The 222,683-nt window shown below is 71.9% G+C and carries 227 protein-coding genes, 4 tRNA genes and 2 pseudogenes (1 of these 233 running past the window's edge); 89 read left to right on the plus strand and 144 right to left on the minus strand.

Annotated features, from left to right (window positions below; all coding sequences use genetic code 11):
* Positions 1 to 560: 560 nt before the first annotated feature.
* The 4 genes from CFP66_RS22510 to CFP66_RS22525 are packed head-to-tail and all read left to right on the plus strand — an operon-like array spanning position 561 to position 3,741.
* A complete protein-coding gene (locus CFP66_RS22510) occupies positions 561 to 845 on the plus strand; it encodes a hypothetical protein (protein ID WP_094927140.1) in 285 nt (94 codons plus the stop codon).
* Positions 842 to 2,275 carry a hypothetical protein gene (locus CFP66_RS22515; protein ID WP_094927141.1) on the plus strand — a complete coding sequence of 478 codons (1,434 nt, stop codon included), beginning with the start codon at positions 842 to 844 and terminating at the stop codon, positions 2,273 to 2,275. The genes CFP66_RS22510 and CFP66_RS22515 overlap by 4 nt, the downstream gene beginning before the upstream one ends.
* Before the next feature lie 60 nt (positions 2,276 to 2,335).
* Complete coding sequence (locus CFP66_RS22520; RefSeq protein ID WP_143517337.1) at positions 2,336 to 2,959, plus strand: hypothetical protein; 624 nt, start codon at positions 2,336 to 2,338, stop codon at positions 2,957 to 2,959.
* Positions 2,956 to 3,741: a hypothetical protein gene (locus tag CFP66_RS22525; RefSeq protein ID WP_094927143.1), complete on the plus strand. Its 786-nt coding sequence runs from the start codon at positions 2,956 to 2,958 to the stop codon at positions 3,739 to 3,741. The genes CFP66_RS22520 and CFP66_RS22525 overlap by 4 nt, the downstream gene beginning before the upstream one ends.
* Here the strand turns inward: CFP66_RS22525 and CFP66_RS22530 are convergent.
* The 14 genes from CFP66_RS22530 to CFP66_RS22595 all read right to left on the minus strand — a co-directional run bounded on the left by CFP66_RS22530 (position 3,693) and on the right by CFP66_RS22595 (position 16,233).
* Positions 3,693 to 4,304: a prepilin peptidase gene (locus CFP66_RS22530; protein WP_094927144.1), complete on the minus strand. Its 612-nt coding sequence runs from the start codon at positions 4,302 to 4,304 to the stop codon at positions 3,693 to 3,695. The genes CFP66_RS22525 and CFP66_RS22530 overlap by 49 nt on opposite strands.
* Positions 4,305 to 4,311: 7 nt before the next feature.
* Positions 4,312 to 7,467 (minus strand): LysM peptidoglycan-binding domain-containing protein, encoded by a 3,156-nt coding sequence (locus CFP66_RS22535; RefSeq protein ID WP_094927145.1) that lies wholly within the window; start codon positions 7,465 to 7,467, stop codon positions 4,312 to 4,314.
* Positions 7,464 to 7,895 carry a hypothetical protein gene (locus tag CFP66_RS22540; RefSeq protein WP_143517338.1) on the minus strand — a complete coding sequence of 144 codons (432 nt, stop codon included), beginning with the start codon at positions 7,893 to 7,895 and terminating at the stop codon, positions 7,464 to 7,466. The genes CFP66_RS22535 and CFP66_RS22540 overlap by 4 nt, the downstream gene beginning before the upstream one ends.
* Positions 7,892 to 8,335, minus strand: coding sequence for a TadE/TadG family type IV pilus assembly protein (locus CFP66_RS22545; protein ID WP_198961609.1), 444 nt, complete (start codon positions 8,333 to 8,335; stop codon positions 7,892 to 7,894). Before CFP66_RS22545 ends, CFP66_RS22540 begins: the two co-directional genes overlap by 4 nt.
* The gene (locus CFP66_RS22550; protein ID WP_094927148.1) at positions 8,332 to 8,742 is read right to left on the minus strand and encodes a TadE/TadG family type IV pilus assembly protein; all 411 of its coding nucleotides are present in this window, start codon (positions 8,740 to 8,742) and stop codon (positions 8,332 to 8,334) included. The genes CFP66_RS22545 and CFP66_RS22550 overlap by 4 nt, the downstream gene beginning before the upstream one ends.
* A 10-nt stretch (positions 8,743 to 8,752) precedes the next feature.
* A complete protein-coding gene (locus CFP66_RS22555; protein WP_094927149.1) occupies positions 8,753 to 8,959 on the minus strand; it encodes a hypothetical protein in 207 nt (68 codons plus the stop codon).
* 32 nt (positions 8,960 to 8,991) lie between these two features.
* Entirely contained in the window at positions 8,992 to 9,882 is an 891-nt protein-coding gene (locus tag CFP66_RS22560) for a hypothetical protein (RefSeq protein ID WP_094927150.1), read from the minus strand.
* Positions 9,879 to 10,760: a type II secretion system F family protein gene (locus tag CFP66_RS22565; protein ID WP_143517339.1), complete on the minus strand. Its 882-nt coding sequence runs from the start codon at positions 10,758 to 10,760 to the stop codon at positions 9,879 to 9,881. The genes CFP66_RS22560 and CFP66_RS22565 overlap by 4 nt, the downstream gene beginning before the upstream one ends.
* Positions 10,761 to 10,804: 44 nt before the next feature.
* Positions 10,805 to 12,199, minus strand: a complete 1,395-nt coding sequence (locus CFP66_RS22570) for a CpaF family protein (RefSeq protein WP_094927152.1) — start codon at positions 12,197 to 12,199, stop codon at positions 10,805 to 10,807.
* Positions 12,196 to 12,951, minus strand: coding sequence for a hypothetical protein (locus CFP66_RS22575; protein ID WP_094927153.1), 756 nt, complete (start codon positions 12,949 to 12,951; stop codon positions 12,196 to 12,198). Before CFP66_RS22575 ends, CFP66_RS22570 begins: the two co-directional genes overlap by 4 nt.
* Positions 12,948 to 13,571, minus strand: a complete 624-nt coding sequence (locus CFP66_RS22580) for an SAF domain-containing protein (RefSeq protein WP_094927154.1) — start codon at positions 13,569 to 13,571, stop codon at positions 12,948 to 12,950. The genes CFP66_RS22575 and CFP66_RS22580 overlap by 4 nt, the downstream gene beginning before the upstream one ends.
* Positions 13,568 to 14,425 (minus strand): hypothetical protein, encoded by an 858-nt coding sequence (locus CFP66_RS22585; RefSeq protein WP_094927155.1) that lies wholly within the window; start codon positions 14,423 to 14,425, stop codon positions 13,568 to 13,570. Before CFP66_RS22585 ends, CFP66_RS22580 begins: the two co-directional genes overlap by 4 nt.
* Entirely contained in the window at positions 14,419 to 14,928 is a 510-nt protein-coding gene (locus CFP66_RS22590) for a hypothetical protein (protein ID WP_143517340.1), read from the minus strand. Before CFP66_RS22590 ends, CFP66_RS22585 begins: the two co-directional genes overlap by 7 nt.
* A 291-nt stretch (positions 14,929 to 15,219) precedes the next feature.
* Positions 15,220 to 16,233 carry a helix-turn-helix transcriptional regulator gene (locus CFP66_RS22595; protein ID WP_094927157.1) on the minus strand — a complete coding sequence of 338 codons (1,014 nt, stop codon included), beginning with the start codon at positions 16,231 to 16,233 and terminating at the stop codon, positions 15,220 to 15,222.
* Between the two features lie 153 nt (positions 16,234 to 16,386).
* Here CFP66_RS22595 and CFP66_RS22600 point away from each other — a divergent pair, with 153 nt between their 5' ends.
* The gene (locus CFP66_RS22600; RefSeq protein WP_094927345.1) at positions 16,387 to 17,709 is read left to right on the plus strand and encodes an MFS transporter; all 1,323 of its coding nucleotides are present in this window, start codon (positions 16,387 to 16,389) and stop codon (positions 17,707 to 17,709) included.
* Positions 17,710 to 17,783: 74 nt separating this feature from the next.
* Here CFP66_RS22600 and CFP66_RS22605 read toward each other — a convergent pair whose 3' ends face one another.
* From CFP66_RS22605 to CFP66_RS22615, 3 genes are all read right to left on the minus strand, one after another.
* On the minus strand, positions 17,784 to 18,335 hold the full coding sequence (locus tag CFP66_RS22605) for a CorA family divalent cation transporter (RefSeq protein WP_094927158.1): 552 nt from the start codon (positions 18,333 to 18,335) through the stop codon (positions 17,784 to 17,786).
* Positions 18,336 to 18,344: 9 nt separating this feature from the next.
* A protein-coding gene (locus CFP66_RS22610; protein WP_369805143.1) for an IS5 family transposase occupies positions 18,345 to 19,234 on the minus strand; the annotation gives its coding sequence in 2 pieces (ribosomal slippage) (positions 18,345 to 18,862 and positions 18,862 to 19,234; 891 coding nt in all).
* Positions 19,235 to 19,284: 50 nt separating this feature from the next.
* Positions 19,285 to 19,755 carry a CorA family divalent cation transporter gene (locus CFP66_RS22615; RefSeq protein WP_094927159.1) on the minus strand — a complete coding sequence of 157 codons (471 nt, stop codon included), beginning with the start codon at positions 19,753 to 19,755 and terminating at the stop codon, positions 19,285 to 19,287.
* Between the two features lie 217 nt (positions 19,756 to 19,972).
* On the opposite strand from CFP66_RS22615, the gene CFP66_RS22620 reads away from it, so the two are divergent.
* Together CFP66_RS22620 and CFP66_RS22625 are read left to right on the plus strand one after the other, a co-directional pair.
* Positions 19,973 to 20,335 carry a hypothetical protein gene (locus tag CFP66_RS22620; RefSeq protein WP_143517341.1) on the plus strand — a complete coding sequence of 121 codons (363 nt, stop codon included), beginning with the start codon at positions 19,973 to 19,975 and terminating at the stop codon, positions 20,333 to 20,335.
* A 149-nt stretch (positions 20,336 to 20,484) separates the two neighbouring features.
* Positions 20,485 to 21,468, plus strand: coding sequence for a VWA domain-containing protein (locus CFP66_RS22625; protein WP_094927346.1), 984 nt, complete (start codon positions 20,485 to 20,487; stop codon positions 21,466 to 21,468).
* A 73-nt stretch (positions 21,469 to 21,541) separates the two neighbouring features.
* Here the strand turns inward: CFP66_RS22625 and CFP66_RS22630 are convergent, their stop codons facing one another.
* Positions 21,542 to 22,603: a magnesium and cobalt transport protein CorA gene (locus CFP66_RS22630; RefSeq protein WP_198961610.1), complete on the minus strand. Its 1,062-nt coding sequence runs from the start codon at positions 22,601 to 22,603 to the stop codon at positions 21,542 to 21,544.
* 1,032 nt (positions 22,604 to 23,635) lie between these two features.
* Between CFP66_RS22630 and CFP66_RS22640 the strand changes: the two genes are divergently transcribed.
* Positions 23,636 to 24,532: a hypothetical protein gene (locus CFP66_RS22640; protein ID WP_198961611.1), complete on the plus strand. Its 897-nt coding sequence runs from the start codon at positions 23,636 to 23,638 to the stop codon at positions 24,530 to 24,532.
* Here CFP66_RS22640 and CFP66_RS22645 read toward each other — a convergent pair.
* The 11 genes from CFP66_RS22645 to CFP66_RS22700 form a co-directional block, all read right to left on the minus strand.
* Complete coding sequence (locus tag CFP66_RS22645; RefSeq protein ID WP_085914928.1) at positions 24,510 to 25,430, minus strand: HAD family hydrolase; 921 nt, start codon at positions 25,428 to 25,430, stop codon at positions 24,510 to 24,512. The genes CFP66_RS22640 and CFP66_RS22645 overlap by 23 nt on opposite strands.
* Before the next feature lie 552 nt (positions 25,431 to 25,982).
* Positions 25,983 to 26,504 (minus strand): hypothetical protein, encoded by a 522-nt coding sequence (locus tag CFP66_RS22655; RefSeq protein WP_094927162.1) that lies wholly within the window; start codon positions 26,502 to 26,504, stop codon positions 25,983 to 25,985.
* Between the two features lie 103 nt (positions 26,505 to 26,607).
* Positions 26,608 to 27,744, minus strand: a complete 1,137-nt coding sequence (locus CFP66_RS22660; protein ID WP_085914924.1) for a hypothetical protein — start codon at positions 27,742 to 27,744, stop codon at positions 26,608 to 26,610.
* A 4-nt stretch (positions 27,745 to 27,748) separates the two neighbouring features.
* Positions 27,749 to 28,282, minus strand: a complete 534-nt coding sequence (locus CFP66_RS22665) for a DUF4913 domain-containing protein (RefSeq protein ID WP_197719975.1) — start codon at positions 28,280 to 28,282, stop codon at positions 27,749 to 27,751.
* Positions 28,279 to 30,102 (minus strand): type IV secretory system conjugative DNA transfer family protein, encoded by a 1,824-nt coding sequence (locus tag CFP66_RS22670; protein ID WP_085914923.1) that lies wholly within the window; start codon positions 30,100 to 30,102, stop codon positions 28,279 to 28,281. Before CFP66_RS22670 ends, CFP66_RS22665 begins: the two co-directional genes overlap by 4 nt.
* The gene (locus CFP66_RS22675) at positions 30,099 to 31,523 is read right to left on the minus strand and encodes an ATP-binding protein (RefSeq protein WP_094927163.1); all 1,425 of its coding nucleotides are present in this window, start codon (positions 31,521 to 31,523) and stop codon (positions 30,099 to 30,101) included. Before CFP66_RS22675 ends, CFP66_RS22670 begins: the two co-directional genes overlap by 4 nt.
* 12 nt (positions 31,524 to 31,535) lie before the next feature.
* A complete protein-coding gene (locus tag CFP66_RS22680) occupies positions 31,536 to 33,023 on the minus strand; it encodes an SCO6880 family protein (RefSeq protein ID WP_085914921.1) in 1,488 nt (495 codons plus the stop codon).
* Positions 33,020 to 34,195 carry a conjugal transfer protein TrbL family protein gene (locus tag CFP66_RS22685; protein WP_085914920.1) on the minus strand — a complete coding sequence of 392 codons (1,176 nt, stop codon included), beginning with the start codon at positions 34,193 to 34,195 and terminating at the stop codon, positions 33,020 to 33,022. The genes CFP66_RS22680 and CFP66_RS22685 overlap by 4 nt, the downstream gene beginning before the upstream one ends.
* Complete coding sequence (locus CFP66_RS22690; protein ID WP_085914919.1) at positions 34,192 to 34,788, minus strand: hypothetical protein; 597 nt, start codon at positions 34,786 to 34,788, stop codon at positions 34,192 to 34,194. Before CFP66_RS22690 ends, CFP66_RS22685 begins: the two co-directional genes overlap by 4 nt.
* On the minus strand, positions 34,785 to 35,054 hold the full coding sequence (locus CFP66_RS22695; protein ID WP_085914918.1) for a hypothetical protein: 270 nt from the start codon (positions 35,052 to 35,054) through the stop codon (positions 34,785 to 34,787). Before CFP66_RS22695 ends, CFP66_RS22690 begins: the two co-directional genes overlap by 4 nt.
* A complete protein-coding gene (locus CFP66_RS22700) occupies positions 35,051 to 35,548 on the minus strand; it encodes a hypothetical protein (RefSeq protein WP_085914917.1) in 498 nt (165 codons plus the stop codon). The genes CFP66_RS22695 and CFP66_RS22700 overlap by 4 nt, the downstream gene beginning before the upstream one ends.
* Positions 35,549 to 36,140: 592 nt before the next feature.
* On the opposite strand from CFP66_RS22700, the gene CFP66_RS22705 reads away from it, so the two are divergent.
* The 3 genes from CFP66_RS22705 (at position 36,141) to CFP66_RS22715 (ending at position 37,756) form a co-directional block, all read left to right on the plus strand.
* Complete coding sequence (locus tag CFP66_RS22705; RefSeq protein WP_085914916.1) at positions 36,141 to 36,956, plus strand: hypothetical protein; 816 nt, start codon at positions 36,141 to 36,143, stop codon at positions 36,954 to 36,956.
* Between the two features lie 271 nt (positions 36,957 to 37,227).
* Entirely contained in the window at positions 37,228 to 37,446 is a 219-nt protein-coding gene (locus tag CFP66_RS22710) for a hypothetical protein (RefSeq protein WP_085914915.1), read from the plus strand.
* A 79-nt stretch (positions 37,447 to 37,525) separates the two neighbouring features.
* Positions 37,526 to 37,756 carry a DUF2188 domain-containing protein gene (locus CFP66_RS22715; RefSeq protein WP_085914914.1) on the plus strand — a complete coding sequence of 77 codons (231 nt, stop codon included), beginning with the start codon at positions 37,526 to 37,528 and terminating at the stop codon, positions 37,754 to 37,756.
* Between the two features lie 545 nt (positions 37,757 to 38,301).
* Here CFP66_RS22715 and glnA read toward each other — a convergent pair.
* Positions 38,302 to 39,723, minus strand: coding sequence for a type I glutamate--ammonia ligase (gene glnA / locus CFP66_RS22720; protein WP_094927164.1), 1,422 nt, complete (start codon positions 39,721 to 39,723; stop codon positions 38,302 to 38,304).
* 160 nt (positions 39,724 to 39,883) lie between these two features.
* Here glnA and CFP66_RS22725 point away from each other — a divergent pair, with 160 nt between their 5' ends.
* The 3 genes from CFP66_RS22725 to CFP66_RS22735 are packed head-to-tail and all read left to right on the plus strand — an operon-like array spanning position 39,884 to position 41,665.
* Complete coding sequence (locus tag CFP66_RS22725; RefSeq protein ID WP_094927165.1) at positions 39,884 to 40,345, plus strand: RDD family protein; 462 nt, start codon at positions 39,884 to 39,886, stop codon at positions 40,343 to 40,345.
* 34 nt (positions 40,346 to 40,379) lie between these two features.
* The gene (locus CFP66_RS22730; protein WP_094927166.1) at positions 40,380 to 40,907 is read left to right on the plus strand and encodes a GyrI-like domain-containing protein; all 528 of its coding nucleotides are present in this window, start codon (positions 40,380 to 40,382) and stop codon (positions 40,905 to 40,907) included.
* A complete protein-coding gene (locus tag CFP66_RS22735; RefSeq protein WP_094927167.1) occupies positions 40,898 to 41,665 on the plus strand; it encodes a MerR family transcriptional regulator in 768 nt (255 codons plus the stop codon). The genes CFP66_RS22730 and CFP66_RS22735 overlap by 10 nt, the downstream gene beginning before the upstream one ends.
* Before the next feature lie 16 nt (positions 41,666 to 41,681).
* Here the strand turns inward: CFP66_RS22735 and CFP66_RS22740 are convergent, their stop codons facing one another.
* The gene (locus CFP66_RS22740; RefSeq protein WP_094927168.1) at positions 41,682 to 42,377 is read right to left on the minus strand and encodes a FadR/GntR family transcriptional regulator; all 696 of its coding nucleotides are present in this window, start codon (positions 42,375 to 42,377) and stop codon (positions 41,682 to 41,684) included.
* A gap of 104 nt (positions 42,378 to 42,481) precedes the next feature.
* Between CFP66_RS22740 and CFP66_RS22745 the strand changes: the two genes are divergently transcribed.
* From CFP66_RS22745 to CFP66_RS22755, 3 genes are read left to right on the plus strand one after another with little or no spacing between them, the layout of a single operon-like run.
* Positions 42,482 to 43,816: an SLC13 family permease gene (locus CFP66_RS22745; RefSeq protein ID WP_094927169.1), complete on the plus strand. Its 1,335-nt coding sequence runs from the start codon at positions 42,482 to 42,484 to the stop codon at positions 43,814 to 43,816.
* The gene (locus CFP66_RS22750) at positions 43,816 to 45,003 is read left to right on the plus strand and encodes a CaiB/BaiF CoA-transferase family protein (protein ID WP_094927170.1); all 1,188 of its coding nucleotides are present in this window, start codon (positions 43,816 to 43,818) and stop codon (positions 45,001 to 45,003) included. Before CFP66_RS22745 ends, CFP66_RS22750 begins: the two co-directional genes overlap by 1 nt.
* Positions 45,000 to 46,454 carry a carboxyl transferase domain-containing protein gene (locus tag CFP66_RS22755; protein ID WP_094927171.1) on the plus strand — a complete coding sequence of 485 codons (1,455 nt, stop codon included), beginning with the start codon at positions 45,000 to 45,002 and terminating at the stop codon, positions 46,452 to 46,454. The genes CFP66_RS22750 and CFP66_RS22755 overlap by 4 nt, the downstream gene beginning before the upstream one ends.
* Before the next feature lie 8 nt (positions 46,455 to 46,462).
* Here CFP66_RS22755 and CFP66_RS22760 read toward each other — a convergent pair whose 3' ends face one another.
* On the minus strand, positions 46,463 to 47,194 hold the full coding sequence (locus CFP66_RS22760) for a DUF4191 domain-containing protein (RefSeq protein ID WP_094927172.1): 732 nt from the start codon (positions 47,192 to 47,194) through the stop codon (positions 46,463 to 46,465).
* A gap of 76 nt (positions 47,195 to 47,270) precedes the next feature.
* On the minus strand, positions 47,271 to 48,275 hold the full coding sequence (gene lipA, locus CFP66_RS22765; protein ID WP_094927348.1) for a lipoyl synthase: 1,005 nt from the start codon (positions 48,273 to 48,275) through the stop codon (positions 47,271 to 47,273).
* Positions 48,276 to 48,482: 207 nt separating this feature from the next.
* Here lipA and CFP66_RS22770 point away from each other — a divergent pair, with 207 nt between their 5' ends.
* Positions 48,483 to 49,421: an LLM class F420-dependent oxidoreductase gene (locus tag CFP66_RS22770; RefSeq protein WP_094927349.1), complete on the plus strand. Its 939-nt coding sequence runs from the start codon at positions 48,483 to 48,485 to the stop codon at positions 49,419 to 49,421.
* Positions 49,422 to 49,430: 9 nt separating this feature from the next.
* Here CFP66_RS22770 and lipB read toward each other — a convergent pair whose 3' ends face one another.
* The 4 genes from lipB to lpdA form a co-directional block, all read right to left on the minus strand.
* The gene (lipB, locus tag CFP66_RS22775) at positions 49,431 to 50,183 is read right to left on the minus strand and encodes a lipoyl(octanoyl) transferase LipB (protein WP_094927173.1); all 753 of its coding nucleotides are present in this window, start codon (positions 50,181 to 50,183) and stop codon (positions 49,431 to 49,433) included.
* Between the two features lie 210 nt (positions 50,184 to 50,393).
* Entirely contained in the window at positions 50,394 to 51,284 is an 891-nt protein-coding gene (locus CFP66_RS22780; protein WP_094927350.1) for a TIGR01777 family oxidoreductase, read from the minus strand.
* Between the two features lie 109 nt (positions 51,285 to 51,393).
* The gene (sucB, locus tag CFP66_RS22785; RefSeq protein ID WP_094927174.1) at positions 51,394 to 53,235 is read right to left on the minus strand and encodes a 2-oxoglutarate dehydrogenase, E2 component, dihydrolipoamide succinyltransferase; all 1,842 of its coding nucleotides are present in this window, start codon (positions 53,233 to 53,235) and stop codon (positions 51,394 to 51,396) included.
* Positions 53,236 to 53,280: 45 nt separating this feature from the next.
* Entirely contained in the window at positions 53,281 to 54,663 is a 1,383-nt protein-coding gene (lpdA, locus tag CFP66_RS22790) for a dihydrolipoyl dehydrogenase (protein WP_094927175.1), read from the minus strand.
* Between the two features lie 159 nt (positions 54,664 to 54,822).
* On the opposite strand from lpdA, the gene CFP66_RS22795 reads away from it, so the two are divergent.
* The 3 genes from CFP66_RS22795 to CFP66_RS22805 all read left to right on the plus strand — a co-directional run bounded on the left by CFP66_RS22795 (position 54,823) and on the right by CFP66_RS22805 (position 57,960).
* Positions 54,823 to 55,167 (plus strand): oxidoreductase, encoded by a 345-nt coding sequence (locus CFP66_RS22795; protein ID WP_094927176.1) that lies wholly within the window; start codon positions 54,823 to 54,825, stop codon positions 55,165 to 55,167.
* A 197-nt stretch (positions 55,168 to 55,364) separates the two neighbouring features.
* A complete protein-coding gene (locus tag CFP66_RS22800; RefSeq protein ID WP_233159627.1) occupies positions 55,365 to 57,107 on the plus strand; it encodes a CocE/NonD family hydrolase in 1,743 nt (580 codons plus the stop codon).
* Between the two features lie 136 nt (positions 57,108 to 57,243).
* Complete coding sequence (locus tag CFP66_RS22805; RefSeq protein WP_094927177.1) at positions 57,244 to 57,960, plus strand: alpha/beta hydrolase; 717 nt, start codon at positions 57,244 to 57,246, stop codon at positions 57,958 to 57,960.
* 20 nt (positions 57,961 to 57,980) lie between these two features.
* Here the strand turns inward: CFP66_RS22805 and CFP66_RS22810 are convergent, their stop codons facing one another.
* Positions 57,981 to 59,480: a leucyl aminopeptidase gene (locus tag CFP66_RS22810; protein WP_094927178.1), complete on the minus strand. Its 1,500-nt coding sequence runs from the start codon at positions 59,478 to 59,480 to the stop codon at positions 57,981 to 57,983.
* A 123-nt stretch (positions 59,481 to 59,603) separates the two neighbouring features.
* Between CFP66_RS22810 and CFP66_RS22815 the strand changes: the two genes are divergently transcribed.
* From CFP66_RS22815 to CFP66_RS22825, 3 genes are all read left to right on the plus strand, one after another.
* The gene (locus CFP66_RS22815) at positions 59,604 to 60,866 is read left to right on the plus strand and encodes an APC family permease (protein ID WP_233159628.1); all 1,263 of its coding nucleotides are present in this window, start codon (positions 59,604 to 59,606) and stop codon (positions 60,864 to 60,866) included.
* A gap of 10 nt (positions 60,867 to 60,876) precedes the next feature.
* Positions 60,877 to 61,974 carry a glycine cleavage system aminomethyltransferase GcvT gene (gene gcvT, locus CFP66_RS22820; protein ID WP_094927179.1) on the plus strand — a complete coding sequence of 366 codons (1,098 nt, stop codon included), beginning with the start codon at positions 60,877 to 60,879 and terminating at the stop codon, positions 61,972 to 61,974.
* Between the two features lie 168 nt (positions 61,975 to 62,142).
* Entirely contained in the window at positions 62,143 to 63,249 is a 1,107-nt protein-coding gene (locus CFP66_RS22825) for a branched-chain amino acid aminotransferase (protein WP_094927180.1), read from the plus strand.
* A gap of 75 nt (positions 63,250 to 63,324) precedes the next feature.
* Here CFP66_RS22825 and CFP66_RS22830 read toward each other — a convergent pair whose 3' ends face one another.
* The 4 genes from CFP66_RS22830 to CFP66_RS22845 are packed head-to-tail and all read right to left on the minus strand — an operon-like array spanning position 63,325 to position 66,329.
* Entirely contained in the window at positions 63,325 to 64,059 is a 735-nt protein-coding gene (locus CFP66_RS22830) for an adenosylcobinamide-GDP ribazoletransferase (protein WP_094927181.1), read from the minus strand.
* Entirely contained in the window at positions 64,056 to 65,138 is a 1,083-nt protein-coding gene (locus CFP66_RS22835) for a nicotinate-nucleotide--dimethylbenzimidazole phosphoribosyltransferase (RefSeq protein WP_094927182.1), read from the minus strand. Before CFP66_RS22835 ends, CFP66_RS22830 begins: the two co-directional genes overlap by 4 nt.
* A 23-nt stretch (positions 65,139 to 65,161) precedes the next feature.
* A complete protein-coding gene (locus CFP66_RS22840) occupies positions 65,162 to 65,686 on the minus strand; it encodes a bifunctional adenosylcobinamide kinase/adenosylcobinamide-phosphate guanylyltransferase (RefSeq protein ID WP_094927183.1) in 525 nt (174 codons plus the stop codon).
* A gap of 7 nt (positions 65,687 to 65,693) precedes the next feature.
* Positions 65,694 to 66,329 carry a DUF3043 domain-containing protein gene (locus CFP66_RS22845; protein ID WP_094927184.1) on the minus strand — a complete coding sequence of 212 codons (636 nt, stop codon included), beginning with the start codon at positions 66,327 to 66,329 and terminating at the stop codon, positions 65,694 to 65,696.
* A gap of 33 nt (positions 66,330 to 66,362) precedes the next feature.
* Between CFP66_RS22845 and CFP66_RS22850 the strand changes: the two genes are divergently transcribed.
* The 3 genes from CFP66_RS22850 to CFP66_RS22860 all read left to right on the plus strand — a co-directional run bounded on the left by CFP66_RS22850 (position 66,363) and on the right by CFP66_RS22860 (position 68,949).
* The gene (locus CFP66_RS22850; protein ID WP_094927185.1) at positions 66,363 to 67,484 is read left to right on the plus strand and encodes a glycerate kinase; all 1,122 of its coding nucleotides are present in this window, start codon (positions 66,363 to 66,365) and stop codon (positions 67,482 to 67,484) included.
* Between the two features lie 59 nt (positions 67,485 to 67,543).
* Positions 67,544 to 67,906, plus strand: a complete 363-nt coding sequence (locus CFP66_RS22855) for an iron-sulfur cluster assembly accessory protein (protein WP_094927186.1) — start codon at positions 67,544 to 67,546, stop codon at positions 67,904 to 67,906.
* A 119-nt stretch (positions 67,907 to 68,025) separates the two neighbouring features.
* Positions 68,026 to 68,949 (plus strand): carbohydrate kinase family protein, encoded by a 924-nt coding sequence (locus tag CFP66_RS22860; RefSeq protein ID WP_198961625.1) that lies wholly within the window; start codon positions 68,026 to 68,028, stop codon positions 68,947 to 68,949.
* A gap of 217 nt (positions 68,950 to 69,166) precedes the next feature.
* On the opposite strand, the gene CFP66_RS22865 is transcribed toward CFP66_RS22860, so the two are convergent.
* Positions 69,167 to 70,183, minus strand: a complete 1,017-nt coding sequence (locus CFP66_RS22865; RefSeq protein WP_094927188.1) for a GNAT family N-acetyltransferase — start codon at positions 70,181 to 70,183, stop codon at positions 69,167 to 69,169.
* 161 nt (positions 70,184 to 70,344) lie between these two features.
* On the opposite strand from CFP66_RS22865, the gene coxB reads away from it, so the two are divergent.
* The 3 genes from coxB (at position 70,345) to CFP66_RS22880 (ending at position 73,377) form a co-directional block, all read left to right on the plus strand.
* A complete protein-coding gene (gene coxB / locus CFP66_RS22870; protein ID WP_369805134.1) occupies positions 70,345 to 71,334 on the plus strand; it encodes a cytochrome c oxidase subunit II in 990 nt (329 codons plus the stop codon).
* An 8-nt stretch (positions 71,335 to 71,342) separates the two neighbouring features.
* Positions 71,343 to 71,741, plus strand: coding sequence for a cytochrome c oxidase subunit 4 (locus tag CFP66_RS22875; RefSeq protein WP_094927190.1), 399 nt, complete (start codon positions 71,343 to 71,345; stop codon positions 71,739 to 71,741).
* 166 nt (positions 71,742 to 71,907) lie between these two features.
* Positions 71,908 to 73,377: a cytosine permease gene (locus tag CFP66_RS22880; protein ID WP_233159629.1), complete on the plus strand. Its 1,470-nt coding sequence runs from the start codon at positions 71,908 to 71,910 to the stop codon at positions 73,375 to 73,377.
* Between the two features lie 10 nt (positions 73,378 to 73,387).
* Here the strand turns inward: CFP66_RS22880 and CFP66_RS22885 are convergent, their stop codons facing one another.
* Both CFP66_RS22885 and CFP66_RS22890 read right to left on the minus strand, forming a co-directional pair.
* Positions 73,388 to 74,545, minus strand: coding sequence for an acyl-CoA dehydrogenase family protein (locus CFP66_RS22885; RefSeq protein WP_094927192.1), 1,158 nt, complete (start codon positions 74,543 to 74,545; stop codon positions 73,388 to 73,390).
* A 20-nt stretch (positions 74,546 to 74,565) separates the two neighbouring features.
* On the minus strand, positions 74,566 to 75,216 hold the full coding sequence (locus CFP66_RS22890; protein WP_094927353.1) for an O-methyltransferase: 651 nt from the start codon (positions 75,214 to 75,216) through the stop codon (positions 74,566 to 74,568).
* A gap of 93 nt (positions 75,217 to 75,309) precedes the next feature.
* On the opposite strand from CFP66_RS22890, the gene CFP66_RS22895 reads away from it, so the two are divergent.
* Positions 75,310 to 76,611, plus strand: coding sequence for a sensor domain-containing protein (locus CFP66_RS22895; protein ID WP_233159630.1), 1,302 nt, complete (start codon positions 75,310 to 75,312; stop codon positions 76,609 to 76,611).
* On the plus strand, positions 76,612 to 77,253 hold the full coding sequence (locus CFP66_RS22900; protein ID WP_094927194.1) for a response regulator transcription factor: 642 nt from the start codon (positions 76,612 to 76,614) through the stop codon (positions 77,251 to 77,253).
* 7 nt (positions 77,254 to 77,260) lie between these two features.
* Here the strand turns inward: CFP66_RS22900 and CFP66_RS22905 are convergent, their stop codons facing one another.
* Positions 77,261 to 77,857 (minus strand): TetR/AcrR family transcriptional regulator, encoded by a 597-nt coding sequence (locus CFP66_RS22905; protein WP_094927195.1) that lies wholly within the window; start codon positions 77,855 to 77,857, stop codon positions 77,261 to 77,263.
* 112 nt (positions 77,858 to 77,969) lie between these two features.
* Here CFP66_RS22905 and CFP66_RS22910 point away from each other — a divergent pair, with 112 nt between their 5' ends.
* Genes CFP66_RS22910 through CFP66_RS22920 form a run of 3 tightly spaced genes read left to right on the plus strand, consistent with a single transcriptional unit; the run spans position 77,970 to position 81,780 of the window.
* A complete protein-coding gene (locus CFP66_RS22910) occupies positions 77,970 to 79,607 on the plus strand; it encodes an ABC-F family ATP-binding cassette domain-containing protein (protein ID WP_094927196.1) in 1,638 nt (545 codons plus the stop codon).
* The gene (locus CFP66_RS22915; protein ID WP_094927197.1) at positions 79,600 to 80,487 is read left to right on the plus strand and encodes a hypothetical protein; all 888 of its coding nucleotides are present in this window, start codon (positions 79,600 to 79,602) and stop codon (positions 80,485 to 80,487) included. Before CFP66_RS22910 ends, CFP66_RS22915 begins: the two co-directional genes overlap by 8 nt.
* 45 nt (positions 80,488 to 80,532) lie before the next feature.
* Positions 80,533 to 81,780 (plus strand): glycosyltransferase, encoded by a 1,248-nt coding sequence (locus tag CFP66_RS22920; protein ID WP_094927198.1) that lies wholly within the window; start codon positions 80,533 to 80,535, stop codon positions 81,778 to 81,780.
* Between the two features lie 6 nt (positions 81,781 to 81,786).
* Here the strand turns inward: CFP66_RS22920 and CFP66_RS22925 are convergent, their stop codons facing one another.
* Both CFP66_RS22925 and CFP66_RS22930 read right to left on the minus strand, forming a co-directional pair.
* Complete coding sequence (locus CFP66_RS22925; RefSeq protein ID WP_094927199.1) at positions 81,787 to 82,704, minus strand: serine hydrolase; 918 nt, start codon at positions 82,702 to 82,704, stop codon at positions 81,787 to 81,789.
* Complete coding sequence (locus CFP66_RS22930) at positions 82,701 to 83,573, minus strand: LysR family transcriptional regulator (RefSeq protein ID WP_158228175.1); 873 nt, start codon at positions 83,571 to 83,573, stop codon at positions 82,701 to 82,703. The genes CFP66_RS22925 and CFP66_RS22930 overlap by 4 nt, the downstream gene beginning before the upstream one ends.
* A 128-nt stretch (positions 83,574 to 83,701) precedes the next feature.
* Here CFP66_RS22930 and bla point away from each other — a divergent pair, with 128 nt between their 5' ends.
* A complete protein-coding gene (bla, locus tag CFP66_RS22935) occupies positions 83,702 to 84,583 on the plus strand; it encodes a class A beta-lactamase (RefSeq protein ID WP_094927201.1) in 882 nt (293 codons plus the stop codon).
* 279 nt (positions 84,584 to 84,862) lie between these two features.
* Here the strand turns inward: bla and CFP66_RS22940 are convergent, their stop codons facing one another.
* Positions 84,863 to 86,677: an NHL domain-containing thioredoxin family protein gene (locus CFP66_RS22940; RefSeq protein WP_233159631.1), complete on the minus strand. Its 1,815-nt coding sequence runs from the start codon at positions 86,675 to 86,677 to the stop codon at positions 84,863 to 84,865.
* An 89-nt stretch (positions 86,678 to 86,766) separates the two neighbouring features.
* Between CFP66_RS22940 and CFP66_RS22945 the strand changes: the two genes are divergently transcribed.
* Positions 86,767 to 87,573, plus strand: coding sequence for a DNA-formamidopyrimidine glycosylase family protein (locus CFP66_RS22945; RefSeq protein ID WP_094927355.1), 807 nt, complete (start codon positions 86,767 to 86,769; stop codon positions 87,571 to 87,573).
* 66 nt (positions 87,574 to 87,639) lie between these two features.
* Here the strand turns inward: CFP66_RS22945 and CFP66_RS22950 are convergent, their stop codons facing one another.
* Genes CFP66_RS22950 through CFP66_RS22960 form a run of 3 tightly spaced genes read right to left on the minus strand, consistent with a single transcriptional unit; the run spans position 87,640 to position 90,867 of the window.
* Positions 87,640 to 88,356: a phosphatase PAP2 family protein gene (locus CFP66_RS22950; protein ID WP_158228176.1), complete on the minus strand. Its 717-nt coding sequence runs from the start codon at positions 88,354 to 88,356 to the stop codon at positions 87,640 to 87,642.
* A 23-nt stretch (positions 88,357 to 88,379) separates the two neighbouring features.
* The gene (gene pgi / locus CFP66_RS22955; RefSeq protein WP_233159633.1) at positions 88,380 to 90,053 is read right to left on the minus strand and encodes a glucose-6-phosphate isomerase; all 1,674 of its coding nucleotides are present in this window, start codon (positions 90,051 to 90,053) and stop codon (positions 88,380 to 88,382) included.
* 16 nt (positions 90,054 to 90,069) lie between these two features.
* Positions 90,070 to 90,867, minus strand: coding sequence for an ROK family protein (locus CFP66_RS22960; protein ID WP_094927203.1), 798 nt, complete (start codon positions 90,865 to 90,867; stop codon positions 90,070 to 90,072).
* Positions 90,868 to 90,987: 120 nt separating this feature from the next.
* On the opposite strand from CFP66_RS22960, the gene CFP66_RS22965 reads away from it, so the two are divergent.
* Genes CFP66_RS22965 through CFP66_RS22985 form a run of 5 tightly spaced genes read left to right on the plus strand, consistent with a single transcriptional unit; the run spans position 90,988 to position 98,134 of the window.
* Entirely contained in the window at positions 90,988 to 92,268 is a 1,281-nt protein-coding gene (locus CFP66_RS22965; RefSeq protein WP_233159634.1) for an SWIM zinc finger family protein, read from the plus strand.
* A complete protein-coding gene (locus tag CFP66_RS22970; protein WP_094927204.1) occupies positions 92,265 to 93,653 on the plus strand; it encodes a DUF5691 domain-containing protein in 1,389 nt (462 codons plus the stop codon). Before CFP66_RS22965 ends, CFP66_RS22970 begins: the two co-directional genes overlap by 4 nt.
* 5 nt (positions 93,654 to 93,658) lie before the next feature.
* Entirely contained in the window at positions 93,659 to 94,741 is a 1,083-nt protein-coding gene (locus CFP66_RS22975) for an AAA family ATPase (protein WP_198961627.1), read from the plus strand.
* Between the two features lie 19 nt (positions 94,742 to 94,760).
* Positions 94,761 to 96,983, plus strand: a complete 2,223-nt coding sequence (locus CFP66_RS22980; protein WP_233159635.1) for a DUF5682 family protein — start codon at positions 94,761 to 94,763, stop codon at positions 96,981 to 96,983.
* On the plus strand, positions 96,980 to 98,134 hold the full coding sequence (locus tag CFP66_RS22985; RefSeq protein ID WP_094927206.1) for a VWA domain-containing protein: 1,155 nt from the start codon (positions 96,980 to 96,982) through the stop codon (positions 98,132 to 98,134). The genes CFP66_RS22980 and CFP66_RS22985 overlap by 4 nt, the downstream gene beginning before the upstream one ends.
* On the opposite strand, the gene CFP66_RS22990 is transcribed toward CFP66_RS22985, so the two are convergent.
* From CFP66_RS22990 to CFP66_RS23005, 4 genes are all read right to left on the minus strand, one after another.
* Positions 98,121 to 99,770, minus strand: coding sequence for an ABC transporter ATP-binding protein (locus tag CFP66_RS22990; RefSeq protein WP_233159636.1), 1,650 nt, complete (start codon positions 99,768 to 99,770; stop codon positions 98,121 to 98,123). The two genes, CFP66_RS22985 and CFP66_RS22990, sit on opposite strands and share 14 nt — an antisense overlap.
* Before the next feature lie 68 nt (positions 99,771 to 99,838).
* Positions 99,839 to 101,587, minus strand: a complete 1,749-nt coding sequence (locus tag CFP66_RS22995; RefSeq protein ID WP_094927208.1) for an ABC transporter ATP-binding protein — start codon at positions 101,585 to 101,587, stop codon at positions 99,839 to 99,841.
* Positions 101,584 to 102,831 carry an MFS transporter gene (locus CFP66_RS23000; RefSeq protein WP_094927209.1) on the minus strand — a complete coding sequence of 416 codons (1,248 nt, stop codon included), beginning with the start codon at positions 102,829 to 102,831 and terminating at the stop codon, positions 101,584 to 101,586. The genes CFP66_RS22995 and CFP66_RS23000 overlap by 4 nt, the downstream gene beginning before the upstream one ends.
* A gap of 160 nt (positions 102,832 to 102,991) precedes the next feature.
* Entirely contained in the window at positions 102,992 to 103,606 is a 615-nt protein-coding gene (locus tag CFP66_RS23005; RefSeq protein ID WP_158228177.1) for an AraC family transcriptional regulator, read from the minus strand.
* Between the two features lie 221 nt (positions 103,607 to 103,827).
* Here CFP66_RS23005 and CFP66_RS23010 point away from each other — a divergent pair, with 221 nt between their 5' ends.
* From CFP66_RS23010 to CFP66_RS23020, 3 genes are all read left to right on the plus strand, one after another.
* A complete protein-coding gene (locus CFP66_RS23010; protein ID WP_094927211.1) occupies positions 103,828 to 104,868 on the plus strand; it encodes a zinc-binding dehydrogenase in 1,041 nt (346 codons plus the stop codon).
* Entirely contained in the window at positions 104,865 to 106,010 is a 1,146-nt protein-coding gene (gene dgoD, locus CFP66_RS23015; protein ID WP_094927212.1) for a galactonate dehydratase, read from the plus strand. The genes CFP66_RS23010 and dgoD overlap by 4 nt, the downstream gene beginning before the upstream one ends.
* Positions 106,011 to 106,250: 240 nt before the next feature.
* On the plus strand, positions 106,251 to 106,766 hold the full coding sequence (locus CFP66_RS23020; protein WP_198961614.1) for a DoxX family protein: 516 nt from the start codon (positions 106,251 to 106,253) through the stop codon (positions 106,764 to 106,766).
* On the opposite strand, the gene CFP66_RS23025 is transcribed toward CFP66_RS23020, so the two are convergent.
* Positions 106,737 to 108,119, minus strand: a complete 1,383-nt coding sequence (locus tag CFP66_RS23025) for a nucleobase:cation symporter-2 family protein (protein ID WP_094927213.1) — start codon at positions 108,117 to 108,119, stop codon at positions 106,737 to 106,739. The two genes, CFP66_RS23020 and CFP66_RS23025, sit on opposite strands and share 30 nt — an antisense overlap.
* A gap of 188 nt (positions 108,120 to 108,307) precedes the next feature.
* On the opposite strand from CFP66_RS23025, the gene CFP66_RS23030 reads away from it, so the two are divergent.
* The 3 genes from CFP66_RS23030 to CFP66_RS23040 are packed head-to-tail and all read left to right on the plus strand — an operon-like array spanning position 108,308 to position 110,614.
* Positions 108,308 to 109,141 (plus strand): HipA family kinase, encoded by an 834-nt coding sequence (locus tag CFP66_RS23030; protein WP_233159637.1) that lies wholly within the window; start codon positions 108,308 to 108,310, stop codon positions 109,139 to 109,141.
* Positions 109,138 to 109,557, plus strand: coding sequence for a DUF3037 domain-containing protein (locus CFP66_RS23035; protein ID WP_094927214.1), 420 nt, complete (start codon positions 109,138 to 109,140; stop codon positions 109,555 to 109,557). Before CFP66_RS23030 ends, CFP66_RS23035 begins: the two co-directional genes overlap by 4 nt.
* Positions 109,558 to 109,564: 7 nt before the next feature.
* Positions 109,565 to 110,614, plus strand: a complete 1,050-nt coding sequence (locus CFP66_RS23040) for a phosphotransferase family protein (protein WP_094927215.1) — start codon at positions 109,565 to 109,567, stop codon at positions 110,612 to 110,614.
* A 360-nt stretch (positions 110,615 to 110,974) separates the two neighbouring features.
* On the opposite strand, the gene CFP66_RS23045 is transcribed toward CFP66_RS23040, so the two are convergent.
* Positions 110,975 to 112,303: a cytochrome P450 gene (locus CFP66_RS23045; RefSeq protein ID WP_094927216.1), complete on the minus strand. Its 1,329-nt coding sequence runs from the start codon at positions 112,301 to 112,303 to the stop codon at positions 110,975 to 110,977.
* Between the two features lie 88 nt (positions 112,304 to 112,391).
* Between CFP66_RS23045 and CFP66_RS23050 the strand changes: the two genes are divergently transcribed.
* Positions 112,392 to 113,240, plus strand: coding sequence for a metallophosphoesterase (locus tag CFP66_RS23050; RefSeq protein ID WP_094927217.1), 849 nt, complete (start codon positions 112,392 to 112,394; stop codon positions 113,238 to 113,240).
* Positions 113,241 to 113,243: 3 nt separating this feature from the next.
* On the opposite strand, the gene CFP66_RS23055 is transcribed toward CFP66_RS23050, so the two are convergent.
* Positions 113,244 to 113,498, minus strand: a complete 255-nt coding sequence (locus CFP66_RS23055) for a type B 50S ribosomal protein L31 (protein ID WP_094927218.1) — start codon at positions 113,496 to 113,498, stop codon at positions 113,244 to 113,246.
* Between the two features lie 111 nt (positions 113,499 to 113,609).
* Here CFP66_RS23055 and CFP66_RS23060 point away from each other — a divergent pair, with 111 nt between their 5' ends.
* Positions 113,610 to 114,380, plus strand: coding sequence for an NAD(P)H-dependent oxidoreductase (locus tag CFP66_RS23060; protein WP_094927219.1), 771 nt, complete (start codon positions 113,610 to 113,612; stop codon positions 114,378 to 114,380).
* A gap of 47 nt (positions 114,381 to 114,427) precedes the next feature.
* A complete protein-coding gene (locus CFP66_RS23065; protein ID WP_094927220.1) occupies positions 114,428 to 114,988 on the plus strand; it encodes a hypothetical protein in 561 nt (186 codons plus the stop codon).
* 18 nt (positions 114,989 to 115,006) lie between these two features.
* On the opposite strand, the gene CFP66_RS23070 is transcribed toward CFP66_RS23065, so the two are convergent.
* Positions 115,007 to 115,849, minus strand: a complete 843-nt coding sequence (locus tag CFP66_RS23070) for an alpha/beta fold hydrolase (protein ID WP_094927360.1) — start codon at positions 115,847 to 115,849, stop codon at positions 115,007 to 115,009.
* A 26-nt stretch (positions 115,850 to 115,875) separates the two neighbouring features.
* The gene (locus CFP66_RS23075; RefSeq protein ID WP_094927221.1) at positions 115,876 to 116,757 is read right to left on the minus strand and encodes an AraC family transcriptional regulator; all 882 of its coding nucleotides are present in this window, start codon (positions 116,755 to 116,757) and stop codon (positions 115,876 to 115,878) included.
* 96 nt (positions 116,758 to 116,853) lie between these two features.
* Here CFP66_RS23075 and CFP66_RS23080 point away from each other — a divergent pair, with 96 nt between their 5' ends.
* The 5 genes and pseudogenes from CFP66_RS23080 (at position 116,854) to CFP66_RS23100 (ending at position 121,167) form a co-directional block, all read left to right on the plus strand.
* Entirely contained in the window at positions 116,854 to 117,633 is a 780-nt protein-coding gene (locus CFP66_RS23080; RefSeq protein ID WP_094927361.1) for a phytanoyl-CoA dioxygenase family protein, read from the plus strand.
* The gene (locus CFP66_RS23085) at positions 117,630 to 118,907 is read left to right on the plus strand and encodes an MFS transporter (RefSeq protein ID WP_369805138.1); all 1,278 of its coding nucleotides are present in this window, start codon (positions 117,630 to 117,632) and stop codon (positions 118,905 to 118,907) included. The genes CFP66_RS23080 and CFP66_RS23085 overlap by 4 nt, the downstream gene beginning before the upstream one ends.
* Before the next feature lie 71 nt (positions 118,908 to 118,978).
* Positions 118,979 to 119,596 carry an MSMEG_1061 family FMN-dependent PPOX-type flavoprotein gene (locus CFP66_RS23090; protein WP_094927222.1) on the plus strand — a complete coding sequence of 206 codons (618 nt, stop codon included), beginning with the start codon at positions 118,979 to 118,981 and terminating at the stop codon, positions 119,594 to 119,596.
* Between the two features lie 110 nt (positions 119,597 to 119,706).
* Entirely contained in the window at positions 119,707 to 120,303 is a 597-nt protein-coding gene (locus tag CFP66_RS23095) for a VanZ family protein (RefSeq protein ID WP_233159638.1), read from the plus strand.
* A 56-nt stretch (positions 120,304 to 120,359) separates the two neighbouring features.
* Positions 120,360 to 121,167, plus strand: a pseudogene (locus CFP66_RS23100) (MarR family transcriptional regulator).
* A 42-nt stretch (positions 121,168 to 121,209) separates the two neighbouring features.
* Here CFP66_RS23100 and CFP66_RS23105 read toward each other — a convergent pair.
* Positions 121,210 to 122,148: a LysR family transcriptional regulator gene (locus CFP66_RS23105; RefSeq protein WP_233159639.1), complete on the minus strand. Its 939-nt coding sequence runs from the start codon at positions 122,146 to 122,148 to the stop codon at positions 121,210 to 121,212.
* A gap of 115 nt (positions 122,149 to 122,263) precedes the next feature.
* On the opposite strand from CFP66_RS23105, the gene CFP66_RS23110 reads away from it, so the two are divergent.
* Positions 122,264 to 123,181, plus strand: a complete 918-nt coding sequence (locus tag CFP66_RS23110) for an NAD(P)H-binding protein (RefSeq protein WP_094927224.1) — start codon at positions 122,264 to 122,266, stop codon at positions 123,179 to 123,181.
* Positions 123,182 to 123,209: 28 nt separating this feature from the next.
* Complete coding sequence (locus CFP66_RS50365) at positions 123,210 to 123,254, plus strand: hypothetical protein (RefSeq protein WP_369805144.1); 45 nt, start codon at positions 123,210 to 123,212, stop codon at positions 123,252 to 123,254.
* 147 nt (positions 123,255 to 123,401) lie between these two features.
* Here the strand turns inward: CFP66_RS50365 and CFP66_RS23115 are convergent, their stop codons facing one another.
* Positions 123,402 to 123,692: a VOC family protein gene (locus CFP66_RS23115; protein ID WP_094927225.1), complete on the minus strand. Its 291-nt coding sequence runs from the start codon at positions 123,690 to 123,692 to the stop codon at positions 123,402 to 123,404.
* A 9-nt stretch (positions 123,693 to 123,701) separates the two neighbouring features.
* Between CFP66_RS23115 and CFP66_RS47985 the strand changes: the two genes are divergently transcribed.
* Entirely contained in the window at positions 123,702 to 123,842 is a 141-nt protein-coding gene (locus tag CFP66_RS47985; RefSeq protein ID WP_158228178.1) for a hypothetical protein, read from the plus strand.
* 365 nt (positions 123,843 to 124,207) lie between these two features.
* Here CFP66_RS47985 and CFP66_RS23120 read toward each other — a convergent pair.
* From CFP66_RS23120 to CFP66_RS23135, 4 genes are all read right to left on the minus strand, one after another.
* Positions 124,208 to 124,282: transfer RNA gene (locus CFP66_RS23120), tRNA-Val, on the minus strand.
* Position 124,283: 1 nt separating this feature from the next.
* Positions 124,284 to 124,355 (minus strand) — tRNA-Cys (locus CFP66_RS23125).
* Positions 124,356 to 124,420: 65 nt separating this feature from the next.
* A tRNA-Gly gene (locus tag CFP66_RS23130) sits at positions 124,421 to 124,493 on the minus strand.
* Positions 124,494 to 124,599: 106 nt separating this feature from the next.
* Positions 124,600 to 125,028: an SsgA family sporulation/cell division regulator gene (locus CFP66_RS23135; RefSeq protein ID WP_094927226.1), complete on the minus strand. Its 429-nt coding sequence runs from the start codon at positions 125,026 to 125,028 to the stop codon at positions 124,600 to 124,602.
* Positions 125,029 to 125,243: 215 nt separating this feature from the next.
* Between CFP66_RS23135 and CFP66_RS23140 the strand changes: the two genes are divergently transcribed.
* The 4 genes from CFP66_RS23140 (at position 125,244) to CFP66_RS23155 (ending at position 127,619) form a co-directional block, all read left to right on the plus strand.
* Positions 125,244 to 125,915: an RNA polymerase sigma factor gene (locus CFP66_RS23140; protein WP_233159640.1), complete on the plus strand. Its 672-nt coding sequence runs from the start codon at positions 125,244 to 125,246 to the stop codon at positions 125,913 to 125,915.
* Positions 125,912 to 126,742 carry an anti-sigma factor gene (locus CFP66_RS23145; protein WP_094927228.1) on the plus strand — a complete coding sequence of 277 codons (831 nt, stop codon included), beginning with the start codon at positions 125,912 to 125,914 and terminating at the stop codon, positions 126,740 to 126,742. The genes CFP66_RS23140 and CFP66_RS23145 overlap by 4 nt, the downstream gene beginning before the upstream one ends.
* Positions 126,743 to 126,872: 130 nt before the next feature.
* Positions 126,873 to 127,343, plus strand: coding sequence for a TIGR02611 family protein (locus tag CFP66_RS23150; protein WP_094927229.1), 471 nt, complete (start codon positions 126,873 to 126,875; stop codon positions 127,341 to 127,343).
* A gap of 204 nt (positions 127,344 to 127,547) precedes the next feature.
* Positions 127,548 to 127,619 (plus strand) — tRNA-Val (locus CFP66_RS23155).
* Positions 127,620 to 127,740: 121 nt separating this feature from the next.
* Here CFP66_RS23155 and CFP66_RS23160 read toward each other — a convergent pair.
* The 24 genes from CFP66_RS23160 to CFP66_RS23270 all read right to left on the minus strand — a co-directional run bounded on the left by CFP66_RS23160 (position 127,741) and on the right by CFP66_RS23270 (position 143,989).
* Complete coding sequence (locus CFP66_RS23160) at positions 127,741 to 129,084, minus strand: tyrosine-type recombinase/integrase (RefSeq protein WP_094927230.1); 1,344 nt, start codon at positions 129,082 to 129,084, stop codon at positions 127,741 to 127,743.
* Positions 129,081 to 129,350: a helix-turn-helix domain-containing protein gene (locus tag CFP66_RS50370; RefSeq protein WP_094927231.1), complete on the minus strand. Its 270-nt coding sequence runs from the start codon at positions 129,348 to 129,350 to the stop codon at positions 129,081 to 129,083. Before CFP66_RS50370 ends, CFP66_RS23160 begins: the two co-directional genes overlap by 4 nt.
* A 292-nt stretch (positions 129,351 to 129,642) precedes the next feature.
* Positions 129,643 to 131,340, minus strand: a complete 1,698-nt coding sequence (locus tag CFP66_RS23170; RefSeq protein WP_198961615.1) for a hypothetical protein — start codon at positions 131,338 to 131,340, stop codon at positions 129,643 to 129,645.
* Positions 131,341 to 131,378: 38 nt separating this feature from the next.
* Positions 131,379 to 132,389 carry a bifunctional DNA primase/polymerase gene (locus CFP66_RS23175; RefSeq protein WP_094927232.1) on the minus strand — a complete coding sequence of 337 codons (1,011 nt, stop codon included), beginning with the start codon at positions 132,387 to 132,389 and terminating at the stop codon, positions 131,379 to 131,381.
* A complete protein-coding gene (locus CFP66_RS23180; protein WP_094927233.1) occupies positions 132,386 to 133,147 on the minus strand; it encodes an HNH endonuclease family protein in 762 nt (253 codons plus the stop codon). The genes CFP66_RS23175 and CFP66_RS23180 overlap by 4 nt, the downstream gene beginning before the upstream one ends.
* Entirely contained in the window at positions 133,147 to 133,428 is a 282-nt protein-coding gene (locus tag CFP66_RS23185) for a ParB/RepB/Spo0J family partition protein (protein WP_143517344.1), read from the minus strand. The genes CFP66_RS23180 and CFP66_RS23185 overlap by 1 nt, the downstream gene beginning before the upstream one ends.
* A 26-nt stretch (positions 133,429 to 133,454) precedes the next feature.
* Positions 133,455 to 133,940 (minus strand): hypothetical protein, encoded by a 486-nt coding sequence (locus tag CFP66_RS23190; protein WP_094927235.1) that lies wholly within the window; start codon positions 133,938 to 133,940, stop codon positions 133,455 to 133,457.
* Complete coding sequence (locus tag CFP66_RS23195) at positions 133,940 to 134,161, minus strand: hypothetical protein (RefSeq protein ID WP_143517345.1); 222 nt, start codon at positions 134,159 to 134,161, stop codon at positions 133,940 to 133,942. The genes CFP66_RS23190 and CFP66_RS23195 overlap by 1 nt, the downstream gene beginning before the upstream one ends.
* Before the next feature lie 55 nt (positions 134,162 to 134,216).
* Positions 134,217 to 134,489: a hypothetical protein gene (locus CFP66_RS47315; protein ID WP_143517346.1), complete on the minus strand. Its 273-nt coding sequence runs from the start codon at positions 134,487 to 134,489 to the stop codon at positions 134,217 to 134,219.
* A complete protein-coding gene (locus tag CFP66_RS48605) occupies positions 134,486 to 134,800 on the minus strand; it encodes a hypothetical protein (RefSeq protein WP_198961616.1) in 315 nt (104 codons plus the stop codon). Before CFP66_RS48605 ends, CFP66_RS47315 begins: the two co-directional genes overlap by 4 nt.
* Positions 134,797 to 135,759: a DNA cytosine methyltransferase gene (locus CFP66_RS23205; protein WP_198961617.1), complete on the minus strand. Its 963-nt coding sequence runs from the start codon at positions 135,757 to 135,759 to the stop codon at positions 134,797 to 134,799. Before CFP66_RS23205 ends, CFP66_RS48605 begins: the two co-directional genes overlap by 4 nt.
* Positions 135,756 to 136,148: an RRQRL motif-containing zinc-binding protein gene (locus tag CFP66_RS23210; protein ID WP_094927364.1), complete on the minus strand. Its 393-nt coding sequence runs from the start codon at positions 136,146 to 136,148 to the stop codon at positions 135,756 to 135,758. Before CFP66_RS23210 ends, CFP66_RS23205 begins: the two co-directional genes overlap by 4 nt.
* A 238-nt stretch (positions 136,149 to 136,386) precedes the next feature.
* The gene (locus CFP66_RS23215; RefSeq protein ID WP_094927239.1) at positions 136,387 to 136,809 is read right to left on the minus strand and encodes a hypothetical protein; all 423 of its coding nucleotides are present in this window, start codon (positions 136,807 to 136,809) and stop codon (positions 136,387 to 136,389) included.
* Entirely contained in the window at positions 136,806 to 137,102 is a 297-nt protein-coding gene (locus CFP66_RS23220; protein ID WP_094927365.1) for a WhiB family transcriptional regulator, read from the minus strand. The genes CFP66_RS23215 and CFP66_RS23220 overlap by 4 nt, the downstream gene beginning before the upstream one ends.
* 283 nt (positions 137,103 to 137,385) lie before the next feature.
* Positions 137,386 to 139,689 (minus strand): FtsK/SpoIIIE domain-containing protein, encoded by a 2,304-nt coding sequence (locus CFP66_RS49980; RefSeq protein WP_094927240.1) that lies wholly within the window; start codon positions 139,687 to 139,689, stop codon positions 137,386 to 137,388.
* Positions 139,686 to 139,958 carry a hypothetical protein gene (locus CFP66_RS23230; protein ID WP_094927241.1) on the minus strand — a complete coding sequence of 91 codons (273 nt, stop codon included), beginning with the start codon at positions 139,956 to 139,958 and terminating at the stop codon, positions 139,686 to 139,688. Before CFP66_RS23230 ends, CFP66_RS49980 begins: the two co-directional genes overlap by 4 nt.
* Complete coding sequence (locus tag CFP66_RS23235) at positions 139,955 to 141,274, minus strand: DUF2637 domain-containing protein (RefSeq protein ID WP_094927242.1); 1,320 nt, start codon at positions 141,272 to 141,274, stop codon at positions 139,955 to 139,957. Before CFP66_RS23235 ends, CFP66_RS23230 begins: the two co-directional genes overlap by 4 nt.
* Positions 141,271 to 141,453, minus strand: a complete 183-nt coding sequence (locus tag CFP66_RS23240) for a hypothetical protein (protein WP_094927243.1) — start codon at positions 141,451 to 141,453, stop codon at positions 141,271 to 141,273. The genes CFP66_RS23235 and CFP66_RS23240 overlap by 4 nt, the downstream gene beginning before the upstream one ends.
* Entirely contained in the window at positions 141,450 to 141,725 is a 276-nt protein-coding gene (locus tag CFP66_RS23245; RefSeq protein ID WP_094927244.1) for a hypothetical protein, read from the minus strand. The genes CFP66_RS23240 and CFP66_RS23245 overlap by 4 nt, the downstream gene beginning before the upstream one ends.
* A 126-nt stretch (positions 141,726 to 141,851) precedes the next feature.
* The gene (locus tag CFP66_RS23250; protein WP_094927245.1) at positions 141,852 to 142,058 is read right to left on the minus strand and encodes a hypothetical protein; all 207 of its coding nucleotides are present in this window, start codon (positions 142,056 to 142,058) and stop codon (positions 141,852 to 141,854) included.
* Between the two features lie 304 nt (positions 142,059 to 142,362).
* Positions 142,363 to 142,551 carry a hypothetical protein gene (locus CFP66_RS23255; RefSeq protein ID WP_143517347.1) on the minus strand — a complete coding sequence of 63 codons (189 nt, stop codon included), beginning with the start codon at positions 142,549 to 142,551 and terminating at the stop codon, positions 142,363 to 142,365.
* 263 nt (positions 142,552 to 142,814) lie between these two features.
* Positions 142,815 to 143,009, minus strand: coding sequence for a hypothetical protein (locus CFP66_RS23260; protein ID WP_143517348.1), 195 nt, complete (start codon positions 143,007 to 143,009; stop codon positions 142,815 to 142,817).
* A gap of 88 nt (positions 143,010 to 143,097) precedes the next feature.
* Entirely contained in the window at positions 143,098 to 143,568 is a 471-nt protein-coding gene (locus tag CFP66_RS23265; RefSeq protein WP_233159641.1) for a hypothetical protein, read from the minus strand.
* Positions 143,569 to 143,686: 118 nt separating this feature from the next.
* Positions 143,687 to 143,989, minus strand: coding sequence for a hypothetical protein (locus tag CFP66_RS23270; RefSeq protein ID WP_094927249.1), 303 nt, complete (start codon positions 143,987 to 143,989; stop codon positions 143,687 to 143,689).
* Between the two features lie 299 nt (positions 143,990 to 144,288).
* On the opposite strand from CFP66_RS23270, the gene CFP66_RS23275 reads away from it, so the two are divergent.
* Both CFP66_RS23275 and CFP66_RS47990 read left to right on the plus strand, forming a co-directional pair.
* Positions 144,289 to 144,702: a GntR family transcriptional regulator gene (locus tag CFP66_RS23275; protein ID WP_094927250.1), complete on the plus strand. Its 414-nt coding sequence runs from the start codon at positions 144,289 to 144,291 to the stop codon at positions 144,700 to 144,702.
* A 299-nt stretch (positions 144,703 to 145,001) separates the two neighbouring features.
* Entirely contained in the window at positions 145,002 to 146,438 is a 1,437-nt protein-coding gene (locus CFP66_RS47990) for an XRE family transcriptional regulator (RefSeq protein ID WP_158228179.1), read from the plus strand.
* Here the strand turns inward: CFP66_RS47990 and cutA are convergent.
* From cutA to CFP66_RS23335, 10 genes are all read right to left on the minus strand, one after another.
* On the minus strand, positions 146,376 to 146,714 hold the full coding sequence (gene cutA, locus CFP66_RS23290; protein WP_094927252.1) for a divalent-cation tolerance protein CutA: 339 nt from the start codon (positions 146,712 to 146,714) through the stop codon (positions 146,376 to 146,378). The two genes, CFP66_RS47990 and cutA, sit on opposite strands and share 63 nt — an antisense overlap.
* A gap of 108 nt (positions 146,715 to 146,822) precedes the next feature.
* Positions 146,823 to 147,092 (minus strand): hypothetical protein, encoded by a 270-nt coding sequence (locus CFP66_RS23295; protein WP_094927253.1) that lies wholly within the window; start codon positions 147,090 to 147,092, stop codon positions 146,823 to 146,825.
* Positions 147,093 to 147,712: 620 nt separating this feature from the next.
* The gene (locus CFP66_RS23300) at positions 147,713 to 149,353 is read right to left on the minus strand and encodes a DUF6119 family protein (protein WP_094927254.1); all 1,641 of its coding nucleotides are present in this window, start codon (positions 149,351 to 149,353) and stop codon (positions 147,713 to 147,715) included.
* Positions 149,354 to 149,570: 217 nt separating this feature from the next.
* Positions 149,571 to 150,065 (minus strand): nucleotidyltransferase domain-containing protein, encoded by a 495-nt coding sequence (locus tag CFP66_RS23305; RefSeq protein ID WP_094927255.1) that lies wholly within the window; start codon positions 150,063 to 150,065, stop codon positions 149,571 to 149,573.
* 786 nt (positions 150,066 to 150,851) lie between these two features.
* Positions 150,852 to 151,487, minus strand: coding sequence for a hypothetical protein (locus tag CFP66_RS47335; RefSeq protein ID WP_143517352.1), 636 nt, complete (start codon positions 151,485 to 151,487; stop codon positions 150,852 to 150,854).
* Between the two features lie 863 nt (positions 151,488 to 152,350).
* Entirely contained in the window at positions 152,351 to 153,514 is a 1,164-nt protein-coding gene (locus CFP66_RS23315; protein WP_233159643.1) for a tyrosine-type recombinase/integrase, read from the minus strand.
* A 46-nt stretch (positions 153,515 to 153,560) separates the two neighbouring features.
* Positions 153,561 to 153,788: a helix-turn-helix domain-containing protein gene (locus CFP66_RS23320; protein ID WP_094927258.1), complete on the minus strand. Its 228-nt coding sequence runs from the start codon at positions 153,786 to 153,788 to the stop codon at positions 153,561 to 153,563.
* A gap of 426 nt (positions 153,789 to 154,214) precedes the next feature.
* The gene (locus CFP66_RS23325; protein ID WP_198961618.1) at positions 154,215 to 155,030 is read right to left on the minus strand and encodes a DNA/RNA non-specific endonuclease; all 816 of its coding nucleotides are present in this window, start codon (positions 155,028 to 155,030) and stop codon (positions 154,215 to 154,217) included.
* Between the two features lie 669 nt (positions 155,031 to 155,699).
* Complete coding sequence (locus CFP66_RS23330) at positions 155,700 to 157,034, minus strand: sensor histidine kinase (RefSeq protein WP_094927259.1); 1,335 nt, start codon at positions 157,032 to 157,034, stop codon at positions 155,700 to 155,702.
* Positions 157,031 to 157,651, minus strand: a complete 621-nt coding sequence (locus CFP66_RS23335; RefSeq protein ID WP_094927260.1) for a response regulator transcription factor — start codon at positions 157,649 to 157,651, stop codon at positions 157,031 to 157,033. Before CFP66_RS23335 ends, CFP66_RS23330 begins: the two co-directional genes overlap by 4 nt.
* Before the next feature lie 380 nt (positions 157,652 to 158,031).
* Here CFP66_RS23335 and CFP66_RS23340 point away from each other — a divergent pair, with 380 nt between their 5' ends.
* The 3 genes from CFP66_RS23340 to CFP66_RS23350 are packed head-to-tail and all read left to right on the plus strand — an operon-like array spanning position 158,032 to position 161,172.
* Complete coding sequence (locus CFP66_RS23340; RefSeq protein WP_143517353.1) at positions 158,032 to 159,342, plus strand: lipopolysaccharide biosynthesis protein; 1,311 nt, start codon at positions 158,032 to 158,034, stop codon at positions 159,340 to 159,342.
* 38 nt (positions 159,343 to 159,380) lie between these two features.
* A complete protein-coding gene (locus CFP66_RS23345) occupies positions 159,381 to 159,572 on the plus strand; it encodes a hypothetical protein (RefSeq protein ID WP_094927262.1) in 192 nt (63 codons plus the stop codon).
* Positions 159,573 to 159,588: 16 nt separating this feature from the next.
* Positions 159,589 to 161,172: a hypothetical protein gene (locus CFP66_RS23350; protein ID WP_094927263.1), complete on the plus strand. Its 1,584-nt coding sequence runs from the start codon at positions 159,589 to 159,591 to the stop codon at positions 161,170 to 161,172.
* Between the two features lie 1,823 nt (positions 161,173 to 162,995).
* On the opposite strand, the gene CFP66_RS50375 is transcribed toward CFP66_RS23350, so the two are convergent.
* Entirely contained in the window at positions 162,996 to 163,331 is a 336-nt protein-coding gene (locus CFP66_RS50375; RefSeq protein ID WP_369805140.1) for a transposase, read from the minus strand.
* A gap of 250 nt (positions 163,332 to 163,581) precedes the next feature.
* Positions 163,582 to 163,992 (minus strand): annotated as a pseudogene (locus CFP66_RS50380) (transposase); the annotation flags it as partial.
* 228 nt (positions 163,993 to 164,220) lie between these two features.
* On the opposite strand from CFP66_RS50380, the gene CFP66_RS23360 reads away from it, so the two are divergent.
* The 8 genes from CFP66_RS23360 (at position 164,221) to CFP66_RS23395 (ending at position 169,412) form a co-directional block, all read left to right on the plus strand.
* Positions 164,221 to 164,898 (plus strand): helix-turn-helix domain-containing protein, encoded by a 678-nt coding sequence (locus CFP66_RS23360; protein ID WP_094927264.1) that lies wholly within the window; start codon positions 164,221 to 164,223, stop codon positions 164,896 to 164,898.
* 10 nt (positions 164,899 to 164,908) lie between these two features.
* The gene (locus CFP66_RS23365; RefSeq protein ID WP_233159644.1) at positions 164,909 to 165,562 is read left to right on the plus strand and encodes an arsenate reductase ArsC; all 654 of its coding nucleotides are present in this window, start codon (positions 164,909 to 164,911) and stop codon (positions 165,560 to 165,562) included.
* Positions 165,563 to 165,736: 174 nt separating this feature from the next.
* Positions 165,737 to 166,078, plus strand: coding sequence for an ArsR/SmtB family transcription factor (locus CFP66_RS23370; protein WP_369805145.1), 342 nt, complete (start codon positions 165,737 to 165,739; stop codon positions 166,076 to 166,078).
* Positions 166,075 to 167,175, plus strand: coding sequence for an ACR3 family arsenite efflux transporter (gene arsB / locus CFP66_RS23375; RefSeq protein ID WP_094927266.1), 1,101 nt, complete (start codon positions 166,075 to 166,077; stop codon positions 167,173 to 167,175). Before CFP66_RS23370 ends, arsB begins: the two co-directional genes overlap by 4 nt.
* Complete coding sequence (locus CFP66_RS23380; protein ID WP_094927267.1) at positions 167,175 to 167,615, plus strand: arsenate reductase ArsC; 441 nt, start codon at positions 167,175 to 167,177, stop codon at positions 167,613 to 167,615. Before arsB ends, CFP66_RS23380 begins: the two co-directional genes overlap by 1 nt.
* Positions 167,612 to 168,022 (plus strand): low molecular weight phosphatase family protein, encoded by a 411-nt coding sequence (locus CFP66_RS23385; RefSeq protein WP_198961620.1) that lies wholly within the window; start codon positions 167,612 to 167,614, stop codon positions 168,020 to 168,022. Before CFP66_RS23380 ends, CFP66_RS23385 begins: the two co-directional genes overlap by 4 nt.
* Positions 168,019 to 169,122, plus strand: coding sequence for an ArsO family NAD(P)H-dependent flavin-containing monooxygenase (locus CFP66_RS23390; protein WP_094927268.1), 1,104 nt, complete (start codon positions 168,019 to 168,021; stop codon positions 169,120 to 169,122). Before CFP66_RS23385 ends, CFP66_RS23390 begins: the two co-directional genes overlap by 4 nt.
* A 26-nt stretch (positions 169,123 to 169,148) precedes the next feature.
* A complete protein-coding gene (locus CFP66_RS23395) occupies positions 169,149 to 169,412 on the plus strand; it encodes a DUF3040 domain-containing protein (protein ID WP_094927269.1) in 264 nt (87 codons plus the stop codon).
* A 55-nt stretch (positions 169,413 to 169,467) separates the two neighbouring features.
* Here CFP66_RS23395 and CFP66_RS23400 read toward each other — a convergent pair whose 3' ends face one another.
* Positions 169,468 to 170,541, minus strand: a complete 1,074-nt coding sequence (locus CFP66_RS23400) for an NAD(P)/FAD-dependent oxidoreductase (RefSeq protein ID WP_094927270.1) — start codon at positions 170,539 to 170,541, stop codon at positions 169,468 to 169,470.
* A gap of 59 nt (positions 170,542 to 170,600) precedes the next feature.
* Between CFP66_RS23400 and CFP66_RS23405 the strand changes: the two genes are divergently transcribed.
* Positions 170,601 to 170,954, plus strand: a complete 354-nt coding sequence (locus tag CFP66_RS23405; protein ID WP_094927271.1) for a helix-turn-helix transcriptional regulator — start codon at positions 170,601 to 170,603, stop codon at positions 170,952 to 170,954.
* Between the two features lie 809 nt (positions 170,955 to 171,763).
* Here the strand turns inward: CFP66_RS23405 and CFP66_RS23415 are convergent.
* Entirely contained in the window at positions 171,764 to 173,164 is a 1,401-nt protein-coding gene (locus CFP66_RS23415; protein ID WP_233159645.1) for an MFS transporter, read from the minus strand.
* Positions 173,165 to 173,193: 29 nt separating this feature from the next.
* Between CFP66_RS23415 and CFP66_RS23420 the strand changes: the two genes are divergently transcribed.
* Positions 173,194 to 173,907: a TetR/AcrR family transcriptional regulator gene (locus CFP66_RS23420; protein ID WP_233159646.1), complete on the plus strand. Its 714-nt coding sequence runs from the start codon at positions 173,194 to 173,196 to the stop codon at positions 173,905 to 173,907.
* A 604-nt stretch (positions 173,908 to 174,511) separates the two neighbouring features.
* On the opposite strand, the gene CFP66_RS23425 is transcribed toward CFP66_RS23420, so the two are convergent.
* The 4 genes from CFP66_RS23425 to CFP66_RS23440 form a co-directional block, all read right to left on the minus strand.
* A complete protein-coding gene (locus tag CFP66_RS23425) occupies positions 174,512 to 175,501 on the minus strand; it encodes an NlpC/P60 family protein (RefSeq protein WP_094927273.1) in 990 nt (329 codons plus the stop codon).
* A 665-nt stretch (positions 175,502 to 176,166) separates the two neighbouring features.
* Positions 176,167 to 177,555 (minus strand): right-handed parallel beta-helix repeat-containing protein, encoded by a 1,389-nt coding sequence (locus tag CFP66_RS23430; RefSeq protein WP_094927274.1) that lies wholly within the window; start codon positions 177,553 to 177,555, stop codon positions 176,167 to 176,169.
* On the minus strand, positions 177,552 to 179,477 hold the full coding sequence (asnB, locus tag CFP66_RS23435) for an asparagine synthase (glutamine-hydrolyzing) (protein WP_094927275.1): 1,926 nt from the start codon (positions 179,475 to 179,477) through the stop codon (positions 177,552 to 177,554). The genes CFP66_RS23430 and asnB overlap by 4 nt, the downstream gene beginning before the upstream one ends.
* Before the next feature lie 330 nt (positions 179,478 to 179,807).
* Positions 179,808 to 180,368 carry a hypothetical protein gene (locus tag CFP66_RS23440; RefSeq protein WP_094927276.1) on the minus strand — a complete coding sequence of 187 codons (561 nt, stop codon included), beginning with the start codon at positions 180,366 to 180,368 and terminating at the stop codon, positions 179,808 to 179,810.
* Positions 180,369 to 180,767: 399 nt separating this feature from the next.
* On the opposite strand from CFP66_RS23440, the gene CFP66_RS23445 reads away from it, so the two are divergent.
* Complete coding sequence (locus CFP66_RS23445) at positions 180,768 to 182,078, plus strand: lipopolysaccharide biosynthesis protein (protein ID WP_094927277.1); 1,311 nt, start codon at positions 180,768 to 180,770, stop codon at positions 182,076 to 182,078.
* 277 nt (positions 182,079 to 182,355) lie between these two features.
* Here the strand turns inward: CFP66_RS23445 and CFP66_RS23450 are convergent, their stop codons facing one another.
* Positions 182,356 to 183,465 (minus strand): hypothetical protein, encoded by a 1,110-nt coding sequence (locus tag CFP66_RS23450; RefSeq protein ID WP_094927278.1) that lies wholly within the window; start codon positions 183,463 to 183,465, stop codon positions 182,356 to 182,358.
* Between the two features lie 363 nt (positions 183,466 to 183,828).
* Between CFP66_RS23450 and CFP66_RS23455 the strand changes: the two genes are divergently transcribed.
* The 4 genes from CFP66_RS23455 (at position 183,829) to CFP66_RS23470 (ending at position 187,193) form a co-directional block, all read left to right on the plus strand.
* Positions 183,829 to 184,461: a hypothetical protein gene (locus CFP66_RS23455; RefSeq protein ID WP_143517354.1), complete on the plus strand. Its 633-nt coding sequence runs from the start codon at positions 183,829 to 183,831 to the stop codon at positions 184,459 to 184,461.
* Positions 184,462 to 184,658: 197 nt separating this feature from the next.
* On the plus strand, positions 184,659 to 185,615 hold the full coding sequence (locus CFP66_RS23460; protein ID WP_233159663.1) for an NAD(P)-dependent oxidoreductase: 957 nt from the start codon (positions 184,659 to 184,661) through the stop codon (positions 185,613 to 185,615).
* A gap of 96 nt (positions 185,616 to 185,711) precedes the next feature.
* Positions 185,712 to 186,497 carry a bifunctional 2-polyprenyl-6-hydroxyphenol methylase/3-demethylubiquinol 3-O-methyltransferase UbiG gene (locus CFP66_RS23465; RefSeq protein WP_094927371.1) on the plus strand — a complete coding sequence of 262 codons (786 nt, stop codon included), beginning with the start codon at positions 185,712 to 185,714 and terminating at the stop codon, positions 186,495 to 186,497.
* Between the two features lie 174 nt (positions 186,498 to 186,671).
* Positions 186,672 to 187,193 carry a L,D-transpeptidase gene (locus tag CFP66_RS23470; RefSeq protein ID WP_094927281.1) on the plus strand — a complete coding sequence of 174 codons (522 nt, stop codon included), beginning with the start codon at positions 186,672 to 186,674 and terminating at the stop codon, positions 187,191 to 187,193.
* A 118-nt stretch (positions 187,194 to 187,311) separates the two neighbouring features.
* Here the strand turns inward: CFP66_RS23470 and lnt are convergent, their stop codons facing one another.
* From lnt to ccmA, 11 genes are all read right to left on the minus strand, one after another.
* Positions 187,312 to 188,859 carry an apolipoprotein N-acyltransferase gene (gene lnt, locus CFP66_RS23475; RefSeq protein WP_198961621.1) on the minus strand — a complete coding sequence of 516 codons (1,548 nt, stop codon included), beginning with the start codon at positions 188,857 to 188,859 and terminating at the stop codon, positions 187,312 to 187,314.
* 69 nt (positions 188,860 to 188,928) lie between these two features.
* Positions 188,929 to 189,603 carry a TlpA disulfide reductase family protein gene (locus CFP66_RS23480; RefSeq protein WP_233159648.1) on the minus strand — a complete coding sequence of 225 codons (675 nt, stop codon included), beginning with the start codon at positions 189,601 to 189,603 and terminating at the stop codon, positions 188,929 to 188,931.
* Complete coding sequence (locus CFP66_RS23485) at positions 189,603 to 190,247, minus strand: redoxin family protein (RefSeq protein WP_094927282.1); 645 nt, start codon at positions 190,245 to 190,247, stop codon at positions 189,603 to 189,605. The genes CFP66_RS23480 and CFP66_RS23485 overlap by 1 nt, the downstream gene beginning before the upstream one ends.
* Positions 190,244 to 191,038 carry a tetratricopeptide repeat protein gene (locus CFP66_RS23490; protein WP_094927283.1) on the minus strand — a complete coding sequence of 265 codons (795 nt, stop codon included), beginning with the start codon at positions 191,036 to 191,038 and terminating at the stop codon, positions 190,244 to 190,246. The genes CFP66_RS23485 and CFP66_RS23490 overlap by 4 nt, the downstream gene beginning before the upstream one ends.
* On the minus strand, positions 191,035 to 191,535 hold the full coding sequence (locus CFP66_RS23495) for a cytochrome c-type biogenesis protein (protein ID WP_094927284.1): 501 nt from the start codon (positions 191,533 to 191,535) through the stop codon (positions 191,035 to 191,037). Before CFP66_RS23495 ends, CFP66_RS23490 begins: the two co-directional genes overlap by 4 nt.
* A complete protein-coding gene (locus tag CFP66_RS23500) occupies positions 191,528 to 193,510 on the minus strand; it encodes a heme lyase CcmF/NrfE family subunit (protein WP_094927285.1) in 1,983 nt (660 codons plus the stop codon). Before CFP66_RS23500 ends, CFP66_RS23495 begins: the two co-directional genes overlap by 8 nt.
* Positions 193,507 to 193,941, minus strand: coding sequence for a cytochrome c maturation protein CcmE (locus CFP66_RS23505; protein ID WP_233159649.1), 435 nt, complete (start codon positions 193,939 to 193,941; stop codon positions 193,507 to 193,509). The genes CFP66_RS23500 and CFP66_RS23505 overlap by 4 nt, the downstream gene beginning before the upstream one ends.
* Complete coding sequence (locus tag CFP66_RS49985) at positions 193,938 to 194,060, minus strand: hypothetical protein (protein WP_255413886.1); 123 nt, start codon at positions 194,058 to 194,060, stop codon at positions 193,938 to 193,940. Before CFP66_RS49985 ends, CFP66_RS23505 begins: the two co-directional genes overlap by 4 nt.
* Complete coding sequence (gene ccsA, locus CFP66_RS23510) at positions 194,053 to 194,808, minus strand: cytochrome c biogenesis protein CcsA (protein WP_094927286.1); 756 nt, start codon at positions 194,806 to 194,808, stop codon at positions 194,053 to 194,055. Before ccsA ends, CFP66_RS49985 begins: the two co-directional genes overlap by 8 nt.
* Positions 194,805 to 195,485 (minus strand): heme exporter protein CcmB, encoded by a 681-nt coding sequence (locus tag CFP66_RS23515; RefSeq protein WP_094927287.1) that lies wholly within the window; start codon positions 195,483 to 195,485, stop codon positions 194,805 to 194,807. Before CFP66_RS23515 ends, ccsA begins: the two co-directional genes overlap by 4 nt.
* Positions 195,482 to 196,219, minus strand: a complete 738-nt coding sequence (gene ccmA, locus CFP66_RS23520) for a heme ABC exporter ATP-binding protein CcmA (protein WP_094927288.1) — start codon at positions 196,217 to 196,219, stop codon at positions 195,482 to 195,484. Before ccmA ends, CFP66_RS23515 begins: the two co-directional genes overlap by 4 nt.
* 134 nt (positions 196,220 to 196,353) lie before the next feature.
* Between ccmA and CFP66_RS23525 the strand changes: the two genes are divergently transcribed.
* Both CFP66_RS23525 and CFP66_RS23530 read left to right on the plus strand, forming a co-directional pair.
* The gene (locus CFP66_RS23525; RefSeq protein WP_094927289.1) at positions 196,354 to 197,088 is read left to right on the plus strand and encodes a cytochrome c biogenesis CcdA family protein; all 735 of its coding nucleotides are present in this window, start codon (positions 196,354 to 196,356) and stop codon (positions 197,086 to 197,088) included.
* An 88-nt stretch (positions 197,089 to 197,176) separates the two neighbouring features.
* Positions 197,177 to 197,686 carry a DUF2231 domain-containing protein gene (locus tag CFP66_RS23530; RefSeq protein ID WP_094927290.1) on the plus strand — a complete coding sequence of 170 codons (510 nt, stop codon included), beginning with the start codon at positions 197,177 to 197,179 and terminating at the stop codon, positions 197,684 to 197,686.
* 141 nt (positions 197,687 to 197,827) lie between these two features.
* On the opposite strand, the gene CFP66_RS23535 is transcribed toward CFP66_RS23530, so the two are convergent.
* The 19 genes from CFP66_RS23535 to CFP66_RS23625 form a co-directional block, all read right to left on the minus strand.
* A complete protein-coding gene (locus CFP66_RS23535; RefSeq protein WP_158228180.1) occupies positions 197,828 to 198,340 on the minus strand; it encodes an N-acetyltransferase in 513 nt (170 codons plus the stop codon).
* Positions 198,341 to 198,807: 467 nt separating this feature from the next.
* Positions 198,808 to 199,770 (minus strand): M56 family metallopeptidase, encoded by a 963-nt coding sequence (locus tag CFP66_RS23540; RefSeq protein WP_094927292.1) that lies wholly within the window; start codon positions 199,768 to 199,770, stop codon positions 198,808 to 198,810.
* The gene (locus CFP66_RS23545) at positions 199,767 to 200,138 is read right to left on the minus strand and encodes a BlaI/MecI/CopY family transcriptional regulator (protein WP_233159650.1); all 372 of its coding nucleotides are present in this window, start codon (positions 200,136 to 200,138) and stop codon (positions 199,767 to 199,769) included. Before CFP66_RS23545 ends, CFP66_RS23540 begins: the two co-directional genes overlap by 4 nt.
* Before the next feature lie 735 nt (positions 200,139 to 200,873).
* Entirely contained in the window at positions 200,874 to 201,101 is a 228-nt protein-coding gene (locus tag CFP66_RS47345; protein WP_143517357.1) for a hypothetical protein, read from the minus strand.
* 370 nt (positions 201,102 to 201,471) lie between these two features.
* Positions 201,472 to 202,104, minus strand: a complete 633-nt coding sequence (locus tag CFP66_RS48610) for a hypothetical protein (RefSeq protein ID WP_198961622.1) — start codon at positions 202,102 to 202,104, stop codon at positions 201,472 to 201,474.
* A 109-nt stretch (positions 202,105 to 202,213) separates the two neighbouring features.
* Positions 202,214 to 203,773 (minus strand): MFS transporter, encoded by a 1,560-nt coding sequence (locus CFP66_RS23560; RefSeq protein ID WP_094927295.1) that lies wholly within the window; start codon positions 203,771 to 203,773, stop codon positions 202,214 to 202,216.
* Positions 203,773 to 204,864, minus strand: a complete 1,092-nt coding sequence (locus tag CFP66_RS23565; protein WP_304528773.1) for a PLP-dependent cysteine synthase family protein — start codon at positions 204,862 to 204,864, stop codon at positions 203,773 to 203,775. The genes CFP66_RS23560 and CFP66_RS23565 overlap by 1 nt, the downstream gene beginning before the upstream one ends.
* 650 nt (positions 204,865 to 205,514) lie before the next feature.
* Positions 205,515 to 206,375, minus strand: a complete 861-nt coding sequence (locus CFP66_RS23570) for a F510_1955 family glycosylhydrolase (RefSeq protein ID WP_094927296.1) — start codon at positions 206,373 to 206,375, stop codon at positions 205,515 to 205,517.
* 95 nt (positions 206,376 to 206,470) lie between these two features.
* Entirely contained in the window at positions 206,471 to 207,136 is a 666-nt protein-coding gene (locus CFP66_RS23575; protein WP_094927297.1) for a DUF305 domain-containing protein, read from the minus strand.
* A gap of 67 nt (positions 207,137 to 207,203) precedes the next feature.
* Positions 207,204 to 207,641 (minus strand): DUF6153 family protein, encoded by a 438-nt coding sequence (locus tag CFP66_RS23580; RefSeq protein WP_143517358.1) that lies wholly within the window; start codon positions 207,639 to 207,641, stop codon positions 207,204 to 207,206.
* A gap of 121 nt (positions 207,642 to 207,762) precedes the next feature.
* Entirely contained in the window at positions 207,763 to 210,111 is a 2,349-nt protein-coding gene (locus CFP66_RS23585; RefSeq protein WP_094927299.1) for a cation-translocating P-type ATPase, read from the minus strand.
* A gap of 19 nt (positions 210,112 to 210,130) precedes the next feature.
* Complete coding sequence (locus CFP66_RS23590; RefSeq protein WP_094927300.1) at positions 210,131 to 211,102, minus strand: hypothetical protein; 972 nt, start codon at positions 211,100 to 211,102, stop codon at positions 210,131 to 210,133.
* Between the two features lie 57 nt (positions 211,103 to 211,159).
* Complete coding sequence (locus CFP66_RS23595; protein ID WP_094927301.1) at positions 211,160 to 211,366, minus strand: heavy-metal-associated domain-containing protein; 207 nt, start codon at positions 211,364 to 211,366, stop codon at positions 211,160 to 211,162.
* A gap of 26 nt (positions 211,367 to 211,392) precedes the next feature.
* Entirely contained in the window at positions 211,393 to 211,674 is a 282-nt protein-coding gene (locus CFP66_RS23600) for a metal-sensitive transcriptional regulator (RefSeq protein WP_094927302.1), read from the minus strand.
* 114 nt (positions 211,675 to 211,788) lie between these two features.
* Complete coding sequence (locus tag CFP66_RS23605) at positions 211,789 to 212,994, minus strand: aminotransferase class V-fold PLP-dependent enzyme (protein ID WP_094927303.1); 1,206 nt, start codon at positions 212,992 to 212,994, stop codon at positions 211,789 to 211,791.
* Positions 212,991 to 213,812: an amino acid ABC transporter ATP-binding protein gene (locus tag CFP66_RS23610; RefSeq protein ID WP_094927304.1), complete on the minus strand. Its 822-nt coding sequence runs from the start codon at positions 213,810 to 213,812 to the stop codon at positions 212,991 to 212,993. Before CFP66_RS23610 ends, CFP66_RS23605 begins: the two co-directional genes overlap by 4 nt.
* Positions 213,809 to 214,459, minus strand: coding sequence for an amino acid ABC transporter permease (locus CFP66_RS23615; protein WP_094927305.1), 651 nt, complete (start codon positions 214,457 to 214,459; stop codon positions 213,809 to 213,811). The genes CFP66_RS23610 and CFP66_RS23615 overlap by 4 nt, the downstream gene beginning before the upstream one ends.
* A gap of 24 nt (positions 214,460 to 214,483) precedes the next feature.
* On the minus strand, positions 214,484 to 215,341 hold the full coding sequence (locus CFP66_RS23620) for a transporter substrate-binding domain-containing protein (protein ID WP_094927306.1): 858 nt from the start codon (positions 215,339 to 215,341) through the stop codon (positions 214,484 to 214,486).
* 425 nt (positions 215,342 to 215,766) lie between these two features.
* A complete protein-coding gene (locus CFP66_RS23625) occupies positions 215,767 to 215,976 on the minus strand; it encodes a heavy-metal-associated domain-containing protein (protein WP_094927307.1) in 210 nt (69 codons plus the stop codon).
* A gap of 118 nt (positions 215,977 to 216,094) precedes the next feature.
* Between CFP66_RS23625 and CFP66_RS23630 the strand changes: the two genes are divergently transcribed.
* Positions 216,095 to 217,330, plus strand: a complete 1,236-nt coding sequence (locus CFP66_RS23630; RefSeq protein WP_094927308.1) for an NAD(P)/FAD-dependent oxidoreductase — start codon at positions 216,095 to 216,097, stop codon at positions 217,328 to 217,330.
* Between the two features lie 197 nt (positions 217,331 to 217,527).
* Here the strand turns inward: CFP66_RS23630 and CFP66_RS23635 are convergent, their stop codons facing one another.
* From CFP66_RS23635 to CFP66_RS23645, 3 genes are all read right to left on the minus strand, one after another.
* Entirely contained in the window at positions 217,528 to 217,809 is a 282-nt protein-coding gene (locus CFP66_RS23635; RefSeq protein ID WP_094927309.1) for a metal-sensitive transcriptional regulator, read from the minus strand.
* 256 nt (positions 217,810 to 218,065) lie between these two features.
* On the minus strand, positions 218,066 to 218,593 hold the full coding sequence (locus CFP66_RS23640) for a carboxymuconolactone decarboxylase family protein (protein WP_094927310.1): 528 nt from the start codon (positions 218,591 to 218,593) through the stop codon (positions 218,066 to 218,068).
* Between the two features lie 101 nt (positions 218,594 to 218,694).
* On the minus strand, positions 218,695 to 220,131 hold the full coding sequence (locus CFP66_RS23645; protein ID WP_094927311.1) for an MFS transporter: 1,437 nt from the start codon (positions 220,129 to 220,131) through the stop codon (positions 218,695 to 218,697).
* Positions 220,132 to 220,432: 301 nt separating this feature from the next.
* Between CFP66_RS23645 and CFP66_RS23650 the strand changes: the two genes are divergently transcribed.
* A complete protein-coding gene (locus CFP66_RS23650; RefSeq protein WP_233159651.1) occupies positions 220,433 to 220,783 on the plus strand; it encodes an NADH-quinone oxidoreductase subunit A in 351 nt (116 codons plus the stop codon).
* Here the strand turns inward: CFP66_RS23650 and CFP66_RS23655 are convergent.
* A complete protein-coding gene (locus CFP66_RS23655; protein ID WP_143517359.1) occupies positions 220,747 to 221,391 on the minus strand; it encodes a hypothetical protein in 645 nt (214 codons plus the stop codon). The genes CFP66_RS23650 and CFP66_RS23655 overlap by 37 nt on opposite strands.
* Positions 221,392 to 221,418: 27 nt before the next feature.
* Between CFP66_RS23655 and CFP66_RS23660 the strand changes: the two genes are divergently transcribed.
* Both CFP66_RS23660 and CFP66_RS23665 read left to right on the plus strand, forming a co-directional pair.
* A complete protein-coding gene (locus tag CFP66_RS23660) occupies positions 221,419 to 222,051 on the plus strand; it encodes a hypothetical protein (RefSeq protein ID WP_094927314.1) in 633 nt (210 codons plus the stop codon).
* Positions 222,044 to 222,683: the 5' portion of a complex I subunit 1 family protein gene (locus tag CFP66_RS23665; RefSeq protein WP_233159653.1), read on the plus strand. The gene runs 326 nt beyond the window's last position; the window shows 640 of its 966 coding nt (coding positions 1-640); its start codon is at positions 222,044 to 222,046; its stop codon lies beyond the right edge, outside the window. The genes CFP66_RS23660 and CFP66_RS23665 overlap by 8 nt, the downstream gene beginning before the upstream one ends.

A 222,683-nucleotide genomic window follows, 5' to 3' on the forward strand; every position in this document is an offset into this window, starting at 1 on the left:
ACGACCGGCCGCCAGCCGAGTTCGAGCAGGCGTTCGACGCTGCCCAACGGGACGACCACGAAACGGTCGAAATCCCATAGAACGGGCCTCCATCAGACCCAGGACGAGTCAATATGCTTGTGGATCAGCCCGGTCGCGCGCGCCAACCTGGCAAGGTGCGGCGCCTCGCCGACCAGCCCGGCGAACTTTGTTGCGCGCCGGTGGATCCGACCAGCCGCGGCTCCGGGCCGCTTGTGCCACAGTCCAATCAGGCTCAACCCGCGGCCAATGCAACAGGCCAGCAGCGAGATATTGCGGAAGCGATGCTTCCGCTGGGCGGTCGTGGCGTGGTCGGTGCGGAACGGGGGCGTTCCGAGCTGACGCGACAGCCTGTTGCGCGAGGCTGTGACCTGCTGATTCGGAGCAACCGTCCGCGGTTGTCGTCGGGACATCGTCGATGACCACGCTGTCGCAGCACCGAACTGTTGCCATCGGCAGCCGTGGAGCGCGTTGGAGAGGGGCCCGGATCGGCGCGTCGGCGTCGGCCGCGGGCCGACGTTCCCCGGCGTCGTCAGGTCGTCGTGCGGTTCTCCGATGCGGAGCTGGTCCTGGCACGCGAGCGCGCCGCGCTGGCGGGTCTGGCTTTGGGCGCCTGGATCGGCCAGACCGCGATCGGCGTGGCCACGCATGGAATGCAGACCGTGGTCGGCCTGCCGGACCTGTTGCGGTTGCACGCGGATGTGGTGGCGATCGAGCGCGCCGCGAGCATCGCCGGCGTGGGGCGCGATGAGGTCGTTGCCCTCCTCGTTCGGCTCGACGCGGCGGTCGACGCGGTCGTCGTCGAGCTCGACCGGGCGCGTCGATGATCACGAAGGTGGTGCACGGGTCGCGGGTCGGCGGTCTGGTCGCCTACCTGATGGGGCCGGGGCGCGCGCAGGAGCACGTGCGTCCGCGGGTCATCGCGAGCTGGGACGGGCGGGATGCCGGTTGGCAGCCACCGCGGGCCGACGAGGGTGGGTTCGGTCGGGATCTGGGGCCGCTGATCCGGGCGCTTCGTGCCCCGGCGGTGGCGGCCGGTCTGCCCGAGCGCGATGACGAGGGCAAGCGTGGGTACGTGTGGCACTGCTCGGCGCGGGTCGCGGCGGGGGACCGGGTGTTGTCGGACGGCGAGTGGGCGGAGGTCGCCCGGGAGCTGCTCGACGGCGCCGGAGTAGCGGCCCGGAACGATGCGGGCGGTCCTCGCTGGGTGGCGATCCGGCACGCCGACGACCACATCCACATCGCGGTCGTGCTCGTCCGGCAGGACACGGGACGTCGGTTCTGGCCGTCGCGCGACTATCCGCGGCTTCGGGAAGCGGCGCGCGGGATCGAACAGCGGCTCGGACTGACCGTGACGGCGCCCGCGGACGGGACCGCGGCGAGGGCCCCGGCGCGTGGGGAACTAGAGAAGGCCCGTCGGCAGGGGCGGTTGCCGGCTCGCGTCGAGCTCACCAGGGCCGTGCGTGCGGCGGCGGTGGGTGCGGACGGACTCGCCGAGTTCGTCACCGCCCTGCGGGCCGCCGGGTTGCTGGTCGAGGTGCGTCGGGCCCCCTCCGGGGACCCGTTGGGCTACAAGGTCGCGCGGCCCGGGGACCTCACCGCGTCGGGCGAGCCGGTGTACTACAGCGGCAGCAAGCTCGCGGCCGCCCTGTCGCTGCCTCGGCTGCTGCGTGGGTGGGAGTCCGCGGCGCGGGGTTCGGAGTCCGAGGCGCCGTTGCGCGTGGGGCGACGTCGCGTCGAGCGGGCTCGCGCGGTCGTCGGCGCGGCGCGCCGTGGCCAGGGTGGTGACGACGCGCAAGGGATCGCGCAGGCTGCGCTGCCGGTGCTGACGGCCATCGGGCTGTGGTCGGACGAGCTGCGGGGTGCGGCCGAGCGATTCGATCGCTCCGCGCGGCCACCGCGAGGCCTCCGCGGGCGCGAAAGTGGGAGCGCGGCAGGCCTGCGCCGGCTGGCGCGGCAACTCGTCCGGGAGCGCCGGATTCTCGGGCTGGATGACGAGCCAGGCGCGGCCGCGGTGGCCCTGGCCGTGGCGCTGTCGGTGCTCGTGCGTGAGATCGCGGGCTGGCAGCGGGACGCCGGCCGGCCGCACCAGGCGGTCGCCGCCGCTGAGGCTGCGGACGTGATCGACCGGTGGGCAGCAGAGCGGGGTGCAGGCGAAGGCGCACCGTCCGACCACGGACCCGCAGCTCGTCGACCACACGTCGAACCACGGTACGACCGTGCGGCATGGTCACGCTCAGGTGCGCCGCGCGGATGATCCGGGGCCGCCGGGCCCGGCTCCGACGAGCCGATGGTGAAACGGGTGGAGGAGTCGCGCATGTCACGCAACGGCGGCCAGGCGATCAAGGTCGTGGTCTCGCTGGTCGGTCCGCAGGAGACTTCCGTGCAGGCCCACCGACCCGGCACCGACGGAGCCGCCGTGAGTGTGCGCGTGGGTGGGTCGTTGATCTATATCCACGACGCGGAAACCGCCGCCACCTTCCGTCGTGCATGGGAATCCGGGGTGCGGCAGGCCAGGTCATTGCCGGTGCAGGGGGACCTGACGCGGGTGATGCCGGTGTCCGGCCTGGCGGAGCCCGCCGTGATGATGGAGGCGGCGGAGTCCCCGCCCGCCGGTGCGCGCATGGAGCGTAGGCCCGGACACCCGAGCCGGCTGTGGATGACGCTCGGTCGCATCGGGTTCGACGTGCACGACCACGCGGCGTTCCACTCGACGTTGGCGGCCTTCCGTCGTGCGGACAGGTTGGCCGCGAAGGTGTTCCCCCCGACCCCCGAGCAGCGGGCCTGCGAGCAGGCCGCACGCACGGCAGGCCGGCTCTTCGCGCCGCCCGGCGCCGCGGCAGACAGGCCCACCGCGGGCAGGCCCACGGCGGCGGTGGCGCGGCCCGCAGCGGCGCGCCCGCTTCCCAGGGCCCGGCCCGCCATCGGGAGGGCAGTGTGACCGCACCGGACTATCCGTTGATCGCGCTGGGAAGCTACGAGACCTACCAGCTCGCGCACATCGCCACCTACATCGCCGAGCGGCTCGCCCGGCACCACCGATCAGGTCGCGGTCGCGAGGGGCGCATGGCGCGCTCGGCCGCGGTGCGCGACATCGCCGGGGCGGCCACCGCGATGGGCAACGCCACCGGCACGTCGATCCCGGATGACGATCTGCCTCGCCCCCTGGACGCCGACACGTTCACGGCGGCGCGACAGCTGCTCGCCACCGGGCCGCGATCCGCGGATGTTGTCGCCCTGGCGGGCTTGGGTCGGACCGGGTTCGCGGTCGTCGGGCACGTCCCGGGTCTCGGCGAGGTCGGCGCCAGGGCCGCATCGAAGGACGTCGCCGACGCTCTGCGCGCCCACTTCCTCACCCAGCCTGCCGGCGAGCTCGCCGCATGGGCTGTGACCCGGGTCCCGCAGAAGATCCCAACCCTGCCCCGACAGGTCGACCTGGCCGTGTTCGTGGAACACCTCGACCCCGCTCGGACCGACGATCGCGCCGTGGCGCGCAACCTGCGCGGCCAGAACCGGCGCACGGACGCCGCGATCCGCGGCAGGTTCGCCGGCGTCGATCTCGACGCCCCCGCCGTCGTCACTCCGCCTGTGAGGGCCTCCGGCCCGAGGCCCCGTCGAGCGATTCGGCCTCGGCGGCCGGCCGCCCCCGGACCGGGACTGCGCCGCCCGTCTGGTCACAGGATCGCGGCACCCACCGTTCCGACAACCAGTGCGGGACCGTAGGGCACCAGGGTGGACCGGTCGGGCGCCCCGATGCCGACGACCACCGCGGTGACCGCCACGAGCATAGACACCGACACGATGCCGGTGACCACGGCGTCGTGACGTACGAGCACGACGGCGAGTGTCGGCACGAGCTTCGCATCGCCCCATCCGAAAGCCGCGCTGATCGTCGCCTTCATCATCAACGCGACGGCACCGCCAGCGGCCACGCTGATGACGGTCGTGAGGATGACAGCGTTGGCGTCCGCGGTGAGGAGCCCGGCAAGCAGCGTCAAGGCCAGCAGCGGCCCGGTCAACGCGTCGGGTAGCCGGCCTTCGTGGGCATCGACCACCGCCGCGGCGCAGCCCAGCACCGCCAGTGGCAGCAACACCGCCAGGCTCCCCGGCGGGCGGGCCAGGACCATCCCGATGAGCAGCCCGGCCGCAGCCGAGACCGCGCTGGCCTCGACCTGCCGGATACGGACGGGAGCGCGCATCGCGCGTCGGGCAATGATCAGCACCGCCGGTCCGATCATCGCCCCGGCCAACACGGCGAACGCCCCCACACTCGTGATGCCCTGCATGGCGACATCACGCCCGGGGACGGCGAGGTCCGGCCAGTAGCAGCTCGTTCAGGACGGCGAAGCTGTCCGGCGCAAGCTCCTCCGGGACGTCGAAGCCGCGCGCATCCAGCAGCACCGCCGCATAGAGCTCCAGCTCGGACCGGTTGTCCTCGGCGTGCGCGATGCGCATCAGGTCGGTCAACGGGCGGTCGAAGGCGACGTCGATATCGATCGTTCGGGCGCGCTCCGCCGCCCAGCGAGCCAGTCCGAGATCGCCCGCGCCGAGCGCGATGTCGACGAGCTCGTGCGCGGTGTCGACGATGAAGCCCGGTATCTGCAGGTCGTGGCGCTGGTCGTGGTTGTTGAGCCAGCCGTACCCACCGGGTCGCAGCGAGCTGAACACGGGCCCGCGCACGAGGTTCAGGGCCGCCTCGTAGTCGGTGGTCGCACCGGGATGGCCCGCCTCGTGGCGGGCCTGGCCGCGCTTGCGCAGCCGCCGGAACAGGTCCCAGTCCAGCAGGTGGCCGCGGAGTCGGTAGCTGCTGTCGTGCTGCATGTCGCTGACGAACGACGCGTCCGGGTCGCCGTTGAGGCCGTGGCCGGCCCACTTGCGGGCCCCGTAGAGCGCGTGCCGCAGGGTGGCCGGGCTAATCCGGCGCCCGTCGGGCCACAGGTCGGTGACGGCCTTCGTCGCGGTCACCCCGGCCGGGTGCAGGCTCAGATAGACGAGAACCTCGGCGAACCACGTCCTGCGCGTCGTGGGAGTCGGACCGGGCGCGGTGATGACGGGCTCACCGAGGAGCGCGATCATCGGCCTGGACGGCGGGCCGCTGTCGTGCCAGGAGGCGAGATCGTCGTCCAGGCCAGGGTCCTGATGGTCGACGATCGCGAGCCGCCGGACGGCCGCCGGATCCGCGACGGAGCAGGTCGACCGCTCCGAGTCCTCCGCGCCGCCCGGTTCGGGACCGTCCACTGCGGGTGGAGTTGGCGAGACCGGATCGCCGGTTCCGAGGGAGCCGTCCTCGTTCATGTCCGCTGCCCACGGTTCGGCGGACGCTGCCGGACCGACGGGGACCGCCGGTGCGCCGGTGGGCCCGAGGATGGCCGCGAGGTGGGTGCCTGCGTTTTCGGTGAGCCGCGCGACCTCCCACGGACCGTCGGTGACGTCCGGCAGGTCGAGCAGCCCGTCATCGCCGACTCGCAGGTCAGCTTGAACGGCGTCGATGACGACCACGGCGATCGCGCTGCGGTCAGGCTCGGCGGCCAGGGCCATCAGCCGGGTGCGGTGGCCGTCGTCGGGTTCCTCCGTGGCGAGCAACACCGTGGGCAGCCAGGAGTCGGAGGCGAGGTCGCGCAGTCGCCCTTCCACGACCGTCTCGATCTGCCACTGGTCCAGCGCGGCGCGAACCGTCGAGGCCCGGCGTTCTATCTCCGCCAGCGCTGTGTCGAGGTCGGGTGCGGTGGTCAGACGATCGGGGTTGAGGGTCACGACCTCTTCCTCGAGCCCGACGAGCAGGACCTCGACGTCCTCCGCCGTGCCGCTCGTGGCCAGCTCGGCGGCGAGATGGCGCAGCAGCGCGATGCACCGTGCCCAATCACCGCCGATGCGCAGGACCCCGCGCTGTTCGAGGTCGAGCATGAGGGTGCGGTCGTCGTCGGTGGCGATCGACACCAGCGTCGGGAACGGGGCGCAGCACCCAGCCGCCTCCGCAACGGACACCGGCAGCGGGTCGTCGGCATCGAGGCCCCACAAACCGCCGCCCGGCTCGACCGCCGTGAACGGTGGCGGCAGCCGGGTCTCGGTCGAGGTCGCGAGGACGGCGTCCGAGGAGGTCAACCGCGCCGAGATCAGCACCGGTGCGGGCGCGCCTTCGTCGATCTCCCGGTCGGGGTGTGCGAGCGAGCGCAGGGCCAGGTCCAGGTGGCGAGCTGCGGAGACCGCTCCCTCGTGGGCGTCAGGTGCGGTCAGCGACCATTCCACCCGTCCGTCATCGTCCGCGGGCACCGCGATGCGGTGTCGCTGCGGGCGGAGCCGCAGTTGCCGGCGGCGGCGCACGACGAGCGACGCCAGAACGCCGCTCGCGACGAGCGCGGACACGCCGAGCGCCGTGACCGTGAGAGCCGGGCCTGAGTCCTCGCCCCGATCGGCGGTGTCGTCTGCGGTGGCTGTCGATCCGGTTGGTGCCTCGACGGGCGTGGTTGACGGCCGCGCGGGGTCGGACGTCGGCACGTCGGTCGATGGAGGCACCGGAGGCCGCGACGTCTCGGGTATGGGGACCGCTGTCGTCGGGGATGCTCCCTCGGCCCCGTCGGTTTGCGCGCCTTCGTCACCGGGTCGGAGATCTGGCGACGGCGTGGGGTCGGGAAGGACGAGCGTCCATCCCGGTCGGATCAGGTCGGGGTCGGCGAGCGACTCGCCACCGGGTTGCGGTACGGAGAGGTTGGCCGCGAACACCTCGTCGGACCGGGCGGGGTCGCCGAGGTGTTCGCCGGCGATCCCGCTCAGGGTGTCGCCGGACTCCACTCGCACGGTTGCTCGGGCGTCGGGAGGCAGGACGAGACGCCAGCCCACGACGAGTTCCGAGGCCTCGGTCAGGCGTCCACCGTCGGCCTGGATCCGGCCGGCGTTGAGGTCGTAGATCTCGCGCCAGCGCAGGGGATCGCCGAGGCTCGTCTCCGCGATCCGCCACAGGGTGTCCCGGCGTTGCACGGAATGCACGGGTCCCGGTGGTGCAGGCTCGACGGCTCGGCCGGGAGCGGCGACGGCGGGTTCGGACACGGCGGCCGTCAGGACCGTCGCCGCGGCCGATGTCGAGGGTGTGGCCATCGCCGGGCCCGCGCCGAGCATCGCGGCGACCAGCGCGGCCGCGAGGGTGCGACCCAGCCGGAAGCCCGGCAGGTCGATCCGCGGCGAGGGCCGGTTGGTCACGGCGGCGGCCAACTCGAGCACGATCGAGGCGGCGAGCACCACCCACGTTCCGGCCGCGACAACGGTGAGGAACCCGATCAGCAATGTGCCGTCGTCGGGCGCCAGGAGCATGTCGACGACGGACGTTCCCGCCGGGAGGCCGCCGTCCAGCAACGAGCTACTCAGCAGCCAGAGAGCGATCGGGACGCCGAACAGGATGCCGATGGTGACTACCGCGGCGGCAACCGCGGCGGCGATCCGGGACGCGGCTCTCATGACGCGCTTCCTTCCGGAGGTACCGGGACCAATAATGCCTCCGCTGCTCCGGTGCTGGTGACCTCGTTGTGGCCGATCAAGCCCAGGATCACCGTGGGGTGGGTGACGCGGGCCTCGACCCGGATGCGCTGCGGACCGAGCACAGTGACGGCGCCGTCGACACCGGCTGCGGCCAGGTGCGCCTGAGCCGCGGCGACGGCGGCCGCGGGGTCGACGGCGGTCGTGCCCCGGCGCAGCTGGTCGATGTCGAGGGCCTGGCCAGCGGCGCGTGCGGCTTCCTCGGCGACCGAGTCGGCCGTCGCGAGCCCCTGGGCCGCCCGCACACCGTCGATGCCCAGCCCGATCGCGGCGAGCAGCGCGAGCGCGGCGATCGCCATCGGTGCGCTGACCGCGCCCCCGCCGCGTTCCCGGTCCTGGTGAGTTGTCATGCCCGCTCCCGCCAACGGTCGATCGGGCTGGCCGCGGTGGCCTCGATGGCCCGGGTGCCGGTCGCTCCGGGCAGGCCGAGGTCGGACGACTCGACGTCGCACCGCACCGTCGCGGTGACCGAGGCGGGCGTGCCCAGCGGCGCGGCGAAGCCCGCGGTGTCGAGCGTGATCCGCAGATCAGCGCAGTTCAAGCCCTGTTCGGCGAGGCTGGCTTCCGCCGCCTGTCGAGCTGCTGCGGCGGCGGTGCCCGGCTCCCGGTGCAGGGACGCCACCCGGGCGGCGGAGCGCGCCGCGTGATCGGCGGCCGCCTCCGCGGTAACCAGACGACCGCCCGCGATCGCGAACGCGATGAGCAGCCCGAGCACCACGGCGAGAACGGCCGCCTCGACGGACGGGCTCCCTCCCCGTTCGCCCGCGTGCTCCGGCATCGGCGCCCTCACGGGGCGACCCTCTCGACGCCACCGACGGCCTCTCGGCTGATCGCGAGCGGTACGCCCGGCACCAGGGACAAGGCCGACCCGGTGACCCGCACCCGGAGGATCCCGCCGTCGTCATCGAGCGATGCGGTGACGACGACGTCGCTGAGGACGGTGCCAGCGGCGCGGGCCAGGAAGGCCTCCGCGTCGCGCCGGGCGGCATCGGTGGTCGACTCCGCCAGGTAGGCGCGCCCGGACCGCAGCCCGTCCTGGGCGCCGGTCAGTGCCAGCTGGCCAGCGTAGAAGATCAGCGCGACCTGCACCACCGCGAGGATGAGTCCGATGAGGACGACCCAGAGCAGTGCCATCTCGACGCCGGTGGCGCCGCCACGCTCACCGTCGTCGACCGCGCCCGGGGGCAGACCGTCCACCGCGAGGCACCTACTTCAAGGCGCCGAGCTTGTTCGCGATGAACGCGCCGACCCCGGCGGCGATCGTGCCGGCGATCACCGCGCCGGCACCAATGTGCATGCCTTCGTCGGAGTTGCGGCCACCACCGCGCTCGTCGAGCGGTTCGAGCCGCAGCCGGACCGCCCAGACCATACGGTGAGCGAGGTCGCGGGTTCGGGTGCTGAGTTCCTGGATCATGTCGGGTTCCTTCCCGGTCGGATCGACTGTGGTCAGACGGTGGTGAGCAGTGCCGCTCCCGCTGGGAAGAGAACCCAGGCCGCGATGAGGAAGACCTGCAGCGCGCCCGGGGTGCTCATCTGCCCGCTCGCGCGGTTGGCCTCGGCGTGCTCGTCGGCGAGCAGCTCGTCGCGCAGGCTCTCCGCGCGGGCCAGGAGCGTCCCGACGACGGCCGCGCCGTCCTGTCCGGCGGTCGCGGCGATGGCCGACAGGTCGGTCAGCTCGTCGATGTCGATGCGCTCGCCGAACCTGCGCAGCCCATCCCACGGCATGTCCCCGGCGCGTTCGGCGAGTTCGAGCTCGTCACGCAGGCGCCGCATCGGCCAGCTGTCGGCCAGCAACTGTCCAGGCCCGGTCAGTGCGGTCGAGACTCCCGCCCCACCTCGTCGCAGGAGGCTGACCTGCTGCAGGTAGGCGACGAGTGCCGAGCGGAGCTGCTCGCGGGCATCGTCGGCACGGTCGCGGACGCGGCGGGCATGCCCGGTCCAGCCGACCAGCAGCCCCACGGCCGTGAGACCGGCCGGGACGACGAGAGGTAGGCCGGTGTCGAGGAGGGTCAGCACCGCGGCAAGCACCGGACCAGTCGCGGCGAGGCCGGCTGCCGATCCCGCGGCGGTGATGAGGAAGCGGTCCCGGCCCAGCCCGAGCAGCACCAGATCGGAGGTCGGCACGTCCACCGGCAGCCGGCGCAGCAGCGGCAACAGGATCCGCGACGGGTCCCGCGGCCCGCCGTCCGGGTCGTTCGGTCGGTGAGTGCGCTCGTCGAGCGCGGCGAGGGCGTCGACCAACACCGGATGCCGTCGGCTGCCCGCGACGAGCGCGAGCGCCACCGCGACGCCGATGAGGCCGCCGCTGACAAGCGCCAGCCCCGCCGCGCCGTTCACGGCGCACCCGTTTCGCCGGCCAACGCCCCGAAGAATCGTGCTGCGGGTCGGCCCAGAGCCAGCCGGCGCATCCAGACCAGAAGGAACGCCGACCCGGACAGCAGAACCGCCATCACCACCTGCCCGACCGGTGTGCCGTAGGGTGCGGCGAAGTTCGGGGTGAGGCCGATGAGAACGAGCAGAGCGGCCTGGATGATCAGCAGGATGCGGATCGACTGCCTCGACTCCGCGCGGGCGGCCTCGATGTCGCGCCGAGCTCGCACATCCCGCGCGACCCCGTCGGCGAGCTGACGCAGAACGCCGGCGATGCCGCCGCTCTGCTGGTGCAGAGCCAGCAGCAACGCGGCCGCGACGACGTCGCCGGTGCGGTCGTCGACATCGTCGGCGAACTCGCGCAGCGCGGCGGCATGGTCGTCGCCCCGGTCTCCCGCACCGTCGCGCAGCCGGAGGGCCAGCGCGCGCACTGCCGGGGCGATCGGTGCGTCGACCCGCGCTGCGGTCGTGACGATGGCCTGGGCCAGGCCGATCGCGCCGCCGCCGCTGAGGGTGTCGGCCATCCGGCGACACCAGCCCTCAAGCGCCTCGAGCTTCTCGATCCGCGCGCGCACGACCCGCGTCGAGCCCAGCAGCCATGGCATCCACAGCCCCGCGACGGTCGTCGCCAACCCCGCGACCGGCCAACCCGAGAGTGCCCACACGACGACACCCGCGACGGCCCACCCCAGCGCCCGGCGACGTCGGTCGGCGCGGGGCCGCGCGGGATCACCGGTGGCGGCCCAGGCGTGGCGGAGCTGCCGTGTCCACGGCGACGCGGGTGCGGCGACGGGCATGCCGTCGGTCGGGCCGCGTCTGCCCGTGATGAGGAGTGCGACGGCCACGGCGACACAGGCACCTGCCGCGCCAGCGGCCAGTTCCGCCGGCGTCACCGGGCCCACCCGCTCGGCTCGTGCAGGAATCCGAGGTCGAAGCCCGCCTCGTCGAAGGGGCGACGGTTCTGCGGGAGCAGCTGGAAGACCGCGCGTGGATCGCCGCCCGGCGCCGGTGCGAACACCCGGTTCATCGCTACCCCGCCGCCCTCCCCGACGGAGGTCACCTCCGCGACCTCGGCCACGAACCGTGCCCGCCTGCCCTCCGGGGTCCTGGTGTGGCGCAGGTGGACGACGTAGTCGATGCCCTGCGCGGCCAGCCTCGTCACGAACGTGTCGGACCACCCCGCCCCGGCGCCCTTCATCGTGGCCGTGACGAGCCGCTCAAACGCCTCGGCCGCCGATCCCGCGTGCAGCGTGCACATCGAGCCGGGCATCCCGGCGTTCATGGCCTCCAGCATGGGCAGCGCTTCGGCGCCCCGCACCTCGCCGACGATCACTCGGGTGACCGACATCCGCAGCGTCTGGTGCAGCAGGTCCGACAGCGTCATCTCGCCCGCCGGACGGCCGGTCGCCGGGTCGCGCTCGGTCGACCCCGAGCGGCACTCGGCGGCGTAGAGCAGCGGGTGCTTGTCCGGCAGGCGGTGCAGATTCAGCTCGAACTCGGTCTCCAACGTCGCGAACCGCTCGTCCGGACCGATCTCGCGCGCAAGCGCGCGGAGCAGGGTTGTCTTCCCACTCGACGGCATCCCGGTGACCAGGATGCTCTGGCGGGCGTTCACCAGCGTGGCGAGGAACCGCGCGAGCTGCAGCGACACGGTGTCCAGGCGGATCAGGTCCCGCAGCCGGACGTCGACGAGCTTGTGCTTGCGGATCGTCACGACCGGGCGGGGGACGACCTCGCGCATCGCGGCCAGCCGGGACCCGTCGGGCAGCTGCATGTTCAGGCACGGCTGGGCCGGCGAGAAGGCGCGCTCCGAGCTGCCGTGATGAGCGGCGATGTGCTGCAGTTGCTGCACCAGGTCGGCGTCCGTGTCCGCGACGGGTACCTCGGCGGTACGGACCGATCCGTCGGACATCCGCAGGACCGGCAGGTCGCATCCGGTGATGTGGATGTCCTCCACGCCCTGCACGTCGAGCAGCTCCTGTATCCGGCCGAGCCCCCACAGCGAGTTCTCCACCGCGCGGGCGACGGCGCGTTCGGTCGCCTGGTCGAGCTGTGGTTCGCCGTTCACCGCGCGTCGCCGAGCCTCGGCGTCGAGTTCGGCCTGGATCCAGGCCAGCACGAGCTGACGCTGATCGGTCGGGTCGAGCGCGCGGCCGTCGAGTTCCTCGGCGAGCCGCGCCAGGACGGCGGAATGGATCCGACGGGTCGACGCCTGGTCCACAGCGGGCCCGGCCGGCCTCCGGGACCCGGCACGCTGGGACACGCCGTTGAGCCCGCGCGTCATGCCGCACCTCGCCGGCCGTCACCGAATGCCGCGAGCGCTCCCGCGAGCCCCCGGGCCTCGCGTTGCAGGGGGCTGCGCCCGAAGCCGCGGTCCGGCCGATCCCCGTCGCTCCAGACCGCCGCGGCACGCGGGTCGTCGGGCAGCTCGCCCAGCAACGGCAGCCGGCACGCCCCGGCGATCTCCGCCGCCGGGTACGGGGCGCCCGCGTCCACGACGAGCACCGACACCCGCGGATCCCCCGGGCGTACCTCCAGTTCCTCCTGCAGCAGCGGCGCGATCCGCGACGCCGCGCGGACTGCCCGCAGCGAGGAGCCCGTCACCACGACGATCACGTCGCACGCCCGCAGCAGCGGTGTCACGCCGTCCGCGACGGCGAACCGCCCGCAGTCCGCGACGACGTCGACACCCGGCAGGCGTGCCAGCGCCGTCCCGATCCGGGACCACGGCAGCGTCGAGGCTTGCCCGACGCAGCCGATCCCGGCCAGCACCGGCGGCGAGTACTCGGTGGGCCGGTGCACCCGGCGACCCAACGCCGCGTCGAGGTTCGTCGAACGCAGATCGACGACCGCTTCCATGATCCCGGCGGCGGGCGGCCACTGGCCGTTTCCGAGCCCGGCCCGGAGGTCACCGCCGAACGGGTCTGCCTCCAACATCAGCGAGGCGCGCGGCCACCGCGACGCCAGCGCGAGCGCGGACGTCGTGACGCCCGGGCTGCCCTTCGCCGAGACCAGTCCGACCAGCACGTCGCTCACCCCCGCCCCAGCAGCACGATCGCCACGCGGTCGTCGACGGACGCCAGCGCCAGCTCCTCCGCGTCGGCCTGCGGTACGAGGACGTCGACGGTGCGGCGGCCCGACACGTCGACGTCGCCCGCCCGGACGACCGTGGCGCGTGTCGGTGGGCTCCCGGTTCCGGTGACGACCAGAACCTCGTCCCGTGGGGCCAGCGTCGCGGAGGGTGCCCGTCCCGCCTCCACCGACAACCCGACGACCGCCTCGCCGGGAGCGGGAACGCGGTTCGACATCACCGCGTCGGGCGTCACCGTCTGCCCCGCTCGCAGATCGGTGGCGGCGAGCTGCCCGACGACGGTGCCGACGTCGTTCCAGGCCACCGAGATCAGTCCCGAGTCGAGCGGCAGCTGGATCTCGCGCAGGTCGGAGAGCTGGACGACCGAGCCGAACGGCAGCGACCGCGCCATCACCACGACCCCCTCGCGCGCCACCGCGCCGCGGTAGGCGTAGGCGCCCAACAGGGCGCCGATCACGCCCAACGTCACGGCCAGCAGCAGGCGCCGCGACGAGCGGCGACGACGCAACGGACGAGGGGCCGCAGCGTCCACCCGTTCCGGGTTGCGGGTCGCTGTCGCGGTCATCGTGCGCCTCCGACGAGTACCTGGACCTCACCGACGCCCAGGGACGTCTCCGCCGACACGCGGACGGTCTGCTCTCCGGCGACCGGTACCCCGCCGCTCACCCCGGTCCACGTCACCGTCCACACGCTGGTGGCGGTCACCGTCCAGCGGCCCGCGCCACCGGTTCGCTCCGGCAGGGAGCGCAGTTCGTAGGTGTAGCCGCAGTCCGGCGACGAGCCGGCCTGCCCGGCCCAGGGTGTCCCCGGGCCCGCGCACCGGACGTCGGCACCGGGTGGCCCCATGGACCACTCGACCGCGGTCAGCCGCCCGGTCGCCGTCACCTGCGCCGCTCCCGCAGTCGCCGTGGCGGAGACCGGGCCGGTCGAGGCGACGCCGTCCTCGATCCACAGCCACACCGGCACCCCGACGTACCCGGAGCCGTCGACCGAGGTGCGTGGCTCGGGCGGGTCGAGAAGCAACTCTTCGATCGCCCGTTGCGACAGCGCCTGCGCGACGGTTCTCGGGTCGGCGGCCTGTCCGGCTTCGGCGGGCAGGGTGCCGACGAAGTCGGCGGGGTTGGGTGCCACTTGCTGGACCCAACCGCCGTCGCCGAACGGCACGGCCTGCAATTGAGGTCGTTCGGGCTCCGGTGGGGCGGCGGAGTCGCCGTCGGGAGCGTCATCGGCGGGATCGGAGCCCCCCGAGGGCTCGTCGCGGTCCGGGGTCGACGGCCGCCCCGGCCGACCCGGATCCACGGCGATGACCAGGCAGCGGCCGTGGCTGTCGGAGACGGCGCACCCGGGCGGTTCGGGATCACCAGCCGCAGCCACCATCACCATCGGCAGCACGACGCTCAGGCCCGCCGCGGTCAGCACGGCTCCTCCAACTTCGGTTCAGTGCGGCGCACGAGCCACCTGTCACCGCTCCGCACGACCTCGGCGCGGAAGCGGTAGCGAGGCGCACGGTTGGCCAGGTCGTCGAGTACCTCGCCGGTTGCGTCCGCGATGAGGCGCGAGTCGCCGAGCTGGACGCAGTCGAGGATCTCGACCCGGTCGTCCGTCGCGGTGCCGACAGCGGGGGAGCGGTTGACGGCCCCCTCGGTATGGGCTGGGAAGTCGGCGTAGTTCCGGACGTCCGCGATGAGGCTGTCCAGCGCCGAGCCCGATGCCACGCCTTGCAGATCCGCCGTCCAGTCCCGCGCGCGTGGTGCCGAGAACGCTTCCTGGGAGACGGTCCAGTAGCGCTCGTATGCCAGCAGCGCGTCCTGTGACGGCGTGGTCGGCCGTGTCCCGGCCTGCGGTGCGGTTGCGGAGCAGCCGGTCAGCAGCGCCGCCGTGAGCACGGAAGACAGCAGCGCGATCCGTGATGATGTGGTCACGCGACCCCCTCGATTCCTGTTCGAGACGATGCTGTGGTCGGGCCGTGGTCGTTGCGTTGCTTTTCCGTGGTTCCGCGTTGTCACTGCAGAGTCGTGACGCCGAGGCCAGGCCTACCAGTGCGCACTCGACTTCGTGGGCGAACGGAATCGAGTCCCTCGAACGGACCAACGCTGGGTGCGATCCGACGGTCGGGGCCGCGCGGTCCCATTCGGAACGAAAGGGCGTTCCGGTGGCGGTGGTGACCCTCGCCGCGGTGTTCACGAAAACTCCCGGCCGGCGCAGGGCTGCGATCAGCGTGCTGCGACTCCTGCTGCCGCCGCGCCGGCCGGTTGATCAGGGCGATCCGCCTGGTCCTGGCCCGTCGGCCGAATCGTAGGCCCGGGGCCTGCTGGGGTGAGGTCGGTGAGGGTGCCGGCGTCGGTGAGGTCGTAGCCGCCGAGGGCAGCGATCGCGGCGTGGACGTCGGGGTCGGTGACGGCGGTGATCAGCGGGCGGGCGGCGCCGAGCGCGGCGGCGGGGAGGGCGACGTCGTAGGACTCCCAGGCCAGCGGGATGAACTCGAGCCCGAGGTCGGCGACGCTGGCGCGTAGCCCGAGCGCGGCGTCGGCGATGCCGGAGGCGACGGCCAGGGCGATCTCCAGGTGCGAGGTCAGCTCCGGGCCGGCGAGGGTGTGCGGGGTGGTGTCGGCGGCGATGAGCAGCTGGTCGAGCAGGACCCGGGTTCCGGCGCCGGGTTCGCGGCGGGCAACCAGCCGCCCAGCCAGGTCGGCGGGCCCGGTGATCCGGTGCGGGTTCCCGGCCGGGACGATGAGGCCCTGTTCGCGGTGCCACAGGTGCAGTAGGTGCGGGTGCTGGCCGCGGAGCAGGGCGCGCGCGTAGGGGGCGTTGTAGACCCCGGTGTAGTGGCGCAGGTGGATCGCGGCGCCGTCGGCGGCGCCGCGGCTCAGGGTGCGCAAGCCGTGGAAGCTGCCGCGGGTCCCGACCGGCAGCACCGCCGGCCCGACATGGTCGAGGAGCAGTTGGAGGGCGGGGTCGTCGCTGCTGGCGAGGCGGAACACCCGGTCGGCTTCCAGCAGGCGGGCGGCCGCGATCGGGCCGTCGGTGGCGACCCGGGCGCGGCGCCGGTCGGCGAGGGTGATCACGCCGGCGTCGGCGAGGTGGCGGTAGGCGCGCACGATCGTCGAGGAAGTCGCGCCGAGTTCGCGGGCGTGGGTGCGGATCGAGGGGAGTTCGATCCCGGGCGGCAGGGTCCCGCGTCGGACCTGCTGGGCGAGGTCGGTCCCGATCTCCAGGTAGCGGGTCACGCCGGTGACCTTACGGTCGTTTCGCCCGCGTGCGGCTGTTGTCGTGGGAGTGCCGAACAGTAGGGGCACAGCCCGGTACGTAGATCATTCTACGGGTTCGGGAGCTGGCAAAACAGCCTGTCTTTGTCGGTGCGGGTGTTGTTCGGTGTGCGGATGAGTGAGCAGGGGGCGACGACGTCGTGGCCGTCGTCGGGAGATGCGCGCGAGCCGGTCACGCTCAGCGCCGGGGACGGCTCGGGGAACGGCGCTGCGGACGGCTCGGTGGACGATGGGCGGCGGCCGTGGTTGACCCCCGGGGTCGGGGGAATCGGGACGGCGAGCTTCCTGGCCGACGTCGGGCACGAGGTGCCGACGTCGCTGATGGCCAGCTTCGTGACCTCGACGCTGGGAGCGCCCGCGGCGGCGTTGGGGTTGATCGAGGGGATCTCCGAGGGGTTGGCCGGAGCGGGCCGATTCGTTGGGGGCGCGTTGGCCGATGACCCGGGGCGGCGGCGGACGGTCGCGGTCGGCGGGTACACCGCGACCGCGGTGCTGTCCGGGCTGATCGGCACGACCACCTCAGTGGTGGCGGCCGGGGTGCTGCGCGGTGCGGCGTGGGCCGCGCGCGGCCTGCGGGTCCCGGCGCGCAACGCGCTGCTCGCCGACGTGGTCCCGGCGCACGCCTACGGCCGGGCCTACGGGTTCGAACGCACCATGGACAACCTCGGGGCGATCGGTGGACCGCTGCTTGCGCTCGGTCTGGTGTCGCTGTTCAGCGTGCGGACCGCGATCCTGCTCTCGATCATCCCCGGGCTGCTCGCCGCGGTCGCGATCGTCTACGCGATCCGCCAGGCGAAGCTCCCGAAAATCACCGAACGCAAGAAGTTGCGGTTCCAGGTCCGGCCGGTGCTGCGCGGGCAGCTGGGGCGGGTGATGGCCGGGTTCACCGCGTTCGAGATCGGCAACGTCGCGGCCACCCTGCTGATCCTGCGGGCCACCGACCTGTTCGTCGCCGAGCGGGGGATCGAGGCCGCGACCCAGATCGGGATCGGGCTGTACGTGATCTACAACGTGGCCGCCACCGTCGCGTCGTTCCCCGCCGGAAGCCTGTCGGACCGCCTCGGACCCCAGGGGCCGCTGCTGGTCACCCTGGCCGGGGTCGCCGCGTTCGCCGTCGCGTACCTGATGTTCGCGGTGTCCGGGCCGGAGATCGTGCTGCTCGGAGTCGCGTTCGCGCTCGCCGGGGTCGGCATCGGGTGTGCGGAGACCGCCGAGCATGCCGCCGTGGCCGCCGCGGCCCCAGCCGAGATTCGCGGGTCGGCGTTCGGGCTGCTGGCCACGGTGCAGGCGGTCGGGAACGTCGCGGCCAGCGTCGTCGCCGGCCTGCTCTACACCTTCGCCTCCCCGACGGTGGCGTTCGGCTACCTCGCCGTGTGGATGCTGGCCGCGCTCGGTGTCCTCGGTTGGGCGCTGCTCCGGACCGGCTCGGCAGGGTAGGGAACAAGCTCGGTCTCCGGGTTGCGTGCCTCGAACGAGCTGCCCCGGAACCGACATCCCGGCGCGCTCGGTGGCTAGATCCAGCCGCGCCGTTTGAAGATCAGGTAGAGGGCGATTCCAACGAGGAGCATCAGGCCGAGGGCGAACGGGTAGCCCAGGAGCCAGCCGAGTTCGGGCATGTGGTTGAAGTTCATCCCGTACACCGAGGCGATCAGGGTGGGGGCGAACAGGATCGCCGCCCAGGACGAGATGCGTTTGACCTGGTCGTTCTGGTCGTAGCCAGCTTGGGTGAGCCGGGTGATCTCCTCGTTCTGTCGTTGGGCGACGAGTGCGGCGTTGACGGTGAGGATGTTGCCCAGCAGCTGGCGGAACCCGTCGGTGCGCTCGCGCACGCGGGTGGCGTGGTCGGCGACATCGCGCAGGGCCCGGCGGAGTTCCAGGTCCGGTTCGGTGGCGCGGTCCTTGAGCCGTTCGCGGAGCTCGATGAAGATCTCCTGGAGGGGTTCGATGGCGCGCTGGAACTCGATGACCTCTCGGGTGAGGGTGTAGATCCGTTTCGACACGGCGGGGTCGCCGTCGAAGACCTGGACCTCGATCTGGTCGATGTCGTCCTGCAGCCCGTCCAGGACCGGCTCCTAGGGCGTGTCCTGTAAGTCGGCACGCAGCCACAACACGATGGTCGCGATGATGATCTCGGATCGGTAGTAGGCCATCCGCTTCGCGTAACGGGTGGCCAGGGCGCGGAACTGTTTGAGCCGGTTGAAGCAGCGTTCGACGACGTTGCGGTCGGCGTAGCGATCGGGGTCGAAGGCTGGTGGGCGGCCGCCCCGGGAGCCCTTCGCTTGGCGGCGGGTGATCTGGTCGCTCTTCTCCGGGCTGGTGAACGCGATCCCGCGCGCTCGCATCGCCGCCCGGGTGGAGGGGTGGGAGTAGGCCTTGTCGGCCAGGACCCGGTCGGGGCGTTTGCCGGGCCGGCCGGGTCCGTCACGGCCGACCGCGATCTGGTCGAGCAGCGGGAGCAGTTGCGGGTTGTCCCCGGCCTGGCCGGGGGTCAGGATCACCGACATCGGCAGTCCGCGCCCGTCGACGGCGAGGTGGATTTTGCTGGTCAACCCTCCGCGGGACCGTCCGAGGGCTTCTCCGTCGACGGCGAGGTCTTCGATCCACCCGGTGGTGCAGCCCCCTTTTTCCGGGCCCCGGCGGAGTGCTGGTGGGCCCGGACGCTGCTCGAATCGATGCTGAAGGTCCACTCCACGTTTCCGACGGAGTCGTCCTTGACGATGACCTGGTCGAGGATGCGTTCCCAGGTGCCGTCGGCGGTCCAGATCCGCAGGCGTTCGTGCGCGGTCTTCCAGGGGCCGTAGCGCTCGGGCAGGTCGCGCCACGGGGCGCCGGTGCGCAGTTTCCACAGGATCGCGTTGATCACCTGGCGGTGATCACGCCACCGCCGACCCCCGCTCTCGACCGGCGGCAACAGTGGCTCGATCCGGGCCCACGCCTTCTCCGTCAGCTCACCACGTCCCACCACCAAGACATGATCACCGAGACCAGGTCAGAACCCTTACAGGACACGCCCTAGTCGTCGACGATCTTGTCCATGACGGCGTCGAGCACGGCGAACGGTCCGTGGCCGAGCAGGTCGGCGTCGTCCTCTAGCCGGTGGCGGACCGCGGCGAGGTCGGGTTCCTGGGCGTGGCGGACGGTGATGACGAAGTCGGGGCCCAGGAACAGATGGACCTCGCCGATTTCGACGACCTCGACCGGGTCGACGTAGCGGGCGGGGCGGAGCACGACGAACAGGACGTCGCCGTAGCGTTCCAGCTTCGGGCGCTGGTGTGCGGTGATGGTGTCCTCGACGGCGAGGCCGTGCAGGCTGAACTCGTCGGCGACCGCCTTGATCTCCTCGCGGCTGGGGCGCAGCAGGCCGATCCAGCAGAAGCTGCGGGTGCCGTCGCAGGCGCGGAGTTCCTCGAAGGTGCTGTTCAGCGAGCCCGGGGTGATCGATCGGCGTCCGTCGACGTAGATCGCGTTGTCGACGACCGACATGCCCAGACCTCCAGCTTTCCCCGGCGATGGCATCTTGCGGTGGCGGCCGTTCGGTCCGCCGGGCGGAGACTACCGCCGGAGCGCAGCAGGCTTCCCGCGACGGCAGGACCGCGACGACTTGTTCCGCGCAGTGCAGCGCGCGCGGGGACCGTGGCGTGGAAGAGTGCGCGAGGTGACATCCTCTTCGTCGTCGACCCGCAGGTGGCCCCGGTGGCCGGTGTTGGGGCTCGGGCTGGTTGTTGCCTGGATCGTCTGGTTGTCGATCGTGATTGTCTCGGAGCCGCCGGCGGGGGCGGCTTCGGCAGAGGACTTGCGGGAACGGGTGGCGGTCGCGTTCAACGCCGCCGATGCCGAGGCGTTGGCCGGGGTGCTGGCTGCGCCGTTGACCGGCGACGGCGAGTTCGCCACGGAGTACGTGACCCGGCTGCGCGAAGCCGGCGCCCAGCGGGTCTCGATCACCTCCGCTGGGCCGGACCGACTCGAGGTGCGTGGGGAGGCGACCGGCGGATCGTTCGGCTACTCGCTGGTGATCGTCGAGGTGGACGCGCGCTGGTTCGTGAGTTTCCTCCCTCCGGTCTGATCCCGGTCGGCGGTGTTGCTGCAGCTGATCATCTGTGGGCAGCTGGGTCAGCGAGCACCGAACCCGGGCGGGGGCGATGTCGCCGGCTTCACCGTGCCCGCACGGCGTCGGTTGACTCACCGCGCAGGTGGGAAGGGCGGGTGGTGGCGGTGAGGTTCAGTCAGCCGGTGTGGCTGTTGTTGTTGCTCGTGGTCGCCGGGTTGGGCGTCGGGTACCTGTTGGTGCTGGCACGCAGGCGCAGGGACACGGTCCGGTTCACCGCCCTGGAGTTGCTGGAGAAGGTGGTGCCGCGCACACCGGGCTGGCCCAAGCACGTGCCCACGGCGGGGATCCTGCTGGCGCTGGTGCTGCTGACGATCGGGCTGGCCGGGCCGACGGCGGAGGGTCGGGTCCCGCGCAACCGCGCGACCGTGGTGCTGGTGATCGACGTGTCGTTGTCGATGATGGCGAGCGATGTGGCGCCGAGCCGGTTGGCCGCCGCGCAGGCGGCCGCCAAGACCTTCGTCGACGACCTTCCGGAGACGATCAACCTCGGGTTGGTGGCGTTCGCCGGTACCGCCGCGGTGCTGGTCTCGCCGGGCACCGACCGGGTTCCGGTGCAGCACGCGATCGACACGTTGCGGCTGTCGGAGTCGACCCCGACCGGTGAGGCGATCTTCGCGGCCTTGCAGTCGGTGGAGACGTTCTCCGGTTCGCTGCCCGGCGACCGGGAGGGCCCGCCACCGGCGCATGTCGTCGTGATGAGCGACGGCAAGCAGACCGTGCCCGGCGGTGAGGACGCGGAGAACCAGCCGCGGGGGGCGTTCACTGCGGCGCGGGCTGCGGCGGACTCGCAGGTGCCGGTGTCCACGATCGCGTTCGGCACCGTGTACGGCTCGATCGACCTCGACGGAGAGCAGATCCCGGTTGCTGTGGATGAGCCCTCGATGCGCGAGGTGGCCCGGCTGGCCGGGGGTGAGTCGTTCAGCGCGACCAGCGAGGGCGAGCTGCGCAACGTCTACGCCGCGTTGGGCGAGGAGATCGGTTATGAGACCAAGCAGGTCGACGTGAGCAAGCCGTGGCTGGCCGGCGGCACGCTGGCCACGATGGCGGGGCTGGGCTCGGCGTTCGCGTTCGGCCGTCGCATCCCCTGACCTCCTGCCTGCTGCGACGGAAGCGGGCCGCCGGCCGGGGTAGATATGCCGGACCGGCCTGCCCCTCGGGTGGTCAGAGCCAGTCGCGGCGCCGGAAGCTCCAGAACAACCCGGCGCAGGTGAGCACCATCAGGGTGAGCGCGAACGGGTAGCCGACGGCCCAGCTCAGCTCGGGCATGTGGTCGAAGTTCATCCCGTAGATCGTGCCGATCAGGGTCGGGGCGAACAGGATCGCCGCCCACGCGGAGATCTTCTTGACCTCCAGGTTCTGGGCCAGCGCTGCTTCGGTGAGGACCTTCATCTCCGAGTTCTGGGCCAGCGCGGCCTCGGTGAGGTTCTTCATCTCCTCGTTCTGCTGCTGGGCGACCAGGGTGGCGTTGACGCTGAGCACCGCCTGCAGGAATTGCCGGAACCCGTCGAGCCGCTCGATCACCTGCACCAGGTGGTCCTGGACGTCGCGCAGGTTGCGTTGCAGCTCCTCGTTGGTGCCGTACTTGCCGAACCCGGCACTGAGCCCGTTGAGCACCGCGGCCAGCGGGCGCGCCGCCCGCTGGAACTCCACGACCTGACGGGAGAGCTCGTAGATCCGCTGCGACACCTCGGGAACCCGGGCGAAGACCTGGGTCTCGATCTCCTCGATGTCGGTCTCCAGGCCGTTGACCACCGGGGCGTAGTCGTCGACGACCCGGTCGAGGATGGCGTAGAGCACCGCCTCGGGGCCCTGGCGCAACAGCGCGGGGTCCTGCTCCATACGGGTACGGACGCCGTGCAGGTCCGGGGCCTCGCCGTGGCGGACGGTGAGCACGAAGTCCGGTCCGACGAACACGTGGACCTCGCCGAACTTGACCTCCTCCACCGCGTCGAGGTACCGCGCGGCGCGCAGCACCACGAACAGGGTGTCTCCGTAGCGTTCCAGCTTGGGCCGCTGATGGGCCTGCACGGCGTCCTCGACGGCCAGCGGGTGCAGGTCGAACTCCTTAGCCAACGATGTGAACTCGTCCTGCTCGGGTCGGTAGAGCCCGATCCAGGCCAGCCTGCCGTCGCAGTCGTTGAGCAGCCGGTAGGTATCCGCCAATGACTGCGGCTGGGTCAGCCGCTTCCCGGCGCCGTACACCGCGTTGTCGATGATTGCCACCACACGACCTCCTCGTCGGAGGGGTGCGCACACACAGGGCGGGTACCGCCGAGGGCGGCACCGTCACCAGCCCGGATTCAGCGGCCCACCGGGTGGCCCGCGCGCGGGGAAGGCGAGGTGAGGACCGCGAGGTGAGCCGGCTGAGCCGGGCTCGGACTGTCACCGGCCATGTGCCGCTCACCCACCTTCCCCGTCTCGTCCGGTCCGCCAGCTGCGAGCCGTCGGTGATCGTAGACCGGCACCGTGTCGGAACCGCGTCAAGGCCGCGGGCTGTGCGGCGCTCGACGGTTCGGATCTACGTGCTTGCCGCGCGGATACGCACGTCGCTGGTCAGGTTCCGGGCCTCCTCGGCGATCACCACGAGTACGCAGGGCCACCGCGACGGCGAACCCCCACACCCTGTGCAACGACCGTCCGGCGTTGGTCGGTGAGCGGTCAGCAGCCGTTCGGCGGCGCCGTCGTTGCGCGCGAGCAGCAAGGCGGCCTCGGTGATGCAGCCGTGCTCACGCGGTCCGAACGGTGGCGTGGTGGGAGTCATCGGTGGCCGATCTGTCGAGGTAGTCCCACTATCGACGCCGTCCACGGCCTTAAACAGGCCGTGCAAGGGACATCTAGCGGACTTTCTAACGTAGACTGGCGACCTCGATGCCGTAGCCGACGGAGGTGTCCGTGCCACGCCCGACGGGGAACCGGATGCTCAAGGCCGCGCGCCTGGCGAGCGGGTTCGGCTCGCAGGAAGGTCTTGCCGCCGCGCTCACCGCCGCAGCCGACGAGCTCGGGCTGCGTGGTGTCAGCATCGGGCCGCGGCAAGTGCGCCGGTGGGAGTCCGCTGATCCGCCGTGGCCGCAGCCACACCACCAGCAGATCCTCACGCACGTACTCGGTCTGCGGATGGATGAACTGGGCTTCGTCGCGCCATGGTCGGAGGGGGAACCGCCACCCGACAGGCGTCGACCGGCCCCACCACGACGTCCGACGGCTGCCGGGTCGCGGCAGCGGCCGACCCATCCATCGTCGGTTGCCTCGGATTACGTGGCCGTCACGGTGGCCCATCGCCGGCTGTACTGGTCGGTGGATCCGGCACATCTGCTCGCGTCGGTGCAGGAGCAGGTCGGGCTGGGGGCGCTGCTGCTGCGCGAGACCGACGGCACGGTGCGCGACAGGATCGCCGGCGCGCTCGCCGAGTCGGCGTTGCTCGCGGGCCGTATCGAGTTCTTCGACCTGCGCCGCCCTGACGCTGCGGCGGAGACGTTCACATGTGCACTCCAGTTCGCGGGCGAGGCCGACGACCAGCTGCTCGGCGCGGCGATCCTGGCCCACGCCGCCTTCGTGCCCGGCTGGGCGGGGGACCGCGAAGGGGCAACGGAACGCCTGGCGGCGGCCCGGGCATATGCGCGGCGAGGTTCCGCTCCCGCCTTCATGCGGGCCTGGATCGACGCCGTCGAAGCGGAGTGTGCGTGCCGGTGCGGCGACGCGAATGCGGCGCTCGGGCTCATCAGCCGGGCCGAAGCCGAGCTGGCTGCAGACGACGACCAGCAGCCGGTGCCGGACTGGATGAACTGGTTCACCCCAGTCCGGCTGGCGGCGTTCAAGGGCAACACCGAGCTGGCTGCTGGGCAGGTCAAGCGGGCGCGGGTGACTCTGAGCGCCGTACTCGACACGCTTCCCGCGACCGACGTGAAGCAGCGATCGGTCGTCCTCGGCGATCTGGCCGCCGTCGCCGTGGCTGCCGGCGATGTCGAGGAGGCCTGTCGCCTTGCGGAAGCGGCGTTGGGCGAACTGTCGCGCACCTGGTACGCGACCGGGATGGACCGCGTCCGGGACGTCCGGCGATCGTTGCGCCAGTGGCAGGACCAGGCGTGTGTGCGGTCGCTGGACGACCGGCTCTACGGCTGGGCCACGACGCTCAACGCGATCTCGCTCCGATGAGGACGGGCAGTTCGGCCAGGCTGCTTATGCGCAGGGTCGGTACGCGGTCGGCGTCCGGGTCCTGCTGCTGGATCACGCCCCACGGGCCGCGGCGGATCAGCGCGGTACGCAGGCCACGCCCGGCGGCCGGCCGGATGTCGTTGTCGAGCCGGTCACCGACGTAGAGGATCCGGTTGGCCCCACAGGGAGCGGCCGCGATCACCTGGTCGAAGAACGCCGGGTCCGGTTTCGACACGCCCCAGTCGTCAGAGGTGGCGATCATGTCGGTGGGGAGGTTCAGGGACCTGAGGATCCCGCCGGCACGCACGGTCTGGTTTCCGGCGATGCCCACCCAACAGCCGGCCGCGCGCAGCGCTGTCAAGGAGGGCCGCACGTCGGGATACAGGTCTTCCTCGCCGAACGACTCGGGCATGCCCGCCTCCGCGCGAGCCTGCCGCTGCTCAGCGAGGTCGAACCCCGGCGCGAAGACCTGGAAGGTCTCCCGGTAGTCCAGTCCCCGGGCGATCACCGAGCCGAACACCGCGGCGAACGTGTGTCGCGGGACGCCGAGCCAGTCGGCCCACGTCCCGTACTCGCGGCTCTCATCGACAAGGCACTCGCCGACGTCGAACACGACGGCCTCGATCGGGTCGATCACTGCGCGGTCCTGTCGAGGAAGACCGGCCTCACGAAGCCGACCCGTGCCGTCGATTCCCTGCGCTTGCGCCACGCGGATGTTCTCCTGCCCCTTGCAGTCGCCGGACGAGACGAACCTACATTCGAGGTGGCCACGGTGGGTGGGTGGACGTGATCGAGCAGGCTGGCTGCGCTCGGAACCGGCTCTCGCCGGTGGATAGGTTTGGCACTGTTCGGATGCAGGGAGGGGTACGGCATGGCTGTCGTCGGCGTGACCGGCCATTCGAATCTGACAGGCGGATCGATCGATCTCGTGCGGCGCGAGCTGATCGACCTGCTCCGGTCCCGCGTGAAGGACCTGGTCGGGTTGACCTGCCTCGCCGGGGCGCCGACCAGGCGTTCGCCGATGCGGTCCTGGAACTCGGCGGGCTCTCGAAGTCGTCATCCCGGCGAGCGACTACTTCACCGGGATCTCCGATCCGGCCAGCCGGGAGCGTTGCGAGGCGTACCTCGACGCGGCCGCGTCGACGGTGACGATGCCTCACGAAAGGTCCGGTCCGGCGGCCTACCTCGCCGCCAGCCAGCACCTCATCGACCGCTGCGACCTGCTCCTCGCCGTCTGGGATGGCTCGCCGGCAACCAGCAGCGGCGGCACGGCAGACGCCGTGGCCTATGCCCGTGACCGCGGACGCTCGATCGAAGTCGTGTGGCCGGAAGGCACACGACGTTCGTGAGCGAGTGGACGTTGTCCCGTCCGCTGCGCGCCACTTCCGGCCTGGCCCGGCCATCCAGGGGCACCGCGCCTGGCGCTGCGCACGGCCCCCCGCTGGTCGGGTCAGCGGCGCAGAAGCACGACCACCAGGCCCGCGCGTCGTAAGCGTCGTGCCAGGAGCAGCATCGCCACACCGGCGGCGAGGTACGCCAGAGGCAGAACGACCCAGATGCTCTCGTTCGACCTGTCGCGCGCCGGCCACACGACCCCGGACGGGCCCCGACCGAACCGCTCGGTGAGCTCGTCGCGGGTGAATGTCGTCGGCGTGTCCTCAGGTGGTCCCCCCGTTGCGACAACGCTCACGCGAACGGCGTCGACGGGGAGTTCGAGTGAGTGCCACACAGCGTGCGCGACCCGGTCGACTGCCAGTGCACCTTCCAGCAGCTGACCGTTCTGGCCGCGACAGTCGATTGCGCGCACGTCCATCACCACCTGCGCCCCGACCACGCTTCGTCCGGCCACCACCGACGAGCACCCGGTCCGCCGGTCGAGATTACCCGACGATGCCGGCTTGGTCGAGCATCCGGCCACGAACATGATGGCCATGACGAGCAGGGCGATGCCGCGGGCGGAAAGGATCGGCATCGGCCCAGGCTCGGCACGATGCGTCCGATCCGCAAGCGAGTCCTCCTCGTCCTGTGGAGAACTCCTTGGGAGGGGGCCGATCCTGCATCCAGGGCAACAATGATCACTCGCTCTCGATCGAAATGTGCACGTGGTCGAAGTGGCCGCCGGTCGCGTCGTCGGCGTCGTAGATGCCGCCGCCGGTGTAGGGGCGTCCCCAGCCGTCGTCGGTGTCGGAAGTGTCGGGCGACCAGATGCGGCCCTGCCAGATCACGTACTTGACCTTGAGAGCGGGGGCGTGGGTGCGGAGCCAGGTGGCGAGTCGCCATCCGTTCTGGAGTTCCTGGCCCTGCGGGAAGGTGCCGGCGTCGTCGAGGAAGTAGTCGCAGGCGCGGCCCTGGGGGTGGTCGCTGGTGGGGTTCCAGGCGTGTTCGTCCCAGCAGCCTGCGGAGCGGATCGGGGCTCCAGGGCCGGGTGGGCCGAAGGCGCGGGTGATCTCGTCGTGGGCGTGGCGGGTGGCGGGGGTGAGGCAGCGGCCGCCGGTGGGGTCGGTGCCGCTGCAGATGGCGCTCACGCCGGTGAACGGGGTCGGGGCGGGCAGGTCGTCCACGGCTATCGGCCCTGACGCGGCACCGTATTGCTGGACGAACCCGTGGACGCGGTCAATGTAGGTCGCGACGAGGTTGGCGCAGGATCGGTCGCAGCCGGCCTCGCCCGCGGCGGGGATGCCCGTGGTCGACCCGGTGAGGCGACCGCACCCCGCGATGTGGCACACGAGCATGCCGTCCAGGGCGCTGATCGGTTTGCCGCTCGCGTCGATGTGCGAGCTGGCGGCGCGCAGGTTGGCGCACACCCACGGGATCGCACGGCGCAGGTGCTCGTCAGGCTGGAGGACGTCGGCGTTATCGGGCGGCGGGGTTGCCGACCACGCCGCGCCTCCGGCGTTGGTCCAGTTGGCCTCGTTGAGTTGGTAGAGCCCGGCGGCGCCGCCGTTGCGGTCGGCGCTGAAGGCGGTCGGATCCCAGCTGGACTCGGCCTGGACGTGGGCGATGATCCAGAGCGCCGGGAGCTCCGGGCAGGTGGTCGTGGTGATCTCGGCGATGGTCTCGAAGTGCTGCGCGGCGAGCGGCGGGATGGCTGCGGTCTTCACCGCCTGGACCGGTGCGGCGCTGGCGAGCCCGCCGAGCAGTGCGGCGATCAGAAGCAGGGGGAGGAGCAGGCTGGCGACCAGGCCGCCGCCCGCGATGAGCGGACCCCGCATGCCGTCACGCCGGTGTCCGGGTCGGCAGCGTCGCGATCGGGGTGTGTCCGTTGAGGGCGCGGTAGCGCTCGTTGTGGGCGCAGTCGGCGAAGGGGCCGAGTGGGGTGAGCAGCTCACGCAGGCAGGGGTCGAGGTGGTCTCGGATCCAGATGGACATGGCGGCGCCGGGTTCGGGGGCGAGTTCGGTCCAGGCTCGGCGCAGCGCTTCGAGCCGGAAGACCGCTTCGGGGTGCTCCCACCACAGCGGACACCAGGTGAGCTCTCCGCGCAGCGGTCGGGCGATCATCGAGGTGATCGTGTCGTGCACCCAGACGATGAGAGCGTCGGCGTCGAGTCCGTCTCCGTCGAGGTCGTCGTCCTCACCGGCATCCGATGGGCTCTGCTCGGTGGCCGGCATGCCGTTGAGGAGTTCGTCGAGCAGGTCGGTCTGGTGGGTCCGCCAGGCCTCCAGGGCCTGGACGCGGGCGCACAGTTCCGCCACCAACCGCTCCGGCGGAGGGCTGATTGTCGACTCGATCGGCCGGTCGTCGGGTGTCATGGTCGGTCTCCTTCGGCCTGATTGACGGGGTTGTCGGGCCCGAGGGCCCGCGCGGCTGCGCGTCGCAGCTCGGCGAGGGCGGTGTCGGCGTAGGCGCCGATGTCGGCGTGGTCGTGCTCGCGGTACCAGGGGTGCAGCCGGCCGAGCCCGACCTGGCGTCCCGTCGAGAGCAGGACGGCGTGGTCGCGGGTGATCGCGCGCAGGGCGGAGGCGGGCATGACGGGTTCACGGGCCTGGGCGTACTGGCGTGAGGTGCGGCTGCGGTCGACGCTGGTGGAGATTCGTTCGACGTAGTGGTCGCCGATGAGTCCGGAGAGCTTCTGCAGGAAGGCGTGGTCGTCGACGCCGGCGCCGACGAGCTTGACGGTGGCGGCGGACCAGAGGGCCTGCATGCCCTGCTCGCCCCACACGCCGACGCCCTGCTGGTAGCTCTGCAGCATGGTGAGGACCTGGATGCCGCGGGACCCGTAGTGGCTGTAGAGCTGGGGCAGGGCGCGGATGGGGCAGATGTTCGCGGCCTCGTCGAGCACGGCCACGACTGGTGGTTCGAGCCGTCCCCCGGAGGCCTGGGCGAGGAGTTCGGCGATCTCCAGGATGCGGTCGACCAGCGCGGTGACGACGGGGGCGGCGGTGCCTGCGCCTTCCTTGGACAGCAGGTGGATGGTGGCGCGGCCGTGGCGGGCGGCGGCGTGGAGGTCCCAGAGGTCCAGCTCGACGGGCGCGGTGGTCGTGGGCGCGTCGCGCCAGGTGTCGGGTGGGCTGACCCAGCGCATGAGCCGCTCGGAGGTCAGCGCCTTGGTGGCGGTGCGCGCGGTCTGGTAGATGCCCTTGGTGGTGACGTCGGCGCCGGACAGGGTGGCTTCGAGGTCGGCGGCCTCGGTGCCGGCGCCGGCCTTGTCGAGGGCGGCGATCGCTCCGCGTTGGCCGGGTTGGAGCCAGGTGACGACGTCGCGCATGGTGCCGTCACTGAGCGCGGCGGCGAGCAGGGTGTTGGTGAGGACCTGTTCGCCGGCGGCGTGGAAGAACGGGTCGCGGCGTTCGCCGCCGATGGTGCCGACGAAGTGCCCGGCGAGGCGGGCGGCGGCCTCGACCCGCTCGGCGGGGTCGGCGTCGGCGATGGCGCGCAGCGGGTCCCACCACCAGGTCTGCTCGACGTGGGCGATGCGTTGGGGGTCGAAGGTCCACACCGGTCCGGCGTTGGCGCGCATGCCGGAGGTGAGCGCCCACAGGTCGGCCTTGTTCGAGGTGGCGACGACAAGCCCGGGCGCGGCGAGCACGGTCGGGACGGCGATGGCGCTGGTCTTGTTCGACCGCGGGCCCATGATGACCAGGGCGACGTCCTCCCAGGACATCCAGACTTCGCGCCGCTGGATGGACAGCAGGCGCAGGCCCTGATCCGACGGGCCGAGGTCGCCGGTGCCCGGCCGGAGTTTCCGAGCGCGGCTCATCGCGGCCTGTCCGGTCAGATCTCCCAGTTCACGGGCCTGCAGGAGAGACCGCTGTGGGTCGTGGGATCCGGTCTGGTTGCCGATCAGCACCGCCGCGACGATCCCGACGGCCACTTCCAGGGTCACGGTCGTGACCAGGACGGCGAAGAACACCGGTGTGCTGGCCCCGGCGGCGAGGACTCCGTCGGGCCCGTCGCGGAGCAGTCCGAACAGCAGCGCCGGGCCGGCCGGTGGCGGGGTCCAGTGGCCGGTACCGGTGAGTGCGGCGGCCCCGGCAGCGGCCCACACGTCGACGGCGAGCAGCGCCGTCGCGGCGATCGTGCCGAGCAGCAGCAGCGGCGCGGCTGCCTCGCGGAGCAGTCCGGGCGTCATCGGGCACCGGGCCGGAACGCGCGGTCCGTGTCGTGCAGCGCGATCTCGCTGGGGGTGAGCGTGAGTGCGACCGGGAGCCCGACGCGCTGGCCGGACTTGATCAGGTACTTGCCGCGGCCGGGATGGATCCGACCGGCGTGCCAGGTCGGCGGCGCGGCCCACGAGGTGATCAACGCGGCCTCGCCCTCGCTGAGTGAGGTGATACGGCGCAGCCCATCGAGTTCCTTCTCGGCCATGCCGCCGAGCAGCAGCACCCCGTTGCGGGACGCGAGCCCGCGAGCCTTGGCGCGGTCGGCCTCGGTGGGGAGGGCTTCGAGGTCGTCGAGGGAGTGGGTGACCTGGAAGGACGCGACGCCGCGGTGGCGGCCGAGACGGGTGATCCGGTCGGAGCGCTCCACGAGGCCGGGAGCCACACGCAGGGCGCGCCACAGTTCGTCCTGGACCTGGACGACGTTGCGGCGCCGCTCGCCGTAGGCGGCGGCATCGGCCAGGGCCGCCGACCACGCCCACGAGCACAGCATCGCGGCCGCGACGACGTCGTCGTCATCGTCGTCGAGCGCGCTGATGTCCAGCGAGAGGGCGGGGGTGTCGGGATCGAACCGGGCGCTGCTGGGGCGGTCGAAGATGCCGCGGATCGCGCCCTCGCACAGCAACCCGAGCGCGTTGACCAGCGTCCGCGACGTGCGACGGAACTCGAGATCGTCCTGCGTGGCGGCGATGGTCAGCAGCGGCGCGGCGCCGGAGAGCAGGACGGCGAGGACGTCGGGGATCAGCGGCTCGCGCGCGCCTGCGGTGTCGACGGCGAGGTCGAGCGCGGCCCCGAGCAGTCGCCGTTCGGTGACGTCGGGTTCGTCGCGCCGGACGATGGTGATCAACGCTTCGAGCAGGGTCAGCCGTCTGGCTCGCAGGGTCTCGCGCAGCCTGCTCCGGTCTGCCGCGGGCGCCGATGTCAGGGCGGCGCGGAGTGGGCCGGCGTCGAGTGGGTTGAGCGCCTGCAGTCCACGGCCGAGGTGCCAGACCGAGCCGCCCAGGGCGGTGACCAGCGGTGTGTACTCGCCCTTGACGTCTCCGGGTACGACGGCGCGCATCCCGAACGCGACCAGGCCGGCGAGCATGCGTTTGGTGATCGAGGACTTCCCGATCCCGGGTTGGCCCTGCACCCACACCCCGGTGTTGGACACCAGGCCGGTGCGTAGCCAGTGGGCGGGATCGAGGCCGATGGGTTCGGCGGTGTGCAAGTGACGGCCAATCGGGACCCCGCGGACGTCGGAGCCCGATGCGGTGGCGAAGGGGAACAGCCCGCACACCTGGCTGGTGGTGCCGGCAAACCGGTCCCCGGCCTCCACGTGCCCGGCCCGTCCTCCGCCGGGTACCGGCCAGCCCCAGGAACGGGGAACCTGGTCGGCGACGGCCGTGTCCATGGTGTGCTCCCGTCAGCGGTGGCGGCGATGGGTCAGCAGGTCGGCGGGGTCGATCCCGACGCCGAGGCCCGCGGCGAACCCGGCGGCTTGGGCGCCGCGCAGGCGGCGCAGCCGCAGCTTCGACTGGCCGGCGCGTTGTTCGATGTCGGCGACGGCGGCGGGGAGATCGTCGTCGTGCAGGACGGTGGTGGTGACGTAGAGGGTGAACCGGCCGACGCCGGCGCCCTGGGCTTCCTCGCGGGCGGACTGCATCGCTCGGTCGCGGTCGTCGCGTTCGCGTTGGGTCTCGTCGCGGCGGGTGCGCTCGGCCCACGCGCGGCGGACCTGGCCGGAGGTGACCTCGTTCTCGACCTTCGCCGCGGCCTGCTCGGCGGGGTAGGGCTGATAGAGCCAGGTCGTGCGGCGCGGGAACGGGCCGGGCGCGAGCAGCGGCACCAGCACCCCGGCGCCGACGGCCTGCCGCGGGGCCTCCCGCAGTGCCCAGGTCACCGAGAGCCCGCCCTCGTGGCGGTAGGTGTCCCAACGCTCGCGGGCGGCGATCGGGCCGGCGTCATGCCAATCAAGTACGGCATCGGCTTGGTCGGGGCGGTTGAGATCGGAGCGATGGTGGGGGTCGAACGCCCCGCGGATGCGGGTGGTGAGCCAGCCGGTGGTGGCGCGTCCGAGGACGGCGACGCCGCACGCGGCGAGTTGGTTCTCGATCGCGGACAGGCGCCGGCTGACCTCGACCGCGGCGGCGAGCAGGTCGGCCGGGCGTGGGGTGGCGCGCGCGGGGTCGAGGCAGATCGCGACCCGGGCGTCGGCTTCGGCCGCGGTGCCGGGGGTGAGGTCGGCCAGCTCGGCCATGATCTGTCGCGACAGGGCGGGCGCGGTCGGGTCGAGCGCCGAGGCGATGTGGTCACGGACCGTGGCACCTCCGGTGGGGGTGGTGTCGACGGTGACCGCGAGGTGCCGGATCAGCGGCAGGTAGCCGAGGTCGGCGAGCAGCGCGCCCCACGCTGCGACCCACGCGTCGGCGCGCTCGGGGTCGGCGAGGTCGAGCCCGATCGGAGAGCAGCGCAGGACCGCGGTCAGCATGCCGGTGCGGCGATGCCACAACAGCGCATGCCGCCCGCCGCGGCCGTCGTCGACGTCGAGCGGGCGCAACGGGGCGAGCACGCCGGGCAGGTCCGTCCCACGGGGGTGCTCGGTGAGGATCCCGCCCGACAGCTCGGTCCAGCCGGCCGCCTGGGCGCGGTGGAACCGGGCTCGGCGCACGACGACGTCAGTGAGGCTGACCCCGCCCACCCGGACCACGACCGCGCCGATCACCGCGGCCGACCCGCCCAGCAGCGGCAGTGTCGCGGACGGGAACGCCGACACCGCGAGCAGCGGCACGAGCACCGCGGCGAACAGCACGATGGTCGCGGTCGTCGACAGCGACCCGACACCCCAGCCCCGTTCGGCGCGCCAGTTGCCGTAGAGGCGGGGCCCGTCGTCTACACCGCGGCCCGCGCTCATTGTGGGTCACCGCCGCCGTCCTTGCCGCCGGTCATCCCTCCCGCGACTGCGCGGACCGCGGCCGCTCCGGCCGTGCCGGCTGCTGCTACGCCCGCCGCCGCAACACCGGCCGCGCCAGCGCCAGCGGCGCCGGCCCCGCCGGCCGTGGGGGCCGCGCCGGTCGGCGCTATAGCGCCGGCGAGCGGCGGGTGCTGGCCAACCGTGGCGTACGAGCCGGGGCCGTTCGCCTCCATCGCTGCGGCCCGGTCGACCGCGCCGCGCCCGTGGCCCTGCGTCATGGCCACGGCGCCGACGGCGCCGAGGAACCCGGACCCGCCGCCGCCCCCGCCGCCGATCTGGGTCCCGGACCAGGCGAAGAACTTCAGCAGCACCGGCATCGCGATCACCGCGAGCAGCAGCACCATGATCCCGGTGATCATCGTGGAGGTGCGGCCCGCGTCGGTGGCACTCGGCGAGGACAGGTAGGAGAAGCCGATGTAGTAGATGAACGCGGCCGCGGGCTTGTAGACGACCATCGCGATCAGCCACACCATCAGCTTGTCGAGCCAGCCCCGGGTCGAGCGGGTCAGCGACCCCGACGCGGCGAGGGGCAGCATCGCGGCCAGCACGAGCAGCCCGGCCTGGCGCATCGCCATGAGCACCCACTGCACCAGCGAGAGCACCGCCGCGATCAGCGACACCAGCAGGATCAGGAACACCGCGTCGCCCTCGCCGTTGACCAGGACGTCCTGCATCAGCAGGGCGAAGTTGCTCGCGGCGCCGTCGAGCAGTTCGGTGGCCAACGCATCACCGGCGCGCAGCGCGATCTGCAGCACGACCAGCCCGAGCGCGGACACCACCGCGTAGCGGATCAGCCCGGTAGCGACCATGATCAGTGGCTCGCCCTTGCGCGAGAGGATCAGCCGGATCGACTGCACGAGCACCGACCCGACCAGGATGACCAGGATCAGGTCACGGGCGGCGCCTTGGGCGGCGGCCACGGCCGGATTGAGCGGGTCGACGCTGTCGGTCTCCACCCACCACGCCGCCGACGACACCACCAGCTCGGCGGCGCCCTTGGCGACCTCGGCGACGATGCCCTGGAACGCCGACCCGACGGCCTGCCCGGCCTGGCACCCGAGATCGAACGCGCCGCATTCCTGGCCCGGCGCCGGCTGCGCCAGCGCGGTCACGGCGTCGGCCCCAGCAGGGCGTAGCCGGCAGTGTCGGGGTGCGGGCTCGGCCGGAGAACAGGCACCCGCCGCCGCCAGTCGCCGCCCTTCCAACGCAGCGTCGTGTCGACGCGCGCGTACCCGCCACTGACGCGGGCCTGGGGTGTGTCGGCCAGCAGGGACACGACGACGTGCTCACCGCGGGTGTCTCCGGCGATCACCCGGAAGTAGATCGCCGCGGGCGTCAGGTCCGCCCGCGCCGGCTGGTCCGGGACCGGCAGGGCGGCCGCGAGCCGCTCGCGGGCGGCGGCGACGTCACCCCAGCACTGGGTGTTGAGGGTCGCCTCGACGACGGCCGCTCCCGCGCCGGAGCTGGTTCGGGACCCGATGTGTGTCGCGGCGATCGCCGCGCCCACCTCGTCGTGGCTGAACCCGAATGCCAGGTCGACTTCGTGCCCGAACGGGCCGTGCCGCGGCGACATCGCCGCGGTACCGCCGGGCACGGCCACCAACGCCACCCGGTCCGTCGTCTCGGGGGCGGGTGGTGCCGTCGTGCAGCTGACCGCCGCGAGCACCGCGACCGCGCACACCGCAGGCCGCAGGAGGCGGTTCATATCTGGAACGCCCCGACCAGCAGCGCCGCGACCGAGGCGAGCGCGAGACCGCCGATCACCCACGCCGACCCGACCAGCCCCTCGTAGGCGGTGGCCGACCGGTTCCGCCGGCCGATGATCAACATCAGGGCGCAGATCAGGATGCCGAGCACTCCGGCGACGAGCACCCCCCATTTGAGCCAACCGAGTAGATCGCCGGCGAGGTCGGCGAACCCCGGCGGGGCCACCGGTCCGGGGTCGGGAACTGACGCTCTGATCGTGTTCATGGTGTCCTCCCAGGTGCTGTGGTTGGTGCGGCCCGCCCGGGGGCCGGGCGGGCTGCGGCGGGGGAGCGGCCGTCCACCGCGGCGCGCAGATCCCGCAGCGCGCCGGCGAAGCGGCGTAGATTTCGCGGGAGCTCGGTGCGGGGCGTCGCGAGCAGCCCTCGGACCTCGTCGAGCGGCGCGGCGAGCTCACGCCAGCGGCGGACGTACGGCAGCACGACGACCGCGGCGGCATGCGGCTCCAGCAACCGCAGCCGGGCGGTTACCGGCCTGCTCGGGCCGTGCGCGTCCGCCGCGGTCACCGCCAGCACCGGGCGGCGTCCGGTCACCTGAGCGACAAGTTGCGCGGCCCGGCCGGCCCGGATCAACGAGTCGCCGGTCGCCCGGCACACCAGGACGTCCACCGCTCGGCCGACGAACACCCCGCGGTCGGCCGCGCCGAGCGCTGTCGCGACCGTGGTCGCGCCGACGCCGCCCGCGACACCGGCAACGGTCAACCGTCGTCGGCGCGAATCCCGCGCACCGACTCGCCCGAATCCCGGGCAGCGATCATCTGTGGTCGTCACCGGTGTACCTCCTCTCGTTGGCGAGGAGGGTCCGGCTGGTTCGCTGCGACTGCGTTGCTCGGGCGTGGCCGGGTGCAATTCGGCTGCGACCACGACGGGCAAGGGAGCCGGCCGCGACCCGGCGGGCGCGCGGTCGCGGCGAAGCCGGCGCTGATTACAGCCCGACCACGGTTTGACCACGGTCTGACCACGCGTGTCGCCCACCCGGCGCACGACCCTGCGACCGCGCTGGCAACAGCTCGGGACGGACACGGGTGTACGCCCGCGGTCCGCGCCGCCCGCGGCCCGATCAGCCCTGCGGCCACCGCTGCCAGGTAGTGGTCCGGTGTGTGCTCGCGGCGGCGGGCCGATGACGCCTTCGCAGGTGGAAACCGGGATTGCTCGGTGTCCGAAAGGCCTCGGCGGCCTGCATGATGTAGGTCACTGAAAGTTGCTGGGGGGTGGTGGCCCCGCCAGCACTAGAAGGGAGCATCGACTGCCGTACGGAGGAGGCAGTCAATGCACCTGACCGGAGACAGCCGTTATGGATCGTGCACGGGCCGCCCGGCCCTGGCTGGGCGAACAGTCCCGCCGCGATCCGTGGCGCGCGGATGAGGCACTACAACCCGCCGAGGACGACGCCGACGACGGGCATGAGCAGCGCGAGGATGAGGCCACCCGCGCGCGGCGGGAGAAGATCGAGCGCCTGGCCGCCGACGTCGACCTGCACCTGCGCCTCGCGCTGATCGGGTTTACCGGGCCGGAGTATCGCGAGTTCCAGACCGAGCTGACCCGCTACGGCCTTGACGTGATGACCGGCTGGCTACGCACCGGGAAGATCTTCGCCAAGATGAACGAGGCCCGCCTCGGGATCGCCCACCCACCCGAGGGCGCTCTCGACCGGGACGCTCAGGACGAGCTCGCAGGGGAGACCGTCGCGATCGCGTTGTACCGGTTCCACCACGACGTCCTGCTGCGCGGCAAATGGGATCCGCGCAAGGGCGCCAGCCTGACTACGTACTTCATCGGCCAGTGCAAGATCCGTTTCGCCAACATCTACAGGGCCTGGCTGGACAAGGAGACCGGCGGCGCGCTGCTGGTCGACCCCACCGCCGCAGACCCGGGCATCGACGCACCGACCGCGGCGATCGACGGCCCCGAGTGGAAGGCGGTGGCACGCGGCTACATCCGGCGGGGTACCCGCGCCGTGCGCGACCCACGTGTCCACCGCGCGCTGGAGCTGATCGCCGCTGACCACACCCAGGCCGAGATCGCCGTCGACCTCGGCCTATCAGAGAAGACGATCGAGCGGATGCTCGCCAACAACCGCGACCGGATCAGGAAGCTGGGAATCGCATGACACCCCCATCACGATCGCCGAAGTCAGCGTCCTCGACGCCGTCCATGTCGGTGCTCATCGCCCGGTCCTCGCTCGGCGCCCGGGACGCCCGCCAGGCCCGCGCGCGCGTCGACGTCGACGTCGCCCACCGCATCGTCGACCGCGCCGCTCGGCGCCCCGCCGCCGTCCGGCCACAACATCTTGGGGGGTAAACCGAGAAATGGCACTACACCTTCGGTGTCGACGCAATCTCAACCCGGGACTGCGCGGCGTGAACAGGAAGGTTCAGGCCATGTCCCGCTCCCCCCGCTCCGGATCCGCGCGCAGCGCGATCACAGGCCGCTACGTCACCGCTACCGCTGCGGCCCGGCACCCGCGCACCACGGTCACCAACGCCGTGGGCGCCAGCCGGGCGACCGGCACCGCGCATCGCAGCGCGATCACAGGCCGCTACGTCGCCGAGGCGACCGCGACCCGGCACCCGCGCACCACGGTCACCGAGAACCGGTGACCCCCGGTCTGCACCTGGGGCTCCATCCGAGCGGTCGTCCCCCGGCGGCCGCCACTCGATCACGACGAAAGGCACCACCATGGCTGAGGGCGACATCCACACCAGCAAACAGGGCGACCGCTGGGTGAACAAGGCCGAGGGCAACCAGCGCGCCTCCAACAGCGCACCGACGAAGGCGGAGGCACAGGCCGCAGGCCGGGAGATGGCCATCGACCGTGGGGTCGAGCACGTCATTCACAACCAGGACGGCCGGATCGGCGAGCGCAACACCTACCCCCGCAGCCGCGACCCCAAGAACTCGAAGGGCTGACCGCTCCGACGTCGCGGACCGTCGAACAACCGCCGGGTGACAGAGAACCCCCTCCATCACCCGGCGGTTTCGTCTTGGTTCCGGCCCACCGCGCCGGAGGGTCAGATGCTGGCCACGTCGGTCGTGCACGATCCGCTGCAGGTGATCGTGCACTCGGACGGGTCGAGCCCCGGAGGTCGCCTGGCTACTCGTCCGGCTGGCTGCCGCCGTGATGCCGTGATGCCGTGATGCCGTGTCGCTGTGTCTGAGGGAGGCCTGGTGACCGCGTCCGCTGCGCGCCGCCGGCTACCGACCACGCGACGACCACCTGGCGAGCGCGCGACGGCCACGGTCGTCCGCGCCGCCAATCGACTCCGGTCCCGCCGCGCACCCAGCCTGGGATTGATCCGCACCGCACCCCGACCCGCCGTGTTGATCTCCGGTGTGGCACATCCGTGGCACACGAGCACGAAAAACGGTGGTTGACGCCGGCAGACGCCGGAAGGCATCTGCGCAGGTCAACCACCGTTTTGCGGACAGCTCAGCAGGTCAGAAACCTGCAGGAATCAGACGTCGTAGTACAGCGCGAACTCGTACGGGTGCGGGCGCAGCCGCAGCGGGTCGATCTCGTTCTCCCGCTTGTAGGCGATCCAGGTCTCGATCAGGTCGGGGGTGAAGACGCCACCCTCGAGCAGGTAGTCGTGGTCGGCCTCGAGCCGGTCGATGACGGCGCCGAGGCTGGCGGGCACCTGCGGGATGTCCCTGGCCTCCTCGGGCGGGAGCTCGTAGAGGTCCTTGTCGATCGGGGCGGGCGGCTCGATCTTGTTCTTGATGCCGTCGATTCCGGCCATCAGCATCGCCGAGAAGGCGAGGTACGGGTTGCCGGACGAGTCGGGGCAGCGGAACTCGATGCGCTTGGCCTTCGGGCTGTTGCCCGACAGCGGGATGCGGATGCAGGCCGAGCGGTTGCGGGCCGAGTAGACCAGGTTGACCGGGGCCTCGTAGCCCGGGACCAGGCGGTGGTAGGAGTTCACCGTCGGGTTGGTGAAGGCCAGCAGGCTCGGGGCGTGGTGCAGCAGGCCGCCGATGTAGTAGCGCGCCATGTCGGACAGGCCGCCGTAGCCGGTCTCGTCGTGGAAGAGCGGCTGGCCGTCCTTCCACAGCGACTGGTGGACGTGCATGCCCGAGCCGTTGTCGCCGAACAGCGGCTTCGGCATGAAGGTCGCGGTCTTGCCGGCCTGCCACGCCGTGTTCTTCACCAGGTACTTGAAGAGCATGACGTCGTCGGCCGCGTGGAGCAGGGTGTTGAACTTGTAGTTGATCTCCGCCTGCCCGGCGGTGCCGACCTCGTGGTGCTCGCGCTCGACCTCGAAGCCCGACGCGGTCATGTTGTGCACGATGTCGGCGCGCAGGTCGGCGTAGTGGTCCACCGGCGGCACGGGGAAGTAGCCGCCCTTGTAGTTGACCTTGTAGCCGAGGTTGCCGCCCGCTTCCTCGCGCCCGGTGTTCCACCAGCCCTCGGCGGAGTCGATGTGGTGGAAGGTCTCGTGCGGGTTGGAGCCGAAGCGGATCGAGTCGAAGAGGTAGAACTCGGCCTCGGGAGCCATGAACGCGGTGTCCGCGATGCCCGAGGCGGTGAGGTACTCCTCGGCCTTGCGGGCGATGTTGCGCGGGTCGCGGCTGTAGGGCTCGCCCGTGATCGGGTCGTGCACGAAGAAGTTGATGTTCAACGTCTTGTGCTTGCGGAACGGGTCGAGCCGGGCGGTGGCGGAGTCGGCGAACAGCGCCATGTCCGACTCGTTGATCGCCTGGAAGCCGCGCACCGACGAGCCGTCGAAGGCGGCGCCGTTCTCGAGCAGGTCAGCGGCCGTGGCGGAGGGGACGGTGAGGTGCTGCATCACTCCGGGGAGGTCGCAGAACCGGATGTCGACGTACTCCACCCCCTCGTCCGAGATGAACTTCAGGACCTCTTCGGAGTTGCTGAACACCCACTGGCTCCTTCGAACGACACGGTGGTCGGCTGGACTGCCTTCGTCGGCGGCGACGCTATGGCGGCCTTGTTGCCCGGTGGTCACCCGTTCGTTTCGCAGACGTTAACGGGCCCGACCGATCGGCAGGTCCTCGTCACACCCCCATACGCTAAGGCCCATGGCCCGCTGGATCGAGTCCTGGCTGCCCGGTGCCTCCGCCCAACCGGGCGGACCGCACCCGGGGGAGCGGCTGGGGCTGCCCGCCGCGGGCGTCGCCTCGGCGGCGGGGCTGGGGCGTCGCATCGCCGCCCTGGCGATCGACTGGCTGCTCGGCTACGGGATCGCGGCGCTGTTCACCGGCCCCGACGCCCTCGCAGACCCGAGCCTGGGCTGGTACGTGCTCGGCGTCTGGTACCTGCTCACGGCAGTGCCGGTGGCCGTGTTCGGCGCCACCGCCGGAATGGTCGCGCTGGGCATCCGGGTCGCGTCGGTCGACACGTCCGCCGTGATCGGCGTTCCCCGCGCGCTGCTGCGCACCGCCATGATCGCGCTGGTGCTCCCGCCGCTGGCCCGCGACGAGGACGGCCGCGGCTGGCACGACCGCGCCACGCGCACGGTCGTGGTCCGGAGCCGGGCTTGACCCTCCCCGTGGGGGAGACCGGACGGTCGGACCCATGCACACCGACACCACCGCCCCGGCCGTCATCGACCTGCCCGCCCGCGCCGTGCTGACCGTCGACGGCACCGGCGCCCCCGAGGCACCCGCGTTCGCCGCGGCCGTCCGCGCCCTGTTCGCCGTGCGGGCCGCCCTCGGAGCCCGCGAGGACGTTCCGCTGGAGGGCAGCTACAGCCAGGACGGCGACCCGTTGCGCTTCGACCTCGCCGCCCCCGACGGCTGGCACTGGCGGTTGCTCGTTCCCGCCCCGCCGCAGGCCACGCCCGAGGCCGTGGCGACCGCCGCCGCCCGCTTCGGCGCCCCTGTCCACCTGCGCATGCCACGGGCCCAGCGCGTGGCGCGGTTGTTGCACCACGGCCCGTACGCCGACGAGGGGCCCTCGCTCGCGGCGCTGTACGCGTTCGTCGAACGCGCGGGGCTCGTGCCGGCCGGTCCGCACACGGAGGTCTACCTGACCGACCCGTCCGCGACGCCGCCCGCGCAGTTGCGCACGCTCCTGCAGGTGCCGGTCAGCCGATGGGTCTGATGCCGATCGGCGAGTTCGCCCGGCTGGCGCGGCTCACGGTCAAGGCCGTGCGCCATTACGACGCCGAAGGGCTGCTCGTCCCGGCCTCGGTCGACCCGCACTCCGGCTACCGCTACTACCGGGCCGAGCAGGTGCGGACGGCCACGACGATCGCGCTGCTGCGCGGCCTCGACGTGCCGCTGCCGGTGGTGCGGGAGGTGCTCCGCGCCCCCGACGACGCCGCGGTGGCCGTCGTGCTCGCCGAGCAGCGGGAGCGCCTGGCCGCCGAGCTGGCGCACCGGGAGCAGGTGCTGCGCACGCTCGACGCGCTGCGCGAGGCGCCCGAGCGGGTGCCCTACGCCGTCGCGATCGCCGACCGCGCGCCGGTCCGGCTGGACGGGCTCACCGGGCGGGTCCGGGCCGCCGCGCTCGACGAGGACACCGGCGCCCTGTGCCGCGCCGTGCTGCGCAAGGGTCTCGGTGCGGGGCGCGCGCCGCTCGTCGCGGTGTTCCCGCTGGACCTGGTGGACGAGTTCGACGTGCTGGTGGGCGTGCCCGCGGCCGCCGGCAGCGACGGACTGCCCGGCGGTGCGTGGGCGAGCACCCTGCACGTCGGGCCGTACCCGCAGCTCCCACTGGCCTACACCGCGCTGCTGGAGCACGTGCGCGAGCACGGCCACCGCCCGGCCGGCCCGGTGGCCGAGACCTACCTGACGGATCCGAGCACAGCCGAGCCCCAGGAGCTGGTCACCCGCGTGGCGGTGGCCCTGGCGGACTGAGGGCCGCCGCCCGGCGTCAGCTCTTCAGCAGCGCGACGTCGCTGACCATGATGATGTGGTCGTGCATCGCCGTGGCGGCGGCCGTGCCGTCCCGGTCCCGGATCGCGTCGGCGATCCGCCGGTGCGCCCGCAGCGAGTTGGCGGGCCGCTCGGGCTGGGACAGCGACTCGATCCGGGTCTCCCTGACCAGGTCGCTGATCTCGCCCATGAGCGTGGCCAGCAGGTGTGAGTGACCGGCGGCGGTCACCGCCGCGTGGAAGAGCTCGTCCCCTTCGACGCCGCGGCCCCCGGCGGCGATGTCGCGCTCCATCACGTCGAGCGCCTCGTCGATGGCGGCGAGGTCGTCGTCGGTGCGCCGCTGCGCCGCGAGGGCGGCGAGCTTGGTCTCCAGCGCGTCCCGGGCCTCGATGATCTCCGGCAGCTGCTGCGCGTGCCGGCGCAGGGCGTTGACCACCTTGGCGGAGCCGGCCGGCTCCACGAGGACGACGCCGTCGCCGTGGCGCACGGAGACCACCCCGACGACCTCCATCGCCACGAGCGCCTGGCTGATGGTCGCCCGGCTCACGCCGAGCCGGGTGGCGAGCTCCCGCTCGGGCGGGAGGCGGTCTCCGACCTGGAGGCCGTTGTCGGCCATCCATTCCTGGATCTGGCTCACGACCTGCTCGTACAGGCGTGGTCGAGCCACCGGACGGAGCGCGTGCCCTGCAGACATGTCGCCAGTCTATTGACACGTGGCCCAGTTGCCTATTGGCTAGGCCACTGATCCTCCAGGCCAGGCTGGATCCCAGTCACCGTTGACTAACCCGAGGACCGCACATGACACCTGAGCTGGTCTCGATCGTCGCGCTCGTCGCGCTGTTCGTCGTCGGCAGCCTGTTGCCGATCAACATGGGGGTGCTGGGCTTCATCGCCGCCTGGCTCGTGGGGATGTACTCCCTCGACCTCACCGAGAAGGAGATCATCGGCGGTATCAGCGGTGACCTCGTCCTCACCCTCGTCGGGGTCACCTACCTGTTCGCCATCGCCCGCAACAACGGCACCGTGGACCTGATCGTGCGGGCCGCGGTGCGCGCGGTCGGCGGCCGGACGGCGCTCATCCCCTGGGTGATGTTCGCGCTGACCGCCGTGCTGACCTCCATCGGCGCCGCCAGCCCCGCGGCCTGCGCCATCGTCGGGCCCATCGCGCTCGGCTTCGCCGGTCGCTACCGCATCAGCCCGCTGATGATGGGCATGCTCGTGGTGCACGGCGCCCAGGCCGGCGGGTTCTCCCCGATCAGCATCTACGGCGTCATCACGAACTCGGTGATGGCCGAGAACAACCTGCCGGTCGGCGAGATGACCGTCTTCCTGACGAGCCTGCTGTTCAACACGGCCATCGCGATCGTGCTGTTCCTCGCGCTGGGCGGCCGCCGGCTGGTGTCGCAACGCATCATCGCCGACGAAGCGGACGACCCGGACCCGGCCGGCGGTGCACCCGGCTCGGGATCCACCGATCCGCGCGGCGGCGTCGCCACCCGCACCGACGGCGACACCGTCGTCACCCCCCAGCGCTTCGCGGACCAGGTGATCACGCTCGTCGCGTTCGGGCTCGTCGCGGTCGTCGCGCTGGCCTTCGAGCGCAACATCGGGTTCACCGCGATCACCGCGGCGGCCATCCTCACCGCCCTGTTCCCGAAGGAGCAGAAGGGCGCCATCAAGCAGATCGCCTGGCCGACGGTGCTGTTGGTCGCCGGCGTCAGCACGTATGCGGCGGTCCTGAGCGCGGCCGGTGCGCCCGAGGCGATCGGCACCTGGGCCGCAGGCCTGGGCACGATCCTGATCGGCGCGCTGGTGCTCTGCTACGTCGGCGGGGTGACCTCGGCATTCGCCTCCTCGACGGCCCTGCTGCCCATCATCGTCCCGATCGCGATCCCGCTGATCGCCGCCGGCGACGTCAGCGCCGTCGCCGTGGTCGCCGCGCTCGCGGTGTCCTCGACGATCGTGGACGTCAGCCCCTTCTCGACGAACGGAGCGATCATGGTCGCCAACCGCCCGGACACCATCGCGGAGGAGACCTACTACAAGCAGGTGCTGCGCTACAGCGTGGTCGTCGTCGTGCTCGGGCCCTTGCTCGTCTGGGCCGCGATCGTGGTGCCCGGCGGGATCTTCTGATGAGCGGCACGGACACCGCCGCGCCCGGCCCGCTCGCCGGCACGCTCGTGGTCGACCTGTCCCGCGCGCTGGCCGGGCCCCAGGCCACCATGATGTTCGGGGACCTCGGCGCCCGGGTGGTCAAGGTCGAGGCACCGGGCGCGGGCGACGACACCCGCGGGTGGGGCCCGCCGTTCGTGGGCGGGGAGTCCACGTACTTCCTCTCCGCCAACCGCAACAAGGAGTCGATCACCCTCGACCTGAAGGCCGACGCCGACCGGGACGTCCTGCTCGAGCTCGTCCGGCGCGCCGACGTGCTGGTCGAGAACTTCCGCACCGGCGTGCTCGAGCGCCTCGGGCTGGGCATCGACGTGCTCCACGAGCTGAACCCCGGCCTGGTGGTCCTCTCCATCACCGGCTTCGGGCACGACGGCCCGGAGGGCGGCCGCTCCGGGTACGACCAGATCGCGCAGGGCGAGGCGGGCCTGATGTCGCTGACCGGGTCCGCGCCGGACGACCCGCAGAAGGTCGGCACGCCGATCGCGGACCTGCTGGCCGGCATGTACGGCGCCTACGGCGTGCTCGCGGCGCTGCTGGAACGCGGTCGTACGGGAGCGGGCACGGTGGTGCGCACCTCCCTGCTGGCGGCCGTGGTCGGGGTGCACGGGTTCCAGTCGACCCGCTGGACGGTCGGTGGCGAGCTCGGCCGCGCCCAGGGCAACCACCACGCGGCCATCGCCCCGTACGGGCTGTTCCGCTGCGCCGAGGGCTCCGTCCAGATCGCGGTCGGCAGCGAGGCGCTGTGGCGCCGCTTCTGCGCGGGCTTCGGCCTCGACCCCGCCGCTCCCGGCCTGGAGACGAACGGGGAACGCGTCGCGAACCGCGACCGGCTCGTCGAGATCGTCGAGGAGGTCTTCGCCGGGTGGAAGGCGGCCGACCTGCTCGCCCGGCTCGACGAGGTCGGCGTTCCCGCGGGGAAGGTCCGCACCCTCGACGAGGTCTACGCCTGGGAACAGACCCGCAGCCAGGGGCTGCTCATCGACGTCGACCACGAGACGCTCGGCAGGCTCCAGCTGGCCGGCCCACCGCTGCGGTTCTTCGACACGCGGGGGACCGAGGTCACCCGACGGTCGCACAGGGCGCCGCCGCCGCTCGGCGGCGACGGCGCGGCGGTGCGGTCGTGGCTCGCCGAGGACGGCGCGGCGTGAGCGCCCGCGCGCTGATCGACCTCGTCCTCGACGACGGCACGTTCGTCGGCTGGGACGCGCCGATCGACCTGGGTGGACACGACGCCGGCTACCGCGCGCAGCTGGAGCGGGCGCGGGAGCGGTCCGGCGCGGACGAGGCGGTGCTCACCGGGGCCGGCTCGATACAGGGGCACGACGTCGCCGTCGTCGTCGGCGAGTTCGGGTTCCTCGGCGGCTCGATCGGGCGCGCCGCCGCACGGCGCATCGTCGCGGCGGTCACGCGCGCCACCCGTCAACGCCTTCCCCTGGTCGTGAGCACCGCCTCCAGCGGCACCCGGATGCAGGAGGGCACCCCCGCCTTCGTGGAGATGGTCGCGATCTCCAAGTCCGTGGTGGCGCACAAGGCCGCAGGCCTGCCCTATCTCGTGCACCTGCGGAACCCGACGTTCGGTGGTGTGCTCGCGTCGTGGGGGTCGCTCGGGCACGTCACGGTGGCGGAGCCGGGCGCCCGGATCGGGTTCCTCGGCCCCCGGGTGGCAGAGGCGCTCAACGGATCGCCCTTCCCACCGGAGGTCCAGGTGGCCGAGCACCTCGTCGGCAAGGGCGTGATCGACGGTGTCGTGCCGACGCAGGACCTGGCGGAGGTGGCCGCCCGGATGCTGCGGCTGCTGCGGCCACGGGTGTCCGCAGGCGTCCGCCGGCCGGTTCCGCCGCCGTCGAGCGGCGCCGTCTCGCCCGGGGTCTCGGCCTGGGACTCGGTGCTCCTGACCCGCAGGCCCGATCGGCCTGGCCTGCGCGAGCTCCTGGCCCACGGCGCCGACGAGGTCGTGCCGCTGAGCGGAACCGGCGAAGGCGAGCGTGACGCCGGGCTGCGGCTCGCCCTCACCTCGTTCGACGGGATCCCGTGCGTCCTGGTCGGGCAGGACCGCCACCACCAGGCTTCGCGCCGACCATTGGGCCCCGCGGGCCTGCGTGCGGCCCGTCGCGGGATGCGCCTCGCCGGTGAACTCGGCCTCCCGCTCGTCACGGTCGTCGACACCCCCGGCGCCGAGCTCTCCTCACGGGCCGAAGAGGGAGCCCTCGCCGGGGAGATCGCCCGCTGCGTGGCCGACATGTCGAGCCTGACGGTGCCCACCGTGGCGTTGCTGCTCGGCCAGGGCAGCGGTGGCGGAGCGCTCGCGCTCCTGCCGGCCGGCCGGATCGTCGCCGCGGAGCACGCCTGGCTCTCCCCGTTGCCGCTCGAAGGCGCCAGCGTGATCGTCCACCACGACACCGCGCACGCTGCGGAGCTCGCCGAACTCCAGCAGGTGAGCGCGCACGACCTGCACGCCGGCGGCTTCGTGCACGTCGTGGTGCCCGAACGGCCCGCGGCGCACGAGGACCCCCGCGGGTTCGTGCGCGCCATGGTGAGCGCGTGCGCGGCGGCCGTCCGCGAGCTCGCCGAGCCCGGGCCGGCCCGGCTGACCGGCTGAGCGTCGGGTCAGCGGCGCCGGACCGTGCGCTGCACGCTGCGCATCTTCGCGCCCGCGGGCATGGGGCCCTTGGGCATGGCGGCGGCGCGGGAGCCGAGGGCGGCCAGCCGCGCCTCCATGGACTCCATCTGCTGCTTGTCGATGTTGCGCGGCAGCTTCGTGAGGTGGCGCTGGAGCTTCGAGAGCGGCACCTGGCCCTCGTCGTTGCCCACGATGATGTCGTAGATCGGCATCGTGCCCGCGACCCGCGCCGTGCGCTTCTTCTCCTGCGCCAGCAGGCTCTTGACCCGGTGCGGCGCACCCTCGGCGACGAGGACGATGCCGGGGCGGCCGATCACCCGGTGCACCGCGTCGAGGTGGGTGGTGCCGGCGACGCCGGGGGTGACGCGCCACTGGCCGCGCAGGTTGTCCAGCGCCCAGCCCGCGGCGCCGGGCTGTCCCTCGGCCTTGCTGTAGACGTTGCGCTGCACGCGGCGGCCGAAGATGCTGACCGCGGCGAGCAGGCCCACCGCGATCCCGAGGGGCAGCAGGATCCACTGCAGGTCGAAGATCAGGCCGATCGCGAAGACCACCGCCACCGACACCACGAGCGCGCCGATCATCAGCGGTAGGAGCGCCTTGTCCTCCCGGCGCTGCATCTGGAACGCCTGCCAGATCTGCTTGTACCGCGCCCTGGACGCCGCGCGCCGCGCGCGCTTGGCTTCCTGCTTCGCTGCCTTGTCGGGCTTCCCACCGGCCATACGACGAGGATACGTGGTCACACCAGACGCACCTCGGAGCCGTACTGCTGTGGCTGGAGAGGTGCGTCCGGGAGCGTCAGCTCCGGGCGAGGAGGCTGCTGGCCTCCTGGGCCGCGGGGCCCTCGGCCGCGAGGTGGGCGAGGTCGGGGGAGAGCTCCTCGCCGCGGTGGGCGACGGTCTGGGCGTAGAGCCGTCCGGCCCGGTAGGACGAGCGGACCAGCGGTCCGGCCATGACGCCGGCGAAGCCGATCTCCTCGGCCGCGCGGGAGTGCTCCACGAACTCCTCCGGCTTCACCCAGCGCTCCACCGGGTGGTGGCGGGCGGACGGGCGCAGGTACTGCGTGATCGTGATGATCTCGCAACCCGCCTCGTGCAGGTCGCGCAGAGCGGCGGTGACCTCGTCGGGGGTCTCGCCCATGCCCAGGATCAGGTTCGACTTGGTGACCAGGCCGTCGGCGCGCGCCTTCGTGATGACGTCGAGCGAGCGGTCGTACCGGAACGCCGGGCGGATGCGCTTGAAGATCCGCGGCACGGTCTCCAGGTTGTGCGCCAGCACCTCCGGGCGGGAACCGAACACCTCGGCGAGCTGGTCGTCGCGGTTGTTGAAGTCGGGGATCAGCAGCTCGACGCCGGTGCCCTGGTTCAGCTCGTGGATCTGGCGGACGGTCTCGGCGTAGAGCCATGCGCCGCCGTCGGGCAGGTCGTCGCGGGCCACGCCGGTGACGGTGGAGTAGCGCAGGCCCATCGTGGCCACCGACTCGGCCACGCGCCGCGGCTCGTCACGGTCGAGGTCGGCCGGCTTGCCGGTGTCGATCTGGCAGAAGTCGCAGCGGCGGGTGCACTGCTCGCCACCGATGAGGAAGGTGGCCTCGCGGTCCTCCCAGCACTCGTAGATGTTGGGACAGCCGGCCTCCTCGCACACCGTGTGCAGACCGCCGGAACGCACGAGCGACTTCAGTTCGGTGTACTGCGGGCCGGTGCGCGCCTTCGTCCGGATCCACGACGGCTTGCGCTCGATGGGGGTCTCGCTGTTGCGGACCTCCAGGCGCAGGAGCTTGCGACCTTCGGGTGCGATCGTCACGGCCGCCAGGCTACGCCGCCGGAACGGGCCCGCCCGGGGCCGCACCGGGACGGCAGGCGTGACGCTCAGCATGATCGCCGGCAGGCCCGCCCCAAGGTTCAGGAAAGCCACTTTCATGAACGTGGGGGGCAGGAAAGTGGCTTTCCTGAACCCTCCTGGGCGCGGCCGGTGCTGCCCGCCGCCACCCGGGCGGCTAGTTTCGGACGGGTGGACTTGCGGATCTTCACCGAGCCCCAGCAGGGGGCCAGCTACGACGACCTGCTGCGCGTCGCCACCACGGCGGAAGCGGCGGGCTACGACGCCTTCTTCCGATCCGACCACTACCTCGCCATGGGAGGGGCCGCCGGGGAACCGGGCCCCACCGATGCCTGGCTGACGATCGCCGGCCTGGCCCGCGAGACCTCGCGGATCCGCCTCGGCACGCTCGTCAACTCCGCCACGTTCCGGCTGCCCGGCCCGCTCGCGGTGTCCGTGGCGCAGGCCGACCAGATGTCGGGCGGCCGCGTCGAGCTGGGGCTGGGTGCCGGCTGGTTCGAGCAGGAACACGCGGCCTACGGCATCCCCTTCCCGGGCCTGCGCGAGCGCTTCGACCGGCTCGCCGAGCAGCTCGAGGTGATCACCGGCCTGTGGAGCACCCTGCCCGGAGAGCGGTACTCCTTCGCCGGCGAGCACTACACCGTCACCGACTCGCCCGCGTTGCCGCAGCCGGTGCAGCAGCCGCACCCGCCGGTGATCGTCGGCGGTCACGGCAAGAAGCGCACGCCGGAGCTCGCCGCGCGGTTCGCCTCGGAGTTCAACGTCGGGTTCTCGACGTCCGACGTGGTCGCGGCGCAGTTCGAGCGCGTCGACGCCGCGTGCCGCGAGATCGGGCGCGACCCGGCGGACCTCGTGCGCTCGGTCGCGCTCGTGATCGCGGTCGGCCGCGACGACGAGGAGGTCGCCCGCCGCGCCCTGACACTGGGCCGCGAGCTGGACGAGCTGCGTGCCAACGGGCTCGCCGGCACCCCCGGCGAGGTCGTCGACCGGATCGGGGAGTGGCGCGAGAAGACCGGCGTCACCCGCATCTACCTGCAGCTGCTCGACCTGGCCGACCTCGACCAGGTCGAGCTCGTGGCGTCGCAGGTGGCCCCGCAGCTGGCGGGGTAGCCGCGGTTCCTAGCCCAGGGCGGGGTGCAGGCGCAGGTCGAGCCCTGCGGGCGCCGCCGCGCGGGGAACGACGTGCTCGGACACCGGCAGCGTGCCGTCGAGGGCGTCGGTGACGGCCGTGGCGGTGGCCTCCAGCACCTCGGCCACCGGAACCTGCCTGCCCAGCTCGACGGCGAGCGAGCTGACTCCGGCGTCGGCGATCCCGCACGCCACGATCCGGTCGTAGGCGGTGAGGTCCGGCTCGCAGTTGAGGGCGAAGCCGTGCAGCGTGACGCCGCCCTGCACGCGGACGCCGATGGCGGCGAGCTTGCGCTCGGGGCGCCGGTCGTCGGCGGGCAGCCAGACGCCGCTGCGCCCGTCGATGCGGCCCGCGGCCGGGAGCCCGGCGTCGTGGATGACGCGGATGAGCGCCTCCTCCAGCCGCCGCACGAAGTCGACGACGTCCAGCGGCTCGGCGAGCCCGACGATCGGGTAGCCGACGAGCTGGCCCGGGCCGTGCCAGGTGATGCGGCCGCCACGGTCGACGTCGACGACGGGGGAGCCGTCGGTGGGCCGGTCCTCGGGCTGGGTGCGCTTGCCGGCCGTGTAGACGAACGGGTGTTCCAGCAGCATCAGCACGTCGGGACCCGTCCCGGCACGGCGGGCGTCGGCAGTGGCGCGCTGCACGTCCCAGGCGGCGCGGTAGTCGACGGTGCCCGCGCGGTCGATCCGCAGCGGCTCGGTGCTCCGGCGGCAGGACCGGACGGCGTGACGGGTTCCCATGGCGCTCACGCTACGCCCACGGACACCGCGATCCCGGCCGTACTCGGGACCGCGACACCCGTACGCCCAGACCCCGATTCGCGGGTGTTCAGGCGCGACTCGCGGGTGCTGGGGCGCGACTCGCGGGTGCTGGGGCGCGACTCGCGGGGGTGGGCACCCACACACCCGCGAGTCGGGGTCTCGGTGCGTGCGTGTCGCGCCCTGGGGCGGTCAACGGTCCACAGCCGCGCTGAGGGCGTCGGTCACGGTCCGGTGCCGGAACTCGTAGCCGTGCTCCTGCAGCACCGCGGGAACGGCGAGCGGGCCCGTCAGGATCATCTCCTCGGCCGCCTGACCGAGGACGGCGCGCAGGGCGAGGGCCGGCACCGTCAGCAGGGCGGGCCGGTTCAGCACCGCCGCGAGCGCGGCGGTGAACTCGGCGTTGGTGACGGGCTCCGGCCCGGCCAGGTTCACCGGCCCCCGCACGTCGGGGTGCTCCACCAGGAACCGCATGGCGCCGACCTCGTCGTCGAGGGAGATCCACGGGAACGCCTGCCGGCCGCTGCCGAGGCGACCGCCGAGCATCAGCGAGAACAAGGGCCGCAGCCGGCCCAGCAGACCACCGGCCGGGGAGAGCACCACGCACGAGCGCATCAGCACGACCCGCGCGCCCGCAGCGGCCGCCGGGGCGGTGGCGACCTCCCAGTCCCGGCACAGCTCGGCGAGGAATCCCGCGCCGACCGGGGCCGACTCGTCGACCACGCGTGAGCCCGTGTCGCCGTAGAAGTTGATGCCCGACGCGTTGAGCAGAGACGCCACCCCGTGCTCCGCGACGGCGCCGGCCAGCACGTCGGTGGGCACGGTGCGGCTGTCGCGCAGCTGCTGCTTGCGCGCACCGCTCCACGGCCGATCGCCGATGCCGGCGCCGTTCAGGTTGATCACGGCGTCGACGCCGTCGAACGTCCCGTCGTCGATCCGGCCCGCCGGTGGGTCCCACCCGCGTTCGTCCGGCGCGGCCGGGGTCCGGCGGACGAGCCGCAAGACCTCGTGGCCCGCGTGCCGGAGGTCGGCGACGAGAGCAGTACCGATCAGGCCGGACGAACCGGCGACCACGACACGCACGCCGGAGATCATCGCCGAAGCCGGTGCGGCTCGCGACCCGGGAGCCCGTCACCATCCGGGCCGTGAGTGGATACGAGTGCTCGGGCACCCGTATCCACTCACGGTCGGTTCACAGGCCCAGGTCGGTCTCGAACGCGCCTTCCTCGAGCCGGGCCTTGATCGCGCTGACGAACCGGCCGGCGTCGGCGCCGTCGACGATCCGGTGGTCGTAGGTCAGCGGCAGGTAGCAGACCGAGCGGATGGCGATCGAGTCGTCGCCGTCCGGGCCGGTGACGACCATGGGCTGCTTGGTGATCTTGCCGGTGCCGAGGATGGCGACCTGCGGCTGGTTGATGATCGGGGTGTCGAAGAGGGCGCCCGCGCTGCCGATGTTGGTGATCGTGAAGGTGCCACCGGACAGCTCGTCGGGGCCGATCTTGTTGTCGCGCGTGCGCTGCGCGACGTCGGCGATCTTGCGCGCGATCCCCGCGATGTTGAGGTCCTCGGCGTTCTTGATCACCGGCACGAGGAGGCCGCGGGGGGTGTCCACCGCGATGGCCAGGTGCACGCCGCCGTGGTAGGTGACCTCCTTCGTCTCCTCGTTGATCGACGAGTTGACCTGCGGGAACGCCTTGAGCGCCTCCACGGTGGCCTTCGCGAAGAACGGCAGGAACGTCAGCTTGACGCCCTCGCGCCGCTCGAACTCGGCCTTCGCGCGGGCCCGCAACGCGGCGATCCGCGTGACGTCGACCTCCTGCACGGTGGTGAGCTGCGCGGAGGTGCGCAGCGACTCCGTCATCCGCTGCGCGATGAGCTGGCGCAGCCGCGGCATCTTCACCGTGGTGCCGGGCTCCGGCGCGTTCGCGGGCGGCCTGGGCACCTGGCGCGCCGGGGCGGCGGACGGGGCGCCGGACGGGGCCGCGGCGGCCTGCGGGGCCGGCGCGGCGGGCTCCGGCTCGGCAGCCGGCTTCTTGGCCTCGGCCGCGGCGAGCACGTCCTGCTTGCGGATGCGGCCACCGACGCCGGACCCCGTGATCGAGGTGAGGTCCACGTCCTGCTCCGCCGCGAGCTTGCGCACGAGCGGGGTGACGTACGGCGCGCCACCACGGTCGCCGTCCTGCGCGTCGTCCTCCTGCTCGGCGGCGGGTTCGGGCTGCGCCTCCGCGCGGGCTGCGCCGTCGCCGGAGGTCGGCTGCTCGGCCTGCTGCTGCGGGGCCTGCTGCTGCGGGGGCGACGCCTGCTCCCGGGGCTGCTGCTGGGCGGGCTCGGGCTCCTGCGCGGGCGGGGCGCTCTGCGCGGCGGCGTCGCCGATGACGGCGAGCTGCCCGCCGACGTCGACCGTGTCGTCCTCGTTGGCCGTGATCTCCAGCAGGGTGCCGGCGACGGGGGAGGGGATCTCGGTGTCGACCTTGTCGGTGGAGACCTCGAGCAGGGGCTCGTCGACCTCGATCCGGTCGCCGACCTGCTTGAGCCACCGGGTGACGGTGCCCTCGGTGACGCTCTCCCCGAGCTCCGGCATCCGGACCGCGGTGCCCTGGCCGGTCGACTCGGCGGCGGCACGAGGCGCCTGTGCCGGCTCTTCCTGCGCGGCCGGCGCGGCGGCCTGGTTCGGGGGCGCGGCCGGCTCCTGCGCGGCCGGCTCCTCCTCGGCGGGTGCTTCGGCCGCCGACTGCGCAGGGGTCTCGCCCCCGGTGTCGCCGGCGCCGCTGTCGCCCGTCTCGGCGGGTGCCTCGTCGGCGTCGCCGATCACCGCCAGCTCACCGCCGACCTCGACGGTGTCGTCCTCGCCGGCGACGATGCGCTGCAGGACGCCTGCGGCAGGCGAGGGGATCTCGGTGTCGACCTTGTCGGTGGAGACCTCGAGCAGGGGCTCGTCGACCTCGACCCGGTCGCCCTCCTGCTTGAGCCATCGGGTGACGGTGCCCTCGGTGACACTCTCACCGAGGGCGGGCATCTGGACGGAGAAGGCCATTTCGGGTCGGAGCTCCTCTTCCTGCGGTTCGGGGGTTCGGGGGCGTCAGCTGTGGCTGTGCAGGGGCTTGCCGGCGAGCGCGAGGTGCGCTTCCCCGAAGGCTTCGTTCTGGGTGGGGTGGGCGTGGACGAGGGCCGCGACGTCCTCGGCCTGCGCGTCCCAGTTGTAGACCAGCTGCGCCTCGCCGATCAGCTCGCCGACGCGCGCGCCGACCATGTGGATGCCGACGACCGGCCCCTGCGTGCCCTCGCCGCCCGCCTTGACGAGCTTGATCGCGCCCTGCGTCTGCAGGATCTGGCTCTTGCCGTTGCCGGCGAGGTCGTAGGTCAGCGTCTGGATCTCGCCGTGGCGCTCCCGGGCCTGCGCCTCGGTGAGCCCGACGGAGGCGACCTCGGGCTCGCAGTAGGTGACGCGCGGGATGCCGGCCTCGTCGATGGGCGGCGGGTTGAGCCCGGCGATCTGCTCGGCCACGAAGATGCCCTGGGCGAAGCCGCGATGGGCCAGCTGCAGGCCGGGGACGATGTCGCCGAGGGCGTACACGTTCGGAAGGTTGGTGTGCAGCTGCTCGTCGGCGAGGACGAAGCCGCGCTCCATCGTGACGCCGGCCTCCTCGAAGCCGTGCCCCGCGGTGTTGGGGCCGCGGCCGACGGCGACGAGCAGCAGGTCGGCCTCGATCTCCTCGCCGGACTCGAGCGACACGGTGACCGACTCGTCGGTCTGCTTGGCGCCGGTGAACTTCACGCCGGTCTTGAAGGCGATCTTGCGGCGGCGGAAGGCGCGCTCGAGCAGCTTGGAGGCGAACTCGTCCTCGTTGGGGACGAGGTGGGGCAGCGCCTCGACGACCGTGACGTCGGCGCCGAAGCTCTTGAAGACCGAGGCGAACTCGACGCCGATCACACCGCCGCCGAGCACGACCACCCGCTCGGGGACGTTGTCGAGCCGGATGGCCTCGTTGCTGGTGATGACCCGGCCGCCGATGTCGAGGCCGGGCAGCGACTTGGCGTAGCTGCCGGTGGCGAGCACGACGTTCTTGCCGACGTAGCGGTCCTCGCCCACGACGACGGCGTTCGGGCCCTCGAACCGCCCGGTGCCCTCCACCAGGGTGATCTTGCGGGACTTCACCAGCCCCTGCAGGCCCTTGTAGAGCTTGCTGATCACGCCGTCCTTGTAGCCGTTGACGCCGGCCATGTCGATCCCGGCGAGCGAGCTCTTGACGCCGATCTTGTCGCCTTCACGGGCGGCGTCGGCCACCTCGGCCGCGTGCAGCAGTGCCTTCGTGGGGATGCAGCCGTAGTGCAGGCAGGTGCCGCCCAGCTTGTCGCGCTCCACCAGCACCACGGACATGCCCAGCTCGGCAGCGCGCAGCGCGGCTGCATAGCCGCCCGATCCGCCGCCGAGAACGACGAGGTCCGCGTTGTGCTCGGGCACGTGTGTACTCCCTACCGATCGGTCGCCACGGGGTGTGGGCAGCGGCATGTGACGCCGCTGATCCCATCTTGTCATCTGCCGGGGTCGCACGTGGCGGCTGGTGCTCCCCCGGGAGCGAATCACCCGTGCCGAGCGTTGAGCGGGCGGGAGGTGGCTCGGATGGGCGTGCTGGCGAGGCTGACGAAGGGCCGGATCGGGGCCCGCGGGTCGGGCGACGAGGACCGGACGCACCTGCGGCAGTGGGCCGCGGCACACGAGGGCGTGGAGGCGTTCGTCGAGCCGCGCACCACGGTCACCGGCACCACCGTGCTGCTGGTGGACAAGGACGGCGCCTGGACGCGCCGCCGCGTGGCCGACCCGGCCGCCGCGCGGAAGTTCGCCCGCGCGCTCGCGATGCCGGTCTACGACGTGCAGCTCGTGGGCTACCCGCAGCGGATGCGCGACCACGACGCCCGCGAGCGGGTCCTGCGCGAGCGGGCCCGCCGGGCCCGACTGGAGGAGTAGCGGCCGGGGCGCGAACGACCGACCGTCGTGCCGTCGCTCCACGGCGCGCAGCGGGGCCGCCCACCGGTGCGAGATCACCCGTTGGGCGCAGTAGCGGCGGGATGTCGCCGCCACCGCACCCATCCGGCGATCACGAGCTGTCGCCGCGCCCGGGCCACCGCGCTAGCGTCGCCCGCAGGCGGCGAGAGGGGACCGGTGTGAGTCTGATCATCGAGAAGAACGTCATGGTGGCGATGCGGGACGGCGTGCGGATGGCCACCGACGTCTACCGGCCCGAGGGCGACGGGCCGTTCCCGGTGCTGGTGCAGCGGTTGCCGTACGGCAAGGAGGTCGCCGGGCTGCGCAACTTCTCCTTCGACGTGCTGCGCGGCGCCCAGGCCGGCTACGCCGTCGTGGTGCAGGACACCCGCGGCCGGTACGCCAGCGAGGGGGAGTTCAACCCGTTCTTCGACGAGGCGGCGGACGGGGCCGACACCGTCGCGTGGGTGGCGGCGCAGCCGTGGTCCACCGGACGCGTCGGCATGATCGGTGGCTCGTACTTCGGGGCCACCCAGTGGCTCGCGGCGAGCCAGGCGCCGCCCGCGCTGGCGGCGATCGCGCCGTTCGTCACCACGGACCAGTACTACGAGAGCTGGGCCTACCAGGGCGGCGCGTTCCAGCTGGGTTTCAACCTGCACTGGACGCTGTCGACGCTCGGGCTCGCCGAGCTCCAGCGGCGTCTGGGCGCCGGGAGCGCCACGCCCGAGCAGCTGGGCGCCCTGATCGCGGCCGTCGACGCCAACGACGAGCTCTACCGGCGCACGCCGCTGCGCGGGCTGCCCGAGCTGAAGGGCATCGCCCCCTACTACGACGACTGGCTCGACCACCCCTCCTACGACGAGTTCTGGCGCTCCTGCGCACCCCGCGAGCACTACGGGGACATCACGGTGCCGGCCCTGAACATGGGCGGCTGGTACGACCTGTTCCTCAAGGGCACGATCGCCAACTACACCGGGATGAAGGCGGCGGGCGGCAGCGCAGCGGCGCGCGGCATGCAGCGGCTGGTCATCGGGCCGTGGGCGCACGGGCCGGTGGGCGGGTGGTTCCCGGAGCGCGGCTTCGGGCTGATGGCGGGCACGGACGCGGCCGACGTCACCGGGATGCAGCTGCGCTGGTTCGACCACCTGCTCAAGGGCGTGGACAACGGGCTCGAGGGCGACAAGCCGGTGCGCATCTTCGTGATGGGCGCCGACGTCTGGCGCGACGAGGACGACTGGCCGCTGCCCGGCACCGAGTTCGTCGACTACCACCTCGGCGGGGAGGGCCGCGCCAATACCGCGGCGGGTGACGGCTCGCTCGGCACCGAGCCTCCTGCGGGCGCCGCCTACGACGCCTACCTGTACGACCCCCGCGACCCGGTCCCGACCGTCGGCGGGGGCTCGTTCCTCCCCGGCCTGTTCGTCGGCGTGAACTCCGGGCCCCGCGACCAGCGCGAGGTGGAGCGGCGCGCGGACGTGCTGTGCTACACGACCGAGCCGCTCGCCGAGCCGTTGGAGGTGACCGGCCCGGTGGAAGCCGTCCTGCACGTCTCGTCCTCGGCGCCGGACACGGACTTCACGGCGAAGCTCGTGGACGTCTACCCGGACGGGCGCGCGGAGAACCTGGCCGACGGGATCCTGCGGGTGCGCTACCGCGAGTCGCTGTCCGAGCCGCGCCTCATGGAGCCCGGACGCGTCTACGAGGTGCGCGTCGACCTGGTGGCCACGGCGAACCTGTTCCGGGCGGGCCACCGCATCCGGCTCGAGGTGTCCAGCAGCAACTTCCCGCGCTTCGACCGCAACACGAACACGGGGGGCACGATCGCGCAGGAGTGCGCGGAGGACTTCCTCCCGGCGCTGAACCGCGTGCACCACGGAGGCGCGCACCCCTCACGGCTGGTGCTGCCGGTTGTGCGTCGCTGAGCCTGCACGATCAGGCGGGCTTCGCTTCCGTGTCAGCGGTTGCGCGTAGGAGCGCCAGGCAGAGGCTTCCGCGACCGCATTCGGCTCACGGCGAAGCGTGGTGTCAGGGGCGGTTGCGTTGACTACGGTCCCTGCCATGGCTGCGCCGCCGCTGGTCCTCGTGCACAGTCCGCTTGTCGGGCCGTCGACCTGGCAGGCGGTCGCGAGCGAGTTCCGGAGCCGCGGCCGGACCGTGTGCGTGCCGTCGCTCGTCGGCGCCGTGGACGACGGGCCGCCGTTCTACCAGGGGTTCGCCGAGAGGGTCCACGCCTGCATGCCCGTCGAGCGCGCCGGCGGGGTCGTCCTGGCGGTGCACAGCGGCGCGGGCCCACTCGTGCCGTCGGTGCTGCAGGCCGCTCCGGTCGAGATCGGCGCCGTCGTGTTCGTGGACGCCACGTTGCCGCATCCCGGGCGGGCGTGGTTCGACTCCGTGCCGACCGAGATGGCGGGCGAGCTCCGGAGCCTCGCCAGCGGTGGGATACTCCCCCCGTGGCAGGAGTGGTTCGAGCCGGCCGTTCTGCGTGAGCTCCTCCCCGACGCGGGGTCCCGGGCGGCGTTCGTCGCCGAGGTGCCCCGCCTCCCGGTGGACTACTTCGCAGAGGTCGCGCCGAACGTCCCGCGTTGGGAGGGCACCAGAGCGGGGTACCTGCGGCTTTCCGAGCCCTACGAGGGGGCTGCAGAGGAGGCTGCGCGCCGAGGATGGCCAGTCCGGCGGTATCGAGGTCGCCACCTCAGCCCGGTGGTGGAGCCGGCCGAGGTGGCGGATGCGATCGACGAACTGCTCGACCTCATGGAAAACGGCGAAGGCGGGTAGCGATCGCCGTCCCCGGACGCTCAGCCGTTCTTCGCGATGTCGGTCAGCAGTGCGTGCAGCGTGCGGACCGGTACGCCCGTTCCGCCCTTCGTCGTGTAGCCGTACGGGCCGGCGCTGTGGAAGCTCGGGCCCGCGATGTCGATGTGGGCCCACGGCAGGCCTGCGGGCACGAACTCGCGCAGGAAGGTCCCGGCCACGAGCATGCCGCCCCAGCGGCTGCCGGTGACGTTGGCGATGTCGGCGATGCGCGAGTCGAGCTCGCCGCGCATGTGCTCGGGCAGCGGCATGGCCCAGCCGTCCTCGCCGGTGGCGCGGGCGTGGGCGGCCACGCGGTCGCGGAAGTCGTCGCTGCCCATCACACCCGCGGTGCGCAGGCCGAGCGCCACCTGCTGGGCACCGGTGAGCGTGGAGGTCTCCACCAGGTAGTCGGGCTCGTCCTCGGAGGCGCGGACGATCGCGTCGGCGAGGACGAGCCGGCCTTCGGCATCGGTGTTGAGCACCTCGACGGTCGTGCCGCCGTACATGCGCAGCACGTCGCCCGGGCGGTAGGCGGTGGCGCTGGGCATGTTCTCGGCCATCGGGACGGTGGCCGTGACCGCCACCGGCAGCTCCAGCTGCGCGGCCAGCACCGTGGCGGCGATGACCGCGGCGGCACCGCCCATGTCCGAGGTCATGTGGTCCATGTTCGCGGCCGGCTTGATCGAGATGCCGCCCGTGTCGAACGTGATGCCCTTGCCCACCAGCGCGACCTTCGCGCGCGGGTCCGGCCCGCCCGCGTAGCTCAGCCGCACCAGCCGGGGCGTGCGCGCCGACCCGCCGCCGACGCCGAGCACACCTCCGTAGCCGCCCGTGGCGAGCGCCTCCTCGTCGAGCACCTCCACCTCGACGCCCGCGGCCTGCGCGAGCTCGCGGGCCCGGGCGGCGAACGTCTCCGGGTAGAGGTCGTTGGGCGGCGTGTTGACCAGGTCACGCGCCGTGCGCACCGCCGTGGCGACGGCCGCGGCGGTGCGGAGGGTGTCGTCCTGGCCGGCGTCGGCGAGCAGGCCGACGGAGCCCACCGGCGCACGCCCGTTGCTCCCCGAGCGGTAGGTGGTGAACGTGTAGGCGCCCATCAGGGTGCCCTCCGCCGCGGCGCCGAGGTCGATCCGGCCCAGCGTGCTGACGACGCTCCCGGTGCCGGCCAGCGCGCGGGCCACGGCGCCCGCGGCGCGGCGCACCTGCTCGGCCTGCGGCTCCCCGCCCTCGTCGGGGGCGCCGAGGCCGACCGCGACGAGCAGCGGCGCCGTGATGCTCCCGCGCGCGGGCAGCCTCACGACCTCCTCCGCCTTGCCGGTGGCCCCGGCCACCGTGAGCAGGGCGGTCAGCTCGTCCGCGCCGCCGAACGCGTCGGCCACCTCGGCGGCGCCGGGCGCGAGGCGGGGGTCCTGATCCCCGTCGGCCGCCGGCAACAGCCCGATGACCACGGCGTCGACGTCGGCGGTGGCAGGTGATCCGTCTGCGATGTGCAGGTCGGTGGACACGCGCGGTCCTCTCGGCAGGGGTGCGGGGTGAATGCGTTCGCCGGCGGGGCGAGACCGGTTCGAGATGCTAATGACACCACCGTGCCCTCGGAGCGTGCAGCCCCGGGTGCAAGGGTGGACGCCGTGTCCTCGAGCGTGCAGCGCCGACTGGGTACAGCCGACGCCACGGTGCTCGGGCTGGCCGCCATGCTCGGTACCGGTGTGTTCGCGGTCTGGGCGCCCGCCGCCGCGGCCGCCGGGCCGTGGCTGCTGCTCGCCGTGGTGCTCGCGGGCGTCGTCGCGGCCTGCAACGCGGCCTCTACCGCCGACCTCGCCGTCGCCCATCCGGAGAGCGGCGGCGGATACGTCTACGGGCGCGCGCGGCTCTCCCCGGGCGCGGGCCGGCTCGCGGGCGTGGCCTTCCTGGTCGGGAAGACGGCGTCGGCGGCCGCGGCGGCCGGGGTCTTCGGCAGCTACGTGCTCCCCTCGGCGCCGTTGCCCGCCGCCGCGATGGTGATCGTCGCCGCCACCGTGCTGAACAGCACCGGGGTGCGCTGGACGTCGCGCGGCGCGTACGCGCTCGTGGGGGGCACGCTCGCGGTGCTGCTCGTCGTGGTGGCGATCGGGTTGCTCGGTCCGGAACAGGCGGCCGTGGCCACCGCCGCCACCCCGGACGTGGAGCCGGTTCCCACCCGCGGCGGCGTGTTCGGCGTGCTGACCGCGGCCGGTCTGGTCTTCTTCGCGTTCGCGGGCTACGCCCGGATCGCCACCCTCGGCGAGGAGGTGCGCGACCCGCACCGCACCCTGCGCCGTGCCATCGCGCTCGCGCTCGGCATCGCGATGCTGACCTACCTGCTGGTGGCCGCCGCGCTGCTGGCCGGTCTCGGAGCCGACCGGCTGGCCACCGAGGCGGCCCCGCTCGTCGCGGTCGTCGACGGCGGTGAGGCTAGCGCGCTCGGCGTGCTCGTGCGCGCGGGCGCGGCCGTGGCTGCCGGGTCCGCGCTGCTGTCGGTGCTGGTCGGGGTCAGCCGCACGGCGCTGGCGATGGCCCGGCGCGGGGAGCTGCCCACCGGGCTCGCCGCGATCTCCTCCCGCGGTACGCCGCGCCGCGCCGACATCGTGGGCGGCCTCGTCGCGATCGGCATCGCCGCGTTCGCCGGCCCCGTCGCGGCGATCGCGCTGTCGGCGTGTTCGGTGCTCGTCTACTACGCAGTGATCAATCTCTCCGCGCTGCGGCTGCCGGCGGCGCAGCGCAGCTGGCCGCACTGGACCTCGTGCCTCGGGCTGCTGCTGTGCCTGGGGCTGGCGGCGCTGCTGCCGACGCACCAGGTCGTCACCACGGCCGTCGCGCTCGCCGTCGGGTGGGTGCTGTGCACGGTGCTCGGGCGCTCCGGCGCCGCCGGGTAGGTTCGCCCCCGTGGCCGACCTCCTGACCAGCCCCTTGCACGACCGGCACGTCGCCCTCGGCGCCACCCTCGGCGAGTTCGGCGGGTGGTCGATGCCCCTGACCTATCCCGCGGGCACGGTGGCCGAGCACTCGAGCGTGCGCGACGCCGTCGGCGTCTTCGACGTCAGCCACCTCGGCAAGCTCGCGATCACCGGCCCGGGCGCGGCCGCGTTCGTCGACCGGTGCCTGACCGCCGACCTCGGGAAGATCGGCCCGGGTCAGGCGCAGTACACGCTCTGCTGCACCGGGTCCGGCGGCGTGGTCGACGACCTGATCGTCTACCTCGTCGGCCCCGACGAGGTGCTCGCCGTGCCGAACGCGGCCAACGCCGCGCGGGTCGCGGAGCTGCTGCGCGCCGCCGCGCCCGCGGAGGTCACGATCACCGACCGGCACCGCGACCTCGCCGTGCTCGCCGTGCAGGGGCCGAAGGCGGCCGAGGTGCTCGTCACCGTGCTGCCCGGCGCCGCGGACCTCGCCGGGATGGACTACATGGCGTTCGCCGACGTAGCCGGAGTGCGGGTGTGCCGCACCGGCTACACCGGCGAGCGCGGTTACGAGCTGCTCGTGCCCGCCGACGACGCCCCCGGCGTGTGGGACGCCCTCCTCGCCGCGGCCGAGCCGCTCGGCGGCGGCCCCGCAGGTCTGGCCGCGCGCGACACCCTGCGCACCGAGATGGGCTACCCGCTGCACGGGCAGGACCTGTCCGAGGAGATCACCCCCGTGCAGGCGGGTAGCGGCTGGGCCGTGGGGTGGTCCAAGCCGGAGTTCTGGGGCCGGGAGGCATTGCTGGCCGAGAAGGAGGCGAAGCCGGCGCGTCGCCTGCGTGCCCTGCGCGCCACCGGACGCGGCGTGCCCCGGGCCGGGATGGCGGTCCTCGTCGACGGCGCGCAGGTCGGCACCACCACCTCGGGCACGTTCTCCCCGACGCTGAAGACCGGCATCGCCCTCGCACTGATCGACACCGCCGCCGGCGTGGCACTCGACGACGTGGTGGCGGTCGACGTCCGCGGCCGCGCCCTGGAGTGCACGGTCGTGAAGCCCCCGTTCGTCCCGTCCCACGTGCGCTGAGACCTCGACTCGCCCGCGCCTGGCCCCGACTCGCGGGTCTGGGACCCCGACTCGCGGGTCTGGGGGGACCCCACACCCGCGAGTCGGGGTTTGGGTGTGGGTGTGTCGCGCTGTGGGGAGGGGATGCTCGGACGTCCGACCATTGCCCGGCCTAGTACCGTCTCCGGTATGAGCGTGCCGTTCACCCGCACCCCCCACCCCTCACCGGTTCCGGCCGACCGGCGGGCGGAGATCGTGGCCGATCCGGGGTTCGGCCGGTACTTCACCGACCACATGGTGACGATCCGGTGGGCGTCGGGGAGCGGGTGGCACGACCCGGCCGTGGTGCCCTACGGCCCGCTCACGTTCGACCCGGCCACGATGGTCCTGCACTACGGGCAGGAGATCTTCGAGGGCCTCAAGGCCTACCGGCAGCCCGACGGCTCGATCGCGAGCTTCCGCCCGGACGCCAACGCGGCGCGCTTCCGAGCGTCGGCGGCGCGGATGGCCATGGCCGAGCTGCCCGACGAGCTGTTCCTCGCCTCGCTCACGGAGCTGGTGGGCGCCGACCGCGAGTGGGTTCCGCCGGCCGGCGGCGAGGAGTCGCTCTACCTGCGCCCGTTCATGATCGCCACGGAGGTCGGGCTCGGGGTGCGTCCGTCGGCCGAGTACCTGTACGCGGTGATCGCCTCGCCCGCGGGCCCGTACTTCTCGAACGGGGTGAAGCCGGTCGACGTGTGGCTGTCCACCGACTACACCCGCTCCGCCCTCGGTGGCACCGGCACCGCGAAGTGCGGCGGCAACTACGCCGCGTCGCTGCTGCCGCAGGCCCAGGCCGCCGAGCACGGGTGCGCGCAGGTGGCCTACCTCGACGCCGAGGAGCGGCACTGGATCGACGAGATGGGTTCGAACAACCTCTTCTTCGTGTACGGCTCCGGTGACGACGTGGAGGTGGTCACGCCCTCGCTCACCGGCAGCATCCTCGCGGGCGTCACGCGCGACTCGATGCTGGTGCTGGCGAAGGAGCTGGGCTGCCAGGTCACCGAGCGGCGCGTGTCGGGCCAGGAATGGCTCGAGGGCGCCGCGGACGGGCGGATCACCGAGGTCTTCGGCTGCGGCACCGCCGCCGTCATCACCCCGATCGGCGGGGTCAAGCACAACGAGGGCGCGGTGCAGATCGGCGGCGGACAGCCCGGCCCGATCACGCTGAAGCTCCGCGAGCTGCTGACGGACATCCAGCGAGGAACGGCCCCCGACACGCACTCCTGGATGCACGAGCTGGTCCCCGCGCCGTGAACCCCACCTGACCGCACCTTGGAGCCCTACCGCTGTTTTTCGGGCGCAGGATCAGCAGTAAGACTCCGAAGTGCGTCAGGTGGCGAGCGCGACCAGGGCGGCTGCCGTGGCCAGTTCGTTGACTGCGCCCAGCACGTCGCCCGTCATTCCTGCGAAGCGGCGGCTCGTGTGCCGGGACAGGGCGATCACCAGTGCCGCGGCGAGCAGTACCCCGACGGCCGCGCGCGGGCCGAGTGCGAGGCCGGCGGCGGCCAGCGCCGTCCACCACCCTGCCGCCACCCACCACGGCTGCGTTCCGGCCACCAGCGCGCCGAGGCCGCCCGGGCGGGCGGCGGGGACACCGCGGCGGGCCACCCAGGTGAATCCCGCCCGGCCGGTGGCGCAGGCCAGTGCGACCGCCGCCACCGCCGTCATCCCCGTGCCGGCGAGCGTGGCGAGCGCCGCGGCCTGCGCGCCCAGCACGACCAGGAGCGTGACGACGCCGAACGGTCCCGCGCCGCCGTCGCGCATCACCGCCAGCGCGCGCTCCGGCGGGCCGTAGCAGCCGAGGCCGTCGGCCGTGTCGGCCAGGCCGTCGACGTGCATGCCGCGCGTGGCCAGCGCCAGGAAGCCGACGGTGAGCAACCCGGCGACCAGCGCCGGCACGCCGAGCGCGGCCAACCCGAGCAGCACCCCGCCCGCCGCCGCCCCCAGCAGCGCACCGACGGCGGGCGCCCAGCGCAACGCACCTGCCGCGGCCCGTGCATCCGGGGCGGCCGCCTTCACCGGCAGCACGGTCAGCAGGCTCAGCGCGAACGCGAGCGACCTCACGCCGGGCCGGGCTCCGTGGCCTGGGGGATCGCGGCCTGGGAGGTCGCGGCAGGGGAGGTGGTGGCGGTCGGGACCGCCGTCGCGGTCTCGGCGAGCAGCCGCGCCGCCATCTGCAGCAACGGGACGGCGGCCACCGCGCCGGTGCCGTCGCCCAGGCGGATGCCGAGGTCGAGCACGGGGGACAGGTGCAGGTGCTCCTCGACGAGCGCCATCGCGGGGTCCGGCGACTTCTGGGCCCCGAGCCACCACTCGCGGGCCCCCGCGGCGAGCTCGTCCGCCAGCAGGGCGGCGGCGCCGACGACGAGCCCGTCGAGCAGCACGGGGGTGCGGCGCAGCGCCGCCTGGAGGCAGAACCCGGTGAGCGCCGCGATGTCGGCGCCGCCGGCCACGCGCAGCAGCGCAAGCGGATCGCGCGCGTGCGGGCGGGCCCGGCGCAGGGCGTCGCGCACCGCGGCCGCCTTGCGCATCCAGCCGGCGTCGTCGATGCCGCTGCCCCGCCCGATCACGGCCACCGGCTCGGCGCCGGTGAGCGTGGCCACCAGGGTGGCCGCCGGCGTGGTGGCGCCCACCCCGAGCGACGCGGGCAGCAGCAGGTCCGCGCCGGAGTCGACCTCCTCGTCGGCGAGCGCCCGGCCGACCGCGACGGCCCGCTCCACCTCGTCGGCGGTCAGCGCGTCCTCGCGGTCGATGCGCCCGGTGCCGCGCCGGACGCGGTGGCGCTCGGTGCCGTCCGGCGGGGTGTCGAGCGCGAGGTCCACGGCGCGCACCGATACGCCGGCCACCGGTGCGACCACGCCCACCGGGGCCGTGTGGTCGCGCACCGCGGCGACCTGGCGGGCGGTGGCGCCCGGCGGGTCGGCCGACACCCCGGCAGCGGCGATGCCGTGGTCGCCGGCCACGACGACGACGCGCGCGCGGGCAGGTGGCCGCGGTGGGCAGGCGCCCTGCGCGGCGGCCAGCCACACGCCGAGCTCGGCCAGGCGACCGAGCGCGCCATCCGGCACGGCCAGCTCGGCGTGCCGGGCGACGGCGGCGCGGTGCGCGTCGACGTCAGGGGCGATGACGGGAGGCAGTTCCACGGGGTGTTCTTACCGTCCGCGCGTCACTTGAGGCGCAGCGGGAGTCCCGCGACGAGGAGCACGACCTCGTCGCAGACGCCCGCGAGCGCGGCGTTGAGCGCGCCCAGCTCGTCGCGGAAGAGACGGCCCGCCCGGGTGGCGGGCACGACGCCGAGCCCCACCTCCGCCGAGACGAGCACGAGGCGGTCGGGTGCGACGCGGACGGCGGCCACGAGCTCGTCCACCGCCGCGTCGATGGCGGCCGGGGTCTCGGTCGCATCCCAGGCGCCGGCGTCGTCGAGCTCGCCGGTCAGCCAGGTGGCGAGGTCGTCCACGAGCAGCGGCCCGCCCCCCGCGCGCACGACGGCGGCAGCGTCGGTGTCCTCCAGCGTGGTCCAGGCGGCGGGTCGGCGTGCCCGGTGGGCCGCGATGCGCGCCGACCACTCCGGGTCGTCCGGGAGGTGGCGGGCCGTGGCGAGGTAGCGCAGCGGCTCGTCGGCGGGCAGGAGGTCCTCGGCGTAGCGCGACTTGCCCGAGCGGGTGCCACCGAGGACGAGCGTGCGCGTCACGTGCGGATCAGGGGTTCGCGCCCCGCTCGACGCGCGGCTTCGGGATGCGCAGCCGGCGCAGCTGGCTCGCCCGGGTGAAGGCGTACCAGCCGGTGGCGAGGGCGTTGATGTGCTCCTCGGGGAACTTCGCCCGCGCCTTCCTGGTGACCGACACGCCGAGGAAGATCCCCTCAATGATCATCGTGGTGAGCGCGACCAGGCTGAACAGGCTCAGGTACTGCTGCGCGGCGGGCACCGGCACCAGCAGCGACAGCACCACCAGGAGCGCCAGCGGCATGAACAGGCCCATGATGTGCGGCCGCGAGTCGATGACGTCGCGGACGTAGGCCTTCACCGGGCCGCGGTCGCGGGGCATCAGGTACCGCTCGTCGCCCGCCGCCATGCGTTCGCGCCGCTCGGCCGCCTGCGCTCGCCGCTGGTCCTTGGACGGGCGGTTGGCCCGGGCCAGCTTGGACGCCTCGCGCTGGGTACGCGGCGGGGGCGCGGCGGGACCGCGACGCCTGCCCTCGGCGTCGCGGCGCTTCGGGGTGGGCCTGCCCTTACCGGCGGGGCGGGTGGACTCGGTGGACTCGGTGCCCAGCGCCGCGGACTCGGACGAGTCGGCGCCGACGGGCGACGGCGTGGAGCGGCGCAGGAACCTCACGGATACCACCTTACGGGCGATAGGTTCTCCGGTATGCGCGTGGTCGTTGCTCCTGACTCCTTCGGCGGCACCCTCAGCGCCCCGGCAGCCGCCGAGGCGATCGCGACGGGGTGGCGGCGAGCCGCACCCGACGACGAGGTGCGGCTGCTCCCGCTCGCGGACGGCGGCACCGGGTTCGTCGAGGTGCTGCACGCGGCCCTCGGCGGTGAGTGGCACGAGCGGGAGGTCACGGGCCCGTTCGGGGACCCGGTGCCGGCCCGGTGGCTGCGGATAGGCGACACCGCCTACCTCGAGTCGGCGGCGGCGTGCGGCCTGCACCTCGTCCCGCGGGAACGGCGGGTGCCCGAGGTGGCGGTCGGCGTCACCTCGCGCGGCGTCGGCGAGCTCGTCGCCGACGCGCGCGACGCGGGCGTCGCCGAGGTCGTCATCGGGCTGGGTGGCTCGGCCACCACCGACGGCGGGGCCGGGATGCTCGCGGCGCTGGGCGCCGTGCCCGTCGACGCCGACGGCGCGCCGCTGTCGGGCGGCGGCGGTGCGCTCGCCCGCTGCGCCCGGCTGGAGGGTGCTGCGGATCTCGGGGGCGTCACGCTCGTGGCGGCCGCCGACGTCGACAACCCCCTCCTGGGTACGCACGGCGCGGCCGCGGTCTTCGGGCCGCAGAAGGGCGCCGACGAGCCCACCGTCGCGCAGCTGGACGCCGCCCTCGCCCGGTTCGCGGACGTGCTGGCCGCGGCGGTCGGCGTCGACGTGCGCGACGAGCCGGGCGCCGGCGCCGCGGGCGGGCTCGGAGCGGCATTGCTGGCTTGCAGGGCCCGGCGGGTTTCCGGGGCGGGCCTGGTCCGGGAGCTGGTCGGGCTGGACGCGGAGCTGGACAAGGCCCAGTTGGCCGTCACCGGGGAAGGCAGCTTCGACTGGCAGTCGCTGCGCGGGAAGCTCATCACGGCCGTGGCGCGCGGCGCCGCCGACCGCGGGCTGCCCTGCCTGGTGCTCGCGGGGCAGGTGTCGGTCGGGCGGCGCGAGGCCGCCGCGGTGGGCGTCGACTCCGCCTACGGGGTGGCCGAGCATGCCGGCGGCGTCGGGGCGTCGATGGCCGACCCGGCAGGCACCCTCGCCGCACTGGCCGAACACGTGGCGCGGCAATGGAGCACACGCTGACGGGAATATCCGGGAGGTAGGGTGGGAACAGCACCGTGCCGCACGCTGTTGGGAGAGTCATGACTGTCGACAACACCACCGCCGTCGAGACCGAGACGCACGGTGTCGAGATCACCGACGCCGCTGCCCTCAAGGCCAAGGCGCTGCTCGACCAGGAGGGCCGTGACGACATGCACCTGCGCATCGCCGTCCAGCCCGGTGGCTGCGCCGGCCTGCGTTACCAGCTGTTCTTCGACGACCGTTCCCTCGACGGTGACCTGTTCCGCGACTACCACGGGCTCAAGGTGGGCGTCGACCGGATGAGCGCCCCGTACCTGCAGGGCGCGGTCATCGATTTCGTCGACAGCATCGAGAAGCAGGGCTTCACGATCGACAACCCGAACGCGGGCGGTTCCTGCGCCTGCGGCGACTCGTTCAACTGAGCTACGGCTCACCCGGACCCCGGTCGGAACCTCCGGCCGGGGTCCGTCGTCTTCGCGTACCGGTAGGGTGATGCCTCGTGCCTATCGCCGTCACGGGGTCCATCGCCACCGACCAGCTCATGCACTTCCCGGGCAAGTTCGTCGACCAGCTGGTCATGGACCAGCTCGACCGGCTCTCGCTCAGCTTCCTCGTCGATGACATGGTCATCCGGCCGGGCGGCGTGGCGGGGAACATCGCCTTCGCGCTCGGCGTGCTCCAGCAGGCGCCGATCCTCGTCGGCGCCGTCGGTGCCGACTTCGGCGAGTACCGCGCCCGCCTCGAGGCCCACGGCGTGGACTGCTCGGCCGTGCTCGTGTGTGACGATGTCAACACCGCCCGGTTCGTGTGCACCACCGACGACGACATGCGCCAGATCGCGTCGTTCTACACCGGGGCGATGGCGCGGTCCCGGGACATCTCGCTCGCCCCGCTCGTCGAGCGCGGCGTCGACCTGGTGCTGATCGGCGCCGACGACCCGGACGCGATGCTGCGCCACACCGACGAGGCCCGCGAACTGGGCATCCCGTTCGCGGCCGACCCGTCCCAGCAGCTCGCGCGCATGGAGGGCCCGGAGATCCGCCGGCTCGTCGAGGGCGCCCGCTACCTGCTCAGCAACGACTACGAGTGGGAACTGCTGCTGCAGAAGACGGGCTGGACCGAGCAGGACGTCGCCTCCCGCGTCGACATCCGCGTCACCACCCACGGCGAGAACGGCGTGGAGATCCACGGGGCCGAGACGCTGAAGATCGGCGTGGTTCCGGAGACCGGCAAGGTCGACCCCACGGGCGTCGGCGACGCCTTCCGCGCGGGCTTCCTCGCCGCGGTGTCCGGCGGGCTGTCCCTGGAGCACTCGGCCCAGCTGGGCTCGCTGATCGCCGTGCAGGTGCTGGAGACCGACGGCCCGCAGGAATGGACGTGGGACCGCGCCACGGCCGTCACCCGCCTGCGCGACGCCTACGGCCCGGACGCCGCGGCCGCGATCGAGCCGGTCCTGCCGGCCTGACCCCCGACTCACCCACCCCCAGACCCCGACTCGCGGATGTGGTGCCCCGACTCGCGGGGTTGGGGCCCCGACTCGCGGGTGTGGCGCTGCGACTCGCGGGGCTGAGGCTGCGACTCGCGGGTGTGAGGCCGCGACTCGCGGGGTGGGATGCCGCACCCCCGCGAGTCGGGGTGTGGTGTGCGCGAGTCGGGGTGTGGGTGTGGTCGTGTCGGGCCGCTCAGAGGTCGAGCTCCCACTGGCCGTACCGGTCGTAGGGGCGGAAGCCCATCGCCTCGTTGATCGAGACCATCCACGGGTTCGAGTCGGCGTTGTAGGTGTCGATCACCGCGAGGGCCGGGCTGTCGTGCCGGACCCGCTCCAGGTTGGCCAGCTTGACCAGCATGCCCAGGCGGTGACCGCGGTGCCCCGGTGCCACGATCGTGTCGCCCTGGCTTGCGTGCCAGGCCACCGAGGCGGTCTGGAAGAGCACGGTGAAGGCAGCGGGATCGCCGTCCGGTCCGCGCGCCGCGGTGACGGTGCACCGCAGGCCCTGGGCCCGCCGGGATGCGTCTTCCGCGCGGACGCGGGCGGCGTCGTAGCGCTCCGGGTCGTGGTGCAGGTCGTCGTGGGGGGCGTCGGTGGACATCCGCGCCACCAGCGCGGCGACGTCGTCGAGCCATTCGGGCGGGGTGTCGCCGGTCCACTGCATCAGCTCGTACCCCGCGGACGCCGCGCGGGCCTGCGCCGCGAGCGCGTCGAGGGCCGCCGGGTCGGACGGGGGCAGGGTCAGGCGCCTGCGCTGGTCGGCGAGCGCCAGCCGCCCGCCCGCCGCGGCGAGGAAGGCCGCTCCGGGGCTGCGTTCCGCGAGCGGCTCCTGCGCGTCGATCTGCAGGCGCTTCCGTCCGGCGGCCCGTGCTGCCTCGGCGAGGTGGGCGAGCAGCGTGCGCCCGGCGCCGCGCCTGCGGTGCGGGGGAGCGACGAGGATCTCGCCGTAGGCGTTGTCGAGGTTGTCGAGCACGGGCAGCGTGAGTGTCGCGACGCCGACGGCCTCGGCCCCGGCCCGGGCGAGCCAGACGGTCTCGTCGTGGCCCGGGGCCCCCGCCACCAGCTGGGCCCGGTGCTGCACCCGGCACGGCGGCGGGTCGGCAGGGGTGTCGTGCGCACGCGCCGCGGTGACGAGCGCGAACCAGTCGCGCAGCGCGTCGTCGTCGTCGGCGGAGACGGGTGTGAGCACGAGATCGACCACGCCGCTCATCCCCGCACGACCAGGCCGGGTACGCCACCTGATTTCCCGCAGACCCTGCCCGGGCAACGGTGCTCTGCTCGGCTAGTCTCTACGCGAGGTCGAAGGCGGATACCCGGCGACGACCGGCACGGGAGAAGACGATGCAGACGACGTGTGGGAGGCGGCGAGCAGTGGGCCGAGCACAGCGCGGGGCAGACCACCCTGCTGAGACGAGGCCTGGTTCGGCGAGGCGGCGCCCGCTGCGGCGCACGGCCCAGCTGGCCGGCCTGGCCCTGCTGGTCGTCCCGCTCACCACCGGCTGCTCGGTGGAGGAGGTCCTGCGGTTCGGGTGGCCGGTCGGCATCACCCCGCAGGCCGAGGCGATGCGCGAGCTGTGGACCTGGTCGGCCGTCGCCGCGCTGGTCGTCGGCGCCGTCACCTGGGGCGCGATGCTCTGGGCGATCGCCTTCCACCGCAAGCGCAAGGGCGACGTCGACCCGCCCCGCCAGACCCAGTACAACCTGCCGCTCGAGATCACCTTCACGGTGATCCCGACGATCATCGTGGCGGTGCTGTTCGCGTTCACCGTCAACGTGCAGAACTACGTCGACACCGACTCGCCGGAGCCGGACGTGCGCGTGGACGTCACCGCGTTCCAGTGGAACTGGGAGTTCGGCTACCCCGAGACCCAGGCCCCGGACGGGCAGCCGGTCAGCACGCTGGGCACCACCGACACGATCCCGCTGCTGGTGCTGCCCACCGGGCGCACCATCGAGTTCACGCAGAGCTCCAACGACGTGATCCACAGCTTCTTCGTGCCGGAGTTCCTGTTCAAGCGCGACGTCTTCCCGATGCCCGAGGTCAACGACCAGGACAACGTCTGGCAGATCGACGGCATCGACCGCGAGGGTGCATTCGTCGGGCGTTGTGCCGAGCTCTGCGGCGCCTACCACTCGATGATGAACTTCGAGGTCAGGGCCATCTCGCCGGAGCTGTACGACCAGTGGCTCGGGTTGCGCCAGCAGACCAACCCGATCACGAACGCGCCGTACACGGCCGGTGAGGCGCTGGAGCAGCTCGGCTGCGGACAGCTGTGCACGCCGCAGGCCTACACCACCTACCCGTTCACGACCGACCGCACGCAGCGTTCCGCGTCGCTGCCGGTCACCTCCGGGAGCTGAGCCACGCCATGAAGGTCGAATCCCGCATCTTCGAGATCATCATGGTGTTCTTCTTCATCGTGGCGATCGTCTACGCGGTGCTGGCCCGGGAGCCCGTCGGTACCGCGGGGCTCTTCCTCACCGGTGGCCTCGCGCTGATCATCGGTGGGTACTTCCGGTTCGTCTCCCGGCGTCTGGAGGAGCGGCCCGAGGACAACCCCGAGGCCGAGGTGTCCGACGGCGCGGGTGACGTCGGCTTCTTCTCCCCGGGCAGCTACTGGCCGATCGCCGTGGCGGGGTCGGCGGCGCTGGTCGGGATCGGGCTCGCGTTCTTCTACGTGTGGCTGCTGGTCATCGCGGGCGTGCTGCTGCTGATGGCCGTCGGCGGCCTGGTGTTCGAGTACCACATCCGCCCCGCGGAGCACTGAGCGCGCATCTCGGGACTCGGCCCCGGCCATCTCGCCGTGGCCGACGCGCTCGGGTTTGTACGGATGGCACATTCGTCCCGCTCTATCGGACGAATGTGCCATTCGTACAGGTGGCCCCCTGCTGGGTACGCTGCGCGGACTGCCCTGACTGGTGCAGGAGGAAACCGTGGCAGGGGTAAGGGACATGCCGGACGAGACGCGGCAGTCGGCGCTGCGCGTCGAGGAGAACGGCATCAACGTCATCTCCGACGCCGAGCGCCACGGCACCCCGCGCCAGCTGTTCTGGCCGTGGTTCGCCGCGAACATCTCGGTGCTCGGGCTGAGCTACGGCGCGTTCGCCCTCGACTTCGGGATCTCCTTCGCCCAGGCGTTGATCGCGGGCGTGCTCGGCATCGTGTTCTCGTTCCTGCTCTGCGGGTTCGTGGCGATCGCCGGCAAGCGGGGCTCGGCGCCCACGATGGTGCTGAGCCGGGCGGCGTTCGGGGTGCGGGGCAACCGGCTGCCCGCGGTGATCTCCTGGCTGCTGACCGTGGGCTGGGAGACCGTGCTGACGATCGTGGCCACGCTCGCCACCGCCACGGTGTTCGGCCGGCTCGGCTGGGGCGGCGGCACGGCGACGCTGCTGGTGGCGCTGGTCGTGGTCGCTGCGCTGGTCGTCGTCGCCGGGGTGCTGGGCTTCCAGCTGATCATGCGTCTGCAGGCCGTCATCACGGTCGTCACGGCGGTGCTCACCGTGGTCTACATGCTGCTGGTGATCCCGCAGATCGACGTCGGGGCCGTGACCGCGCTGCCCGCCGGGTCGACGCAACAGGTCATCGGTGCGCTCGTGTTCCTCATGACGGGGTTCGGCCTGGGCTGGGTGAACATGGCGGCCGACTACTCCCGTTACCTGCCGCGCAGCACGTCGGGCGGGGGTGTGGTGGCCTGGACGACGTTCGCCTCGGCCCTGGCGCCGGTGCTGCTGTTCGCGTTCGGGCTGCTGCTGGCCGGCTCGTCGGCCGACCTGTTCGACGCGATCTCGGCCGACCCGGTCGGCGCGCTCGCCGCGACGCTGCCGACGTGGTTCCTCGTCCCGTTCGCCCTGGTGGCCGTGCTCGGGCTGGTCGGCGGCGCGGTGCTGGACATCTACTCGTCGGGGCTCGCGATGCTGGCGATGGGGGTGCGGGTGCCCCGCTACGTCGCCGCGCTGATCGACGGCGCGATCATGGTCGCGGGCACCGTCTACGTCGTGTTCTTCGGCGAGGACTTCCTCGGGCAGTTCCAGGGGTTCCTGATCACGCTCGGTGTGCCGGTGGCCGCCTGGTGCGGGGTCCTGCTGGCCGATATCGCGCTTCGCCGCCGCAACTACGACGACGCCGCCCTGTTCGACCCCGCCGGCCGCTACGGCGACGTGCGGCCGTTCCCCATCGCGGTGGTGCTCGTCGGCACGGTCCTCGGCTGGGGGCTGGTCACCAACAGCGCGGCCGGGTGGCTGGCCTGGCAGGGCTACCTGCTCGCGCCGCTGGGGCTCGGCGGCCGGGAGGGCGACTGGGCCTACGCCAACCTCGGGGTGCTGGTGGCCCTGGTGCTGGGCTTCGTCGCGGCGCTGCTCGGCACGCGCAGCTCGGTGCGCGCCCAGGAGTCGGCGACACCCTGAGCACGTGGGCTCAGCCGCGCGCCGCGGGGCCGAGCGCCTGGCGAGCGATGATCACCTGCTGGATCTGGCTGGTGCCCTCGTAGATCCGGAACAGCCGGGCGTCGCGGTAGAAGCGTTCCACCGCCACGCCCCGCATGTAGCCGGAGCCGCCGTGCACCTGCACCGCCCGGTCGGCCACCCGGCCCACCATCTCGCTGGCGAAGTACTTCGCCGCCGACGGCCCCTGCACCGTGTCGGTGCCCGCGTCGTAGGCCCGGGCCATCTCCAGGACGAGGGCGTGGCCGGCGAGGTGGTCGGTCACGGAGTCGGCGATCAGGCCCTGCACCAGTTGGAACGACGCGATCGGGCGCCCGCCCTGCTCGCGGGTCTTCGCGAACTCCACCGACTCGTGCACCAGCCGGCCCGCCATCCCGACGCACAGCGCCGCGATGTGCCCGCGCCCGTGTGCGAGGCAGCGTGCCGCGATCTGGAAGCCGCGGTCGACGCCGTCCTCGCCGCCGACGAGCGCCGCGGCCGGGACGCGCACGTCGTCGAGGTACACGTCGGCGGTCCAGGCGCCGAACTGGCCCATCTTGTGGTCCTTGGGCCCGATCGACAGGCCCGGGGTTCCCGCCGGGACGAGGAACGTCGAGATCCCGCGGTTGCCGGCCGCCTCCGGGTTGGAGCGGGCGAACACCATGATCACGTCGGCGACGGGGGCGTTGGTGATGAACCGCTTGGTGCCGTTGAGGATCCAGTCGGTGCCGTCGCGCCGGGCGCTGGTGGCCAGGCCGGAGGGGTCGGAGCCGGCGTCGGCCTCGGTGAGGCCGAACGACGCGGTCACCTCACCGGACGCCAGGCGCGGCAGCCAGTCCGCCTTCTGGTCCTCGGTGCCGCCGACCAGCAGCACCTGGCCCGCGATGCCGTTGTTGGTGCCGAACAGCGACCGCAGCGCGGGAGTGGTCCAGCCCAGCTCGAAGGCCAGCCGGGCCTCCTCGGTGAGCGACAGGCCGAGGCCGCCGTACTGCTCGGGGATCGCGAAGCCGTAGAGGCCCATCTCCTTGCACGTGGCGATCACGCGCTCCGGGATGGCGTCCTCGGCGTCGATCTGCTCCTCCAGCGGCACGACCTCCTTGCGGACGAAGTCGCGGACCGCGGACAGCACGTCGTCGAGATCGGAGGCCTCCATCCGCGAGACGCTACCGACGGTCAGTTGACGATGGCCAGGAGGAGGCCGTCGTAGCCCTTCGTCCCCACCGTCTGCACGATCGTCGCGTCCACCCGGGGCTCTGCCGCGATCGTCTCGGTGACCTCGCGCGTGCCGCGGATCGACGGGTCGTGGCTGTCCGCCTCGACCACGCGCCCGCCGCGCACGACGTTGTCGACGACGATCATGCTGCCGGGTCGGGACAGGCGCAGCGCGTGCCGGAAGTACTCCGCGTTGGACGCCTTGTCGGCGTCGATGAAGGCCAGGTCGAACGGTCCTTCCAGGGTGGGGAGGGTGTCCAGCGCCGACCCGACCCGTACGTCGACCACCTCGTCCAGGCCGGCGCGGGCCAGGTTGGAGCGCGCCACCTCGGCGTGGTGCGGGTCGAGCTCGCACGTCACGAGCTGCCCGTCGGCGGGCAGCGCGCGGGCCAGCCAGATCGTCGAGTAGCCGCCCAGCGTGCCGACCTCGAGGATGCGGCGGGCGCCGACCGAGCGGGCGAGCAGGTGCAGCAGCTTGCCCTGGGCCGGGCTGACGTCGATCGTCGGGAGCCCGCCGAGGGCGTTGGCCTCGAGCGCGGCGTCGAGGACGGGGTCGGGGGCCAGCAGCTGCCCGGTGAAGTACTCGTCGACGGATCCCCACACCTCGGTCATGACCATCAGCGTATGCGGTTTCGGGTTGGCCCTACCCTCGTGAGGAGGCATACCGGCTGGGTGTGCGGGTGGCGGGGGACCAGGGTTGCACGCATGACCGAGTACGCGTCCGTCCCGGCGAGCGGGACCGTTTCCGGAACCGACCGGTTCTGGCGGGGCTACGGCTACCTGCTGGGCGGGCTGCCGCTGTGCATCATCGCGTTCGTCATCGCGATCGCCGGGTTCGCCCTGGGGGTGAGCACGTTCGTGGTGTGGCTCGGCCTGCCCGTCCTCGCCGGCACGTTGCGGGCCTCCCGCGGGCTCGCCGGCGTCGAGCGGCGGGGTGCCGAGTGGGCCACCGGGCGCTCGCTGCCGCCCGTGTACTACCGCGAGCCGAAGGGACGCGGCATCTACCGGCTGCTCAGCATGCTGGCCGACCCGCAGTCCTGGCGCGACCTGCTGCACGGGGTGATCGCGTTCCCGGTGCGGTTGGCCATGTTCGTCATCGCCGTCACCTGGACGGTCGCCGGGCTCGGCTCGCTGCTGTACATCACGTGGCAGTGGGCACTGCCTTCCGACTCCGAGAACGGCGGCCTGTTCTGGCTGCTCACCGGGTCGCCGAGCCGGTGGGGCGAGATCGGCGTCAACACCGTTCTCGGCGCGATCATGGTGGCGACCTCGCCGCTGGTGGTCCGCGGGCTCGTCGCCACCCGCGCCGGGCTCGCCCGGGGCCTGCTGACCAACCAGACGGCCGCCCTCCGTGCGCGGGCCGTGCAGCTCGAGTCGAGCCGGCGCGCCGCGGTGCACGCCGAGGCGCAGACGCTGCGCCGGCTCGAGCGCGACATCCACGACGGCCCGCAGCAGCGCCTCGTGCGGCTCAACATGGACCTGGAGACCGTCGCGCGCCGCCTCGACGACAACCCGGACAAGGCGCGCCCCCTGGTGGCCGAGGCCCTGGAACAGAGCCGCGAGGCGCTGGACGAGCTGCGGGCGCTGTCGCGGGGCATCGCGCCGCCGATCCTCGCCGACCGCGGGCTCGGCCCGGCGCTGGCCGCGGCGGCGGCGCGGTGCCCGGTGGAGGTCTCGCTCGACGTCGCGCTGCCGGACGGTCAGCGGCTCGCCGCGGCGGTGGAGAACACCGCGTACTTCGTGGTGACCGAGGCGCTGACCAACGTCGCGAAGCACGCCCACGCGTCCCTGTGCACGGTGGTCGTGGCCGCCGACGGGGAGCGCGTCCTGGTGCAGGTGCGCGACGACGGCCGCGGCGGCGCGCACCTGGGCAAGGGCCACGGCCTGGCCGGGCTGGCCGACCGGCTGGCGACCGTCGAGGGCGTGCTCGACGTGGTGAGCCCGGCGGGCGGTCCCACCGTGCTGACCGCCGAGATCCCGTTGCGGGGGGTGGGGGATGATCGGTAGGTGAAGGTCGTACTCGCTGAGGATTCGCTCCTGCTCCGGGAAGGCCTCGTCCGGCTCCTCGACGAGGCCGGGGCCGAGGTCGTCGCCGCGGTCGGCGACGGCGTCGCCCTGGTGGAGGCCGTGCAGGAGCACCGTCCGGACGTCGCGGTGGTCGACGTCCGGATGCCGCCGTCGTTCACCGACGAGGGCCTGCGCGCCGCGCTGGAGGTGCGGCGCACGGTGCCGGGCACGGCGATCCTGGTGCTCTCGCAGTACGTCGAGGAGTCCTACGCCTCCGACCTGCTCACCGCGGGCGGCGGCGTCGGCTACCTGCTCAAGGACCGGGTCTCGAAGCTCGCCGACCTCTCCGACGCCCTGGAGCGCGTCGTCGACGGCGGCACGGTGCTCGACCCGGAGGTCGTCTCGGCGCTGTTCGCGCACCGCCGCCGCCGTGACCCGCTCGCGGAGATCTCGCCGCGCGAGCGGGAGGTGCTCGGGCTGATGGCCGAGGGGCGCACCAACACCGCGATCGGCCGCACCCTGGTGATCAGCCAGGGCGCGGTCGAGAAGCACATCTCGTCGATCTTCACGAAGCTCGGGCTGCCGCCCTCGGGCGACGACCACCGCCGCGTGAAGGCGGTCCTGACCTGGCTGCGGGCCTGAGCGCCCGTCAGTCCGGGGCGTAGGCGCCCGCGGCAGCGCCCCGCGCGGCCTGCACGGCGTTGCGCACCGCGAGTGCGTCGTCGACGGCACCGCCCAGCAGCAGGATCTCGTGGTAGAGCGGGGCCGTGGCGGCCACGAGGAGCCACCGCGGGACGGTTGCGGCGGGCACCTCCCCCCGCGCCACGGCGCGGGTGACCACCACGTGGCTGCGCCGGTAGCGGTCGTCGAGGAAGCGGCGGAGTGCTTCGGCCGCGACCGCGGAGCGGAACGAGGCCACGATCAGCGCCCGGCTCAGGGAACGCGGCGCGGTCAGGTGCACCAGGACGTCGCGGTTCAGGGCCGTGAGGTCGGCCGCCAGGCTGCCCTCGTCGGGCGGACGCCAGCTGTCCTCGCGCCCGGCGTCGAGCGCGTCGGCGAGCAGGCCGCCGACGTCCTGCCAGCGGCGGTAGACGGTTGCGCGGTGCACGCCCGCACGCTCGGCCACGGAGTCGACGGTGAGCGCGTCGAAGCCGCGGTCGAGCAACTCCGCCTCGACGGCGGCCAGGACGGCGGCGCGGATCCGCGCGGTACGACCGCCGGGACGGCGCACGGGCTCGCTTGACATCCGACCATCATCCCGGCATCCTCTTATTGCGACAAGAGTCGCATCTGAGGAGGTGTGCGGTGCTCAGCTGACCCGTCCCCGATCCCTGGACGCGTCTGCCCTGGAGTGCCGCATGTCATCCACCGCCACGCAGCTGTCGCTGCACGCCCTCACGAAGTCGTTCGAGCACCGCGCGGTGCTCGACGCCGTCACCACCGCGTTCCCCGCCGGTGCGACGTCCGGGCTCATCGGGGAGAACGGCTCCGGAAAGTCGACGATCCTGCGCCTGCTCGCAGGCGCCGAGCGTCCGGACGGCGGCGAGGTCGTCGTCGTCGCGCCCGGTGGGTGCGGGTTCCTCGCCCAGGACGACCCGCTGCCCGGCCACTGGAGCGTGGACGACGCCGTCGACGACGCGCTCGCCGAGATCCGGCGCCTCGAGAGGCGGCTGCGCGAGCTCGAGCAGGCGATGACCGACGCGTCCGGCGCGGACCTGCTCGACGAGTACGGCGCCGTCAGCACGGCCTTCGAGCTGCGGGGCGGCTACGACGCCGACGCCCGCGTCGCGCAGGCACTCGCCGGCCTGGGCCTCGCCGGCCTCCCGCGCTCGCGGCGCCTCGCCGCCCTGTCCGGCGGGCAGCGGGCACGCCTGCGCCTCGCCGTGCTGTTGGCGGCCGCGCCGGAGGTCCTGCTGCTCGACGAGCCGACCAACCACCTCGACGTCGCGGCGACCACGTGGCTCGAGGACCACCTGCGGGCCCGGGCGGGCACCACGGTGGTGGTCTCCCACGACCGCGTCTTCCTCGACCGGGTCGCGGGTGCGCTGTTCGAGATCGACGAGGGGCGGGTCGCCCGCTACGGCGGCGGCTACAGCGACTACCGCCGCGCGAAGGCGGGCGAGCGGGCGCGGTGGGAGCAGGCCCGCGCCACCTGGGAGGACGAGGTCGCCCGGCTGCGCACGGCGGCCGCCACGACGGCCCGGCGGGTCGCGCCGGGGCGCGAGATGACCGACCGCAACAAGATGGCCTACGGCCGCGCCGCCGGGCGCGTCCAGGCCTCGCTGGCGAGCCGTGTCCGGGCGACGCAGGAGCGGCTGCGCCGGCTGCTCGACGATCCCGTCCCGGTGCCACCGCAGCCGCTGCGCTTCCGGGGAGAGCCCGCGACCGCCACCGCACCGGACGGCCCGGTGCTCGAGGTGGCCGGTGCCGGCGTCGCAGGCCGGCTGGCCCCCGTCGACCTCGTCGTCGACCGCGGGGACCGGATCCTCGTCACCGGACCCAACGGCAGCGGCAAGACCACGCTGCTGCGGTTGCTGGCCGAGCAGCTCATCCCGACCGCGGGTGCGGTCGTGCGGCGGGGGCGCGTCGGCCACCTCGCGCAGGAGCCGGGGGTGGCGCCCGAGCGCACCGTGCTCGAGGCCTTCGGGAAGGACCGTCGTGGTGACCCCGACGACCACGCCCGCGCGCTCGCGGCTCTCGGGCTGTTCCGCGAGGAGGACCTGCACCGGCGCGTCGCGGCGCTGTCGACCGGTGGGCGGCGCCGGGTCGAGCTCGCCCGCCTGCTCACCGACCCGCACGACGCGCTGCTGCTTGACGAGCCCACCAACCACCTCGCGCTGGGCCTCGTCGAGGAGCTCGAAGCCGCCCTCGACCGGTACCCCGGTGCGCTCGTGGTGGTCAGCCACGACCGGCGGCTGCGCGAGGCGTGGACCGGGCGCGTCGTCGACGTCCGCGAGCTCGCCACCTCCACCCCGACAGGAGTCGTCCATGCCTGACACCGTGATCACCCGCACTCCGGTCGGAGCGCCCGGAGCGGGGCCCTACGCGGTGGCCGTCGACGCCCTCGGCGTCGTCTGGGTCACGCTCGTGCACGCCGGCCAGGTGGCCCGGCTGGAGCCGGGGGCGCCGCCCGCACTGCTGGATCTCGGCAACGTCGCGTCGCGCCCCTACCTGCTGGCAACCGGGCCGGACGGTGCCGTGTGGGTCACCCGGGGTGGCGACGACCGCATCGACCGGATCGCCGCCGACGGCAGCCGGGAGAGCGTGGCGGTCCCCGCCGGGAGCGGCCCCTACGGCATCACCACCGGGCCGGACGGCGCCGTCTGGTTCACCGCCATCGATGCCGACGCCGTCGGCCGCCTCGCGCCCGACGGCACGGTGTCCCTGACGGCTCTGCCCGCCGGGAGCGGGATGCCCGCGATGATCACCACGGGGCCGGACGGCGCCCTGTGGTGCACCCTCAACCGCAACGCCGCGCTCGCCCGTGTCGATCCGGCCGGCGTGATCACCCTGCACCCGCTCCCGGACCGCGAGTGCGGGCCCGTCGGCATCGCCGGCGACGGCACCGCGCTCTGGTTCGCCGAGATCGGCGCGGGCCGGGTCGGCCGGCTGGTGCCCGGCGACGAGCTGCAGGAGTTCGACCTGCCCGACCGTGCCGCGCGCCCGCACGCCGTCACCCCCGACGGCGCAGGCGGCTGCTGGGTCACGCTCTGGGGCCGGCGCGCACTGGCGCACCTCGACGAGCGGGGCACCGTCACCGCCGTGCACGAGCTCGGCGAGGGCAGCGAGCCGCACGGCGTGGCCGTCGCCGCGGACGGGGCGGTGCTCGTGGCGCTCGAGAGCGGGTACGTCGCCGCACTGCGCACTGCCGGCTGAGCGACGTGGTTGCGGGGCGGTTGCGCGCTCGGGATCCTGTGCGGGGTGGAGATCCTCATCGGTGCGGCGGGGACGATGGGCGACGTCGCCCCGTTCACCGGGCTCGGGCTGCGGCTGCAGTCCGCCGGCCACCGGGTGGCGGTGGCCGCGTTCGAGCCGTTCGGCGACCACGTGACCGGTGCGGGTCTGGAGTTCCGCCCCCTGCCCGGTGATCCGACGCAGAATGCCCGATCCCGGGAGAACCGCCGCTGGGAGCAGGGGCGCGACGGTGCCATCGGTGCCGTGCGGCTGGTGCGGCTGCTGGCGCGGATCCTGCCGGACATGAACGCCGGCTTCCTCGACGCCGCGCGGCGGGGCGCCGACCTCATCCTGCTCTCGCAGGTCAGCGGCCTCGGCGGGTACGACATCGCGCGCGGCGTGGGCATCCCGAGCGCGGGTGTCTACGTGGCCCCGGTCCACCCGACCGGTGATTTCCCGCCGCCTGTGGGCGTGCCCTCGATGGGCCGGTTCCTGAACCGGTGGGCCGGTCAGCTGCTGCAGGGCGCGGGCTCTGCCCCGTTCGCCCGGGCGATCGCCCGCACCCAGGACGAGCTCGGCCGGCCACACCGCGGTCCCGGCGCCCTGCTCGCGGAGCAGGCGGCGCAGGACTGGCCCGTGTTCTACGGCTTCAGCCCGCGGGTGATCCCCCGGCCTGCGGACTGGCGGCCGGGCATCCGGGTGTGCGGTTACTTCTGGCCGCCGGTCCCGAAGGGCTGGACCCCGGATCCGGTTCTCACCGAGTTCCTGGCCGCGGGCCCGCCCCCGGTGTTCGTCGGGTTCGGCAGCCTGGCCGCGTCGCACGGCGAGCGGCTGAGCACCCTCGTGCGGGAGGCGGTGCGCCGAGCCGGCGTCCGCGCGGTCGTGCAGGCCGGCTGGGCGGGGCTGCACGTCGCGGACGACGACGTGCTGACAGTGGGGCACGTCCCGCACGAGTGGCTGTTCCCCCGTAGCGCCGCGATCGTGCACCACGCGGGTGCGGGGACGACGGGCGCGGCCCTGCGCGCCGGAGTGCCGCAGGTCCCGGTCCCGGTGGCGGCGGACCAGCCGTTCTGGGCCGGCCGCGTCGAACGGCTCGGGGTGTCCCCGGGTGCGCTGCCCTTCCGCACGCTCACCGCCGGGCGCCTCGCCGCAGCGCTCGCCGCGGTGCACCGCGATACGGCGTACCGGGAGCGGGCCGTCGCGCTCGCCGCGGGGATCGCCACCGAGGACGGCGCGGGCCGCGTCGTCGAGGCGGTCGAACAGCTGCGGGCGTAGCCGTCGTCAGAGGCGGCCGGAGCGCAGGTCGGTCACGGCGAGGCGGGCGGCCTGGCCGATCACCGCGTCCGCCCGGGGCAGGACGGCCTCGGCGCGGGCAGCGCGGGTGAACACGGCGACGGCCACGGGCCGCTCACCGTCGAACTCGACCACGCCGACCTCGTTGCGGACCGCGCCGAGCGTGCCGGTCTTGCCGGCCACCCGCACCCCGACCGGCGGGAACCCCGAGCGGAGCCGGTGCGACCAGACCTGCGCACCGAGCAGGTCGCGCGCGAACGCGCACTGGCCCGGGGACGCGGCCCGGTCGCCCCAGATCGCGGCGAGCAGGCGCGTCATGTCCCGTGCGGTGGTGGCGCTGTCCAGCGCGGCGTCGTAGGCGCGGATGGCCGGCGCCGCATCGTTGCTGCCCAGCGCGCGGAACGCGGCGTCGGTGTCGGGGGTGGCGGTGTCGGCCACCAGCGTGCGGAGCACCTCGGCCGTCCCCCCGTGCACCCGGGTGTGGCGCAGCTCCAGGTCGTGCAGCACCTCGAGGACCGCGGCGAGCCCGACGCGGCGCAGCACGACATCCGCTGCGGCGTTGTCCGACACGGTGATCATGGAACAGGCGAGGTCGCGCCAGGAGAGCGTGACGGGGTCGCGCATGACCGACAGCCCGCTCGGGCCCGCGGTCCGCTCGGCGGGTTCCACCGTCACCTGCTCGCGCGGGTCGAGCTCGCCGGCGTCGACCCGGCGGCAGAACGCCACGAGCAGGGGCACCTTGTAGACCGAGGCCATCACGACCGGCTCGTCCGGGTCGACACCGACCTCCCGTGACGGCCCGCCGAGCGGCACGGCGTGCAGCCGGCCGTGCACGCCGGCGTCGGCGAACGTCGCGCGGATCTCGCGTTCGAGGTCGGTGCCGTGCCCGCTCCCGGGCGAGCTCACGCGGCCGGCTCCGCGTCCAGCGCGGCGAGCACGGCGTCGCGGATGGCGGGGGCGGGGCCGTGGCCGCGCCACACGGCGCGCAGACGCAGCGGCAGCGCCTCCCCGGCGACGACCCGGCGGACCACGCCCGGTGCGTGCAGATCGGGATCAGCGGTGATCGCGAAGGCCCGACCGGCCGCGGCGAGGACCAGCGCGGCGCGGTCGTCCGCGGCGCTCACCGGCTCGGCGACCAGGCCGCGCTGCTCGAGGGTGTCGAGCAGGAGGTCGTGCGCCGCGGGGCCGTGCGCGCGTGGGGGAGTGGCGAGCGGGAGGCCGCGCAGCGACCGCAGGACCACCGGCCCGGTCGTGGCCGCCGCAGGGTGGTCGGCCGGGAGCACCAGCGTCGTGGCCAGCCGGTGCACGGGCCCGCTGTGCAGGGGGCCGAGCAACGCGGGGTGCACCACCACGGCGAGGTCGATCCGCCCGGCGGACAGCCCGTCGACCAGATCTGTGGTGGAACCGGTGACGACCTCGGGCGGAGCACCCGCGGCCCGGCAGGCGGTGGCGAGGGCGGCGACGGCGCGGGCCGTGAGCTGCGGGACCGCGCCGATGCGGACCGGAGCGGCGGCGCCGTGCGCGCTCGCCGCGCGACGCAGCTCCTCCGCGCCCTCCAGGAGCGCGCGGGCCCGGGGCAACAGGTCGAGGCCCGCGGCGTTGAGCCGGGCGCCGCGGGAGCTGCGGTCCACGAGCACGACGCCGAGCGCGCGCTCCAGCCGCTGCAGCCCCTGCGACAGCGGCGGCTGGGCGATCCCGAGCCGGGCCGCCGCACGCCCGAAGTGACCCTCTTCAGCGACTGTGACGAAGAAGTCCAGATGCCGCAGGAGATCCACACGCGCGACGGTAGCAGCGTCGATAGCAGGGCCGTATCGATACCCGCGTGTCATCCTATTTGCGGTATGGATCGTGCCTTGCTTGCCTGGCGCCCGTGATCGGGAAAGACGAAAGACTCCTTCGCCCCGTGCGCCGTCGCACCCTGCTCGGAGCGGCGCTGCTGCTGCCGCTGGCCGGGTGCGGCTCCCCGGCGCCGACTGCCGCGCCGCCCGCCGCGCCACCCGCGCCGGCCCCCACGGACCGCCTCGCCGAGCTGGAACGCCGCTTCGACGCGCGACTCGGGGTCTACGCGCTGGACACCGGCTCCGGCCGCGAGGTCGCGCACCGCGCCGACGAGCGGTTCGCCATGTGCTCGACGTTCAAGGCGCTGGCCGCCGCCGCGGTACTGGACGCCACCCCGCCCGAGCACCTCGACCAGCGGGTGCACTACGCGCAGGCGGACCTCGTGGACTACTCGCCGGTCACCGAGCAGCACGTGGCCGACGGCATGACCATCCGCGAGCTGTGCGACGCCGCGGTCCGTTTCAGCGACAACACCGCCGGCAACCTGCTGCTGGCAGACCTCGGCGGACCGGGCGGGATCACGGCACTCGCCCGCTCGCTCGGCGACGACGTCACCCGCCTCGACCGGATCGAACCCGAGCTCAACACCGCGATCCCGGGCGACGAGCGCGACACGACCAGTCCACGCGCGATGGCAGGCTGCCTGGACGCCCTGGTGCTGGGCGACCGCCTCGGCCCGGACGACCGGGCGCTGCTGACCGGGTGGCTCGTCGGCAACACCACCGGCGACGCGCGCATCCGCGCCGGCGTGCCCGATGGCTGGCGGGTGGGCGACAAGACCGGCACCGGCAGCTACGGCACGACCAACGACGTCGGCGTGGTGTGGCCGCCGGACCGCGCGCCGATCGTCCTCGTGCTCCTCTCGTCCCGCACGACGGAGGACGCCGACAACGAGGACGCCCTCCTCGCGGAGGCCACCCGGGTGGTGGTGGAAGGCCTGGCGTGAACCGCCGCCGCCGGCGCCCGCCGCGGCGATGATCGTTGCGAGCCGCGCACCAGGGCTGGGCGCGGCGCAACCACGTACGTTTCGCGGCGATCAGCACGTGTTGATCGCTGCGAGAAGCGCGTGGGGGCGGTCGTGGCTGCTGTGGTGTGCTTCTGAGACCGATCAGCCGTGGGTGGGGTCAGCCGGCGCCGCCACGTTCGTGGCGGCTGTGGCGTGCTTCTCGGGTCGATCAGGTGTGGGCACCTGGCCTGCGAGGCGATGGTCGAGCCCGGCGGGTGGTCACCCCTCGTGCACGGCGCGCAGGTCCAGTACGAGCTCGCCCGGTGCCCCGTCCACCAGCCGCACCGGGATGCCCCAGTCCTGTTGGTAGCGGTGGCAGGCGGCGAACACGCCGTCGCCGTCGTCGCAGGCTGCGGCGGCCACGCTGATCTGCAGCACGCCCTCGCCCGGCCCGTCGGCGGCGAACCGCAGCGCGCGGTCGAGCCCGGGTGCCGTGCCCGTCCCTGCCGCGAGCAGCTCGGGCGGGGACGCGGCCACGGTGAGCGAGGTGGGATCTCCGAACCGGGTGTCGAGGTGCTGGCCGGTCGGCGGGGTGAAGTCGATCCGCAGTGCGAGCGCGCCCGGGGAGAGGTCGGTGCGGGCGCGCCGCACGCGGTGAGCCTGGCCGTCCACGCGGGTGCTCGCCGGGATCGGCACCCGGACCAGCCGGTGCGCGGCCGACTCGACCACGACGAGGTGCTCGCCGTCGACCAGCAGGTCGCTCGGCTCGCGCAGGTCGCGGGCGAGGGTGCCGACGCTGCGGGTGACGGGGTCGTAGCGGCGCACCGCACCGTTGTAGGTGTCGGCGAGCGCCACCGAGCCGTCGGGCAGGACGGCCACGCCGAGCGGGTGCTGCAGCATGGCCTGGTCGGCCGGGCCGTCGCGGAACCCGAAGTCGAACAGGCCCTGCCCGACGGCGGTGCTCACCTCCGCGCCGGCGGCAGGAGCGGCCGCCACGGCGCGCAGGGCGGAGGTCTCGGCGTCGGCCACCCAGAGCGTGGCGTCGGGCCCGACCGCGAGACCCGACGGTTGGGCGAAGAACGCGTCGGCGCGCGGCCCGTCGCGCAGGCCCTCGTTGGTGGTGCCGGCGAGCACGGCGACCGCGCCGGTGCGCGGATCGAACGTCCACAGCTGGTGGCTGCCCGCCATCGCGACGACCACGCGGTCCTGCCACCACGCCAGGTCCCACGGTGACGACAGCTCGTCGGCGGCCCTGCCGACCTCCACCCGGGTGCGCAGCTGCTCCCCGGTGCCCGCGAGCGTCGTGACGGTGCCGTCGGCCAGGCGTACGCCGCGCAGCGCGTGGTTGACGGTGTCGGCGACGACGACGTCGTAGCCCGCGGCCGCGTGCTCGGGGAGCAGGAGGAGGCCCTGCGGCTCGGAGAAGCGCGCGGGTGAGTCGGAAAGCCCGCGCTCGCCGGTGCCGATGCGCCGCCGCTCCGTGACGAGGTCGGGCTCCAGCTCGACGAGCTGGTGGTGGGCGGTGTCGGCCACGAGGAACGTGCCACCGGGCAGCGCGATCGCCTTGCCGGGGAAGCGCAGCGCCGTCGCCGGGTCGGGCGGCGCGACGTACGGGCCGTCGCCGCGGCGCAGCGTGCCCGCGGCCTCGTGCTCGGCCACCAGCTCCTCGACCAGCACGGCCAGGCCGTGCGCGTGCCCCTCACCGGAGAGCTGCGCGACGACGTACCCGGCAGGGTCGACGACGACGAGCGTCGGCCAGGCCCGGGCGGCGTAGGCGTCCCAGGTGACCAGTTCCGGGTCGTCGAGCACCGGGTGGTGCACGGCGTAGCGCTCGACGGCGGCCTCGACGGCGTCCGGGTCGGCCTCGTGCACGAACTTCGGCGAGTGCACGCCGATCGTCACCAGCACATCGGAGTGGCGTTCCTCGAGCTCGCGCAGCTCGTCGAGGACGTGCAGGCAGTTGATGCAGCAGAACGTCCAGAAGTCCAGCAGCACGATCTTGCCGCGCAGCTCGGCGAGCGAGAGCCCGGCGCCGCCCGTGTTCAGCCAGCGCCGCCCCCGCAACTCCGGCGCCCGTACCCGTGATCGACCCACGAGCAGGCCAACGTGACGGGGCGCGCCGCTGTTCCGAGCGCGTGCTGCTCGCGACGATCGTGCTCGTGGCACCGGGCAGACTGAGGCCCGTGCCGGAACTGCCCGAGGTGGAGAGCGCGCGCCAGGTCCTCATGGGTGCCCTCGACCGCGTGATCCGCGGCGTCGACGACAACGACGAGTGGGTCTGCCGGCCGCACCCGCCGGGCGAGATCGCTCGGGCGCTGGTCGGCGGCCGGCTCGTGGCGGCGCACCGGCGCGGCAAGACCATGTGGTGCGAGACGGCGGCCCGCGACGGCACGCCCGGGCCGCATCTCGGCGTCCACCTGGGCATGGGCGGGCGGCTGGTGGTCAGCGACGGGGACGGCGAGCGGGGTGGCGGGGAGCCCGAACGCCCGGACCGCACGCCCCGCAAGCCCGAGTGGGACCGTTTCACGATCGTTTTCGCCGACGGCGGCACGCTGCGGTTGTTCGACAAGCGGCGGCTGGGCCGCGTCCGCCTCGAGCCGGACCTGTCCGTGCTCGGGCCGGACGCCGAGACGATCGGCCGCGACGAGTTCCGCACGCGCGTGGCACGCAGTGGCGCGCCGGTGAAGGCACGGCTGCTCGACCAGGGCGTGCTGGCCGGGGTGGGCAACCTGCTGGCCGACGAGATCCTCTGGCAGGCCGCCGTCCGGCCCGCCGCGCCCGCCGACGAGCTGGACGGGCCCACCCTCGACCGCCTGCACGCCGCGATGGGCCGGGCCATCGCGAGCGCGATCGCGAACGGCGGGGTGCACACCGGCGAGGTGATCCCGTTCCGGCACGCCGACGCGTCCTGCCCCCGCTGCGGCGCGAGGATGACCCACGGCAAGGTGGGCGGCCGAACGACGTGGTGGTGCGGGAGAGAGCAGGGATAGGGGTTGCCCAGCGGTACGAGCGGCACGTTCGTCCGATAGAGCGGTACGAGGGTGCCGCTCGTCCGGTCAGGGGGCCGGCGGCGCCGCGGAGCGGGCGCGCCACCAGCTCCAACCCGCCACGCACAGCGCCAGCCAGGCGCCGCCGACGAGCCAGCCGGCGAGGACGTCGCTGAACCAGTGCACGCCCAGGTAGATGCGGGTGTAGCCGACGGCGCCGATCCACAGCGCGGCACCGAGCACCATCACGACGCGGTGCGCGGGGGTGCGGCCGGCCCAGGCGAGCACGACGATCGTGCCGATCACGACGATCGCCATCGTGGCGTGCCCGGAGGGCAGCGACTCGTTCCCGGCGTGCACCAGCCGCCCGTCGAGCGGGGGACGGGGCCGGTTCAGCAGCTCCTTGAGCCCGCGGAACGCGGCCGCGCCACCCGCCATGGCGCCGACGGCGAGCACGGCGTCGGCGCGGCGCCCGGCCCGCCAGGACCAGACGCCGACCGCCGTGGCGAGCAGTGCCATCGACACCGTGCTGCCCAGCTCGGTGACGACGACGGCGAGCCCCGTGAGGGTGTCGGTGCGCGACCGGATCGACTCGCCGAGCAGCTCGCCGTCCAGGTGGGCGGGCCCCACCCCGGTGAACGCGGTCCACAGGCCCGCCAGCGCCGCGATCCCCAGCAGGACGGCGACGCCGGCGCCGATCCCCGGGCGTGGTGCGGGGAGGGACGCGGGCCCGCCCAGCCCGGCGGGTGGGGCCTCGTCCCGCCCGTCGTCGTGCAGCTCGCGCACCCGCGCCCTCCTTCGCTGGAACCTCAGGCGGGGCGACCCCGCCATTCCCGGTAGCGGCGCACCAGCGCCGCGGTGGAGGCGTCCAGGCCGGCGGTGTCGGCGGTGTCGGCCGACAGCACCGGGCTGAGCCTGGTGGCGAGCACCTTGCCGAGCTCCACGCCCCACTGGTCGAACGAGTCGACGCCCCAGATCGTGCCCTCCACGAACGTGACGTGCTCGTAGAACGCGATGAGCTGTCCGAGCGTGGACGGCGTGAGCTTCCTCGCGAGGATCGTGGACGAGGGCCGGTTGCCCGGCATCACCTTGTGCGGCACGACGTCGGCGGGCGTGCCCTCGGCGGCGATCTCCTCGGCCGTCTTGCCGAACGCCAGCGCCTGGCTCTGGGCGAACAGGTTCGACATGAACAGGTCGTGCATGTCGCCCTCGCCCTCCACGTCGATCGCGTGGTTGGGCTCGGCGAAACCGATGAAGTCGGCCGGCACGAGGCGGGTGCCCTGGTGCAGCAGCTGGTAGAACGCGTGCTGCCCGTTGGTGCCCGGCTCGCCCCAGAAGATCTCACCCGTCGCCGTGACGACCGGGGAGCCGTCGCCGCGCACGGACTTGCCGTTGCTCTCCATCGTCAGCTGCTGCAGGTAGGCGGGCAGCCGGTGCAGGTACTGGCTGTAGGGGAGCACGGCGTGGGTCTCGGTGCCGTAGAAGTTCGTGTACCAGACGTTGAGCAGGCCGGCGATGACCGGCAGGTTCTCCTCGAGCGGGGCCTTGCGGAAGTGCGAGTCCATCGCGTACATGCCGCCGAGGAACTCCGCGAACTGCTCCTTGCCGATCGCGACCATGAGCGAGAGCCCGATCGCGGAGTCGAGGGAGTAGCGCCCGCCGACCCAGTCCCAGAAGCCGAACATGTTGGCCTCGTCGATGCCGAACGCGCTGACCTCCTTCGCGTTCGTCGACACCGCCACGAAGTGCTTCGCCACGGCCGACTCGTCGCCGAGGCCGTCCACCAGCCACTGCCGGGCCACCTTGGCGTTGGTCAGCGTCTCCAGGGTGCCGAACGTCTTGGAGGAGACGATGAACAGCGTGGTGGCCGGGTCGAGGTCGCGGGTGGCCTCGGTGATGTCGGTCGGGTCGATGTTGGAGACGAACCGCATGGTGAAGGTGCGGTCGGCGTAGGCACGCAGCGCCTCGTAGGCCATCACCGGGCCGAGGTCGGAGCCCCCGATCCCGATGTTGACGACGGCGCGGATCCGCTCGCCGGTGTGCCCGGTCCACGCCCCGGAGCGGACGGCGTCGGTGAACTCGCCCATCCGCCCGAGCACGGTGTGCACGTCGGTGAGCACGTCCTGGCCGTCGACGGCCAGTGCGGTGGCCCGCGGTGCGCGCAGGGCGGTGTGCAGCACCGCGCGGTCCTCGCTGGTGTTGATGTGCGCGCCCGCGAACATCGCCTCGGTGCGTTCGGGCAGGCCTGCGGCCCGCGCGAGGGCGGTGAGCAGCGGCAGCGTGTCGCGGGTGATGCGGTGCTTGGAGTAGTCCAGGACGAGGTCGGCGCCGCTGGCGGTCAGGGCGGTGGCGCGCTCCGGGTCGTCGGCGAACAGCTCACGCAGGTGACGTCCGGAGACGGCGGCGTGGTGCTCGGCGAGCGCGGACCACTCGGGCGTGGCCGTGATGTCGGCCGGGAGGGCGGGGATGTCGGTTGCGGACACGCCGCCATCCTGCCGTCTACGCGCTCGAGACGGCGTCCGGGACGCGCTCGCCGTCGCCGGTCCGTTCCCAGAGGGCGATCCCGCCCAGCAGACCGGAGATGTTCGGCACGAGGGTCCGGTTCGGGCCGAGGGCGTCCGGGTCGAGCTTCTTGGCGTTGCCGCCACCGACGTAGAGGTGGTCGGGCAGCACCATCGCCTCGAAGGCGTCCAGCGCCTCGAGCACCCGCGCCCGCCAGGCGTCCTTGCCGATCTTCTGGCGCTCGTTGTCGCCGCAGGCGACCTCGATGGACGTGCCGCCGAACGTGCCGTGCGACAGCTCCATGTGCGGCAGCAGGGCGCCGTCGTAGAACACCGCGCAGCCGATCCCGGTGCCCAGGGTGACCACCAGCTCCATGCCGTGGCCGGAGATGACCGCGCAGCCCTGCACGTCGGCGTCGTTGGCCACGCGCGTCGGGCGGCCGAACCGCTGCGCGAGCGCGGTCTGCAGGTCGAACCCGGTCCACTGCGCCACCAGTTCCGGGTCCGGAGGCAGCCCCGGTCCGCGCCGCGAGAACGCCGGGACCTCGCGCACCCGGCCGTTGCGGATCGCGCCCGGGAACCCGACGGACACGCGGTCGTGCGCGGGCTGGGTCACGGCGAGCGCGGACAGCTCGGCCAGCAGGACCGGCGGCGTGCACGGGTAGGGCGTCTCGCGGCGCGTGCGGTCGGAGACCACCTCGCCGTCGGGCGCCAGCACGATCGCCTTGAGCCCGGACCCGCCGATGTCGATGGCCAGAGTGCGCGGCCCGGTGTCGTTCTCGTACGCCTGCTCCACGACGCGGGACGGTAACCGTCCGCGCGCGCCCGCGCACCCCTCGCCCTGCTCGTGCTCCTCGCCGCTGCCGCGCGCAGGGTCCTTATCGTGTGGTGGTCGGTCGGCCGGAGGGATGCGCGCGTGTGGTGGAGCGTGGAACAGGTGCTCGCCCTCGCACCCGACCCGGTGGCCGCGGCGGCGGGCCGCGAGCAGGCGGCGCCCGCGCGGTGGAACGAGCCGGGAGCATCCGACGCCGCGGTGTGGGGGGAGTGCCAGGGCAGCGGGAAGCACCCGTACCGGGTGGTGGTGGAGCTCGCCGGGCCGGCGTCCCGGTGCTCGTGCCCCAGCCGCAAGCTCCCCTGCAAGCACGCGCTCGGCCTGCTGCTCCTGCGGGCCCGAGGCGGCGTGCCGGCGGCGGAGGAACCGGAATGGGTGCGCACCGCGCGCACCGAGCGCCGGGCTACGCGCACCGCCGGCGATCCTCCCCGGGATCCCGAGGCCGCCGCGCGGCGGGCCGAGCAGCGCGCCCAGCGCGTCGAGGCGGGCGCGGCCGAGCTGCGGGAGTGGCTGGTCGACCGGATCCGCGGCGGTCTGGGCAGCGCGGCCACCGACGGCGTCGAGGAGCTCCACGGCGTGGCCGCGCGGATGGTCGACGCCCAGGCACCCGGGCTCGCGAGCGGGCTGCGGCGAGCGGCGGGGGGCATCGGGCGGGGTCGCGACTGGCCGGGCCGGCTGCTGTCCGAGCTCGCCCTGCTGCACGTGCTCGCCGAGGCCGGCACCCGGCTCGCGGAGCTGCCCACCGACCTCGCCGCCACCGTCCGCACCCGGCTCGGCTTCCCGGTCGAGACCGCCGACGTGCGCGCGAACGGGGAACGCGTGGCCGACGACTGGCTGGTCGCGGGCATCGCCGACGAGGTGACCGAGCGGCTCACCACCCGGCGCACCTGGCTGCACGGGCAGGCGAGCGGGCGTCCGGCGCTTCTGCTGTCGTTCGCGCCGCCCGGTCAGCCGCTGCCCGGGGTGCTGCCGGTGGGGCACCGCGTGCGCGGTGAGCTGGCCTTCTACCCCGGCGCCGCCCCGCTGCGCGCGCTCGCGGCCGACGTCGACGAGCCCGTCCGCTCGCCACCGCCGGTGGGGGACGGCGTGGGCGCCGCGCTGGCGTCGTTCGCGGCCGCGCTGGCCGGGGATCCCTGGCTGGACCGCTGGCCCCTGCTGCTCGCCGGCGTCGCGCCGGTGCCCGACGGCGACGGCTGGGCGCTGGTCGACGCCGACGGCGCCGCGCTCCCGCTGGCCGCGCGCGTCGACGTGTGGCCGTTGCTCGCGGTGTCGGCGGGTGCCCCCGTGACCGTCGCGGGGGAGTGGACCGTCGGCGGGCTGCGCCCGTTGACGGTCTGGGACCAGGACCGGGCGGTACGGCTGTGAGCGCGTGGGACGACCTGGTCGCCGCCGCCCTGCTGGGTACGCAGCGGCGCCGGCCCGATCCGGGCGCGCTGCCGGCGCCGGTGCGCGCGCTGGCCACCGGTGAAACCGAGGTCGCGCTGCTGCGGGCCGCCGCAGCGCTCGCCAACTACCGGCGCGCCGGGCAGGCACCGGCACGGCCGCAGGTGCGGTTGCCGGTGGCGCCGCGCGACGAGCGCCCGCTCGTCCCGCCGCTCGCGCGCAGGCGGCTGCCGCGGCTGGCCGCCGACCTGCTGCCCGAGTGGCTGACGGCGGTGCACGCGGCGGGCCTGCGGGTTCCGCCAGAGCAGCTGCCCGCGCTGGCCGAGGCGGCGCGGACGCGGGTGGCGCTGCGGGCGCCGCTCGCCGCGGCCGCGGGCGCGGCGGGCAGCTGGCTGGGGGAGCGCAACCCGGCGTGGTCGTTCCTGGCGTCCGCGCCCGCCGGCACCGATGTCTGGGAGTACGGCAACGCGCTGCAGCGCCGCGAGTGGCTCGACCGCACGCTCGAGGAGGACCCGGCCGCCGCTCGGTCCGCGCTGGCGGCCACCTGGGGGAGCGAGCCCGGCGGCGTCCGCGCGGAGTTCCTCGACGTGCTGGGCACGCATCTGGCCGCCGACGACGAGCCGTTCCTGGAGGCGGCCCTGGACGACAGGGCGGGACCGGTGCGCACCGCGGCCGCGGACCTGCTGGCGCGGCTGCCCGGCTCGCGCCTCGCGGCGCGGATGCGTGAACGGGCCACGCGGCTGGTGCGGCCCGACGGTGACGCCCTGGTCGTCACGCTGCCCGACCCCGCCGACGGCGCGGTGCGCCGCGACCTCGGCGGCGACGGCGACCTGCTGCGCGGCGTCGTCGCCGCCACACCGCTGGCCCACTGGGCGCCCCACGGCACCCCTGCGCAGCTGCTCGCGCGGCCCGTCACCGGGGCCGATCCGCGCGTCTTGCGTGCCGGCTGGGTGAGCGCCGCCGGCCGGCAGCGCGACACCGGCTGGGGCGCCGCCGTGCTCGACGCCGCCGGTCCGGACGACGCCGCCGTGGCGGGCGTGGTGGGGCTGCTGCCCGCGCCGCTGCACCGCGCCGCCGTGTCCGCACTGGCCGCGCGGCTCGCCCCGCCGACGATGGCCGCCGCGGTCGCGGGGCTGCCCGGACCCTGGTCGGCGGAGCTGGGCACCGCCGTGCTCGACTGGCTCGCCACGCACCCGGGCAACCGGGTCCTGGGCGGCGCCGCCCGCACCGCGGGCACCCGGGTCCCGCTCGCCTGCACGCGTCACCCGATCGCCACCTCACCCGTCCCGGTCGGGGCCGCCGCGTGGTGGCGCGCGCTCGCCACCACCCTGACCGTCCGCCGCGAGATGCACGAGGAGCTCCGTTGACCGAGGTGACCGAGGTCCTGCGGCCGCACGCCGAGCAGGACCACGCCGAGGAGCTGGCGGCGCTCGCCGCCGCCGACGACCGGCCGCGCCCGCCGTCCTGGAAGCTCTCGCCGTGGGCCGTGGTGACCTACCTGCTCGGCGGCACGGTGGGCGACGGCACCGAGATCACGCCGAAGTACGTCGGCCCCCGGCGGCTGGTCGAGGTGGCGGTCGCCACGCTGGCCACCGACCGCGCGTTGCTGCTGCTCGGCGTGCCCGGCACCGCGAAGACCTGGGTGTCCGAGCACCTCTGCGCCGCGATCAGCGGGGACTCCACGCTGCTCGTGCAGGGCACCGCGGGCACCGCGGAGGAGGCGATCCGCTACGGCTGGAACTACGCGCGCCTGATCGCGGAGGGCCCCAGCAAGGCCGCGCTCGTCGAGAGCCCGGTGCTGCGCGCCATGCGCGACGGGAAGATCGTCCGGCTGGAGGAGCTCACCCGCATCGCCGCCGACGTGCAGGACTCGCTGATCACGGTGCTGTCCGAGAAGACGATGCCGGTGCCGGAGCTGGGCACGGAGGTGCAGGCGCGGCCCGGGTTCAACCTCGTCGCCACCGCGAACAGCCGCGACCGCGGCGTCAACGAGCTCTCCAGCGCCCTGCGCCGCAGGTTCAACACGGTGGTGCTCCCGCTGCCCGACTCCGCCGAGGCCGAGGTGGAGATCGTCACGCGCCGGGTGGCGCAGCTGGGCGCGTCGCTGGAGCTGCCGTCGGAGGTCGCGGGGCTCGCCGAGGTCCGCCGGGTGGTCACGGTGTTCCGGGAGCTGCGCTCCGGGCGCACCGAGGACGGGCGCACCGCGGTGAAGTCGCCGTCCGGCACGCTCTCGACCGCCGAGGCGATCAGCGTGCTCACCGGCGGCCTCGCGCTGGCTGCGCACTTCGGCGACGGCGTGCTCCGGGCCCGGGACGTGGCCGCCGGGATCCTCGGGGCCGTGGTCAAGGACCCGGTGGCCGACCGCGCGGTGTGGGTGGAGTACCTGGAGACGGTCGTGCGCGAGCGCGAGGGGTGGGCGGACTTCTACCGGGCCAGCCAGGAGATCGCCACGTGAGCGAGCTTGCGAGCGAACCATGTCACAGCAGCGGCGCGAAGCGCCGGCCGAGCGTCAGCGAGGCCTTGCGCTGAGCACGCGGCTGTTCGGGGTGCGTCACCACGGTCCCGGCTCCGCGCGTGCGCTGGCCGCGGAGCTGGCGGCGTTCGCCCCGGACATCGTGCTGGTCGAGGGGCCGCCGGAGGCCGACGCGGTGGTGGGCCTGGCCGCCGACCCGGACCTCGAGCCGCCGGTCGCGTTGCTCGCGTGGGCCGTCGACGACGTCTCGCGTGCCGCGTTCTGGCCGTTCGCCGTCTTCAGCCCGGAGTGGCAGGCCATCCGGTACGCCGTCGCGGCCGGTGTGCCCGTGCGGTTCTGCGACCTGCCCGCCGCGCACCAGTTCGCCCTCGGCGGGCGGCCCGGCGGCTCCGGCGACCCGCTCGCGCGCCTGGCCGCCGTCGCCGGCTACGACGACCCCGAGCGCTGGTGGGACGACGCCATCGAGCACCGGCGTGGGGGCGAGCCGGCGTTCGACGTGATCGCCGACGCGATGGGCGCGCTACGGGCCGGAGATCCCCCCGACGAGTACGACGCGCGGCGCGAGGCGTACATGCGCACGGTGCTGCGCCGCACCCGCAAGGAGGGCCACGAGCGGATCGCGGTCGTCTGCGGCGCCTGGCACGTGCCGGCGCTCACCGACCCGCTGCCGCCGGCGTCGCGTGACCAGGCCGTGCTGCGCGGGCTGCCGAAGCGCAAGACGGTGTGCGCGTGGGTGCCGTGGACGCACGGGCGGCTCGCCACGGCGAGCGGCTACGGCGCCGGCGTGACGTCCCCGGGCTGGTACCACCACCTGTTCAGCACCGAGGAGGACGTCACCGCGCGCTGGCTCGCCGCGGTGGCGGGGGTGCTGCGCGCCGAGGACCTGCCCGTGTCCACCGCGCACGTGATCGAGGCGGTGCGCCTGGCCGACGCCCTCGCCGCGCTGCGCGGGCGGTCCTCGGCCGGGCTCGCGGAGGTCACCGAGGCCACGCTCGCCGTGCTGTGCGGCGGCGACGAGGTGCAGCTCGACCTCGTCACCCGCAGGCTGGTGGTCGGCGAGCGGATGGGCGCCCTGCCCGACGACGCCCCGCAGACGCCGCTGGCCGCCGACCTCGCCGCCACCGCCCGGCGGCTGCGCCTGAAACGCGAACCGCAGCCCCGCGAGCTGGACCTGGACCTGCGCACGCCCGGCGGGCTCGACCGTTCGCGGCTGCTGCACCGGCTGTGTCTCCTGGGCATCCCGTGGGGGCGACCCGCCGTGAGCGCCCGGCGCAGCACCGGCACGTTCCGCGAGACCTGGGAGATCGCCTGGCAGCCGGAGTTCGAGGTGGACCTGGTGGCGGCCGGGGTGCACGGCACCACCGTGGCCGGGGCGGCGGCCGCGTGCGTCCGCTCGGCGGTCGCGGACGCGCCGGCGCTCGCCGACGTCACTGCCGCCGTGGAGCGGTGCCTGCTGGCCGACCTGCCCGACGCGCTGCCCGACGCCCTCACCGCGCTGGACGCCCGTGCCGCGGGCGACGCCGACGTCGCGCACCTCATGGCCGCCTTCCCGGCGCTGGCCCGCGCCACCCGCTACGGCAACGTGCGCGGCACCGACACCGGCGCGCTGCAGACGGTGGCCGACCGGGTGCTCGACCGCATCTGCGCGGGCCTGCCGCCGGCCGCGCACGGCATCGACGAGGATGAGGCGGCACGCCTGTCCGGCCTGGTCGACGGGGTGCACGCCGTCACCGGCCTGCTCGGCGCCGCGGCGACCGAGCGCTGGCTCGTGGCGCTGGCGCGGCTCGCGGAGCGGCCCGCGCTGCCGCCGCTGCTGGCCGGCCGCCTGGCCCGGCTGCTCGCCGACACCGACCGCATGGACGTCGACGAGGTCGAACGACGGCTGGCCCGCGCCCTGACCCCCGGCACGCCCGCGGCGCAGGCCGGCGCGTACGTCGAGGGGTTCTTCGCCGGGGGAGCGCTGCTGCTGGTGCACGACGACCGGTTGCTGCGCGTGGTCGACGGCTGGCTCTCCGAGGTGCCCGACACCCAGTTCGACGAGGTGCTGCCGCTGCTGCGGCGCACGTTCGGCGCGTTCGCCGACCCGGAGAAGCAGGCGATCGGGGAGCGGGCCGCCGCGCTCACCGGCGCCGCTCCTGCCGCGCGCGCCGTCACCGACATCGACGAACGGCGCGCGGAGCTGGTGCTGCCGGTGTTCGCGCGGCTGCTGGGGGTGCACTCGTGAGTGACGACGAGCGGCTGCGGCGCTGGCGGCTGGTGCTGGGCGCCGGCGCGGACGACACCGCCGACGGGACCGGGGCGGGCCTCGGCCAGGACGACCGCAAGCTCGACGCCGCGCTCGGCGCCCTCTACGACGGCGACGGCGCGGGCGAGTCCGGCCCCCGCACGGGCGGCCTGGGCGGGTCCGCGCCGCAGGTCGCGCGCTGGCTCGGCGACATCCGCGAGTACTTCCCCACACCGGTGGTGCAGGTGATGCAGCGCGACGCCGTCGAGCGCCTGGGCCTGCACAGCATGCTGCTCGAACCCGAGCTACTGGCCGCCGTCGAACCCGACGTCCACCTAGTGAGCACGCTCCTGTCGCTGCGCGGGGTGCTGCCGGAGCAGACGAAGGAGACCGCCCGGGCGGTGGTGCGCACGGTCGTCGCGGAGCTGGAGCGGCGCCTCGCCGACCGGATGCGCTCCGCGGTCACGGGGGCGCTGGACCGCTCCGTGCGCACCCGCAGGCCCCGCCCCGGCGACATCGACCTGGCCCGCACCATCCGGGCCAACCTGCAGCACTTCTCCCCGGACCTGGGCACCATCGTGGCGGAGCGGCTGATCGGGCACGGCAGGCGCCGCGGCAGCGTGGAACGCGACGTGGTGCTCGCGGTCGACCAGTCGGGGTCGATGGCCGAGTCGGTGGTCTACGCCGGGCTGTTCGGCGCGGTGCTCGCGTCGATGCGGACGCTGCGCACCCACTTCGTCGCGTTCGACACCGCGGTCGTCGACCTCACCGACGAGCTCGGCGACCCCGTCGAGCTGCTGTTCGGCACGCGGCTGGGTGGCGGCACCGACATCAACCGGGCGATCGCCTACTGCCAGAGCCTCATCACCCGGCCCACCGACACCCTCCTGGTGTTGATCAGCGACCTGTACGAGGGCGGCGACCGCGCCGAGCTGCTGCACCGCGTGGCCGCGCTCACCCGCGCCGGGGTGCAGGTGGTGGCGCTGCTGGCGCTGTCCGACTCGGGCGCGCCCGCCTACGACCACGACACCGCGGCCGCGCTGTCCGAGCTGGGGGTGCCCGCCTTCGCGTGCACACCCGAGCTGTTCCCGGACCTGATGGCCGCGGCGGTCCGGGGCGAGGACCTCACCCAGTGGGTCACGGGGTCGTAGCCACCGGTGCCATGGGGATCTCCCAGAACTCGGCGTAGTGGCTGCTGTGGCCCAACAGCTCGTCGTGCGTGCCTTCCTCCACGATCCGGCCGCCGTCGAGGAAGGCCACGCGATCGGCGCGGTGGACGGTCCGCAGCCGGTGCGCCACCATCACCACGGTCCGGCCCGCCAGCAGGCGCTCGACACCGTCGTGGACCGCCGCCTCGTTCACCGGGTCCAGTGCCGAGGTCACCTCGTCCAGCAGCACGACGGGCGCGTCCTTCAGCAGCGCTCGCGCGATCGAGACGCGCTGGCGCTCGCCACCGGAGAGCAGCGCGCCGCCCTCGCCGACGTTCGTCGCCCACCCGCCGGGCAGCCGCTCGATCACCTCGTCCAGCCCGGCTGCGGTCGCCGCCGCCCGTACCTGCGCGTCGTCGGCGTCGGGACGGCCGAGGCGCACGTTCTCCTCGATCGTGCCGTCGAAGAGGTAGACGTTCTGGAAGACGATGGCGATCCCCGCCATCAACGCCTCGGTGTCCATGTCGCGCACGTCCACGCCGCCCACACGCACCGCGCCCGCGTCCACGTCGTAGAACCGTGCGAGCAGTTGCAGCAGCGTGCTCTTGCCCGCGCCCGACGGCCCGACGACGGCGAGCCGCTGCCCCTGCGGCACGGACAACGTCAGGTCCTCGAGCACCGTGCGGTCGCCATGGGCGAACGTGACCGCGTCGAACTCCAGGTCATGGCGTTGCGGCGTGACCGGCTCGCGCGGTTGCGGCAACGGCTCGGTGCTCAGCACCGCATCGAGGCGCTCCAGCTCCGAGCGCGCGGCCCGCAGCTGCCCGCCCATCTCCGCCAGCTTCAGCAGCGGATCGGCGCACCGGGCGGCCAGCACCAGGATCGTCAGCACCTGCGCGGCGCCGATGTGCCCGCCGAGCGCGAGGTAGGCGCCCAGTACCAGCAGAACGGTGAACACCGCCTGCACCGTGGCGCTCATCCCCACGACACCGGGCAGCGCCGAGCGCATCGACCGGCGTGACGCGCGCTGGACCTCGCGCAGCGAGTGGTCGAGCACGGCGAACCGCTCTCCGGTCCGGCCGCCCGCCCGCAGCACCGGCTGCGCCTGGAGGTACTCGATGGTCCGCCCGGTGGCCTCGCGGGCGCGCTCGGCGCCCGCGGCATCGGCGGCGGCCATCGCGCGCCCCGTCCACACGTGGACCGCGACCACGACCGGCGCGGCGAGCAACGCGGCCAGCCCCATCTGCCAGTGGAACGCCAGCATCACGGCGACGATCACCAGCGGGGTCACGCACGCGGCGATGAGCGGCGCCAGCAGGTGCGCCATCACGCTCAGCGCCTGCAGGAGCCCGCGGCCGGCCAACACGGACACGTCCCCCACGCGATCGGCGCTGTACCAGCCGAGGGGCAACCGCGTCAGGTGGTCGCCGAGCCCGTGGTACATGCCCCGCAGCATCGTCGTCCCGACGCGGAAACCCGCCAGATCGCTGAGGTAGCGCAGCACTGCGAAGACCGCGACCGCTGATCCGAACGCGATCAACCACGGCCACGCGTCCGCCGGCGTTGCACCGAACAGCGCCTGCAGCACCGGCACGACGAGCGCGTACGACAGGCCCTCGACGATCGCGGTCGTCGTCATCAGGGCGACCGTGCGACGGATCGGCGTGGCGTACCCCTGTCCCAGCACGCGGAGCACCAAGGTGATCACTAGAGCTCACTTCCTGCGCCGAGCGCCGATCGGTGGGTTCGCCAGAACTCGGCGAACTTCGCGTTGTGTTCCCGCAGCTCGGCCGGGCTGCCGCGCTCGACGATCACTCCGTTCTCCAGCACGACCACGGTGTCGGCGTCGGCGATCGTCTCCATCCGGTGCGCGATCACGAGGACCGTCCGATCACCGCCCACGGTCGCCATGGTCTGGCGCACCGCTGTCTCGGTCTGGGGGTCGGCGAAGGCGGTGGCCTCGTCGAGCACCAGCACGGGGGTGCGGGCGAGCAGGGCGCGGGCGATCGCCACGCGCTGGGCCTCGCCACCGGACAGCGTGGCGTCATCACCGAGCACCGTGTCGTACCCGTCCGGCAGCTCGAGGATCCGCTCGTGGATGTTCGCCAGCGTCGCGGCGTGGACCACCTCGTCGACGTCGGCGTGGGGCACCGCGAGTGCGATGTTGTCGGCGACCGACGCCCGCAGCAGGCGGACGTCCTGGAAGACGAAGGACACCTGCCGGTAGAGCTCGTCGCTGCCGATCTCGCGCAGGTCGACACCGCCGAGCGAGATCGAACCGTGCGTCGGGTCGAAGAACCGCGGCAGCAGCTGCACCAGCGTGGACTTCCCGCTACCCGACGGCCCGACGATCGCGGTGACCGTGCCCGGCTCGAGCACCAGGTCGATCCCGCGCAGCACCTCGTTCTCGGGCTCGTAGCCGAACCGGACGTTGCGCAGCTCCACCCGGTGGCCCTGCGGCACGAGCGGCTTCGCGGGCTGTGGCAGCGACGGCACCGCGAGCACGTCCGTGATCCGCCCGACCGCGCGCCGGGCCGCCTGCATGTCGTCGAAACCGTGCCCGATCGCCGCCAGCGGAGCGGTGAGACCCAGACCGAGCAGCAGGAACGGAACGAGGTCCGCCGCGGCCATCCCACCACTCGTGATCAGGACGGCGCCACCGACCAGCACGACCAGCAGGACGAACGGCGGCGACAGTGCGAGCTGCATTCCCGCCGCGATCGGCGACATGCGGAGCACGAACCGCAGGAAGATGCGCACGAAGTCGTCGACGGCGGTGCGGAACGTGCGGTGCGTGCGCTCGGAGCCGCCGAAAGCCTTGATCACCGAGATGCCCTGGACGAACTCGACGGCCGAATCCGCGATCCGCCCCATGGCCTCGTCGAAGGCGTGCTGCTCGCGCGTCACCGACGGGGTCATGAACAGCGGCACCAACGCCACGGCCAGCACCACCGGAACAAGGGTGATCAGCGTGAGCCGCCAGTCGACGGTGCACAGGTAGACCAGTGACACCAGCGGCACCACGAACGCGGATACGAGCTCGGACGGCGTGTGGGCGATGAACGGGTGCACGGCACTCACGTCCTCGCCGACCACCTTCGCCAGCTCGCCGGTCCGGCGCCGGGAGAACCAGCCGATCGGCACGCGTCCCAGCCGCGCGGCCAACGCTCGTCGGAACGACAGCTGCACGTGGGTGTCCAGGAGGTGTCCGACCCCCGACGACGCCGCGGTGAACAGCAGCCGGACGAGCAGGCCGGCGGCGCCCGCGATCACGACGAACCAGACGTGGCGGTGGTCGATCGGGCCGGGCGACAGCAGGGCGCGACCCAGCTCGACGACCGCGAGCGGCGGTGCCAGACCCGCGACAGCGCCGATGACCTGCAGGATCACCACGGCGGCGAAACTCCACCGATACGGGCGCAACAGCCCGGCGATGCCCTGATCGGTAGCGGTCATCGCGCTCCCACCGCCGCCACGCCCGGCGCGACGGCCGCGGTCCGGCGGATTCCGGGATGGACGAACGCGAAGACGGCCAGCGCGGCCAGCAGTGCCGTGCCGAGGAGGTAGGGGGCGGAGGGGGCGATCTCGTACAGGCCGGTGCCCAGCAGCGGGCCGAGCATGAAGGCGAGGGCGCCGGCGGAGCCGACCAGCCCGGCCACGGCGCCCTGCTCCTCCTGCGTGGCCAGGAGGGTCGGCCCGGACATGAAGCCCGGCACCCCGAACCCCATGCCCGCCCCGAGCACGGCGGTGCCGGCGCCCAGCAGGAGCACGTCGGACGCAGCGGTCACGACGACCATCCCGGCCGTCATGACGACCGTTCCCACCCGGAGCAGGCGCACCGGTGTCCAGCCCAGGCGCGGCACGGCCACGACCTGCACGAGGATGATCATGCCTGCAGCGGCGAGCATGACCAGGCCGGTGAGCCGCCCGGTCTCCTGCGCGGTGAGCGCCAGCCGGTCCTGCAGCAGGAACCCGACGGTCATCAGGACGATCGCGAGGGCCAGGTACAGGCCGAAGCCGGCGGTCAGGAAGGGCCACATGCGGCGGTCCAGCGGGCTGACCCCGACCGTGCCGGGGCGCACCCGGTGGGCCTGCGGCTTCGGCAGCTTGATCGCGATCAGGACGGCGATCACGGCCAGGACGACCGGCGCGACGTAGAGCGGGGCCAGCAGGCCGGCCGCGACCAGCACGCCGCCCAGCGCGGGCCCGACGGCCAGCGCGAGGCCCTGAGCAGCCCCGATCATGGACATGCCCCGCACCCGCTCGCTCGCGCCGGAGGTCATGCCGACCACGTAGGACTGGGCGGTCGCCGGCGCCGCGGCCCACGCGAGACCGAACACGAGACCCCGGCTGAGCAGGACCAACGTGAACAGCAGCGGCACGGCGAGCGCGCCCGTCAGCCCGATCTGGGCGACGACCGCGAACGCCAGCAGGCCGACCGTCCCGCCCACGAGCGAGATCAGCAGAACCCGCCGGTGGCCCCAGGACACGCTGCGACGGCCCCAGAACGGGCTGGTCAGCACGACGCCCGCGCCGCCCACCGCGTAGACGATCCCCAGCATGATCTCGCTGAACCCGAGTTCGCGTGCGAGTGGCGGAAGGATCGGGTTCACCATCTGCTGACCCGCCATCAGGCCGAACACCGCCAGGCACGGGAGCAGGATCGCGCGCCCGCCACCGGTCTCCGTCGTCGTGCTCACGGCAGTTCCCGGGTTCGCACGGCGGAGTACGTCGACGGGTCGTCGGGCACGGGCAGTGCGGGAAAGCGAAAAGCCCTCGCGGCATTCCGCCGTTGCGATCTCATGGGCCCAGCATCACGCGACGGCGTCACCGGGGTCTTGGACGAATGTTCGGGCGCCCTCAGCCCGTCAGGGTGGGATCGTCGAGGAGCCAGGCGGGCTCGTCGGTCCAGGACGGATCCGCGCGGAGTTCGCCGGGAGTCGCGGCGGCGAGGTCGAGGAAATCGCGGTTGAGGTGCGATTGGTCGGCGTAACCGGAGACGGCGGCGACGGCTGCCAGATCGACGCCGGCGCTGATCAGGCGGAGGGCGCGATCGAACCGGACGATCCTGGTGGCGCGTTTGGGGCTGACACCCACCTGGTTCTTGAAGCGGCTCCAGAACCGGGTACGGCTCCAGCCGTAGTCACGTGCCAGATCGGCGACGCAGACCTGCCCGCCGCTTCGGCGGATGCGCCGCCACGCGTCGGCGACTTCCGGATCCCCCGTGCGGTTCTCGCGACAACGCTGCATGAGGCTCTCGTGGACCAGCGCGAAGCGGCGTTCCCAACCTCGGGTCTCGACGAGCCGGGACCGGAGCCGTTGCGCGTCCGCTCCCCAGACCTCGTCCAGCGCGATCGGCGACTCGTCGAGCTCGACCGGCGACACGCCGAGGACGGCCGCTGCCACCAGAGGCGACAGCTGCACCTCGATGCCCTCGATGTCGGATCCTCGAACCTGACCCACCTGCGGCGTCATCCCCGCGACCAACCCGCTCGCCTTCTCGGTCAGCCCGCTCGACTGCAACGAGTCGGAAGTGCAGTGGAAGATGATCTTGCACGACGGCAGGGGGAGGACCCTCGTGCGGAACGAGGCACCCAACCGGAAGCCGTGCGTCCACATGCCCTCGAGCGGTGGCTGCCGGGACGGGAACGCCAGCTGGACCTGATCGGCCACGACCGCCACACTACGTTGCTCGCATGCGTGCTCTGGTGCTCTCCGACTTCTGGAAGCTGACCGTCGACGACCTGCCCGACCCGGAGCCCGGCCCCGGCGACGTCCTGATCGAGGTGCTGGCCACCGGGATCTGCGGCTCCGACATCCACGGCTACACGGGGGAGAACGGGCGGCGCATCCGCGGCCAGGTCATGGGCCACGAGACGGTCGGGCGGGTGCTCGCCGTGGGCACCGAGGCCGGCGACGCGGTCGCGGTCGGCGACGCCGTCACCGTCAACCCGGTCCTGTGGTGCGGGCGGTGCCGGCAGTGCGCCGCCGGGCGGGAGCAGGCGTGCCCGGACAAGCAGGTCGTCGGCGTGACGCCCACGCTCACGTCGGCCTTCGCCGAGCGGATGGCGGTGCCCGCGCGCAACGCGGTGCGCCTGCCCGACGGGATGCCCGTCGAGCACGGCGCGCTCGTCGAGCCGCTCGCCGTCGGTTACCACGCGCTGGTCCGGGGCGGGTGCGGTGCGGGCGACGCCGTCCTCGTGCTCGGCGGCGGGCCGATCGGGCAGGCCTGCGTGCTGGCCGCGCAGCGCCTGGGCGCCGAGCGGGTGGTCGTGTCCGAGCCCGCCGCGCAGCGCCGGGAGCTCAACGCGCGCCTCGGCGCCGCCACGGTCGATCCGACCGGCACCGACGACGTCCCCGCCGCGGTGCGCACCGCGCTGGACGGTGATCCCACGCTCGTGGTCGACGCCGTCGGCAGCGCGCGCACCCTCGAGACGGCGTTCGCCGCCGCGCCGATCGGCACCACCGTCGTCCTGGTCGGGATGGGCGCGCCCACGCTGGAGCTCGCCGCGTACGAGATCTCGACGAAGGAGCGCTCGATCGTCGGGAGCTTCTGCTACAGCGCCGCCGAGTTCCGCGACACCGCGCAGTGGGCCGCCACCGCGCCCGACGCCCTGGACGCCCTGATCGAGGGCCGCACCGACCTGGCGGGCGGGGCGGGGGCCTTCGAGGCGCTCGCCAGGGGTACCGACCCGGCCAGCAAGGTACTGGTCTTTCCGCAGGGGGTGGGCCGGTGAAGATCGTCGGGTACGAGCTGTTCCTCGTCGAGCCGCGGTGGCTGTTCCTGCGCCTCGACACCGACGAGGGCGTCAGCGGCTGGGGCGAGCCGATCGTCGAGGGCCGGGCCGCCACCACGGCGCGCGGCGTCGAGGAGGCGATGGAGTACCTCGTCGGCCAGGACGCGAGCCGCATCGAGGACCACTGGCAGGTCCTCACCAAGGGCGGCTTCTACCGCGGCGGGCCGGTGCTCGGCTCCGTCACCGCCGGCATCGACCAGGCCCTGTGGGACATCGCAGGCCGGGCACTGGGCGTGCCGGTGCACCAGTTGCTCGGGGGCCCGGTGCGCGACCGGGCCCGCGTGTACGGCTGGGTGCACGGCAGCGAGCCCGCCGAGCTGGCCGAGGCGGCGCGGGCCCAGGTGGAGCGCGGCCTCACCGCCGTGAAGATGAACCCGTCCGAGCTGCTCGCCCCGCTGGACACCCCGGCCGCCATCCAGCGCGTCGTGGACCGGGTGGCGGCGGTGCGCGACGCCGTCGGCTCCCAGGTCGACGTGGCCATCGACTGCCACGGGCGGTTCTCCACCGCGATGTCGCGGCGCGTGCTGCCGCTGCTGGAGCCGCTGCAGCCGCTGTTCGTCGAGGAACCGGTGCTGCCCGAGCACACCCGTGACCTGGACGCCGTGGTCCGGTCCACGACGATCCCGGTCGCCACCGGCGAGCGCCTGTTCTCCCGGTGGGACTTCCGGGCCGCCTTCGAGGCGGGCATCGCCGTGGCCCAGCCGGACGTGAGCCACGCGGGCGGGATCTCCGAGACGCGCCGCATCGCCGCGATGGCCGAGGTCCACGACGTCCTGCTCGCCCCGCACTGCCCGCTGGGCCCGATCGCGCTCGCCGCGAGCCTGCAGGTCGACTTCGCGACCCCGAACTTCCTGATCCAGGAGCAGTCGCTCGGGATCGGCTACGGCGACGACACCGGATTGCTCGGCTACCTGGTCGACTCCGCCCCGTTCACGTTCGTCGACGGTTCCATCGAGCGGCCCACCGGACCCGGACTCGGTATCGAGGTGGACGAGGCCGCCGTCCGGCGGGCCGCCGAGCGCGGGCACGACTGGCGCACGCCGCTGTGGCGTCACGCGGACGGGTCGCTCGCGGCCTGGTAGCGGAAGCGGATCGCCGCGCCGGGTCACAGCTTGATCACGATAAACGGTTGCTCACGCGGGGCTACCGGACGAGTACGTGCAGTTGCACGTTCACCTCGTTTTCACAGCACAGTTCGTCGCGCGCAACCGTTCGGCCGTCGCGGCAATCCGCTGACCAGCCGTGATCGGTCGCTTCCGTCGGGTTAACTGCCCTCACTCCACGAGGCAGTTCGATCACACACCGTTCCGGAGGCCCATCCGATGAACCGACCGCTCCCCATGCCCGCGCGTGACTGGGCGCTGCTGTTCGCGCGCGTCCTCCTCGGGGTGATCATGTTCGCCCACGGCTACCAGAAGATGGTGATCAACGGCATCGGCCGCACCACCGAGGGCTTCGAGAACCTGAGCATCCCCCTCGCGATCATCTCGGCGTCCTTCGTCACGGTGGTCGAGTTCGCCGGCAGCGTGCTGCTGATCCTGGGCGCGCTCACCCCGGTGATCTGCGGGTTGCAGCTGTTCATCATGATCGGGGCCGCGGTGTTCGTGCACGGCGCGAACGGCATCTTCATCTCCAACGGCGGGTGGGAGCTCGTCGGCGTGATCGGCGCAGGCATGATCGCGATCGCTGCCGCCGGTCCGGGGCGCTTCAGCATCGACCACTTCGTCCGCGGCCGGCAGGCGCAGCACCGGCGCGACATGGAGCGGATCGCCGCACCGCAGCCGCACCCGTCGCCCGCGCTCACCCCGTCAGCCCATGTCCTGGGTGTGCGTCGCTGAGCCACCGTCGTCGCCAGATGGGGCCGTCCGTCGCGGGCGGCCCCATGGCACGTGGTGGAACAGCAGGTTCAGCGCGAACGCCACGATCGCGCACGACGTGATCGACGAGCCGATCACGATCTGCAGGTTGCCCGGCACCTGCGCGTAGAACGTCGGGGCCACCACCGGCAGCATCCCGACGCCGAGCGAGATGGCCACGATCATCAGGTTGTCGCTTCCCTCGAAGCGCACCTTGTGCAGGGTCCGGATGCCCACGGCCGTCACCGTCGCGAACATCACCAGGCCTGCGCCGCCGACCACGGGTCCCGGCAGGGAGGCCACCACCTCGCCGGCCTTCGGCACCAGCCCCAGCAGCAGCAGCGCCGCGCCCGCGACGGCGGGGACGTAGCGGCTGCGCACGCCGGTGAGCTGCACCAGCCCCACGTTCTGGGCGAAGATCGTGTCCGGGAACGAGTTGAACACGCCGCCGAGCACCCCGGACAGGCCGTCCGCGGCCAGCCCGCGCGCGATCCGCTTCGGCGGGAGGTCCTCGCCGGTCATCTCGCCGACGGCGAGCATGTCGGCCGTCGACTCCGCGAAGATCACGAGCATCACCACGCACATCGAGACGACCCCGGCCACCGGGAACTCCGGCGGACCGAACAGGAACGGCGCGGTCATCCCGAACCACGGTGCGCCCGCCACGCCCGAGAAATCGGTGAGGCCCAGCGGGATCGCGACGAGCGCCCCGACCAGCAGGCCGGTGAGCACCGCGATCTGGCCGACGAAACCGCGCACGAACCGGGTGATCAGCACGATCAGCACGACGATGCCGCCGGCGAGCGCGAGGCCCGTGAGGTCGCCGTAGTCGGGCGCCGCGGGGTCCTCGCCCGCGATGAGGCCGGCCGCCGCCGAGATCAGGGACAGCCCGATGATCGTGATCACGCTTCCCGTCACGACCGGCGGGAAGAACCGGATGATCGAGGAGAACGGCACTGCGATCAGGACGCCGAAGATCCCGGACGCGATCATCGAGCCGTAGACGCCGGGCAGGCCGAAGTTCTGACCGATCAGGATCATCGGCGTGACGGCGGCGAACGTCGCGCCGGTGACCACCGGCAGCCGCACGCCGAGGATCTTCCCCACGCCGAGGGTCTGCAGCAGCGTGATGACCCCGGCCACGACGAGGTCGGCGTTCACCAGCAGGCCGATCGTGCGCGTGTCGAGCCCGAGCGCGCTGCCGACGATGAGCGGCACCGCCACGCAGCCTGCGTACATCACGAGCACGTGCTGCAGGCCCAGCACGAGCAGCCGGCCGGGCGGCGGCACCTCGTCGACGGCGCTGCGGGCCGGCTTCCCGGATGTCTCGGTCATGAGCGGAACTTAGTGTCCGGAGCCGTCGGTCCGGCACCGGTCGGCGACGGCGATCGTGCCGCGGGTCGCATCCAAGATCGCTACTTCGGCGCGTTCCCGGGCGGATTCGACCCGTTTTCGCGCCGACTCGACGATCATGGGGTGGTGGAGGCCCCTGTTCGTATCATCGTCGGCCGGAGGAGGTGCCCATGCTGCGCCACGTCACGGTCACCCGGTACGTCACCCCGCTCCGCGAGGGCGGGTCGCTGCCCGGGCTGATGGAGGCCGACGACCTCGGCACCTACGTCGTCAAGTTCACCGGCGCGGGGCAGGGGCACAAGGTGCTCGTCGCGGAGATCGTCACCGGTGAGCTCGCCCGCCGGCTGGGCCTGCCGGTGCCCGAGCTGGTCACCGTGGAGCTCGACCCGGCGCTGGGCGCCGCGGAGCCCGACCAGGAGGTGCAGGAGCTGCTGAGGGCCAGCCCGGGGCTCAACCTCGGCATGGACTTCCTGCCCGGTGCCCTCGAGCTCGACCCCGTGGCGTTCGGGGTCGACCCGGCGTTCGCCGGGCGCGTGCTCTGGTTCGACGCGCTCGTCGGCAACGTCGACCGGTCGTGGCGCAACACCAACATGCTGTTCTGGCACGGCTCGCCCTACCTCATCGACCACGGCGCCACGCTGACGTTCCAGCACGCCTGGTCCGGGGCGCACGCCTGGGCGCAGCGCTCCTACGACGCGGCCGACCACGTCCTGCTGGGCTGCGCGCCCGACCTCGACGCCGCGGACGTGGCGCTCGCCCCGCTGGTGACGGCGGAGGTGGTGCGGGCAGCCGCCGACGCGGTGCCCGACGCGTGGCTCGCCGACGAGCCCGGCTTCGCCGATCCCGACGAGGTGCGCGCGGCGTTCGTCACGCAGGTGCTCGCCCGCCGCGACGCCCGGGAGGCCTGGTTGCCGGGCGTGCGCGCCGCCGTCGCCGCACGTGCCGCGTCCGGCGCGCCACCGGCCACCCGCACGGCCACCCGCCCGTTCTGGGTGCGCACGTGACCGCCCGGCATCCGTTCGAGTACGCGTTGCTGCGCGTCGTCCCGCGGATCGAGCGGGGCGAGGCGTTCAACGCGGGCATCGTGCTCTACAGCCGGCCCGTCGACTATCTCGGCGCGCGTGTGCACCTCGACGCGCGGCGCCTGCACGCGTTGGACCCGGACGCCGACGCCGACGTGATCGACGCCGCCCTGCAGGCCGTGCAGGCGCACTGCGCGGAGGGACCCACCGAGGCCCGGCGCGCCGGGCCGGCCGGCGAGGAGGACCGGGGCCGCCGGTTCCGCAGGCTCACGGCCCCGCGCAGCACGATCGTCCAGGCCGGCCCGGTGCACACCGGCCTGACGGCGGACCCGCAGGCCGATCTGGACCGCCTGCTCGCGGCCCTGGTGCTCCCACTGGCGGCCGCGCGTCGGCTTTGATGGGGGGATGACCGACGCCGTTCCGCCCCGCCCCCTGACCGACTGGCTGCGCCGCGAGGTACCGCAGGTCCCGGTCGGCGACGAGCCGGTACCGGTCGAACGGATCTCCGGTGGCCACTCCAACCTCACCTACCGCATCACCGACGCGGCGGGGGGCCTGTGGGCACTACGACGGCCGCCGACCGGGATGGTGCTGGCCACCGCCCACGACATGGGCCGCGAATGGCGGTTCATCACCGCGCTCGCGCCGACCCCCGTGCCCGTGGCCCCGCCGGTGGCGTTCTGCGCGGATCCGGACGTGATCGGCGCGGAGTTCTACCTCATGGAGTTCGTGGACGGCGAGGTGCTCAACGACGAGGAGTCCGGCCAACGGCTCGCCGACGGGCCGGCGCGCCGTACCGCGGGCCTGCACGCCGTGGACGTGCTCGCCGACCTGCACGCCGTGGATCCCGACACCGTCGGCCTCGGCGACCTGCGCCGTCCCGGCAACTACCTGGAACGCCAGCTGCGCCGCTGGCACCGGCAGGTGCACGAGTCCGCGGTGCCCGACCTGTCCGCGGTGGACGCCGCGCACGCGCGGCTCGTCGAGCGGTCGGCCGCGCTCGCGCCGGCGGAGTCGCGCATCGCGCACGGCGACTACCGCCTCGGCAACCTCGCCGTCGGCCCGGACGGGCGCGTGCGCGCCGTCTTCGACTGGGAACTCGCCGCGATCGGCGACCCGCTCGCCGACCTCGGCTGGCTGCTCGCGTCGTGGGGACGGCCCGGCGACCGGGTCGCGGCCACCATCTCCGCCCCGAGCCTGGCTCCCGGTTACGCCGAGCGGGACGAGCTGGTGGCCCGCTACGTCGAGCGCTCCGGCCGCGACCTCGCCACCCTGCAGGCCGACCTCGACGTCTACGTCGCCTTCGCCCGCTGGCGCATGGCCTGCATCGGCGCGGGCGTCTACAGCCGCTACGCCGGCGGCGTGATGGGTACGGCGGAGGCCGACGCCGGTGCGTCCCGCCTGGAGGCGGTGCAGAGCCAGGCCGAGGCGGCACTCACGGCCCTGGGCGGCTGACAACCTGCTGGTGCGGCGGCCCGGGTCGTGCAGCGGCCGGCCTGCGACCAGCCCGCCCACGCTCGCCGTCGACGGGCGCGAATCAGGGGCGTGGCCGGACACGGGGGTGCGAAGCCTCCTTCTTCGCCGACGCCCCCGTCGACGGGGTGCGCGGCGCGAATTCGGGGCCGTGACGGGGCATGAGGTGCACGAGCCACGCGACTGGCTGTGGTGCCGTTCCCGAACCCCTCCGATGTCTCGCCGGATCGGGCCGTCGCATGCAGGATGGTGATCGCTGCGAGAAGTACCGGACGTCGCCGCGACAGCACCCACGCGCTTCTCGGACCGACCACCAGGCCGTGATCGGTCCGAGAAGTACGGCTAGGCGTCCACCGCGGCGGGGGAGAGGTGCACGGGCATCGCGTGGTAGCCGCGCAGTACGCGCGTGGGGCGGCGGCGCGGCGGGCCGGCGAGCGCGAGGTCGGGGAAGCGGTCGAACAGCGCCCGCAGGCCGACCTCGCCCTCCATCCGGGCCAGCGCGGCGCCGAGGCAGAAGTGCGGGCCGCTGGAGAAGGCGAGGTGCTCGCCCGCGTTCTCGCGCGTGACGTCGAAACGGTCCGGGTCGGTGAAGACGGCCGGGTCGCGGTTGGCGGCGCCGAGCAGCACGACGACGACCCGGCCGGCCCGGACGCGCTCGCCCGCCACCTCCGTGTCGCGATGGGCGATGCGCCCGGTGCGCTGCACGGGGGAATCCACGCGCAGCACCTCGTCGACGGCGCGCGGCCAGCGCTGCGGCTCGTCGCGCAGCAGCGCGAGCTGGTCGGGGTGGGCGCAGAGCTGCGCGACGCCGTTGCCGATGAGGTTGACCGTGGTCTCGAACCCGGCGGCGAGCAGCAGCATCGCGATGCTGGCGAGCTCGTCCTCGGACAGGCTCCCCTCGCCGTCGTGCTGGTGCACGAGCGCGGAGAGGATGTTCTCCCCCGGATTGCGGCGCAGGTGTGCGAAGTGGCCGGTCATCCACTCCTGCAACGCCGCGATGTCGCGCTCGGAGCGACGGAACTGCGAGAACGTCAGGCCTGCGTCCAGCGACAGCGCCGCGCCCTCGCCCCACTCCAGGAACTGGCGGCGCATCTCCACGGGCGCGCCGAGCATCTCGGCGATCACGGTGGCGGGTAGCAGGCTCGCGTAGTCGGCGATCACGTCCGCGCCTGCGCCGTTGCCGGCCATGGTGTCCAGCAGGTCGGCGGCGATCTCCTCGGTGCGCGTCCGCAGCGCCGCCACCGCCCGCGCGCTGAACGCCCTCGTCACGAGCTTGCGGTAGCGCGTGTGGTCGGGCGGGTCGGTGGACAGCATGGACGGCGGCTCCACCGGGCCGAGCGGGCCGCGCCCGGCCGCGCGCACGGCGAAGCGCAACGCCGCGGGCGCGCGTCCCGACGGGCCGCCGACGACGCCGAAGTCCGGGCTGCGCAGGACCGCGGTGGTGAGGTCGTGGTGGGCGGTGTTGAGCACGACCGTGTTGTCCACCAGGCGACCCTGCGCGCGGACCGTGGCGTAGTGCGGGAACGGGTCGGCGATCGTGGCGGGGTCGAGCATGAGTCGGGCGGTGAGGTCACCGGCCTGCATGCGCTTCCCGACGGCGCGGCGGACGAGCCCGTGCCGCAGCCCCCACCGGATGGCCCGTCGGACCTCGTCGACCACAGCCGTTCCCATCGCGTGCCTCCCGCTCGCCCTGCGCGCGAGGTTACCGGCGGTAACTCGATGTTGGCCACCCTCGCCGTCCGTCGGGTACGACTAGGGGGTGACCGACCCGCGGCTGCTCGCCGTCAGCGACCTGCACGTGCGCCACCCCGACAACCGGACGATCGTGGAGGCCCTGCGCCCGACGAGCGACGGCGACTGGCTGATCGTCGCGGGCGACGTCGCGGAGCAGGTGGCCGACGTCGAGTGGGCGCTGGGGCTGCTGCGGGAGCGGTTCGCGCGGGTGCTCTGGGTGCCGGGCAACCACGAGCTGTGGACGCGCAGCAAGGACCCGGTGCCGCTGCGCGGCGAGCAGCGCTACCGCGCCCTGGTACAGGCTTGCCGCGAGCTGGACGTGCTCACCCCCGAGGACCCCTTCCCGGTGTGGGACGGCCCTGGCGGTCCCGCCACCGTGGCGCCCCTGTTCGCGCTGTACGACTACTCGTTCCTGCCGGAGGGGACGACCACCTCCGAGGAGGGCCTGGCCGCCGCGTACGCCGCGGGCGTCGTGTGCACCGACGAGCACCTGCTGCACCCGGATCCCTACCCGGACCGGGCGGCGTGGTCCGCGGCGCGCATCGTGGAGTCGGAGCGCAGGCTCGACGCCTGCGACCCCGACCTGCCCACGGTGCTGGTCAACCACTGGCCGCTCACCCGCCACCCCACCCGCGTGCTGCGCTACCCGGAGTTCGCCCTCTGGTGCGGCTCGACGCGCACGGCGGACTGGCCGGTCCGCTACCGCGCCACCGCCGTCGTCTACGGGCACCTGCACATCCCGCGGGTGACCTGGGAGGACGGCGTGCGGCACGTGGAGGTGTCGCTGGGCTACCCGCGCGAGTGGCAGCCCCGCGACGAGCGCAACGGCACGCGCGTCGTGGACCTCCTCCCGCGCCAGGTGCTGCCCGCCTGACGGTCACGCCCGCCCGCGGCCCCCGTAGCGGCGGCGGAACTTCTCCACCTGGCCGGCGGAGTCGAGGACGCGCTGTGCGCCGGTCCAGAACGGGTGGGAGTACGCCGTGACGTCGACGCGGATCAGGGGATAGCTGTTGCCGTCCTCCCAGGTGACCGTCTCCGCCGAGGTGGCGGTGGACCGGGTGAGGAACGACTCGCCGGTGGAGCGGTCCTGGTAGACGACGGGTCCGTAGGCGGGGTGGATGTTCGATCGCATGTCCAGCTTAACGACAACGATTGTCGTTATGTTCCGCGCTGGCGGTATCTTGTCGGACCGGGGCATTGCTGCCACTGGTGGACGTCCGCGCAGGCCCCGACCATGGCTGCCATGAACGTGCTGTGGGTCTTCGCCCATCCCGAGCCGCGCTCGCTGAGCGGCACGCTGCGCGCCGACGGCGAGCGCGCCCTGCGGGATCTCGGGCACGAGGTGCGCACGACGGATCTCTACGCGATGCGCTGGAACCCGGTCGTGGACCGGTCCGACTTCACCGCCGAAGACGGCGAGCGGCTCGTCGTGGGCGACGCGTCCGAGCGGGCGCACTGCGGCGGGACGCTGAGCCCGGACATCCGCGCCCAGCAGGACGACCTCCGCTGGGCCGACGCGGTCGTGCTGCAGTTCCCGCTGTGGTGGTACGGGATGCCGGCGATCCTCAAGGGCTGGTTCGACCGCGTCTTCGTGAAGGGCTTCGCCTACGGCGTGCGGGACCCCGAGACGCACCGCACCCGCCGCTACGGCGACGGGCTGCTGCGCGGCACGCGCGCGCTCGCGGTGGTGACGGCCGGCGCGCCGGAGCCCAGCATCGGCCCCCGTGGGCTGAACGGCGACATCGAGCTGCTGCTGTTCCCGCTGCTGCACGGCACGCTCTTCTACACGGGGATGGACGCGCTGCCGCCGTTCGTCGTAGCGGGCGCGGACCGCATGAGCGAGGACGGCTGCACGGAGGCGTCCGAACGGCTCAAGGAGCGCCTGCGGGCGCTGCCGGACGCTGAGCCGATCGCGTTCCGCCCGCAGAACGGTGGCGACTACGACGACGATCTCGTCCTTCGCCCCCAGGTCATGCCCGGGGGTTCGGGGCTCGGCGTGCACGTGCGGGCCTGACGCCCCCGGTGCCGCGCCCGGTTCCCCGCGGAGGAGGATCGGCGGCCGTGACACCCGCTTCGCGCCCCGTCCTGCGCCGGGTCCTCTGCGGCCCGGTCCTGCTGCTCGCGTTCCTCGCCGCCTGCAGCGCACCGGACCAGGCCGCGCAGGAGCCGCCCGCCCCGCCCGCGCAGGCCCAGCACGAGGGGCACGGTGGCGGTGAGCACGGCGCCGGTGGGCACGGTGCCCACGGCTCCGGCGGTGCGTCCCTGTGGGCGGTGCAGACCGGCCCGCTCGGCATCGTCCTCACCGACGGCGCAGGCCACCTCATGTACCGCTCCGACGCGGACAGCGCCGAGCCGTCCACCTCGACCTGCACCGGGGCGTGCGCGGAGACCTGGATCCCGATGACCGTCGAGCCGGACCAGGCGCTCGACCTCGCGGGCGTGGACGACGAGCTCGTCGGCCGGGTGCAGCGCCCCGACGGCGCCACCCAGCTCACGCTGGCGGGCTGGCCGCTCTACCGCCACCGCGACGACGACGGCCTGCTGACCACCACCGGCCAGCACGGCGCGGAGGGCAGCTGGTTCGCCGTCACGCCGACGGGGGAGAAGGCCGCACCGGCCTGACCGGGCCGCGGCGCCGGCTCAGCCGTCCTCGCGCAGGAACTCCGACAGCGCGGCGGTGAGCTCTGCGGGCCGGTCCTCCTGGACGAGGTGGCCTGCGCCAGGGATGATCCGCAGCCGCGCTCCCGGGATGCGGGCCGCGAGCTCCCGCCCCCGCTCGACCGGCACCCACGTGTCGTCCTCGCCCCAGCACACCGCGACCGGCACGTCGATCGTGGCGTACCGCTCCTGCATCGAGTCGGTGTAGCTCCGATCGCCCAGGCGGACGGTGAGCTGGCGGTAGAAGGCCTGCTGCCCGCCGTCCGCGATCCAGGGAGCCACGAGCGCGTCGAGGGTGGCGGGATGCAGGCCCGGGCTGCTCGCCGAGCTCACGTACTCGCGCAGCAGGGCGGCGTGCGGGCCGGGCGGGAGGCGGCCGAACACGTCCGCGTGCTCGCCGACCAGCTGAGAGAAGGCACTTCCCCACGGCGGCAGCGAGACGGCGTCGACCAGGGCCAGCTTGAAATACCGAGCACCGCGCAGCAGGTGGGCGCCGAGCGCGACGGCGCCGCCGGAGTCGTGGGCGATCACCGCGGGCTCGGCCAGGCCCCACTCGCCCAGCAGCTCCACGAACACGTCGCGTTCCGCGGCCAGCGAGACGTCCTGCCCCTCGGGCTTCTCCGACGCCCCGTAGCCGGGCATGTCCCAGACGTACACGAGGTGGTGACGGGCGAGGGCACGCGCGAGACCGCGCCACACGTAGGACGAGAACGGCGTGCCGTGCAGCAGGACCACCGCAGGAGCGCCCGGATCACCGAGGCGGTTCCAGCGGACGGTGCCCGCGCTGCTGCGGTAGCTCTCCGGCAACCGCCACTCGTCGGCCATGCGCGCCTCCTCCGTCACGGGCGACGCTAGCTCCGGCCCCCGACATCTCCTGCTCTGCGCGCGCGGTACTCGGTGGGACTCATGCCGAAACGGGCCCGGAAGCGGCGGGCGAAGTAGTTCGGGTCGGCCCACCCGACGCCCGCCCCGACGTCGGCCACCGGGTCGGCGGTGCGCAGCAGCCGGCTCGCGGCGGCCTCGGCGCGCAGCACGGCGAGGTGCGCCATCGGTGGCCGGCCGACGGCCCGGTGGAAGAGCCGGGAGAAGTGCGCGGGACTCACCGCCACCGCGGCGGCGAGCTCCTGCGCTCGCCACGGCCGGGCGAGGTCGGCCGCGAGCAACCGCAGCGCGTCCGCGACGACCGACGGCGTGCCCGCGAGGCGTCCGGCCTCCGCGACCTGCTCCGCGTCGAGCTCGCAGGCGAGGCCGCGCAGCAGGAGCAGGAGGTGGGCGACCTGGTGGGGCCGGGGCGCCTGCGGCGGTGGCTCGGCGATGCGTTGCAGCGCGTCCTGGCAGTAGCGCAACGCGGCGCCGGGGAGCCGGACGGGGACGACGCCGTCGTCGGCTTCCCGGCCGGGATGCACCAGGAGGCGCAGCCGCGGTTCCCCGACCAGCCACAGCAGCTCGTGCTCGAGCAGCCGTGCGCGGAAGCAGCAGTTGACGACAGCGAGCCCCGCGCAGCGCCGGTAGGCGTGCCAGGCCCCGGGACGGATGACGAACGCGTCGCCGCGCCCGATCCCGCGGCGCCCGTAGAGCGTCTCGTGCACGGCGGTACCGGCCTCGACGACGGCCACCTCGACGAAGTCGTGATCGTGCGCCACGAGGCTCCCGGTCAGGATGTGGCGGTTCACGTCGATCTCCGCGTCCGCCTGCGTCGGCAGGCCGGTCCAGCTCATGTGGTCGACGGTCATCGCACCCGCCACCGTAGGGGCGCCGAGCAGGATCGTGCTGGTGCGGGCGTGGATCCGACTGTCGTGGTCCGGCGCGGCCGCGCAGGCTTGGCGACCATGTCCACCGCGAGCGCAGCGACGACGCTGCCGGCCGAATCCATCGACAGCTACCGCCGCAACGGCTACCTGCACGTGGCCGGGGTCCTCGACGCGGCCGAGGTCGCCGAGGCGCACGACGCCGCGATCGCGCTCTCGTCCACCATGGCGTCCCGCCGCTACAAGGGTGAGCCGTTCACCCAGCTGGTGAACTGCTGGCAGCACGACGAGCGGCTCCGCGCGTTGACGCTCGACCCGCGCATCGCAGGGCTGGCCGAGACGCTCGCCGGCGTGCCGCTGCGGCTCTGGCACGACCAGACGCTGATCAAGCAGCCGCAGCGGTCCACCGCCACGGAGTTCCACCTCGACGCCCCGTACTGGCCCCACGCCGGCGGGCGGCACTGGCTGACCGCGTGGGTCGCGCTGGTCGACGTGCCGGTCGAGCGGGGGTGCATGACGTTCCTGCCGGGGTCGCACGTCGACGGCGACTTCGTCAGCGTCGACCTCGAGAACGCGACCGCACTCTTCGACGCCCTGCCGCACCTGCGCTGGTGGCCGCGCGTCACCGTCCCGCTGCGCGCGGGCGACCTCACCTTCCACCACGGGCTGACCGCGCACGCCGCCACGCCGAACCTCACCGACGAGCCCCGCGTGGCGCACGCTGTGATCTACATGGACGCGGACACGCGCTACAGCGGCACGCGGCACGTCGTCGCCGACCCGCTCGGCCTGGAGCCGGAGTCCCCCTTCGCGCACGAGCTCTTCCCCCGCGTCCCCGGCGACAGCCGCCTGACACCGTGACCGTCGACGACGCGCGCGACCAGGACACCACGATCACGCGCCAGCAGTGGAGGTGGTCGGTCCTCGCCGCCATGGCGTCCTACCTGGACGCCGGCTCGATCGTCGCCCTCGGCGCGGGCCTCACCCTCTTCCAGGCCGAGTTCGGGCTGCCGAGCTCCGGGGTCGGGGTCCTCGCCGCCCTCGGCCCGAACGCCATCGGGGCCGCCATCGGCGCCTTCGTCGGAGGCCGGCTCGGCGACAGGTTGGGCCGCAAGCGCATCTACAAGTGGGACCTGCTGGTCTACGCGCTGGGGGTGCTGCTCATCGCGCTGGCCGTCGACCCCGCGATGCTGTTCGTCGGCACGTTCGTGGTGGGCCTGGCCGTCGGCGCCGACGTGCCCACCTCGCTGGCGCTGGTCGGGGAGCTCGCGCCGGCGCGCGGACGGGGCCGGCTCCTCGGGCTCACCCAGGTGGCCTGGAGCCTCGGCCCGGTGGTCGTGCTCGTGCTCGCGCTGGCGTTGAGCTCGCTCGGCCTGCTGGGCATCCGGATCGTGTTCCTGCACCTGTTCGTGGCCGCGTGCGTCACGTGGGCGCTGCGGCGCGGGATGGCCGAGTCGGCCCGCTGGACGGCGGCCGCGGCCGCTGCGGGCTCGGCCGGGACCCGGGTGCGGGAGATGTTCCGCGGCCCCAACCTGCGTGCGCTGGTGTGGACCGGCACCGTCTACACGTTCTGGGGCCTGGCGGCCGGCACCACGGGCATCTTCACGCCCTACGTCGTCGAGACGCTCGGTGCCGGTACCCAGGCCGCGGGCGTCGCGCTGTCCTGCGCCGGGTTCGTCATCGGCATCGTCGTGACGGTCGTGGTGTTCATGCCGCTGAACGACCGCAGCTACGCCACCCGCCGCACGATGTGGGCCGTCGGCTCCGTGCTGCAGATCTCGGCCTTCGCGCTCTACCTGGTCCTGCCGTTCACCGTGCCCGTGGTCATCGCCAACATCGTGCTGTTCGCCGTGGGCGCCGGGCTCGCCGGTGACTCGACCTACCGCGTGTTCAGCCAGGAGCTGTTCCCGACCATGCTGCGCGGCACCGCCCAGGGGTTCACGTTCGGCGTGGCCCGCACCGTGCTGGGCGTGTGGAGCCTGTTCGTGCCGATCCTCGCGTCCGCGGAGATCGGCCCGGTTGCCTTGCTGCTCACCGCGTTCCTGGTGGTCAGCGGCGTCGTCGGCTACGCCTTCATGCCGGACACGGTCGGCAAGTCGCTCGAGCGGATCGCGCAGGAGCGCGCCGCCCGGTGACGTCGTCGAGGTAAGGTCCGCCTTACCTCGACGGCACGTCCGGCCGTCGACGCCGTCCGCGAAGGAGAACGATGACGAGGGTCCTGCACAGCGAGGACGAGCTGCGGGAGTTCGTCAAGGAGCCGCACCCCACCATCGCGGACAAGGCGATCGACCACGTCGACGCCGAGTCGAGGCGGTTCATCGAGGCCAGCCCGTTCTTCCTGCTGGCCACCGCGGCCGAGGACGGCACCTGCGACGTCTCCCCGCGCGGCGACCCGCCCGGCAGCGCGCTGGTCCTCGACGATCGCACGCTCGCCTTCGGCGACCGCAAGGGCAACCGGCGGCTCGACAGCCTGCGCAACATCCTGCGGCAGCCGCACGTCGGCATGCTGTTCCTGGTGCCGGGGATGGGGGAGACGTTGCGCGTGAACGGCACCGCGCGCATCGTCGCCGACGCCCCCTACCTGCCGCGGCTGGCCGTGCAGGGCGTGGCGCCGCAGCTCGCCGTCGAGGTCCTGGTGGAGGAGCTCTACCTGCACTGCGCCAAGGCCTTCGCCCGGTCCGCGCTGTGGAAGCCCGCCACGTGGCCCGGGGCCGGCACGGTGCCGACGGCGGGGCAGATCGCCCGCAGCCAGTCCGGCACGGCGACACCCGCCGCCGCGATCGACGCCGCCCTGCGCGAGGACGAGCGGGTCAACCAGTACTGACCCACGTCCCGGGGCCGGCGCATGTCGTCGCCATATCGAAAAGCCGATACGCGCCGGCAACACCACTCCGTCTTGACTGGGGGCATGGGCTCCTGCGAGGGGACGGCAGCGTGATCAGGGGAGGGTGGCACCACTGGTTCGGCACGTTCACCGGCGTGGCCGTCCTGACGGCGGCCATGCTGCCGGTGGCCGCGCTGGTGGTGTGCGCCCTGGCCGCCGCCCGCCGGAGTGCCACCGGCACCGCGCCTGCGTGGGTGTGGCGCAGCGCGCTGGCCGAGGTCGGCATCGTCTACGGCACGGTGCCGTGGGTGTGGATGACCATGCTGCCGGGCAGCCGGGCCGGGGAGGTCCCCGGCCGGGTGAGCCTGGTGCCGCTGGTGGATCTGCTCGCGATGGACCGGGGCCAGGTCGTCGGCAACCTGCTGGTGTTCGCGGCGCTGGGGTTCTTCGCCCCGCTGCGGTTCGCGGCGCTGGCATCGGTGGGACGGGTCCTGGCGCTCGCCGTTGGCTGCTCGGCCCTGGTCGAGACCGCGCAGTACGTCCTGCAGCTGGACCGGGTGTCCTCCGTGGACGACGTCCTGCTCAACGCGGCAGGCGCCGGACTGGCCGCGCTGGCGTCGCGCCGGTGGTGGCGGACGGCGGCCGTCACCGGATCCTCTGCCGCGATGTCGCCGGAGTGGCCGACTCCGATCCGACGGAACCGATGAGTCCGGGGCGCTCGCCGAGTCGGACGGTCATGCCCGCCACGGAAACCGCGCGCCGCATGTTCGAGCTCCTCGAGCCGATCTGCCTGGTCACCTACTTCGCCGACGAGCCCGACGAGGAGCTGGCCGCGCTCGGCCACCGCACCTACTGGGACGGCTACTTCGCCAGCCGCGCCGCGCCACTGGGACGGGTGCCGGCAGAGGTCGTGCACGCGGCCTTCTACAGCTTCGCCGAGGGGGGAGGCCGCGCGGCACATCCCGAGCGCGCGGGAGACGGTCCCGCCGGAGGCCTCCTTCGCCGCGTGGCGCCGGGGCAGCGCGGCCTCCGTACGGCGGATCCTCGGCGAGGAGCTGGCTGATTCGCCCGGCCTGGCGCGCGCCGCCGACCTGACCACCAAGGCCGCGACGAGCGCGCCCACGCAAGGCCGGGTGCTGTACGCCGGCTGGCGAACCCTTCCGGTGCCCAGCGACCCCGTCACCCGGCTGTGGCACTCCGCGACCATGCTGCGCGAGCACCGCGGCGACGGGCACGTCGCCGCGCTCCTCGGAGCGAGGATCGGTGGTGCGGAGGCCCACGTGCTGTCCGCGCTGGACATGGGCATCCACCCGCCGGAGTCGTTCGGGCGCATCCACCACCTGCCGAAGCAGCGGCTGGCCGAGGTCATGGACGGTCTGCGCGAGCGCGGGCTCGTCGACGCCGACGGCTGGTTCACCGACGCCGGCCGCGAGACCAAGCAACGCATCGAAGCCCTCACCGACGAGCTCGCCGCTCCGCCCTACGACACCCTCTCCGCCGACGAGCTCGCCGAGCTGGTGGCCGAGCTCGAACCCATCACCGCGAGGCTGGTGGCGGCGGGATCTCGGTGACGAAGGATCAGGCGATACCGGGCGCCTGGGAAGGCGGTGGGCTCATTCCTCCAGGGTCGGACGGAGTACCCGGCGCACGACGCCCCGCAGCCACTGGTGGGCCCCGTCGGCGGTATGGCGCGGGTGCCAGGCCATGCCGATCGTCAGTGGTGGCAGTGGCAGCGGGATTTCCCGCAGGCGCAGTCCCAGTGCGCGCGCCGCGTCGCTGAGTGGTGACGGGGGCTCGTCCGGCAGCGCGGTCGGCACCAGGCAGACCACGTCGCCGACTGCGGCCAGCGCCATCGCCGCCAGATGCCCCGGCAGGACGGCGCTGACCCGCCGCCTGAGCCCTTGCTCGGCCAAGGCCACGTCCAGCGGGCCGGCGAAGCGTCCCCGGCGGCTGACCGCCACGTGCTCGGCCGCCGCCAGCCTGGCGGGCGTCAGGCTTCCTTCAGCGAGCGGATGCTCGGGCCTGACGCCGGCCGCCATCCGGAGCGTGACCAGCTCTTCGACCCGGGTCTCCGGGTCGACGTGGTCGATGGCCCCGATCTCCAGATCGATCCGGCCCTCGCGCAGCGCGGGGCCGGCCTCCCACTCCTCGGCCAGCACCCGCAGGGAGACGCCCGGCGCCCCGCGCCCGGCCAGCTCGAGCAAGCCGGGCGCCAGCGCCGCCCCGACCAGATCCGAGGCCTGGACGGTGAAGGTGCGGCGCAGGGCGGCCGGGTCGATCCCGCCGCTCGGTGTGAGCAATGCCTCCAACCGGCGCACCACCGCGGCGGCCTCGTCCCGCAGCGCCTCGGCCCGGGGTGTGGGCACCATCGCCTGTCCTGCCCGCACCAGCAGCGGATCCTGGAGCACCCGGCGCAGCCGGGCCAGGGTGCGGCTCATCGCTGCGGGGGAAGTGTGCAGCCGCGCGGCGGCACGGGTGACGCTCTGCTCGGTCAGCAGGGCGTCCAGGGCGAGGGCGAGGTTGGCGTCGAGATTCGGGGCTGGGCTGTTCACCTGCATTGTTCCGATCCGGGCAATGATTGGATGCTCAAGTTCCCATTGTGGCAATGCGGTTCGGGTCTGCACGCTCAGGGGGCCGTACCGATCCGACACAGACCCAGAGGTTTTCATGATCGTCATTACCGCACCCACCGGGAACATCGGCCGGCGGCTGCTGTCACTGCTGGTCGAGGCCGCGCCCGCACGTGGAGAGGAGTTGCGCGTCGTGGTCCGCGATCCTGCCCGGCTCCCCGAGGCCGCACGCGGACGGGTCGAGGTGGTCGTCGGCTCGCACGGCGACGCCGCGACCGTCGAGCGCGCCTTCACCGGGGCCGACGCCGTCTTCTGGCTCGTGCCGCCGGACGCCTCGACCACTCCGGACGAGGCGTACAGCGGCTTCACCCACCCGGCCGCGCGGTCGTTCGCCGCCCACGGCGTCGGCCATGTCGTCGGAGTCTCGGCGCTCGGCCGCGGCACCCCGCAGGCCGCCCGGGCCGGGCTGGTCACCGCCTCCCTGACCATGGACGACCTGATCGCCGATTCCGGCGTCGCCTACCGCGCCCTCGCCAACCCGTCCTTCTTCGAGAACCTGCTGGAGGAGGTCGACTCGATCCGCGACGACGGCGTCTTCACCGACACCGTCGCCGCTGACCGTCCAGCCCCGCTGGTGGCCGTCGCCGACATCGCCGCGACGGCGGCCGGGCTGCTGCTGGACCGCTCTTGGACCGGCAGCGGCAGTGTTCCGGTGCTCGGCCCGCAGGACCTGTCGCCCAACGACCTGGCCCGCATCATGACCGAGGAGCTGGGCCGTCCGGTCCGCTACCAACGCCAGCCACTCGACGAGCTGCGATCCACCATGCTCGGCTACGGCCTCAATGAAGCGTTCGTCGAGGGCATGGTCGACATGAAGCGCGCCAAGGACCAGGGCCTCGACTCGGGTGTCGACCGCTCGTCGCAGACGGGCCCGGCCACCGGCTTCGCCCAGTGGTGCGCGCAGACCCTCAGGCCCGCCGTCCTCGCCACGCCGGAGGCAGCTGATGTCCACTGACCGAAGCGAGCCCCCGGTCACCGCCTTCATGCTGGTCAAGATCACGCCCGAGTGGCTGGCGATCGCCACCTGATGCCCGCGCGAGGAGCTCGGGTGCGGGGTGAAGCATGGTCATCGGTCGGGTGCGCGGGCGGCCAGATCCGGCCGTTCGTGCACCCGACCGGTGATCACCGCAGCTACGGCCCGCTGTGTCCGGGCTCGTCTGCGCTCCGTGCAGCGGCTACTCGGGCCGAGGGGCAAAGATGCGAAACGTGTTGCCCTCCGGATCGTGAAACACCACCCACCTGACGCCGTCCTGTTCGTTGTCGCTGATTCGTTCCGCCCCCAGCGCCTCGACGCGGTCCGCCTGCTCCGACCAGTCGGCCTCACCGCCGAGATCGAGCATCAGGCGGTTCTGCCCGGTCGGAAGTTCGCCCTGGGGCTGGTGAAACATCCAGGTCGGACCATCCCCCTCGAAGGCGATCGTTGCGAAGGCTTGCGTCGCGCCGTCATCCAAGGGGCGCACGAGCACCCTCGGGGCGTGAACTCGGCCTCACGCCCGATCGACCTCGACCGCCGGCTGCGCGTCATCCGCACCGTGATCGAGGCCGCGGGGCGCACCCCGTTCGAGCCCTACCCGAAGTCGACCGGCGGGCCCCGCACCGTGCCCATGCCCGCGTAGCTCGTCGCGATCCTGCGCGAGCACCTGGATCGCTACCCGTTCGAGGAAGCAGATCTGATCTTCGCAAACGAGGTCGGGGAAGCTCCGCGGCGCGCTGTCCCGGTCGTCCCGGGTCGGCGGCCCTCGCCCGCACCCCCGGGTGTGCTCGGCTCGATCGCTGACGATGCGGACGGGTATCTCGCGGAGTGAACCGACCGGGCAGGGGAGCGGCACCGTTCTCGCGCATCCTGCGTGCGCTCGACGACGATGACCCCGACGGCACGCTCGTGCCCGCCTGATGCCGATCTGCTGCCTCGCAGGGGCTCACCAACGACGAACGGCCTGGCGGAAGCTCCTCGCGGAGCTTCTGACCAGGCCGTTCACGGTGGTGGGCGATACTGGGATTGAACCAGTGACCTCTTCCGTGTCAAGGAAGCGCTCTCCCACTGAGCTAATCGCCCGAGGCGGAGGCGGGAATCGAACCCGCGTACAGGGCTTTGCAGGCCCTTGCCTAAGCCACTCGGCCACTCCGCCGAAGTCCTCGGAGCGTTCCGTGGAGTTCGATCCGTGGAGGTCCGACGGGACTCGAGGTTCCTCCGAGCGGACGACGGGACTCGAACCCGCGACCCTCACCTTGGCAAGGTGATGCGCTACCAGCTGCGCTACGTCCGCATGTGCAGCGTTTCCGCTGCGTTGATGTGGAGAACTCTAGCGTAGGTCCTGAGGGGGGTTCGCACCACCCCCCAGTTCCTCTCGCTAGGGCATCTGACCTGGGGTTTCAGTCACGAGCCGGGTCGTTCAGGAGATCCGACAGCGCCACGTCGAAGTCGAGCCAGGAGTACTCGCTCTCCGCCGGCACGGCCATGTAGGTGCGGTGCAGGAAGTCTCCGAGCGTCTGCGCGCACGTCGTGAAGACGGCGTGCCCGGACGGGGAGGAGAGTTCGAGCTGCACCCGGCCCGGGTTGCCCGGCACGGGCTGCACCCGCACGTCGCCCGTGCCCGACGGGCCGATGAGGCCGTCGTGCAGGAGGTCCCGGGCGAACACCCACTCGACCGCTGTGGTGGAACCGGTCCGGAACGACGCCTGGACGGCGTAGGGATCGCGACTGTTGTACGCCAACTCGACGTTGACGGGCACCACAGGGGCGTCCGGAGCGATCAGTTCGAACACTGCCGGTGAGCAGATGACCGTGTGCTCGTCGCGCATCGTGCGTCCTCTTTCTGGGTCCCGCGTCGTCCGTCATGCGGGAAAACGACCGTCTGCGGAAGATGTGACGGGTCGAAGGGCGATGTCCCCTCGACGCGCGGTCGAGTCACTCTGACGGCGCAGCGTTGACCTGCGATCGTCGCCGCCGGTGCGACGTGCAGCACGTTGCGGGGTCTAGATTGAACCGGCTCCAGCGATACAGCGAAGACGAGTACGTGAGGACCGAACTGGTGGCCGACGTCGCCGACTCCCCCGGCACGCCCGAGCGGCGTACCGGAGCGGCCGCACGACCGCGTGATCCTCATGAGGAGCAGCTCGTGCGGGCGGTCGCCGAGGGGGACCAGGACGCGCTCGGCGCCCTGTACGACCGCTACGGCCGCCCCGCCTTCTCACTGGCCCGGCGGATCTGCGCGGACGACGGGATCGCGGAGGACGTCGTCCAGGAGGTGTTCCTCGTGTTCTGGCGCAACCCCACGCGCTTCGACCCCGCCCGCGGCTCGTTCGGCACCTGGCTGCTGACGCTCGTGCACCACAAGTCCGTCGACGCCGTCCGCAAGGAGAGCACGATCCGCCGGCGCACCGTGCCTGCCGCCGAGGACGGCGAGGAGTGGTCCGCCCCGCCGGGCCCGGGCGCGGACCAGGCAGCGCTCGGCGCGGTCGTCGCAGGCCACGTCCGTGACGCTCTCGGTGGCCTCCCGGCCGAACAGCGACAGGCGATCGCGCTGGCCTACTACGCCGGCTACACGCAGCGCGAGGTGGCCGCCCTGACCGGGGTGCCGCTGGGCACGGTCAAGTCGCGGATGTTCACGGGGCTGCAGCGCCTGCGCAACGTCCTCGGCCCGCGCCTCGGCGAGGTCGTGGCCGACGTGACGGGTGGTTCCCGATGAGCAGGCACGGCGAACAGGACTGCCCGCGCGAGGAGGAGGCCGTGGCCTGGGCGCTGCACGCGCTCGAGCCCGACGAGGAGCTGCAGTTCGTGGCGCACCTGCCCGGCTGCCCGTCCTGCCAGGCCGCCGTCCGCGACGCCGAGGAGGTGCTCACGGGGATGGGTGCGTCCGTGGAGCAGGTCGAACCGCCACCGATGCTGCGCAGCAACCTGCTCGCGCGCGCGGCCGAGACGCCCCAGGAGCGGCCCACCCCGCCGCCGGACCCCGACGACACCCCGCCCGCCCCTGCAGCCGCCCCGCAGCGCACCGATCCCCGGCCCGCGCCCACCCGGTGGCTCTCACGTCGCGGCCGGCAGCTGACGGCCGCGGCGCTCGCCCTCGTCGCGGTGGTCGCGATCGGCGGCCTCGCCATCCGCAACGGGCAGTTGCAGCAGCAGCGTGACGCCGAGGCGGCGCGGGCGCAGGGCGTCACCGAACTGTTGGGCGAGCTCGCGCGCCCCGGCACCCGGCACGCACTGCTGAGCACCGACGACGGCGCCACCGTGGCGGCCGTGCTGGTCGAGGACGGGCAGCGGCAGATCTACACGGTCGGCATGCCGCCGAACGAGGCCGACAGCACCACCTACGTGCTCTGGGGCGTGCCCGCCGGTGCGGCCCCGCAGGCACTGGGCACCTTCGACGTCGCCGGAACCGACATCGGTACCCGCACAGTAGGATCCGGAGGCGAGGCGGACAGGTTCACGGCCTACGCGATCTCGCTCGAGCCGGGTCGTGCGGCGCCCGCCTCACCGTCGGCGGTGATGGCGCAGGGGCAGGTGGCGATCTGACGCCACAGTTCACCTGCACGTCACCGCATGCCGCCCGGTGCCGCTGCCCGGGTCGGTACCCTGCAACACAGAGGGGAACTCTCGTCGACGGCGCAGCCGTGGCTGCGTGGTCAAGACCGATGGGCGGGGATTGAGTACCACCGAGGGCGAGGAGCGGAAGGTCGGCGGCGTCAGGCGGGCCGCCGACCGGGTCGTGCACGGCTACGGCGGCTTCCGCTCCACCGTCGCCCGCAACCGCGTGCTCAACCTGACCTTCCGCGTGGCGGTCGGCGTGATCGGGTTCGCCGTCGTCATCCTCGGCGTCATCGCGCTCCCCGCTCCCGGCCCCGGCTGGGCGATCATCTTCCTCGGGCTGGGCATCCTCGCCACCGAGTTCGAGGGGGCGCGGAAGGTCCTCCACTGGGTCCGCACCAAGTACCAGGCGTGGGTCCATTGGCTGGCACGCCAACGACCCGTCGTCCGGGTGCTGGTCTCGGCCGGCATCCTGCTGGTCGTCGCGGTCTGCGCGTGGTTCGTCGGGGCGTTCGCGCTCTTCGGGTCGTGGCTGCACCTCGACTGGCAGTGGTTGGGCTCGCCGGTCTCGAACTACTTCCGCCTCTGACGGACCGGCGCGTCAGGATCGACGGTTCCTGCCTGGCGGCCTGCGCGCTCGCCGTGTCCAGAAGGTGGCACGCCGTGGGGCGAGACGGTGGGTGGGCACCGACGCGTGACCATCCACGCTGACCGGGCACCTCACGGGTGGTGGCTCCTCGAGGAGGGTGGTTGAACCGCGCTGAGACGGGCGCTGTAGAGTCTTCGACAGCACGGGCGATTAGCTCAGGGGGAGAGCGCTTCGTTCACACCGAAGAGGTCACTGGTTCGATCCCAGTATCGCCCACAGCTACGAGACCCCCTCTGACCAGCACGGACAGAGGGGGTCTCGCATTTCCTGGGCAGGCTGAGGCGGGCCCAGATCGGGCTCCGGTGCCCGAAACGGTGCCCGAAGAGGGCTTAGGCGGTCACGACTCTTCCTCGGTGGCGGGCGGCAGGAACAGGCCGCCGATGTCCTCGGCGGCCTGCTGGTCGAGGTCGGGGATGTCGGCTGAGTAGGTGTCGAGGGTGAACGCGACGGTGGCGTGACCCAGCCGGGTGCTCACGATCTTCGGGTGCACGCCGGAGCGGAGCGCGATCGTGGCGTAGGTGTGGCGCACGTCGTGCAGCCGGATCTGTGGGAGTTGGGCCACCTCGACCAGGCGGTTGAACCGCTCCGTGATCGTGTCGGGGTAGATCGGTCGACCATCCTCCCACGAGAAGACCAGCCTGTTGTCCTGGTAGGCATCGCCGAACGCCTCCCTCTCGTCTCGCAGGCGCTTGAGGTGCTCCCTCAACACCTGGGTGGTGAACCTGTCGAGCGCCAGTAGCCGGCGACTACCGGGGCTCTTCCCGCTGCCCTTGCTCGCCTTCCCCCCGGCCACCACACGGGTCGTGGTCATCTGGACCGTGTGGGTGTCCAGGTTGAGCGCTGGCAGTTGCAGGCCACACAACTCCGAGCGGCGCATCCCAGTCGATGCGACGAGCACCCACAGGCCGTAGAGACGATCGGCGCGAGCGGCCTCGAGGAATCGCGTCAGCTGCTGCGGGCTCCAGGTGTTGTGCGTCCGCCTCGCGACCGAGGGCGGCTTCACGCCCTCGGTCGGGTTGAGGTTGAGGTACTTCCACCTGACGGCGGTCGCCATGGCCGAGCTCAGCATGATGTGCACCGTCTTGACCGTCTTCGGCGACAAACCGGCCGTTGGCTCCGTGGGGATCCGGCCGGCCTCATAACGCTGCACTGCCTTGCGGGCGCCCGCGTACGTGACGCCCACCTTGTCCGCGATCTCCCGCGGCCTGATCTGCCGCTGTGCTGCGCGGGCGTCCCGCCACACGCGGTACATGTCCCAGTTGGTGTCGCGCTTTCGCCGCCCCTGGGCCAGTAGGTGGCTGTAGAGGGCCGCCACCACCGACGGCACGATCTCCTGAATCGGACGCTTGCCGATCCACGGCAGGACGTAGGAGCGGGCCAGCGTCTCGTAGTTGGCTGCGGTCGTCGCCTCCGTGGTCGATCGCACGTAGGGGAACCACGCTTCGAAGAAGTCCGACACCTTCGCCCTCGACGGTTTGACGTAGGTCTCGGTCACGACGGCGGCCCGGGCCTCATGCATGGCGTCCCATGCAGCGTCCTCGGATTCGAACCCACTCTTGCGGATCTTCTGGCGCTCGCCGGTCAGCGGGTGCGGTGGTCCGTCGAAGGCGAATGCCCACTTGTTGCCGCGCGGGAAAACACTGCCCTGTCCGCGGCGTGCGGATCGCTTTCGTCTGCTCATGCGGCACCGGTATCCGGCATGTCGGGCGATTCCAGCAGTTCGCTGAGGCGGGCGCGGACTACGTACACGCGGCGCCCGAACCGCTTGGTGGGCAGCAAGCCGGCCTCGGCGTACCTGTACGCAGAAGCCCGACTCAGCCCAAGGAACTTCGCCGCTTCTGGCACCGACATCAGGGCTGGCAGCGGGTTGGGGCGATCGTCGGTCACTGATGCTCTGCGGACGCCGGGTCTGCGCGGAGCGTGGGTCGAGGTCGCTTGCGTGCTCATGGTGTCCCTTCAAGGGCGTTGCTGGAGCCGGAGGGGGTTGTGCACAGACGGTGACGAGGGCGGCTTGCTGCGGTGGATGGAGGCGGGGGTGGTCGGGCGGTCCCGGCGGCGTGGGGCGACGGGGTGGGTATCAAACCCGCAAACCCGCAGAATCTGGGTCTGGCCTGGGGATTGTTGGTTGCGGTTTGAGATTCGGCAGGTGGTGGCCAAACCCGCAAACCGCGCGGTTTGCGGGTTTGCTGGTTTCGCCCCTGAGTCAAACCGCAAGATCGTCTGGTCATGTCTGTGCAGGTCACCCCCCGGTTCCAGCGGTTTGCGGGTTTGCGAGGTTTCTTTCGGCGGTCCGGGAGGATCCGGTGTCGGCGGGTCGGTGCTCCACCCAGTAGGAGCGGCCGTGGTTGTGCGGGTTGGTGACGCTGCGTAGAACGATGTCGCCGCGCCAGCGCCCGACCTGCCCGGTCAACCGACGGCCCAGGCTCTTGACCGACAGGAGGTGGCCGCTGCCGGTGGTGGGGAAGGTGCCGTCCCACGGGTCGCTGCCGAACCCGTTCTCGGCGGCGCGGCGCAGCTCGTTCGCGGTCAGGTAGCGGTCGCCGTGCAGTTGATGCCAGCGCGTCAGGAACGCGCGCCATTCGGCAGCGTCGTCGTCGAGGTCACGGTTCTCGACGGCGTTGCCCAGGAAGCCGCGGATGCTGTGGTGTTCGAGCAGGCCGCCCAGGTGTTGGGCCCAGCGGGTGAACTGCCGCATCGCCGGCACGCTCGACGAGGTGGGGGCGCCGGCGGCAGTCCAGTCGAGCACGAGCACGAGCAGGTGCCACAGCACCCTCGCCTGGTTGCCTGGATCGAGGATCCAGGTGTCGAGGTTGGGAATGGAGAACCCGGTGCGGGCTTCGGGGTGTGGCATGTCCGGATCCAGGCGCACCCACACGGTGCGCGAGGCCATGTCCCCGCCCACGCGCAGGTTGTTGCCGGTGGCCAGCCACACCCGGTCGTTGGGGTAGCTGCTGGCGGTGTTGGAGCCGAGCCGCCGGTCGGTCCAGGTTCGCTCGGTCACCAGCCGGGCGAGCACAGCGGAGTCGATGACCGAGCCCTCGGGGAGGTTGTCGAACACGATCACCCCGGCCTGATCCGCCAGAACGCTGGTGATGGCCTTGCGAAGTTCCTCGTCGCTGTCGGTCCAGGTCATCACCCGTTGCCCGCACAGCATCCCGAGACACGCGGTCAGGATCGTCTTGCCGCTCGCGGGCATGGTCGCGTCGACGATCCCGAACGGCGACAGGCAGCGGGTGAACGGGCGCAGGATCGGCGTGGCCAGCAGGGCCAGGTAGTTCGCGCGGTCCGCCGGTGTACGCCACGGGAAGTCCCGCAGAAACTTCTCCAGCAGGAACTGGCGGGCCGCCGCGACCTGTTCGGGGGTGGGGCGGTCCGGGACCGTGGGCAGACGGACCGTTGAGGCCAGGAACAGGCCGGTGGCCTCGTCGTAGCCGGGGCGTTGGAGCAGGGTGCCGTCCGGGCGCAGCACCGGCGCTCCGATCATCCCGCGTAGCGGGGGTAGCCCGGGCCACGAGCGGGGTGCGAGGACCTCGGCGAGCACGGTCTGCGAGGGGCTGGTCTCGACGTTGACCATGTTCCCGTCGCGGCCCTGCTCGCGGCGGACCACGTAGGCGTGCTGGGCCAGTAGATGTCCCAGCAGCGGTGGGCGCAGCGAGGTGATCGCCAACGGCAGTGGGGCGGTCTCGTCGCCGGCCAGCGGGCGCGGGGCCCCGGACACGGCCTCGATCACTACTGGGGCGCCGTCGGTGACGTAGGTGTTGGGGATGATCCGCCCGTCCAGGGCGGCGGTCAGCAGCCGCACCGTGGCCGGCCCGGTGCTGACCCGTACTCGCTGCCGCCCACCATCGCCCGGCTCATCGGCCGTAGGGCCGGGCCTGTCGGCCTGGTCCGGTGCTGCGGGATCGTCGGCTGTGAGGTGGTGTTCGGGTCCGGTCATGGGGGACTCGTCCTCCTGGGCAGCGTCGTGATCCGACGTCATGACGCACGCGGGGTAGCCCCGGCCCGCGCGGCATCGGTGGCGGGTCGGGCGGCGGCGGGACGGGCGCGGATGGTGCGGGGGCGCTCGGCACCGGTGCGTAGGCCGTTGCGGACGGTGCGCAACACCTCTTGCTCGGTGCACCCACACGGCCCGGTGATCATGTGGTGTGCGGCGTGGTGCAGAGCTGAGGCGGCTGTAGCCGAGGGGAGCAGCCCGGCCCCGACCAGCTGTCCGAGCGCTACCGCGGCCACGAACAACGTGCTCGTGTGGGTGTTCGACGGGGCTGCTGCCACTCGCTTCTGCTCTCCCTCGATGGCGGCGGTCACGTAGCGGGGAAGCCGTAGAGAGCCGATCTCAGGGGCCGCTGAGGTGGCTGCTGGCGGCCTGGGACGTAGCCGCTCGACCAACCAGCCCGGCAATTCAGCCGGGCTCCGATCGTCGGTGAGCCGATATGTCCCGTCCGGGGTGTTCGAACCGGGAGCGACGACGTAGCCGCCGTGGGCGCGGGTGTCGACCTTCCACCCGAGCCCGCGGCCGGTCTCGCCCTCGGTGTTGCGCAGCTCCACGCCGGCCGGGGCGCGGAAGTAGAGGTGGGTGCCGCCGCGTGCGGTCGACACTGTGCGGGTGTCGGCGGGGACGGGGTGCCCTGCGTCGGCACAGACCAGGGCGAACACGTCGTGCCCATCCCGCGCCCCCCTGCGGCTCCAGCCCGTAGGGGGTACGTCCTCGGGTGCCTTCGGGGTGTCCAGGTCGACCACCACCAGCCCGGCCGGCCCGCACGGCAACCCGACGTTGTAGGGCGCGCGGGTCCAGGCAGCGCGGATCAAGCCCGGGTCGGTGGTGGCGCGCTGTTCCCACCCCAGATGCCCGCCCGCGCAGACTCCGGTGCCGGGACAACGAGAGACCGGGTGCAGGGCGGGACGCTTGGTGCCGGGCACCAGCGGGAACACCGACCAGCCGAACTCGGCCACGGCGAGCGCGACCCGTAGCAGCGATTCGGCGCTCACCGCTGCTCACCACCCGCGGGGCAGGTGTTGAGCAGCGCGACCAGCCCGGCGTGCTCGTCAGCGTCGATGGCCAGGCGGTAGGTGTGCTTGGTGGCGACGTAGGCGGCGGCGTAGCCGCACCAGGCGTCCCGGTGGGGTGGGCGCCAGCGGGCGGGGTCGTCGTCGCTCTTGCTGCCGTTGATGTGGGCGGATACCGCGAGCAGGTTCGCCGGGTCGTTGAAGAACCGCACCCGCTGCTCGCGGGTCCACCCGCGGGCGCCGGAGCGAGTGGCCTCCGCGGGCGCGACGCGGTGGTCGATCTCGATCCCGTCCGCGGTGGGAACGCTCTGCCCGTCGTAGACGCTGCGCCAACGCCCGCCGGTGACTGCGCAGTCCTCGCCGGTGGTCACGTCGTGGCCGTCGCGGATCAGGACCCGTTCCCGGGTGCTGCAGCCCTCCCGGGTGCGCCAACCGCCCCACTGGTCGCGGTCGTAGTGGGCGCCGGTGTCCTCCACACGGACCGGCAGCGCGGCGAGCAGTTCCCACGCGTGGGTCGGATCCGCTGGCGGTCCACCCTGCTCCGCTTCGCCCGAGCCCGTCGGGTGGCCGTGGGTCAGGTCAGCCCCTGTGGCAGCGCTGGGAAGGGTGATCACCGGTGTGGAGCCGAGCGCTGTGACTGGTCCCAGCCCGGTGGTGCAGGCGGTGCCGGTGAGCACGAGCGCGGCCGTGAGCGCGGCGGTGGCTGCGGCGCGGGCGTGTCGGGTCGGGTTCGTGCCCATCACCGGTCACCTGCCCGCTTCACCCGAGCGGCGATCGTCTTCTCGCCGCGCATCATCGCGGCTACGGCGCGGTGGTGTCCGTCGGCGAGGTAGTAGCGGCCCTGGTGCTCGACGACGTAGACGTCTGCGCCGACGCCTTTGCGGGCGTACTGGTCGGCCCGGCGCTGGCTCAGGTAGCCGCCGAGGTTGGTGGACACCAGCTTGTCCACGGGCACCTTCTTGCGCGGGGCGCGGCGCCAGCTCGCCGACGTCCAGCCCGGGCCCTGCCCGAGGTCGGGCATGCCGTTGGTCCTCTCGTTGAACCAGCTCACAGGGCACTCCCGGACAGCCGTCGGGAGGTGGCGAGTCGGGCGGTGAGCGCGTCGAGTCGGCGCTCGTGACGGGCGAGGATCGACGCCGCGCGCGACCACGAGGAGTCGACGTCCAGCGGGCTGCGCCACGCGCGGGCCAGGCGCCGGTGTTCGTCGATGTCGTAGGCCGAGTTGTGCCGGGCTGTCCGTCGGGCGGAGCCGTTGCCAGCGCCGAGGTGGCAGGTGAGGACCCAGTGTTGGGCAGCGGCCCCGGCGAGGAACCCGATCAGGAACGCCTCGGCGTTGGCCGCGGTCATCGGGCACCGGCCGCGGCGGCACTCGCCGTCAGAGATCCCACCGAAGATGCCGACCGTGAAGGCCATGTGGCGGATCGGGATGCCGCCGTGGTGCCAGACGATGCCGTGACCGACCTCGTGCGCGGCGACCTCCAGCCGGCGAGGGTCGACACCGGATTCGAGGGCTGCGGCGATCGCGGCGGGCATCACCGCTCACCACCAGCGCGACGACGCCGTTGCTGGCGGCCGTGCTGCTGGCCGTGTTGGTGGTGGAAGCCGCCGGGGCCGGGGGTGTCGATCGAGGTGGTGCGGCGGGTGAGGTTGTGGGTGATCGGGCCGATCTTGATCGCGAACGACCAGCGGCCGGCCTGGGTGATGGTGGCCCGCAGCGGGCCGAACCGGTAGGTCTTTCGGGCGCGGAAGCGCATCAGCATCTCCTGGGCGTGTGCTCGGCGTAGGTGCTCGGTGGTGTCGGTGTGCTGGTCATCGGGTGGAGAAGTCGTCGCAGCCGCACACGAGCGGGCCCTCGAAGTCGTGGGCGTGGAACCGCTCGACGCGGCCGGCGTGCGTGCAGTTGCGCCACGAGTCGCCGCCGTAGCGGCCTGACCGCGCCCGGCACTCGACGTGCACTCCGGAGTGGTGCAGGGCGGCCAGGCGTTCCTGGGCGCGCTGGTCGCCCTCCTTGCGTCGGATGCGGCACTGCTCGGCGTAGGGCAGGCCTTGGAGGTGGTGGGGAAGTTCGACGTAGTTGCTCATCGGGTCACCTGGGTGTCGTGGCAGTCGATGCAGGCGCCCAGGGAGGTGGGCACGCAGTAGCCGACGTCGCGGCGACAGCGCGGGCAGTGCCGTCTCGCGGCCAGGGCGCGGGCGAGCGCCCGGAGTTGGGCCGGGGTGGCGACGCGTTTCGCCGCCAGATCAGCGGGGTCGTAGAGCAGGCCGTAGTTGCGGGGGAGTTCCTCTCGCCGTGCAGGGCGGGCCGCTTCGTGCCCGGCCGGAGCGGGGAACACCGGCCAACCTCGCCTGGCGATCCCCAGCGCGATATCCAGGAGTTCGACCGTGCCACTCATGCCGCGACCGCCGTGGTCATCGTCAGGGCAGCGCGGGCGCGTTCGCCGAGCCAGCGGGCGATGCCGACGGGCACGGCGTTGCCGATCTGCCGCTTCACGTCCTCGCTGTTGCCACGGAACGTGTAGGTGTCGGGGAAGCCCTGAGCTCGGGCGCACTCGCGGTTGGACAGCAGCCGGTGATGCTGCACACCGTCGATCACCTGCGCGACGGCGTGGTGGTTGCCGCCGGCGGTGACGGTGGCGATCGGATGCGCGTCGGCGCGGCGGGCCTTCGCGTGGCGTCGGTAAGTGACCAGGTGCGGCACACCCTCGTCAGTGATGCTGTCGATCTGGTCTGCGACATACAGCCGCCGCGTGACCGGCCGGCCCGGGTGCGGGTCGAGGATGGCCGAGGCCATCACCGGCGCCATGGCGGGCGGGGCGAGGTCCAGTTCGATCCCGTCGCGGGTGGCGACGATGAACAGCCTCAGGCGGTACTGGGCGTGACCGAAGTCAGCGGCGTCGAGCACCAGCACCTGCATGCGGTAGCCGAGCGCGCGCAGGCCGTCGAGCCACCAGGGGTAGAGCACCCAGTCCAAGAACTCGACCACGTTCTCGATGAAGATCACCGGGTAGGCATGCACCTCGGCGGCGGCGATCACGGCGTACGCGGTGGCCCGGTCGATCGCCCCCGCATCCTGCCTCTTGAGTTCCTGCTCCACGGACTGCTTCTGACGGCCACCGGCGCGCGCCTGCCACCGGCACGACGGCGAAGCCCACAGCACGTCGGTCGACGGGTAGGCGCGCCAGTCGACCTCGCTCAGGTTCGCGATCCGGTGCTCGGTGTCAGGGTGGTTGTCCTGGTGGGTCGCGACCGCCAGCGGCCAGTGGTTCGCCGCCACGGACACGTCCAGCCCGGCTTGGGTCAGCCCCTCGGTCGCGCCGCCGCCACCCGAGAACAGGTCGGTTACGTCGCTCATGCCGCACCCCGCACGGGCTCGTTGGGCCGAACGGATGAGGTCGGGTAGTGGCACTCGATGCATTCGCCGAGGGAGGTCGGGATGCAGTAGCCGACGTCGCGCCGGCATGCGGAGCACCACCGCCGCGCGGCGAGCGCCCGCCCAAGCGCGACCAGTTGCGCCGCCGTCGCGACCCGTTTGGGGGCGAGGTCGGCGGGGTCGTAGAGCAGCCCGCGGCGGCGCCCGCCCCGGCACACGATCTGCGCGACCGGCTGCGCCCCGCCCGGCGCGAGGCCGTGCTCACGCATCTGGCGGCGGGTCAGCAGCCCGGGCGGGGCGGCGCGCCACCGCCACGTCGGCAGGCCGTCCTGCATCCACGCGGTGGGCTGCCACCCCCACCGTTGGGTCATCACCCCGCACCGCGGGCTCATGCCCGGCATCCCTTGCGCATGGGGCAGTCGCTGCACTCGTTCCCGGTCGCGGGCAGCAGGCAGTAGCCGGGAGTCAGGACCCAGCCCCAGCCTCGGCAGACTCGGCAGCCCTCCCCGCGGCACGAACCGCAGGTCTGGGTGTCGGATCCGTCCGGCTTGGTCATGAGCGCGTTCTTCGCCGCCCACCAGCCCGCATGGCTGTGCTTCTTCCTGGCGGTCACGCTGCACCGCCTTGCCCGGCGCGGAGGTGGTGAGCGCGAGCGATCGCGCCGGCCAGCAGGCCGCGCTGTTCGTCCTCGTCGCAGATCGCCGCGGCGCGGGCGGCGGCGTTCAGGGCGTCGAGCCACGCGCCGCGGTGGGTGTCCTGGTAGTCGGCCCGGTCGGTGCTGGACCAGTCCAGGTGCGCCACCAGCGCGGCGGCGTACTCGGCCGATGACGGGTCGACCGGCTCCACCGTCGGGAGGGTCGGGAGCCTGAGCCCGGTCGGGGTGTGCACGACGGTGAACCCGCCGGTGAACCGGTCCTCGGCCATCTCCGCGACGATCACCAGCAGCGGGTGCGCCGTGGCCTGAGCCTGGCACTGGACCGGAACGGGGACCGGGTCCGTGTGGGTGTTGCTCTGCACGGTCACGGTGATCACGCCGTCCTCGCCTTCCGGCCGCCGCGGCGGGCCTGCTCGCGTTCGTGCTCGGTGAGCCCTCCGGCGACGCCGTTCGGGATCCGGGCGAACGCCTCGGCGAGGCAGTCCGCGGTGACGGGGCAGCGGCGGCAGACCTTCTTGGCCGGCGCGGCCTGCCGGTCATGCGCCGGGGTTCCGGGCGCGGCGGTGGGGAAGAACAGGTCGGGGTCGTTGTCACGGCAGGCCGCGCGCTGCCGCCAGCGCGAGCCGGCGGGTTGGTTGGTGGGGTGGGTGGTGCGGTGGCGGGTGCTCATCTGGTTGCTCTCCATCGCTGTCCGGCAGTACCGGAACGGTCACTATGAGTAGTCGAATGTGGGCGTGCGGAGGGAAGGGAGGGAGCCGCGAGGTGGCGGCTCGATCCCGTGATTTCCAGGGTTTGCGCTGGTCAGGACCGGGTGGGTCCCTGGCCTCCCTCAGGAGGGTTGGTGCTGGTCAGGTGAGGGAGGCGGGGCGAGGGAGGCGGTGAGGGAGAACTCCCTCGCTCGGCGTGACCTCCCTCGCCGCCTCCCTCCACCACCCCGCCCGTGCCGGTGACTGTCAGTGGTCGGCTTCGATGTCGTCGTCGTCCAGCTCGGCGCCGCCGCCGAGCACGTCCTCGGCGTCCCCGCCGGCGCTGTCGTCGGTGTGGTCGGTGGTGTCGCGGTCGGCGATGGCTTCGGCGACGCGGGCGGCGGACACCTGCATGTGGCCGCCGGTCTTGTAGGGCTTGGCGGCGTCGGGGAGGGCGTCGGCGAGGTCGGCGAACGTCCACTTGCCGTAGACGCTCCGGTTGTGGGCGGCGAGCAGGGACAGGACTTCCTGGGTGCGCAGCCGCTTGTGCCCGACCAGCACCGCGGCGATGTCGGCGAGCGGGTCCAGCTCGTCGACCGGCTCCACAGCCGCAGCCGGTGCGGTGGTGATGCCGGCGCCCTGGCGGGCGGCCATCGCCCGCTCGACGACCGGGGTGATCTGGTCGATCTCGCGGTCCTTGCGGATGTAGAAGCTGCGCAGCAGCCCCGGCCGGGTCGCGAACCCCGACGCCATCGCGGTGCCGACGTCCTCCCCGGGGACCAGCGTGGTGGCGGTGATGCCCTGGCGGTGGGCGCCGGTGCCGAGGATGGCGTCGTTGCCCTGGTGGTCCCCGATCGCGTAACACGCGCGGTGCGAGGCGGTCTTGGCCAGGTCCCGCGGCAGGCTGTCCGCGGACGGGGCGGGGGTGACCCACATCAGGGTGATCGCACACTTGCGGGCCTTGGTCATCACCTTGATGGCGAGTTCCTTGGCTTCCTCGCCGAACTCCTTGTGCCGGAACAGCTCCTGGCACTCGTCGAACACCGCGACCCGCGGCCGCAACCGGGCGTCCCGCTGCGCGAGCTCGCGGGTCACCTTCGTTTCATCTCCGCCGAGTTCCTCCAACAGCTTCCCTCGCCGCGACACCTCCGAGCGCAGCTCGCGCAGCCCGTCCATGGCGGCGACGACGTGCTCGTCCTCATCGCCCTTGACCAGCGTGCGCAGCCGGGGCTTGAGCGGGTCGTAGTCGACGTTGTAGGCCATGCAGAACACGTCGATGTCCACCAGCGGGTCCAGGATCGCCCCGCAGAGCAGGCAGATCACCAGCGACGTCTTTCCCGATCCCATCGTTCCGGCGATCGCGTAGTTCGACGCCATCAACCGGCCGGTGATGGTCTCGCCGCGCTGGTCATGCCCACACGGCACACCCTTGAAGTAGTCCACCGTCCCCTTGGCCAGTAGCGGCCACGGGTCGATGGGGCGGGTGAGGATGCCCTGGTCGGCCACCCACAGGTCCAGCACGCCGGCGGCGTCGCGGGGCTCGGTGGGCCACACCTCGACGGCCTTGCGCACCAGGTTGTGCGCCAGGACCGGCTTCTTCCCGTTGATCATCTCGACGGTGACGCCGGGTGGGAGTTCGAGCTGGGTGCGCCAGCCCTTCCCGTCCCGGCACGTCGGCTGCACCCACCGGGGCTGCCACCCCTCCTTCACCTTCCGGTCCAACGGCGGCAGGCCGAGGTTGCGCAGCGCGTTTAGGATCGCGCCCTCGTCGGGCACCACGTCCCGACCGGTCGGCGCGGTGGCGGGGGCGACCCACGCCGGGGGCTGCACCTGGGCGCGGCCGACGGCCCACAGGTAGGCGATCCCGGCGACCGTGAGCCCGGTGAGTAGGAGGGCGCCGTAGGCGGTGAGGAACCACACCAGGAACGCGACCGCATTCACGACGGCGGTGATGGGGCCGATCACCTGGGCGATGTCGCGGTTCGCGACCGCCAGCACCACCCCGAGGGCGAGCAGCAGCCCGACCGCGGCTGCGGCCCCGACCCCGAGGGCCTTGACCAGCTCCAACGGGCTGGTGATCCAGTCCATGACCCGCTGGTGGCGGCGCTGCTTCTCTGCGACGTCGCGGGACTCCCATTCCAGGAGGGCTTCGTGGTCGCCGGCGGTTTCGGCGGCGCGCATCATCCGCTCATACCGGTGGGCACCGTGGGTGTCCTGCCACCGCCGCGCGACCACCACGGCGCCGGCGAGGGGGAACCACACCTGGCGGGCGGTGCCCTTCGCGACCGTGCGGGTGCGAGGGTGGCGGACCGCGGTCGTGACGACGTGCACCGTCTGGCGGCGCGCCATGGCGCCGGCGCGGCGCAGCGCCACCGCGCTCCCCGGCCGGGCAGCTGCGGTGTCGTCCTCGTCGACGATCTCGGCGTCGAGCACGAGCGGCGTCACCTGTCCGCCCAGTCCGTCGGCGGGCGGCGGTGGGGTTTCGCGCGGGGTGGGCTTGCGGAAGTCGACGACGTTGTCCGGGCGAGGCTCAGGATCGTGGCTGGCCCCGGTGGTTGTGGTGGTCGTCATCGGGTCACCTCCCGGGCGGTGCGGTGTATGGCCTGCATGTACTTGCGGTCCAGCTCCTGCACGTCCTGGCTGAGCTGGTCGAACGGGACCAGGGACGGGTGGTTGGGACGGGTGGTGTTGCGCCACACGGCCCATGCGTCGTGCACGTCCTGCAAGGTCGTGCGGCTGCCGCGGGTGAGCGCGAGTAGGGCGTAGAGCTGGGCGAGTTCGGGGGCCAGGCCGGGGCAGGCCCGGTTGAGCACCTTCAGCGCGTGCTGGATGTAGGTCATCGGGTTCCTCCGGTGGCGCCCGTAGCGCCGGTGGTTGGGCGGTCGTGGGCGGTGGCGGCGAGGGCGTCGCGGACGGCTTGTGCGGTGTCGGAGCTGCCGCCGAACTGCTTGCGGATGGCGTGCGCGGACGGCCGGGCCGGAAGGTCCCCGGCGGCGATCGCCGTGCGGGCCCGGGCGAGTAGGGCGATCGCCCGCGGTGACAGCCCCGGCGTGGTCTCCCAGGCCTGTTCCTGCTGTACGGCGGCCACCTGCTCGGTGCCGTCGGCCGTCCCGGACGTGTCGGGCTGGTTATCGACCGGGGCCGGGTCGGTCGTCCCGTTCGGTGATGCCGGGACCGTTGCCGTGGCCGGCTTCCCGGTGATCTCCGTGGGTGGGAGGGCGAGGATGATGCCGCCGACCGTGATGAACCCGTCGGCCTTCGCGCGGGTGCGGTCGGCCTTCCACTGACGGCGGGCGATGACCCGTCCGACCCGGCGGTCGCGGCGGGAGGCGTCCGGGCCGACGCCGTACCGGTCCAGGTGCGCCGCCGCCCACGCCTCATCCGGGCGGGCGTCGGTGCGGGCGGCGATCGAGCACGCCCGCAGCGACAGCAACGGGTGCCACACCCACCGGGCTGCCCGCCCCCGCAACGCGGTGAGGGCGTGCTCGCCGTGAGCGCGGGTGGCGCGGTCCAGGGACTGGCGCACGTGGTGCAGCAGCACCCCGAGCACCGACAGCACCGCCAACGCCAGCCCAGCCACCGCCCCATGAGGGCCGGTGACGCCGTGGGCGAAGTTGATCCCGGCTGCGACACCGGCCAACAGCCACATCCACGCTGGCAGCGACCCGACCGGGCGCCCGTCACGGGTGCGGCGATGCGCCTCGAACGCGCACACCCACGCCCCCGTTTCCACCGCGAGGGGGAACAGCCACGCCATGCCGACCGGGATCCCGAGCTGCTCGGCCGCGAATGCGGTCTGCGCAGTCCAGGTCAGCAGCAGCGGGGCCACGATCACCGCCGCCCACAACGCGGCCATCCCCCAGCCCGGCGCGCCCGCCCGCATGCTCTGCCACCGGGCCATGCCACGGGCACGGCGCGCGGCCATCCGGTCGCGTCGGGCCTGCGCCCGGGCGGCCTTCGCGGCGGCCTTGCGGACCTGTGCCCGCTCGGTGGCCTGCTCCTCGAGCTCAGCGGCGCGGGCGGATGCCTCGATCCGCGCGGTCTCGCGTGCGGTCTCGGCGGCGGCCAGGCGTTCGGCGGCGGCGGCGCGGTGCTCGTCGGCCACCGCGGCCGCGACGCGCCGCTCGGCGCGTACGTCGTAGAAGCTCGTGCTCATCGCCGTCCTGCCTTCTGCGGGAGTTCGAGGTGGTAGCCGCCGCAGCGGCGGCAGGATGCGGCCACGGAGCCGAGGCGGTCGGCGGCCTGGCGGGCGTCGTCGAGGTCGTCGAAGTAGCCGCGCGACGGGCAGCGCGGGTGCTGGCGTCGGGGGCGGTGCCGGCCGGCGCGGTGGCTCATCGCCCACCCCGCTCGGCGGCACGCAGCGCGGCCATCTCGTCGGCGTCGATGCCCAGGTGCTCGCAGTGCGCGACCGCTGCGTACACGGCCTGCGGCACGCTGAGCCGGGGCGGGACGTGGTGGCGGATGCAGGCCGGGCACACCGTCAGGCACAGGGTGCCCACCGGGGTGTCGGCGATCGCCGGGGTGAGCCGGGTGCGGCTTCCGCAGCCGGCGCAGCGGTCAGCGATGGGGCAGTTGGTGGTGTCGTCCAGGGTGGTGGTGCCTACCATTCGGGGTCTCCTGATACCGGCCCCTGATCGCTGTTGGTGCAGCGTGCGGGGGTGTGGTGGATGGGGGTAGGAACCCCTGGCCCGGCGGTTCGACTTGCCGGAAGAGACGCCGGGCCAGGGGCGGGGTTAGCGGCGCAGGGTGCGGGTCTCGTGGCCGTCGCCGTAGATCGGCCCGAACTCGCCGGAGTCCACGTCGCGGCCGTGCATGAACAGGTGCAGGCCGCCGGCGCGCTGCTCACGTTCGATCTTGGTGATTTCCAGCCAGCCACCGGCGTGGCCCTTCACGACGTCACCGACACGGACGTCCTTTAGCTGCTTGGTGTAGGTCTTCACTGCTGGTTCCTCCTGGTGATGGGTCTTGCCTTGTACGCCATCGATCCTGCTATCGCGAGCGCCTAATCGCGCGAAACCGCGAGTCGCTTGCGGGCCCTGTTAGAGAGGGGGCCCTGTTCTTTCGTCTACCGTCCATTCCAGGGGATGCCCTTCCCGGAAGGCCAGTCGTGTGCACAGTCGAGGCATATGAAGCGGCGGCCCTCCCAGTGCGCCTCCCCGTAGCGGGATTCCTGCGTCCAGCCTCGGGTCCTCGCACACTTCGGGCAGAACTCGGGCCAGGGCTCGTCGTCAGACCTGCGAGCCATCATCGATCGAGTCGCCGCTCTGCTTCGTCGATCTGTTGTTCGAGCCGCGTCTGTTCCTTCCAGAGCGGCTGCAACTTGTTCACCATTTCCTCGTACTCCAAGGACGCGTCGCGGTAATAGCCGGCGCGTTCGAGGCGCTTCACCTCACGCCTGCCTGGTGTGTCGATCTGGCGAATGCGGTTCTGCACGGCACTCAACTCGCTGTGCAGCTCACGGAGGCGCTTCCTCTGGAGATAGGACGCTGACAACTCAGGTTCCTTCCTTGTTGATGTACATCTCGCGCGCTCGATGCGGGGGCGCCCGCCCCTGCGCTGCGCGGGGGGCGGGTTACCGACGCCTCCGGTTACGCACCCGGCACGCCGTGCTGCGACACACCGCCGGGACCGGGCTGCCGTTCGGCGGCAGCACGATCGGGCGGCCACACGCCGTGCAGCGACTGCGCACCCGCACCTCAGCTCTCCTCGGCCAGCACGTCGCGGCGGTGGCAACGTGGGCGGCTGCACACCCCGCCCAGCGTCGAGCGGACCGGCCGTCCGCAGTGGCGGCAGCTCAGCCGCCCACCGGCCCGGTCGGTGCCGATGCCGCCCCCGGTTCCCGCCCGCGCGGCGGTCGTGGCCGCCTTCCGGGCTGCGGTCTTCCATCCCATTTCGGTTCTCCCCTGGTGCGGGTGCCGGTGATCGAGCACCTCGCCCAGCCGGCCGAGATGCACCCGGCCGACTCGACGTGGCGCTCGATCACCGGCACCGCTTCCGACCCACCCACGCCGCGACCGCGACGGTGGCCAGGACGCCGGCCGGGATCTGGACCTGGTGGTGCGCGGCCTGGTCCATCAACATTCGGCCGTTCACTCCGGACGAGGCCAACCCGTGGAACCGCTCCTGACGGCCCAACACCTCGCCCCACTGGTCGATGAACCGGCCCCGGCCGCGACCGAGCCGGGAGAACCGCTCCAACAGCCGGCCGTCGTCGATGACCGCGTGCAGCACGCCCTCCACTACCGCACCGGCCACCTGCGCCAGCAGCGGCACACGCACCCCGGCGGCCCGGTAGAACAGGGCCTTCGTCGCGGCCTGGGTGGCGGCGTAGGTGCCGGCGTGCAACGCCAACTCCCGACGGCCGCGGGGGGTGTGCTGCTGCTTGTGCGCGGCCATACAGTCGTCCTGCACCAGGTAGTCCCCGCCGTGATGCCCGAACAGACTGCCCAAGGCTGACAACGTCACGATCGAGCTGCGCATCACGCACCTGCCCGCGGTGCTGGCACGACGTGGGCGGGCAGCATCGACTCGTGCAGGTCTCGGCACGGCCGGATCAGCAGGTTGTGCATCAGGCCGCGTCCTTCCCGACCTTGGTCGTCAGGACACCGGAGCGCAGATCGATGACCCGCGGCGCCCGGATGCCCAGCCACTCCGCGATCCGCGTGTCGCTCCACCCCCGCCGCAGCAGAATGGCGACGGCCCTGGCCTCCTCGACCGGCGTCAGTCGCTGCCGGTGCCCGGCCACCGCCCGCTCCACCGCGACCTCGTCCACGTATGCCGGGTCCGGCTCGATCTCTCGCGGCAATCCGAACAGCACCACCGCGCGCTCGTCGTCGCGGATCGCCCGCTCCCAGCACTCCGCACACGCCACAACGGCGCCCGCCGAACGCTGCTGATGCAGTCCCTGACACCGACGCCGCGCCACATCCGCCAACGGATGTGACGGCGACCCGACTGCTCCCCGGCGAGCGGGTCGCGCTGAACCCCCGTGTGAGGCCCGCGCTGCTGGATCGACCTTGCTGCCCATCTCATCCTCTCCAAGATCCGAATCTTGTACTAGAGCGTTCTGATACGACCTAGTACAGCCGACTGTAGGGTCGTCCCTTCGCATCTGTCGATGCTCCAATCAGGTGGTCTAGAACGGCCTAGTACGGCCGATACCCTTCGGGCATGCAGCTCTCACCCAGCGCGGGGCACCCGTACAGAGCCATCGCCGACCAGCTCATCGGAGAGATCCGTGCGGGCAGGCTGAAGCCGGACGAGCAGTTGCAGTCCGTGCGAGAGCTCGCGAAGCGGTTCGGTGTCACGGTCGCAACTGCTCAGCGCGCGGTGGCGCAGCTTGTGACTGATGGCTACGTCACGAGCGTCCCGGGCCTGGGAAGCTTCGTTCGCGAGCTGCCGGCCGCCGAACCGGATGATCAAGGACTCGCGGATCAAGTTCGCGAGCTTCGTAGTGAGATCGTCGCTCTCCGAGAACGGATCGACGGCGCCGAGCAGGAGCAGGCCGCGGCTCTGCGGGCGGGCCTCGACGCGGTTCACGAGAGGCTGGCTCAGGTCGAGGAAGCACAGCGTGGCGCGTCCTGACAGCTTCACGAAGCCCTCGACAAGGCCGAACCGAACCTGCCGAGAGCGTCGACGACGTCGCCCGCCCCGTCCGCGAGGCGCTGCACCAAGTGAGCTGCTCCGATCGGGTCGCGGAGCACAAGCGCCACCCCAACGCACACTGCCAGCAACGCTAGAAAGCGTCGGCCGGCCCCGCTGCTGCTACTCGCCATCGGCATCATCGCTGGCTTGCGCGCCATCTCGTCCTCCTGTGCCGTGAACCCGCGCTGTTGATGGCATTGACGATCCCGGCGGCGGCGGGGAATTCTGAGGTCGGAGGGGTGGCAACACCCGGCATCTGCCCGGCAGAACAGCGGCAGGGCGTGGGCGCGGAGGGGGGCGACGTGACCTCGTCAGAGGCCACATCCGAGGAGCCGTGGGGGGTTCAGCTCCGTCGGTGGCGCGACGAGACGATGCGTTGGTCCCAGCAGGAGCTGGTCGACAACATCATCAAGCGTGCCTTCGAGTCGAACGAAGATCGCGGCACGCGACTCGACACCCGCCTCGTCGGTCGCTGGGAGGGCGGCACGGTTGCGCGCCCTCAGGCCGTCTACCGGCGGCTTCTCGGCCAGCTCGGCGCCCCGCTCCCACTGACGAGCCCTCGGCCCGCCATCCAAACGGCACCCCGTTTGCCCGCGGATTGCCCTCCCAGCGCACCCGCACTCGCCATAGCGTCGTCATCGACCGGAAGCGTCGGGACGACCACGGAAGACGGTGAGGGCTGGATGCTTCGTCGAGATTTTCTCCGAGCCGGATCGGCGATGGCTGTCGGTGGCCTGCTCGCCGCAGGACTGGGCGTCGGCGCGAGCGGGCGGGCATCGGTGGACGTCGTCGACGAACTCCGGAGACGGCTCGTTGGCCTGCGCGCGCTCGACGTCCACATGGGCGGCGCCGACACCTACGGCCTGTACGCCGCTGAGGCGCAGGTCTCCTCCCAGATGCTGCGCACCGCCAGTCCTGGCGAGTCCGTTCGTCGCGAGCTGCTGGCCCTGCATGCTGAGCAATCACAGCAAGCTGGCTGGGCGGCCTTCGACGCCGGATGGCACGACCTCGCACGTGCGCACTACGTCGAAAGCCACAGCGCCGCCGACGAGGCCGGCGAGCCGGGTCTCGCGGGCAATGCACTCGCTCTGCACGCCTATCAGCTCATTGCACTCGATCGACCTGCCCGCGTCCTCTCAGAAAAGTCGGTCCTCGCTGCCCAGCAAGACGGCGTAGAGGCCGGCGTGCGGGTCCTGCTCCACTCGCGCGCCGCGTGGACCTTTGCGCTTGACGGGGACGTCGAGGCCACCGCCTCCAGCCTCGGTCTCGCCGAGGAGGCGCTGGCCGAGCGATCCAACATGACACCCGACTACGCGGCCTGGGTCGACGAGACTGAGCTTGCCATCATGAGCGGCCGATGCTGGAGCGAGCTGCGTCGACCGTTGCGCGCGGTCCCGGTGCTGGAATCTGCGCTTGGGCGCTACAGCAACATCCACGCCCGCGACAAGGCGCTCTACTCGTCCTGGTTGGCCGACTCCTACATCGATGCTGGTGAGATCGAGCAGGCCGCCGCCGTCACGCGATCGAGCCTCGAGATCATGGGCGATGTGGCCTCGGTACGGCCCAGGCAGCGACTCGCCGCGGTTGCGAACCGCCTCACGCCACACCGCGACCTAAGCGTGGTGCGGGACCTGCTCAGTAGTGACGCGCTCAACCCACGCGACGTACGCAGCTGACGCCTGCGCAAGCCGCACTGCCGTCACCTCAGGGTTGTTCCACTCGTGATGAGTGATGAGGTGCGCCTCGAGGTCCGGGTAGCGAGCATCAGTCGTCTTGAGGGAGACCGACCATTCCTCGCCCTCCCCGAACTCGCCGTTGTGCCAGAAGAACGAGGCGACCGGTCCCGAGACCTGACCTCCAGCTGCGAGCCCGGCTTTGATGGCGGACTCTGCGAGTCGTACCGCGGCTTCGCGGGTCGGGGCAGCTGTCGTCACGTCGAGTACCTGGGTCATGCCGTCGAGCCTACGAGGGTCGTGCTCGCCGGAGTGGGCATTGGTGTGTCGAAACTGCGGAGCCTGTCGGCCAGTCGCCCTCGCTCGGCGAGGACGGCGGCGGCACCGTCAGTCGGTGCGCCGGTTCCCGGTCGCCCGGTCCACCGCGCTGACGACAGCCATTACGCAGGCCGCCACTTCGCTCGGCGCCTGCCGGTAGCCGCGGCCAACGGCATCGACGAGCGCGGCGAGGCTGGTGCTGACGTCACCGCGCCGGACGTCGACGTGCCGGTCGTGGGCGGCGACTTGGCGGAGGATCGCGGCGGTCTCGGCGATGGCCCTAGCGTCGGCGACCGCGGTGGCGCTGTGACGCTCGTCGGCGTAGTACGGCGTGGTCATGGCGGGCTGTCCCCTCGGGTGGTCGTGCGGCCGGGCCCTTCCCCGGCCCGGCCGCGGGTAGGACTCTACTCCCACATCGAACACCTGTTCGAGACTACGTGGCAGTCTTCACCCGAGCGGTGTCCGGTTTGGCGAGTACGCCGAGGCTGCCGGCTTCACATCGAGCACAGCAGCGGGTCGTCTCAGCGCCTGACGGTGGCACGCAGCGGGGAGGGCACTCGACTCTGTGGGGTGCCGACACTGTGGTGCGGTGAGAACTTTCCATACGTCTTCAAGCCGTCCCCTGCCGGGGGCGGGCCCGGACTGCGCCGGACGGCATGCGCGGCCGCTACCTTGCCGCTCCGCTCACGGGCGGCCGCGCGCCTATGGGCCGCCGGCCATGCGCCGGCAAGGGAAAGCTGGGCGACGTCGAGTAGTGGGCCATCCCCGCTGGCCGCAGATCGTCTTACATGATCGCGAGGTGTCAACCCCGCTGCGCGCCCCGATCCCGCTAGTGACACGCTGACAGCACCTGCGCCGGTCCGTACGTGGCGGGGTAGCGGGATCGGGGGTTCCGGGTTGACACCTCGTGATCATGTGAAGGGGCGGCCAGGATCGCGGGGATGGGCAGGGATGCGTGCCTAATCCGAATTCTTCGGAGTCGCGTGGCAGGGACGATGCTCAATCTTCGCTAGTGCAACGTTGAAACCTCGGCCCTTGATGAGGTCGGCGTTGTTGTAAAGTGACGCCTTCGCAAAGAATGAAAGCAATTCATGCAGTGAGCCTGTGCGACTAGTTGCGACGGCAAACACGAATGTCCAATCGCGGGCCTCGCCGAAGGCGTTTTCGCCACCTGCTGCTTGTAGATCCTCTAGGACCCGTTCTTGGTACGCTGGGTCGCGCATCATGCTTGCTGACAGCGCGCCTTGAGCGAAAAGGTGTGCCATCGACTTCCCGCTGTCAAGGCGCTTGACGCAGATGAGCTCCTTTGCGGAAGTCAGCAAGTCGCAGATCTCCACTTGCTGCCCGCTTCCGATTTCCCCGCGGTAGAACTGGTAGTCGAGTAGCTTGAAATTCCGATCGTCACTTACGAACTTGTTGTAGCGATCCTCAGGGTAGCGGCCATCCTTGATATTTGCCTTGAGCCATTCATCATCCCAAGCTGGCAGCTGAAGCGTGTCTGTGATGTCATCAATGGTAGTCATGAACCGGTTCACCAGTTCCGCGTACGCCTGGTCGATCCTGAACCAGGTGCCAGCGGTCAAGGCGAATTCGGTGGGGCGCTCATCAACGACCAGTTTTACGTTGGCCACGATATAGCGCCCAAGCGTATAGCGCTCCTCGCCCGAGGCGTCACCGCCGCGCGGCATTACAATGACTCGGTCGCGCGGATTTTCCGTTACTTTCAGCTCGTCTAGTGCCCAATAAACGGTCTCTGCGGTCAACTCTCCAACGGAAACCTCAGTTCGACCGTACTTGAGTGAGTACTCATCCGGATGAATGGTATTGATCGTGTCTGGACTGGCGAATCCAATCGTCAGATCGCGTTGGCGTAGGAGATCGTCGACGGCAGAGTCGAGCTCTGGAATGAGATGGTGCTTGCGCGGCAATTGGCGGAAGTAATCAAGAAACGGAAAGTCCTTCTTGTAGTCCTCAGATTCGTAGGCGGCAAGGATGTCACCTAACTTGGCAGGTAGGTCCCGCAGGCTGAAGTCGTCGAGTCCGAGGTGCAAGGAGTCTGCTCCTGCGGCGCTGATAGCAAAGTTGCTGTCGAGGATTCGTCCACCGAAGCGACGAATCCACTCTTCATTGCTTGCTACTCGCAATCCATATATCTCGCCGGCGAGAGGCAGCATGCTTACCGCGTTGCGAGCGCCTTTCTCAAGGCCCCGTGTTTCGGCTAATGTGACACGGCGGGGATCGATCTTGTTGGCAGCAACTCGGAGACCAAAGCTGGGTTCGCATTCCGCTTGATCAATGGCATGAAAGCCCGTCCCAAAAGTGGCAGCCCACAGCCGGCCGTGCGCTGCGATCAGTAGCACGCCACCTGCTGACTGCCGAGTGATCCGAGGCAAGTCAGGCTGCTGCATGATCACTCGCAGTCGATCAAGCCACGGTACTGGTGCGACTGGAGCCTGCCTTACGTAGAGCTGCCAGGCGACCCCCTCTCCGGGGGGATCGATCAGCGGGACCTCCGAGTAGTCGCTGGGCCGTCGTAGTCGAGACTTCGTCAGAGTCAAACCATCACGGAACAGGTAGAGCGTCAGCGGCGAGCTGGCCATGATCCCCCGTTGCGACGTCGCTATGTGCCACGATGTAGCTCGCGCTTCGTGTCGCCGTCGTTACCCACCGGAGCTGTGCCTTCATGATCGTGTGCTGGGGCACGAGTGGGGCACGGGAGCCCACAACAACCTGATGAATAGCGTCAAGCGGTAGAAGGTGTAGCCGCTGGTCAGAGCGATTTCACCGACTCCGTGCAAGATCGAGCCATGGTCCGGCTTACAGATCACGATCACGTGGGCCGTCGCCGAGTCTTCGCAACGACGCCAGGTCAGCGCGGTCGACGTCACGAGGTTCGTACCCGCTGTGGAACAGCAGTTGCTGCTCGACCGAGATGCAGCCGACTGGCCGGGCCGCGATGGTGCCGGTGGTGAAGCAGCTTCTGGGCCAGTAGAAGCTGCGGCCATGGAGACCAGCCTGGTGTCCGTCGCCAGCGCCGTCGAACGTCAGTGGGTGAAGGTCTACTCGGCCTCGTCCCTCGGACACGAGCTCGACGCGAACCGGTCGCCAGTCGGTCTCGATGATGTAGCCCAACTGGCCGAGAGCCTGCAACGCAGCAGCCTCGTGCTCCGCAGGGATGGCCAGGTCTAGATCGCGATGTGGACGGGTCTGATGCCCGACCAGGGCGTCGACTCCCCATCCACCACTGATCCATGCGTGGCAGCCGGCGGCAGCGAGAGCGTCCAGAAGATTGTGGACTTCGTCGGCCTTCATGTCGGCAGTCTGCGTCCCCCAACGTTCGATCGCTGCGCGGCCACAGCGGAGGCGCCTGGCTGACAGCCACGCTTGACAGCAGCGGTCCCGGACAAGTGGACACGAGCAGCGACGTCGATGAGAAGCGCTACGCAGGTCGGGAACGTCTACAGACGATCGCAGACCCCGCGGCCGAGCCTGGCAGTCAAGGGATCACGACAATGGCGCCCTCGTCGGGCGCGCGGGCAGATCTGATCTCCCAGGTAGTCCGTGGTCCTGGTCGGCATCGCCGAACGCCTCCTTCTCCTACCAGTCGCCTCACGTGCTCTCGCAGCACCTGGGTCGTGAACCTGTCCAGCGCCAGCAGTCGACGACTGCCAGGGCTCCTTTGCCGCTGCCCTTCGTGGCCTTCTCTCCGGCCATCACTCGGGTCGTCGTCATCTGGACGGTGCGGTTGTTTAGGTCGAGCGCCGGGAGCTGCAGGCCGCACAGCTCGGAGCGGCGCATCCCTGTGGAAGCGACGAGAACCCACAGGCCATAGAGTCGATCGGCGTGGGCGATCTCGAGGTACCGCCCCAGCTCTTTCGGGCTCCATGTGTTGCGCGTCCGCTCCGCGATCGAGGGCGGCTTCACACACTCGGTCGGGTTGGCGCCGAGGTACCTCCACGTGACGGTAGCGGGATCGAGGGTTCCGGGTTGACTCCTTCCGGCCACGTCAAGTGCGGGCCAGGATCGCGTGGGATGGGAGAAATGTGGTCAGACCGAGCGCTACGACGATCGGCTCTATAAGTGGTCCCGGTTGTAGAGCTAAGACGTCGGCCCTGGTTGAGTTTTGTCATCGTCCGTCACAGATGCCAAGCGCACCAAGTTGGCGTATCCAGGCATTGAGGACATCTTTTCTCGAATATCCGTCGGAAGGACTAGGGGGCCAGGGGTGCCTCTGGTTACGCCAAGGGAACTTTGAGCCTCCCTCACAAACGCCCCCTGCACCTTTTCGAACATCTCGCATGCACTCTCGAATGCTCTGATCCGATTAGCGCGCTGCCTTTCAGCTGATGAATCCAAGGAGCGCGATTGTACTGCTAGCGCCGCCGTGTCGCGGACAATGAGCGACTGTATCCATACTATTGTTGCTGCTTGGCTCACTTCGGACTCCCCGGCAATCTGAATCCGCGAGTAGGATCGATGAAGGTCTCTATCTGCCAGCGATACGTCCACTCCTTCTTTCTTGAGGGAGTTTCTTATCGAATCCAGCCAGGTGTCGCCGGCGTCAAGAAACTGAACGTACACATCCATCTGCTTCTCAACTAATCGATACGCATCCTCTCGCCTCCGTCGAACTCTGTCGACGTGGAGCACGATTAGTTGAGCGATCACCACTCCGAGCAGTACAAATACTCCAGTAATGACCGGTCCCAGCCATGGTGCCATCTGGACTGTCATAAGGCGACTCCCTTCAGCCGTTCTTCGCCGCGGCCTTGGTTCCGTACGCCTCGCCGGTCGCGACGACCAGCCCGAACAGCGCCGTGATGACGTGGGTCGCCATGGCTAGATCCAACAGCATCAGTTGCTCGCATGTCTATGCCGTCATCGAAGCCACGACCGGGGCGAAGCCGGGACGCTGGGGACGACGCGGCCTGCGCGCCGATACTCGCCGGCCCTCGGCGATACCGAGAAGCGAACAGCCGACGCAGAACGGTAGCGCGAGTGCTGGCAGCAAAGGCTCTGGATCAAGTGCGCCCTCGCCGGGCGGGTAGGTCTCCTGGATGGCCGAGCGAGCAAGGGACTCGGGCGAGGCGGGGTCGGCGGGGTGCGGAATGGTGGCAAGGGTGGGGTGCGGGTCGTGCAATTGGCGTGCATCAATCCCGGGGCGCAAGCCGGTCAACGGATGCATGCCACTGCATGCCCGAGTGGGAGTGCATCGTCTTCAGGCGAATCGTCCTTGATCAGGGCGGCGCTCTGCGGGAACTGCACGAAGCCTCTGCAGCGCAAGCGCTCGCGCGGGAGCGTGCGATCTCCGACCGGGTCCCCGCGTGGCGCGCGGGCCGAAGCTACTCCGGCTGCCGAATCAGCTTGGCGGTAACTTCGAGGCGTGTGGGGTGGTGCCCAAAGTTGTAGCTGAGTCGGACTGAGACGCGATGGAACCGCCCGCGAGCGCTGACATACGTCGCGGCTCCGATGCAGGTCAAGGCGTGTCTGGCGAGACAACTGGGGGCTCGCAAGACATACCCGGTGCCGTTCACACCGAAGAGGTCACTGGTTCGATCCCAGTATCGCCCACCGCCGAACGGCCTGGTCAGGAGCTTCTAGCGGAGCTCGGGACCAGGCCGTTTGCTCGTCCCGGGGCGAGGTGAGTGTCCAACTGAGTGACTACGTCCACGAACGGCGAAGACCTCATCCATGACGGCCGCGCCCTCGTCGATGATGGGGCGCAGCTGCTTGCGGTAGATGGTCTCGGTGACCGCTGATCCGCCAGCGTGGCCGACGAGGCGGGCGATCTGCTCGATCGGCACACCCTGGTCGGACAGCAGCGACACGAAGCTGTGTCGAAGCTCTCGTGGTGTCCAGTTCTTGGCGTCGAGTCCTGCGGCGGTTGCGATGCGCCGGAAGCCTCGGCGGACGTTGGCGGCGTCGAGTCGGGTGCCGACCTCCGAGGCGAAGACGAGGTCGTGGTCGGTCCAGCGTTGCCTGGCGAGCGCGCGCTGCGCAGCCTGCCGCCCCCGGTGCTCGCGAAGTGCGTCGACGCAGCGCTGGGGGAGCGCGAGGGTTCGGCGGGAGCTGCGTGTCTTGGTGTCACCGCCGGCGCGGACCGAGCGCCAAACCATCATGTGAGGCGGAACGGGTGGTGTCGCCCGTGGGTCGCCGTCGAGGTCGACGTGGCCCCAGGTGAGGGCGCGGAGTTCTTCGGTCCGGGCGCCGGTCAGCAGGGACAGGAGGACGTACGCCCCCATCGTCGAGCCGCTCGCGTGTTCGACGAGCGCTTGTGCCTGTGGCAGCGTCAAGGCTTCGGATGGCCGACCCGCTTGTCCGGTCGGGGTTTCGCAGAGCAGCACCACGTTGCGCTTGACCTTGTCCCTGGCTTGGGCGCGGGTGATAGCGCGGCGGAGGATCGATTTGAGGTCTTGCACGGTGCGTGTGCTGAGGCTGCCGGCCTTTTCGGCGAGCCATCTGTCGACGTCCTCGGCGGACAAGTCACGGAGCTTCCGCGCGCCCAGGGCCGGAATGACGTGCTGATTCGCCAAGCTGCGCCGGGTGGCGATCGTGCTCGGGTCCCGGCTTCCGAGGCCGTGTTCGAGCCAGTCGTTGACAGCGTCGGCGACGGTGTACGCGTGTTGGGCAGCACTGACACCGTCGTCGTAGTCGCGGATCAGATCCTTGAGCTTGTTTCTGGCCTCGGTCTTCGTGCGCCCGCTGCCTCGCCGCACGATCCGCTTGCCCGCCGGCGTATAGCCCACCGTCACACTGGCCATCCAGCGCTGTCGAGTCTCGTCCCAATGCAGTCCGCCGTCGCCGCGACTACGCCGGGCGGCCATCGTCGTGTCCGGACTCGGTGATGAGGAGCGCGACGTAGTCGGCAATCGCGTCGGCGGGGATGAGACGCGCCCGACCTTGCCGGACAGATCGAAGTCGGCCCGCGCGGATCTGTTCGTAGATGACGGTTCGACTGAGCGACAGCAGCTGCATCGCTTCGGGAATGCGATACAGCCGCCAGCTGGGCCCCGACCCGTTGCCAGGGGCGCTCATCGCGCCTCCGCTTCGCACGATCCCCTCGAACGCATCAACCCGGCGTCAACGCAGAGCGAGCGCGCAGCAGTCCTGGCTGCTTCAACCAGACAGTATTGCTGAGCGCTAGAACGGCCGCCCAGCTCTTGGCGTGACTCCGCCATATCGGCTCCTCCTTTGGCAACCTGGCCCTTGGGGGAGGATCGTTGAGGCAGTGGTCGCCGGCGTGGTCGCCCGCGGATCATCGCGTGGTCAGAGCGTGGCCTCCGTGTCTCCGGCGGCGACGTCGGCGAGCCGCTCAACGGGCTGAAGGTGAGCAGAGCCTTGCCGACGCCGGCGCAGTGGGATTGTGGCTTCCGTTTCTGCCTGACGTCTTGGGACTCGCAATCCCGAGGATGATTCGAACCGTTACCCGTGGGTAACCACAATGTGACCGCGTGTGCAGCGCTACAGACCGCGGATGTCGGCGTAGGCCGTGAGACGGATTGCATGGTCGGAGATCGCGGCCGCCGCGGGCTCGGGGACGAGCATGCGGTCGGCCGCCGCAAGTGGACCGAGGTCGAGACCAGTGAGTTCGGCGATCCGCGCGAGGGGGACCTGGAAGGTTCGGAACTCCCCGAGCGGCGGCAGTTCGCCCTCCTGCTGCAGGTCACCGAGCTGGGGGGTTTGATCGAGCAGATAGCCGGTCGTGCCGAGTGCGCCGTCGACGGTGAAGCCGCCGATCTTCCAGAACTGGAGGGGGATGTGGAGGCCGCGGTATTGCGGGTCGTCGTCGGTGAGGACCGGGCCGGTGAACACGACGAGCTTGCGGTCGTGGTCTGCGGCGTTGTCGAGTAGGTAGTCCTCGAGGCCGAGCCAGAGCTCGCGGTCCTGGTTGAACGATGACGCCTGGGGCGCGGCATTGGTGTAGAAGAAGGTCTCCGACTCGGCCCGCTCGGCTTCGGCCTGCTCGCCCCACACAGGGTCCCGGCGTCGGACGAGGTGGCCGCGGTCGAGGTCGTTGTCGGCGTAGATCTCCTCGCCGGCTTGTTGCTCGGGCGGGCGCCGGTCGTCGAGCCGCCAGTCGTCGGAACGTTCAACATGACGCAGGGTCGCGCCGTCGATCGCGACGGCGGTGGCGGCGGCGAGTCGGCGGTCCGGGCGGTGCAGCGTGGAGAAGTGGGTGTAGGCGAGGGGCACGGTCGTCACGCCGGGCGCGGTGGGCATCGGTGCGGGGACGCCGAGGAAGTCCGGGTTGTAGCCGGTTGGGTGGGGGGTGGACACGACGGCGACCGTAGGGGTGCGGGGTGAACGCGGGATGTCACCTCGTGTCCCAGCCCGGCCTGTGGTCGGATCGATGCCAAGTCGACGAGACGCCGCCCGAGTCCCACAGGCTTTGGACAGAACTGGGTCACGCCCCACAGCGTTCTCCACAGCTCGGCCCGACATCGCGACGGCCGACGCCGTTGGTGGAAACGCTTTCGACCTCAGGCGCACACCGGAGCGACTGTTGGTCGGCGCGGGACGATCATGGACCTCCTCGGCGACATCTCTGCTGGGACGCTGCGGGTAGCGCATAGGCGACGCGAGCGTGCTCAAGGGCGCTTGAGCACTGGCACGTGGGGAGTTGCAGGGGTGATACGTGGTGGTGTCAGAGGGGGGACTCGAACACCCCCTTGTTGCACCCCTGCGACTGGCGGGGGTTCATGGACAAAGACGGTAGCGCTACGCAGCGGGCCACGGACCACGGCATGACGTGGGTGTGGAAATGACGGCGCGTCGCGGTACTGAGCCAGTTGATGCTCACCGCGACACGGTGCTCTGTCCGCCCGCAGTCCGCCCCCGTGTAGCCGGACGTCCTAGATCACGTCAGCACTAGAGCGAGCCCAGCCCACTGAGGTTGAGGTCAGAGCCGCTCGAAGCTTGGGATGCCGGGGCCCGGGCGGCGTTGATTCAGCGTAACCGTGGGCTGACTGCTGACTGCACATAGGAGACCGTGCCGGGCACGACCAGTTCGACGTAGCTTCCCGTGCCCTCGTGTCGATCGCGACCGCGGGCGCTGCTTATCGTGAATGTTCCGCCGGCGTCCGCGACGGCGCGGCGTACGAGGAGCAGACCGATGTGGCCCGATTCGGCTGGTGCCGCGGGGTTGAAGCCGCGGCCGTTGTCGGCGACGACGGCGTGCACTCGGTCGCCGTCGCGCCGTATCGCGAGGTGCACGTGGCTCGCGCCGCTGTGGGTGACCGCGTTCCGTAGGAGCTCCCCGGCCGCTCGGTGCAGCAGCGAGGCGACCTCCGCCTCCAGGTGGGGATCGTCGGCCATCTCGAGGGTGATTCGGCATCCGCTGTTTGCCAGACCGGCGACGAGACCGACGAACGCAGTCCGGACCCCGGCCGGATCCAGCATCGGTGGGGTCAGCTCCGACAAGAGTCCGCGCAGCCGGTGTACGTCGGCACCGATCCTGGCCCTGGCGTCGGACACGAGCTCCTTCGCGCGCGGTGGCGGAACGTCCGCGGCGATGTCGAGCAACAACCCGGCGCTCGCGAGATCGGGGATGACGTGGTCGTGCAGCTTGTGTGCGACGTCGCGCCGCGCCAGCTCCGCGGCCGCGAACCCGTAGTGGAGGGCGTCGTCACGTTCGCGGCGGTCGCGGTCGATCCGGCGGGCCACCCCGACCGCCAGGGGGAACAGCGCCAACGCCACCGCCAGCACGCCGACCACCGTGAGCGGTAGCAGCACGGTCGTGGCGTGCCGCACCGTCGTGTCCACATCGACCGATACGTAGACCTCGAGACGTGCCGGCGTGCCTGCCGCGTCGCGGAACCCGATGAAGACCTCGCGCAGATCGCCGGCGCGTGCGATCTCGAAACGGTGTTCGTTGTCGTTGGGCACCGACTCGACGACGGCCTCGCCGGCGTCGAGCCTGCGCGCGAGGTGCGGGTCGAAGGGGCGTACGGCCGACTCGACCCGCGATTCGTCCGAGAATGCGATCTGGGCGTGGTGCTCTGTCACCGACCACACCTTGACCCGGTAGACCATCCCGGACTGCAGGAACGGTTCCAGGTCGGCGAGCAGCGCCTGCCGGTTGAGGTTCGCGCCCTCGGTGAAGTCACGTCGGGCGAGCTGGTCGAGCACCGACGCCGCGACCTGTGAGGACGCGCGCTCGGCCGTTCGCTCGCCGTCCGCTTCGCCGATCCAGCGGATCCCGAGTGCCACCAGGCCCGAGAGCAGGACGGCGGCGAGGAGCGCCAGACCGGTGAGGCGTAGAACGGTGGTGCGGACCTTCATGTCCGGGCGCCGACGGCGATCAGCCCGAGTCGATCGGCGGTGACGACCGCCTCGAGTTGGCTGTGCGCTCCGAGCTTGGCGAGCAGAGCGCGGATGTGGTCGCGCGTCGTGTAGATGGATATACCAAGATCCGCCGCGATGCGGGTGGCATCGCGCCCGCGCCCGAGCCCGGACAGCACATCGAGCTCGCGTCCGGTCAGGTGCACGGCCGGACCCGGAGCCCACGACTGCACCGGCCCGCCCGCGAGCGCGGTGCGCGCCGCGGCGAGGATCTCGTGCAACGGCTGGTCCTTCCCGAGGACGCCCGCCGCCCTGGCAGCTTTCGCGCGTCGCAGGACGTCCACCCGCGGATGGGCGGTCAGCACGAGAACCGGGATGTGCTGAGCCAGTTCGGCGATCAGGTGCAGGCCGCTGCCGTCGGGCAGGTCGAGATCGATGATCGCGAGGTCGGGAAGCTCCTCGGCGGGACGACCGTGCAGGACCGACCGCGCCTCGCGCACCGAGTGGGCCACGCCCGTGCAGGAGAGGTCGGGCTGCGTCGACACGGCCAGCGCCAGGGTCTCGGCGAAGACCCGGTGATCGTCGATCAGGAACACACCACCACCACTGACGGTCACGTCTCTCCTTGCATCCGGAGGCGTCCGAACCGCCCACCGATGCGAACGAGGCTAACCACGGCTCCTGAAGGTCCGCTGAGTTCCCCACATCCTCGACCAGGGTGGCTCACCTGGTCCTGAGCTGCGGTCCGGAGGCCGCCGAGCCGCAGCGATCACCGCGGCCCGGTACCCCCACCCCCATATTTTGAGGATATGACCGGCGATGAATCGCAGGTAACTTGGGGGAGCGGGTGGAGATCCTCGATTCAACTCAAATAGGACCGGCCCATGTGAATGGTCTCGGCTGCCCTGTGTGTCGGGGCGGGCATGCGGCAACACGGAAGTATCGAAGTAGTGAACTTGGAAAGATGACGACAATCGTTCGAAACCGACGCTCTCGTGTGCGGGCCATCTTTGTGGCGCGCGCTGCGGGTACCTTGCGCGGGTGGCGCTCCCCGCAACACCGGGACGGGCTGGCGCTGATTCTGAGCTCGGCGATCACCTCGGTGCTCGGGTTGTTGTTCTGGCTGGTGGCCGCCCGCCTCTACGACCCGGTCACGGTGGGCCTGAACAGCACCCTCCTGGCCACGATGACACTGCTGGGCACGATCGCGCAGCTCAACCTCGGCAACGCGCTGCTGCGGTTCGTGCCGGTGGCCGGTCGGGGCACCCGCAGGTTGGTCGCGCTCTGCTACCTCGTGGCCGTCGCGGCAGCGACCCTCGCGGGCGGGGCGTTCGCGCTCGGCGCCCCTTGGTGGGCACCGGAGCTGATCACCGCGTTCGGACCGGCGGAGGTGCTCGCGTTCTTCACGGTGGCCACCCCCCTGTGGACGATGTTCGTGATGCAGGACTACCTCCTGCCCGCGATCAAGCGGGCGGCCGCGGTTCCCGTCGAGAACCTGCTCTTCTCCGTCCTGAAGCTGCTGTTCCTCGCAGGAGCGGCCGCGCTCGGGCTGTGGAGCGGGATCGCCGCGTCCTGGCTGGCGGGCACTGCGGTGACCGTGCTGGCCGTCACGGTGTGGCTGGTGCGCGTCCTCCCCCGCCGCGACGTCGTCGACCGCGTCGCCGCACCACCCACGTCCGCATCCACGTCCGCCGTCACCGTTCGCGACGTCGCCACCTTCGTCCGGGCCGACTACGCGGGTATCGTCTTCCTGCTGGCCGCCGTGTTCGGTCTCCCGCTGGTCGTGCTGGCTCGTCTCGGCGCCGAGGCGGCGGCCGTCTACAACGTGGTGTGGCCGATCGCCTACGCGCTCTACCTGGTTGTCAACGGCATGGGTCAATCGCTGGTGGTGCACGCCGCCGCTGAACCGGACACCCTCGAGGTGGCCCGTCGGGCCATGGTCGGCAAGGCGTTGGTGATCGTGGTGCCCGCTGTGCTGGCGTGCGCTGTGCTCGCGCAGCCGCTGCTGTCGCTGTTCGGGACCCACTACGCCGGCACCGGCAGCTTGCTGCTCGTGCTGCTCGCGCTCTCAGCGATTCCCAATTCCGTGAATTGGTCGTTCGTCTGGGCGGCCAGGGTGCGCGGTGACGGACGGGTGCTGTTCGGCCTGCCCGCCTCCGTCACGGTCGCGGTGATCGCCGGCAGCTGGGTCCTCATGCCCGTCATGGGGGTCCTCGCCACCGGGGTCGCCTGGCTCGCCGCTCAGAGCGTCGCGGCCGTCGGTGTGCTGCTCGTCCACGCGCACCACCGGGCGCGTCGCGCGGACTGACACGTGACGCAGCGACCAGAGGATGCGATGACGTCGCGGTGCAGGCCCTCATCGTCCTCGAGACGACCCTGGAGCACGTCGTTGCCCGCCTCGCGACGGCCGCCGAACGTGCGGGCGACCCCTACACCACCTCCGAGAACGCAGCCCGCTGTTGCGGTGGTGTCGACAAGGTGTGCGCGCTGCCGCGCTCAGTGCAGTCACAGCACCTCGGGGTCACGATGGCGTCGTGATGGGGAGCGGGCGGCGATGAGCGGCGGTGACGCGACGATCCCGCACGGGCGCGGCGGGTTCGCGGGGGCGGACCGGCGCCCGCCCGTCCTGTGGATCGTGCTGTCCGCAGCGACCGTCGCGCTGGTGTGCAGCACGCACTTCCCGCCGTTCTACGACTACTACCAGTGGCTCCTGCAGGGCCACGTCGTGTCGGTGCTGCTGTTCGGTGCCGACTCCGCCGGCGCGGGAATCGCGGGGAACTACGTGCTCAGCCCCGTCCCGGTTCCCAACCTGGCGGCACCGGTCGTCATCGGGACGCTCGACGCGGTGCTGCCCACCGAGGCCGCAGGGCAGGTGTTCGCGGTGCTCGCCGTGCTCGGTTTCGCGCTCGCCTACGGCCACCTCGTGCGGACGATCCAGCAGCGGGCGACGCCGATCGAGTACACCGGGTTCCTCTGGGCGCCCGGCTTCTTCCTCTACAAGGGCTACCTCAGCTACCTGGTCGGGCTTGCGCTGGTGTTCGTGCTGGTCGCGATGCTGCACAGGGTGACGACCCGCGCCGGCGCCCCCACCGGAGCGCGACTGTGGGCGCTGTGTGGCCTGAGCACCGTGCTCTACCTGTCGCACCTGCTCGCGTGGAGCATCGGCGCGCTGGTCGTGTTCGGGTACGCGCTGGTCCTCGCCCACCGCCGCCTCCGCCGACCGGCCGTGCTGCTGGTGCTCACCCTCGCGCCGGCCGTCGTCCTTGCCGCCTGGTACGTGCTGTCCGAGGGCGGCGGTAGCGGCATCACGTTCTACGGCTCCTGGTTCGACAAGGCGATCTCTCTGACCGAGACGCTCCAGCTCTTCCTGAGGCTGGACCCGTTCCCGCCCGCGTTCCCGATCTTCTGGGTCAACGTCGCCGCCGTGGTGGCGTTCGTCGCGCTCGTCACGCTGCTCCTCGACCGGCGCGCACTGCGCACCGCGCTCGCCACCCGCCCGGTGCTCTGGCTGGGTGGCCTGCTGGCTGCGATCGCGATCGTGCTCCCGATCAGCATGGTCAACGATCTGATCAAGCCGGATGAGCGGTTCGTGCTCCCGGCTCTGCTGTTCGTCGTTGCAGCGCTGCCCTACCGGGCCGCTCCCGCCCTGGCAACCCCGGCGGTCGTCGCGCTCGTCTCCGCGGTGCTCGGGCTGCACGCGATCGAGTATGTCGACGTCGGCGCGAGGATCGGGCGGCTCGATGCGGTCACCGACGGGGCCGTGCCGGCCGGTGCACCGCTCCTCGAGATCACGATTCCCTCCCGGCACGGCTGTGTGCCCGCATCGGGCCCGACGGTCGGCGTTCCAGTGCTCAAGTGGTTCGGGGTGGATTTCGCGCTGGAAACGGGCAGAACCCGGGTCAATGTCGACGAGACATCGTTGGTGCACCTGCGGGCCGCCGGTCCGCCGGACCTGACCGTTCTGGACATCCCGGCCTCGGACGTGCCTGCTGAGGTGCGTCCGATCGCATTCCAGTACCCATATTTGCAGGTCAACGGCTGTTCGAGTGATCTCGCGGCCGTCGAGCCCGGCCTTGCCTCTCGCTACGAGGGGGTGGCTCGCGGCGAGGGCTTCACGATCTTCCGACGAACTGCGTGAGTGGGATCGAGGTGCAGCGGCGGGGCACGGCCCGGGCACGGCCCTTCGCCTGCTAATGAGCCAGGCCGGACCCGATGCGATCCACGCTGTGGGTCAAGCTTGCTTCGGAGCCATTGCGGTGCCGATCGGAAGTTGGACACTCGACGCCAGGCAGGAACGCCCGGCTCGGCGGATCTCGAGTCCATCAAGCCGCGCCTGCGGGCTGCTCTTCACAGCATCGTGGAGTTGGCAGCTCGGTCCGATTCCGGAGCAGTCGGGTCACGGAAGGTGACGTCGCGCCCCACTCCGAGCAGGGTTGCGGAGGCGAGGCTGCGCTGCCGACCGGCATGCCCATCGCGAGCGGTAGGTGGACCGCCAGGTCCCACCAGCAGCCCGGACGTCCGGCCTCCCAGAAGCAGGACCCGCGTGCCGGGGTTGGCGCTCAGGCGTGGGATTCGCTTTCACACATCGACCGGGAGGTCACGCTGGGACTTCCGCCAGACTAGCCACGCACGATGAAAGCGAGCTGTGAACGACGCCCGAGCGGGTTGCAACGCGTTGATCACTCCGAAACTACGGCGCCGCCGTGATCATTGCCTGGCGCCCCCCCAAATTTGGGGAGTGCGCACACTTGGCTCCGACGGCTAGCGTCGTTGACGCAATTGAGTCGGACCGCAACCGCGTTGTGATTCTGTGCTGAATGGCAGCCGTGTTCGCGAGTTGTCGCCGAGAGATTTTCGTCGAGGGAAGCCGGATCCTCATGCCGACAATTGGCTCTTCGACGCCGGATCGAGCACGAAAGGCATCGATTATGCTGAAGGGTTTGTCCCATAAGATTCGGCTTGTTCTGCACAGCTACCTGCCTTCCTCCGACCCGCTGTTCTGCGAAGCGTGTCAGCGCAGGCTTGTTCGAGCCCACTGGGTCGACGGCCTCCCGTTCTGCGACGCGGCCTGCTCTGAGCGACATCGCGGCGATCCGCAATGAGTCGGTCGTCTTAGACGCAGGCGAGCGCGCCGACGATGGGTCACGTTCCCGTGATGGTGAGGTGAGTGCTTACCGGTTGTCGTAGTAGCTCGCCGTCCACCTGACCGAGTTCGTCTACCCGTGGCGAGGACGACCCATCGGCTCCTGGCGGGATCGCCGCTGTCTACCGCGACCTCGTCGCCGATGACGCCCGCAATCAGCAAGTGCTCGCCGACGTTCTCGCCGGCCTGGCTCGTGGGCGGAACTGCCTTGTCCTGACCCGGTGGGCCGCGCATGTCGCTGCTCGCCGACCTGCTGCACGACGCTCGAGCGGTGCACTCCAGGCCGGCTAGATCTGATTCCCGGATGGAAGCAATACGTGAACAGCGCGACACGCGCCTCCTCGACGAGTGGATGGTGCGCCGGCGGGTCATCCCTGAAGGAGCGGGGCCGGTCAACCCGTGTTGTTGGAGTCGATCTTTTCTTCGATGGTTCTCCGCCTGTTGTTGGGCGCGTCGAGGTAGGCGTCGGGGTCAAGGAGCGCCCGGAGGGCGCCCGCGTAGCGGCCGTAGGTCATTGACGCCGACGCCGATCGGCGCACGCTGTTCGAGGCGGAGGATCAGTAGGGGGGTTGTGACTCCCGGGGGCGCGGGGTGGATCGGTCGGGTGCTGCTCCAGGGCCGGGGTCCCGGCTGGTGGACAGGCCCCCCGTGGGGGCTGTCGGTCATCCCTTCGCCGCGCTGGTGGGCGGCATGGTGAGCTGCGACAGGTTCGCGGTGGGCGAGATCAATCAGACGGGGCGATCACGCCGAGCCCCGCTGTACTGGCTCGGGGATCATGACTCGCACGATCTGCGTCCACCGCGAGGTCTGCGGGCTGCTCATGCCGCTCGGGCGGGCAAGCAGCGGATGTGATGATCACGCAGGCCGTAAAACACCAGCGTGGTCAACTCTCGGGCCGCGGCGACGATGCCGATGTTGCGGACACCGCGCCGTTCACCAACCCGGTCGCGGGTCTGTCTGAGCCGGGTATGGGCGGGCACGCGTTGCACCGCCTCGACCGCGGCCCAGCGAACCAGCCGGGATCCTTGCTTGGTGATCCGGCCGCGGTGCACGGTGGTATCGGACTCGTGATGTTTGGGGGTCAGCCCGGCCCAGGAGGCCAGCTGCTGCGGGCGGGCGAAGCGGGTGATGTCGCCGATCTCGGCGACGAACACCGCCGCGAGCAGCGGCCCGACCCCCGGGAATGACCTGGATCGCGGTGTAGCCGGGATCGCCGCGCAGCCGCCCGGCGACCAGCCGGGCGAAGGTGTCGATCTCGAAGTCCAACGCGGCGATCACACGCAGCAGTGAGTCGACCCGCGAGCGGGACTCGACCGCCAGCCGGGTGGTGGCCAGCGGCTGCTGCCCGCCCGGGCCGAACAGATCACTCATCGGCACCTGCACGCCGGCGGCGGCGAGCACGGCGTGGACCTGGCAACTCAGGTTCGAGCGCAACCCGACCAGCTTCGCCCGGTGCCGTACCCAGCCACGCAGCTCCCGCGTCGCGGGTGGGGCGATCCAGGCCTCGGGCAGCCGCCCCATCCGCAGCAGGTCGGCCAGGTCCGCGGCGTCTCGTTCATCGTTCTTGACCCGCCGGTAGGAGAACATCTTCACCCCCAGCGGGTGTGCCAGGTGCACGCTTGCGCCCAGTCCGGCGAGCGCGTCCGCAACCCAGTACCAGCCGTAGGTCGCCTCGAGTACCACCTCGGGGGCTTCTCCAGCGCGGGTCATCACCTCGCGCAGGTACTCCGGATCGTTGGAGATCCGCACCGTCTCCAGCCGCTGTCCGGACTCGGTCATCCGCACCAGCAGCGACCGGCGCCGGTGCAGATCCATCCCGACGATCTGCTGACCCTCGTACGATTCGCTCACAGGGGCCTCCTCGAATCGATGGCGTGAGCACCCCGAGCATGAGCCGGGAGTCACGAGGAGCGGAGGCCCCGCTCCTTCATCACGTCAGGCCCTCGCGGACCGACCTCGTGCAGCGCCGCGGGCCCGAATCGGGTCCTCAGCTCAGTGCCAGCGCTCTTGACCCCTCAAACTAGCTCAGTCATAATTGACTCAATGGGCGCAGAGGGAAACGAGCTGGGCCGCCGGGCGGCAGTTCATGCAGCGCTGGGAGACCCCGGTCGGTTGGCGATCGTCGACGCCCTGGTCCTCGGCGAGGCGTCGCCGTCCGAGCTGCAGAAGCTGCTCAACATGCCGTCGAACCTGATGGCCCACCACGTTCGCGTACTGGAGAAGGTCGGCGTCCTCGAGCGGCACCGCTCCGAGGGCGACCGTCGCCGGACCTACCTGGCGCTCGCGCCGGAAGCGCTCTCCACATTGCGGCCCACCGCGGTTCGAGACGCGGTGCGGGTGGTGTTCGTGTGCACCCAGAACTCGGCCCGGTCGCAGCTGGCGGCGGCACTGTGGTCGAGGGAGAGCCCCGTTCCCGTGGCGTCGGCCGGCACGCACCCGGCCGCGGCGGTCCACCCCGGCGCGGTGGCCGCTGCACGCCGTCACCGGATTCCGCTGGATCCGACGGCCCCGCGCCACGTCGAGGACGTCCTCCGCCCCGACGATGTCGTGATCACCGTGTGCGATGCGGCCCACGAGGACCTCGGAACCGGTCCCGACCGGTTGCACTGGTCGGTTCCGGATCCCGCGCGCAGCGGCGAGGATGCCGCCTTCGACCACGCCGTCGACGAGCTCGCCGACCGCATCACCCGGCTCGCACCCGCGATCCGGCCTGCATCCTGAGGAGGCCCCCGTGCCGGTCACCGCCCGCCGTCCCGACCTGTCCATCGACCAAGTGCTCGCGCTCCGCACGGCCGCGTCGAACCTGGCCCGCGAGTTCGACGGGACCTACGGCTCGGAGACGATCGAGCGGTTCCTGCACACCTCCTACGACGAGTTCGCCGACCGCGCAGTCGTCGTCAACTACCTGCCGCTGCTCGCCGAACGTTTCGCCCGCCAGCGGCTGCGCGCCCTCGCCAAGGTCGAGGGCAAGGGTGTCACGGGGACTCCGGTGGCCCTGTTCCTCTGCACGCACAACGCAGGGCGGTCACAGATGGCGATGGGCCTGTTCACCCACCTCGCCGGCGACCGGGCCATCGCCTGGTCCGGCGGATCCGAGCCGGACACGCGGATCAACCCTGCCGCGGTCGAGGTCATGACCGAGCGCGGTATCGACATCGCCGGCGAGTACCCCAAGCCCTGGACCGATGAGGTCGTCCGCGCCGCGGATGTCGTCATCACCATGGGCTGCGGTGACGCCTGCCCGGTCTTCCCCGGTCGGCGGTACGAGGACTGGCAGGTTGAGGATCCCGCGGGTCTGAACGCGCCCGCTGTCCGGGTGATCCGCGACGACCTCGAACGCCGCGTTCGCGCCCTGCTCACCGAGCTCGCCGTTCCGCACGACTAGCGCCACCCCCTCTGCCGGGCCAACCGGCCGGGCGACGACGAGAGTCGGCACCGGCAATCCGCATGGCCGACGCGCCGTCGCCGTCGAGGGGCGTGGTGCCCCTCACCTTGCAGACTGATTCGATGGTGCTCAAGATAGACGCATGCCAAAGCAGGAGCTGCCGCTCGTCGACGCCTGCGAACCGACGCCGCTCAGCTCAGCCGTCCTGCGCTGAGCCCGGCCGAGGCCACCGAGCTCGCGACGCGGTTCAAGGCGGTCGCCGATCCCACCCGGCTGCGTCTGTTGAGCCTGATCGCCGCGCACGCGTCGGGTGAGGCCTGCGTGTGCGACCTGACCCCCGGTTTCGATCTGTCCGGGCCCACGATCAGCCACCACCTCAAGGTGCTGCGCGAGGCCGGGCTGATCACCGGCGAGCGCCGCGGCACCTGGATCTACTACCGCGTGGTGCCCGGCACGCTGGCCACCCTCGCGCAGGCGCTCTCGCCCACCCCCCACGACCTGGAAGTGAACGCATGAGTACCACCCCTGAACTTGAGGCGCCGGTCGCCGCCCGGCTCTCGACGCTGGACCGGTTCCTCCCGGCGTGGATCCTCGCCGCGATGGCGCTGGGCCTGGTCGCGGGCCGGCTGGTCCCCGGGCTCGGCGCCGCGCTCGACACCATCGTGATCCAGGGCATCTCTCTCCCGATCGCGCTCGGCCTGTTGATCATGATGTATCCGGTGCTGGCGAAGGTGCGCTACGACCGGCTCGACACGGTCACCGGCGACCGTCGGCTGCTGGTGTCGTCGCTGGTGCTGAACTGGGTGTTCGGGCCCGCGCTGATGTTCGCCCTGGCCTGGCTGATGCTGCCGGACCTGCCCGAGTACCGCACCGGGCTGATCATCGTCGGGCTCGCCCGGTGCATCGCCATGGTCATCATCTGGAATGACCTCGCCTGCGGTGACCGCGAGGCGGCCGCCGTCCTGGTCGCGCTGAACTCGGTGTTCCAGCTGATCGCCTTCGCCGCGCTGGGCTGGTTCTACCTCGACCTGCTGCCCGGATGGCTCGGCCTGCCGCAGACGGCCCTCGACGTCTCCCCCTGGGAGATCGCGCTCAACGTCCTGATCTTCCTCGGCATCCCGCTGGCCGCCGGCTACCTGACCCGCCGCCTGGGCGAGCGCGCGAAAGGACGGGAGTGGTACGAGAGCCGGTTCCTGCCCCGCATCGGGCCGTTCGCCCTGTACGGACTGCTGTTCACGATCGTCATCCTGTTCGCGCTGCAGGGCGACGCGATCCTGGGACAGCCGCTGGACGTCGTGCGCATCGCGCTGCCGCTGCTGGCCTACTTCGCGATCATGTGGGCCGGCTCCTACGCTCTCGGGTGCGCGATCGGCCTGAACTACGAGCGAACCACCACGCTGGCGTTCACGGCGGCGGGCAACAACTTCGAGCTCGCCATCGCCGTCGCGATCGCGACCTTCGGCGTCACCTCCGGCCAGGCGCTCGCCGGTGTGGTCGGCCCGCTGATCGAGGTCCCCGTGCTCGTCGCACTCGTCTACGTGTCGCTGGCAGCCCGCCGCCGCTGGCGAGGCGCAACGCCGACGACGGCCACCCCGTCCGCCAAGGAGTCCTGATGGCCGAGAACCCCACACCGATCCCGACGGTCCTGTTCGTCTGCGTGCACAACGCTGGCCGCTCGCAGATGGCGGCTGCCCTGCTCGCGCATCACGCTCACGGCGCCGTCGAGGTCCGTTCCGCGGGCTCCGAGCCCGCGGACGCGGTCAACCCGGCCGTCCGCGAGGTGATGGCCGAACTGGGTATCGACCTGTCCGCGGAGAAGCCCAAGAAGCTCACCGTCGGTGCCGTCGAGGCCTCCGGCGTCGTCATCACGATGGGCTGCGGTGACGCCTGCCCGGTCTTCCCGGGCAAGCGCTACCTCGACTGGGAGCTGACCGATCCGGCCGGCAGGTCCGCCGAGGAGATCCGCCCGATCCGCGACGACATCGACGCCCGCGTGCGCGCACTGCTCGCCGAGCTGGGGGTCACACCGTCGACGGAGAGCGCGACCCGGTGACCCCGCAGGTGCTGTTCGTCTGCGTCCGCAACGGCGGCAAGTCCCAGATGGCCGCCGGGCTCATGCGCAAGGCCGCCGCGGGCCGGGTCGTCGCGCACTCGGCCGGCACGAACCCGGGCACGTCGATCAATGCCTTGTCGGCCGAGGTGCTCGCCGAGGTGGGCGCGGACATGTCCGGTGAGACGCCCAAGCCGGTCGATCCGGATCTGCTCCGCAGCGTCGACCTCGTCGTCACCCTCGGCAGGGAAGCCCACGTCGAGGCTCCCGACGGGACCGAACTGCGCAACTGGGACACCGACGAGCCGTCCGAACGCGGCATCGACGGCATCGATCGGATGCGCCTGATCCGCGACGACATCGATGCTCGAGTACATGGGCTGCTCCACGAGCTCGCACCGACGGCGTGACCACGCTTCGGGACACCGTTCGACGCAGCGCCGATGTGGTGGTGATCGGGGGCGGCCAGGCCGGCCTCGCCGCGGGGTACTTCCTGCGCCGAGCCAACGCCGATTTCGCGATCCTGGACGCTCAGACCGGGCCCGGAGGGGCCTGGCGGCACGGCTGGGAGTCGCTGCGGCTGTTCTCACCGGCCCGCTACAGCCCGCTCCCGGGCTGGTGGATGCCCGAGCAGCCGGGGGAGTTCTTCCCCACGGCCGGGCACGTGCGCCGCTACCTGGCCGACTACGAATCCCGCTACGACCTGCCGGTGCACCACAACGTCGCGGTCGAGCAGGTCGTCGCGCAAGGCGAGCAGTTCGAGATCCGGGCGGCGCAGCAGACGTGGCATGCGCGCGCGGTCATCAGCGCCACCGGTTCCTGGCGGTGCCCGCACCTACCGCGCTACCCGGGCTGGGACCTCTTCGGTGGCCGCCAGCTCCACACCGTGTCCTACCGGGCGCCCGCGCCGTTCGCCGGCCAGCGGGTCGTGGTCGTCGGGGGCGGCAACTCCGCCGCCCAGATCCTCGCCGAGGTCTCCACCGTGGCCGACACGACCTGGGTAACCGCCCGGACCCCGCGGTTCCTGCCCGACGACGTCGACGGCCGCGCGCTGTTCGATCTCGCCACGCAACGCGCCCTCGCCGCGCGCCGCGGCGAGGCATCTGCCGGGGTGGCCGGCCTCGGCGACATCGTCATGGTCCCGCCCGTGCTCGCGGCACGCGAGCGGGGCGTCCTGCGGGCCGAGCCGATGTTCCAGCGGCTCACACCCGAGGGCATCGCCTGGAGCGACGGCCGGGCCCAGCGGGCCGACGCGATCATCTGGTGCACCGGGTTCCACCCCGACCTGCGCCACCTCGCCCCGCTCCAGCTCACCATCGATGAGTCAGGCCTTCCCCGCACCGAGGGCACGCGATCCATCGACCACCCTCGGCTGCACCTGCTCGGCTACGGCGACTGGACCGGCACCGCGTCCGCGACGCTCATCGGCGCCGGCCGCACGGCCAAGGCGACGATCCCTCAGGTCGTCGGCAACCTCCACGCCATGACCGACGCACGCTCAGCGAACTGATCCCGCGAGGAGCGAGACCGCGAGACATGTCGGAACAACGGAAGCTGATCAGCATCGAAGGACACCTGCGCCGGGAGGAACCGGCGCTCGCGCGCATGCTCGAGGAGTTCCGCTGCCCGGATCCGGTTCCGCGAGCCATCGCATTGTCACTCGTCGCGGTGGTGGCGGCGATGCTGCTGGGGTCGTTCTTCACGACGGCGGACGGCTTGCTCACCGGCGCCGGGCTCGTCCTCGCCTCGACCCCGGTCGCCTGGCTCGTCACGCTGGCTCGACGCGCCTCCGAACGGTGACCGCCAGGCGCCCGAGCCGCCGGACACGACTGGCTCGGGGCCCGAGCTGCGACGGTCAGGCGACGGCGGTGTAGGCGCCGCGGACGTGCGCGCCAAGTGGTCCCAGGACGTGCGCGGCGTCGCGGCTCACCCCGCGCAAGGTGTTGGAGGCGAATGAACGCTGCAGTTCGAGGCCCGTGTAGGCGAGCCCCGGGTGAGTGGTGGAAATGCCGCCGACGTGCAACGGCATGCCGTTCTGCAGCGCGCCGAGTGGTTCCAGATAGCCCAGGTTGGGGCGGTAGCCGGTGGCGAAGACAACCGTGTCGACGTGCTCGCGCGAGCCGTCCGGCCACACGACCGCGTCGACGTCGAACGCGGTGAACATCGGGCGGCGGTCCAGCACACCCTCGCTCAGCGCCTCGCCGTACTTCCCGGGATCGAGGACGAGGGTGCTGGTCAGCAGCGGCGCGAGCCATTCCAGGGGGAGGTCGTCGAAGCCGGCGGTGAGGCGGTGGTGGATGTCGCGGCCGTCGGGCTGCTGCGCGACGAGCTGCAGAGGGCTGCGGGACGCGATGGTCGTGGTGGCGACGGTAGCGAGCTCATAGGCGATCTGGACGGCGGAGTTGCCGCCCCCGACCACGACCACGCGTTCGCCGACATGTGCTGCGGGGGAGCGGAAGTCGGACGCGTGCATGATGCGGCCCTGGAACTGGTCCTGTCCGGCCAGCAACGGCAGGTAGGGGTTGTCGAACGACCCCGATGCGGCAACCACGCCCGTTGCCTCGATCTCGTCGCCCGCAACGGTGGAGACGAGGAAGCCGCCGCCCGGTCGCGCGCCCACCGCGGCCACCCGCACCGAGGTGCGGATCTCGACATCGAGGCGGGCGGCGTAGCTGGTCAGGTACTCGGTGACCTCGTCGCGGCTGGGGTAGTGGTCGGGGTCCCCCGGGAACGGGGCGTCCGGCATGGCGCTGAACCGGGCCGGCGAGAACAGCCGGAGGCTGTCGTAGTAGTCCGGCCAGGAGCCGCTGGGCCGTTCGCGAGCCTCCAGCACCAGCGGGCGGAGGCCTCGCCGCTGGGCTTCGCGGGCGGCGGCCAGCCCCGACTGGCCCCCGCCGATGATCACTAGAGGGTGAGAGATCGTCGTCATGACCGAATCGTATCGTCATTTCGCGAGATGACGAGAAGTTTCTCTGGGACACTGGGCACATGAGCGTGGATGGCGGCAGGAGCGAGGCGGCGTGCCGGCCGCGGTCGGAGGCGCTCGACCCGCTGCCGGCGGAGCTGAGCGCGACCACCCGGGAGTTCCTGAAGGCTCTGAGCAGTCCGAACCGGCAGCGGATCATGCTGCTGTTCGCCCGGGGAGCCGAGCTGTCGGTGGGGGAGGTGGCCGAGCAGGTCGGCATCGGCCAGTCGACCGCATCGGAGCAGCTGTCGGTCCTGCGTCGCGCCGGCATCGTCACGTCCCGTCGCGACGGCAAGATCGTGCTGTACCGGTCGGACCGGGCCGGCGCCATGAGCGTCCTCGCCGACCTGCAGACCTACCTGCAGACATGTTGCTGAATGCTCGCGGTTTCCGGCTAACAACAAGTCTGGGTATGACCTGTACACCGTCTGTGCCACTCCGAACTCCGCGGGCGCTCGCAGATGCTCCAGTGGAGGACTTGGCCGATCAACGATGGAGCGGTGGGACCAGACGTTCCCGGCCTCGGCGTCTCCGCTAGGAGCCTTGTTCCCGGAGCGGTCTCAGATCTCGAGGTGGAGGTGTGGCCGACAGCGGGCCGGGCGTGCGTCCTGGCCCACGGCGGCTGCTGTCGCGATGGTGGCCACCCTTGCGGGCCTGTCCGCGATCCTCCTCCTCATCGACCTCGAGCCGTGGCGGCCCGCGGACGTCACGACCTTCTTGATACCTGGGCTGGCGATCGCGTACCTCGTCTTCGGCGCGCGGGGCCAGCTCCGGCGCCCTGGCGTCCTGCGGTTGGAGATCGTCGGGCTGGTCCTCTTCGGTAGCTGTGCCCTGCTTGCCGTGCTCGTCGACCCGAGGGCCGGTCAGTACGTCGCGGGCGCAGCGTGGATCGGCCACGCCGCCTGGGACGTCGCCCACCACCGGGACCTGAGCCACCACCACGCGGTCGGAGTCGTACCTCGGGGATACGCGGAGTTTTTCATTCGACCTCCTGATCGGCGCCTCCCTCACCGCCGCACCCCTCGCGCCGACATGACGTACGTCCGATGTCGGTCGCACCCGGCAGATGGTCTACGGCCGGCCCGAGCCGTCGCGCTTGTGCCGGCGCCATCAAGCCCTCGGCACTGATGCCCCACCCGGCCTGCCCCGACGCCTGCATTGCGGGCGCCGGGACAGTCCTCGCGGGTCAGTGGCTGACCGCGGTCCTGCCGGGTGTCAGGAGCGCGGCGACGACTGCCGCAGCGACCGCAGCGACCGCGGCGACAATGAAGCCGTTCTCGAAGCCGGTGAGCGTGTTTCCGACGAGGCTGGCCGCCGCCACACTGGAGACGACGGCGGCTCCGATGGAGGCGCCGAACTCGTGGAAGGTGCTGACGATGCCGGCGGCGATGCCGGCTTCGTGCGGAGCCACCTGGCCGAGAGCAGTCGCGGAAGCTACCACGAACAGGGCGCCGGTTCCCGCGGCCGCGACCGCTACGCCCACCACCACGGCCACGGGGTCCAACCACAGGGCGGGTGCGGCCATGCCGACCGCGGAGGTGAGCAGGCCGACCACGGCGAGTGGCCGCGCGCCCAACCGGGAGATCGCCCGTCCGGTCAGGTTGGCGCCGAGCATCGTCGCCAGCGCGACCGGGAGGAACAGCAGCCCGGTGTGCAGGGCGCCGTATCCGCGAGCCTGCTGGAAGTAGAACGTGCCCAGGAAGAACACCGCGATCATCAGCGCCGTCGCCACCAGGATGAGGAAGGTACCGGTGGCCACCGGGCGCCGGGCCAGCAGCGCGACGTCCATCAGCGGCGAGCGGGTTCTCCGCTGCCAGAGCACGAACGCCAGGTAGCCCCCGGCCGCCAGCAGCACGAGCGACCCGGTGGCTGCCGTCAGCCAGCCCTGGTCCCCGGCCCTGACCAGCGCGTAGATCAGGGCGCCGGACGAGGCGGTGACCAGCAGCGCACCGAGGACGTCGAGCCGGCCGCGCGGCACGGCCGCGCGCTGGTGCGGCAGCATCCTGGCGAGAGCAGCGACGATCACCAGCCCGATCGGCACGTTGATGTAGAAGACCCACGGCCATCCAGGACCGGCGGTGAGCAGACCGCCCAGCAGTACGCCGAGGGCAGCGCCACCGCCGCCCAGCGCAGACCACACGCCGAGCGCCCTGTTTCGCTCGTCACCGCTGAACAGCGCCATGACCACCGCCAGCGCGGACGGCGACAGCATCGCCGCGCCGGCCCCCTGGGCGATGCGACCACCGACCAGTAGCGCGGCCGAGTCGGCGAACCCGGTCACCAGCGACGCCACGGTGAAGAGCAGCAGACCGGCGAGCGCGACCCGCTTGGCACCGATCAGGTCGGCGATCCGGCCCCCCAGCAGCATCAGGCCGCCGAAGGTCAACGTGTAGGCGCTGACGGTCCAGGTCAGCGCCTCACGGCTCAGGCCGAGGTCGGTCTCGATGTGCGGCAGCGCGATCGCCACGACGGTGACGTCGAGGATCAACATCAACTGGGCTACCCCGAGGAACCCCAGGATCCGCCATCGCAACGGGTGTGGCGCATCGTGCTGTGCGGACATCTCATCGGTCTCGTTCGGTCTCATGGGACGGGCCTCCTGCCGGGCTAACTCGTATGTTGGCGTACGAGCTCAAGCTGGAGGTTAACTCGTATATTCCCGTACGAGCTAGAGTGGGTGGCATGCCGACCGTCAGCCGACCACGCCGGCGTGCTGACGCCGAGCGCAGCATCGCCAACATCGTCTCCGCGGCACGCACGTGCCTCAGCAATGATCCGGACGCCACCACCGACGACATCGCGAAGGCGGCCGGGGTCGGGCGGATGACGCTGTACGGACACTTCCGCACCCGTCCGGAACTGGTCGAAGCCGCACTCGTAGACGCACTGCGGGCCGGAGAGGCAACACTGTCGACCCTCGACCTCGCAGGTGACGCACGCGCCGCCCTGACGCGGCTGCTCGAATCCAGTTGGTCCCTCGTCGCGGAGTCGGCGGCACTGGTCGCGGCGGCTCGGGGGGTCCTCCCCGCCGGGCGCCTCCGCGAGCTGCACGGCGCGCCCGCTGAGCGGGTCGAGGAGCTCCTTCTCCGCGGTCAGGAGCAGGGCGTGATCCGCATCGACCTGCCGATCGCCTGGCTGGTCAGCGCCGTGCACTACATGCTGAAAGGTGCTGCGGAGGAGGAGCGCGCCGGACGCATCGGGTCCGCGGACGTCGCTCGGGTCATCACCGCGACGGTGCAATCGATTGTGGCCGTTCCCGCATTGGACGTGCACTCACCGGGCCGCACGAGCGGCCCGCGCGAGGCCGACGAGGGCGCAGTGGCGACGTGACGCACAGCGTGGACGCGCCCGTCGAGCGAGCAGATGTCCTGCGGACGGCCGATGGCGCTGTCCGATGCCCGCGCTTCGACCGAGATCGTGTCCGACGGCGGGTTGCCCCAGCGCGAGCTCGTCGAGCGGCTGCATCTCGACCGCAGCTCGGTGAGTCGGCTGGTCGCACTCGGCTGGGTGGAGAGGGCGAACGGGGCCGGATCAGCGGACCGTGTGCCTGTCTCCACGGAGGCCGGGCGCTGGGCCGCCGGACCATCGCCGCCGCCAGGGCCGAGCGGTTCGCCGCAGCTCAGCGTGAGTCCGAAACCAGTCGGCGGAGATGCGGCTACCCTAGGAGGGTAGGGGAACGCGCCCGGGGTGACGAGGCAGACGGTCCGGCTGCCAACCGTGGAAATGTCGCCGCGGAATTCAGTAGCCGCGGCCGTTAAGGCGTTTCTGCGGGATACCTCGCGGGGTCGGTGCCTCACCGGGAGGCGACCGGACGCCTCGTGAGGACCGGTCAAGTCGGCTGCGAAGGATGTCCGCCAGGTCTGGTGAGACGACGTGCATGCCGGGGCAAGGGCCGGCGCATTGAACAAGGCGGCGGTCTAACAACGGGCGAGGGTCAGAGGCGGCGGGCGCTGGTGAACGTTCTGGTCGACACCTTCTGGTACTTCACGACATCTCCAGTCTGGGGTGCAGCGAGCATCTTTCCATCACCGACGTAGATCCCGACGTGACTGATCGGCTGGTAGGAGAACACAAGATCTCCGGGACGCAGATCGGCCAAGGACACGGAGCGGCCTACGTTTGCCTGTTGGCTGCTCGAGCGTGGCAGAGTCACTCCTGCTCGTTTGAAGGCCCATGAGGTGAGGCCGGAACAGTCGAAGCTGTTAGGACCCTCCGCCCCCCACTGGTACGGCTTGCCGAGCTGGGCCTGCGCCGCCCGAAGCGCCTCGATTCCCGCCGCGGTGCCAACGATCGGGCCGCTGGGACCGGTCTCGACGGGGCCAGTGCGCTCGCGTCGCTGCTGGGGCGTGAGCCGTTCGAGGAGCCGTTCGGCTTCATCGATGCGGACCTCGGCGTCGCGCTTGCGCGTTGATACGTCCTTCTCGGCGTTCGCGGCTTGGTCGGCAGCCGATGCCGCGCGCCGCGCCGCGGCGTCAGCCTCCGCCTGTGCCTGCGCCGTTTGATCGACGACGGCAGTGAGCCGGTCGAGCGCCTCGCGGTAGCCCGACGTGACGGTCTCGAGCGCGGACATCCGGTCGATGAACTCCTGCGGGGACCTGCTGGCCAGTACCGCATTGAGCTGGTCGAGGTTGCCGCTCTCGAACGCCGACATCGCCACGGCGTCTACCTGCAGGCGGAAGCGTTCCTCGTTGGCCTTGGCGGCGTCCACGGCAGCGCGAGCGGGGTCGACGGCCGCCTGCAGCGTGTTCAGCTCGGATTCCCGGGCCTCGAGCGTGTCGGTGGCAGCGTGCCACTCCTCGGTGAGGGCCTCCGCTTCCCGCTGCACCTGCTCCAGTTGCTCTGCGGCATCTGCAGCGTTGTCCGGGGGCGGCTGTGCCGCGGCCGGTGTGAATCCGGCCAGCAGCGTGAGCAGGGCGACGAGCACGACCGCACTGGTTGATGAGGCGTACCGTCCACACAACCTCCATCGGGTCCAAGGGGCAGGCAGGGTACGTCGAGGGGGCTCCACGTGGCCAGATCTCCTCTCACGATCCCGCGCATTCCTCGATCGAGAGGCGCGGGATGCCGAGCCGTACCGATAGAAGCCTTGCGCGGTGTCCAGGCGTCGCCATTCGCGTCGGATGACTGAAATGTCTCAAGATCTCGGAGGTTAGGTAGCTGCGTCAGAGCGGTCCAGCGCCGGTTCGCTCGGCACGGCGACGGTGAGCGGTCACCCAGAAGCCACACACGGCACAGCGACTGGCCCGCGCGCCGCCAGCCCTCGCTCGACGTCACTGATTGAATGCGCAGCGTCATGATCTGAGTCGCTTGGCGCGTGTCGGTGTCCGCCAGCCGCAACCTCGAGATGACGTCTTGATCGGGGCCAGGAGCGAGTCCGCGGCGCGGCGATGCGTCGAGGTGCACGATCGCCGCGCCGGACGGCAGGTCGGCCCGCCGTTCTGATGCCTGAATCGGTAGCCCGGCGGTGCCGGGGAAGAAGTCGCAGGCGCGTCCGTTGGGTGGTCGCTGCTGGGTCTGCCAGGGCAAGCGTCGCCGCGAGCAGCAGGCAGCATTCCGTACCGTCCGGCCTGGAAGGCCAACGCTCTCCGGTCAGTCGCTGAGCACGTCGCCCTCGCGGTTGCCGAAGACCTGGTTTTCGCCCGAGGGATCCAGCGGAGAGCCCTTGAGCATGATCCCTGCGCTGCTACCGAAGATCGTGTTTTCGGCGATGTCGACATCGCCGTCCACGTCGACGTAGATGCCGTATCTCCCGTTCTCGCCGATGACGTTGTCGCGGACGGCCGTCCGCATCGACTCGCTGACCAGCCGGACACCGTCTTGCTGGTTGCCGCGGATCTGGTTGCGCTCGACGACGTTGCCCTGCGCGGTCTGCCCGACCCCGATCCCGGACTCGTCGTTGTCGTAGACGCGGTTGCCGCGGACCGTGTTGTCGGAGGACTCGTTGATGTTGATGCCCTGTGCAGTGTTGCCGAACGAGTCGTTGTTCTCGATCAGGTTCCGATCCGATCGAAGGTAGAGCACGATCCCGTGGTGCTTGTTCGCATAAACGACGTTGTTGCGGACGACGCTGTCTGTGACGTCTTCGGCGAGGATGATCCCGTGTTTACCGTTGTTGTATACGGTGTTTCGCTCGATCACCAGGTTGCGTGATCCGGTGTGCGGGTCGACGCCGTACAGGACGTTGTCGTGGAACTCGTTGTCCGCCACGACCAGGCCGCTGACCTCGTAGCTGTAGAGCCCGAAGTAGTTATGGGATACGTCGCTGTTGGTGATCTTGCCGTTGGTTCCGTCGGTGCGCCACGAAAGTCCGTAGGATTCAACGTCCGCGCTGCCGAGGAAGCGCAGCTCGGCGCGCTCGATCGCCATCTGCGCTCCGTCGCGCGCGAGCAGGTAGCCCCGGCCGTCGGCATACTCGGTGTCGACGCGATCTTGTGCCACGTCCCAGGAGGTGATGCAGCTGCCATTGATGTCGAGAGTTCCGCCGAGTGCCTTGAGGGACGCGTTACGACTACCCTCGCTAGCCAGTTTGAGCCAGCTCACGGCCGGAGCGGTGATCAATAGGGTTGCGCCGGGCATGATGACGAGGTCGGCGTCGAGCAGCCACTCACCCGGGGCGACCTCGCGGAGGGCGGCCGGGTCTCCCACGGCTTCCGCCACCGCCGGGAGCGTCGCCTGATCCCCGGCGACGAGCTCGATGGTGTTCGCTGCGCGGTCGAAGCGAGCGCCGACGCCGGAGGGCGCAGAGTCAGGCGGTCCTTGCGCCGGCGCCTGCCGGCTGCACGGCCGCGTTGGGTCGACGGGGTCGGCGGCAGCGACCTCGCGCCGGTCGAGGGGCTCTGGGGCGGGAGCCGAGCAGGCGGTAGCCGCGAGCGAGAACGCGACTGCCAGAACGATGAGCGTGGCCCCACGGAGCATGCCGTGGCCGGACGCGCCCGTGTACCGAGTCTTCATGGTCTCCCGTTCGATTTCCTCGGTCACGCGGGGACCGGAAAGCAGGGATTGGGGATGTCGGGTTGGATCCTGTTCTCGATGAAGATCCCGTGCCAGGTGAGGAACACGAGCAGCGCCCAGATCCGACGGCTGTGATCGGCGCGGCCGTCTTTGTGGGCGTCGAGCAGGCGCTGAGCGTTTCCGAGGTCGATGAGGTGATCGGCCTGGGAGTCGCGGACCAAGCCACGTGCCCAGCTGTACATCTCGCCGCGTAGCCAGTGGCGAATCGGGACAGGGAAGCCGAGCTTCGGACGATGTAGCACGTGCGGCGGGACGATGCCGTCGAGCGCTCTGCGCAGGCCGTACTTGGTCGTCCCGTGTGCGAGCTTCAGGTCGGGCGGGAGCGTGGAGGCCACGGCGAACACCTCGGGGTCGAGGAACGGCACGCGCAGCTCGAGCGAGTTCGCCATCGTCATCTTGTCGGCCTTGACGAGAATGTCGCCGCGCAACCAGGTGAAGAGGTCCACGTGCTGCATCCGCGCCACGGGATCCCAGCCCGTCGACTGGTCGTAGTAGTCGCCAGTCACGTCGATGTGCGAAAGCCACGGGTCGTGCCGGCGCAACACGCCGGCGAGCTCGTCGTTGCGGAAGACCCTCGCGTTCCCGTAGTAGCGCTGCTCGATCGGAAGCGCGCCGCGGCGGAGGAGGTCCTTACCGCGCATCCCGTCCGGGAGGTGGGCGGCCGTGCGGCCGATCAACCTCCGCAACACGCCTGGGATCCTCTCAAAGGGCGCGAGCGACAGGGGCTCGTGGTATATCGCGTAGCCGCCGAACAGCTCGTCCGCGCCCTCCCCGGAGAGCACGACCTTGACGTGCCGGCGCGCCTCGCGGGCGAGGAACCACAGTGGCACGAGCGCCGGATCAGCAACCGGGTCGTCGAGGTACCAGACGATCCGCGGCAACTCGGTCATCACCTCGTCCGCAGTCACGGTGCGTACCACGTGCTCGACCCCGATCGCTGCCGCGGTCTCCGAGGCGACGTCGACCTCCGAGTACCCCGGCTGCTCGAACCCCGCGGTGAACGTGATCAGGTCCGGGTTGTGGTGCTTGGCGAGCGCGGCGATCGCGGTGGAGTCGATGCCGCCCGAGAGGAACGCGCCGACGGTGACGTCGGCTCGCATGTGCTTCGCGACCGAGTCCCGCAATGCGTCAGCAATGCGGCTGGGAGCAGCAGCTGTCGGAGTGCCGATCTCGCCGCGGAACACCGGCCGGAAGTAGCGCTCGTGCTCGACCGGGCCGCCAGGGCGGACGGTGACGTGCGTTCCGGACTCGACCCGACGGATCGCGCGGTGCATCGTTGCCGGCTCGGGGACGTACTGGAGGAGCAAGTAGTGCTGCAGCGACTCGGGGTCGAGGTCGGTGGTCGGCCCCGCCATGCCCAGCACAGGCGCAATCTCCAGCAGGCTCTTCTTCTCACTCGCGAACGCCACGCCTGCCGGCCCCGTGGCGAGGTAGAGGGGCTTGATCCCGAACGGGTCGCGGGCCCCGAACAGGACTCGCTCATGTGCGTCCCAGATCAGGAACGCGAACATGCCCCGCAGCCGTCCGACGGCTGCGGAGCCCCAGTGGTGGTAAGCAGCCACGACAGCCTCGGTGTCGCCGCCCGTGGCGAACGCAGCGCCGTGCCGCGCCGCCAGCTCGGCGCGCAACTCGAGGTAGTTGTAGACCTCGCCATTGAAGACGATCGTGTAGCGGCCCGGTTGATCAGGTGGGCTGTACTGCAGCGGCTGGTGGGAGTGCTCGAGATCGATGATCGAGAGCCGGTTGAACCCGAACGCAGCATCGGCATCGTGCCAGGTGCCGCTTTCGTCGGGCCCACGGTGGCGCGCGCATCTCATCGCGTTGGCGATCGTTGAAGCACGTGTTTCGGCATCGCTCGCAGCAGCAAGTAGTCCGACTAGTCCGCACATGGGACCAATCCCTTCGAGGATGAATGCGGCCGACGAGTCGGCGGCGTCCAGCACATGGCGCTGCGTGGACTGATCGCAGGCGTGCGTGATCGCGACGCGCTCGACGGCCTGTTGATCGCAGGGCAGCGGCGTACCTGCGAGATCCGGCGCTCGGAGCGTCAGCTATCGCGGAATACGCCGAGACGCGAGTCGGGGCCGAAGGGGCGAAGTCGGAACGTCGCAGAACCGCACAGGGCCAACTACGCGGAAGCACCGCGTTGTCCATCCGTGGTCGGATGGCGCTTGCCGTGTTCCACGGCGTTGTCTAGACCTGCTGCGTTCGTCCTTGGTTCAGCCGGCGACTCGTGAAGGGACGGGTGGTCCCCGCCGCAGGACTTGTGGTGCTGGAGACCAGCAGACGGCGAGGCCCTTAGGGCACGTGGTTCCGACTCGCACCGGCGACGGAGGGTCGAACGACGAGGTGAGAAGTCGGAGCCAACGTGAGAACGGCTGCAGCGCGGCGAGTAGGAGGAACGCCTGCTCGGCTCCTACCAGCGCGGCAACCAGGAGCGCGGTGAGCAGCAGGTGAACGCCACTGATCGAGAAGTCGGTGGCCGCATGGCCCAGATCCGGGCCGTGCGCCGCGGATTCGGCGGGAAGGAGCCGGGAAACGGCATGCAACGTGGGCTGAGCGACAAGTGCGCCGCTGAGGCAGGAGAGGATGATCCCCTGCCGGCCCGCAGAACGCACGCGCACCACACCGATGAGGGCGACGACGACCGCGAGGGTCGCGAAGCGCACTGGATCATCGCCGGTCACTAGGTGGGCGATGACGGCGACGGCAACTGTCACGCCGGCGGCGAAGGCTGCAGCCGCGTGCTCGGACCCGACGGTGCTGGGCCAGTGGAACATCCAACACCTCCTCCCGCCGGGCGAGCAACGGAAACCGACCCTACCGGACAGGGTCTGCACCAGGTGTCCACTGAGCCAGTGGGATGGGTGTGCCCCAGTGCTGCTGCGTCAACTGCCTGGTCCGGCGTTCCGGGCCGGGCGGGCCTCGAACACGAGGTCGAGGACACCGATCGCCGCGCGACGCGCAGCTGATCAACTCGGGCCGTGTCTCGCCACTGGTGGTCGGCGCGGCCCGGGGCCACATCGCTACGGGCTCGACATCGCCAACCGCGTCGGACAGCTATGTCATCGCCGCGCGGTTCTCTCAGCGCCGCTTCAACTACGTACCTGCATAGTAGGTCTACGTCTCGGGCGGCCGTCGCTCTGAGGAGCCCGTGTGACCGGAAGGGTGTGTCAACCGTGCCTGAGCGCGCCGCCCCTTCCCGCGACGGTGCTCCCTCGCGGCGGGTCTCCGGGCTCTTCCGCGGCTGGCGGACCCCACAGCATCGGGACGGTCTGGCTCTCATCTTCAGCACCGGCCTCACGTCCGGCCTCGGCTTGGTCTTCTGGATCCTGGCCGCTCGGCTGTACGACCCGGCCACTGTCGGCCTGAACAGCGCGCTCCTGTCGTCGATGACGCTGCTGGGCGCGGCCGCGCAGCTCAACCTGGGCAACGCGCTGCTGCGTTTCGTCCCCGTGGCGGGCGGGCGCACCAGGGGATTGGTCGTGGCCTGTTACGCGGTTGCGATCGCGGCTGCCGCTGTGGCGGGCGCTGTGTTCGCCCTCGGCTCCTCGTGGTGGTCCCCGTTGCTGCACGCGGCGTTCGGAGCGTCCCACGGTGAGTCCCAGTTGCTCGCGTTCTTCGTGGTAAGCACACCGATCTGGACGATGTTCGTGATCCAGGACTACGTCCTGCCGGCGATCAAACGTGCCACCGTCGTGCCGCTGGAGAACCTCGCCTTCTCGGTGCTGAAGATCCTCTTCCTCGGTGGGGCGGCCGTGTTGGGGATGAGGAGCGGGATCGCCGTCGCCTGGGTCGGCGCGACCGCGCTGATCGTCCTGATCACCACCGTCTGGCTGGCACGCCTGCTCCCGCGCCGTTCGTCGGCTGACTCCGCGACCTCGGCCTTCGCGGTGCGCGACATCACCTCGTTCATCCGGGCCGACTACGCCGGTAGCGTGTTCCTGCAGGCCGCGGTGTTCGGTCTGCCGCTCGTCGTTCTGACCCGGCTCGGCGCGGAAGCGGCCGCCGTGTACGGCATCACGTGGCAGATCGCGTACGCGTTCTACCTCGTCGTCGACGGTATGGGTCAGTCGCTGGTCGCGCACGTGGCCGCGGACCCGGACCCGGACCGGCTGGAGACAGCTCGCCGCAGCATGATCGGCAAAGCGATGCTGCTGCTCGTCCCGGGCGTGCTCGTGTGTGCGGTGGTGGCATACCCGGTGCTGTCACTGTTCGGCCCGTTGTACGCCGATGAAGGTGGCCTGCTGCTCGTGCTGCTGGCTCTGTCCGCCATTCCCAACGCCATCACGTGGTCGACCGTATGGGCGGCCCGTGTTCGCCGCGACGGACGCGTCCTGTTCTGGCTGCCGGCCGCGATCACGACCGCGGTCATCGGCGGTAGCTGGTTCCTCATGCCCGTGTTGGGCATCGTCGGCACTGGGGTGGCATGGCTCGGTGTGCAGAGCGTCGCGGCCGCCGGCGTCCTGGTGGTGCGCGCGCGCCGCTGACCGCGGGTCTGGTGTGGCGATTGGCGGCGCCGGCCGCCACCGGACAACGCCTCCGCGACCTACCCATCACTCCCGACAAGCTCTTCGGCTCCAGCAGGTCGGACAGCCACCAGTGACGAAGGTCCTCATCCTCATCGGCGGGCGCGGTGCGGTCGGCCGTGAGACGGCGACCGCACTCGTACGCCGCTGGTTGCAGGGCGACGATCGGCGCGGCACGGGCACGACATCGGTCGCGAGTTCACCGAGGATATGAGGCCTCGTGCACCGCGTTGCGTACCTACTGCCGGAAACTGACATGCAGGTGATCGAAGTGCCCTCCGGTCGCCTCGTCGGGGTCGTAGACGCCACCCCCGTTATAGGGCCTGCCCCAACCGGTCGTCGTGTCTGGGCTGCCTGATGTCCAGATGCGTCCCTGCCAGATGACGTAGGAGACCTGCAGCGGGTCGGCATGGGTGCGGAACCAGTCGGCCAGTTGCCAACCCGCCGCCAGTTCGTCGCCTGCGGCGAAGTGGCCGGCTGTGCCGGGGAAGAAGTCGCAGGCCCGTCCCTTGGGGTGATCGCTGCTGGGGTTCCACTGGTGGGGGTCCCAGCAGCCGGTGGCCCGGATGAGGGATCCGCCCCGGTAGCCGCCGAACACGCGGTTGACTTCGTCGAGTGCATGTCGGGTTGCCCCGGTGAGGCACCCCTCGGAGGTGGGGTCGTCGTTCACGCAGCCTGCGGAGGGGCCGCTGTACGGTGCAGGCGCGGGGCCTCGCGCACCACCGCGGGGCGCGCAGACGTCGGTCGTCGCGAGCGAGGCGTCATCGTCGACGTCGGCCAGCAACTTGGCTGCGTGTTGCTCCCACTTGCTGTACGCGGTAGGGAAGGCCGAGCGCTGAACGGTCTGCGCAGCCCTCCACAGTGGCATCTCGGTCCAGCCCGGTACGGCGAGCAGTCGCCGGTAGAACTGCACCGCGGCGTACGTCGGGTCCGTGACCTGAGCGGGCGAGCCCCAGCCCTGGGAAGGACGTTGCTGGAACAACCCCAGTGAATCCCGGTCTCCGTAGTTGATGTTCCGGAGCCCGGACTCCTGCATTGCTGTCGCAAGCGCGATCCACTGTCCGCGCACGGGAACCTGCATCTGCCGACCGACCTTCACGATGATGGCCGCGTTGGTTCGCTGCTCGACGGTCGCCTCAGACGCCGTTCCTCCGGCGAGAGGCGAGGTCTCGTCGGAGATGCCGCAGCCGGCACGGTTGGCGAAGAGCCCGGCATTGGTGGATAGCCACAGTACGGTGTGGAAGGCGATCAAGCCGACCAACCCGATGAGGGCGAGAACGAACGCAACGATGGCGAGGCGGACTGCACCTCGACGCAGAGCGATGCCGGCGAACTCGAGGGAGTTCACGGGCTACCTGCGGTTGTGGTGACGAGCGGAGCCTCATGAGGACGGGACCGGCGTGGCACGCCGGTGGACGCTAGTTCGGTGAGGTGCCGCTCGTCATGCCGCCGAAGGAGGTACGGCAGGGCGGTGCTGCCCGCGCCCCGACTCGGCACGATGCCCATTGGGGCGTCATCCGGTTGCCTTCGATCACGGTCGCCGGCGAGTCGTACCCCGATGCTGCGTGCGCTCAGCATCTTCACAGGCCGGGAGGTGCAGACTTCTGGGCTTAGCATGGCAGGGTCTGGGTCCGGCACTTCGGATCGATCACCGGGTCCCGTCAGGCGACGACGCGGCAGGCGCAGGGACGACCGACACGGGGAGGCTGTGATGGCACCCTTCGTGGCTCCTGCCGCCCAACAGGTGCGTGATCCTCGCGTGGGGCACGGAGCCACCGGCGAGTGCGGAGGTCGGTTGCCGCTCGTGGTCGGGGCCGTGGTCACGCTGATCGCGGCCATCGCGTTCGACGTCCTCGCCGGCGAACATCCCACCCACACGCTCGGCCTCGCACTGGTGGCCCTCGCAGTGGCCGCATTGCGGCTGCGACTGGCCGATCGGCGGGAGGGCCTGTTCTCCGTCGTGTCGGGCGCGGTGGTGGTGCAGCCCGTGTTGCACGCAGTGACGAAGTTGGACGCCCCGCCCGGGCACCACGGATCGCACGGGCTGCTGCACGTGGTCGCCGCGGATGGCCCAGCGACGGCGATGCAGATCGCGGTATCCGTGGCGATCGTCGTCGTGGTGGCGACGAGCGGACAGCTCGCGCAGTTGCTTCTCACCGCGCTGGACCGGCCGGTCCAAATCGTCATCTGTGGTCCGCCCCCGGCGACCCGGATTCAGGTGTCGGTCCGCCTGTGCGCTCGGCGCCACGGGTCGATGCTGCGCTGGTGCGGGTGGAGTCTGCAGGCTGCACGACGTGGCCCTCCGGGGTGGCGCCCTTCCTTCCTGACACTCCTCCCGATCTAGTCCGGCCGGGGTCCGCTGCGGGCGATCCGTCGCGCGATCCGCCGTCTCGCAACGCGGAGGAGTCATCCATCCGCTTCGCGCACACCACGGCTGCGCTGTGCCTTCGGGCCGTGACTGCGTATCTCCGTAGGGAATTTAAGATGGCTCACGAAAGGACGTCGTCCTCGACGTCGGGCACCACAGGTGCATCGAAATCAATGGAGCTCCTCACAACGGCCGGATCGGGGCCGCGGCGAGTCCTCGTCACGGGCGCTCGCGGCTTCATCGGCCGCCATCTGGTCGACCGCCTCGTGACCGCAGGAGTGGAGGTGCATGCAACAACGCGGTCCGCCCCTCCGCGGCAGACCGGTGTCCGCTGGTCGCAGGTGGACCTCTCCGATCCGGAGGCCACGGCAGAAGTGGTCGGACGCTCGCAGCCCGACGTGATCGTCCACCTCGCCAGTCGCGCCGAGGGCGGCCGCGGACTGGAACTCGCGGTACCCATGATCCACGCCAATCTCCTCAGCGCGGTGAACGTCATGATCGCCGGGGCGGCGGTGCCGGGCTGCCGTCTGGTACTCACGGGCTCGGCGGAGGAACACAGCAACTTCGGGTCGGTGCGCGGGGCACGGTCCCCCTACGCGGCGTCGAAGGGCGCGGCGACGACTTTCGCGACGCTCTTCCACGACCTGGCGGATCTCCCGGTGGTAGTGCTGCGACTCGCCCTCGTTTATGGACCGGATGACCCGAACCGGAAGCGGCTCGTGCCCTACGTCATCGACAGCCTGCTCCGAGGTGTGCCGCCGCGCCTGAGCAGCGGACGCCGTCGTATCGACTGGGTCTTCATCGACGACGTGATCGACGCCGTCCTTGCGGCCGCCACCGAACCGGCAGCGCTCGGGCGCGTGCTGGACGTGGGCTCCGGCACCCTGGTGTCGATCCGCGATGCTGCGTCGATCATCGCTGACGTGATCGGGTCCGAGGTGCCTCCCGCCTTCGGTGAGGTACCAGATCGACTCGGGGACCACGATCTCGTCGCCGACCCGGATCTCGCGCGTCGCCTGCTCGGCTGGAGCGCCCGTACTGATCTCCGCACTGGGATCGAACGAACGGTGGCTTGGCACCTCGGCCGCGGCAACGAGTCGCGTCCGGTCGGTCGGCCCGCATCCGCTTAGGGCAAGTGAATCGATTCCCGACCGAGCACGGTCGTGTTCGGTTTTGCACGCACGTCCTGAATGATTGCTGAAGAGTGGTGATGGCACGTGCCCTCGATGAAGGCCTTGCGAGCCCGCGCACGCGGAGGATTACTGCGAGTTCTCGAAACCTGTGGAGTGCGCCAATCAGAGGCTGGTATCGCGACTGCCGCGCAACGGTACTGGGGTGAAGGGCACCGCGGTCGCAGTTCACACTGGGCGGGGACCGGAAGATTTGCACAGGGTGATCTGTGGGAAAGGATCGGCCGGCGTCATCTCGACATTATCCACCGCGCTTCCAAGCTGTTGGATGCTGCACCTGTCGCCGGGAGGGTCGTGGAGTGGGGGTGTGGCGGCGGTGCGAACGCCGTGAGCATCGCGCCGTTCGCTCGCGAGTTCATCGGCGTCGACGTCTCGGACGAGAGCCTGCGGGAGTGTGGTCGGCAGGTTGCTGCCCACTGCGACACGCCCTTCCTCCCAGTGCGAGTCGCCGTGGCGAACCCGGAGACGGCACTGCGCGACATCGAGGGGCCGTGCGATCTCTTCCTGTGTGTGTACGTCTTCGAGCTGATCCCGAGCCCGGCCTACGGCGAGCGCATCCTGCGGATCGCGTATGAGCTCCTCGCGCCGGGCGGGCTAGCGTTGATTCAGATCAAGTACGACACCGGATCGTGGCGGACCAGGCCGCGTCGGCTGTCCTACCGATTCAGTCCGGGCAACATGACCACGTACCCGATCCACGCCTTCTGGCAGCTGGCAACACGATGCGGGTTCGCGCCCGAGTACGTCGAGCTGGTCCCGCGGGACGAGGTTGACGAGCGGTACGCCTACTTCGTCCTCGTGAAGCCGCCGGCACCGCGGTAGCACGGACCTGTCTTGTCCCTGGCTCGTCGCGGCCTTCTACGCGAGGCTGCACGTCGCTGCCGATGAGGTCAGTGCCGGTCGGCTCAGTACCTATGTCGTTCCGTGACAATCCCACCACGTGACGTCACCTACCAGGGTTTGCGGCCGTTGAAGAGTCGCGAGCACAGGAAGGAGATGCGGGTGGGTAAGCACGTCTGGCGGAGGCCTCGCAGCGAGCGGACGAAGGAAGCGGGGTGGCCGGCGTGGGCCGTAACGGGTCTGGTGGTCGCGGGACTCGCGACGGGCGGTGTCGCGGTCGCCGCGCCCGGCGACCCGAGCGCCACGGTCGTCGCCGACGACGCCGTTCCGGGCACGCCCTGCTCGGCCGCGGCCGAAGCCTGCGTGGATCTCGGGACCCACACCGCGTGGTTGATCCGGGACGGGGAGGTCATCCGCGGCCCCGTGCCGTTCGCCGACGGCGACGTCGAGGACCCCACGCCGCGGGGCAGCTTCCGGGTGGAGTGGAAGGCGGAGCAGTGGACCAGCCGGGAGTACCTCACCCAGATGCCGTGGTCAGTGTTCTTCGCCCCCGGTGGGATCGCCTTCCACGAGGGGAGCCAGAGGACACCGTCGGCCGGCTGCGTGAAGCTCGGCCCGGAGGAGGCACATGCGTGGTTCGACTACCTGCAGGTGGGTGACGACGTCGAGGTCCGCTAGCAGCTGGCGCTGTCGGTAGCGTCCTCGCGTCGTCAGTGCCCCGAGACGCGCCCCGTCGGTTCCGGGCCCCTATGTACTGCGCGACCTGACCGACCGCACGAACAACCGGCCGGCATCGTCACTGCCGGTCATCGCACTGACGCTGCAAGGCGCGCCGGCGTCGCACTTCGCCGGCGAGCGCCGGTGCCAGGAGGGTGAAGCCGGCGAGCGCGACGAACGGCAGGTCGCCGAGCCGGGTGTAGGGGGTGAGCCCGGTGTACAGCGGCACGGTCTCGCGGAGCAGGCCGGGTGCTCCGAGCTCGGTCTGGGCCACCACTCGGCCGTCGGGCAGGACGACGGCGGAGTAGCCGGTGGGGGCGGACTGCAGGACGGCCCGGCCGAACTCGCGGGCGCGCAGGCGCGCCGCGGCGACCTCGATCGCCGGTACCTCCTCGGTGACGTAGGAGGCGGCGTTGGTCGGAACGAGGACGATCTCGCCCCCGGCGAGGACGGCTTCGCGGACCCGGTCGGCGAACAGCACCTCGTACGAGATGACGACGCCGAGGGCGCCGACCGGGGAGTCGAGCAGGGCCACGCCCTCGCCGACGATGGCGTCGCGGGGGACGAGCGCGGTCAGGTCGGTGACGCGCTCGAGCAACGCGCGGCCGGGAATGTACTCACCGAAGGGGACGCGGTGCTTCTTCTCGTACCGGTCGAGGAGCGTGCCGTCGGGCCCGTACAGGACCGCGACGTTACGGAATCCGGCGTCCTGCGACTCGGCGACCCCGACGACGACCGGGGCATCGAGCATGCGGGCGAGGTCCGCGACCCGGCTTTCGGCGGCGGAGCCGGCGATGGAGCCGGGAACGCTGATCACGGCCTCCGGGAACAGCACGAGGTCGGGCGACCCGGTGATCTGCTCCGCCACCGCGTACTGCCGGTCGGTTGTGTCCTGCGGGTTCGTGAAGACCGCACGCAGTCCGCGGGGGCCTCCGCCCTGTACGACGTCGGCGTCGAGGCTGCCGGTCGGTGTGGTCGTGACGGCCGACCCGGCGGCGAGCGGGGCGCCTACGACGACGGCGGCGATCCCGACGGAGACCAGCCGGCGGCTGCCCCGGGTGAGGAACACCGCCGCGAGCCCGACACCCGCGGTCGCCGCGAGGGCGGTCACCAGCAGGGAGCCGCCCAGCGGCGCGGCGAGGGCGAACGGCCCGTCGAGTTGGCTGAGCACGAGCGAGGGCAGCGGGAACCCGCCGAAGGGGAACCGGGCCTGGGCTGCGTCTAGGAGTACCAGAGCCACCGGCAAGCCCCACCAGCCGCCGGACCACCGCCCGATGCCGGCGGTGGGGACCAGCGCAACGGCAACCGCGAGCATGGCTGCCTCGAGCAGCGCGACGCCGACGTAGCCAGGCACGGCGAACCCGGTCAGCCACGCCAAGGTCCAGGCGTACAGGACGAGGCCGGTGAGCCCGCCGAGCACCAGCCGGGCCCGCAGTCTTCTGCCGTGCAGCGCGATCGTCAGCGCGGCGACCCCGGCCGGCAGCAGCGGCCACCAGCTCCGCGGCGGTGCGGCCAGCGCCCACGCGGCGCCGGCCGCCACCGCCAGGCTGACTGCCGCGGGAAGCGGTACGGCGGGCCGGGCGGCGCGTCGGTCGGATGCCTGGCGAGGTGCGGCGTCGTCGATCACCGATTGCTCTCCGCGGATGTCCGTCTCCTCACAACGTCCATGAGTAGCTTTCCGTCCCGGATGGTGCGCTCACCGCGCGGCCAGGTGGCGCTGCACCGTCAGCGCGACCGCGTCGGGGCTGGCGAACACGACGGGCGGGTTCACCCGCTGGACCGACCCATCGGCCCGCACCACGTACGTGGTCGGAATGGCGAAGGGCACCTGCAGCGCCGCCCACAGCTCCCCGTCGGTGTCGGCCACCGACGGGAAAGTCGCGTCGAGGTCGGCCAGCAGCCCCAGAGCGGCGGTGGCGTCGTCGCGGATGTCGATGCCGATCACGGGTACCGCGCCCGGCCGGGCCGCGTAGGCGTCGAGGACCGGGATCTCCTCGCGGCAGGGTGTACACCAGGAGGCCCAGACGTTGAGCAGTGCGGGGCGGCCGGCGAGCGCCGCGGCCAGATCCACCTCGGCGTGTGAGCCCAGGCACGGGACGGTGATCCCCACCAGGGGGCCCGCGGCCGGGGGCGCGCCGGGCGCCGGCGTCGGACACGGTGCGAGCCCGGCCCGGGCCCGGAGCGGGGCCAGTTCCTCGTCCGGCGGCATGGTCATGACCGCCCTGCCGGCGTCGACCGTCCACGGGAGGACCCGTCCGCCCGGTTCGGTCTCCTGGCCGCCCCGCGGCCAGAGCGCGACCACACCGGCGACGGCGAGCACCGCGACGACCGCGGTCCAGCGGGCCTCCGACGAGCGCAGCAGGGTGCGCATCAGCCGCCTCCCACGACGGGTGCGCCGGGGGCCGGCTGGACCCCGACGTCGGTGCGGGACTCCGGCCGCTTGCCGGCGAGCACGGCGTCCAGCGCGCCGGCCAGCAATGGGTAGGTGGACGCACCAGTGATCTTGGCCACGATCACGCCGGAGCGGTCGATCACGAAGGTCTCGGGAACCCCGAACAGGCCGAACTCCAGTGCGGCCCGCGATCCCGGGTCGGTGACGTAGCGGTAGTCGTCCCCGCCGCGACCCATCTCGTCGAGGAACGCCACGGCGGACTCCTTTCCGTCCTGGTAGTCGATGCCGACGAAGGTGACGCCTGCGTCGCGGTACTGCTCGGCGGCCGCGAGCAGCGCCGGGTGCTCCTCCCGGCACGCGACGCACCATGACGCCCAGAAGTTGACCACGACGATCTGCCCGCCCAGGCCCGCGAGCGAGACCTGACCCGGCCCTTCGAGCTCGGGGAGCACGACGTCGGGGGCCGGTCGGCCGATCAGTGGGCTGTCGACCAGCGTCGGGTCGGTGTTCAGTCGCATCCCGAACACTGCCCCGATCCCGATGGCGACGACCGCGATCACGATTGCGCCCACCTTCGCCGCCCGGCGACGCCGCGGCGGGGTGGGTGCCCACACGTCGCTCATCCCGAACCTCCTGCACGTTGCGCGGCGACGGTGGAGAGCTGCTCGACCTGCGTCCGCTCCTCCGGGGTCAGATCGCGCCGGGCCAGCTCCTGCAGGGTGGCGCGGGCCCCCGCCGGGTCGTCGATTCCGTTGAGCTGGATGTTCGCCTTGGACCACAGGGCCCGGACGAGGGTGGGATCGATGGCGAGGGCCTCGTTCGCGGCGGTCAAGGCCTCCTGCGGCTGGCCGGCCTGCAGCAGCAGCCAACTCAGCCCGGCGAGGCCCTCGGCGTTGCGGGGTTCACGCCGCAGCGCCTCCAGGTAGTGGCGCACGGCGCGGCTGTACTCGCCTTGCGCGACGTAGCGGTCGGCCAGGGCGAGGCGCATCCCGACGACCTCGGGGTTGGCCGCGACGACCTGTTCGAGTTGCTCGTCGGTGACGGCGGCCGACGGGTCGAGCGGCGGGGCATCACCCAGGACGGCTTCGTTCCCGGTGACGAAACCCCCTGCCGGTCGCTGGAGCACGGAGGTGGGCAGCAGGACTACGGCGGCCACCAGCGCGACGATGCCGGCCAACAAGTAGGCCAGTGACCAGCCGCGCGGGCGGGACCGCGGAACCGCTGCCGCTTCCCCATCGGTCCCCAGCGCGTCCACCATTTCCAGGGTGCGGCCGGCCGTGGTCTCGTAGCGACGGCGCAGTGCGCGGGCGTTGGCGTCGCTGATCTCGCCGGCGGCCACCTGCGCGTCGAGTTCGACGATGTCGCGCACGGCCTGGTCGGCCAGCTGGCGCAAGTGCGCCTGCCTGCCGGTCACGGTTCGTCCCCGTCGCCGGTCCCGGTCGCCCGCGCACGGGCCACGGCGTCCTCGACCCGGCTCCGCTCGCGGTCGCTGAGTTCGACGGCCGGTGCGTGGAGGTGGCGCACCCGGGCCAGCACCACGGCGGCGCCGAGCGCGGCCACGGCGAGCGGCACCAGCCAGAGCGGCAGTGTGCTGCCCCGCGTCGGCGGGTCGAGGAGCACCCAGTCGCCGTAGCGGGCGCGGAAGAAGTCCGTGATCTCGCGGTCGGTGCGCCCGGCCGCCACCTGTTCGGCGACGACCTGCCGCATCGCCGTTGCCATCTCGGACGGGGATTCGGCGATCGACACGCTCTTGCACACCGGGCAGCGCAGCCGCTCGGCGAGCTCCTGGGCACGGTCGGGGTCCGGGCGGGTCGCGGTCGCCAGCGCGATGACCGTGACCGCGAGCAGGCCCAGAATCGTGAGCGCGACGGCGAGGGAACCCGTGCGCCGCAAGCGCCGCCGCTCAGGCATCGGAACCTACCTCCGCCCGCGGCTCCTCCCGGCGGGCCGCCGCGCGTCTGCCCCGCCAGGGGTTGCCGAGGGCCCAGAACCCACCGGCCGCGACGAGCGCGCCTGCGACCCACAGCCACACCATCAGCGGGTAGCGGGAGAGGTTCAGCGTCACCCGGTCCGGGTCGAGACTGCCCAGGGCCACGTAGACGTCCTGGCCCGGGGTCGACCAGACGGACGGGTTGCCCACTGCCTGCGTCTGACCGGGGAAGGAGTTGAGCCCGGGTTCCGCCACCCGGACGACCTCGCCGCCGGCCCGCAGCACGATGTGGGCGTCGGTGACGAACCGATCGGGCTGCTGGTGCTCCTCCGTCCGCTCGAACGTCACGGAGTAGCCGGCGAAGTCGGCGGACTGGCCGAGGTCGAGGGTGACGGTGGCGCGCTCGGCGAGGGCGCCGGAAACGGCGATGACCACGGCGGTGAGCGCGACCCCGAGGTGGGCCAGCTGCCCGCCCCAGTAGCCGCGCTGCCCGCGCAGCAGCCGCCAGACCCCGGCCGGTGTGCGGGCGGGCGCGGTGACGAGCAGCTGGCGCACGGTGGATGCGGCGATGCCGGCCGCGATGCCGACGACCACCACGACGCCGGGCGACAGGACGCCGGCGGCCACGACCGCGGCGGCGGCCGCACTGGCCACCAGCAGCGGGATCCGCAGCCGACCCCACAGCACCGCCCCGCTCGCCCGCCGGTACGGGGTAACCGGTCCGACACCCATGGCGAGCAGCAGTGCGAAGCTCAGCGGCACCGCCATCCGGTCGAAGAACGGTCGCCCGACCGAGAGCTGCTGGCCGGTCACGGCCTCGACGAAGATCGGGTAGGTCGTGCCCAGCAGCACGACGAACGCGAACAGGCTCAGCAGCAGGTTGTTGATCAGGAACACACCTTCCCGGCTGGCGAGGGACTCGGGCCGGGACAGGGAGGCGACCCGCTCGGCGCGCAGCACGATAAGGGTGAAGCCTGCGGCGACGACGAGGACGAAGAAGGTGAGCAACGCCGGGCCGACCCCGGACTGGCTGAAGCTGTGCACCGAGACGACCACCGAGGAGCGGGTGAGGAACGTCCCGAGGACCGTCAGCGAGAAGGTGGCCAGCGCCAGCACGAAGTTCCAGGCCTGGAGCATCCCGCGGCGGACCTGCACGACAGCGGAGTGGATGAACGCCGTGGCGACCAGCCACGGGATGAGCGCTGCGTTCTCTACCGGATCCCAGGCCCAGTACCCGCCCCAACCGAGGACCTCGTAGGACCACCAGGCGCCGAGCACGAGACCGCCGGTGAGGAAGCTCCAGGCCACGAGGTTGGCCCGCCGGGTGCGGCGCAGCCACTCGACACCGCCCTCGCGCAGCAGCAGCGCCGACATCGCGAACGCGAACGGCACGGTGAAACCGACGTAGCCCATGTACAGCATCGGGGGGTGGAAGGCGACCATCACGTGGTCGCGGAGGATCGGGTTCGCGCCCGGTCCGTCCGCGGGCGGGTTGGCGAGGATCTCGAACGGGTTGGCGGCGAGCACGACCATCCCGAAGAAGAACGCGGCGACCAGCCCGAGCACGCCCAGCGCACCGGTGCCGAGCCGGTCGGCGGTCCCGGGCACCTGCCGCATCACCACCGCGGTGAAACCGGCCAGCACCAGCACCCAGAGCACCATGCTGCCCTCGAGCGCGGCCCACGCACTGGTGATCGTGAAGAACAGCGGAGTGGCCCGCGAATGGGTCTCGGCGACGTAGGAGACCGCGAAGTTGTCGGTGAGCAGCGCCACCTCCAGCGAAACCATCGCCAGCGCGGCGCCGCCGAGCATGCACCACACCGCGGCCTGAAGCTGGCGGCGGCGCACGGCATCGGGGCGTCGCTGGGCGTACAGGCCGAGCACGGCGAGCACGATCGAGCCGGCGAGGCCGAGCATCGCGCCCGACCAGCCGGCGGCCGGCACTGCGGTGGTCATGGCGCCTGACCCTCGGGAGGGCGGTAGTTCTCGTCGTGCTTGACCTTCATCGTGTCCGAGACGAAATCGCTGCCACGCCAGGAGCCCTCCAGCACCACCCCGATCCCGTCTCCGAACAGCTGGGCCGGGGCGCCTCGGAACTGCACCGGGATCGTCGTGCCGCCACGCCCGGATGCCGAGGCGACCACGAACCGCACTCCGTCGGCCGTCGGCGTGACGGTGCCTTCCGCGACGAGCCCACCGAGCTGGAACCGGCGGCCGTCGGCGTACTCGGCGCGCTGCGCGACCGCCTCGGCCGGCTCGAGGTAGTAGACCAGGTTGCGGTTGAGGTTGCCGAAGGTCAGCAGGCCGACGAGCACCGCCACCACACCGAGGACCGCGACCGCGAGCATCCGGTACCGGGTGAGCGCGCGCGGGGCTGTCTGGCTCACTGCGAGTCCTCCGCCCGCCGGCGGAGCACGGTCATCCGATGCACCAGCGCCGTAACGTAGCCGGCCAGCGCCGTGCCCGTCGTCGCGTAGCCGAGGATCACCCACGCCCACTCAGACATCCCGTCCCTCCCGTCGTGGGGCGGTCACCGCGGCGCCGGCCACCGGCCGCGGCAGGCGCTCGTCGGCTGCATCGAGCGCGTCCGCCGCTGCCTGCAGCCGGGCGCGGGCCCGCACGAGCAGCGCGTACAGCAGCGTGAACGCGACGACATCGAGCAGCAGGACGGCGAGCATCGTGTGATCGATGCTCGGGTCGCCCGGCTGGAGCACGGTGGGTGGCTGGTGCAGGGTGCGCCACCACACCACCGAGAAGTGCACCAGCGGCACCTGCGCGAAAGCCACCACACCGAACACTGCGGAGCGGCGGGCGCGCAGCTGCAGGTCGGAGGTAGCGCGGCGCAGGGCGAGGTAGCCGAGGTAGACGAAGAACAGCAGGGCGGTCGTGACGAGCCGCGCGTCCCAGGTCCACCACACCCCCCAGGTGGGCTTGCCCCAGATCGAGCCGAGCGCGATCGCGAGGCCCGTGAAGAACACCCCGACCTCCGCGCTCGCCGCAGCGAGGCGGTCGAGGCCCGGCCTGCGCCGCCACAGCCAGCCGATGCTCGCCGCGAGCGTGACCGCGTACCCGAGGTAGGCCGTCCACGCTGCCGGGACGTGCACGTACATCAACCGGACCAGATCGCCCTGCAGGTAGTCCGGCGGTGAGAGCATCGCGGCCGCCAAGCCGACGGCGCCGGCCAGCCCGGCGACGACCGGGAGCCGGCGCCCGAACGCGGTCCCGGGCGAGACCCTCAGATCGGTCCCTGTCATGTCAGGTCCTCCAGGTAACGGACACACCACGCGGCGAGCAGCGCCGCGACGAGGTCGACGGTGACGACGAGCACCAGCCACGGCCACGGCGCGCGCCCGAACTGCGCGGCCCGCTGGACGCTCGTCGCGCCGATCAGCAGCGGAACCGCGACCGGCGCCACGAGCAGCGGTCCGAGCGTGGTGCGCCCCGCGACCCCCACGGCGAGCGCGTCGACCAGGGCGCCGAGCACCGCCAACCCGGCGGCGACGAGCACGAACACCGGCAGCAGCCAGGACCAGCCCGTCGGGTCCGGGTCGTAGAGCACCAGCGCCACGGGGGCCAGCAGGAGTTGGAACCCGAGCAGGAGCACGCCGTTCGCCATGGCACGCCCGGCGAGTCGAACCCGCGGGCTCACCCCGGCGAGCCGCAGCACGGCCAGCTGCGGCGGCGTGTCCACGGCGCTCGCGCGGAGCGTCACCAGCACCCCGAACAGCAGCACGACCAGCCAATACAACGCCGGTCCGAGTGCGCGCAGCAGCGGTGTGTCGACGCCCACGGCGAGCGGGGCGAGCAGCAGCGCGACCGCCCCGAAGGGGGCCGTCACCAGTAGCGCCTCGCCTGCCCGCAGCTCCAGCCGTAGGTCCTTCCGGGCGAGCGTCAGGGCCTGTGTCAGCGGCGGTACCGCAGCGGCCCTCATGACGCCCGGCCTGTCGTCGCGCTCGTACCGGCCACCCGCTCCGCGCGTCCGTCGTTGATCCGCACCATGCGGTCGACGACACCGGTCAGCCGGTCCGGTTCGTGGGAGACGAGCACGCACGCGCCGCCGCGGCCGCGGACGCTCGCCACGACGTCGTCCACGAGCCCGACGGCGTCGCGATCCAGGCCCGCGTGGATCTCGTCGAGCAGCAGCAGGGCCGGTCGTGTCAGGAGCACCCGGGCCAGTTCGGCCCGCCGTTGCATGCCCTGCGAGCAGCGCTCGGCCCTCCGCTGAGCGGCGCCCCCGAGCCCGACGGTGTCCAGGGCCCGGTCGACCGCCCGGTCCTCGCGCCCGGTGAGTCGGGCGACAAACCGGAGGTTCTCGGCCAACGACAGCTGCGGGTACAGCGAGGGCAGGTGACCGATCAGGGCGATCGCGGGCCGCGCAGCGCCGGCTCCAGGGCTTCCGTGCTCCCGGCCCAGGATCTCGGCGCGTCCCGCCGTCGGCCTGACCAGCGTGGCCAGCAGGTGCAGGAATGTGGTCTTCCCCGACCCGTTCGCACCGAGCACCCCGAGTGCCTCGCCGGCACCCACCCGCAGGTCGAGATCGCGCAGCACCGGCGTGCGGCCCAGCGTCACCGCGACCCGATCCAGGCGGACGAGGCACCCGTTGGATTCGCGGTCGGCGCAGCCGAGGTCGGCGGGCCGATGGGTGGGCAGCCCACTCTGCGGCATGTCGTCCCTCGCTCGTCGCTCTCCGGTCGAACCCTGCATACATACGCCGTGTCTACGTACTGCGCTACTCAGTACTATGCGCTGTAGAAGATCCGGGCGGCCACTCGGGTCCCGCATGCGGGAAGGACGGGCTCGTGGAGCTGTTCGCCCTGATGTCGCTCGCCGTCGTGGCGGGAGCGGTCTCGTTCAGCTCCCCGTGCGTCTTGCCGCTGCTACCCGGGTACGTGTCCTACGTCTCCGGCCTGGGAGATGCAGGCCGTCCAGGCGGCGGTGCGGTCGAGCGACGTCAGGTGGCGCTCGGATCCGCGCTGTTCGTCGCCGGGTTCGCGGTCGTCCTCACCACCCTGGGCGCCACCGCCTCGGCCGTGGGCCTGCTGCTGCGCCGGCACCTCGACGTCATCAACCTCGTCGGCGGCGCCATCGTGATCGCACTGGGCCTGACCCTGATCGGACTGCTCCGGATCCCCGCGCTGCAGCGGCAGGTACGTGCCGACCTCTCCCGCATCGGGGCGGGCCCGGGCAGTGCGTTCCCCCTCGGGGTCGCGTTCGCCTTCGGTTGGACGCCGTGCGTGGGCCCGGTGCTCGCCTCCATCCTCACCACCGCGGCGAACGCGGCGAACGTCGGGCGCGGTGCCCTGCTGCTGCTGGCCTACGCCCTCGGCGTCGGCGCACCGTTCCTGGTCCTGGCCCGCGCCGTGGCCCGCGGGCAGGACCGCCTCGGCTGGTTGCGGCGCAACTCCCGCCGGCTCGAGATCGCCGGGGGAGTGGCGTTGGTCGTCACCGGGGTGCTGATGATGACCGGGGGCTGGACCGTGCTGATGAGCGGGATGCTCGCGTTCTACGCCCGGCTGGGGTGGCCTCCGATCTGACGAGTCCGTTGTCGCCTCGGCCACCTGCGGTCCGTGACGAGGCGCCGGATGCGACACTGCGGACACCACCGGCAGGAGCGCAGCACGCATGCCCGATCGGTCATCGACCAAGCACAACGAGCCCCCATCTCGGCGCAGCGTGCACGCGGTCCTGGTCATCGCGCCCATCGGGTGCTGGTCGTCCGGCCTGGCTCTCGACGTCGCGTCGTTGCTCAGCGCCGATCCGGCGCTCCTGGTTCGGGTCGGGACCTGGTCGACCGGCGCCGGGCTGGTCGGCGCGGTCGTCGCCGGGATCGCCGGGATGGTCGCGGCGGCCCCGATCCCGAACGGCACCGTGGCGCAGCGCAAGGTGCTGGCGCACATGGGCCTGGTCATGGGCCTGCTCGTGCTCTACGCCTTCGGGCTGATCCTCAGGGTTGCGGTCCAGGTGGGTGGACCTGCGGCGCCCTCGACGCTGGCGATCTCTGCCGCCGGCGTCCTGCTCGTCGGCATCACCGGCTGGACGGGGAGAGGGATAAGGCGAAGCCGGCCGTTCGGCGGGGGTGAGCGGCGGCCGGAGGCGGCAGGGGACGGAACCCGCGTAAGGCGCTCAGCGTAGGGAACCGCAGCAGTCGGATAGATCTGGGTTCGTGAACGCGTCGTTCGGCCCAACCACGGTTCCACTGCGCCGCGGAGACCCGAGCCCGCGGATCTGCCGCCGCAGAAGCACGTCGTCGTCCTCGCCGCGGTGATGGTGCCTTCAGTTCGCTGACGCGCCGTCGGTTCGGCACCGGAACCGCTGGACCTGGACACCGTCGCGGGTGACGCTCCCTCCCATGTCCACCCAGCCAGTGCGAGCGTAGAAGGCTGCGGCACCTGAGGACCCGGTCACTGTCACGAGTTCGGCGGCGGGCGTACCCGCAGCCGCACATCGGTGGAGGAACTCCGTGACGAGTGCGCTGCCGACGCCGGAACCGCGCAGGCTTGGCACGATCACGATCGCAGTCAGATCGGCGGTTCGGGTGCCCTGTCCCCGAAGCGAGCGCCCTTCTGCGTTTCGGAGCCGGCCCAGATAGGGACGAAGCCGCGTCCGCAGGAATCGGGTGAGCACGCCTGGCCGCAGCGCCAAAGCGAGCGCGCCGCGGAAGAGAAGTGCCCTGCGGTGCCGGGTGACCAGCTCCCGAAGGAACGCCGCTCGGTCGGTCGCGCCGATCAGGAAGCCGACGATCTCCTCGCCGCTGTCTCCGTCGCGTCGTACCGCGGAGAGAGCCACGGCAACTGGACTCTCCTGGTATGCGCGATGCCAGCGTCCGACGAACCACGGCCCCAAGCGGGGAAACAGACCCATCCGCAGCTCTCGGATGTGGAGGCGGGCAGTGATCGGGAGATCGCAAGGGCGCGAGTCGCGGATGGTGTACAGCGGAGGCGCCGGGGTCGGCAGGGGGTGTGCGGGTCCGCTCACCGAGCCGGCACCTGCAGGGACCGGGACGGTCGGATGACCTCCGGGTGGGCGATCGGGTAGAGGTGCGTGAGGTGAGGACATCGATGCCTCCGGAGGGGAGCCCGGGGAACGCGTGGCCGGGCGACGGATGACGTAGCGGCAGGCTGGTGCAGCGGCTCAACCGGTGCCGAGTGGCCGTTGCCCGCCGTGCGGGATGGCGGGGAGTCGTGACCCGAGCGGCACCGGGATCGCGGGTCATCCGTTACCTCCTCCCACCGCCGTGCGACCGAGGTATCGGATCAGAACAGGGGGAACGGGCAGAGGTGCGGCAGGAGGGTCACCAGGCCCGCCGCTGCGACGGGACCGACCAGCGACACGATCGCCGAGGCCCCGAGCGCAACGTGGACCGGGGCGGTCAGACGTGGACCGGGCGGGGTCAGGAGCCGCTCCACCCGATCAACGAGCCCGACGCTGCTGGCGGCGAGCGCGGCATCCGGCATCGGCTCGACGCCCGACAGGGTCAGCAGTGCCGAGACCAGGGTGGAGCCCGGATGACGGCGTACGGCCACGTCGTCTGCTCGCATCTCGATGAGCCGTCCGATCGCCGCCGCGGCGGCCGGGAACACCCGCAGGTGGGGAAGCACAGTTGCGACCGCACGGCTCGTGGCGATCAACAGGTGGTGTCTGCCGGACAGGTGCGCCCGCTCGTGCGCGAGCACGGCGGCGAGCTGGGCGTCGTCGAGCGCTTCCAACGCTCCTCGGGTGATGACGATCGTCGGGGGACGTCCCGCGATGCAGTAGACGGCGCGTTCGGCGGTGTCCAGGACCACTGAACCCCCGGGCCCGGGCCTGCGGTCGGCCACCAGTCGTGCAGTGCGGCAGTGCTGGTGCGTGCTCTTCCTAGCCCGACCCAGTGCCATCGCGAGGCGACCGATCAGCATCGCGACCGCCGCGACGGACAGTGTGGCCAGCACGAGGAGCGCCATCTGCAGCACCGGGCCGTGGCTGCCCACCGCCATGCGTCCGATCGTGTCGAAGCAGTCGATCAGCACGTCGTGCATGTCGCGGTCGGTGAGCAGGACCGAGCGACCGATGAGGGCGGCAGCCAGCACCCAGGCGAGGAGCACACCGCTGGTCGCGCCGGCCCAAGCGGTGATGGCCAGTCGGGGAGCGGTCCCCCCGCGGGTGATCCGGTCGAGCACCGGGGGCGCGAGGACGGCGACGGCCAGGCTGTAGAGCACCAGCAGGATCGCGAGGGTCACGGTTCCCCCCGAGCGTCCGCGCTGCGCTGCAGCACCGCCTGGAGTCGCTGCCGCTCGTCCTCCGAGAGCTGACCGACGAAGTGGGTGAGGACAGCTTCGTGGTCGGTCTCGGTGCCGAGCGCCTGCTGCATCAGCTCCGCCCGGTACGCCGCTCGGCTGGTCAGCGTCCGGTACCGGTAGGCGCGGCCGTCTCGCTCGCGATCGAGGAAGCCCTTCCGGAACAAGTTGTCCATCGTGCTCATGACGGTCGTGTATGCGATGTGTCGCTCCTGCTGGAGCTGCTCGAACACGTCGCGCACGGTTGCGCTGCCGTCGACCGCCCACAGCCGGTCCATGATGACCGCTTCGAGCTCGCCCAGTCGTCGCACCGCGCCTCCGTCTCCTGTGGCCGCCCAGGGTAGAGCCTCGGGCTCGCCGACGTTGTAGCTCGGGCGCGGCAGCAAAGGCGAAGTACGCCTCAATCCAGTACTGTGCAGATGCGTAGATCGTGCTGAGCGCAACCGCTCTCCTGCGGGTGCCGGACGGGCGCCCATTGGGAGAGCAATTCCGGACCGGGGCCGTTGCAGCGAGAATCCCCCGCTCGCCGCAGCGGCCCCACCCAGCACGGCGGCGGTCGGTGACGCGGTCCTCTTGTCCACCTTCCTGGCCGGACTCACGGGAGGGGTACGCCCTCGCGACCGCGCGAGGAGTAGGCCGCGACCAGTTCGCTCTCGCAGCCGGGATCGTCGCGGTGGACGAGCCGTCATCTCCGCATCTGTCTCCGCTCGGACCCGGCCGACGCCTCCTCGTCGGCGTCGTCGGATGTGGGCGCGTGACGTTGCACCGGAATCCGGACCCCGGTTCCCCGTTGCCGGGGAAGGCGCTCGTCCAGTGGAAGGGCTCCCGCGGCGAGTGCTGCTGCAGTCGCCGCGACCTTCCGCGCTTGTTCCGGGTTGAGGCCCCACGACAGGGCGAGTTGCTCGATGCTGCCAGGACTGCGGTCATCGGTGCCGGACATGCTTGATCCTCACGATGTGCTGCTTCGATTCGAGTGCGGAGTCGCGCGCCGGGTGCTCGAGCCTCGGTGAGGTGTAGGTGCAGATCGAGGCTCGGCAGCCGTCTCGCTATGTGCGCAGCACGCAGAGGATGTGTGGGAGGGGAGCGCGGAGTTGCGGGGAGTCGGGCCGGAAGAGCGTGGAGAACGTGTCGGTGTCGGAGTTCGGCCCGCTTCCCAGTCCGGACGGCTTCGCAACAGCGGTGAGAACCGGGACGTACTGCGCCGCCGACGAGCGTTCGTGCTCGCAGGAGTGTTCACCACCGCCCTCGCCCTCGCCCTCGCCCTCGCCCTCCACGGACGGAGCGCCCCGGCCATCAGAGGCACTGACCGGCGCGGAGGATGACGTGTGTGCTTCATGCCCGGAGCCGCTCGGCAGGCTCGCACCGAGCGAGCACAGTGCCGAGAGGAGGAGGACGACGGTGAGGACCTGGCCGGTACGAGGAGCGAACGACCGGATCAGCCCAGCGAGGGTCGACGGCGGTCGCATCAGGTCTCGTCCTTCCGGAAGGCGTGCTGCGACCGTCGCGTCCTGGCCGCCCCCGGATCGCCCGAAGGCGAGCACCCTCGGTCCTCCGACACCTCAGCGAGGTGTCGGAGGCGGGAAGGGACGAGCCGCATGAAAGCGACAGTACCGGCGATCGGCTGAAGCGCCGCTGAGCTGGCGATCAGCAGGACGCCGGGTCGGCGCCGCTGGGGCGGCTGTCGAACGAGATGTGGACATGACCCATGTGGTTGCCCGTTGCGGAGCCTCGGTCCTCCATGGGCTCCCAGCCATCGCCGTAGTTGATTCGTTGCCGCCAGATGACGTACTTGACCGAGAGGGCTCGCATGTTGTCCAGCGCGCAGTCGGCGAGCGCGTCCCCTGTTGCACGATCGGCCTTGAAATCCATGGCCAGACCGCGGGGATGGTCGGATGCGGTGGCACGTTGGGCGACACCGCCGACTGTGGCGATGTCGAACTCGCAGCGCAGGAGCCCCCCGGCCTGCGCGACCCACGGTTTGACCGCACCGAAGCCGGTTCTGTCGGCCTCGCACCGGGCTCGTTCCGCAGCGGCCTCCCGGGCACGTGCCTCACGCTCGGCTCGAGCGTGCTCGAAGCCCACCGCTTTGACCAGCGCAGCAGGATCGAACGGCTCCGGGTCAGGGGTGACCGGTTCGACACTCGCGCGCAACCCCGAGATCCCGGGTGGCAGGTCCTCGGATGCTGAGCTCGCGGCCAGCAGGCTCTCGTGCATGGTGGGAACCGTGTCGCCCTGCACGACGGTGAGAGTACCGACGGTGGCGACGGTGGTGGCCACCGCCGCGTGGCCCAGCAGGAGGATGTGGGGGGAGTGCTGCCGTGCCACGTCCTGCCTCTCGGTGAGGGCCGCCGCAATGGAGATCCGCGCTAGAGGTCGGGGAACGCGTTCACGGCGCCGAGTCTCGACGATGCTCCCGGACTGTAAGGGCAGAAGGTCGCCACTCGTAGCCGCCGCGGGTCCGCCTGAGGCCGATGTGCTGATCAGGGCGACGAGCGGGAGCCGGCCGGGGCGGCGGTGCCGGCCGGAACAAGGGCGCGACGCTGTACGACCTCAGCGGCTCCGTTGCCGGCTCGTGCCCGACAGGTGTGGGGGATGGGGGTTGAAAAGCAGTGGTCCCGGCAGTCGCGTGCGCCGGGCGGTCTCTGTGCCCCCGGCGGGACGAGCGGTGCCGACCTCCCGCGCGCTTCGCCTCGGGCTCGGCGGGTAGCAGCCCCCGGCGCCGCAACGACCGGAGTGCGACGGCGCAGATCAGGCCGAGGACGAGGAGCGCGAGCCACGGAACGGCGGGAAGGCCGCGGGTCCTCGCGAGATCCATCGCCCAGCCCGTGCCCAGATTGCCGAGCATGATCCCCACGCCGCACACCGTGTTGTAGAGCCCGTAGTGCGTGGCAACCAACCGGCCACCGGACAGCGAGACGATGGTGTCCATCTCGAAGGGGAAGACGATCGCGGTGCCGAGCGCGAGCACCGCCGAGGCCGTGATCAGCGCGACCAGCCCGACCACGACGGCAGCGCCGCCGGTCGGCTCGACGGGGATGAGCTCGGCGACCAGCAACGGGACGAAGGCCGCGCCCATTGTGGCGAGGCCGATGCCCATGGACCGGCCAGGTCCGAGACGTTGACGGCACCAGGCCGTCACCCGCAGCTGACCGAGAATCGTCACCAGGCCGGAGACGGCGAACACCGCTGCGACGGCCCCGCTCGCCCCGAGCTCCGAGCGCATGACCAGGTTCGCCTGCAAGGGCAGGGCCAGGTACACCTGGAAGGAGAGCACGTAAGAGCCGATCATCGCCACGGCGAAGAGCACGAACGACCGGTTGCTCGCCACGGAGCGCCAGGTCGACAGCATCGACTCCCTGGCGGTGTCCGCGGCGCCGGATCGTTGCGGCAGGGCTCGGACCTGCAACACGGTCAGCAGTGCGAACACCGCCGCAGCGACGGCGCAGGTGAGGGAGAACGCGACTCCGGTGAGGGCGAGCCCTATCAGGGGGCCGAGCAGGATGCCGGCCTGGTAGAACACGCTGAACAGGGCGAACGCCTCCACACGGCGCTCTCCGGCGTCCTGCGCGAGATAGGCCCGCACGGCCGGGTTGAACAGGGCGCCGGCGAACCCGGTCGCCGCGGAGGCCGCGATCAGCGCAGGGACGGAGTCGACGACCCCGAGCAGTCCGAACCCGACCGTGCGCAGGGCACAGCCCGCGACGATGAGTGGCTTGTACCCGAAGCGGTCCGCGAGGCTGCCGCCCAGCAGGAACATCCCCTGCTGGGCGAAGTTGCGCACGCCCAGGACGAGCCCTACGAGCCAGGTCGCCAGGCCCAGCTCACCGGACAGGTGGGCAGCGAGGTAGGGCACGAGCATGTAGAACCCGATGTTGATGGTGAGCTGGTTGAGCAGCAGCAGCTGCACCGGCCGCGGGAACGACCGGTACTGGGCGAACGCCCGCATCAGCCGAACCCCGGCTTGGCGCGGGGATCAAGCACGCTGGCACATCGCGTCCAGCGCTCCACGTTGCGGTGCGCCGGGTGCACCAGGAGGTCGGGTTCGCGCGCCGGTCGCACCCCCAGCAGGCCGTGCGTCCGGCAGTAGTCGTCGTTGTAGACGGTGTCGAAGTAGCGCTGGGGTCCGTCCGGGAAGATCGCCACGATCCGGGTTCCGGGCGGGAGCGTCCTGGCCGCCCAGCCCGCCACGAGGCCGACTGCGCCGACACTCCATCCGCCGCTCGTGTAGCTGCTGGCTGCCAGGGCCCGGCACGCCCAGACAGCCTCCGCGGGGGCCACCCAGTGCACCTCGTCGAAGGCGTCGTAGTCCACGTTCCGGGGGTAGATGCTCGAGCCGAGACCGCGCATGAGCCGAGGGCGGGCCTGCTGCCCGAAGATGGTCGAGCCGGTGGCGTCGACGCCCACGAGCCGCATCTCGGACTGGTGCCGGCGGACCTCCGCTGCGATGCCGGCGGAGTGCCCCCCGGTTCCGACCGAACAGACTAGGACGTCGATCCGGCCCACCTGGGACAGGAGCTCTCGGGCCAGGGGGCCGTACGCCGCCACGTTGTCCGGGTTGTTGTACTGGTCGGGGCAGTAGGCATCGGGGTCCCGGGCCAGCAGGTCGCGCACGTGCTCGCGGCGCGCCTCCTGCCAGCCGCCCTGCGGCGAGGGGCGGTCGACGACGTCGACCTGTGCGCCGTAGGCGCGCAACATCCGCACCATCATGGGTTCCATACCCGGGTCGCTGACCAGGGTCACCGGGTGCTCGTAGGCGATGCCGGCCAGTGCCAGGCCGAGGCCCAGGGTGCCGCTGGTCGACTCCACGATGCGGGCCCCCGGTCGGAGGTCGCCGCGCTCACGGGCGCATCGGATCATGTGGAGGGCGGGACGATCCTTGATGCCCCCCGGGTTGGCGCCCTCGAGCTTCGCCCAGTACCCGGTACCGCGCGGGGTGAACGGCTCGTCGATGAACATGACAGGGGTGTCTCCGACGGCGGCGCACAGTCGGGTGGTGACGTCGACGGCCGGGCGGCGTGGTTCCAGGGTTGTTTCCACTGTGTGTCGTCCTCATCGGGATCGCGCGCGCCAGATCGGCGCGCAAGGAGGGGAGCGGTCGCTGGCGCGGAAGGGGGGCGTTTTCCCCGGCGTTCCGCGGCGGCTCCTCACGTCCTTGCGATCTCCAGCAGGAGCAACAGACTGTGACCGTGTGGCTGCCGGGGATGAGCACGGACAGCGACGGGCAGGTACGAGCGCGCCGGCTCCACCTCGGGAACGGGCGGCACCCGGTGTGCGACGTCCACATCGCCGCGCGGCGCTTCCGTGCCCCGGGCCGTCGTGGTGATGTTCTCGACGGCCGTTGTGCAGGATCCATCCTCTCCGCCGGCCGCAGCAGGACCAACGGTGGAGGTAGTGCCCGACCCCGTCTGCGTGGCACCTGGCAGGTGCACGCACGGTGCGGAGAAGATGAGCAGGAAGAGGGCGGTGAGGACGAGGAGCGCAGCAGTGGGCGTCAGGTGCCGTGCACCAGCATCCGCTCGTCTGCCGCTCACAGTGACGACAAAGTAACAGTGAGCAATCAGTGAGCACTGCCCGCCCGTGTGCACGAATGGACGAATCTCCTGCGACGATCGCTGGCGGCGGTCAGCGCGGCGACGCCGAGCGCACCGCCGATCTGCTGGCTCGCGTTGAAAAGCGGCGCACCGCTCTCAGCCGGTCGGCGCGGTGATCACCCTCCACGTGCGGCCGCCGTCATCCGACGTGAGCACGCCCTCGGCCGTGGCTGCGGCATAGCGGCCGGGGGCGAGGGCGGTGAATGCCTGCGGTGCGCCGGGGAGGGCGCCGGTCTGGCTCCATGCCGGATCCCTGAACTCCCAGACGCCGCCGTCCCCGTCGACGCCGGCCAGGACCGGATCCGCCTCGGCGCCGTCCTCCTCGGTGTGGTCGACGACCGCGAGCAGGCGTGGTGGCTGCTCGCTCGCGGCCGTAAACGTCAACCCGCCGTCGGTGCTCTCCTGCAGCCCGTCCGGTGTCGTCGCGAGCACTCGCAGGGGGTCGTCCGGATCCGCCTCGAGGTATGCCATCCCGAGCTCGGCGCCGCGTCGCCAGTTCTCACCGTGATCGTCACTGCGCATGACGAGCCCGTCGGTGGAGTTCAACCCGCAGATCGTCGCCCCCGTGACGGTGAGGGAGTGGAAGTCCGCCTCGCCGGCTAGGGAGACGCTCGCCCACGTCTGCGCGCGGTCGGTGCTCCGGATGAGCCCCAGGTGCGTGGGCCCGGGTTCGCGGACGTCGGGGTGGCCGCTGGCGAGGAACAGATCCGGGCCGGCAACGACGAAGCCCATCGTGTCCTGGTAGCGGTCGGCGATCCGATGCGGGCCCTCGGGGCCCAGCCGGAAGACGCCGTTGTGGCCGGCGACGTAGATCAGCCCGTCCGCCGGGTTCAGATCGATGCCGTGGACGTGGCCGAACCCGGGGTCGGAACCGGCCTCCTGGCGGGGGGTACCGGTGCCGGGCGAGGGACCGGGAGCAGCGCAACCTGCGACAGCGGCTGCTGCGGCGAGGGGCAAGAGGATGCGGACGGATGCGCACAGCGACTCCTCAGCGGCGGAGACGGCCGGGGAAGCACGAAGCGCTCCCCCGGCCGGAAGGTGAACGGACTGCCTCAGCTCGTCTGCAGCATCTGCCGCATCTGGGCGATCTCCGCGTTCTGGGCTTCGATGATCTGCGCTGCGAGTTCCTTGGCCTGGGGGTTCACGCCCTCCGCCAGCTCACGCTCGGAATCGCGGACGGCCCCCTCGTGGTGGGTGATCATCATTTCCAGGAACATCCTGTCGAACGCAGCGCCGGTGGCGCCTTGCAGCTGTTCCATCTGCTCCGGCGTCATCATGCCGTCCATACCGGACATACCTGGGTCCGTCATCCCGGGCATGCCCGAGTGGTCCATGCCGGCCATGCCGCCGTCATCGGGGACCTCGGCGCCCCAGGCCTCAAGGAAGCCGGTCATCGTGGCGATCTCCGGGTCCTGAGCCCCCTGGATCTGCTCGGCGAGGGCCTTCACATCGGGGTTCTCCGTGCGCTCGACGGCCATCTCGGCCATCTCCACGGCCTGGCGGTGGTGCGGAATCATCATCTGGGCGAAGCGGATGTCCGCCTCGTTGTGCTCCGTGCTGACCCCCTGCGACGCCGAAGCGCTCGGGGACGCCTCGCCGGGCGTGCTCGGAGGGGCGCTTGCCGGCGTCGATGCACCGGCACAGGCGGACAGGGTCAGGGACAGCGCGAGTGCGCCGCCGACCAGGCAGGTGCGCGCGGACATGCGGATCTTGGACATGGAAGAACTCCTCTGCGGAAGGTGACTGTGCGGGACGAGCAGCCCGGTCAGCGCCGGGTTGCTGTCTCTACAGCCGGAACACGCAGAGGGACAGGAAGATCGGGTGTGGTGGTGCACGGGTCCGCTGCCGCCCGTTCGCAGCGATCCGGAGGAGAGTCGGTGGCGTGCCGTCGATCCTGCCGAACAGCGCGCGGAGTGCGATGCCGGCGAGCGCGCTGAGCAGCACGAACACACACGCCGTCATCATCGCGTGGCTGTCGGTGTCGTGCGGATCCGACACCGAGGCGACGGCGGTGGGCGTCGAGCGGTCGGTCCCCGCCATGTGCTCCATCGTGGCGGCCTCGGTCGTCGGCCCCGCCGTGGTGATCGGAGTGTGGTGCGCGCCGAGCGGGTCGGTCGCCGCCAGCCCGTGCATGGCCAGGAAGCCGACGGCGGCGAGGAGGAGCAGGACGAGCCGGGCCACGCCAACGGCACGGCCTCGCGTCACGACTGCCTGCGGGTCCACTGGCTTCCATCATGCCGGAGACGCGGGCGTGCACCGCTCTCGGGGGAAGAGCGGCGCAGTGGCCGGGAAGCAGGGGACGTCGCCGGCCCGGTGCAGGGCCGGCGACGCCTTCGCACAAGGATCAACTCGGGATCGCCGCCACCTCACGCCGGCGCTGGTCCTCGGTGGCGACCGCGCTGGGCTGCTCGTCGGCCCGCGAGGCGAACCGGCGTAGCCGCAGGCTGTTGGCCACCACGAACGCCGAGCTGAACGCCATCGCCGCACCGGCGATCATCGGGTTCAGCAGGCCGGAGGCGGCCAACGGCAGGGCAGCCACGTTGTAGGCGAACGCCCAGAACAGGTTGCCCTTGATCGTGGCGAGCGTGCGACGGGAGAGCCGGATCGCGTCAGCCGCGGCCCGCAGGTCGCCGCGGACGAGGGTGATGTCGCTGGCCTCGATGGCGACGTCGGTGCCGGTGCCCATGGCCAGGCCCAGGTCGGCCTGAGCGAGGGCGGCGGCGTCGTTCACCCCGTCGCCGACCATGGCGACGATCTTCCCCTGAGCCTGCAGGCGCTTGACGACATCGACCTTGTCGGCCGGAAGCACCTCGGCGACGACCTCGTCGATCCCCACCTCGGCGGCGACCGCGTGCGCCACCGCCGTGTTGTCCCCGGTGAGCAGCACCGGGGTGAGGCCGAGCCCGCGGAGTTGGGCGACGGCCTGTGCCGAGGTCTGCTTGATGGTGTCCGACACGACCAGTACGGCGCGGGCAGTGCCGTCCCAGGCGACGGCGATCGCCGTGCGGCCCTCGGCCTCGGCCGCTGCCTTCGCGGCGGCGAGAGCGGGCGTCAGCGGCTGACTCCACTGCTCCAGCAGCGCCGCCCGCCCGACGAGCACCGCGTGCCCGTCGACCACGCCCTGCACCCCGAGCCCTTCGACGTTGGTGAACTCCTCGACGTCGGGGAGGGTGCCGAGGCGGTCCTGCGCTCCACGCGCGACCGCGGCGGCGATCGGGTGTTCAGAGGCGTTCTCCAGCGCCCCGGCCAACCGCAGGACCTCGGCCTCGTCGGCGCCGTCCGTCGTGTCGACGTGCACCCCGACCAGGCTCATCTGCCCGCTGGTGACTGTTCCGGTCTTGTCGAGGACCACGGTGTCGACGCGGCGGGTGGACTCGAGCACCTCCGGCCCCTTGATCAGGATCCCCAGCTGCGCGCCACGCCCGGTACCGACGAGCAGCGCGGTGGGCGTCGCCAGCCCCAGCGCGCAGGGGCAAGCGATGATCAACACCGCCACCGCGGCGGTGAAGGCGGCCGCGGCACCGCTGCCGGTGCCGAGCCAGAACCCGAGCGTTCCGGCGGCCAGGGCGATGACGATCGGCACGAACACGCCGGAGATGCGGTCGGCGAGCCGCTGCACAGCGGCCTTGCCGTTCTGGGCGTCCTCGACGAGCTTGGCCATCTGCGCGAGCTGCGTGTCGGAACCGACGCGGGTGGCCCGCACGACCAGCCGGCCACCCGCGTTGACCGTCGCGCCGACGACGGAGTCGCCGGGTGCGACCTCCACGGGGACGGACTCGCCGGTGAGCATCGAGGCGTCGACTGCTGAGGACCCGTCTTCGATCACGCCGTCGGTGGCGATCTTCTCACCCGGCCGGACCACGAACCGGTCGCCGACAGCGAGCTGGTCGATGGAGATCCGGACCTCGGTGTCCGTTCCGGCCGGGCCGTCACGCAGGACGGCGACCTCCTTCGCCCCGAGCTCGAGCAGTGCGCGGAGGGCTGCGCCTGCCCGCCGCTTGGAGCGGGCCTCGAAGTAGCGCCCGGCCAGGATGAACGTTGTGACAGCGGCCGCGACCTCCAGGTAGATGTTCCCCGCGCCGTCGCTCGGGGCGATGGTGAGCTCGAACGGGTGGGTCATCCCGGGCACGCCTGCGGTTCCGAGCAGCAGGGCGTAGAGCGACCAGGCGAACGCGGCGAGCACACCCATCGAGATCAGCGTGTCCATGGTCGCGGCACCGTGGCGCAGGTTCGCCCATGCTGCGCGGTGGAACGGCCACGCCGCCCAGACGACGACCGGCCCGGCGAAGGCGAGGGAGATCCACTGCCAGTAGGTGAACTGGAGTGCGGGGACCATCGCCATCGCGATCACAGGGACCGACAGGACGATGCTCGTGATCAGGCGGTTGCGCAGCGCGATCGTCGGGTCGCTCTCCTCGGACTGCTCCTCGTTATCGTGTGCGGCCCGGGGCCGCGGCAGCGCAGCCGTGTAGCCGGCCGCCTCGACCTGCTCCACGAGGGTGGCGGGGTCCACGCCTTCCGGCGCGCTGATTCGCGCCTTCTCGGTGGCGTAGTTGACGGTGGCGGTGACGCCGTCGAGCTTGTTGAGCTTGCGTTCGATCCGGTTGGCGCAGGACGCGCACGTCATGCCGCCGATGGCCAGTTCGATGTCGGTGACAGCAGCACCGGATGGGGCCGTCGTGGTGGTGCTCATGATCCGAGTCCTCTCCTGCTCAGTGGCCGTCGGCGTGTTCGGCTGGGGCGCCCGGATCCGCGGCGGGAGCCGACCCGCTCGTGGCGGCCGTGAACTCCGCCGTGCGGACGACGCCGCTGTGCTGGAAGTCCAGGAACAACCGGTAGCTGCCCCCGCTGGGCACCTCGGCGACGAATCGGATCTCCGGTCCGGCCGGGGTGCGGCCGTCGCCCGGCGTTCCCTCGGGGTGCACGTGCAGGTAGGCCAGGTCGCCCTCGCGAAGCGCAACGAGGTGTCCGTAGGCAGCGAGGTAGGGCTGCAGGTCGGTGACCGGCTGGCCGTCCTTGCGCACGGTCAGGGTGAGTGGGGAGGCCTGCCCGGCGACCAGGTCGCCGCTGAGCTGCACCTCGTAGCCGTCCACGAACGCAGTGCGCGTGGGCTGGTGGGTGACAGGCTCGAACGCGCCCGGAGCAGCCACGTCGACGCCTAGCGTCGTTCCCTCGCCACCGGTCGGCGTGAAGTCGGCGAATGCCCGGTAGGAGCCGGCCGCGGGCAGGACGAGGGGGACCGCCCACGTGCCGTCGGCAGCCATCTCGGGGTGGACGTGCTGGAAGCCGGTGGTGTCGCGGCGCACGACGATCAGGTGCATCCGCTTGTCGTGCTCGACGTCGAACGCCGTGACCGGCGTGCCGTCCGGCCCGATGATGCGGAAGGTGAAGCCCTCGGAGGTTCCCGGGGCCAGCGTCGGATCGGTGGGCGTGAGGGTGTAGCTGCCCCTGCTCGACGCCAGCCCGGCGGGCTGGTCGGCGGCCTCCGCGACGGTGCCGCTGTGGGTGTCCCCGTGCCCGGCGTCCCCATCACCCGAGGGTGCTGCGCCCGACATTGCACCGTGTGCGCCGGAATCGGCGGTGGCGGTGTAGAGGGGACCGACAGCGGTGCCTGTGGCGTACGCACCCGTGACTACCAGGGCGAGCGCCGCACCGTAGGCGGAGAGCTTCGCTGCGGTGTTCATGTCCCGTTCTCTCTGTGTGTTCTCTTCAGGTGGCAGCCCTGCGGCTGGCCTCCGGCGTCAACCGGCGAGCTGGTAACCGGCTTCCTCGACGGCGGCGCGGATGCGCGCCTCGGCGACGGGCAGGGTGCTGGTGACGGTGACGGCCCCGGTGGGCAGATCCACCGCGACAGCGTTGACGCCGTCGATCTCGCTGATCTCCTCGGTGACCGAAGCGACGCAGTGCTCGCAGGTCATGCCGGTGACGGTGTAGGTGCTCTCGCTCATCTCTCGGCTCCTTCTCGGCAGGGCAGTCAGCTCTTGACGAGCCGCGCGATCGCGGCGCTCGCCTCGGCGACCTTCTCGTCGGCCAACGTGCCGCCCTGTGCGGCCGCCTGCGTGACGCAGTGCTTGAGGTGCTCGTCCAGCAGACCGAGGGCGACGGCCTCGAGGGCCTTGGTCGCCGCGGAGACCTGGGTGAGCACGTCGATGCAGTACTTGTCGTCCTCGATCATCTTGGCGATGCCGCGGACCTGGCCCTCGATGCGACGCATCCGCTTGAGGTACGCGTCCTTGTCCTGGGCGTAGCCGTTCATCTCTCCTCCTCCGTACTCGGCCAATATACCATAGGGGGGTACCCTAGGGAGGGGTGGAGGTGGGGCCGTCACCGGTAGGCGCTCGTCAAGCGTCGGGGGCCGCCGACGACCCGATCACAGAGTGCGATCGCGCAGGATCCGGCACAGCAGGTCCAAGTCCGCGTCGGCGTTGTAGTAGTGGACCGAGGCCCTCACCAGCTCCTCGAGTCCCCGAGCCTCCATGTCGAGACGGGTGGAGGGGGCGCGAGTGACGCTGACGTTGACGCCGTGCCCAGCCAGCAGCTCCTTCACCTGGAGCGGTGGCACGTCCACGGTCGAGAAGGTGACGATGCCGCACCGTTCCCGACCGATGTCGTGAACGCGAACCCCTGGCAACTCCGACAGCCGCTCGCGCAGGTCCTCGCCGAGCTGGTAGACGCGGTCGCGGATCGCCGGCAGCCCCCAACCCGTGGCGTAGTCCAGGGCGGCGCCGAGTCCGAGTCCGGCGGCGATGTTGCTCTCCCAGGTCTCGAACCGACGCGCGTCCGGCCGCACCTCATAGCGGTCGCGGGCGACCCACGTCGCCGAGTGCAGATCGAGCATCGGTGGTGAAAGGTCGTCGAGGACCTCACGACGCACGTACAGAAGTCCTGTCCCCCGGGGTCCCCGCAGGTATTTGCGTCCGGTGATGGAGAGCAGGTCGCAGCCGATCGCCTCGACGTCCAGCGGGAGCTGGCCGGCGGACTGGCATGCGTCGAGCAGGTACAGCACACCCGCTTCGCGTGCCACCTGGCCGACCTCGGCAGCGGGGTTGACCAGGCCGCCATTGGTCGGGATGTGGGTCAGGGAGATCAGCCGGACCCGGTCGTCGATGAGCTCCCGCAGGGCGGGCACGGACAGCTGTCCCGACTCGTCATTGGGCACGACCTCGACACTCAGGTCGTAGCGTTGCGCCAGCTGCAGGTAGGCGATGAAGTTGCTGGCGTACTCGGCGGAACTCGTGAGGATCCGATCGCCGGGCCGGAAGGGAATGGCGTAGAACGCCGACATCCACGCCCGCGTCGCGCTGTCGACGAGGGCGATCTCGCTCGGGTCGCAGCCGAGCATGCGGGCAGCAGAGTCGTACACGGATTCGATGGCCGCCGCTTCGCGGGCTGCCGCTTCGTAGCCACCGATCCGAGCCTCCAGGCGCAGGTGGGAGATGACGCGGTCGAGCACGGGGGCCGGCACGAGCGCCGCGCCGGCGTTGTTGAGGTGCACGACCTCTGAGCAGCCGGGGGTCTCGCGGCGAGCACGTGCGGCATCGATGGCATCGATACGCTCGGGTGCACTGGTGCTCATGCGCCCTCCGAGTGGTGGACGACGTCGGTGTGCGCCGCAGCCACCGGTGGAGGTGGCTGGTGTTCGACGAGCCGGAGGAACGAACGTGCGCGCACGTTCGTCGGCCGGGTGAAGAAGACTTCGGGCGAGGACTGCTCGACGATGACCCCGCCGTCCATGAAGACGACGCGGTCCGCCACGTCACGCGCGAACTGCGTCTCGTGGGTCACGATCACCATCGTCATGCCATCGGCGGCCAGCTCGCGGATCACGGCGAGCACCTCGTCGTGCAGCTCGGGGTCGAGTGCCGAGGTGGGCTCGTCGAACAGGACGACTTCTGGCTCCATGGCGAGCGCGCGGGCGATCGCGACCCGCTGCTTCTGCCCGCCGGACAGGCGGGCGGGGTGCTCGTCGCGCTTCGCGGCCAACCCGACGCGGTCGAGCAGGCGTTCCCCGAGCGGGACGGCCTGGGTGCGGGGCAGGCCACGCGCGTGACAGGCGCCCTCGATGACGTTGTCCAGCGCGGTCAGGTGCGGAAACAGGTTGAACTGCTGGAAGACCATCCCGGTGCGCTGGCGCGCGAGCTGCACCTGCTGGCGGTGCTTGCGACCCCGAACGCGTCGGCCGCACTGCACCACGCAGCCGCAGATGCTCACCCTGCCCTCGTCGGGTTCCTCGAGGAGGTTCATGCAGCGCAGGAGAGTCGTCTTGCCCGAGCCGGACGAGCCCATGATGACGACGACCTCGCCGCGCTGGACGGTCAGGTCCACGCCGGCCAGCACCTCTGTTCGACCAAACCTCTTGCGGATCCCCTCGACCTGCACCGGCGTGCTGTTCATGTTGCGTACGCCCTTCCCATTCGGCGTTCCAGCACACCCTGTCCGATCGAGAGCAGGGTGTTGATCAGCCAGTAGACGGCCCCGACGAGGAAGAACGCCTCCATGTAGCGGAAGGTCGAACTTCCGATGCTCTCGGCGACCCGGGTCAGCTCGACGACGGTGACGACCGACGCCAGCGACGTGTCCTTCATCAGTGCGATGAACCGGCTCCCGACGGCAGGTGTGGCCACTCTGATCGCCTGCGGGAACACGATGCGGCGGAACGTTCGCCAGTAGGGCATCCCCATCGAGTTGGCCGCTTCCCACTGCCCGATGTCGACGCCGAGGATCCCGCCCCGGAAGTTCTCGCTGAGATAGGCCGCCGCGAACAGTGTGAGCGCGAGGATGGCAGAGGGGATCGGTTCGAGCTGGATGCCGATCTGCGGCAGGCCGAAGTAGATGATGAGGATCTGGATCAGCAGTGGGGTTCCGCGGAAGATCGAGACGTAGCTGATCGCCACTGCGCGTAGGAACCGCACATCGGAGATTCGGGCGAGCGCGATCAGTGCGCCGAGCGCGGAGCCCAGCACGAAGGACACGACGCCGAGCGACAGGGTGATCGCCAGCCCTTGCAGCAGTTGGGGGAAGGAGTTGGTGAGCAAGTCCACGACGGTCTCCGTTCGCCTTCCGACTCAGCGGTTCTGGTCCACCGGTAGCTTCGCGAGCTCGGCCGCCATGTCCAGGCCGCCGAGCCAGCGCTCCGAGAGCCTGGTGAGGGTGCCGTCGTCGATCATCGACGCCAGTGCGTCGTCGACGGCCTGCTTGAACCGTGGCGAGTCCTTATGGAACGTCATGGCGTTGACCTCGCGCTCCAGCAGTTCACCCGCAGGCTCCACGGGCAGGTCGTTCTGCTGGGCGAGGAAGGTGCCCTGGAAGCGGGACACCAGCATGGCGTCCACGCCGCCACGAGCCAGGTCTGTCAGTGCGAGGGTGGCGTTCTGGTAGGTCCGCACGTCGGCGTCGTCGATCTGCTCGCGGGCCATCTTCTCCTGCGTCGTGCCGGCAGAGACGCCCACGCTCCGTCCGGCGAGGTCGGCGAGAGTGGCGATCGAGCTCTCGCCGGCCTTGACGAAGATCGAGACCCCGTTCACCTGGTAAGGCCGCGAGAAATCGACCTGCTCGCGGCGTTCATCGGTGATCGTTTGGCCGGAGATGACCACGTCGAAGCGATCCGCGCGGACGCCCTCGATGAAGCTCTGGAAGTTCGAAGGGATGAACTCCACCTCGGCCACACCGAGTCGGCGTGCCAACTCGTGTGTGACGTCGACGTCGTAACCCACAGGTCGAGAGGCCTCGTCGAGGAAGTTCCACGGTGGGTTGGCCTGTGTGTTGGCCACCCGGAGCGTGCCCGACTCCCGCACGCGATCGAGCAGGTCGCCGGAGCTTTGTGTGCCGATAGAGCAGGCAGTGGTGGCGCCCACCAGTGCGATGAGGCCGGAGAGTAGGGGTAGGAGTCGTCGGATCGAGCGGGACCGTTGGAACTTGGCCATGCCGCCTCCTCAGGCGCACACGCCCGGGTGCCGGTGCTGCGATGGATCACAGTCGCCGTGATCCGACGGAGCTGACTGCTGGTGACCCTGCGTGTGAATCGGCTGGAGCGTCCCCCGAACAGTGCGCCGACCCTATGCCGGGGTAGGGTATGTGTCAAACGTCTCGTGACGTCGCGGTGTCCGACTGAGGACGCCGAGCGCTCGATCGGGTGGCCCGTTGTTCACGCAGGTGTCGTGCCCCTTGGCCTGTCTCATCGCTCAGATGTCACTGGATGAGGCGCCGACTGGGCCCAGAGGGTTCGGTCCTGTTGCCTGTTGGAGAACGTGGCCGGCGTGGCGAAGGTGCGCGCGGCATCGTACGAGGTTCTGCTTCTTTGCTCGCCGTGGGGTGTCGCCACTCGGCCATGGCCGAGTGGCGACACCGGTCACGCCGGAACGACCGTGTATCCGGCCTCCTCGACGGCCTCCTCGACGGCGGATGCCGGGACGGGCTCGTCGCTGATGATCGTGAGTCGGCCGGCCTTGGCGTCGACCGAGATGTCGGTGACGCCGGGGATCTTGGTGACCTCGGAGCTCACCGAACCTGCGCAGTGGTCGCACGTCATGCCTTGGACGGTGTAAGTGCTGCTGGTCATCCTGTGCGTTCCTCTCATCGGGGTGGATCGCCCATCGTGGGCTCGGCAGAACATACCCCCTAGCCCTATATGGTACAACGAGTACCCCTGGGTGGTATGAGGATGATGGGTGGGTTGCATGGTCGAGCGGCAGCGTGTGGTCGTCGTTGGAGGTGGCGCGGCAGGTAGCGCTGCGGCAGCGGCGCTGGGGCAGTTCCTCGCCCAGCTGGAGGTCGTCGTGGTGGGTGCGGAGGAACGGCTGCCGTACAACCGCACGACGGTGAACAAGGGCTTGCTCACCGGGGCGGCGATTGATCAGGATGTCGTGCTGCCTGGTCTGCGCGACCTCGGTGTCACCTGGAAGCTCGGTCGGCGAGCTCGCTCTGCCGACGCGGCAACCCGCATCGTCGAGCTCGCGAATGGACCTCGCATGACGGCGGATGCGGTCGTCCTGGCGACGGGCGCAGACCCCTGCCCGCTCCCCGCTGCGATCGAACCCGCCGCTGCCTCGAGGGTCCTCGGGATGCGCACCGCGTCGGATTCCCTGCGCCTGCGTGAAGCTCTTCGACACGGCTCCGGCCACATCCTGATCGCCGGCGCCGGTCTGCTCGGCGCTGAGACCGCCGGTTCCCTGCGGGCCTTGGGCGTGGAGGTGACGCTCGTGGATCTCGCGGACCGTCCGCTCTCCGCTCATCTGGGAGCAGCTGTCGCGAGTTGGGCGCACGCCAAGCACCTGCGGGCAGGGGTCGATCTGCGCACCCGGACCGCAGTCGTCGCCGTGGAGAGGGTGGGTGGCGGGGTGAACGTGACGCTGGACGACGGCAGCAGGGTGCGGGCGGATGCCGTCGTGGCGAGCCTCGGCGTCAGGCCGGCCGTCGGCTGGCTGCGCGACAGCGGCATCTCCTTGTCGGACGGCGTGTCGGTCGACTCCGGCATGCGGGTGCTCGATCACCGGGGGTTCTACGCCGCAGGCGACCTCGCTGCCGTTCCCGGGCCGGGTGGTACTCCTCTCCGTACGGAGCATTGGGGAGCCGCGCTCGCGCAGGGGCGCACCGCCGCCGCCAGTGTGCTCGCGGATCTCGGCCTCGCCGAGGCTGCCGACGATGCTGTGTCCGTCGGACCGCCGGGATACAGCACGTATGTTCACGGAACGAAGCTGACGATGGTCGGCTCGGCGCACGACGCGATCGACGAGGCCGTCGTCCACGGCGCGGTGGGGGAGGGACGGTTCACGGTCGCCTTGTTGGACCGCGAGGGGCGCATCAGCGCCGCCGTCGGGGTCGGCGGAGCCCGGATCGCCAACCGGCTGCGAGGGCTGATCGCGCGACGCGGCGAGATCGGCGAGGTCGACCACGTGCTGGGGGAAGCGGCATGAGCTGGGCGAAGATCAGCGTCACGGCGGAGCGGCGGATCGGTCCGTGGCGGATCGTGCTCAACGTCCTGGTCGACCTCGCCCGGTGCTGCGGGCGCGGCCGACCGCGCTGAGGAGGGTCCGGGCGTCACGGCGCGTGTTCAGCCGCCGGGGCGCCGGGGAGTCCCGGGGCCGGTGCGCCAGCTGGAGCGCATGCCTCGTCAGGACTTGACCAAGCGTGCGATCGCTGCGCTCGCCTCGGCGATCTTCTGGTCGGCGATCTGGCCTCCGTCAGCGGCGGCTTGCGCAACGCAGTGCTTGAGGTGCTCGTCGAGCAGGCCGAGCGCGACGGCCTCGAGGGCCTTGGTGGCGGCCGAGACCTGGGTGAGCACGTCGATGCAGTACTTGTCGTCCTCGATCATCTTGGCGATGCCGCGGACCTGGCCTTCGACGCGCCGCAGGCGCTTGAGGTAGGCGTCCTTGTCCTGCGTGTAACCGTGCATCCGTACCTCCTCAGCGGAGTCCCATACTATGCGGCCCCGCGGTGACGGCGTCGCATGGCGTGGTCCTCCCCCCAAGGGTGCAGGCACCGGCAGCGGACGAGCACAGGGTCGCCTTCGGGATCCGAGCCCGCAACGGACTACCGGCGAGGCGCCGCTGCCGCCGACCGTCCGGCTGCGGCTCGCCCTCGCGGTCCGATGCGCTGCGGGCGCTCGCGTTCGTCGCGCACCATCGCCTGGGTTCCGAGCGAGAAGACGATCAGGGCGAAGACGCGACCGGCTCCAGGCCGGCGACCAGGTTGAACGCACCCGTGAGCTGGTTGAGCGCGACCAGGCCGATGACGTCGGCGAGGACACGGTCGCTCCAGCCGTGCCGACGGAGCTCGTCGACGTCGGCGTCGCTGATCGTGTCAGGTTCGGTGAGTATCCGCACGGCATAGTGGATCAGGGCAGCGTCCCGGGCGTCGGTGGCCGTGCCCTCGCGGGCCAGTGAGATGTCGGTCTCGGTGAGTCCGACGGAGCGGCCGGCAGCGGTGTGCGCCTCGAGGCAGAGCGCGCACCCCAGCCACTCCTGCACGGCCAGGGAGATCTTCTCACTGAGAGGACGGGGGATGGCGGCCCGCTTCACGGCCCGGGACAGCTCGAGGTAGCCCTGCAGCAGAGCGGGGGAGTGAGCCATGGTGCGCACCATCGGGCCGGCGTCGCCGTGCCGATCGATGATCTCGGCGAGGAGGGTGCGCGACGTGGAAGGCGCGTTGTCAGGGCCAAGGGCGGTGAGGCGTGGCATCGGAACTCCTTGAGGGTGGGGGGTGCCCGCCGCGTCGGCGGCTCGGAAGGAGATCCGTAGCCGCCGACGCGCCGGGCGCGTTCATTCCGCCGGCCGTGCCTTCATGCTGCTGTGTCAGTCGCCTGCATCTGCTGGTCCTCACCACGTGGTGCGCGGCCGAGGGTGATGGCGACGAGCACGGCGGCGCTGAGGGCGACGACCGCGGCTCCGACGAACGCGGCCGAGTAGCCCGCGGTGAGCCGGACCGGATCACCCAGCGCTCCCGCGCCCTGCATTGTTGCCAGCGCGGTGACCGCCGCGAGGCCGAGGGCCGACCCCACCTGGTAGCTGGTGTTGACGATGCCGGAGGCCAATCCGCCCTCTTCCGGTCGGGCGGCCGAGAGCGCCGTGCCGAGCGTGGGGATGAAGGCCATCGACATGCCCAGCGCGGCGACGATCGAGGCAGGCAGGACGTCGACCCAGAAGCTGCCGTCCGGCCGGACGAGCGCCAGCCACGCCATGCCGGCCGCGAGCACTGTCAGTCCCGAGACCGTGAGGGCCTTCGGACCGAACCGGGCGATCAGTCGCGGAGCAAGGGCGATCATGCCGATCATGATCACGATGGTCATCGGCAGCAGCGCCGCACCACTGGGGAACGCTGTGTAGCCCAGCACCTGCTGCAGGTAGAGGTTCAGGAAGAACCACATCGGGATCCATGCGGCGCCGAGCAGCAGCTGGGCGACGTTGGCCGCGGCGAGATCGGGCGCGCGGAAGATCCCAAGCCGCACCAGCGGGTCGCGGCGACGGGCCTGGATCATCACGAATGCCGCGAGCAGCACGATCGCGGCGCCGAGCGCGAGCAGCGTCTCGGCTGCGAGCCAGCCGGCCTCGGGGGCGCGGACGATGCCGTACACAGCGAGCGCCAGCCCGGCGGTCACGGTGATCGCTCCGAGTGTGTCCACCGCGCCGCGGCGTCGGCCCCCGGCGGGCATCACGGTCGGGATGACCGCGAGGATCAGCAGCGCGATCGGCACGTTGAGGTAGAACACCCATGGCCAGCTGAGGTACTCGGTGATCACGCCACCGAGGAACACCCCGGCGGTGCCGCCCGCGGGCGCGGCGGCGCCGTAGAGCGCCAGCGCCTGGGTCAGCTCCCTGGGCTCGGATCCGAACAGCATCATCAGCAGCGTCAGTGCGGCGGGGGCGATGAGCGCGGCCCCGGCTCCTTGTACCGCGCGTCCGGTCAGTTCCCACACCGGGTTGCCGGCTGCCCCGGCGAGCACGGATCCGGCGAGCAGGACGGTCCAGCCGATGCCGAACAGGCGGCGGGCGCCGAACAGGTCCGAGAGCCGGCCGCCGAGCAGCAGCAGCCCGCCGAAGGCGACGACGTAGGCATTGAAGACCCATGACAGGCCCTCGGGTGAGAAGCCGAGGTCGGCCTGCATCTTCGGCAGCGCGACTCCGATGATCGAGGTGTCCATGATGACCATGAACTGGGCGGCGGCGATGACCAGTAGCCCGAGCCGCCGCCGTGCGGCTCCCGGTGTCGTGGTGGACATTTTTACTCCTTACCCGTAGGGGGTATCAGTGCGGTGCGGCGGAGGCTAGCACTGTCTCGCAGGAGTGGGCAGGAAGATCACCCGAGCGGCCTAATACCCCTCTGGGGTAGCAGTTCCCGGCATCCATCTGATGTCGCCTTCACGGCGCCCATGTCGAGCCTCGCGACCCCGCCTCCTTCGGCTGATCAGTCGTCCGCCTACGGTGTGACTCCGCACGCGGACGGGCTGATCCGCCTGGACAGGTCGCGTCGCCTCGGAGAGGATGCGACACCCCATACGGGTACGGCAGGAGGTGGATCTCGTGGTGGAGTTCGTGCCGGTGCTCGCGGTGCTCGCGGTAGCCGTCGCCCTCGTGCTGGTGGGCTACGCGGCCTCCTCGCTGCTGGCGGTCCAGCACATGCACAACGACGTCCCGACGTTCTCCGGGGGGCTAGCGCCGACGGAGCACGCGGTGTCCCGCTTCCACGTGCGCTGGTACCCGGTGACGATGGTCTTCCTGGCCTTCGACATGGAAATGCTGTTCATGTACCCGTGGACGCTCGTCGTGTCCCGGGTCGGGGTGGCGTCCGTGATCGAGATGTTCCTGTTCCTCGGCATCCTGCTCGCCGGAGTGCTCTACGCGTGGCGCGAGGGAGCCCTCCGGTGGACGTGACGTCGTGGCTGCTCAGGGTTGCGAAGCGACGCCCTCATGTGCTTGTCGTCGCTGTGCCCGGCAGCCCCTCCGCTCGACTCGCGCTCGAGGCCGCGATCGCCCGGCGTGGATGGCCCGCCGCCAATGCTCCGGCCGACGCCGACATCGTGGCCGTTGCCGGCGCGGCCGGCCCCGAACTCGCCGCCGTTGTCGATCGGATCTGGACGCTGGTCCCGGCCCCGCGGGCCCGCATCGCCGTGATCGAGCCTGCTGCTGTGGATGTGGAGCTCGACCGAGCCGTTACCGAACTGGGCGACCGGCACCACCAGTGCCGCGAGGAACCCGACATCCTCGACCGGCCAGGGGAGGCGAGAACCCCGGCCCACGGTGACCACGAGAGCCGGGCGGAGCACGGCGACGCCGAGCACCGGGCCGAGCACGATGGTGGTGCGGGCCGTGGTGAGGACGCGCATGGTGAGCACCACTGCGGGCCTGCACGCGACCAGGACGACGACGGTCACGAGGGGAACCACGGCCAGGAACACCATGGAGCCGATGCCGGCGATGGAGACGACGCCCACGCCGAGCACGGCGGGAGCCACGGCGGTCATGAAGGTCACGGGGGACATGCGGGTCACCACGGGCATGCCGGTGGGATGGAGATGCCGGGTGGCCTCCCGATGGCCGACCTGGGCGAGGACCGCGACGGGCTGACCCTGGACCGGCTGCACCTCCCACTCGGGCCTGCGCTGCCGGACTGGCCTGCGGGATTGGTCGTGCGGGTGGCCTTGCAGGGCGACGTGATCCAGGAAGCCACGGCGGAGGTGTTGGACGCCGGTCACGCCCGGCCGGTTCCGTGGCCGAGCGGTAGCGGAGTGGCGCGGGAGCTGGACGGGCTCGGTCGCTTCCTCGCCATCGCGGGTTGGACCGACGCAGCCGCTCGAGCGCGTGGGCTCCGCGACGCGCGGCTGGCAGACGGTGCCAGCGAGCAACCCGATGGGCCGGTGGTCGACCTGGTACGGCGGGTCCGCCGCTCCCGGACACTGCGCTGGCTGATCCGCGGGATCCCCACAGGCGGGTCCGATGTCGCGGCACTGCTCGAGACACGCCTCGGCGCGATCGAGGCGATGCTGACCGCCCCGCACGCGTCCCCCATATCGAGGCCCGGCGTCGGGGAGCTGCCCGAGCTGCTGGTGGGGGCGGAGTTCGCCGCGGCTCGCCTGATCGTCGCCGCGGTCGATCCCGAGACCGACCGCTCTCCCGTTGCCCAGGAGGCGCGGCATGGATGAGATGCCCGCCGTCGCGATCCCGGCAACGCTGCCGTGGTGGTCGGCGCTGCTGCTGCCGGTGCTGCTCGGGGTGGCGACCTGGCTCGCGGTCGCCTGGGACGCGGCGTTGACCGACCGCGCCTCGGCGCGCCCGGGCGGTCTGGGTTCTGCGTTGGCGATGCCGGGCCGGGAGAGCGCCCGCCTGCTCGTCGGGCAGCGGCGCCGGACGATCGCGGCTGACACCGTTCTCGGGCGGCTGGGCGGGGCCGCGCTGCCGGTGGCGGCGCTGCTGGCCGCCGCGGTGCTGCCGCTCGGGGAGCGGCCGGTGGCCGATCTGTCGGTGGGTGTCGTGTGGTTCAACGCCATGGAGGTGGTGGCGTGGGCCGCGGTGTGGATGGTCGGCTGGGGCTCCAACAGCGCGCTGGGCCTGGTCGGCGGTTATCGGTTTGTCGCGCAGGGGCTGGCCTACGAGCTGCCGCACATGTTCGCGATCATCACGGCCGCGCTGGGAGCGGAGAGCCTGCGGCTGACGACGATCGTCGACGCGCAGCAGGACCTGTGGTTCGTCGTGATCATGCCGGTGGCCTTCGTCGTCTACCTGATGTCGGCGGCGGCGATGGCGTTCTGGGGGCCGTTCGATGCCCCGGTGGCGC

It is taken from the genome of Pseudonocardia sp. MH-G8 (assembly GCF_002262885.1).
GTDB lineage: Bacteria > Actinomycetota > Actinomycetes > Mycobacteriales > Pseudonocardiaceae > Pseudonocardia.

What these genes read in the sequence shown, in the direction of transcription:
- CFP66_RS22515 (WP_094927141.1), top strand. Translation starts at nt 842, where the DNA reads ATGATCACGAAGGTGGTGCACGGGTCGCGGGTCGGCGGTCTGGTCGCC.
- CFP66_RS22520 (WP_143517337.1), top strand. Translation starts at nt 2,336, where the DNA reads ATGTCACGCAACGGCGGCCAGGCGATCAAGGTCGTGGTCTCGCTGGTC.
- CFP66_RS22530 (WP_094927144.1), bottom strand. Translation starts at nt 4,304, where the DNA reads ATGCAGGGCATCACGAGTGTGGGGGCGTTCGCCGTGTTGGCCGGGGCG.
- CFP66_RS22535 (WP_094927145.1), bottom strand. Translation starts at nt 7,467, where the DNA reads ATGAGAGCCGCGTCCCGGATCGCCGCCGCGGTTGCCGCCGCGGTAGTC.
- CFP66_RS22540 (WP_143517338.1), bottom strand. Translation starts at nt 7,895, where the DNA reads ATGACAACTCACCAGGACCGGGAACGCGGCGGGGGCGCGGTCAGCGCA.
- CFP66_RS22555 (WP_094927149.1), bottom strand. Translation starts at nt 8,959, where the DNA reads ATGATCCAGGAACTCAGCACCCGAACCCGCGACCTCGCTCACCGTATG.
- CFP66_RS22570 (WP_094927152.1), bottom strand. Translation starts at nt 12,199, where the DNA reads ATGACGCGCGGGCTCAACGGCGTGTCCCAGCGTGCCGGGTCCCGGAGG.
- CFP66_RS22580 (WP_094927154.1), bottom strand. Translation starts at nt 13,571, where the DNA reads ATGACCGCGACAGCGACCCGCAACCCGGAACGGGTGGACGCTGCGGCC.
- CFP66_RS22600 (WP_094927345.1), top strand. Translation starts at nt 16,387, where the DNA reads ATGAGTGAGCAGGGGGCGACGACGTCGTGGCCGTCGTCGGGAGATGCG.
- CFP66_RS22615 (WP_094927159.1), bottom strand. Translation starts at nt 19,755, where the DNA reads ATGTCGGTCGTCGACAACGCGATCTACGTCGACGGACGCCGATCGATC.
- CFP66_RS22645 (WP_085914928.1), bottom strand. Translation starts at nt 25,430, where the DNA reads ATGGCCGGTCACGCCGACGACAGCCATGCCGTACCCCTCCCTGCATCC.
- CFP66_RS22655 (WP_094927162.1), bottom strand. Translation starts at nt 26,504, where the DNA reads ATGCCGATCCTTTCCGCCCGCGGCATCGCCCTGCTCGTCATGGCCATC.
- CFP66_RS22660 (WP_085914924.1), bottom strand. Translation starts at nt 27,744, where the DNA reads ATGCGGGGTCCGCTCATCGCGGGCGGCGGCCTGGTCGCCAGCCTGCTC.
- CFP66_RS22665 (WP_197719975.1), bottom strand. Translation starts at nt 28,282, where the DNA reads ATGACACCCGACGACCGGCCGATCGAGTCGACAATCAGCCCTCCGCCG.
- CFP66_RS22670 (WP_085914923.1), bottom strand. Translation starts at nt 30,102, where the DNA reads ATGACGCCCGGACTGCTCCGCGAGGCAGCCGCGCCGCTGCTGCTGCTC.
- CFP66_RS22675 (WP_094927163.1), bottom strand. Translation starts at nt 31,523, where the DNA reads ATGGACACGGCCGTCGCCGACCAGGTTCCCCGTTCCTGGGGCTGGCCG.
- CFP66_RS22680 (WP_085914921.1), bottom strand. Translation starts at nt 33,023, where the DNA reads ATGAGCGCGGGCCGCGGTGTAGACGACGGGCCCCGCCTCTACGGCAAC.
- CFP66_RS22690 (WP_085914919.1), bottom strand. Translation starts at nt 34,788, where the DNA reads ATGAACCGCCTCCTGCGGCCTGCGGTGTGCGCGGTCGCGGTGCTCGCG.
- CFP66_RS22695 (WP_085914918.1), bottom strand. Translation starts at nt 35,054, where the DNA reads ATGAACACGATCAGAGCGTCAGTTCCCGACCCCGGACCGGTGGCCCCG.
- CFP66_RS22705 (WP_085914916.1), top strand. Translation starts at nt 36,141, where the DNA reads ATGGATCGTGCACGGGCCGCCCGGCCCTGGCTGGGCGAACAGTCCCGC.
- CFP66_RS22710 (WP_085914915.1), top strand. Translation starts at nt 37,228, where the DNA reads ATGTCCCGCTCCCCCCGCTCCGGATCCGCGCGCAGCGCGATCACAGGC.
- CFP66_RS22715 (WP_085914914.1), top strand. Translation starts at nt 37,526, where the DNA reads ATGGCTGAGGGCGACATCCACACCAGCAAACAGGGCGACCGCTGGGTG.
- CFP66_RS22725 (WP_094927165.1), top strand. Translation starts at nt 39,884, where the DNA reads ATGGCCCGCTGGATCGAGTCCTGGCTGCCCGGTGCCTCCGCCCAACCG.
- CFP66_RS22730 (WP_094927166.1), top strand. Translation starts at nt 40,380, where the DNA reads ATGCACACCGACACCACCGCCCCGGCCGTCATCGACCTGCCCGCCCGC.
- CFP66_RS22735 (WP_094927167.1), top strand. Translation starts at nt 40,898, where the DNA reads ATGGGTCTGATGCCGATCGGCGAGTTCGCCCGGCTGGCGCGGCTCACG.
- CFP66_RS22740 (WP_094927168.1), bottom strand. Translation starts at nt 42,377, where the DNA reads ATGTCTGCAGGGCACGCGCTCCGTCCGGTGGCTCGACCACGCCTGTAC.
- CFP66_RS22745 (WP_094927169.1), top strand. Translation starts at nt 42,482, where the DNA reads ATGACACCTGAGCTGGTCTCGATCGTCGCGCTCGTCGCGCTGTTCGTC.
- CFP66_RS22750 (WP_094927170.1), top strand. Translation starts at nt 43,816, where the DNA reads ATGAGCGGCACGGACACCGCCGCGCCCGGCCCGCTCGCCGGCACGCTC.
- CFP66_RS22760 (WP_094927172.1), bottom strand. Translation starts at nt 47,194, where the DNA reads ATGGCCGGTGGGAAGCCCGACAAGGCAGCGAAGCAGGAAGCCAAGCGC.
- lipB (WP_094927173.1), bottom strand. Translation starts at nt 50,183, where the DNA reads ATGGGAACCCGTCACGCCGTCCGGTCCTGCCGCCGGAGCACCGAGCCG.
- sucB (WP_094927174.1), bottom strand. Translation starts at nt 53,235, where the DNA reads ATGGCCTTCTCCGTCCAGATGCCCGCCCTCGGTGAGAGTGTCACCGAG.
- CFP66_RS22795 (WP_094927176.1), top strand. Translation starts at nt 54,823, where the DNA reads ATGGGCGTGCTGGCGAGGCTGACGAAGGGCCGGATCGGGGCCCGCGGG.
- CFP66_RS22805 (WP_094927177.1), top strand. Translation starts at nt 57,244, where the DNA reads ATGGCTGCGCCGCCGCTGGTCCTCGTGCACAGTCCGCTTGTCGGGCCG.
- CFP66_RS22825 (WP_094927180.1), top strand. Translation starts at nt 62,143, where the DNA reads ATGAGCGTGCCGTTCACCCGCACCCCCCACCCCTCACCGGTTCCGGCC.
- CFP66_RS22850 (WP_094927185.1), top strand. Translation starts at nt 66,363, where the DNA reads ATGCGCGTGGTCGTTGCTCCTGACTCCTTCGGCGGCACCCTCAGCGCC.
- CFP66_RS22855 (WP_094927186.1), top strand. Translation starts at nt 67,544, where the DNA reads ATGACTGTCGACAACACCACCGCCGTCGAGACCGAGACGCACGGTGTC.
- CFP66_RS22860 (WP_198961625.1), top strand. Translation starts at nt 68,026, where the DNA reads ATGCACTTCCCGGGCAAGTTCGTCGACCAGCTGGTCATGGACCAGCTC.
- CFP66_RS22865 (WP_094927188.1), bottom strand. Translation starts at nt 70,183, where the DNA reads ATGAGCGGCGTGGTCGATCTCGTGCTCACACCCGTCTCCGCCGACGAC.
- CFP66_RS22875 (WP_094927190.1), top strand. Translation starts at nt 71,343, where the DNA reads ATGAAGGTCGAATCCCGCATCTTCGAGATCATCATGGTGTTCTTCTTC.
- CFP66_RS22885 (WP_094927192.1), bottom strand. Translation starts at nt 74,545, where the DNA reads ATGGAGGCCTCCGATCTCGACGACGTGCTGTCCGCGGTCCGCGACTTC.
- CFP66_RS22890 (WP_094927353.1), bottom strand. Translation starts at nt 75,216, where the DNA reads ATGACCGAGGTGTGGGGATCCGTCGACGAGTACTTCACCGGGCAGCTG.
- CFP66_RS22895 (WP_233159630.1), top strand. Translation starts at nt 75,310, where the DNA reads ATGACCGAGTACGCGTCCGTCCCGGCGAGCGGGACCGTTTCCGGAACC.
- CFP66_RS22905 (WP_094927195.1), bottom strand. Translation starts at nt 77,857, where the DNA reads ATGTCAAGCGAGCCCGTGCGCCGTCCCGGCGGTCGTACCGCGCGGATC.
- CFP66_RS22910 (WP_094927196.1), top strand. Translation starts at nt 77,970, where the DNA reads ATGTCATCCACCGCCACGCAGCTGTCGCTGCACGCCCTCACGAAGTCG.
- CFP66_RS22915 (WP_094927197.1), top strand. Translation starts at nt 79,600, where the DNA reads ATGCCTGACACCGTGATCACCCGCACTCCGGTCGGAGCGCCCGGAGCG.
- CFP66_RS22980 (WP_233159635.1), top strand. Translation starts at nt 94,761, where the DNA reads ATGTCACAGCAGCGGCGCGAAGCGCCGGCCGAGCGTCAGCGAGGCCTT.
- CFP66_RS22990 (WP_233159636.1), bottom strand. Translation starts at nt 99,770, where the DNA reads ATGACGACGACCGCGATCGTCGAGGGCCTGTCGTACGCGCTCGTCGTG.
- CFP66_RS22995 (WP_094927208.1), bottom strand. Translation starts at nt 101,587, where the DNA reads ATGACCGCTACCGATCAGGGCATCGCCGGGCTGTTGCGCCCGTATCGG.
- CFP66_RS23005 (WP_158228177.1), bottom strand. Translation starts at nt 103,606, where the DNA reads ATGACGCCGCAGGTGGGTCAGGTTCGAGGATCCGACATCGAGGGCATC.
- CFP66_RS23010 (WP_094927211.1), top strand. Translation starts at nt 103,828, where the DNA reads ATGCGTGCTCTGGTGCTCTCCGACTTCTGGAAGCTGACCGTCGACGAC.
- CFP66_RS23020 (WP_198961614.1), top strand. Translation starts at nt 106,251, where the DNA reads ATGAACCGACCGCTCCCCATGCCCGCGCGTGACTGGGCGCTGCTGTTC.
- CFP66_RS23025 (WP_094927213.1), bottom strand. Translation starts at nt 108,119, where the DNA reads ATGACCGAGACATCCGGGAAGCCGGCCCGCAGCGCCGTCGACGAGGTG.
- CFP66_RS23030 (WP_233159637.1), top strand. Translation starts at nt 108,308, where the DNA reads ATGCTGCGCCACGTCACGGTCACCCGGTACGTCACCCCGCTCCGCGAG.
- CFP66_RS23040 (WP_094927215.1), top strand. Translation starts at nt 109,565, where the DNA reads ATGACCGACGCCGTTCCGCCCCGCCCCCTGACCGACTGGCTGCGCCGC.
- CFP66_RS23045 (WP_094927216.1), bottom strand. Translation starts at nt 112,303, where the DNA reads ATGGGAACGGCTGTGGTCGACGAGGTCCGACGGGCCATCCGGTGGGGG.
- CFP66_RS23055 (WP_094927218.1), bottom strand. Translation starts at nt 113,498, where the DNA reads ATGCGATCGAACATCCACCCCGCCTACGGACCCGTCGTCTACCAGGAC.
- CFP66_RS23060 (WP_094927219.1), top strand. Translation starts at nt 113,610, where the DNA reads ATGAACGTGCTGTGGGTCTTCGCCCATCCCGAGCCGCGCTCGCTGAGC.
- CFP66_RS23070 (WP_094927360.1), bottom strand. Translation starts at nt 115,849, where the DNA reads ATGGCCGACGAGTGGCGGTTGCCGGAGAGCTACCGCAGCAGCGCGGGC.
- CFP66_RS23075 (WP_094927221.1), bottom strand. Translation starts at nt 116,757, where the DNA reads ATGACCGTCGACCACATGAGCTGGACCGGCCTGCCGACGCAGGCGGAC.
- CFP66_RS23080 (WP_094927361.1), top strand. Translation starts at nt 116,854, where the DNA reads ATGTCCACCGCGAGCGCAGCGACGACGCTGCCGGCCGAATCCATCGAC.
- CFP66_RS23090 (WP_094927222.1), top strand. Translation starts at nt 118,979, where the DNA reads ATGACGAGGGTCCTGCACAGCGAGGACGAGCTGCGGGAGTTCGTCAAG.
- CFP66_RS23110 (WP_094927224.1), top strand. Translation starts at nt 122,264, where the DNA reads ATGATCGTCATTACCGCACCCACCGGGAACATCGGCCGGCGGCTGCTG.
- CFP66_RS23135 (WP_094927226.1), bottom strand. Translation starts at nt 125,028, where the DNA reads ATGCGCGACGAGCACACGGTCATCTGCTCACCGGCAGTGTTCGAACTG.
- CFP66_RS23145 (WP_094927228.1), top strand. Translation starts at nt 125,912, where the DNA reads ATGAGCAGGCACGGCGAACAGGACTGCCCGCGCGAGGAGGAGGCCGTG.
- CFP66_RS23160 (WP_094927230.1), bottom strand. Translation starts at nt 129,084, where the DNA reads ATGAGCAGACGAAAGCGATCCGCACGCCGCGGACAGGGCAGTGTTTTC.
- CFP66_RS50370 (WP_094927231.1), bottom strand. Translation starts at nt 129,350, where the DNA reads ATGAGCACGCAAGCGACCTCGACCCACGCTCCGCGCAGACCCGGCGTC.
- CFP66_RS23170 (WP_198961615.1), bottom strand. Translation starts at nt 131,340, where the DNA reads ATGACCGGACCCGAACACCACCTCACAGCCGACGATCCCGCAGCACCG.
- CFP66_RS23180 (WP_094927233.1), bottom strand. Translation starts at nt 133,147, where the DNA reads ATGGGCACGAACCCGACCCGACACGCCCGCGCCGCAGCCACCGCCGCG.
- CFP66_RS23185 (WP_143517344.1), bottom strand. Translation starts at nt 133,428, where the DNA reads ATGCCCGACCTCGGGCAGGGCCCGGGCTGGACGTCGGCGAGCTGGCGC.
- CFP66_RS23190 (WP_094927235.1), bottom strand. Translation starts at nt 133,940, where the DNA reads ATGCCCGCCGCGATCGCCGCAGCCCTCGAATCCGGTGTCGACCCTCGC.
- CFP66_RS23195 (WP_143517345.1), bottom strand. Translation starts at nt 134,161, where the DNA reads ATGCGCTTCCGCGCCCGAAAGACCTACCGGTTCGGCCCGCTGCGGGCC.
- CFP66_RS47315 (WP_143517346.1), bottom strand. Translation starts at nt 134,489, where the DNA reads ATGAGCAACTACGTCGAACTTCCCCACCACCTCCAAGGCCTGCCCTAC.
- CFP66_RS48605 (WP_198961616.1), bottom strand. Translation starts at nt 134,800, where the DNA reads ATGAGTGGCACGGTCGAACTCCTGGATATCGCGCTGGGGATCGCCAGG.
- CFP66_RS23205 (WP_198961617.1), bottom strand. Translation starts at nt 135,759, where the DNA reads ATGAGCGACGTAACCGACCTGTTCTCGGGTGGCGGCGGCGCGACCGAG.
- CFP66_RS23210 (WP_094927364.1), bottom strand. Translation starts at nt 136,148, where the DNA reads ATGACCCAACGGTGGGGGTGGCAGCCCACCGCGTGGATGCAGGACGGC.
- CFP66_RS23220 (WP_094927365.1), bottom strand. Translation starts at nt 137,102, where the DNA reads ATGAGCACCCGCCACCGCACCACCCACCCCACCAACCAACCCGCCGGC.
- CFP66_RS49980 (WP_094927240.1), bottom strand. Translation starts at nt 139,689, where the DNA reads ATGACGACCACCACAACCACCGGGGCCAGCCACGATCCTGAGCCTCGC.
- CFP66_RS23230 (WP_094927241.1), bottom strand. Translation starts at nt 139,958, where the DNA reads ATGACCTACATCCAGCACGCGCTGAAGGTGCTCAACCGGGCCTGCCCC.
- CFP66_RS23235 (WP_094927242.1), bottom strand. Translation starts at nt 141,274, where the DNA reads ATGAGCACGAGCTTCTACGACGTACGCGCCGAGCGGCGCGTCGCGGCC.
- CFP66_RS23240 (WP_094927243.1), bottom strand. Translation starts at nt 141,453, where the DNA reads ATGAGCCACCGCGCCGGCCGGCACCGCCCCCGACGCCAGCACCCGCGC.
- CFP66_RS23245 (WP_094927244.1), bottom strand. Translation starts at nt 141,725, where the DNA reads ATGGTAGGCACCACCACCCTGGACGACACCACCAACTGCCCCATCGCT.
- CFP66_RS23260 (WP_143517348.1), bottom strand. Translation starts at nt 143,009, where the DNA reads ATGGGATGGAAGACCGCAGCCCGGAAGGCGGCCACGACCGCCGCGCGG.
- CFP66_RS23275 (WP_094927250.1), top strand. Translation starts at nt 144,289, where the DNA reads ATGCAGCTCTCACCCAGCGCGGGGCACCCGTACAGAGCCATCGCCGAC.
- cutA (WP_094927252.1), bottom strand. Translation starts at nt 146,714, where the DNA reads ATGACCCAGGTACTCGACGTGACGACAGCTGCCCCGACCCGCGAAGCC.
- CFP66_RS23295 (WP_094927253.1), bottom strand. Translation starts at nt 147,092, where the DNA reads ATGACCACGCCGTACTACGCCGACGAGCGTCACAGCGCCACCGCGGTC.
- CFP66_RS23300 (WP_094927254.1), bottom strand. Translation starts at nt 149,353, where the DNA reads ATGGCCAGCTCGCCGCTGACGCTCTACCTGTTCCGTGATGGTTTGACT.
- CFP66_RS23305 (WP_094927255.1), bottom strand. Translation starts at nt 150,065, where the DNA reads ATGAAGGCCGACGAAGTCCACAATCTTCTGGACGCTCTCGCTGCCGCC.
- CFP66_RS47335 (WP_143517352.1), bottom strand. Translation starts at nt 151,487, where the DNA reads ATGACAGTCCAGATGGCACCATGGCTGGGACCGGTCATTACTGGAGTA.
- CFP66_RS23315 (WP_233159643.1), bottom strand. Translation starts at nt 153,514, where the DNA reads ATGGCCAGTGTGACGGTGGGCTATACGCCGGCGGGCAAGCGGATCGTG.
- CFP66_RS23320 (WP_094927258.1), bottom strand. Translation starts at nt 153,788, where the DNA reads ATGAGCGCCCCTGGCAACGGGTCGGGGCCCAGCTGGCGGCTGTATCGC.
- CFP66_RS23330 (WP_094927259.1), bottom strand. Translation starts at nt 157,034, where the DNA reads ATGAAGGTCCGCACCACCGTTCTACGCCTCACCGGTCTGGCGCTCCTC.
- CFP66_RS23350 (WP_094927263.1), top strand. Translation starts at nt 159,589, where the DNA reads ATGAGCGGCGGTGACGCGACGATCCCGCACGGGCGCGGCGGGTTCGCG.
- CFP66_RS23360 (WP_094927264.1), top strand. Translation starts at nt 164,221, where the DNA reads ATGGGCGCAGAGGGAAACGAGCTGGGCCGCCGGGCGGCAGTTCATGCA.
- arsB (WP_094927266.1), top strand. Translation starts at nt 166,075, where the DNA reads ATGAGTACCACCCCTGAACTTGAGGCGCCGGTCGCCGCCCGGCTCTCG.
- CFP66_RS23380 (WP_094927267.1), top strand. Translation starts at nt 167,175, where the DNA reads ATGGCCGAGAACCCCACACCGATCCCGACGGTCCTGTTCGTCTGCGTG.
- CFP66_RS23395 (WP_094927269.1), top strand. Translation starts at nt 169,149, where the DNA reads ATGTCGGAACAACGGAAGCTGATCAGCATCGAAGGACACCTGCGCCGG.
- CFP66_RS23400 (WP_094927270.1), bottom strand. Translation starts at nt 170,541, where the DNA reads ATGACGACGATCTCTCACCCTCTAGTGATCATCGGCGGGGGCCAGTCG.
- CFP66_RS23405 (WP_094927271.1), top strand. Translation starts at nt 170,601, where the DNA reads ATGAGCGTGGATGGCGGCAGGAGCGAGGCGGCGTGCCGGCCGCGGTCG.
- CFP66_RS23415 (WP_233159645.1), bottom strand. Translation starts at nt 173,164, where the DNA reads ATGAGACCGAACGAGACCGATGAGATGTCCGCACAGCACGATGCGCCA.
- CFP66_RS23420 (WP_233159646.1), top strand. Translation starts at nt 173,194, where the DNA reads ATGTTGGCGTACGAGCTCAAGCTGGAGGTTAACTCGTATATTCCCGTA.
- asnB (WP_094927275.1), bottom strand. Translation starts at nt 179,477, where the DNA reads ATGTGCGGACTAGTCGGACTACTTGCTGCTGCGAGCGATGCCGAAACA.
- CFP66_RS23440 (WP_094927276.1), bottom strand. Translation starts at nt 180,368, where the DNA reads ATGTTCCACTGGCCCAGCACCGTCGGGTCCGAGCACGCGGCTGCAGCC.
- CFP66_RS23455 (WP_143517354.1), top strand. Translation starts at nt 183,829, where the DNA reads ATGGCACCCTTCGTGGCTCCTGCCGCCCAACAGGTGCGTGATCCTCGC.
- CFP66_RS23460 (WP_233159663.1), top strand. Translation starts at nt 184,659, where the DNA reads ATGGAGCTCCTCACAACGGCCGGATCGGGGCCGCGGCGAGTCCTCGTC.
- CFP66_RS23465 (WP_094927371.1), top strand. Translation starts at nt 185,712, where the DNA reads ATGAAGGCCTTGCGAGCCCGCGCACGCGGAGGATTACTGCGAGTTCTC.
- CFP66_RS23470 (WP_094927281.1), top strand. Translation starts at nt 186,672, where the DNA reads ATGCGGGTGGGTAAGCACGTCTGGCGGAGGCCTCGCAGCGAGCGGACG.
- CFP66_RS23480 (WP_233159648.1), bottom strand. Translation starts at nt 189,603, where the DNA reads ATGCGCACCCTGCTGCGCTCGTCGGAGGCCCGCTGGACCGCGGTCGTC.
- CFP66_RS23485 (WP_094927282.1), bottom strand. Translation starts at nt 190,247, where the DNA reads ATGAGCGACGTGTGGGCACCCACCCCGCCGCGGCGTCGCCGGGCGGCG.
- CFP66_RS23495 (WP_094927284.1), bottom strand. Translation starts at nt 191,535, where the DNA reads ATGCCTGAGCGGCGGCGCTTGCGGCGCACGGGTTCCCTCGCCGTCGCG.
- CFP66_RS23500 (WP_094927285.1), bottom strand. Translation starts at nt 193,510, where the DNA reads ATGACCACCGCAGTGCCGGCCGCCGGCTGGTCGGGCGCGATGCTCGGC.
- CFP66_RS49985 (WP_255413886.1), bottom strand. Translation starts at nt 194,060, where the DNA reads ATGTCTGAGTGGGCGTGGGTGATCCTCGGCTACGCGACGACGGGCACG.
- ccsA (WP_094927286.1), bottom strand. Translation starts at nt 194,808, where the DNA reads ATGACAGGGACCGATCTGAGGGTCTCGCCCGGGACCGCGTTCGGGCGC.
- CFP66_RS23515 (WP_094927287.1), bottom strand. Translation starts at nt 195,485, where the DNA reads ATGAGGGCCGCTGCGGTACCGCCGCTGACACAGGCCCTGACGCTCGCC.
- ccmA (WP_094927288.1), bottom strand. Translation starts at nt 196,219, where the DNA reads ATGCCGCAGAGTGGGCTGCCCACCCATCGGCCCGCCGACCTCGGCTGC.
- CFP66_RS23530 (WP_094927290.1), top strand. Translation starts at nt 197,177, where the DNA reads ATGCCCGATCGGTCATCGACCAAGCACAACGAGCCCCCATCTCGGCGC.
- CFP66_RS23560 (WP_094927295.1), bottom strand. Translation starts at nt 203,773, where the DNA reads ATGCGGGCGTTCGCCCAGTACCGGTCGTTCCCGCGGCCGGTGCAGCTG.
- CFP66_RS23575 (WP_094927297.1), bottom strand. Translation starts at nt 207,136, where the DNA reads ATGTCCAAGATCCGCATGTCCGCGCGCACCTGCCTGGTCGGCGGCGCA.
- CFP66_RS23585 (WP_094927299.1), bottom strand. Translation starts at nt 210,111, where the DNA reads ATGAGCACCACCACGACGGCCCCATCCGGTGCTGCTGTCACCGACATC.
- CFP66_RS23590 (WP_094927300.1), bottom strand. Translation starts at nt 211,102, where the DNA reads ATGAACACCGCAGCGAAGCTCTCCGCCTACGGTGCGGCGCTCGCCCTG.
- CFP66_RS23595 (WP_094927301.1), bottom strand. Translation starts at nt 211,366, where the DNA reads ATGAGCGAGAGCACCTACACCGTCACCGGCATGACCTGCGAGCACTGC.
- CFP66_RS23600 (WP_094927302.1), bottom strand. Translation starts at nt 211,674, where the DNA reads ATGAACGGCTACGCCCAGGACAAGGACGCGTACCTCAAGCGGATGCGT.
- CFP66_RS23605 (WP_094927303.1), bottom strand. Translation starts at nt 212,994, where the DNA reads ATGAGCACCAGTGCACCCGAGCGTATCGATGCCATCGATGCCGCACGT.
- CFP66_RS23610 (WP_094927304.1), bottom strand. Translation starts at nt 213,812, where the DNA reads ATGAACAGCACGCCGGTGCAGGTCGAGGGGATCCGCAAGAGGTTTGGT.
- CFP66_RS23620 (WP_094927306.1), bottom strand. Translation starts at nt 215,341, where the DNA reads ATGGCCAAGTTCCAACGGTCCCGCTCGATCCGACGACTCCTACCCCTA.
- CFP66_RS23625 (WP_094927307.1), bottom strand. Translation starts at nt 215,976, where the DNA reads ATGACCAGCAGCACTTACACCGTCCAAGGCATGACGTGCGACCACTGC.
- CFP66_RS23630 (WP_094927308.1), top strand. Translation starts at nt 216,095, where the DNA reads ATGGTCGAGCGGCAGCGTGTGGTCGTCGTTGGAGGTGGCGCGGCAGGT.
- CFP66_RS23635 (WP_094927309.1), bottom strand. Translation starts at nt 217,809, where the DNA reads ATGCACGGTTACACGCAGGACAAGGACGCCTACCTCAAGCGCCTGCGG.
- CFP66_RS23640 (WP_094927310.1), bottom strand. Translation starts at nt 218,593, where the DNA reads ATGCCACGCCTCACCGCCCTTGGCCCTGACAACGCGCCTTCCACGTCG.
- CFP66_RS23645 (WP_094927311.1), bottom strand. Translation starts at nt 220,131, where the DNA reads ATGTCCACCACGACACCGGGAGCCGCACGGCGGCGGCTCGGGCTACTG.
- CFP66_RS23655 (WP_143517359.1), bottom strand. Translation starts at nt 221,391, where the DNA reads ATGTCCCCCGTGACCTTCATGACCGCCGTGGCTCCCGCCGTGCTCGGC.
- CFP66_RS23660 (WP_094927314.1), top strand. Translation starts at nt 221,419, where the DNA reads ATGGAGATGCCGGGTGGCCTCCCGATGGCCGACCTGGGCGAGGACCGC.